A 230,686-nucleotide genomic window follows, 5' to 3' on the forward strand; every position below is an offset into this window, starting at 1 on the left:
CCGCGACGGAAGCACCACATGCCAAAAAAGTTATAGCCTTTGCGGGCAAATCGGGATGTTCCCCAGGCAGACTCATTGGCCGCCTGAGCCAGCACCAGCTCCAGCGGCACGATATCTACCCGGCGCAGCAAGCGACTGAAGTCCCTGCTATCACGCGGCGCCTCGTCCAGGCCGTATTTCCTGGCTATTTTAGCCAGCTTGCGCTTTTGCACTTTGCTCAGGCTTTCGTTACTGGCCACTTTCTGTTGCAGGGCCTGCAACAACGCGCGCTCCTTCAGGATAATCTGATTATGGTATTTCACCGCAGGGCGTAAATAGTCAAAAAAAGCCTGTTTCTTAGCCGGAATATTTTCAATATCCGCGAAATCCGGGATAGGATGAGACATTTCCTCCGGCACAGGCACGCCGTACTCGGGTTCCCGTTGTAAAAAAGGATAAATCAGCGCTACTAAAACGCAAACCAGAAACAGTATGCGAAGACCGATCTGAAGCGGGGTTTTACGCATAGAATATGGATTCTGCATTGTTTTCTCCCTTCTCAGGTTTAAAGCGTACGGCAATGCCGAAGATATCCCTGTATAGCACACCCTTAACATTGTAATACAGTGGGCCTACCCATATCAGGGCGATACCCAAAGTGGCAACCACCAACATAAAGAGCACCGCGAAGAGCAGATATAGCATGACAAATTGCGGCCATTTATGGCTGACAACCCGCACCGAAGTATATATGGCACGCCAGGGAGACAGCCCCTTTTCAACAATCAGTGGCAGCGTGAAACTGCAGGCTATCATCAGGTATAACCCTGGCACCACCAGCAGCATCAGCCCCAGATTGACCAACAGGCTGACCATCAGGGTTGCCAGCCCCAGCACCAGAGTCCGGGGAACGAAGTGAAACAGATGAGAGGGTCTGGATACACCGCCAATACTGTGATTGACGCCCATCATCAACAAGCCCGTAATCAATGGTGCAGTTATCAGGGTAATCAGCAGCTCCACATAAAACTGAATATTTGGATCCAGTATGTCGCCGCCCTGATTTTGGATCAGATTAAAACTGATCAGCACCACCAGCAATACCAACGCAAAAACCATCATCAGGGCCTGAACCAGTGACCATTTGGTGACCTGGGTGATGTTCCAGCCTTCTTTCAGTACTGCCTGCAAATCCACTATGAATTCCCCGTTAAGGGCCTTGCTCATGGTACCGCCTAACTCAAGTTTTTTGTTTTCCTGCACGCAACCTGTCCAATACTTTAAAGTGAATCATCTGACATTTTATCAGCTTTATCATGTGTGAAGACAGTAAAGATGTCAGCCTTCACCGGGGAAAATCAATCTCAGGGCCAGTGCAATCAACAGCACTCCCATCAGACGGTCAAACCAGTAGCCTTGTTGAGTGAGAAACTGTCTGATTCTGGGGGTACTGAGCAAAAAAGACAGGCTGACAAACCACAAAGCAGTGGCCAGTGCCAGATAGGCGCCATAGAAAAGCTTGATCTGTATCGGTGTCTGCGCCGAGATGGCTACGGCAAATAACGACAGAAAAAACAGCGTCGCCTTGGGGTTCAGTCCATTGGTTACAAAACCTACCACAAAGGCTTTCTTGTCCGACAATGCTGTCCCTTCTGCGCCCTTTTGATTTACGCCTGGTTCGGCCTGTTGAAGGCGACTTCTCAGCGCCATAATGCCGAGGTAACCCAGATAGATGGCGGCCAGATAGCTCAGCGCAGTAAATAACCAGGGCGTGGTTTGGATCAGCAGGCCAATCCCCAGCATGGAATAGGCAACATGCAGCAGGATTGCCGTACCAACACCAAGGCTGGTGACAATAGCCGCCCGACGACCAAAGCGAATACTGTGGCGAACCACAATGGCAAAGTCTGGTCCCGGACTGGCCACCGCGAGCAGATGGACACTGGCTATGGTGATAAATTCCAGCCAGTATGGATGAAAGTCAGCCAACATCAGCGCCTCCCAATAACCTGTTGATAAAATCTGGCACGACTTCGGTTGCTTTTCCGTAAAAACCCTGCTCAAAGGTGCCACCGGTTTTCTCAAGATTCAGTTCAACGGTGTGAGCACCACATTCAGCGGCAAGTGCCGCAAAACCGGCCGCAGGGTAAACCTGTCCGGATGTCCCTATGGCGATAAACAGATCTGCCTGGCAAAGAGCCTGTTGGATTCTGTCCATCTGCAGAGGGATCTCACCGAACCAGACAATATTCGGGCGCATTGGCGCAGGTGGCTGACAGCAGTCACACCGATTACTGGCATCCAGATCAGTGACGATCTCTGTTACTTCTCCTGAACGCAGACATCTGGCTTGCCTGAGCTGGCCATGCATGGGAATAATATTACGGGTGCCTGCACGCTGATGCAGATCATCGACATTCTGTGTCACCAGTAAAAACTCCCCCGAACAGGCTTTTTCCAGTTCGGCCAGTGCCAGGTGGGCGGGATTGGGCTGAATTGCCGGTTCGGCTAGTTGCGCACGCCGGTCATTGTAAAACCGGTAAACCCGTTCAGGATTAGATTCAAAAGCCTCCGGCGTGGCCACTTCCTCCACCCGATGCTGCTCCCACAGGCCATTATTGTCTCTGAAGGTTCTCAGCCCGGACTCTGCTGAAATACCGGCCCCGGTTAATACCACAATACTATCCGAAAGCATTTTCACTGCTGTATTCTCTGGGTCGATTCTCTGACCACCAAATCCGGTTCAAAATGCTGGTGTTGAATGGTCTTACCCTTACCGGTGCGTTGCGCAACGATCTGACTGATTAATAATTCAGCAGCTTTTCTGGCGATGATATTAGTTGGCTGCGCTGCGGTTGTGAGCTTGGGCCATGTCTGGCGCGAAAAGGGACTGTCCTCAAATCCGGCAATGGACAACTGCTCTGGCACAGCAACATTCATCAATCTCGATGCGAACAAGGCTCCGGCGGCGATTTCATCGTTACAGGCAAAGATAGCACTGGGAGGTGAATCCAGGCTCAGTAACTGTTTGGCGCCTTTGACCCCGGTTTCAAAGGAGTATTGGCCTTCATAGAGATAATCGGCGTCGATCTTAAGACCCGCATTCTTTAAAGCTTCACAGTAACCATTGTACCGTTCGCCGGTTGATCTGTGGCCTTTATCACCACTGATAAAGGCAATGTTCTTATGGCCCAGATCGATTAAATGTTCAGTGATGTGTAAGGCGGCTTCATGGTCATGCACAAATATACAGGGTGTGGATTCGGGCTTTTTTCCTGAGCCGGAAATGATACGTACAAACTGAAGATCCATCTCTGCCAATGCTTCGAGTACTTCCGGCATTTCAGATAATGGTGGTGAAATCACCAGACCCGCTAACTGAGATTTGGTTACCATGTTCTTTAGCTCATCGCAGATATTCGGGGAGCTCGATTTGCAGGGATGGATCACCAGCTCGTATCCCCTCTCTTTGCACTCGCCCAGAATGCCGTTTTGCATGTCAATAACATAGTAGGCATTGGGGTTATCATAGACATAGCCAATGGTATAGGAACGTGTGCCAGCCAGATTTCTGGCCGCCAGATTGGGCTCATAATTGAGTTCACGTATGGCCTGATTGACTTTCTCAATGGTATCAGCCCTTACGGAAGCTTCTTTATTGATCACTCTGGAAACGGTTTTTATCGACACGCCGGCCAGTTGTGCAACATCCTTAATGGTTGATTTCATTTAATTTCCCGGCAGATGTATATTTTTGGTAGTAAACATGATGAGCGGCCCAAATACCAGCCCTTTGTCTTGTAGCAATGGGTTAGGAGTCTTTTACCGCTGAGCATGTAAGTTTTTTGTAACACATAGGTTGCAGCCATGAAAATTATGTTGTAAGTTTATCTCTAATGACAACGCTGTCATCAACAGGGGCGGTGGTTGTCATTTTAAATAAGAGCGAATGACAACGCTGTCATCGCAACAACAAACAGCTTCATGAGAGGGCATCATCATGACACCAACCAAACTCAATAAAATCACCCAGGGCATTAGCCTGGCAATGATGGTGACTGCGACTGTGAGCTCGCATAACGCCATTGCACAGGATAACGAAGAAAATAACGCTCAGGGAAAAGACGTAGAAGTTATCCAGGTAAGGGGCCTGCGAGCTTCGACTAAGGCTGACTTAAACAATAAACGCTTTGCTGACGGTATTCTCGACAGTATTACTGCCGATGATATTGGTAAATTGCCGGATATTACTATTGCCGATACCTTGCAGCGGGTGCCGGGTATACAGATTAACCGCTCAGCCGGTGAAGGTTCTGGCGTCAACATCCGCGGCGTTGGTTCAGTTGGCACCTTACTTAACGGTGAACAGTTTCTGAGCGCCGGCTCTATTACCACCTTGCAACCCAACTTCTCGGATATTCCCTCTGCGCTGGTCAGTGGAATTGATGTTCATAAATCCCCTACTTCCGATATTTTAGCGGGCGGTATTTCAGGTACATTAGACCTGAAAACCATCAGACCCTTCTCTCTGGATGAAGGTCTGACTTTTGCCAGTTCTGCGGAAGTGTCCCGTGGTAATTACACAGGGGAGACTGACCCTAAGATCACAGGCTTTGTTGGTTATAATACCGACCGCTTCGCCGTATCAACTTCTGTTTCATGGGACAGGGTCAATCTGGCTAATTATCGCCTGGGTACACCTAATATTGGTTGGTCCGGAGCCCAAACTGAAGGCAACGCCTGGGATGGCATCGGTGAAGACAGAACAGGAGATGGCGATCAGAATGATGCGCTGGTGACTTTTATCGGTTACGGAAACATGAACCGGAATACCGAACGTGAGCGTCTGGGTATTACCACTACGATGCAGGCACAATTAACTGACACCGTAGAAATGATCGCAGATGTTTTTTATACCGACATGGACGATGCCGACCGCTCTATTGGTCTGGTGGCAGACAACGCCTGGGGAGATTTTGGCTGGGAACAGCATGGTGATGATCTGACCAAGCGCGGCGTAATTGCCGATGGCATACTTGCCGGCTCAGACTTATATACCGCAAACACTGGTGTGCTGAATGCACCACGTATCGCCTCCACCTCAGAAAGTCGCACCAATGATCGCGACTCGTTAAACATGAACCTGGAGTTCAACTTTGACAATGGCGGCGCTTTTAACGGTTCTGTACGTTATATCCATGGCGAAGGTCAGCGCGAGACTACCCACAACATCGCTCAGTCTTTCCTGACCGATGGCGCTAGTCAAAGCCTGTTCCGAAACGATGGTACCGGTGAAATCCCGGTTCATCCTGAGGGGGTATCTGGCCGGGTTCCGGTTATACGCGACTTCAGTGGTAAGCATCCACAACTGACTTACCCATCAGATCTGGGTCAGAGCATGGAAGATTACGCCATAATCTCCACGTATTCAGAAGAGAACTACTACGAAGAAGCCACGTTGGATGTCTTGCGTGCCGACGGTACCTATCGTCTGGAATCCTCAGATTTAACCACCATCGAATTTGGCCTGCGTAAAGGTCGTCGTGACGTAAACCGTGAAACCTATGTATTGCTTGCCCCCATTTCACAGGACGGACTGAGTACAGACGTAATGTGGAAAGATCAGGGGGAAGTCGCCAATGACACCAATGGCGATGGCGAATTCAGTCGTGCTGGTGGCGATAAGACAATTGGTTATGACAATTATCTGAATTTTGCCAACCTCCCCTCATCCTGGGTTATACAGTCGGATGATTTCGGACCGGCCAACATAGGCAACTTCTACTTTATTGATCCTGAGATAATGGACGATCATATCGGCTTCCAGGACGCACTTTACCCGGGTAACTTTAAGCACAATGATCCCAATCAGTCGTACAATGTTCTGGAAACCAGTAAGTCAGCTTATCTGAACTTTAAACTGGATGGTGAACTGGGCAGCATGCCCTATAAAGCCAATGTTGGTGTACAGTACATCAAAACAGACCTGACCGTGACCCAGAACCTGCTCGGTGACGTCGTATGTCGGGCGTGTCCGGCCAGTGTGGTCGAGTCTGCTGGGGAAGTAGTGACTGAGAAGTCCTATACTGACACCCTTCCAGCACTGAACCTTCGCCTTAACCTGACTGATGACCTGATTGCCAGAGCCAGTTACGGTAAAACCATGAACCGTCTGGATACCCGCAATCTGGGTGGTGGTATGACGGTCAGCACGACTATTAACCAGGGTGAGGTGTCTGATGTGCCTGTTGGTGAGCGCTATGCGGTGGAAGCTAACCGGACCGGTAACCCTAACCTGGAGCCGACTCGCGCTACCAATCATGACCTGACTCTTGAGTGGTATTTCTCTGATACCGGTTTGCTCAGTGTGGCATGGTTTAAAATGGATATTGAGTCGAACCTGACCACAGACGTTACCACCGAGTTCGTGCCGGATGCAGACGGTGTTGAGCGTCGTCAGGTTCAGGTCCGCGGTCCTGTTAATGGAGATGGCGGTACGATCAAAGGCTATGAGTTTTCCTATCAGCAAGGCTTTGACTTCCTGCCAGGCTTCTGGAGTGGCTTTGGTGCTGGTCTGAACTATACCTATGCGCCGAGCACCTCTGATACGCGGGATTTTGAAGGCAACAAGCTGCCGCTGAATGACAACTCAGAGAACTCCGGCAACGCAGTGTTGTGGTATGAAAAAGGGCCTTTACAGGTGCGTCTGGCAGCCAATTATCGTTCCGAGCGCTTTGTTGAACAGAATGGTCGTAACTTTGGCGGTGGCGGACTCGCTTTGTATGCTAAGGGAACAACCTATCTGGATATGTCAGCCAGTTATGATATTAATGAAAATATCAGTGTCTACTTCTCTGGCAGTAATCTGACTGAAGAGTTCGAAGATATGTACTACCAGTGGGAAGACTTCACTATTGCTCAGGATATTTATGAACGACGCCTGACCATGGGAGTCCGCGGTCGCTGGTAATACAGTGCTGCATGTTAGCTGATGTTCGATAAAACAATCCCCGCTCTGATGAACGGGGATTTTTTATTTTCCTGTCATCACTGCCCGTGTAGCATAGAGACATATGGGGTATAACTATGCAAAGCAATAACCAATCAAGGCGTATACTGATTCTGGGCGGCGGTACAGCAGGCTGGATGACGGCCATGATCATGGCCAGACACTGGCAGAAGCAAGAGGTCAGTATCACCCTGCTGGAGTCCAGTGATATTGGTATTATCGGGGTCGGAGAAGGCTCTACGCCAGCCCTTAAACAGTTTTTTGATATGATGGACATCCGCGAGCAAGAATGGATGCCAGCATGCAATGCCACCTACAAGGTGGGGATCACCTTCAGTCAGTGGTCTGTCAAACCGGGTTTTGAAAGTTACTTTCATCCCTTTAAATTCAGGCTGGATGAACAATTCTCCCAGGCATTTTTTCACTCTGCGCTGATGCGAAGACAAGGCATCGAGATGCCCGCGCACCCGAATCAGTTCTTCCTCGCGCCGTTGCTGGCTGAGAAACATCTGGCCCCCCTGCCGCACTACAACTTTCCCTTTGAGCCAGCCTATGGCTATCACTTTGACTCGGCTTTACTGGGACGTTTTTTGAAAGAAAAAGCACAGGAATTGGGAGTCAGGCACAAAGAAGGCAAGGTTAATCAGGTGATTAGGTCAGATAGCGGGCATATCCTAAGCTTGCTGACCGAGCAGGGAGAGCAGATTGACGCTGAGCTTTTTGTCGACTGCTCAGGCTTTGCCGGCGTGCTGATGCAAAAATCGCTCAAGGTGCCGTTTGTAGGCTTTGAGTCCAACCTGTTTAATGACGCAGCAGTGGCTATTCCCAGCCCACCCGACTCTCACTTACCCTCACAGACCCTGTCAACTGCAATGAAACATGGCTGGCGCTGGCAGATTCCTCTTACCAACAGAAATGGTAATGGTTATGTGTACAGCAGCAAATATTGTAGTGCCGATGAGGCTGAAACTGAGCTGAGGTCTGCACTTGGGCTGCTGAATCAGGATGTGCCTGCTCGACATCTTAAGATGAAGGTGGGCAGACTGGAAAAACACTGGCATAAGAATTGTCTGGCGATAGGGCTGTCCCAGGGATTTATTGAACCCCTGGAGGCGACTGCTCTGTTTTTAGTGCAACAGGCAGCGGCGCTGTTTGTGGATGCCTATGAAAAAGGCCAGTTTACAGAACAAAACCAGGACGCCTACAACGCCAGTATTTCAGGTTATTTTGAGGGCATCCGGGATTACATTGTTGGCCACTATATCACCAGCTCCCGCACAGATTCGCCGTACTGGCTTGATTGCCAGAACAATCAGCAGAACCTGTCAGACACTCTGCGTCACATTCTGGATGTCTGGCACAGTGGCGGTAACCTGGCTGAAGAATTGCGTCGTGAACATATCAGCCGCTATTATTCACCCGTTTCCTGGCATTGTCTGCTGGCTGGTACCGGAACCTTTCCTGATCCAGACAAGCTAAGGCCTCCCTCACCCACTGACAAGCAGGTGAATATCAGGAAAATTCAGGAGTTTCTGTACCGTTGCAGCCTTAACTTTGATCCTCAGCATCAATATTTACAGCAAAGAAACGCTGAACAAATGCCTTAACCCTGCTGACAGCGCTGAAGATAAGCAGTATGCGGTGGACTGTTTTCCACGGCGCTGGCTATGCTGCGACGCATTCCGGCCAGCCCCTGCCTGATAAGATCCAGGGGGATCTTTTCAATACTCGGATCATAGCGCAGTGGGTAGCACTGGTAACCGTCAAACAGCGCCAGCCAGCTGTTAGGCTGAAATATTTCATGGCGTTGACGAGGCAGCATGCCGTTGGCCTTAAATAACTCAATTCTGTGTGCCAGGGTGTCCGGGATGCTTATCTGCCGGTATTCCTGCCAGAACGGTTCCTGCCGCTGGTTCAGGCAATAGTGCAGAATCACGAAGTCGCGCACGCTCTCATACTCTTTTTCTATTCTGTAGTTAAATTCATCTCTGAGCGCAGGCTGAAATCCTGTATCGGGGAATAACAGCTTGATCTTCTCGATAGCGGTTTCGATCAGTGCAATGTTTGTGCTTTCAATCGGCTCAAAAAAGCCTGCCGCCAGGCCAAGTGCGATACAGTTTTTGTTCCATGACTTATTCCTTCGTCCCGGCGTGAATCTCAGCACTCTGGGATCCTGCAGCAATTTTCCCTCTATATTAGCTCTCAACTCTGCCTCTGCCTGCTTGTCTGTCTGGTGTGTGTTGCTGTACACCAGTCCATTTCCCTGGCGATGCTGCAGTGGAATTTTCCATTGCCATCCCGCTGTACGTGCATTTGCCTGAGTATAAGGAGCTGGATCGCCCTGTAATTCGCTCTGTGCCACTACTGCTGAATCACAGAGCAGCCACCGACTCCAGTCCTGATAACCGGTTTTCAATGTCTGTTCAATCAGTACCCCTTTGAAGCCACTACAATCAAGAAACAGCTCCCCTTCTACCCGTTGTCCGTTATCCAGCTTCAGGGCGGTGATAAAGCCATTTTCTGCGCTGGTTTCAACTTCAGTAACGGTAGCATCGATTCGCTGAACAGCATTCTCTTCAGCATGCCTGCGTAACAATCCGGCGAATAGTCCCGCATCAAGATGCAGGGCCCAGTCAAACACTGACAGTGCAGATTGTGGCTTCGATGGCGGTAAACAGAATTTATTCTGCTTGGCGAGTTGCACCGCAACACAGTATTGTTCGAGTTGCCCGGCTGATTCCGCGCTATTGTGCTTTAGCCAGTAGTGATGAAATGGAATGCCATTCAGCGCTTCACCATAGCTGCCAAAGGGGTGAAGAAAGCTGCTTTTGGGGCTTAGCCAGCCATTGAACTGAATTCCAAGTTTACAGGTCCCCTGAGTGGCTCTGATGACCTCTTCGTCTGTCAGGCCCAGCATGGAATAAAAACGCCGTATGGTAGGAATGGTTGCCTCACCAACACCTATGGTGCCGATTTCTGATGATTCAACAACAGTGATATTCAGTTGCGGAAACGTGTCTTTAAGACTTGAAGCTGCCATCCAGCCTGCTGTGCCGCCACCAAGAATTACCAGTTTTTGAATGGGATTGTTTGACATAACCGCCTCTTGAGCCCAATAAGGTGCGTTGCACTTCGCACGCAGAACGTTTTTTACATTAATGACAGCGTTATCATTTTACAACTATTTTCACTGATCACCCTTTTATTGGTCAGCAGACCTGCGTCGTTTTACCCTCAGTGATAGCGTAAAAACACGGCGCTCGTCATTGGCCACATTCTGTGTCAAAGTATTGCGCAAATTTTTCTTGGTATTTGAAGGTAGTTTATGAGCGAAAAGATAGTTCCGGTTGATAAAGACGCCCACGCTAAACTTAAGGTGGACAACAAAGCCCTGTCTCAGCTGTTTGCCGAAGATCATGTTATTCCGGTGTTGGTGCGCGAGTTTGTCGGTGTCGCGGCCGAATTTCCTATCGTATTTGTGCGTAATGAGAGCACGCAACAGCTGCATACGGTGGCAATGATGGGACTGAAAAGAGGCTGCAACCTTTATTGTCAGAGCGAACAATGGACAGCGCCTTATATGCCTCAGTCAATGCGCAACGCCCCTTTCTCTATTGGCCAGAAAGAACAAGGCTCTGAAGAGCTGGCAGTGTGTATTGATGAAAACCACCCGCTGGTCGGAAAAGACAAAGAATATCCCTTGTTTGATGAACAGGGACAACAGACCGAGTTCCTGCAGTCCAGAGCCAAATCTATTGCCAGCTACATTAACGATACACAACAGTCGATAAAGTTTGTGGAGATGCTGGAACAAAAAGGCCTGTTGGCTCCCAGAGATATGCAAATAAAGATGAAGAATGGTGAAGAACTGACGATTAATGGCATTTTTGGTATTAATGAAGAAAAACTGAACACACTCAGCAATGAGGATTTTAATCAGTTGCGTGAACAGGGGCTGTTAGCGCCTATTTACGCGCAACTGTTTTCAATGCAACAAATTCATCGCCTGACCGCGAAGTATATGCAGCAGGTAAAAGGTTGAAAACTCAGCAGTAAGAACAGACGCTTTGTCATGTCAGCAGGGCAGCCCGGGCTCCCTGCTTATTCTTTTTTATCATTCTGTAAACTTATTCCGGCACAAACCCTTTGCAATCCTGAGAACCTTTGTTAACATAAATGACAGCGCTGTCATTTATGTTAACAATAATTCCGACTGTTAAGCTTCGTGGTCACTGTTAGTCTTTGTAGCTCATCCTCGGTTGGATAATTAGCGCATCAACCCAAGCTGCGGGATAGAGTAAGTATGAAAGATAACAATATTGTAGTAAGGAAACTGAATGACAACGCTGTCATCTCTCTGTTATTCTCTTTCCTTCTGGTTGACCTCTGTAATTCAATCCTTTCAGCTATGCATGTAAAAGGTAAAGTATGACTAGCCAGCAAAAATTTTTCCTGGGGGTAGACGGTGGCGGCAGTAAATGTCGCGTGTTGCTGACTGACGAGCAAGGCACCGCCCTTGGCGAAGGCATATCCGGGCCCGCCAACCCCAATCAGGGGCTTGATTTGGCAATCAATTCGATACTCTGTGCCACAGAGCAGGCGCTTAAAGACGCCGGGCTGTCATCAGATCATATTGATCAGCTTTATGCCGGTGTTGGTCTGGCAGGTGTCAATTTGCCTAAATATCGCCGAATGCTGGAGCAATGGGATCACCCTTTTGCACAAATGCATATCACTACAGATCTGGAAATCGCCTGTCTTGGCGCCCATGATGGTGAAGATGGTGCAGTTATTATCTCCGGTACCGGCTCTGTGGGCATGGCTCGTGTGGATGGTGAGCAGCATGCTTTTGGCGGTTATGGTTTCAGTGTTGGCGACCAGGGCAGCGGTGCCTGGATCGGACATCAGGCAGTAATCAACAGCCTGCTGGCACTGGATGGTTTGCGACCTGTTTCTGAGCTGGTGCCGCGGCTGCTCAGTCATACTCAGTGCACTGACGCCCAGCAGCTGGCTGAAAAAATGGCGAACCTGCCTCCCTCTGCCTACGCCCGGCTGGCACCACTGGTGATCGAACAGGCCGAATCTCAGCAGGATGCGATAGCGCTGGATATTCTTATGTCAGCGGCGGACTATATTAATCAGCTATCCAGAAAATTGTTAACCTATCACCCTCCCCGACTGGCAATGATTGGTGGTCTGGCAACACCTTTACATCCATGGCTGGCTGAAGATGTGAAACCGCATATTAAAGCCGCCATTCATAGCCCGGAAGTCGGGGCCATACTCTTTGTTAAACAGAAAAACGCCATAAGTGAGAACCTTTGATGTCGATCAGTCTGATGGCTCAGGAAGCCGCACAAACTCCACAACGTATTCAAACTCAGTTACAGGAAAACCAACAGGCTTGCAGCCAGCTGGGCGAACGGATCAGAAACTTTAATCCGGCTTTTGTACTGATGGTTGGCCGGGGCTCTTCCGATCATGCCGGGGTGTTTGCCAAGTATCTTATTGAAGTGGAAACCGGTACCGTCGTTACCGCCTCAGCACCCTCCGTGGCGAGCGTGTACGGTAAGTCACTGAACCTCAGTCAGGCTCTGGTGATTGTTATTTCGCAATCCGGCCGCAGCCCTGACATTCTGGCCCAGGCAGAATCAGCAAAAAAGGCCGGCGCGTTAGTGGTAGCGCTGGTCAACGATATCAGCTCGCCATTGGCAAAGATGGTAGATATGGTATTGCCCCTTAACGCCGGCGAAGAAAAAGCCGTGGCGGCAACCAAAAGTTATCTCTGTACTCTCAGTGCACTGCTGCAGATGGTGGCCTACTGGAAGCAGGATAATGATTTGATTGAGGCTCTTAAAAGCCTGCCGGATAAACTGCAACAGAGCATCGATTCTCCGGTTCAGTTAGATGTCAGTTTTGTTCGTGACCTGCGCCATTGTGTGGTGCTTGGACGCGGGTTTGGCTATGCCATCAGCCGTGAAATTGCGCTCAAACTGAAAGAAGTCTGCAGTGTGCATGCCGAAGCTTTTTCCAGCGCCGAGTTTTTACATGGTCCGGTTACCCTGGTGGAGAAAAAGCTGGCGGTGATCGATCTCACCATTGAGGATGAGTCTTTCAATAGCCACAGAGAACAGATTATTGAAGTGGGTCGCCGGGGTGCCACCCTGTGCAATATGACCCAGCCGGTCAAAGACATTCATCCAAGACTGGCGCCTTTGACATTACTGCAGCGCTTTTATCTGGATGTGGAACAGGTTGCCCAGGCAATGGGATACAATCCCGATGCCCCGGCCGGCCTGAATAAAGTCACTCAGACATTGTAGGGCATATTATGTCGATAACTTATCAGGCCAGACAGTTCTTCGACGGTGAGAAAATGCATGACAATGCCACTGTCACCGTTGAAGGGAATCAGGTGCTCTCCCTGGCGCCGCAACCCGGGGCACAGATGATCCATCTGGATGGTCTGCTTGCCCCCGGATTTGTGGATGTGCAGGTAAACGGAGGCGGTGGTGCACTGTTTAATACTGATACCAGTATTGAGGGGCTGAGCCGTATCCGTGAGGCTCATAGCCGGTTTGGTACCACTGCCATGACGCCAACACTGATCACCGATGATATCGGGCGGATTGAAACGGCCGCCGAAGCTATGGCCGGGGCTATTGAACAGCAACTGCCCGGCATTCTCGGTATCCACTTTGAAGGGCCGCACCTGAGTAAGCCAAAAAAAGGCATTCACCGGGAAAAGTTTATCCGCTGTATCACCGATGCAGAATTAGCTCAGTTTTGTCGTCAGGATCTGGGGAAGGTTATCGTCACCCTTGCTCCGGAGAATGTACCAGCCGATATTATCGCTGAACTGGTAAGCCAGGGCGTGCACGTGTGCCTTGGTCACTCTGATGCCGATGCTGAAACCGTCATGGCGGCACTTGAGGCCGGTGCTACCGGTTTTACCCATCTGTATAACGCCATGTCTGCCCTTACCAGTCGTGCGCCGGGAATGGTGGGAGCGGCAATGGCGGATGAAAGCAGTTACGCGGGTCTGATTGTGGATCTTTATCATGTTCACCCTTTAAGTGCCCGCGCCGCCATCAGGGCCAAAGGTACAGACAGGATGATGCTGGTCACTGATGCCATGGCCCATGTGGGTTCTGACAAAAGTGCTCTGCCCTTTTTCGATACAGTGATCCAGCGCGAAGGTGACAAGCTGACCATCGAAGATGGCACCCTGGCGGGCTCTGCACTGGATATGGCCAGCGCCGTCCGCAATAGTCATCTGCATCTGGGGCTGCCCCTGACGGATTGTCTGCAAATGGCGGCACTAACACCGGCCAGGTATCTGGGCCTGGAGCATAAACTGGGTAAACTGTTGCCCGGTTATCAGGCCGATATGGTGTTGTTAAATGACCAACAACAGGTAGAAAAATGCTGGATTGGCGGACAGCCCGTGTAGCGCCAACAATAACAAACGCATGTCGTTCGACGGCATCAGATAAGGTGTAAGATAATGCAAACAGCAAGTACCAAACAACTGACTCAAAGCAACTTTGTGCCCATGGCGATTGTTGCTGCGATGTTCTTTATTCTCGGCTTTGCGACCTGGCTGAATGGCTCGCTGATGCCATATCTTAAGCAGGTGCTGCTGCTGACCCCATTTGAAGCATCACTGATTCTGTTTTCGTTCTATATTGCTGTCACTTTTACCGCAATTCCCTCCGCCTGGGTGATCCGAAAAGTGGGTTATAAAAATGGTATGGCCATGGCAATCGGCTGTATGACAGTGGCTGGATTATTGTATATTCCCGCCGCCAATACGCAGTTTTTCGGCTTATTTCTGTTTGCGCAACTGGTTATGGGTATTGGTCAGACGTTGTTACAAACTGCGGTAAACCCCTATGTTGTCCGACTTGGCCCGGAAGAGTCTGCTGCGGTCAGAGTCAGCATCATGGGGATTCTTAATAAAGGCGCTGGTATTGTCGCCCCCATCGTCTTTAGCGCGCTTATCGCCAGCAGTTTCTCAGGCCTGGTAGGTAAAGAGCTGAGTAAAGAAGAAGTCGATATGATGGCCGATAGCCTTATCCTGCCCTATCTGGGCCTGGCAGGCTTTCTGGCGTTGTTTGCCATTGGTGTTAAGTTTTGCCCGCTACCAGAGATTATTGAAACCGACGAAAAAGATGCCGGAGGCACCGTCAGAGAGGCCCTTGCCCACCCCAGTCTGGTCTTCGGTGTTATCACCATCTTTTTCTACGTGGCCGCAGAGGTTATCGCTGGTGACACTATCGGTGCCTTTGCATTGTCACTTGGTGTGGCCAATTACAGTGTTATGACCTCCTACACCATGGGCTTCATGGTAACTGGCTATATTCTCGGCATTATACTTATTCCCAAAGTCATCTCTCAGCAAACGGCTCTGACCTGCTCTGCCGTACTGGGCATCGTGTTGTCACTGGCAATTGTGTTTGGTAACAGCGAGTCTCTCATATTAGCGAATACCTTCCTGGTTCCCTTTGGTGGTGTTGCCCTGCCTGACACATTATTGTTGATCGCCGTGCTGGGCCTGGCTAATGCCATTGTCTGGCCTGCCGTGTGGCCACTTGCTCTGTCCGGGCTTGGCAGGCTTACCAGCACAGCATCGGGTTTACTGGTAATGGGTATCGCCGGTGGTGCAATTGGCCCTGTCTTATGGGGGCTGGTAAGCGGTATCGGGGATGCGAAGAGTCAGCAGTTTGGCTATATCGTGTTGCTGCCTTGTTATCTGTTTATTCTGTATTTTGCTCTTATCGGGCATAAAAAGCGCAGTTGGTAATGGAGACTTCTGATGCAACGTGAAATCAGCCTGGATATTTTCCGCGGCCTGACCCTGGCCGCGATGATACTGGTCAATACACCGGGCTCATGGTCCGCAGTGTACTGGCCGCTGCTGCACGCCGAATGGCACGGCTTAACCCCTACCGATCTGGTGTTTCCGTTCTTTTTGTTTATTGTCGGGGCCGCCATGTTTCATTCTATGAGCAGACTGCCCAAAGGTCAGATACCCTGGCTTAAAATTATCAAACGCACTGCGCTGTTGTTTTTAATTGGCTTGTTTCTGAGCATCTTCCCTTTCGATGAGTCTCCCGGCGACTGGCGGATTATGGGGGTGCTGCAACGTATTGCACTGTGTTATTTCCTGGCCGCGATGCTGATCCTCACTATCAGCAGCAAAAAAGGCTTATGGATAGCGTCGGCGATTATCCTTATCGGCTATTATCTGGTCATGCTGATATCGCCTTCACCCTGGGCACTGGAATCTAATCTGGTACGGCAGGTTGATTTGTATCTGCTTGGAGCCAGTCATCTGTATCATGGCTTTGGTGTGGCGTTCGATCCGGAAGGGCTGCTGTCTACCCTGCCGGCAACGGTAACAGTAATCAGCGGCTATCTGACCAGTGCCATACTCAGCCGTTGTCAAACCAGTGGTGAAAAACTTAAACGTTTGCTCGGGTTTGGGGTACTGGCTCTGATAGGCGGTGTTATCTGGCATCAGTGGATGCCAGTTAATAAACCTCTTTGGACCTCCAGCTACGTGCTGGTCTGTACCGGTTTTGCCTGGTTGCTGCTGGCATTAATTGTGTTTTGCCATGATATGCGCAACTGGCACAAGGGATTACACTGGGCACAGGTATACGGCAGTAACCCCTTGTTTATCTATGTGCTGTCGTCGCTGTTTGCTACCACTATGGGACAGGTGTTACGTTTTGAAATTGATGGGGACACCACCAGCGCACATCGTCTGGCCTATGAGTTCCTGAATCAGTTCCTGTCGCCACACAACGCCTCTCTGGTATTTGCCTTGCTGGTTGTGGCCATGTTTTATCTGCTCAGCCTGTGGCTGTTTAAACGAAAGATCTTTATCAAGCTCTGAAACTCTGCGCATGTCGGGCGGCGGCATGCGCACCCTTCACTGTTTCACAACCACTTCACACCCCTACCCTCAAACTGGAGCTCCATTTATAAGGAGCTTACTATGAATATAATTAAAATCGCTTTACTGGCCCTTGGCCTGATGCTGAGTTGTACTCTCCAGGCGCAGCAGCGTCTATTGATGGTACTAAGCAGTTATGGTCAGAAAGACGCAGAACAAAATCTGATTAAGCCTGGGTTTGAGTTTGATGAACTGGCCAAGGCCTATCAGGTGTTTGTAAACAATGGCATTGAGGTAGATATTGCCAGCCCATCAGGTGGTCAGCCGGTTGCAGATAACTATGATGTGAAAAAGGAGTATAACCACGCCTTTATCAATGATGTCAGGGCGATGGGAAAGCTCCGGAACAGCCTTAAACTCTCTGCTGTTAACGCCAGTGACTATCAGGGCATCTTTGTGGTGGGTGGCAAGGGCCCCATGTTTGATTTATATCAGGACGAGTCTTTGCAGAAGTTGATCCGGGATATCTGGGAGAACAAGGGTATTGTGTCAGCGGTCTGTCACGGTCCGGCCGCTTTGGTTGATGTGAAACTCAGTGATGGCAGCTATCTGGTAGCGGGTAAAAAAGTTAATGGCTTCACCAATGAAGAGGAAGCCGCTTTTGGGAAAAAATGGCGATCACAGTTTGCCTTTTTGCTCGAAGATAAACTCAGAGCGCGCGGTGCAAATTTTGAGCATTCGCCGATGATGTTAAATCATGTGGCTGTAGATGGTCGCTTAATTACTGGTCAGAATCCGTTCTCAACGGTGGACACTGCCATTTCAACACTAAAGGCTATGGGAACTGAACCCACTTTTATCCCGGCATATCAGGACGATAAGACTATCAGGCTGGTGCGCAGACTTATCAATGGTGAGAGCTACACCACTGAGCAATTAGTCGCGGAACAGGTGCAGGCAGAACTCATCGGCAGTTATGGTTATTACGTGGCCCGTTTTGCCAAAACAGACCAGGATCGGAAAAAGGCCATTAAGCTGATGGAGTTGGTCAGCCCATTAATTCGCCAACCTATGCTGGAACTTAGCATTGCAGAAAACCATCAGGCGCTGGGTAATTATCAGCAGGCTAAAACCACGCTTATCACGCTGCTGGAGACTCATCCGGATCTGGAGCAGGCGCAGCAGATGCTTGATGGGCTGAATAAATAGCAATTCAATCGCGGGCAGGTACACTAAATCCGGAACAGACAAGAGAACATGTCCATTGAAAATACTAATCGTTGAGGATAATCGTGATATTACCTCCAATATCGCCGACTATCTCGAACCTGAGGGTTGGCAACTGGATTTTGCCGATAACGGCAAGCTGGGCCTGCAACTGGCGCTGGATCAGTATTATGATCTGGTGATTCTGGATCTGATGTTGCCGGGCATGGACGGCTGGCAGCTTTGTGCAGAACTGCGCTGTCGGGCTAACCGGCACATTCCGGTACTGATGTTAACCGCCAGAGACAGCCTGAATGACAAGGTAAAGGGCTTTGAGCTTGGCGCAGATGACTATCTGACCAAACCCTTTGCCCTGGAAGAATTGAAAATGCGCTGCCAGGCGCTGATACGCCGTCATGAGCTGAATCAGGAGCATAAACTGAGACTAGGACCTTTGGTTATTGACAAGCCAGGCAATCAGGTATGGCGGGAGGGGCAACGCCTTGATCTTAATCCCATCCCCTACAAGATTTTGCTGCTACTGGCTCAGGCTTATCCACGGGTCGTCAGCAGAAGCGAACTGATTGAACGCATCTGGCAGGACGAGCCTACAGACTCCGACGCTCTGCGCTCACATATTTACCAGTTGCGCCAAAAACTGGACAAACCTTTTACCAGCCCTATGCTGCATACGTTGCAACAGATCGGCTTTACCCTGAAGTTACCCCATGAGCCATCATAGTCTTAAACACCGCCTGCTGCTCAGCATCGCTCTGATTACCTGCCTGACCGCTGTGCTGTTTGGCTTTCTCAGTTTTTTATTTGCCTATCATATTGAAGACAGCTTCTTTGAGCGTCTGCTGGAAGACGAAGCGAAACGGATAAACTTCGGCAAAGATTTGTCTTATCACCCCGGGCTACCTATTTTTTCCTTGTATCAGCGGCAAAACCAGCTACCCGAAGAGCTGTTACAGATTCTGAAACAAGAGCCACAGCGAAGAGAAATTGGCACATCAGACGGTCGTCATTTTCATCTCAAACAGCTTGATGAAGAGCGTATGCTGGTTGCCGAAGTCAGCGACTATCTGGTGGTCAGAAAAATTAAACTGGCTATGCTGGAGTTCCTGCTGATTGGCCTTGCACTGGTGTTACTGCTTTCGTTGTGGGTGACGCTTGGCACTGCCAATCGTATGCTGCGCCCCTTAAGCAAACTGACCAACATGCTGGAAACATTGTCACAACATCCACCAGAACCGGGCTTTTCCAAAGGTTATCCGGACAATGAAATTGGTATGTTGGCGCGGACGCTGGATCAGCAATTGCAGCGCATTCAGGCATTTATTCAGCGCGAACAACAGTTCACCCGTGATATCAGCCATGAGCTGCGCACCCCGGTAGCCGTGTTTCAGGGCGCCCTGACATTGCTTAAACAAACCACTTCAGAGCCACGCCAACTAGAGCTGATTGAACGGCTGGATACTAACCAGCAAAGGATGCAACAGTGTCTGAACACGCTACTGGCACTTGCCAGAGAGGAAAACCTGCAACCTCAGCCCCTGCAGCTAAGAGCTTTTGGAGAACAGGCTTTACTGCCTCATCTGCTGACGCTGGAGCGACATAACAGAGAAGTCCAGTTGGACGTACCCGGTGAAACCAGGCTCTGCCTGCCAACATCTGTGCTGAGCATAATACTGGATAATCTGATTACTAATGCCGTTGCCCATGGTCAGGGCAAACTCATTGTTCGCTATGAGGATACCCAATTAACCATTGCCAATCAGGGGCCTGGCATAATACCTGAATTACAGAGCTCATTATTTGAACCTGGCAGCAAAGGAGCACACAGCCAGGGGTTGGGTATGGGTCTGTCAATCGTTAACCGGTTGTGTCAGACCTATCACATAGCCCTCGACTGCCAAAGTAACGATAATGGCACCTGTATGACACTGGACTTAACCAGGGTGCTCATGAAACATGCTGCAGTGGCTCAAGGTTAATTATGCTGATTAATGCTAATCTTGCAGAACACTTAATATATCTGTATCGAATACTGATACCGGGCGCAGCAATTCATGGACAAACAGGAATACAAACGACAGCTTAAGGTACTGCAGGTGCAGCTTATTCAGTTACAGCAATGGGTGGCGAGCACGGGCCAGAAAGTTGCAGTGATCTTTGAAGGCCGGGATGCCGCAGGCAAAGGCGGTGCCATCAGGGTTATCAGCGAAAAACTTAACCCCCGTATTGTGCGCATTGTTGCCCTGGGTAAACCCTCTGATAAGGAGCGTCAGCAATGGTACTTTCAGCGCTATGTGGAGCATCTGCCCGGTGCCGGCGAAATCGTGCTGTTCGACCGTAGCTGGTACAACCGCGCCGGTGTGGAGAAAGTGATGAATTTTTGCACTGAGGAGGAGCACAAGGAGTTTTTACGGGCCTGCCCGGAATTTGAACGTATGCTGATCCGCTCCGGCATTCGCCTGGTGAAATACTGGTTCAGCGTGTCGTCCGGGGTGCAGGAGCAGCGTTTTGTGGAGCGGCTGGAGAACCCTTTAAAACGCTGGAAGTTTTCTGATATGGATTTGGTTTCCCGCAGTCGCTGGCGTGAATACAGTCAGGCCCGAAACCAGATGTTTGAGCACACCGATACTGACGATAGTCCCTGGTACGTTGTAGACGGCGATCATGACAAAAAGGCCAGACTCAACTGTATCAGCCACCTGCTTTCTCTGGTGCCTTACAAAGATGTGAGTTTTCCCGAGGTGGAACTGCCACAGATGGACGATAAGCACAGGGATATCCCACTTCCCGAAAAGGTTCAAAGGATTCCTGAGGTTTTTTAACAACCGCGTTCTGGTTACTCATCTGACTCAGGACTTGATAACACCTTCAACATGAAAATCTGGCGGCGTTTACGCTCCTCTGCTTTACTGATTGGAGATTGTGAATCAGTTAAATTTACTCAGGAGAATCGCGATGAATGGCAATCCCGTAGGCTGGTTTGAAATTCCCGTTATTGATATGAAGCGGGCTAAGGATTTTTATGCCAGCGCCTTTGAGCTTGAATTTGAAATGCTGGAAATGGGTCCATGTCAGATGGCCATGTTTCCCTTTGACCATGCGCAGCCCGGGTGCAGCGGAGCATTGGTTAAAGGCCCCGAATATCAACCGGCTCAGGGCGGAATGCTGATCTATTTTATGTGTGAAGAAGTCAGTGCCAGGCTGAATAAAATTCAGGCTGCCGGTGGCGAACTGGTGCAGGAGAAAATGAGCATCGGTGAGCATGGTTTTATCGGCCTGTTTACCGACAGCGAAGGCAATAAACTGGGACTGCATTCAAGACAATAGCAAGCACACAACTTCTGTGTGTTGAACAAAGAGCGCCAGGGATGGCACTAAGCTCTTTTAATGCATCTGATATCTCAGAACAAAGCACAATACTTTGCCTCTGGTTTATATTTTCCTATATGCTTGATATACAAATAGCTTTTTAGCCTGATTTATCTTGTCTGAAACATTCTACAACTCTTCTTTTATGTTACTGGGCATATCCCTGGCTATTGGCCTGTTGATAGGCATTGAACGGGGCTGGAAGCAACGTGGTGCACAGGACGGTGGACGCATTGCCGGGCTCAGAACCTATGGGCTTACCGGGCTGGCAGGTGGCACTACGGCCATTATGCTGCCTTTTTTTGGTGAGATCGCGACCGGGTTGCTATTCCTCGGCTTTGCCCTCGCCACAAGTATGGCCTATTTAAACCGTAAACAGGATTCCGAAGATGCCAGTATCACCGGCCTGATTAGCCTGTTACTGACCTTTATGCTGGGGATGCTGGCTGCGTTTAAGCAGATTGAACTGGCCGCCTCTGCCGCTATTATCACCGCTTTGTTACTACGCTACAAAGAATTACTGCATAGCTGGCTGCGCCAGGTTGAGGATCAGGAACTTAAAGCGGCTTTACAACTGTTGCTTATTTCCATCGTTTTGTTACCGATCCTGCCGGACCAGGGCTATGGCCCCTGGCAGGTGCTTAATCCTTACGAAATCTGGTGGATGGTGGTACTGATCGCCGGGATTTCATTTGTAGGATACTTTGCGATGAAGTTTGCCGGTACCGACAAAGGCATTATGCTCACCGCATTAAGCGCCGGGCTGGCCTCTTCTACTGCGCTTACTCTGCATTTTTCCAGGCTCGCCAGAGAACAGCCTTCACTGCACCGCCAGCTCAGCGCCGGTATTCTGATTGCCTGCGGTACCATGTTTCCAAGGGTGGTGCTGGTGGCAACCCTGATAAACCCTGCCATCCTGTCTTTGTTATGGCTGCCCATGACAGTCATGACGCTGGTAATCTTTATCAGTGCCGCCCTGCTGTGGCGAACCCGTACACTGGAACAACCGGCTTCCCTGACCCGCCTGCTAAACCCCCTGGAGCTAAAATCTGCAGTGTTTTTTGGCGCACTGCTGGTCGTGATCTTACTGCTTGGAGAGCTGATGCGGGAGCTGTTTGGTGATACAGGAATTTACGCCCTGGCCCTGGTATCCGGTATTGCCGATGTGGATCCGATTAACCTGACGTTGTCCAGGATGAGCCTGGGCGAAACTCAAGCCTCCGTGGCGGTAACAGGTATTGTGCTGGCCGCCTGCAGCAACTCATTGGTTAAATCACTGATGGCGGTATCCGTCGCCGGAAAAACCATGCTGGTCAATGTATTAGGACCACTTGCTGTGGCAGTGATCTGTGGCGTTGCCAGCCTGTTTATTATTTAGCGGTTCTGGCTACCGATTTTCCAGCCTTCTGTTTTTTCTGCCATTTAGGCTGAGGCGGTAACCCAGTATGTTTGGTCAGCGCCCGTTCTCCGCGACCACCCTTTTTCACCTTTTGCCGTTTCTCATCCACCGTCTCAGGCGGCACCAGGTGTTGCGGACCACGGCCTATCAGATCTTCTCTGCCCATTTTTTTCAGTGCTTCGCGGATCTGGGCGAAATTCTTCGGATCATGGTATCTGAGCATGGCTTTGTGTAACCGACGATGGATCTCACCTTTTGCTGAAGGCACCGCTTCGCTGTCTTTGGTGACCTTTTTCAGCGAGTTGACCCCGGTATGGTACATGGTAGTGGCACTGGCCATGGGGGACGGATAGAAATTCTGTACCTGATCCAGTTTAAAACGATTTTCTTTAAGCCAGATGGCCAGTGACAGCATATCTTCATCGGTGGTACCCGGATGTGAGGCAATAAAATACGGGATCAGATACTGCTTCTTGCCGGCTTCGGCAGAGTACTTGTCAAACAGCTCTTTAAAGCGGTAATAGCTGCCCATGCCCGGCTTCATCATCTTCGACAATGGCCCCTCTTCGGTATGCTCTGGGGCAATTTTCAGATAGCCGCCCACGTGGTGGCGGGCCAACTCTTCCACATAACGGGGATCTTCCACCGCCAGATCGTAACGTACGCCGGAAGCGATCAGGACCTTCTTTACGCCTTTGAGCTCCCGCGCACGGCGGTACAGATTTATGGTAGGGGTATGATCCGTATCCATATGGGCACAGATTGAGGGGTAGACACAGGAAGGACGCCTGCAGGTCGCCTCGGCTTTAGGACTGCGGCATTTAAGCCGGTACATGTTCGCTGTTGGCCCGCCAAGATCGGAGATCACCCCGGTAAAACCCGGCACTTTGTCGCGAATATCTTCGATTTCGCGAATAATGGAATCTTCTGAGCGACTCTGAATAATACGCCCTTCATGCTCGGTAATGGAACAAAATGAGCAGCCGCCATAGCAACCGCGCATAATATTGACCGAGAACCGGATCATCTCATAGGCGGGAATTTTGGCATCGCCATAAACGGGGTGTGGTACCCGCTGATAAGGCAGGTCAAATACCGCATCCATCTCCGGGGTTTCCAGCGGCATGGCCGGTGGATTGATCCAGATGTGTCGATCGCCATGGCGTTGCATCAGGGCTCTGGCACAGCCAGGGTTAGTTTCCTGATGCAAAATCCTGGAGGTATGGGCATACAACGGCCTGTTTTCCGACACCGTCTCAAAGGCAGGCAGCTTCACATAGACCTTTTCCCAGGGTTTACGGCGGTTATCGGGCTGCACCACTATGGGTTTGGCGGTGGTTGGTGTGGTATTTTCTTCTGCTTCTGATTTTTTAACATCGCAGTCCGACTCCATCTGATAGGGGCTGGGAATGGGATCGATCTTCCCGGGTCTGTCCAACTGGGTAGAATCCACCCCCTGCCACTCTTCAAGGGCCTGCTTAACAATAATAGCGGTACCGCGCACATCGCGGATATCGGCAATATTCTCACCGGCGGCTAAGCGGTGGGTTATTTCAATCAGCGGGCGTTCGGCATTGCCGTACATCAGCATATCGGCCTTGGCATCGAAGAGTACCGAACGACGTACTTTCTCTGACCAGTAATCATAATGGGCGATACGTCGCAGGCTGGCTTCAATACCACCAATAATCAGCGGGACCTCTTTGTAAGCTTCCCGACAGCGCTGGGCATACACGGTAACGGCACGATCCGGTCGCTTACCGCCCACATTACCCGGTGTATAAGCATCGTCATGGCGCAGTTTTTTATCCGCAGTATAGCGGTTGATCATCGAGTCCATATTTCCGGCAGTGACGCCAAAATACAGATTCGGCTTCCCCAGTGCCATAAAGGCATCTTTGCTCTTCCAGTCAGGCTGAGCAATGATGCCTACCCGAAAGCCATGGGACTCTAGTACCCGGCCGATTACCGCCATGCCAAAGCTGGGATGATCTACATAGGCATCGCCTGTCACCAGAATAATGTCACAGCTGTCCCAGCCAAGCTCATCCATTTCCGCCCGGCTCATGGGCAGAAATGGCGCAGTACCATAGCAGTGTGCCCAGTATTTGGGATAAGAAAAGAGCGAGCGCTCAGCTTTAATCGTGGCGGTGACATTCATATAAAGGACAGAACCTGATGGAGTTGTAGGAAAAAACGCAGCGCAGTATACCTGATTTCACGGGTAATATTGTGGAATTTTTAACCAGCATAAAAAAAGCGCCCAAAGGCGCTTTTTTAGCCAAACCGATCTATTTATGCTGCTCGGCCAGATACAGCCAGGTATCAATCACCGTATCCGGATTAAGAGAGACGCTATCAATGCCCTGCTCTACCAGCCAGGCTGCCAGATCTTCATGATCCGACGGCCCCTGACCGCAGATACCCACATATTTGCCACGGGCTTTGGCCGCTTTGATCGCCATGGACAAGAGAATTTTCACCGCTTCATCGCGCTCATCAAACAGGTGGGCAATCACCCCGGAATCCCGGTCCAGACCCAGAGTTAACTGGGTCAGATCGTTAGAGCCGATGGAGAAACCATCGAAAATATCCAGAAACTGATCGGCCAGCAGCGCATTAGAGGGCAGCTCGCACATCATAATCACGCGCAGGCCGTTTTCACCCTGTTTAAGTCCCTGCTCCGCCAGCAGTTCGATAACCCTTCGGCCCTCTTCTACAGTTCTGACGAAGGGGATCATGATCTCCACATTGGTCAGCCCCATCTCGTTGCGCACCCGCTTGATGGCCTCACACTCCAGGGCAAAACAATCACGGAAATCTTCAGAGATATAGCGGCTGGCACCGCGGAAACCGAGCATGGGGTTCTCTTCATGGGGCTCGTACTGAAAGCCGCCCACCAGATTGAAATACTCATTGGATTTAAAGTCTGACATGCGCACTATGACTTTTTCCGGTGAGAAGGCGGCACCAATAGTGGCAATCCCTTCCACCAGTTTCTGGATATAAAACTCCACCGGTGACGCATACCCGGCCATCAGGTCATCAATTTCGGCTTTTACATCGTCAGGTTGTTCGGCGTAGTTCAGCAGCGCCTTGGGATGTACACCGATCATACGATTAATAATGAATTCAAGCCTGGCCAGACCCACTCCCGAATGCGGCAGGCGGGCAAAATCAAAAGCCCGATCCGGATTGCCCACATTCATCATCACCTTCAGATTCATGTCCGGCATCGCATCGATGCGTGAAGTGATCACGTCAAAGTCCAGTACATCTCCGTAGATATAGCCGGTATCACCTTCGGCGCAGGAAACCGTGACCTTGTCGCCGTTTTCGATACTGGTGGTGGCATCGCCACAGCCCACTACCGCGGGAATACCCAGTTCACGGGCTATAATGGCGGCATGGCAGGTGCGCCCACCACGATTGGTGACGATCGCAGAAGCCTTTTTCATAATAGGCTCCCAGTCAGGATCGGTCATATCGGTAACCAATACATCGCCGGGCATGATTTTATTCATTTCATCGATCGAGCCGAGCACTTTGGCTTCGCCGCTACCGATTTTATGGCCGATGGCCCGCCCTTCACAGACGACTTTCGCCTCACCTTTTAACTGGAAGCGCTCAATACTCTGTGCGTCATCACGGCTGCGCACTGTCTCAGGTCTGGCCTGCACGATATATAACTTTCCGTCTGTACCATCTTTCGCCCACTCGATGTCCATGGCGCGCTTATAGTGCTTTTCGATGATCTGTGCCTGTTTGGCCAGTTCCATCACCTCGTCATCACTGAGGGAAAACTGATGGCTGTCTGAGGGATCCACGTCGACAATATCTACCTGCTTGCCGTGGCTGGCATCGGCAGAATAGATCATCTTTTTCAGCTTACTGCCGAGATTACGGCGCACCACTGCGGGTTTACCCTTTTCCAGGGTAGGTTTGTGTACATAAAACTCATCAGGGTTAACGGCGCCCTGCACGACCATCTCGCCAAGGCCAAAAGAAGAGGTGATAAACACCACATCTTCAAAACCGGATTCGGTGTCGATGGTAAACATGACCCCGGAGGAGGCACAATCGGAGCGAACCATGCGCTGCACACCGGCAGACAGAGCAACACCCTTGTGGTCATAGCCCTGATGAACACGATAGGAAATGGCCCTGTCATTAAACAGTGAGGCATATACATGCTTGATGGCAATCAGCACGTTGTCGTAGCCATTAACATTTAAGAAGGTTTCCTGCTGCCCGGCAAAAGAGGCGTCGGGCATATCTTCTGCTGTAGCTGATGAGCGCACGGCAAAGGATGCTTCACCACCGGCTTCTTGCTGTAATTGTTCGAAAGCACTCTGGATTGCGGCTTCAAGCTCGCTCTGGAATGGTGTATCGATAATACTCTGGCGGATCTCGGCACCGGCTTTGGCCAGCGCATCCACATCGTCCACATCCAGCGCATCCAGGGTTTCATGGATACGCGCATCCAGACCGCTTTGCTCGAGAAATTCGTTAAAGGCCTCGGCTGTGGTCGCAAAACCGCCTGGTACCATCACACCGGCATTAGCCAGATTGGAAATCATTTCACCCAGGGACGCATTCTTGCCTCCCACCTTATCCACATCATGCATGCCTAACTGCTGATACCACAAGACGTATTTCTGCACCGCGAGCTCTCCTGAATAGATCCGTGAATTCAAAGTCATTGAGATAACAACTGACTTTTATCGCTGGGGATTTTAGAATGCAGGTAATAACAAAGTAAAATTTTATTTATTTTCGTAATAAATTTACAACATTGTTAAGGAATTGTTTTGCGCACCGCTTACTACATTTCAGACGGAACGGCCATTACATCAGAAGTTTTCGGACACGCACTTCTGTCCCTTTTCCCTACTGAATTCAACCATATCACTATTCCTTTTGTGGAAACATCTGAACATGCAGAGCGTGTAAATAAGCAAATTGCCAGGACTTTCAATGACAGTGGTGAGCGCCCTTTGGTGTTTTATACCATCGTTAACTCCGATGTGCGGGAAATCGTTTCCAACTCGGTTGGAATCAACTACAACTTTCTCGATCAATTTGTGGCACCGCTGGAAAAGATCCTCGGCATCCCGGCCAAGCCGGAGAAACACCGCACTCACAGCATCCATGAAAAAACCTATGACATCCGTATCGAAGCGGTGAATTACGCGCTGGCCAATGATGATGGTGCTAACACCGACAATTACCATGATGCAGACATTATTCTGGTGGGCGTATCCCGCTCTGGGAAAACACCAACCAGTCTTTATCTTGCGCTACAATATGGCATTAAAGCCGCGAACTATCCTTTTACCGAGGAAGATATGGGCGATATGCTCAAATTGCCGCCAAAGTTAAGACGTTTTAAACAAAAGTTATTTGGCCTGACCATTAACCCAGAGCGTTTGCATCAGATCCGATCAGAGCGGCGGGCTAACAGCAAGTATGCATCGATGCGACAGTGTCGGATGGAGCTGCGCGAAGTGGACAATCTGTATCGTCGGGAAAGTATTCCTTTCTTAAACAGTACCCGCTATTCCATTGAGGAAATCTCTGCCAAGATCCTGGCGGAAACCGGATTGCAACGTAAAAAATATTGATTTTCTCTTCGCCAGATGCAGGGGACGCCTATGTTGTACCGATTAAAAAACGACTTCAGACTCTCAATTATCACCTTGTTGGGCAGTTGCGCGCTTCTTGGTATTACCCCTTTTGCCATATATCGCTTTGCTCAGGGAGATATCATTGCCGCCATTGTTGATGCCCTGATTCTGCTGAGTGTCTGTTCTGTATTAGCCTACGCCTGGATTTCCGGCGACACCAGACGCAGTGGTCTGATTATGGCCATTATCGCATGTAGCGGTGGCCTGGTGGTACTGAGCCTGCAAGGTACTATTGGGCTGTTCTGGCTCTACCCCTGCTTTATTACCAGCTTTTTTCTTACCTCCTCGCGCCTGGCCTTACTTATCAATACGCTGACCGTCTTTGTGCTTAGCCTGTTTCAAATCGGCGGGATTGAATATGAACACCTGATATCTTTTATCACCACTGCTATTGTGGTCAGCGCCTGTGCCTATGTGTTTTCCCTTCGTAATGAATCTCAGCGCCGCAGACTGGAACAACTGGCTACGCTGGATCCTTTGACCGGGGTTAAAAACCGCCGTGCCATGGAGGAAGAACTGTTACGGGCAGTCGCCACCCATGAACGTAATGACCTCAGCTATGGTCTGGCGATACTGGATTTGGATCACTTTAAGCGCGTAAATGACGAACATGGGCATGCGGTTGGTGATCAGGTGTTGATTGAATGTGTGGATATTATCAGCCGGCATATCAGAAAATCAGACCGGTTGTTTCGTTTTGGTGGTGAAGAGTTCGTATTACTGTTGCCCGGTGTGGATGACAATGGCATGCGTTCTGTTATCAGGAACCTGCACAAAGTATTGCGTGAAGAACTGAAAAGCCCGTCCGGTGCTGTCACCGCTTCCTATGGCCTGGCACTGCTGCAAAGTGACGAGAATGCCGATCAATGGATGGAGCGAGCCGATAATGCCCTTTATCAGGCTAAGGAAAACGGTCGCGATCAGATTATTGTGGCGCCACAACCACAACTGAGCTAGGCGGCCAGAAGCAAGAGTGCCCCTGGCCTTCAGGTATCTTTACTTCCTCAGATGATCTGCAACAAGAAACGCCAGTTCCAATACCTGGTCTGCGTTCAGTCTTGGATCGCACTGAGTCTGGTAACATTCAGCCAGATCAGATTCGCTGATCTTATAGGCCCCGCCGGTACATTCAGTCACGTGCTGACCGGTCATTTCCAGGTGAATTCCCCCTGCGTGGGTACTTTCGCTCTGATGAGCCTGGAAAAACTGCTGAATCTCACGCAGAATCGCGTCAAAGTTACGGGTCTTGTAGCCACTGGAGGCCTTGACCGTATTGCCATGCATGGGATCGGAACTCCATACTACTTTGCGGCCTTCCTGTTTTACCCGGCGCAGCAGTTTTGGCAGCTTATCGGCAAGATTATCGGCACCCATGCGGGTGATCAGTGTCAGACGCCCGGCCTCATTATTGGGATTCAGGGCATCGATCAGGCGGATCAGTTCATCTTCCTGCATACCCGGGCCAATCTTAACACCGATGGGGTTATGAATGCCGCGGAAAAACTCTACATGGGCATGATCCAACTGACGGGTACGCTCGCCAATCCAGAGCATATGCGCAGAGCAATTATACCATTTACCTGTCAGGGTATCATTGCGGGTCAGTGCCTGTTCGTAGTTCAGTAACAGCGCCTCATGGGAGGTAAACAGGGTGGTCTCGTGCAAGGCTGAATTATTTGCCGAGTTGATCCCTACCACCTCCATAAAAGACAGGGCATCCTGGATCCGCTGAGCCACATCCTGATAGCGTTCTTTGAGAGGATTGTTCTCCACGAAGGCCATGTTCCAGCGGTTTACCTGATGCAAGTCCGCCAGGCCGCCCTGAGCAAAGGCCCGGAGCAGATTCAGGGTCGCCGCCGAGCGGTGATAAGCTTCAATCATCCGTTGTGGGTCGGGCTGGCGGGCAGCGTCGGTAAACTCGAAATTATTAATAATATCGCCGCGATAGCTGGGCAAAGATACGCCTTCCAGGGTTTCCATATCACTGGAACGGGGTTTGGCATACTGTCCGGCCATACGTGCCACCTTAGTGACGGGGCAGCGTCCGGCAAAGGTCAGCACAATGGCCATCTGCAGAATGACCTTAAAGGTATCGCGGATCTTTGGTGCATTAAACTCATCAAAGGACTCAGCACAATCCCCTCCTTGCAGCAAAAAGCCTTTACCTTCAGCTACATCGCCAAGCTGACGGTATAAGTCGCGGGCTTCAGCGGCAAATACCAGAGGCGGATATTTGGCCAGACGCTGCTCTGCGTCCTGAAGCTTGAGCTTATCTTGATAGGTAGGTTGTTGCTGGATAGGCAGCTTACGCCAGCTATCGGGTTGCCACTGAGTCACGTAAATTCCTTAAATTAATCAATTATTCCGATGGAGTCTGCGCACCGTGCGCAGCAGACTTTGAAACTTACGAGTTCTGAAAGAAAATTTCAATTAGAGATAGGTCTGAATTAGGCGATTTTGTTCTGTATCAGTCACAATTCGGACATTACAGCAAAATACCCGGCTAAGCAGAGATTCAGTCAGTACCTGTTTGGGAATATCATCGGCCACCAGTTGCCCCTGATGCATCAGCCAGATGCGGTTGGCGTAACGCTCGGCCAGATTCAGTTGATGATGGCTCATTACCAGCATATTGCCGATGCGGGCCAGCTCATTTAACAGTTCACATAACCTGTGCTGATGGGAAAAATCCAGCCCCTGCACCGGCTCATCAAGCAGGATCAATGCTCTGCCCTGCTCTATGGCGGGCCATACCTGCATTAAACAACGGGCTATCTGTACCCGTCGCTGCTCACCCCCGGAGAGCTGATTTAATGGCCGCTGCAAAAACGGGCTGATATCCAGCGCCTGTTCAAGGACATCCGGCAGCGACCGCTCGGCACAGAAAAAGCTAAGGCTTTCTTTAACGGTCAGAGCAAACACACTTTGCTGAGTCTGTTCCATCAGACAGCGCTGAATAGCCAGCTCGGCTGGCGCATACTGACTCAGTTCCCGGCCCTCAAGCCAGAGTTGCCCCTGGTGTGGTGATATCAGTCCGGCCAGCAGATTAAGCAGACTGGACTTTCCGGAGCCATTAGGTCCCAGCAGATGTACGGCGTCGGCTGAAATCAAATCAAGACTGACATTACTGAGGCGGTTCTCAAGAGAAATGGCCTGGGCTCTTAACATAATTACCTGTCCGCCAGTTTAATCACTGAATACAGAAAAACCGGCCCACCCAGCGTGGCGGTCAACATGGATACGGGCACCGCCACACCGCCGAAGAGATCCGATACCAGGATCACTAACAACAATAAAATAGCGCCGAGCAACGCCGAGGCCGGAAGAATAAAACGATTATCATAACCAAATACGTTACGCAGCAAATGAGGTACCAGTAAGCCCACGAAAGCGATGGAGCCGGCCAATGAGACCGCCACCCCGACCAGGAAAGCGCTGGCGAGTAACATTTTCGGATAGAAACGGCGAATATCCAGACCGGCAAGCTGCGCCGAACGCTGGCCCAGATACAGCCAGTTCAGCGCCCGGCCCTGAATGATCAGATAGCCCAGTGCCAGAGAAACCGGGATCAGGGCCATTAATACTAACTGCAGGCTGGCCTGATGCAGGCTGCCGAGCAGCCAGAATGTCAGGTTACGCAGAGACTGGGCATCAGTGAAAAAATACAGCCAGGCGATCACACCGCCACTTAAAGTAGATATGGCAATACCGGCAAGAATGACGCCGCTGCCCGAAACCAGACTCAGGCGCCTGGCGATAAGATAAATCAGCAAGGTAGAGAGCAAGGCCCCTATAAAGCTGAACAGCGGCAGGCCATATTGCATCAGCGCAAGGCTCAGGCTTCCCCCCATCAGCAGATAAATGGCAGCAAACAGACTGGCACCACTGGTGATACCAATGATGCCGGGATCAGCCAGAGGATTTCGGAGCATGACCTGTAACAGTGCAGAGCTTGCTGCCAGACTTGCGCCAACCAGAATGGCGCACAGTACCAGTGGCAGGCGAAGATGCAGCAAAATTCTGCGATCAACTGCCTGCTCCAGTTGCAAATCGCGAAGTAATACAAAAAATGCCAATACAATAAGTATCAGAGACAACAGACCCAGTAGTCTGGTGCGGTAAAACATCAGTCCTTACGGCTTCTGAGTTTCTGCAGCAGGCCATCACAGCCCTGTTCAACCAGATCCAACACCAGGTCAAACCCACGCCGGCCACCGTAATAGGGATCGGGCACCTCTTTCTCTTCATGGCCTGCGTACTCAAGAAACAAATGCACTTTATGCCGATGTTCCTCAGGACAGCGTTCAATCAGTTCCGCATGGTTAGACTTGTCCATTGCCAGAATCAGATCGAAACGTGCAAAATCCTCATCTGCAACGGGCCGGGAGCGTTGCCTGGCAAAACTATAGCCCCGACTCTCACCCGCCTCACAGGTACGCTTGTCGGGCAGACTGCTGACATGGAAACCCGAGGTGCCGGCAGAGTCGACATGCACTTTTAGTTTCGAGCGGTCAATGCGTTGCTGGAAAATGGCATGGGCGGTAGGTGAACGGCAAAGATTGCCGAGGCAGACGAAAAGTACCGAAAAGTCACCTTGAGACATGCAAAATTACCGCGGTAAAAAAAGGGGCCCTACTATGTCAGAATTCTTCAGTCAGTCAAGTTGCCGGCGACTACCCTTGTTGCAGAGCATGGATGCGCTTTTCAAGCGGCGGATGGCTGCGAAGCAGCTCTGCCACAGCAGATTTTCCGCGGATGCCAAAGGCCATGAGCGTACCGTCAAGGCGGGATTCCTGGCTGTATTTAAGTCTTTGCAGCGCAGCGATCATCTTATTGCGCCCCACCAATGCTGCAGAGCCAGCATCGGCGCGATATTCACGATGGCGGCTGAAGGCCATAACAATAATACTGGCCAGTATGCCAAATACCATTTCCAGAACAAATACTGTGGCCATATAGGCGAAAAATCCCCCTGATTATTATTGCCCCGTAATGCACTGGCGATAACCCGGGCAAAGAAAATGACAAAGGTATTGACCACCCCCTGAAGCAGGGTCATGGTGACCATATCGCCATTTGCGATATGGCTGATTTCATGAGCCAGTACACCCTCTACTTCGTCCTGGCGCATGTTTTCAAGCAAACCGGTAGATACTGCCACCAGGGCATTATTGCGGTTGGCACCGGTGGCAAAGGCATTCATATCCTCAGAGCGATACAGAGCCACCTCAGGCATACCGATATTGGCCTGCTTAGCCAGCCTGGCCACTGTCGAAACCAGCCATTGCTCTGTGGCATTGGCTGGCGTGTCGATCACATGAGCACCGGTGGAGCGCTTTGCGATCCATTTGGACATCAGCAAAGAGATAAACGCACCGCCAAAACCAAAGATGCTGGCAAATACCAACAGACCGGCATTGCCCCGCATATCCAGACCAAACAGCGGCATCACAATGTTAAGCACAATGCCCAGCACCAGTACCACAGCGAGGTTAGTGGCAATAAACAGCAGAATACGTTTCATCATGTTACTCCAATGATAATCTTTGCTTTATATTGGGCCGGGACCGACGGTTTTCAAATGGTAAAACTGTGAGTAAATATTTCTCTGACTCAGCCACTCTGCTCGCTCCTGACTTATGGTGATGCCGGAGGTATACTGCCAATTTATACTAATCGTGGAGCATTTATGCAGCTACTAATGCTGAGCAGTTCGAAAGAAGGTCGTAGCGGCTTTCTGGAAACCGCCAGACCAATAATCATCCGGCACCTGCAAGATATCGATAAGCTGCTGTTTATACCCTATGCAGGGGTGACCCTGGACTGGGATGAATACACCCAAAAGGTGCAACAGGCGCTACCGGAAATTAAGGTAACCGGCATCCATCAGCACAAGGATCCGGTAGCGGCAATCACACAGGCCAACGCCATCGCCACTGGTGGGGGCAATACCTTCAATCTGTTGAACGAGCTTTACAGGCATAAGTTGATCGCTCCGATTCAGCAGCAGGTTAAAAATGGCGTGCCTTATATTGGCTGGAGCGCTGGAGCAAATATCTGTGGTAACAGCATCCGCACCACTAACGATATGCCGATTGTTGCGCCGCCCTCCTTTGATGCCCTGAATCTGGTGCCTTTTCAGATAAATCCCCATTACAGTGATTATCAGCCTCCCGGCTTCAACGGTGAAACCCGGGCCCAGCGTCTGGCGGAATTTATGCGACTGGAGCCCGCTATGCCCGTTGTGGCAATCCGTGAAGGGGGAGCCCTGTTGCGTGACAAAGACATTTTAACCCTGATAGGACCCCATACCGGCGTATTGTTCAAAGGCGGCGAGCAGCAGGAAATCCAATCGGGGCAGGATCTGTCCTGGCTTTTAGAATCATAAGGAACAACCATGAAAGTTGTTGAAATCAATCATCCACTGGTAAAACACAAGGTTGGCTTGCTGCGTAAAGACGGCATCAGTACCCGTGAGTTTCGTCAACTGGCCAGTGAAATCGGCAGCTTGCTGACTTATGAGGCCACTGCCGACCTGGCACTGGAAAAAACCCCGATTCAATGTTGGAGCGGTGAAATTATGGTGGATCAGATCCAGGGTAAGAAAGTCACTATTGTACCCATTTTACGGGCAGGACTGGGTATGCTGGATGGTGTTCTGGAACTGATCCCCAATGCCCGTATCAGCGTGGTGGGTATGTACAGGGATGAACAGAGTCTGAAACCTGTGTCTTACTTTCAGAAACTCAGTGCTGATCTGGATCAGCGCCTGGCGATTATCGTAGACCCCATGCTGGCCACCGGCGGCTCCATGATTGCCACTATCGATCTGCTTAAACAACATGGCAGCACCCATATCAAGGCGCTGGTGCTGGTCGCTGCGCCGGAGGGAATTGCCGCGCTGGAAAAGGCTCATCCTGATATTGAACTTTATACCGCCGCCATCGATGAGTGTTTAAATGAACAGGGTTATATCCTGCCGGGCTTAGGTGATGCCGGTGATAAATTGTTTGGCACCAAGTAACGGCTTAACGCTGAGACATCTGGCCGCAAAGCTTTGCGGATTCAGCTTAAAGCAGAGGCGTCAGATCAAGATATTGCTGGGCATGTTCAGGATCGTTGAGACGCGGGATATATCCTAAGAAAGGTGCGGTTAATCCCTGTTTAAGACTCTCCAGATTATCCTCAATATTGGCCATATCCAGTTCGACCTGATTGGCCACCCAACCCGCCAGTCTCAGACCGTCTTTTTCAATGGCCTCAGCGGTCAGCAGAGCATGATTAAGACAGCCAAGACGTATACCCACTACCAGAATCACCTCCATCTCTTCCTGCCTGGCAAACTCCGACAGGTAAGTTCCCTCACCCAGAGGTAAACGCCAGCCCCCCGCTCCCTCGGTAAGAATAAAGTCGGGGTCGTGGCTCTTAAGCTCTGCGTAATGTTGATGTAACCTTGCCAGTTCAATTTTCTGACCCGCCTGCTCTGCAGCAATATGGGGCGCTATAGCCGGTTCAAAGGCATAAGGATTAACCTGCTGGTAGCTCAGATGAAGAGTGGAAGCTGCCTGAAGCGCCAGGGCATCGGCGTTTTGCAACCCGTGTGAGGACATTGCGCACCCGGACGCTACCGGCTTAAAGCCGATGGTCTTAAAGCGCCGGTAAGCAAGCTGGTGCAACATGCTTTCACTGACAAAGGTTTTACCCACTTCGGTATCAGTGCCGGTAACAAAATAGCCTTTCATATTGGTTTTTGTGTCCCTGTTATTTTTGTATTCTCAAAAAAACAACCTCGTAGCTGAGTGGCAAGCCCTCAGGTTGTGCAAAACTATCGCTATAGCAGGCCTGAAGCTGTTGCAGTTGTCTGCGGGACAAGGTTCGGCCGCCTGAGTTGATCAACACACTGGCCCCGATATCTTTGATCGAATGCAATACTGCAAAAATATCCTTGTGCCAGCTGATAAAGCGCTGCTGAGTGGCTGAACATCTGAATCCGGCCCTGCACGCTGCCTGATACATCGTTGCCTGTGGCTCAAAGGTATTAATATGTGCGCATTCACCCAGCCTCTGCCAGCTCAGATTAAGCTCTTTCAGGGAGCCCTGAGCCATAATGGCCAGGGTGCCGCCGGCACCGGGCTTCATTACCCGGAACAGCTCGGCCAGGACCTTGTCCAGCGGTCTGCACCATTGCAACGCCATGGAGGAAAACACACCATCAATACTGCTATCGGCAAAGGGCAGATTTTCTGCATCGGCCACCTGGAATGTTGTATTCGCCATACAATACCGCTGTCTGGCTACATCAATCATGCCACCGGCGATATCCACTCCAAGCACCTGCCTGGCTGATGCGGCCAGGAGCGCGCTGATTCTACCTGTGCCACAACCTAAATCCAGTACTATCCGTCACAATTTGTATGCAGTTCAAGGCCATATTGGGCAATCTGCCACTGCACTTTAGCCAGCTCCTCGTAGTGACAAGCCGCCTTACTGAACTGACGGGCGATTCGGGTCTTGATATCAGTTTCAGCGTACATGGCTCAGACCTTTTGCTATCACATGAACCAGTTCGATGATATCGCTCTCTTTATGGATAGCTGACAGGGTTACGCGTAACCTGGCCGCAGCTTCGGGAACAGTGGGAGCGCGCATAGCTCCTACCCAAAAGCCCTGTTGCCGGATAAATTCGGCAAGTTTCAGGGTTTTCTCAGAGGCACCAATGATCACCGGCTGAATCGCAGTATCAGAGGGACTCAGCGGCAGGCCGTCTGCCAGTGCCTGTTGGCAGAATAAACGGATATTCTGCTGCAACTTATCCCTTCTCCACTGCTGTTTTTCAATCAATCTTAAGCTGGCAAGGGTAATCTGTGCCATCAGGGGTGACATGGAGGTACTGTAAATATAGTGGCGGCCAAAATTAAGCAGATACTCATGAAGCTGTGTGCTCAGAGCCAAAAAGGCGCCGCTTGTACCTACTGCCTTACCAAAGGTGGCCATCAGCACAGGCAATACCTGCTGACTGAGTGGTTCGGCCTCTGCTGTGCCCGCTCCGGTTTGCCCCAGCACACCAAAACCATGGGCATCATCCAGCATCAGCATGGCTCCGGCGTTAGTGGCGAGCGTCGCAATGTCCTTTATGAGCGCCTTATCACCGTCCATGCTGAATACCCCTTCTGTCATCACAAGGGTGTCTTGCTTACTGGTACGCAGCAGCCTTTTCAGATGGGATACATCATTATGGGCAAAACGCTTCAGCCTGGCTTTAGTTGCCAGGGCGCCGTCCAGCATCGAAGCGTGACTGAGTTTGTCCGCCAGAATCACCCCGCCATGGCGCATCAGAGTCTGGATCACCGCCTGATTTGCGCTGAAGCCAGAGTTAAACAACAACACCCGCTCACGATTCAGGCGCTCACATAAATAATCTTCCAGTTGCCGGTGGCTGGCGGTATAGCCGGTAACCAGGGGGGAAGCACCGCTACCTGGACTGAAAACCGCTGCGGCATCACAGACGCTCTGCGTCAGGGCCTGTGACTGTGCCAGCCCCAGGTAATCATTTGAGGAAAAGTTGTGATACCAGTGGCCAGCTATTTTTACCCTGCCCGCTTCACTTTGCTCAATCAGGTGCTGCTGACGATACAGGTGCCGTGTCGCTCTGTCGGCTAAATCGGCGGCAATAAATTCAAAACTCATGATCAATCCGATAAAGCCGCGTAACAGCGGCCAGGTTACTCAGCGGTGAGATCAGCCAGTTCAGACACTGGCATCATAGAAAAGTGCGTCGGTTTTCTGGCTGTTCAGAGTATCTATCAGCACCGCTTCATGGGCTTCATCGGAATACTCCCTGCTGCGCTCGGTATTAATGCCAAGTTTGTTAAACAGCCTGACATCAGAGTCTTCTTCGGGGTTGGATGTGGTCAGCAGCTTGCAGCCGTAAAAAATCGAGTTGGCGCCGGCAAAAAAGCACAGTGCCTGCATCTGTTCATTCATGGCTTCACGACCGGCAGAAAGCCGAACATGGCTTTTGGGCATCATAATACGGGCGACGGCAATGGTGCGGATAAATTCAAAGTCATCCAGATCTTCTACCTGATCCAGCGGCGTTCCCTCAACCTTAACCAGCATATTGATCGGGACGCTTTCAGGTTGTTGTTCAAGATTGGCCAGTTGTACTAACAGGCCCGCTCTGTCATTGGCGCTTTCACCCATACCAACGATACCGCCGGAACATACATTCATGCCTGCAGAGCGCACGTTATCCAGCGTGTCCAGACGATCCTGATAAGTCCGGGTGCTGATGATTTCACCGTAAAACTCCGGTGAGGTGTCCAGATTATGATTGTAGTAATCCAGACCGGCGTCTTTTAACATCATCGCCTGCTCGCGGCTGAGCATACCCAGGGTCATACAGGTTTCCAGACCCAGCGCCTTGACCCCTTTAATCATTTCCATCACATAAGGCATATCCCGGTCTTTTGGGTTACGCCAGGCGGCCCCCATGCAAAAACGGGTAGAGCCAGCCTGTTTGGCTTCCTTGGCCCGCTCAAGCACCTTTTCCACTTCCATCAGCCGCTCTTTCTCCAGCCCGGTATCATAACGGGCACTTTGTGGGCAGTATTTACAATCCTCAGGGCAGGCACCGGTTTTAATCGACAGCAAGGTACTGACCTGCACTTCATTGGGATTAAAATGCTGACGGTGAACCATCTGTGCCTGGAATAACAGGTCATTAAAGGGCAACGCGAAAAGCTTACGTACTTCTGCCGTTGTCCAGTCGTGGCGGATTTGTGCTGATGCCTGCATGGGGATTCCTTTACTTCAAAATTTAGCTCCAGTAGTCTAAGCGCGAGCCCTGAGTTGTCAACTTGTTTCATTCTTTTAACTTTACATCTGGTTAAATAATAATCATGGATTTATCTTTCGATCAGCGCCATATCTGGCATCCTTATACCTCAGCCATTAATCCACTGCCTTGTTATCCGGTTGCCCGGGCAGAAGGTGTATATATTGAATTAGAAAGCGGTGAAAAACTGATCGACGGCATGGCCTCCTGGTGGGCGGCGATCCATGGTTACAACCACCCTCAGCTGAATCAGGCTGCACATCAGCAAATCGACAACATGGCCCATGTGATGTTTGGCGGCCTGACCCATGAACCTGCAATTTCCTTGTGTAGAAAACTTATTGAACTCACCCCGGATGGCCTGGAACGGGTATTCCTGGCAGATTCCGGCTCGGTTTCTGTGGAAGTGGCAATGAAGATGGCACTGCAATTCTGGGCCTGTCAGGGCAATCAACATAAAAACCGCTTCTTAAGTCCGCGTAATGGCTACCACGGCGATACTTTCGCTGCCATGTCGGTGTGTGATCCAATCAATGGCATGCACAGTCTGTTTTCAGAGGTGCTCAGCCATCAGATCTTTGCACCGGCTCCGCAAACCCGTTTCGATCAGCTCTGGAATGAAGATGATATCGCGCCGCTGGCACAATTGATGGAGCAGCATCATCATCAGATTGCCGCCCTGATTCTGGAACCTGTGGTTCAGGGCGCAGGCGGCATGCGTATCTATCACCCGGAATATTTGCGTCGTTGTCGTCAGCTATGTGATGAATATGATGTGCTGTTGATTTGCGATGAGATCGCTACCGGTTTTGGCCGCACCGGCAAGCTGTTTGCCTGCGAACATGCCCAGATCAGCCCGGATATTCTGTGTCTGGGTAAGGCGCTGACCGGCGGTTATATGACCCTGGCAGCTACCCTGTGCAGTGAAGATGTGGCTATGGGGGTGTGTCAGGGCAGCCCCGGCGTGTTTATGCACGGCCCCACCTATATGGGGAATCCGCTGGCTTGTGCGGTGGCCAATGCCAGTCTGGATATTATTGCCCAGGGCAGCTGGCAACAGCAGGTTACGGATATTGAAACACAGCTTAAACAGCAACTGCTGCCACTGGCAGAGCTCGATGCCGTTGCCGATACCAGAGTGCTAGGTGCAATCGGTGTAGTCGAAACCCATCATCCGGTGGATGTGGCCAGAATTCAGCAACATTTTGTGCGCCAGGGCGTATGGATCCGCCCCTTTGGTAAACTGGTGTATATCATGCCGCCTTATATTATTTCGCCGGAGCAGCTTGAACGTCTTATTGGTGCTATCCAGACCGCGTTGCAAAATCACTAGGGCCTGTTTATCTTCCATATTCGTCTCAGATAAACTCCCATATCAGCCACAGCAGGCTGGCCAGAGTACCGATAAACAGAAAAAACAGATTCAGCCACAGCCCGTCATTGCGACGGCGGGCTCGTTTTGCTCTGATGATCAGAGCCGCGACACTGAGCAGGAAACAACCTCCCAGCAGCAGCAACAATATCAGCGTCATGGGCGCATCCCAGAAGTCCCGGCTGTTGACATTTTTATAGTCGAAAAAGCCGGGGGAAATCTCCGGGCGGGCATAATGAAATACCAGCATGGCAATGACAAACAGACACCAGCCCAATATCACGCCAATACTGAGAACACGGTACAAGGTGTCTTTTTTTGCCGGAGTATGACGGCGATCGACGCCGTCCCAGTGGTTATCTTCTTTATTCATCATGGATTTTGCTTGAGTCTGCCAGCCAGCCAAGTAAGATTACAGGCCTTATCCGGCACAGGTGCGAACATCTTATATTCTACCCGTGTCTGAGATAACCTGAAATATTACCATTTGATAAAATTTTTCAGAATTTTCAAATAATTATAGAACATATTAGCAGGATCCCTGCGCGGGATCGCACGGAGAGGTTAGATGGCGCATACCCCAGTAGTTGATATTCTCAAGGGTCAGCACGCACAAGGTGCAACAGTAACGGTAAAAGGCTGGGTTCGTACCCGCCGTGATTCTAAAGCCGGACTGTCTTTTATTGCCCTGCATGATGGCAGTTGTTTCGATCCTGTTCAGGTGATTGCCCTCAATAATCTGGAGAATTATCAGCAGGTGCAAAAACTGACCACAGGATGTTCGGTTGCCGTTACCGGCACGGTGAAAGCCTCAGAAGGACAAGGTCAGGCGCTTGAGATTGAAGCGACACAGATAGAGGTGTTGGGCTGGGTAGAAAATCCTGATACTTACCCGATGGCGGCAAAACGTCACAGTGTGGAGTTTTTGCGCGAACATGCGCACCTGCGCCCCCGTACTAATGTGATAGGTGCAGTGACCCGTATTCGTAACTGTTTGTCACAGGCCATTCATCGCTTTTTCCATGAGCGCGGCTATTTCTGGATCAGCACCCCTATTGTTACCGCCAGCGACTGTGAAGGTGCAGGAGAAATGTTCAGGGTGTCGACCCTGGATATGCTTAACCTGCCTAAGGATGACAAAGGTCAGGTGGATTTTTCTCAGGATTTCTTCGGTAAAGAAGCCTTTTTGACTGTGTCCGGGCAGTTAAACGTAGAAACCTTTGCCTGTGCCATGTCTAAGGTTTACACCTTTGGGCCCACATTCAGGGCAGAAAACTCCAATACCAGCCGCCATCTTGCTGAATTCTGGATGATTGAACCTGAAGTGGCCTTTGCCGATCTCAGTGATATCGCCCACCTGGCTGAAGATATGCTCAAGTACGTGTTCAAAGCCGTACTCGAAGAGCGTGCTGATGATATGGCCTTTTTTGCTCAGCGCATTAATAAGGATGCTATCAGCCGCCTGGAAAAAGTAATTGATCAGGATTTTGTGCGCATGGACTACACCGACGCCATTAATATCCTGCAAAAATCCGGTAAGAAATTTGAATTCCCGGTGGCCTGGGGTGTGGATCTGTCCTCCGAGCACGAACGCTATCTTGCCGAGGAGCATGTGGGTGCGCCAATCATTATGCAGAACTACCCCAAAGACATTAAAGCCTTCTATATGCGTATCAACGACGATAATAAAACCGTAGCCGCCATGGACGTACTGGCGCCCGGCATTGGTGAAATTATCGGTGGTTCACAGCGTGAAGAAAGACTGGATGTGTTTGACCGGCGCTTAGAAGAAATGGGCCTGGATAAGGAAGACTACAGCTGGTACCGCGATCTGCGCCGCTATGGCACTGTACCTCACTCCGGATTCGGACTGGGCTTTGAGCGCCTGGTAGCCTATGTGACCGGCATGCAGAACGTTCGGGATGTGATCCCCTTCCCGCGCACGCCAGGCAGCGCCAGCTACTGAGCTTTAAAAAAATACATAGAAAACCCAGTTCCTATGTTTCTAAGATAGAATATAAGCCCTGTTAAGGTTTTATTACACCGATAAACAACAGGGCTATATTTTTATAGGCTAAAAGCGATAACCAACGTTTATTATTAAATCCCTTATATCTTTGCTATCACCGTTTCCAACCGCATAACCCGCACCAACATAAAAGCCAGCCTTGTCTATTCCATTAAAATAATAACTGTAGTTTGCTGCTCCTCCATATATAACTTCTCTCTCGCCCATTACTGTTTCTTGGCCTACATTTCCAGCAAACAAGCCCACGGAATGCTTACTACTATTAAAAATATAGCCAGACTGAAAACCAACGCCAATACCACAATTGTCGACCAAATCCCCTTCGCGTAGGCGCCAACAACCAATTGAAGCATACCCTAATGTATGAGTATTACCATATCCTGCACTAGCACCAAAGCCACTTGTTTGTAACCCATACCCAGCACTAAAAAGCATCTCATCCGCATCTATTGATTGAGAAGAAAATAAAAACACCAACAATAAAACTAATTTACATGTATTTTTCATTACAGAATCCTTTGCCTAGTTATCTGATTAATTATTTTGTGTCTTTAAGGGATATCTCCACAGCTAGAGCAATCCTGTCCGCCGTTATAAAAAACAGAACCTATCTGTATCGTTTTTGAGTATGTTCCATCTGATATCCTTGCAGACACATTGTATATTCCATTGTATTGAGGGTAAGGAGTTTTTTGCGTTGATGTGCTTATCACTTTTTCCTCTCTATTCCAATATGTATTCAAGTAAACATAAGTGATTTTTGGTAGGCCATTTCCCTCTATACTGTTCTTTGAAAAGCTATCTATATTAGCAGATATATTGGTTGTTATTTTATTTCCTCCTGATATAGAATTCGCAGAGCCAGTGGGTAGTGTATGAATATATATCATCAATGATGAGCACTTTGTTGTAGCTTCATTAACTGTCCAAACCCAACCTAGTCCTCTAGCTGATGATGAGAAAGACATACTATAATATGCATTGCTATCAAGATTTGTTTGATCCGAACCCACATAACCAACTTCACTATTAAAAAAGTCTACGTATTCGTCAATCGGTGGAATTGAAAATGGGTAATCTCCTTTATATTGATGAGTTACGCCTATAGCAGCGTATTTAGGTCCTTCAGTTGTTAAATCTGTTGAAGTTCCCTCAACGCAACCTGCCGGAGGTTCTCCAGCAAAGCTCATAATAGAAATTGAATAGGCGGCAATTGTTAATAACACTACTTTTATATAATCCATATATAGTACGTTCCTAATAAATAAGTATTACAAATAAAGATTTTTACTCACTAAACTCAATTTACATTAACCTCCTTATTGTTTTCCCCACAAACAATGTTTTTTTCACCTATATGATAAAGATTATTGATTAATACGTAGCTGCCGGAAATAATTGCTGTACTGGGAAGTAAGATGGGAGTGAGTATGATGCCGCTAATCGAATAATAGCTATTGCTGTCTTTAGCGACATCCACAACTTTTAAGACTTTTCGATCAGAAGATAGCTCGCATGTTACAGTATTTGACTCTTCACTCTCGTTAACTGGAAGAGCAATACAACCAGAAACAATAACTGATAGGGAGAGAAAAAAGAGCCGAGACCATTGCATAGAGCTTCTTCCATTTGCTTATACATTAAGGATAATATGCTGCAAATCTTGAACAGTTACAAGACCGTCACTCATCCCAAAACTCGAAATACTGCAAACTGTCTTTAGGGGGGTTGGGCAAAGGTTTAGTAGCCGGTGTACCGAGATATAGAAAGCCCAGGATTTCATCCTGTTCGGCTAACTCAAGAGATTTTTTCACTTCTTCGTTTTGCGCATAGCTGCCGGTACGCCAGATCCCGCTAAAGTTCTGCGCCACCGCGGCCATTTGCATGGCATGCACGGCGCAGGACGTTGAGGCAATCTGCTCGATCCAGGGTACTTTGTCGTGCTCCTGATAGCGGCAGATTGCAATGACCACCATTGGCGCCCTTAACGGTAACTGAGGCGCCCTCTCGATATCTTTCTCTGACATATCAGTATTGATCGCCGCCAGCTCAAATACTTCGCCCAGTTTACGCAGCCCCTTGCCCTGACAAACGATAAAGCGCCAGGGTTTTAAGCCCATATGATCGGGGGCTCTGAGTGCTGCCTGCATAATATTTTCCAGCTCCTGGCCTTGTGGTGCAGGAGATTGTAATCTGGGTTGAGAAGAACGATTCAGTAACAGATCTAATGCTTGCATAAAGTGGGGTCCGGTTGGTCAGGAACTTCAGGCTAATAGCAATCCGCATAGAAAATGATTCACGCTGAGTTAGCAATTATCGATGTGGATTGGTATAAACATGCCATTACAATAGCTAAGAGTAAATATCCTATCCGTTATGGACTCAGATAAAGTGAGAAAAAACGGCAATCTTCACCGTCTTTTTGCAAAATCAGGGGGCAAAACTAATGATAAGACTGCCAGACTGATTAAAACCTTTGCCGAAGACGATCACAAACGTATCGCCAGGCTGATTCAGGCCTGGCTGAAAGAGGACGAAAAAAAGACCTAGCCCTGCTGCAACGACTGATTGATCTGATCCAGCGCCATCGCAGGATCTTCAGCCTGGGTAATGGGCCTGCCGATCACCATATAATCCACGCCAGCCTGTAATGCCTGCTGTGGCGTCATCACCCGCTGCTGATCGCCCTGCGCCGCACCTTTGGGCCTGATTCCCGGGGTGACCAGTTTAAAGTCTGTACCACATTGCTGTTTAAGAGTACGGGCTTCCTGTGCCGAACAGACTACCCCGTCGAGCCCGGAATGCTTTGCCAGCCCTGCCAGGTAACTCACCTGCTCAGCCGGTGACAGCCGGATGCCGGTCTCGGTTAAATCCTCTGCCGACATACTGGTCAGCACAGTAACGGCGATCAATATTGGCCTGTCATCGCCAAATTGCTGCAGGGCTTCGAGACTCTCTCTCATCATTTTGCTGCCGCCACTGGCATGCACATTGACCATCCATACACCGAGCTCTGCCGCTGCGATGCAGGCCCTGCCTACCGTGGTGGGAATATCGTGAAATTTCAGATCCAGAAACACATCAAAATCCCGGGCTACAAGCTGTTTAACCAGGGCCGGGCCGAAATAGGTGAACATTTCTTTGCCGACTTTCAACCTGCATGATCTGGGATCGACACTGTCGGCAAAGCTCAGCGCCTTATGCTCACTATCAAAATCCAGCGCTACTACTACTTTTGCGTCGTTCATTTACTCTCCATCCAACCCTTTAATCGGCTTGACCACGCCCCACTTCTTACAGGAAGGGCACAACCAGTGAATTTTACGTCCGGAAAAACCGCAGGAAACGCAACGGTACTTGGGCCGTTGCTCAATTTGTTCGTGGATCAGTTCCTGCAGCATACTCAGGCTGAGCCCCACCTGCTCACCACCATCCTGCTGCTGATACTGGGAAATCAGCGTCTCGAAGCCTTTCATAGTAGGTTTTTCACGCAGTTGCCTGAGTAAAAATTCAGAGGCTTCCTGCAACTGTCCCTTTTTGGCCAATAATTTTGAGCGGGCCAGATAAGCAGTAGCACACTGCTGATAATAATCCTCCAGTAAAGCTTCAAATTCTGAGCTGTCGCCCAGCTTTTCAGAACACTCCTCCAATAATGGAACCGCTTCACTCAGCCAGGTAATATCCCTTATGGGTACCTCTTTAAGGTAAGTCTGAGCCTGCTGATAGTTTTGTTGAGTCATCGCCATTTTGCCTAATATCAACCAGGGACGAACAGCATGTTCATCAGACAATATGGCCTTTTGCAGGCATTTTTCAGCCTTTTCAAAATCCTGTTTCTTGAGGTAGATATCCGCCTGCTCACAGTAAAAATGGGAGACCCGTTCACACAACTCCAGGCTGTCACCATGACAATCCACCATCTTCTCCGCCAGTTCAATGGCCCGCTCCCACTCCTTAGTGCTTTGGTAGATATTAAACAGCTGCTGCTGGGCATCAAGAAAGTATTTTTCGCTGTCCAGTAACTGCAGAAACACCGACTCGGCCCGTTCCAGAAAGCCAGCCAGCAAATAATCCCGTCCCAGCTCCTTCAGGGCCTGTTGCTTCTGGGTGTCTGAAAGCAGTTCCTTGTCCACCAGGTTCTGATGCACCCGGATAGCCCTGTCCAACTCGCCACGATGACGAAAGAAGTTGCCCATGGCGATATGGGTTTCCACCGTATCGCTGTCAACATTGATCATTTTCATCAGGGTGTCGACGGCCTTATCAGGCTGATCGGAAAGCAGAAAGTTTAAACCACGGTAATAATGGCGGGAGAGGATGCTGGACTGTTTGCGCTGGGCCTGACGCACACTGTTGCGTCCCATCACCCAGCCATAGCCTGCGGCTACAGGCAAAAGCAGAAAGAGGAGTTCAAGCATAAGGCTCAGGAGCCCGGACTGGTATTAGCTACCCTGGCTCTGCGACGAACCTTGAGGCGGTACCCCATAAACCACAGCAGCCATATAGCCACGGTGACAGCGACACCACCGACAAAGCAGATAGCCATCAGTGCTGAAAGTGGCAACTGACTTTGCGCAATCAAGTAGTTGACCTGTACCAACTGGTCATTCTGTGCGCCCAATGCCAGGGCCAGCAAAAATACCAGCAAAGCAAGCAATAGAGCCAATATCAGTTTCAATGGAATCTCCTACAGGCCGCACAGCATAAGGTGTTAATGCACGGCAGGCAATACAGGTGTTTGATTATACCAATGAATTGCAAAGAAAAAAAAACGGCATTCTTAAAAAAGAATGCCGTTATTGATTCGGTAATGATTAATGGGTCATGCCGACATTCACTCTTTCCCTGAGTTCTTTACCGGGTTTGAAGTGCGGTACGTACTTCCCATCCAGTTTAACCGTTTCACCTGTCTTAGGATTACGCCCTACTCTGGGTGCCCGGTAATGCAAAGAAAAACTGCCAAAGCCGCGGATTTCAATTCGCTCCCCCTTTTGCAGGGTTTGCGCCATCTGTTCCAGCATTTCCTTTATTGCCAGCTCAACGTCCTTGGCAGGAATATGTTGAGACTGTTCGGCCAGTCTTTCGATTAATTCCGATTTGGTCATGGCAACCTCGTTGTCAAAGCCCTACAGTTACCGATGAAGTAAGGGAGACCAGAACGGCCTCCCGTCCTTTTACTCTTCGCCTTTGGCTGCTTTAAAGGCTTCTGCCATTGCACTGCCAAAGCCACCATCGTCCTGTTGGTTAACTTTTTCGATCGCTTCTTTTTCTTCCGCATGATCCTTCGCCTTCACAGACAAGCTGACCACCCGGTTCTTACGATCGACACCAACGAACTTGGCTTCAATATCTTCACCGACATTTACTACTTCAGAAGCATCGTCTACACGGTCACGCATCAAATCTGCTGCGCGGATGTAACCTTCAACTTCTTCAGCCAGTTCAACTGTTACGCCTTTGGCGTCTACAGCGGTAACCTTACCAACAACGATAGCACCTTTCTTGTTATCTGTCAGATACTTATTGAAAGGATCTTCTTCGATTTGTTTAACACCAAGAGAGATACGCTCACGCTCAGGATCAACCTGTAATACGATAGCGGAGATTTCATCGCCTTTCTTGAATTCACGCACGGCTTCTTCACCGGTCTTGTTCCAGGAAATATCGGACAGGTGAACCAGACCATCGATACCGCCATCCAGGCCGATAAAGATACCAAAGTCGGTAATAGACTTGATCTTGCCAGAGACTTTGTCGCCTTTATTGTGCGACTTGGCAAACTCTTCCCAGGGGTTAGGCTTGCACTGTTTCAGACCAAGAGAAATACGACGACGCTCTTCGTCGATTTCCAGCACCATAACTTCAACGGTATCACCCAGGTTAACAACCTTGGACGGGTGAATGTTCTTGTTAGTCCAGTCCATTTCAGATACGTGTACCAGACCTTCAACGCCATCTTCAATCTCAACGAAGCAACCGTAATCTGTCAGATTTGTAACCTGACCGCTCAGACGGGTACCTTCAGGATAACGCTCGGCGATTTCTGTCCACGGATCGCTGCCCATTTGCTTCATGCCAAGAGACACGCGGGACTTCTCACGATCAAACTTAAGCACCTTAACCTGAATTTCGTCGCCAACATTAACGATTTCACTGGGGTGCTTAACACGCTTCCAGGCCATATCTGTGATATGCAACAGGCCGTCTACACCACCTAAGTCAACAAAGGCACCGTAATCAGTCAGATTCTTAACGATACCTTTCACTTCCAGACCTTCTTCAAGGTTGGCCAGTAATTGTTCGCGTTCTGCACTGTTCTCAGCTTCAATAACAGCACGGCGGGAAACCACAACGTTGTTACGCTTGGCATCCAGCTTAATAACTTTAAATTCCAGCTCTTTGCCTTCCAGGTGAGTAGTATCACGCACAGGGCGTACATCCACCAAAGAACCTGGCAGGAAGGCACGTACGGCATTCACTTCAACCGTAAAGCCGCCTTTGACCTTACCATTGATCACACCAATGATAGTGGCTTTCTCATCATAGGCTTTTTCTAACTCAACCCAGGCTTCATGACGCTTGGCTTTCTCGCGAGACAGGATGGTTTCACCAAAGCCGTCTTCCACCGCATCCAGTGCCACATCAACAGTATCGCCAACAGCGATTTCCAGTTCGCCGTCAGCATTCTTGAACTGCTCGGCAGGAATGGCACTTTCAGACTTGAGACCCGCGTCTACCAGTACGATATCTTTATCTATAGCAACAACAGTACCTTTAACAATGGCACCGGGACGGGTTTCAAGTTGTTTTAAACTTTCTTCAAAAAGTTGAGCAAAATTTTCAGTCATAATTTGATTAATTTACATATTGACATCCACTCAGCACTCCCGCTAATGTGGGGTTGTTCGTATTGGCTCGTACCTTCCTGGCCCCGAGCAGTTTTTACCTGTTTTCAGCTGTTGTGGAGTTTCTTTTCTACAAATTCCACAACAGTATCAAGCACTTGCTCTACTGTCATTTGTGTAGAGTCAAGCACCAGCGCATCTTCAGCCGCCTTCAAAGGAGCGACAGAACGGTTCATATCCCGCTCATCCCGCGCTTTTATATCGGTCAAAAGGCGGTCAATGCTAACATCGCGCCCCTTATCTTTCAACTGCTTATAGCGCCGTCTGGCACGCTCTTCAGCACTTGCGGTAAGGAATATTTTTGCCTCCGCCGAGGGGAACACAACGGTGCCCATATCGCGCCCGTCAGCGACCAGCCCCGGATCTTCGCGAAAAGCCCGCTGGCGGCGCAACAACGCCTCCCGAACCCTTGGTAGCGAAGCCACTTGTGAGGCCAGTGCCCCCACTTCTTCGGTGCGGATGCTGTCACTGACATCTTCGCCCTCAAGAATAATGCGGGTCTGACCATCCTGTATATCAAAATTCACATCCAGTCCCGACGCCAGAGGCACAAGCCCGAGTTCGTCCTGGGCGTCAATCTGATGATGCACAGAGGCCACAGCCAATACACGATAGATAGCGCCACTGTCGAGAAAGTGCCAGCCAAGTCTGGCTGCCAGCATGGCACTGACGGTGCCCTTGCCTGCGCCACTCGGTCCGTCGATGGTAATGACAGCTGCTGATTGCATCTCTTCTCCCATATCTGTCTTGGCTAAAATCGCGCGCAATTATACGCCTTAGCCGCCGATAAGCAATTTAAGTAGAAGATAAAAGCGGAGTAAGCTGCTCTTACCCCGAATGTTTTTGCAGATTTAGTCAGAGTGCTCAATTGTGGCTGATGCTGGCCAGCTGCTGAAAATAATCCGGAAAGGTTTTCGCGGTGCAGCCCGGGTCATTAATAACCACCGCAGTATCACTCAGTGCGACCAGCGAAAAACACATGGCGATGCGATGATCGTTGTAGGTATCGATCTGTGCTTCTTTTAACTGCGCCGGCGGCGTGATTTCAATAAAATCATTACCTTCAACCACATGGGCACCCACTTTACGCAATTCAGTTGCCATCGCATGCAGCCTGTCAGTTTCCTTGACCCGCCAGTTATAGATGTTGCGGATAGCGGTGGTTCCCTGTGCAAACAACGCCGCAGTGGCTATGGTCATGGCGGCATCGGGAATGGCATTCATATCCATATCCACGGCATGTAAATTGCCCCGCTCCACTTCGATATAATCGGTTCCCCAATTAACCACCGCGCCCATGGCTTCCAGCACCGAGGCAAAATGTCTGTCACCCTGAATGCTGTCACGGCCGATACCTGTGACTCTGACTTTGCCCCCTTTAATTGCTGCGGCAGCAAGAAAATAGGACGCTGAAGAGGCATCTCCTTCCACCAGAAAAGTGCCGGGAGAGCGATAACGCTGATCTTTGGCAATAATAAAACGCTGATACTGGTGGTTTTCGACCCTCACACCAAATTTGGCCATGGTATCCAGGGTGATATCAATATAAGGTTTGGAGACCAGTTCACCGACAATCTCAATTTCCACCTCATCCTTTAACAGCGGGGCGGTCATCAGGATGGCGGTCAGAAATTGACTGGAAACGCTGCCATCCACCTGCACTTTGCCACCGGCTAATGCTTTACCGTTAATATTAAGGGGTGGAAAGCCGCTATTTTTCAGATAGCGAATGTCTGCACCGAGCTGAGTCAGTGCATCAACCAGTGCACCGATGGGACGCTCCTCCATTCTGGGTTCACCGGTCAGTTCAAACTGCCCGTCTGATAACGCCAGCGCTGCCGCCAGAGGGCGCATCGCCGTACCGGCATTGCCCAGAAACAGGCTTAAGGGCTCTGGTGCAGTAAAAGCCCCGCCCAGGCCTGTGACTTTACACTGAGTCTTATCGTCACTGAGCTGATAACTTACCCCTAACAGGGTCAAAGCCCTTAGCATATGGCGAATATCATCGCTGTCGAGCAAATTGGTCAGCAGGGTTTCACCCTCGGCCAGTGCTGCCAGCAACAAGGCTCTGTTTGACAGACTCTTGGAGCCGGGAAGATTAACTTCACCATCAATGCGATTAATGGGTTCGAGTCTGAGTTGTTCCATCAGCCCTTCCTCTTCTCAAAATCTTGCATAAAGGCAACCAGAGCCTGCACTCCGGCAACCGGCATGGCGTTATAGATACTTGCGCGCATACCTCCGACACTGCGATGCCCTGCCAGCGCGGTTAAACCGGCCTGTTCGGCCTGTTGCAGAAACAGCTTATCCAATGCGGGTTCCTGTAACTGAAAGGGCACGTTCATTCTGGAGCGGTAATCAGGGTGAATGGCGTTGATATAAAAATCAGAGTCATCGATACAGCCATATAACATTGCCGCTTTTTGCGCATTGCGCCGGTGCATCTCGGCGACACCGCCCTGCGTTTTCAGCCATTTAAATACCAGACCGGCCAGATACCAGGCAAAAGTAGGCGGGGTATTGAACATCGAGCCCTGCTCAGCCTGTAACTGGTAATCAAAAATAGAGGGCGTCTGCGCTCTGGCCTGACCCAGCAGGGCATCGTTAACGATGACCACAGATAAACCGGACGGGCCGATATTCTTTTGGGCACCGGCATAAATGAGACCAAAACGGGATACATCCAAAGGACCAGACAGGATAGTTGAAGACATATCAGCCACGATCGGCACATCACCGGTATCCGGAATCCCATCAATAGCAATGCCATCAACCGTTTCGTTCGGACAATAATGAAAATAGGCGGCATCCGCATCAAGATCCCAGCTACTGGCATCAGATACCCGCTTTAAGCCGTCCACCACCTGCACTTCAGCGACCCGATTGGGAGTCAGATATTTTTCCGCTTCAGCGAGCGCTGCAGCGGACCAGGAACCTGACACCAGATAATCGGCCCGCTGGCCTTGCCGGCTTAAATTCATGGGGACCGCTGAAAACTGCCCTCGGCCACCACCGTGGGTAAAGAGCACACGGTAATCATCAGGAATACCCAGTAGCTCCCGCAAATCCGCCTCGGCCTGCTGCGCCACATCCACAAAGGCTTTGCTGCGATGGCTCAGTTCCATCACGGAACAGCCATGGCCCTGCCAGTCGAGTAATTCTTCTTTGGCCTGCTCCATTACCGGCTCCGGTAACATGGCAGGGCCGGCACAAAAATTATACACCTTGCTCATTGATACTCTCATACACACAAACGAGCGGTCTTATAAGACCGCCCGTTTAAATACCCAAGCCACATCAAAATACGAATCTGAGGTTACCTGGGTATATACCTATTTAAGAGGATGTAACCTTCTTAGCGAGGCTTAATTCCTCCGGCTCAATCTTCTGTCGTTATTGTGCCGTCGTTGTTATCAGCATCGGTTTCGGTTTGCTCACTCTGCTGCCCCTCTGTTTGTAAGCCTTCTTCCTCAGCCAGGGCATCAGAGGCATCTACCTCTTCTATTCGTTGTAAGCCGACCACATGTTCATTTTCACCGGTACGGATCAGGCGCACGCCCTGCGTATTACGGCCTACCGTTGACACTTCAGATACCCGGGTGCGCACTAATGTGCCCTGGTCACTGATCAACATAATCTCGTCGGATTCATCAACCTGCACTGCGCCGACTACTGCGCCGTTGCGCTCGGAGACTTTAATAGAGACAACACCCTGTGTGGCACGGCTCTTGGCCGGGTAGTCCTCCAGTGGCGTACGTTTACCGAAACCATTCTCCGTCACAGTCAGCACCGCACCGTCACCCTGGGGCACGATAAGAGAAACCACTTTCTGGTTATCCTGCAGGCGGATACCCCGCACCCCGGTTGCCGTGCGTCCCATTGGCCTTAAGGCCAGGATTTCATCACCGCTTTCGGGGTCGATTTTGACCTGACCGGTTTCGGAGTCACGCACTTTTTCATTGAAGCGCACCACTTTGCCGGCATCAGAAAACAGCATGATATCGCTCTGACCGTCGGTCAGCGCCACACCGATCAGCTCATCGCCATCATTCAGGTTAACCGCAATAATACCGCTGGCACGTGGGCGGGAATACTGACTGAGCTCAGTCTTTTTCACCGTACCAAAGGCTGTGGCCATCAGTACATATCTGTCGTCCACAAACTCGCTGATAGGCAGCATGGCGGTGATACGTTCGTTTTCTTCAAGCGGCAGAATATTCACTATCGGCCGCCCTCTGGCATTACGTCCGGCCAGTGGTAAACGATAGGTTTTAATCCAGTACAAACGGCCACGGGTAGAAAAGCACAGAATATAATCGTGAGTATTGGCGACCAATAATTTATTGATGAAATCTTCATCTTTCATTTTGGTCGCAGACTTGCCTTTACCGCCACGTTTCTGGGCCTCGTAGTCGGCCAGACGCTGATACTTCACGTAGCCTTCGTGAGACAAGGTCACTACCACCTCTTCACGTTCGATCAGATCTTCGATATCGATATCATGGCTGGCGGCGGTGATCTCAGTACGGCGCTCGTCGCCGTATTCATCACGGATTTTTTCAAGCTCTTCGCGAATCACTTCCATCAGGCGTTCGGGACTGGCAAGGATATGCATCAGCTCGGCGATAAGCTCCAGCAGTTCTTTATACTCAGCCAGGATCTTGTCATGTTCAAGACCCGTCAGTTTATGCAGACGCAATTCCAGAATCGCCTGGGCCTGAGCTTCGGTGAGATAATACTGACCATCACGAATACCGAATTCCGGCTCAAGCCAGTCTGGGCGTGCCGCATCCACCCCGGCTCTTTCCAGCATATCGGCCACATCGCCCAGGGCCCAGCCCTGCGCCACCAGAGAGGCTTTGGCATCAGCGGGGCTTTGTGAGGCCTTGATCAGTGCGATAATCGGGTCGATATTGGCCAGAGCCACCGCCAGCCCTTCGAGGATATGGGCACGGTCTCTGGCTTTGCGCAGTTCAAATACGGTACGGCGGGTCACTACTTCACGGCGGTGCAATACGAAGCATTCGAGGATTTCTTTAAGATTAAAAATCTTCGGCTGGGTGTTATCCAGCGCCACCATATTGATACCAAACACTGTCTGCAACTGAGTCTGGGCGTAAAGGTGATTTAACAGGACTTCTGCCGACTCGTTGCGTTTTACCTCAACGACGATACGCATACCGTCTTTATCCGACTCATCACGCAGCGCCGAGATGCCTTCAATCTTCTTCTCTTTAACCAGCTCGGCAATCTTTTCAATCAGACGGGCCTTGTTGACCTGATAAGGGATCTCATTGACGATAATGGTTTCTTTACCATTGTCTTCAGTTTCTATCTCCGCCTTGGCCCTGAGATAGATGCGGCCACGACCGGTACGATAGGCTTCTTCTATGCCCTTGCGGCCACTGATCATGGCGGCTGTAGGGAAATCCGGCCCGGGAATATACTGCATCAGTTCTTCGATACTGATATCCGGGTTATTGATCAGCGCGATACAACCGGTAATCACTTCGGTGAGGTTATGGGGCGGAATATTGGTCGCCATACCTACGGCGATACCGGAGGAGCCATTCACCAGCAGATTCGGGACTTTGGTCGGCAGGACCTCTGGGATATGTTCGGTACCGTCATAGTTAGGTACAAAATTGACCGTTTCTTTTTCCAGATCGGCCAGTAACTCATGGGATATCTTGGCCATGCGCACTTCGGTATAACGCATTGCCGCTGCTGAGTCGCCGTCTACCGAACCGAAGTTACCCTGACCATCGACCAGCATATAACGCAGGGAAAAAGGCTGGGCCATACGCACAATAGTGTCATATACCGCAGAATCACCATGGGGGTGATATTTACCTATGACGTCCCCGACCACACGGGCTGATTTCTTATACGGCTTGTTAAAGTCGTTTTTCAGCTCATTCATGGCAAACAGCACACGTCTGTGCACCGGCTTCAGTCCATCGCGAACATCAGGCAAAGCCCGGCCCACGATAACGCTCATAGCATAATCCAGATAAGAGCTTTTCAGCTCATCTTCAATATTAATGGGGAGAATTTCTTTGGCGCGATCAGTCATATACAGCCCTGTTCCCTTTTTTATAATCTACATCTTCCGGTCTTGACTTCAGCAAATGCCGTTAACAGGTTCCGGTAAATTTATTGGTTTCGTTTAGGGTTTTGGTAGCCCTCAATAGTACCACCTAAATTTGCAAATAAATAGCCGCTGATTGCTTATATACTGCTCATTCAGGCCTATCCATGCCTGCGGCAGAAGTTTATACTGATGTCCCGTATTTATCAGCCGGAAGAGCATACGATGTCGCAACAGAGTGCCCCATCAGAAACACTGCAACAGAATGTGGATCAACAGGAAATTGATAAATTTTCTGCCCTTGCCAGCCGCTGGTGGGATCTCGACGGAGAATTTAAACCTCTGCATCAGATCAATCCGTTGCGTCTGGATTATATTGCCCGGCACAGCCAGGGACTCTTTGGTAAAAAGGCCCTGGATGTCGGCTGTGGCGGTGGCATTCTGGCTGAGAGTATGGCGGCACAGGGCGCACAGGTAACCGGCCTGGATATGGCCAGAGATGCCCTTGAAGTGGCCAGACTGCATGGACTGGAAAGCGGCGTAAAAGTTGACTACCAGCTGAGTACAGTGGAAGACTTTGCCCACAAACACGCCGGGGAGTTCGAGGTCGTCACCTGTATGGAGATGCTGGAACATGTGCCGGATCCGCAATCTGTGGTAGCGGCTTGCGCCAGACTGGTAAAACCCGGTGGTCAGGTGTTTTTCTCCACTCTGAACCGCAATATCAAATCTTATCTGATGGCCATTGTCGGCGCCGAATATCTACTTAATCTGGTACCTAAAGGCACCCATCAACACAGCAAGTTTATCCGCCCCAGTGAATTGATGGGCTGGCTGGATCACACCGAGCTGTTATGCAGGAATATTCAGGGCCTGCACCTAAATCCGCTAAGTGGAGAATACTACCTGTCGGATAAAAATGTGGATGTGAACTACCTGCTGCACTGTCACCGTCCCGATGATGAATAATTTAAGCTCACCCAGGGCAATACTTTTTGATCTCGACGGTACCTTACTGGATACCGCCCGGGATATGGGTAATGCACTGAATCTGATGCTCAAACAGCACGATTTACCACCACGACATTACAGCGAGTACCGGCCCATTGCCTCCCATGGCGCCAAAGGTATGCTTAGTCTGGGTTTTGGCGAAAGACTGGAGAGCCTGAATTATGATCAGCTGCGGACAGATTTTCTGCGCTACTACGCCCGTCAGTTGCAACAGCATACCTGCCTGTTTGACGGCGTGGCGTTGTTGATTGCCGGGCTGGAAGAAGCCGGTCTGCCATGGGGGATCGTCACCAACAAGCCGGGGCATCTGACCATTCCCTTATTGCAGCATTTCCCGGAGTTAAGTCAGGCTGATGTCGTTATCAGTGGTGACACACTGCCTCAGCGTAAACCCCACCCGGCACAGCTACTTCTGGCGCAAAAAGAACTGGCAGTGGATCCTGGCTGCATCTGGTATATCGGTGACGCCGAACGGGATATGCAGGCCGCCAGAGCGGCCTCAATGGTGCCTGTACTGGCAGAGTACGGCTATATCTGCCCCAGTGAATATCCCCATCAATGGGACACAGCACTGAGGATCAGCCGGCCTGATCAACTACTGGAGTATCTCAGTTCATAAAAACGGCTGATTTCTGCCGGGAACGCGACTGAAAAATAACCTATAGATCTTATTCGCATAGCGAAATAGTTTTTTGGAAGTAAATATTTTATTAGTTAAATATCTCTGTTCTGCCTATTGCATTCCTGAACATGGCTTATTGTTCGCCACTGCTCAGTGAGTCGCTACTAACCTGCCTGAGCCCTTGTGTTTGAATGACGAATAAAACACCAGATATTGGGTTGCATATAGTCAAAAACCTCACTATCTTGTGTCTTGCTGTATGTTGCATGATAGCTTACATACATCGGATACTCCTCCGCGCAGTACACTAAAGCTGCGCCTAAAGTGCGCTAAACAGATAACAACAAAGACGGCTACCGGCATGAATAATACGCTTCTCGTTACCAAACGCTCTGGCGAACAAGAGCACCTTGATCTGGATAAAATTCATAAAGTCATCACCTGGGCTGCTGAGGGATTGCAGAATGTGTCCGTCTCCCAGGTTGAGATAAAGGCCCACATCCAGTTTTATGATGGCATTAAGACCTCTGATATCCATGAAACCCTGATTAAATCGGCGGCAGATCTGATCTCCAAAGAGAGCCCCGACTATCAGTATCTGGCCGCCAGACTGGCGATTTTCCATCTGCGCAAGAAGGCTTACGGACAATTTGAACCCCCGGCCCTTTATCAGCATGTTGCAAAGATGGTGGATAAGGGTAAATACGATCATCACCTGTTGGAAGATTATACCCAGGCCGAATTTGAACAGATGGATGAATATCTTGATCACTGGCGGGATATGAATTTCAGTTATGCTGCGGTCAAACAACTTGAAGGCAAATATCTGGTGCAAAACCGGGTGACCGGTGAGATTTATGAAAGCGCCCAGTTTCTGTACATTCTGGTAGCGGCCTGCCTGTTTGCCAATTACCCCAAAGACAGCCGTATGGATTACATCCGGCGTTTTTATGATGCGGTATCCAAATTCAAGATTTCATTGCCCACCCCGATTATGTCCGGCGTGCGCACACCCACCCGTCAGTTCAGCTCCTGTGTGTTGATCGAATGTGGTGACAGCCTGGACTCTATCAATGCGACCGCCAGTGCCATTGTCAAATACGTCAGCCAGCGCGCCGGTATCGGCATTAACGCAGGTCGTATCCGGGCCCTGGGTAGCCCTATCCGTGGCGGCGAGGCCTTTCATACCGGCTGTTTGCCCTTCTACAAGTATTTCCAGACCGCAGTAAAAAGCTGCTCTCAGGGCGGCGTTCGTGGCGGTGCCGCGACGCTGTTTTATCCCCTTTGGCATCTGGAAGTGGAATCCCTGCTGGTACTGAAAAATAACCGCGGTGTGGAAGAGAACCGGGTGCGGCACTTAGATTACGGCGTACAGTTCAATAAGCTGATGTATCAGCGCCTGATCAAGGATGAACATATCACCTTGTTCAGCCCCTCCGATGTACCGGGATTGTATGACGCCTTTTTTGCCGATCAGGATAAGTTCGAGCAGCTGTATGTGAAATATGAGCAGGATCCGGCCATTCGCAAGAAGCGTATCAAGGCCGTAGAGCTGTTCAGTTTATTTATGCAGGAGCGGGCCAGCACCGGGCGTATCTATCTGCAGAATGTGGATCACTGCAATACCCATAGCCCCTTTGATCCCCGGGTGGCACCGGTACGCCAGAGCAATTTGTGTCTGGAAATCGCACTGCCCACCAAGCCCCTTGAGCACGTTAACGATGAAAATGGTGAGATTGCCCTGTGTACCCTCTCCGCTTTTAATCTTGGCGCCATCGAAAACCTCGATGAGCTGGAAGAAATGGCTGAGCTGGCCGTCAGGGCACTGGACAGCCTGCTGGATTATCAGGACTACCCTGTTCCGGCTGCCTATAACGCCACCATGGGTCGCCGCACTCTGGGTGTGGGGGTGATCAATTTTGCCTATTATCTGGCCAAGCACGGCGTTCGCTATTCCGATGGCAGCGCTAATGGTCTGGTACACAGAACCTTTGAGGCGATTCAGTATTATCTGTTAAAAGCCTCCAACAATCTGGCCAGAGAAAAAGGCGCCTGTCCTAAGTTTAATGAGACCACCTATGCCAAAGGCGTGATGCCCATAGACAGTTATAAAAAGGATCTCGACGGTATTTGTAATGAGCCATTACATTATGACTGGGACGGTTTGCGCGAAGCCATTCAACAACACGGGCTGCGGAACAGCACCTTGTCGGCACTGATGCCCTCAGAGACCTCGTCACAGATATCCAATGCCACCAATGGTATTGAACCACCGCGCGGCCATATCAGTATCAAGTCCAGTAAGGACGGGGTGCTGAAACAGGTAGTGCCGGAATACGACAGGCTTAAAAACCAGTATGAACTGCTGTGGGATATTCCGTCCAACGACGGTTATCTGCAACTGGTGGCCATTATGCAGAAATTTGTCGATCAGACCATTTCGGCCAACACCAGCTATGACCCGGGCAAATATGAAGGCGGTAAGGTACCGATGAAATTGCTGCTTAAGGATTTGCTGACCGCCTATAAGCTGGGTGTAAAAACCCTGTATTACCACAACACCCGTGATGGTGCTTCAGATACGCAGGGGGAGATGGTTGCCAAAAAGGCGGAGCGTCCGGCAGTGGAGGCTGTGGTCGAAGAAGATGATGACTGTGCAGGCGGCGCCTGCAAGATATAGACAGCACCGGGTATTGGCAGTGGTATCTCTGGATACCATTGCCAATGGATTATCAGAATCACTAAATCGAACAATCAATGAAATACACCACCTTTAACCAACAAGTTTCCAACCCGCTGACAGAGCCGATGTTCTTCGGCAATCCGGTCAACGTTGCCCGTTATGATCAGCAAAAACACAGCATTTTCGAGAAGCTTATTGAAAAGCAGATCTCTTTTTTCTGGCGCCCCGAAGAAGTGGATGTCAGTAAAGACAGGGTAGATTTCCAGAAGCTGACCGACTCAGAAAAACATATTTTTATTTCCAATCTGAAATATCAGACCTTGCTCGACTCAGTGCAGGGCCGCAGCCCGAATATCGCCTTTCTGCCTATTGTGTCACTGCCTGAGCTGGAAACCTGGATTGAAACCTGGTCTTTCTTTGAAACCATTCATTCCCGCTCTTATACCCACATACTGCGCAACCTGTTTTCCGATCCCAGTGAGGTATTCGAAGATATCGTCCTCAATGAAGAGATCAAACTGAGGGCCACAGATATTTCACGCTACTATGACGATCTGATTTTTGCCACACAGCTTTGGCAAACTCAGGGGGAAGGCAGGCATCATGTGGATGGCCAGGACTATCTGATTAATCAGCGCGAGCTGAAGAAAAAGCTGTATCTGTGTATGAATTCGGTGAACGCCCTTGAAGCCATTCGTTTCTATGTGTCCTTTGCCTGTACCTTTGCCTTTGCTGAGCGCGAAATGATGGAAGGCAATTCGAAAATTATCCGTCTGATCGCCAGAGATGAAAACCTGCACCTGACCTCGACTCAGCATATCCTTAATCTGTGGGCGAAGGGCAAAGATGATCCAGAAATGCAGGAAATCGCAGAGGAATGTCACGATCAGGCAAGAGATATCTTTATCAAAGCCGTTGAGCAGGAAAAACAATGGGCCAGCTACCTGTTCCAGCATGGTTCCATGATTGGCCTGAACAAAGATATTCTGTGCCAGTATGTGGAGTTTATTGCCACCCACAGAATGTCAGCCATCGGCATGGACTCGCCTTTTGAGGTTACCACTAATCCCCTGCCCTGGATGAACAATTACCTCAATTCCGACAATGTTCAGGTGGCACCACAGGAATCTGAAATCAGCTCCTATCTGGTCGGACAGATTGACAGTGAAGTGAATGCCGATGACTTCGGAGATTTCGATCTCTGAGGTCATGGAGAAAGCCCGCATAATCTATCAGGTCAGCCTGGACAACTCGACACCATCGCTACCCTGTCACAGCGAATGTTCTTTACTGGAAAGCCTCGAGTCACATCGGCTCGAGGTGCATTCTCATTGCCGCGAAGGCTTCTGTGGCGCCTGTCGTACCAGACTGGTCAGTGGCGAGGTGGAATATATCACCGATCCCCTGGCCTACATTGATGACGATGAAATTCTGCCCTGTTGCTGTATCCCAAAGTCAGATCTGGTAATTAAACTGGGTTAACCGCACTGCGCCCTACTCATAATGGCGACCACGTTTTACTTCAATGGTATCGATATAGCCGTGCCAGGTGGCATAACCGATCAGGGGCATCAGAATAATAAAGCCGGCAAAACCAGTGATAAAACCAATTCCGACACTGGTAGCAATAATCGCCGCCCAGATCAGCATAGGTACCTTGTTGATCCACACCGCATGCATACTGGTCAGAACCGCAGTAGCCAGATCGACCCGACGCTCCATCAGCACAGGCTGAGTAAAGGCACTGATAAAAAACACCAATAACGTAAAACCGGCACCTATCACCGTCCCCAGCGCCAGAAATGGCAACAGGTTTTGCAGGTTTTCTTCCAGATAAGGGGGATAGAGAGCATGGATAAGGGATGCCACCCTTAACCAGAAAATCATCAGTACCGCTAGTAAAATGCCAAAGCCCCACTCGTTAACGGCATTGCGTTTTACCGCTTTGATACTGTGCCACAGGCTTGGCTTGTGACCTTTTTCAAGCTCCCAACTGATATCATAAAGCCCGGCAGCTAAAAAAGGACCTATCAGCATAAAACACACGATGGATGGCAGGATCACCAGATGCCAGCCGGTGAGCGTAACAAGATAAGTGATAAACCAGGGAATAGCCGCAAAGATCAGCCCATAGAATGCCGTGAGTGCTGGTGCCCGGGCCAGATCACGCCAGCCCAGTACCAGCCACTTTACCGGATCACCGGCTTCAAGCTTTTTACAGGGGATCACCCGTCCTATTCCACTTTGGGTCATCGGGCTCTGAGGAACTTGTTTAAATGACTCAGACATCGTTACTCCAACCTATCTGTCAGTTCTATAACTAGCTTACGCACTGATAAATGAAACAGGCCAACATATAGATAATTATTATTAAAATTATTCAGTAATAAGCTAACAGCTATATCAAAATGCCACGTCTATAGACAAAGATCTTCTTGCCACAGGGCAGAGCGCAGTAATACCCTGTATGCCTCGTTTTTGCTACCTGATTGCTCCATGAGACAGATTGTAAAGTCCAGTAAACTGAATGATGTATGTTATGACATTCGTGGCCCGGTGCTGACCGAGGCGAAACGGCTCGAAGATGAGGGCCACAGAGTCCTTAAACTCAATATCGGTAACCCTGCCCCCTTCGGCTTTGAAGCCCCCGATGACATTCTTAAAGATGTGATCCACAACCTGCCAACAGCGCAGGGATACGGTGATGCCCAGGGGATCTACTCGGCTCGGGTCGCAGTCATGCAGTACTACCAGCAACAAGGGATCAGCAACATCGATATTGACGATGTGTATATCGGCAATGGCGTCAGTGAACTGATTGTCATGGCCATGCAGGCACTGCTGGATACCGGTGATGAAGTGCTGATCCCAAGCCCCGATTACCCACTTTGGACTGCGGCAGTAAGTTTATCATCGGGCACGCCGGTACATTATCAGTGCGATGAAGCTGCCGGCTGGTTTCCTGATATCGATGATATTAAGGCCAGAATTACTTCCAACACCCGTGCCATCGTACTGATCAACCCGAACAACCCTACCGGCGCCGTATACAGCCGCGAGTTACTGCTTGAGGTGATTGAACTGGCGCGAAAACACAACCTGGTGATTTTCAGCGATGAGATCTATGACAAGATCCTGTATGACGAAGCCAGACATCAGTGCATAGCCGCACTGGCCGATGATGTATTTTTTGTCACCTTAAGCGGATTATCGAAAAATTACCGGGTGGCCGGATTCCGTGTAGGCTGGATGCTGATCAGCGGCAATAAAAAGCTCGGCCGTAGTTATATGCAGGGCCTGACCTTGTTAAGTTCCATGCGTATGTGTGCCAATGTGCCCTGCCAGCATGCCCTGCAAACCGCCCTAGGCGGGTATCAGAGCATCAATGATCTGGTGCGCGCCGACGGACGGCTGCGCCTGCAGCGGGATATCGCCTGGCGGATGCTGGACCAGATCCCCGGTATCTCCTGTGTCAAACCCAAAGGTGCGATGTATTGTTTTGCCAGAGTGGATGCGAAAAAATTCAGTATTGAAGACGATGAACTAATGATTCTGGATTTACTGCGTCAGGAAAAAGTGCTGCTGGTACATGGCAGTGCCTTTAATCTGAAGCAGGGCTGTTACTTCCGGCTGGTATTTTTACCGCACACAGATCAGTTACAAAGCGCACTGGGTAAAGTCGAACGCTTTTTTGCCAACTACCAACAAAGGTCGGTGTAGTGAAACCTCAACAGAGTCATTTTTTCGCCCATTTATCCAGAATGAAACTGATCAACCGCTGGCCCCTGATGCGCAACGTCAGCACGGAGAATGTGCAGGAGCATAGTCTGCAGGTGGCCATGGTCGCCCATGCACTGGCGTTGATCCGCAACAAATATTTCAATGGTGACCTGGATCCCTACCGGATCGCCACCCTGGCCATGTTCCATGATGTTTCAGAGGTGTTAACCGGTGACCTGCCAACCCCGGTAAAGTACTTTAACCCGGCCATCAGCAAAGAGTATAAAAAGATTGAAGGCATCGCCGAACAAAAGCTGCTGGATATGACCCCTGCGGCCTTTCGTGATGATTATGCTTCGCTGATCGATCACAATCAGCATACAGAACAGGAACGCTTTGTTATCAAGGCCGCCGATGTTATCTGCGCGTACCTGAAAACACTCGAGGAGCTGGCTGCGGGCAATCATGAGTTTGAGCTGGCAAAAAAGCGGCTGGACAAAATTCTTAACGACTATCAGTCTGAGGAAGTGAATTACTTTATGCAGGCTTATGTGCCGAGTTTTTCTCTCAGCCTGGATGAAATTACACAGGAATAAGCATGTCTCAGTCGCCCTGGTTAACCCGCCTGCACACTCAGCCCGAACGCCAGGGCGATCAACGCTCAAGCTTTCAGCGCGATAAGGCCCGCATACTTCATTCTGCCGCCTTTCGCCGTTTGCAGGCGAAAACGCAGGTATTGGGTGTGGGTATGAATGACTTTCACCGTACCCGTTTGACCCATTCGCTGGAGGCGGCACAAATCGGTACCGGTATCGCCTCACAGTTGCAGCAAAAATTCCCGCAACTGGCCGCACGCCTGGAGCTGAACGATAACCTGATTGAAGCGCTGTGTCTTGCTCATGATATTGGCCACCCGCCTTTCGGGCACGGCGGCGAAGTGGCGCTGAATTATATGATGCGCGAGCATGGTGGCTTTGAGGGCAATGGCCAGACCTTCAGGATCCTGACCAAACTGGAGCTATATACCGCCGATGCCGGCATGAACCTGTGCCGTCGCACGCTGCTCGGACTGGTCAAATATCCGGGGCTGCTGAGCCTCTTGCAGAAAAACCGCGAAGCGACACCAGCCTTTTCCGCCAGCCCTAACCTATCCAACTGGATCCCGGCCAAAGGTCTGTTTGATGATGATAAAGCGGTGTTTGACTGGCTATTGCAGCCTCTGAGTGACAGCGACAAAGTCCTGTTCACGGCCACTGAACAGCAGGATGATGGCCATCGGCGAACCCGTTATAAATCCTTCGATTGCTCAATTATGGAACTGGCCGATGATATTGCCTACAGCATCCATGACCTCGAAGACGCTATTGTTACCGGTATCGTTAACCCAGATGAGTTTACCCGGCTTGTCAGCGACCCTATCAGGGCTTTGCAATTAACGCCTCTGAGCATGCAGATGCGGGATCTGACCTCAAAACTGTTCAGTGACCTGCACTACGATCGTAAAGATGCCATCGGCGCTCTGGTCAATGGCTTTATTACCGCCATTGAAATAGCCCGGCTTGACGCAGATTTTGAGGCACCATTGCTGCAATATAACGCCGTGTTACCGAAGGATTTCGCTAAAGCCCTTAGCTTATTCAAGCAGTTTGTCTATACCCGGGTCATTCAGTCTCACGAGGTACAGATCCTTGAATTTAAGGGGCAGCAGTTAGTGATGGCGCTGTTCAGTGCCTTTGCATCGGATCCCTTGCGCCTTTTACCCGACAATACCAGAGCCCGTTGGCTTAACGCGCAAAAACACCGTCAGGGAATGCGGATCATCGCAGATTACATAGCCGGTATGACAGATGAATTTGCCTCTCGCCTGTATAACCAGCTATTTCTGCCCAAAACGGCTTCAGGCCAGACAATGAGCGGGTTTCAGTACTAAGTACTTCTGAGTATAAATAACCCGATAAAATCTTAAGTTTTTTTCGCGTGTTCTCGCAGAGGCGCAAGGACGCGGAGATACTAAAGCCCTTTCATCCTCTGTGATGATAAAAAAAACACTTGCATGTTTATTTATACAGTACTACTGTTTGTATAACCACTGTATAAATAAACAAGGCAAGGTTATGGCAGGCATCAATGCGCAGTTAACAAATCACATGCAATCCGGGCTGACGGATATCTCTGTTTATCAGAAAGGGCAGCTTTACAGCATCGTTAAACATCGGCAACAGGGTGACAGATGGGTGTATTTGCTGGCCAATCAGTTGCGCTTCTGTCAGTCACAGGGATATAAGATTCACCTGCCCCGCCCCGACACCGACACAACCCTTGTGTGGCTGGAAAAACTGATACAAAGCGGCCAGACCTGTGCCATTTTTGTAGAAGATCTGAAGCTGGACGAAGTACGTCAAAAACGGCTGATACAGTTGTGCAAGCAAATGGACGTGATGCTGGTGAATCTGAACAGTCGCAAGGTTACAGATAACACCCTTGTCTACGGGCCATGGTAAAATAACCATATTGCCCACTCTGAAGTTAACCCGAATGCCAGATTGTTGTGATTGTGGAAAACCGCAGAACTATAAAGATTGTTGTTCGCCCCTGCACCAGGGCCAGGCAATAGCTGAATCTGCTGAGCAACTGATGAGATCCCGTTATTCTGCTTTTGCCCGGGGTGATGTGACCTATATTGTTAACACTCAAACGGCATTACCGGTGAAAGCCAGCCGTGAAGAGCTGGAACAGGATTTAACCGCGGTCCAATGGCTTAAACTGGAAGTACTCAGTCACACTGTTGTCTCACAAACCAAAGCCCTTGTAGAGTTTTGTGCCTATGCTCTGAGTGTTACCGGCAATCAGAAGCAACTGATACAACACCATGAGCACTCCGAGTTTTATCGCCAGGATCAACAGTGGTTGTACAAACAGGGGCAAATTATGCCGGATTCAGGGCAGATAAAGTGGCCCCGTAACCATCAGTGTGTCTGTGGCAGCGGCAGAAAATATAAACAATGTTGTGGTGACTAGGAGCTTTCGCCCCTAAGCGGCCTGATAATCACGGGCCTTTTCAATGACATCCAGTAACCCGGTTTCATCGACCTGCAGGGGTTGCAGATTTCTTCCTTTGAGCTTTTCACGACAATACCAACTGGTATTTTCTATGATTTCATCATCCAGTCTTTTACTGTCATTAAACACCGACAAGGGTGCAGGATGAAGACAATGCCATAACCTGGCAGAGACAAGTTGCTGCTGGTGAATATAATCTGCATGCCGTGCCTCAAACTCCCAGTGTTGCGGCTCAGGCTTAAGAGGGATATCCGGAGCTTTATCAAACAGCGCCTGTTTTTGTTCATTGTCTGCTGGCCGCTCTGCCAACTGAGGCCGGTCTAACTGATTTTCCTGCAACATCGCCAGCAGCAGGGCAAAAGCTGCGCCATGCCCCTGGCTTGCCGCTTTATTCAGACTGCCATTATATTCAAAATCAAGATGAATGGATTGCATGCACGATCTCCGGTTACTATGGTTATCGCTTGGCAGGGAAAATTCTTAACAACTGCAGGTAATTTACTGGACGGCGGATTTATTCCGATTGCTATTATACAACCTTGCTTTCAGCGCCATATTCAATGAAGATGGGGTAAGTGATTGATATTCATAAGACGTAGCTGCATTTTTCATGGCCACCCTGTCCTACCATAATAAACGTGTCCTTGTCGTTGATGACCAACGCCCCTTTCTGATCCTGTTACGTGGCATTATGAATAACCTCGGCGCTCAGTCTGTGGTAGTAGTGCAAAACGGAGAGTCGGCCATTGCAGCCTGTCGACACGAAAAATTTGATATTATTATTTCGGATTTGCACCTGGGCAGTGACAAAAAGAACGGATATCAGCTTCTGGAAGAATTGCGGATCCGCAAACTGATCAGACCGACAACCGTCTATATCATGGTCAGTGCCGACAGTGACAGGCCGATGGTGCTGGGTAGCATTGAAAAGCAACCTGATGATTACATTATCAAACCTTTTTCTCAGGCACAGTTACACAACCGCATTGCCAAGGCCTATCACAAGCGGATTTCCCTGCGTCATGTGTATGACAAAGCCATGAACGGTGACAATGATGGAGCCATCGCTGCCTGTCGCACCCTTATCAGTACACACAGAAAGTACAGCCGTGCCTGCGCCGCTGTACTCACGGATCTGCTTTGGCGGGAAAAACGCTATGACGAAGCTCTGAATCTGCTCGAGTCCTTATCACAATCTAAAGCGCTTCCCTGGGTCACCATTGCTCTGGCCAGAACGCATTTGCTCAGAAATAACACTAAAAAGGCGATGTTTTTTGCCCGTAAGATCTGCATGCAAAGACTCTTTATGGTGGATGGCCTGGATTTGCTGGCTCAGGCTCATATGCAAAGTGAGTCACTTGACGAGGCCCTGGACTCAATTCAGAAAGCCCTGGCGATGGCGCCCTATTCTTTAACCCGACAATTTCTGGGCTGTGAGATTGCCAGGCTGGCCGGTGATTATGAAATGGCCAAAAACTGCTGTCAGGCCATATTGGAACAGAGTAAGAAATCCGTTCACCGAAGCGTAGTGCATTTGTGTAACTACGTACGTAGTATTCTGGATGCGGCAGAAAAGGCCGAAGACAAACGGCAGAAGAACAAATTTCAGCAGGAAGCCATACTGGTACTGCAACGCAACCGCAATGATGAACTGCTGACCCGTACAAAAGAGCTTTTTGATTACGGGGTATATGAAGATCTGGTGGGAGCAAGGATTAACTATCTTGACGGCAAGTTGCTCGAAGCCAAACGCCTGCTCAACGAGACTCAGTATCAGTTACGCAAAAAGTTCGATCATTACCCTATGACAATGGCACCGGATTCTATCGATTTGATGTGTGACCTGGGCGAGTTTGAAGAACTGTCCGAGTTACTGGAGCAACTGAAACAAAGTGATATTAAGCTGGATGCCAATCTGAAGTACCTGATTGATAAGACCGAAGATCGTACCAACCGGGTTAAGCAACAATACAATAAGCACAACCGGGACGGCCTGAAGAAATACGCCCAGGGCCAGTATCAGGGCGCCTATGAATCCTTCCTGGCGGCCCAGGAACTGGCTCCCATGAACACCGGTGTCGCCATCAATTTACTGCAATGCCTGCTAAAATTGCAGGAACAGCATACCAAGCCGGATCCGGCTCTGATGATGAAATGTCGGCAAACCTACAGAATGCTTGAAGGCATGCGTCTTTCGGATAGCCATCAGGCTAAATTCAATAATATCAGGGATGATGTCAAAAACCTTTTGGAGCGCACATGAAACCTTTTTTCGCCGTGACTTTTGTACTACCGCTGTTAACAGCCTGTAGCAGCACTGACAACCCATGCGAAAATATTCTTGAAGTTAAACAACAGGAACAACAATGCGCCGAATGGCGGAAAATCATGCAAAATAAGGATCATCCCCAACAGGCACTGACTGCCCGAAAACGTTACGAGGAAGCCTGTCAGGATCTGAGATATTACCGGGATCAATATGACACTATCTGTAAGGGTGATGAAACTGCAATTGGTGAGAAAAGAGCAGAAAAGCAAAAGCAGTAATACTATTCCGATAGTAACAGCCGGCCCTGCTGGCCGGCTGTCATAAAACCCATCAACCTCAGCTCGTTCCACTGTCCGGTGTTTTTACCAGCCGGCCCTGCTGATAGTCACGCAGGGCCTGATGGATCTGGTCCTGTGTATTCATAACAAAAGGTCCATACTGCACTATGGGTTCGCCTATGGGTCTGGCCGCAACCAGGATTAAACGGGTATTGGCCTGCAACATCAGTGACACCCGCTCCCCATCATCAAGTACGGCAAGTTCACCTGTTTTAAGATCTTCCCCAGCGATTTTCAGGTTACCCTGGTAGCAATACACAAAACCATTATGCCCCTGCTCCACCGGCAGACTGATCTCGCCCGCCCTGTCAGCATGAAGGTCAAAAAACAGTGGCGCCACAGCCTGAGTTTTTACCGGTCCGCTCTGCCCTGCCAGCTCACCGGAAAGTAGTCGCACAACAATACCCTCTTTCAGGTTAAGTTTTGGTACCTTCGCAGCCGGAATATCCTGATAGTCAGGCGCAGACATTTTTTCCTTTGCCGGCAGATTGACCCATAACTGAAAGCCTCTGAGCAATCCCTCGGTTTGCTGTGGCATCTCTTCATGAATAATACCGCTACCGGCATTCATCCATTGCAGCCCGCCGGATTCAATTATCCCTTCATTACCCACCGAATCTTTATGTCCCATTTTGCCCTGCAGCATATAGGTAACAGTCTGAAATCCGCGATGGGGATGAGGCGGAAAGCCAGCCAGATAGTCGTTGGGCTTATCTGATCCAAATTCATCCAGCATCAGAAAGGGATCAAGCCGTGGTAACCCCGGCTGACCAATAATACGTGTCAGTGCCACACCTGCACCATCGCTGGTTTTAACCCCTCTTACTTTACGGGAAATCTTTCTGTCCATCCTATTCTCCCCGACCATGGGGTTTATCCAGGGTTAACCTTGGTCCTGTCGGAACAACCCGCGTGGGATTGATGCTGTCGTGACTGTAATAATAATGCCGCTTGATATGATCCAGATTGACTGTATCGGCCACGCCAGGATACTGATATAGCTCGCGCAAATAGCCACGCAAATTGGCATAGTCCTCTATCCGCTGCAAATTACATTTGAAATGTCCGACATACACCGCATCAAAACGTATCAGTGTGGTAAATAGCCGCCAATCCGCTTCGGTAATTTGCTCCCCTGCGAGATAACGGTTACTGGCCAGGTGCCGGTCCAGTTTATCCAGCTCTGCAAACAATGCTGTCACTGCCTCTTCATAGGCCTGCTGAGTCGTCGCAAAGCCGGCCTTGTAGACCCCATTATTAACCTTGTCGTACACCCTTTGGTTAATATCATCTATTCCGGATGCCAGTTGTGCGGGATAAAAATCCAGGGTGTTGCCGGTCAGATCATTAAAGGCATGGTTAAAAATCCGAATAATCTCTGCCGATTCATTGTTTACAATACTTTGACTGTGTTTATCCCATAGCACCGGCACCGTGACCCTGCCGCTATATTGAGGATCCGCTTTGGTATATAACTGATGCATATAATCCAGAGAATAGAGATGATCCTCTGTGGCACCGGGATAGCCATCAAACTCCCAGCCATTTTCAAGCATGTCCGGGCTGACAACAGATACCGAAATATGCGGCTCAAGGCCTTTGAGCTTGCGGAATATCAGTGTACGGTGGGCCCATGGGCAAGCCAGTGACACATATAAATGATAACGGCCAGACTCGGGTTTGTACTCACTGCCCGGCTCATTTGAAATCGTATTTCTGAAGCGCGATGACTCCCGTTCAAAACGCCCGCCGGATTTCCTGGTGTCGTACCATTTGTCCTGCCATTTACCTTCTACCAATAATCCCATCTGTAGACTCCTGATATTTCTGATTGATGGGTACTATTTAACCAGTCAATTATGTTGTTAAAAAGTGCAATAAAGTCACACAACCTTTCTATTTTTATGAAAGCTTGTCGATTACTGCCCTGGCGATAGGTATCGCAGAGGTCGCCGCCGGTGAGGGCGCGTTACCCAGATGCAAGGTACATTCTGTTTGTATAAACTTAAAATCATGCAGCAATTCCCCCTTATCAGTGACGGCCTGGGCACGCACGCCACTTCTGTATGGAAGCAGGTCTGCTCTGCGAATTTGCGGACAATATGCCTGTACCCTGCGCAGGTATGCACCTTTATTCAGGGAGCCATAAAGCTCCCTCAGTCCACTGTGCCAGTATCGTTTTAACAATGGCCAACAACCGCTGAAACCCAGCATCTGACCCATTTCACGGATATTGAACTGATCCCAGCCATAGCCCTCTCTGGCCATTGCCAGCACCGCGTTTGGCCCTACAGTCACACTACCATCAATCATTCTGGTCAGATGCACACCCAAAAACGGTAAAGCCGGATCCGGTACCGGGTAAATCAGATGCCGCACCAGTTGATTGTATTTTTCAGGTAGCCGGAAATATTCACCACGAAAAGGGATGATCTGAAAATCCGTTTCGATACCCTGTAAACGAATCAGATGATCCGCATACAGCCCACAGCAATTAATAAGCTTTTCTGCAACATAGCACTTACCACCTGCCTGCACCCTGACTCCCGACCCCGTTTCAGAAACGGCACTAATCTGATGATTAAATACCACCTCAGCCCCGGCATCCATCGCCAGCGCCAGCATTACTCTGGTCAGCGCCGCATAATCTGTTATACCGGTTTGTGCCACACCCATGGCAGCGGTGCCTGTGATGGCGGGTTCAAGCTCCCTGAGTCGCCTGGCACTGAGTCTCTGTGGGTTGAGGTCATTATCCTGACAGCGTTGAAATAATGTTTCCAGCCCACTTTGCTGGGATTCATTGGTCGCCACAATGAGCTTGCCACATTGTAAAAAAGGCACCTGATACTGACGACAGAAACTCAGTGTCTGTTCCAGACCTTCCCGGCAATAACGGGCTTTTAAGCTGCCGGGTTGGTAATAAACTCCGGCGTGGATGACACCCGAGTTGCGTCCGGTTTGATGGCGGGCGGCGTCTGCTTCTTTTTCCACAATCAACACCCGGTGGGACGGGTAGCGACTAAGATACTCTCTGGCGCAGGCCGCACCGAGTATACCGGCGCCGGCAATAATCAGATGGTAGGACCGGGATTTTGTCATCCATCCCCCATCAGATCGCTGAGATCCCTTATCAAATCTTCAATCTCTTCCTGTAAGTGGGCTTTCTGACGTTCTGAGAGACCCGCGTGCAAATCTGCCAGCAAGGAGGCATAGACATTACGATTATAGGCAGACTGCTCACGATAAGTCTGATGTTCAAACTGGCGCGGATCCAACACCACGGCGTCCATTGCACGACGCCAACGCTCAGTATCTTCTCTTTGCAGCAGTATCTGCCTGGCTTCAGATTGCCATTTCCGCCGGTATTGCATCCAGTCTTTAAAGTTAGGCTTTAACTTGCCGGAGTAACGCCTGAGCAGTTCTTTTTGCGGCTTCGATAAGGGGCCAATCCACTGCACAATGTCTTCCTGCAGTTTGTCAGTTCGTCTGCTGTCGTCGCGGGATTTTTGTCGCTGCTCTCTTTCCCGGTTGCGCTTTTCCAGTTCGTCGAATATGGATTCGATTTGCTTATCATCCAGCTTCAGCGCCAGGGTGCTGAGATCACCGGCAACTTCCTGTAACAATCGATTCCAGTGGGTCCGACCCCGTTCAAATTCACTGAGCCACTGTGCCCGGTCCAGCGGGGTGTGTTCAATCCGGCTTTTCAGCTCTTGCAGATGCTGCCGGTAAGCCACCAATTCCTCGCTTCGGTGCCAATTCAGCCACTGCCGCATATAATCGTCAAAAACGGCTTCCTGCTCTGCATTCAAATCGACATAGTCATCAATATACCAGTGCACCAGCCAGTCGAGATTATTATATACAAAGCCTGTAGAGCAGCTGCTTAAACACAATACAAAAAATATGCTGAACAGAAACTTCTTCATCCGTATTCCCTGATTTGTCACTTGCCTGTTATCTTATACCTTCACAATGACAGAATTGATCGCTATCTGTCCGGTTTCTGATTGCCGGCCACAGCGTTAAGACTAAATATTAAACGCCGGGTTTTCTATCCTAAGGAGCGCAAATGAAACGTATTGCCATGTTGACCTCAGGTGGTGATGCCCCTGGTATGAATGCCGCAATCCGGGCTATCGTACTGGCGAGTCATTATTCGGGTATCCAGCCGCTGGGTTATCAGCATGGCTTTAATGGTCTGCTCGAGCAGGAATACCGCTATCTTGGCACCGAAGATGTCTACAACATTATCCAGCGGGGCGGTACCATTCTTAAAAGCGCTCGCTGTCAGCCCTTCACTACCCCAGAGGGTGCGCGCCTGGCGGCCAGCAACCTTAATCAGGCCAAGGTAGATGGTCTGATTATTATAGGCGGCGATGGTTCCTTCCACGGTGCCGAACACTTGTCCAACTACTGGAATGGCAAAATTGTCGGCCTGCCTGGCACCATAGATAATGATATTAACGGCACCGATGCCACTATTGGTTATTACACCGCTATAGACACAGCGCTGGAGAGTATCGATAAGGTTCGTGACACCGCCGATGCCTTCGAGCGAATCTTCCTGATTGAGGTCATGGGCAGACATGCCGGCTTTATTGGCCTGAGCGCGGCGGTGTGTTCAGGTGCCGAACAGGTGCTCTTGCCGGAGCTCTATCCCGATGCACCTCCGGAACTGGATGATCTGGCTGAACACATCCAAAGAGCCCAGAAAATTCGCGGTAAATGCAGTTATATTATGGTGATGTCTGAGAATCTCTGGCCAGGTGGCGCCACCGATCTTGCCAATCAACTCAAAGCCCGCACAGGTATAGAATGCCGCCCGGTGATCCTCGGCCATGTGCAACGGGGAGGCTCTCCTGTCAGTCTCGATCGTATGCTGGCGTCCAAACTCGGCGCTTACGCCGTTGAGGCACTGTTAGCCGGTAAAACCGGCATCATGATTGGTGAACGAAATCAGCAACTGGTCGAGGTTCCCTTTCAGCAAAGCTGGAACAAACCGAAAGCACTCGATCCCTATCTGGTAAAAATCCAGCGTCAGGTTTTTGATCTGGTTAAGAACGAGAACAACACAAATTGACGACCTGTCTTCCCTGTCGTTTTATTCCGGAAAACTTCTGAACCTTATAACCAGAGCATTTCAGTTAAAACTATTCTAATTTTGGCAACACCATCTATCGAGGATAGCGATAAATAGAAAGCGCAAAAAATTTCTGCCGGTGGCAATCCCTCGCCAATAAAGGGCTGCGGAATTATCCTGAATTTATCAGTTACAAAAAGTTGCAAAACTCAAAACTGCACTATACTTAAACTGAAAACTTCTTAGGAAACAACACTATGCATCGTAAAACACTCGCTTTACTTGCCACGCTTTCCTGTTCCTTCGCTGCTCAGGCCGAATGGTCTTCCACCGTAACCCTTGCCAGCGACTACCTGTTTAACGGGGTCAGTCAGACCGACGAAAAACCTGCACTGCAGGCAAGTCTGGACTGGGCCGGTGATAGCGGTTGGTACGCCGGAGCCTGGGCATCCAATGTGGATTTTGGTGATGATACCAACCTGGAAGTAGATTTGTATGCAGGGTTTTATCAGGATATTAACGACAATGTAGGGCTGGATCTGGGTGTCGCCCAGTATACCTACCACGGTGCCAGTTACAGCGACGAAGGCAATTATGCCGAAGCCTACATGCTCTGGGCCATTGGCAATACTGAACTGAACTTCTGGTATGCCTGGGATTACTTTGGCACAGGTGCCGGTCACTATATCGTGATGCTGAATCACACTATCCCAATCACTGACGACCTCTCGTTGCTACTCGGCGTTGATCGTTCTACCAGCACCGACAGTGATAAATTCCAGTGGGAGGAAGGTGATGACTCCTATATTCACTGGCAGGCCACCGCTAATTACAGTATCTCCGGTTTTGACCTCTCTTTGGGCGTTCAGGGCACAGACCTTGATACCTATGGGGATACCAGAGTGCTGTTGACCGTTGGCCGGACCTTCAATTTCTGATTGGGGATAAGTAATCATGAAAAAAATTCTGATAATCAGCCTGTTGTTTTTGCTATCGCCATTATGTCGTGCCGATACCCTTTACCTTACGTCACTGGACTGGCCTCCTTACTCGGGCAAGAAGCTCACTGAACAAGGCGCTTCGATTGCTGTAGCCAAAGCCGCCTTTGCAAGTATGGGTCATGAATTGGTGGTCGAATTTTACCCCTGGAGTCGTGCAGTGAAACTGGCCAGCGACGATAGTAAATACGCCGGCTATTTTCCCGAATACCATTATGAATCAGATGAATTTGTCTTTTCAGAACCCATGGGGCAAGGACCTCTTGGCCTGGTTCAGCGTAAAGATAAGCCTGTTAGCTGGAGTAAGGTCAGTGACTTAACTCAATACCGCCTGGGGGTGGTGCAGGACTATATTAATACCGAGGAGCTGGATGCGTTAATCGCCAGTGGTGATATCAGTGCCCAGGCCGTGGTGTCTGATGATAAGAACGTCCAGAAAGTTGCTGCGGGGCGCATTGATGCTGCCGTTATTGACGCTAATGTGCTTAATTATTTGCTGACCAATGAGCCCAGTCTCAAGGGATTGGCAGACAAGGTAGAAATGAATAGCACGCTTTTAGTCAACAAGGAGTTGCACATTGCCTTTGAAAATACTCATGAAGGCAAGAAATGGCGCGATATCTTTAATGAAGGACTCAAAAAGATAGATGTTCAGGCTATTATGGCCAAACATCTCTGAGGTCCTGAATCATGAGGTTGCTGTTGATTTACTATTGCCTGAATATGCGATTGACACTGAACCTCCGGGAAAACCACTTCCGACATTGAGATGCCCATGAAGTTTACCAAGTCCATATCCTTTAAGTTGATTATCGCTGCCCTGACGCTGGTATTAGTGGTCGTGCTGGTGCTCGGCATTTATGACTACAATGTGCAGAGCAAAAGACTCAAAGAAAGACAACAAACACAAATCAGTCTGATGGAATCCAGGCTACAGCTGAATCTTCCCGCAGCCATGTGGAATTTCGAAGAGGGACAAATGGAACGTATCCTCAATGCGGAGCAACAGTCTGAGGATGTGGCACGGCTTGAGATCTATAACGACTCCGGTGAACGGATAATGAGCTCAACCGGCAGCAGTACCGATGAAACCAGACGTATCACCCTGCGCTACGAAGAGGACGGCAATGTTACCGAGCTTGGCAGCGTGCAGGTGTATATAGATAACAGCCCTATTGAAGAACAACTCAGCAGCCTTGCTACCAGTGCACTGGTTAAAGGTTTGTTGCTGGCCGGACTGTTAGTGGCCGCACTTTATCTGCTGTTTAACAAACTGGTAATCAGCCCCCTGTCAGATGTGGCAAATGCCCTTGAAAATATCGCCCGTGGTGAGGGGGACCTGACCCGGAGATTGATCGTTAAACGGGATGATGAAATCGGCAAAGTGGCCGAATCATTTAATGTGTTTGTGGAGAAGATTCAGACCCTGGTGTTGTCCATTCAGGAAGTAGTCGAACAGACACTAAACAACGCCCAAAGTGTACATGATGGCACCGAGGCCGGTCGCGGGCACCTGCAAAAGCAACAATCAGAAACGGATCAGGTGGCTACCGCGATCACTGAGATGTCTTCATCTGCCAAGGAAATTGCGCATAATGTACAACTCACTGCAGATGCGGCAGACCATGTCAGTGATGATGCAAAAAAAGTTTCGGATATTATCCGCACCTCCGTCAGCTCAATCAATAACCTTTCTGAGCAGCTTGAGCAGGCCGCCTCCGTTGTGGGCTCACTGGAGAGTGATGTAGAGGGTATTGTTACTGTACTGGAAGTCATTCGCAGCATCGCCGAGCAAACTAACCTGTTGGCCCTGAATGCCGCCATAGAAGCCGCCCGCGCAGGCGATCAGGGACGCGGATTCGCGGTGGTTGCCGATGAGGTCAGGGCTTTGGCATCAAGAACCCAGGACAGCACTTCACAGATTCAGCAAACCATAGAAAAACTGCAAAGCAGTGCCAAGTCAGCGGTTTCGGTGATGGAGCAAAGTCAGAGTCAGAGCAAGGAATCTGTGGAGAACGCCCGCAGCTCAGGGGATTCTATCAGCGGTATTCTGGACTCCACCAGTGAGATCACCTCAATGGCAACCCAGATTGCCACCGCAGTGGAAGAGCAAAGCACCGTTGCTGAAGAATTAAGTCACAATGTTAACCGTATTGTCAGTGCAGGCCACGACAGCCTTCATCAACTTGAAGAAATGACACAAAGCTCACAGAGTATGCATGAAACCGCTGAGCGTCTGAGTCAGCTGGCCAGGCAGTTTAAAGCCTGACACTCAGGGACGACCTCCGTCGCAAGGAGGCCCTACATGGGCATGATTGAGAAAGATTGCCCGTTTCATATAAAAGGAGCATGACTATGCGACTTTTTACCCTGAGTCTGACGCTGACAGTGTTTATGTCGGCTAACGTCTGGTCCAAAACCATTTTAAATATACTGGAATGGGAAGGCTATATCAGTCCCTTTGCGGCAGAATTCAGTACCTATGCCAAAGAAAAAGGCATGGATGTTGAACTGAATATTGTCACCCCCTATATCACCAATCCGGAGCAAATATTCAAAGCACTGCGGGCAAAGAGTGCCGATGTCGTTACCCCTACCCACAACTATTATAAGATGAACCAGGACAAGCTGTTCCAGGTTCTGCAACCCATTGATTTTAAGCGCCTGCAGAACTATCCCAAAGTACTGTCCTCTTTACGCAGTGCCGTATATGACCAGTTCAATGGAGAAAAGTACTCAGTACCTCAACTGGGTGGATCTTACGGCCTGGCTTACAATCAGGACAAGGTGTCGCCACCGGATTCCTGGGAAGTGTTATGGGATCCGGCCAACAAGGGCAAATACAGCGTCACCGATGACCAGTTTGAGGCCAACCTGTACATCACCATGCTGGTGCTTGGTTATCCGCCTGAAACCTTCTACGACGTCGACAGCGGGCCTTTCGACGAAGAGGAAGTACAGGCTAAACTCAATCAGTTGGTTGCCAATGCCCATTCATTTTGGGGAGGTATGCCTGAGCCACAAAGTATGAAAACACTCAGCTATGCTACAGATTACTGGTTTGGCGTTGCAGCTGCCAACAGCTCGGGTCAGAACTGGGCCCTTGCAAATCCTGAGGAAGGACAGACGGTTTGGCTGGATACTCTGGCCATTGGCAAGCACGTCGAAGGTGATAAACTGCGCGCCAGCTATTTGCTGCTGGATTTTTTGATCAGTGAAACTATCCAGAAACGCATTCTGGAAATGTATGGTTCCATCATTGTCAACGGCGAAACCGCGAAACTGCTTGACGCTCAGGTAGCAGAAAATGGCCGTGTCGGCGATGAAACCTTCTTTGTCAAAGAAATGTTCTGGCAGCCTATGAATTCCAGAACCCGTAACATCTACAAGGACATGTGGAAAAAAGCCCGCCAACAGTGAACTCCCACATGACTGGGCGGCTCCGCACTGAGGCAGGATCATGAACATCAAGACCCGTATTCTGGTGTTTGTGATCCTGTTTGAGGTACTGGCCTACTCTACTCTGCAACTCTTTAACACCCTGATCTATCAGCAAGCACTGGATGAGTTTAAAACCGGCGAGATTCGGGCCGTCTTCAATACCACCGTCAGAGAAATCAACAGCCTGACTAACCTGATGGAACTGAGTGTTACGGACCTGGCAATCAACGGTGAATCTCTTTACCAGTTGCGCCATGCCAGTCATCTTAGTGTGTCTGATGTGACCGCCGTGGCCAAATCCATTTTAAACAAAAAGTTCACCCACTTTACGCAGGCAATGGGCGGAGGACTATGGTTTGAGCCCTATGCCATAGACAGTCAGCAACGCTACTTTGGCCCTTATGTGTTCAGAGATAAACAGGATAAAGTGGTCTTTACCTGGGATCTTAATACCCCTGAATACGATTATTTTAATCAGGGCTGGTACAGGCTGGCGGCTGGTAATAACTGGGTAACACAGCAGCAGGACTTTCGTTCCATTTTCTGGACTGAACCTTACAGAGATGATGCGGGCTCCTATTCTCTGATGATGACTGTCGATGCGGTGATGCTCAGCGAAGACCGACAACCTATTGGTCTGGCCACTGTTGACTGGTCTTTAGCTCAGGTCACCCGGTTTCTTGACAGCATACGAGTGACCCATAACGCCGTCCCATTTCTGTTCCACCGGGCTTCGGGATTAATACTAAGTTACCCACCCGATGTCGAGCTGGTGATGAAACCCACAACTCACCTGCCCTGGGCTGAACCACTGTTGCAGAAGAACAATAATAATAGCATTCACCAGATATCAAACCTGGTGCATGAAGATGAACTGATTTTCTACCAGACTACCGAACAGGGTTTTGTGTTCGGCTCCATGGTACCAATGAGCGATTTTCGCAAAGAAATCGATCAGGTGTCCCGTCTTACTTTACTCACAGGCAGCGGCATAGGGCTGGGCTTTATCCTGCTGATGATTTTTATCCTCAGAGCCCTTTTCAGCCCCTTTGATCAGGTGCTGAACACCATCAGGCATTCCATCAGCTACGGTAACAACAAGCAGGTTGTCCTGGATCAGGTGCAGTATGACAAGAAGAACGAGTTTACTCCTATTATCAAAGCGCTCAACGATGTGTATTTTCAGGTTAAAACCTATGTCGGTGAAATAGAACGTGCCAACGCCAGATTGATGGCATCGCAACAGGAAGTAAAACAACTCAATGCCGCCCTCGAGAAAAAAGTCGCCCAGCGTACCGCAGAGCTGGAAACTAAGACCAAAGAAGTGACAGATTCCCTTGAACGACTGAGACGAACGCAACAGCAGCTTGTTGAGAACGAAAAACATGCCTCGTTAGGGCGTCTGGTGGCCGGGGTGGCCCATCAGATCAATACACCATTAGGGATCTGCGTTACTGCCGCATCCATGCTGGAGAATATCGCCAGGACAGTGCATGACAAGGCGGTAGAGGGAAAAATGACCAGAGGCGAGTTTAACCAGGCTTATGACAAAATGATGCAGAGCGCCGAATTACTCAGCGAAAACCTGCTCAGAGCAACCAACCTGATCAACAGCTTTAAGCAGGTTGCGGTGGATAACGATAAGCAAGAGAATCGCTGGTTTAACCTTTGTGAGTACATCGACAATATCCTGCTGTCCATCCGTTCCCGGATAGAACAAACTGAGCATCGTATTCAATGTCGGTACCAGCAGGAGGTCAGACTCTTTGCCTCCCCCGGTGCACTGGCACAAATTCTGAGTCAGCTGGTGGACAATGCATTGAGCCATGCCTTTGATACCTCAACACCCGGAGAGATAACAATCAGCGTTAACAAAACAAATGACAAACTGACAATCGCTGTCGCTGATAATGGTATAGGCATGACCGAGGAAATCCGTAAGCAGGTGTTCGATCCCTTTTTCTCAACCCGCAATGAGCAGCTAGGTAATGGCCTGGGCCTGCACATTGTCTACAACCTGGTCATTCAGAAACTGGGGGGTGAAATAACATGCCAGAGTGAACCCGGATCAGGCACAACATTTACAATCACAAAACCACTTGGCCAACAGGACGAAACCAATAACCCAATCAATGATTAATCATTGATTTGACCCTGTCTCTGTGGCTGCGGCTGACCTTGAGTTCTGTGTCGTTTTCCAGCACCAGGTGGTACTCGCCACTGACGTGGCTGACCAGTTTACTGACAAACTGAATATTGGCGATGGCCGAGCGGTGAACCCTGACAAAGCGCCTGGGGTCTAATTCCTGCTCAAGCTCTTTCATGGTCCGGCGCATAATGTGTGTACCACTTTTCGAGTGCACACACATATAATCACCGGCCGCGTCTATCCACTGAATTTCATTCACCGGTACCCGCGTGATCTCATTGCCATCTTTAATCGCCAATATATCGGGATACTGGCTTATTGGTTCGCCCTCGGAGAGTCGGCGCAAAATTTCCTCACAGTCATCACCGGTGAACTCTGCCACCAATCTGGCTAATCTGTCTTTCTGTTCTCCCTGTTGTCTCTGGACCATATTCTGATGGACCTTTTCCAGTGTGCTGGTCAGGCGTTTCTCATCCACAGGTTTTAACACATAATCCAGCGCATGCACTTCAAAGGCCTTAATGGCATAGGTATCGTAGGCGGTCACAAAGATAATCAGTGGCAGTCTGCTCATGCTCTGCTCCAACTGATGAATAACCTGAAACCCGTTCAGGCCCGGCATCTGAATATCAAGAAATACCAAATCGGGCTGCAGACGCCTGATGGCTTCCACCGCTTCATTGCCATTTTTGCATTCCTGTAGCAACTCGATTTCTTCAAACGCGCCAAGCCGCACAGCGAGCCCTTTTCTGGCAAGGGGTTCGTCATCAACAATGATGGTTCTGACTTTAGTTTGCATCCTGAGCTACCTCATAGGGAATTCTGATACTGACTTTAACGCCGCTGGGCTGGTTGTCTGAAATCACAAAAGAAAAATTATCCTGATACAGCGACTGCAACCGCTGACGGATATTGGGCAAGCCCACTCCGCCGTTCCGGCGCAACTGACCATTGACAATATCCGCTCCGGGGCCGTTATCAGCCACTTCGATCAACAGATCCTGTCCAAAAGACTTCGCGTGAATGCTGATACAACCGCCGGACTCTGTTCTGGCTATGGCATACTTTATGGCATTCTCAATCAGAGGCTGCAGTATCAGACTCGGCACCAGTGCCTTGCGCGACTCGGGGGCGACATCCCAGGTTACCGTGAGCCGGTCTTCAAAGCGCACCTTTTCGATCTCAAGATACAGATCTATGGCCTGAACTTCCTGCTCAAAGGGTACCTTCTTAATGGGATCCTTATCCAGTGAATATCGCAAAAAATCACTCAGTCTGGAAACCATCGCATTCGCAGTCTGGTTGTCCTTGATCAGCACCAGCGTGGAAATAGCATTCAGGGTGTTAAACAAAAAATGTGGGTTCAGCTGATAACGCAACATTTTAAGATGCGCCTGATGCGCCATGGTCGAGGCGGTGAGCGCATTTTGTTTTTCCTGCTGCATCAACTGGTAATACTTGATACCAAAATACAGTCCGCTCCAGCAGACAATAATAGAAAATGAATTAACACTGTTACTGAAATAATAAATCCATTCATCGGGCCGGTAACCGTGCTTATAGATTTCCCAGTAATTGATGTTCTTGATCACCGCCCACAGCACCCCCACCAGGTAGGATAAACACAGTGCAAAAAGCACCATTTTCCAGGGTTTGAGATACCACAGACGACGGAAGATATAGCGCAGCGGGATAGTGATCAGCCAACCAGCGTAGGCATTGAGCAGAATCACAAACAGCCAGATACTGCGCATATCATGCAAAAAGGAGCCAAGATAATAGACAAGGGCAAAGCCCGCCCAACCTCCGGTATGTAATAACCAGAACTGACGCTCTTTATCTTCAAATAGCTTTTGCCAATAGATCAATGGGGACTCTCAGCGGACAACATCACAATAGATTATACGGTATAGGTGCGTGGCTCAGACGCTGCTTATCGTAACCCTGACCTTATCTGCCGCAATTAGGCATAGGTCACAGCCCTGCCCCGCTAATAGGGAATATTCAGACGCTTTAACCAGTGCACCCACCACCAGGCGGGCCCCACCAACAGAAACTGTAAATCTTTAAAAAAAGACGGCTTCTTTCCCTCAATATGATGACCGACAAACTGCAGGATCCACATGATGACAAAGAGTGCCAGACACAGCTGCCACACCGAAATATCCATTGCATCAAGCATATAGATAATCTGAAAGGATATCAGTGACAGCAAGGTCATCGCTGCACCTATAGGGCCGGATAAACGAAAATAGTAATACAGCACCGGCACCATCAATAAATGCGCCCAGGTTACGCCGAACTGGCGGAGAAAGTCGGGCACAGGTATGGACCAGATTAAACCTATTGTCACAAAATAGATGGACGGCACAGCGAAACCGTGAATGATGATATTGGTTTTATTACGATGGCTCTGACCGTATTCATCCAGCAGCCTTTCAATCTGTCTCATAACTTCACCTCAGAACTCAATGGATATTTCTGCTAATAGCTGATTCAGTTGATCCGGGTCATTATCCCCCTCAACAAACTGAATACCATAAAAATTACTGACATCATCTGTCTTATGGTTGACGACCTTGCCCTTAATGCTGTGTTCTATCTCAGCACCACCGGCGATTTTGAGCATAAGCTGTTTACCGACCAGCTTCAGGCTACCTGTCTGCTCTTTCTTTACACCCACACGACATCCTTTGGACGAAATGTCCAGAATCATGGCCCTGAGAAAAGGTTTACCTGTGTCGATGGTAGCCAGTTGCACAGGGGTACGGGTGGTCGTGCGCTTTTCCGCTCTGAGCCCCTGATTCTGTATGGCAACGGGAAAGCTGATAAAAACGATATGGGTCGGGCGGGTCGCCACCAGCAACACCCTGGACTTAAACGCGATGACCTCGCCGGTTTCATCTTCGAGAATAAAGCGCACAATAATACTGTTGTCTGCGTAAATGGCGTCTTTCAATGACCCCCATTTGGATTCATCAGGGTAACGCAGGATCAGACAGCGGGTACCATCCATGCCCACAAATTCAGTGCGCACCCGCTTTGCTGCAGTGGGTGATTTTACCTGCACATCCAGCGACATACCCGGGCGCAACGAGCGCAGTTTGCGCATGTCTTCTTTTGAAAGGCCTGTTTTCTCTGAGAGTATTGCCATCTTTATTACTCTGAGCACTGCATTAAATTATTATCTTGTTATTATTGTGTTTTTTTACAGCCGATACCAGCAAAGTCGGCTCCTGAAACATACAATCAGCAACACATTTACATTTATTCTGTGATTTCTAAGCAAAAAGGGAACCAATGACACCCGGCATATTCTATCAAGTCAGCTTCGAGCAGCATCACCGTCACCTGTTTGATGTAAGACTCAGCATACCTTCACATGACAGCAGTGAACTGCATATCAGTTTACCGGCCTGGATCCCCGGCTCCTATATGATCCGTGATTTCGCAAAGAACATCGTCGCCATCAGCGCCGTCGATGGACAGGAAAAAGCACTGCCTTTACTGAAGAATGACAAACAGAGCTGGACACTGAAGTCTGAAGGAAGAGCCGTTACGATCAGCTATCAGGTGTATGCTTTCGACTCTTCCGTGCGTACCGCCTATCTTGATGATGAACGTGCCTTTTTTAATGGCACCAGTCTGTTCCTCAGAGTCCGGGAGTTTGAGCATCAGCCACACCGGCTAGAGTTAATCGCCCCTGCCGATAAACCCAGATGGCGGGTTGCCACCGGGCTTGAGCGCGCTGAAAAAACACAAAAATATGCTTTTGGTCACTACCAGGCCGACAATTATGCCGAGCTCATTGACTGCCCTGCAGAAATCGGTGATTTCATGGTGCAGGAGTTTGATGTGGCCGGTGTCACGCACCATCTGGTGTTAAGCGGTAAGCATTATGCCGATATGCCGAGGATCTGTGCCGATATCAAAAAAATATGTCAGCATCATATCCAACTGTTCGAGCCGCAATCCGGCAAGGCCCCCTTTAATGAGTACTGGTTCCTGACCAACATTCTGCCCAATGGCTTTGGTGGACTGGAACATAAAAACTCCACGGCCCTGCTCTGCTCCAACTTTGATTTTGCCACGCGCAACAGCTCACAGGATAAAACCGATGCCTATATCGGTTTTCTCAGCCTGGTTTCCCATGAATATTTCCATGCATGGAATGTATGCAGGATCAAGCCTGAGGTATTCAGCACCCCCGATCTAAGCAAAGAAACCTACACCCGTCAGCTGTGGGCGTACGAAGGGATCACCTCTTACTACGATGACTTCAGTCTGTTCCGGTGTGGCCTGATCTCCTTTGGCGATTATCTTAAGTTGCTGCAGAAAACCCTGACCCGGGTACATCGTGGCCCCGGCCAGAACAAACAATCGGTATCGGATTCAAGTTTTGATGCCTGGACCCGCTTCTACCAGCAAGGCGAAGACGCGATTAATAATATCGTCAGCTATTACACTAAAGGTTCGTTAATAGCCCTGTGGCTGGATCTGACCATTCGCCTGCATAGTCAGGGAAATATGAGCCTGAATGATCTAATGGTTCGTCTTTGGCAAACCCATGGCAAAACCGCGAAGGGTACGACCGATAAAGATTTCTATGATCAGGTAACAGCGTTATGTGACCAACAGACTGCCGACGACCTCAGCCTGTTGTTGCACCAGACCGGGCCTATTGAACTTGCTCCGCTGTTAGCCAGAGTTGGCATCAGCCTGAGCTACGGACCGCTAGCCAATAAAGACCTGCTAAGCACCGCTGATAGCCAGCCAGAAACCTGTCTGGGCATACTTTATCGCCCTCACCCATTGGGTCTGGAAGTCACAGCAGTACTGGAGGACTCTGTGGCTGAATCTGCAGGCATCTATGCAAAAGATATATTACTGGCGCTGGATTGTCTCAGGCTCGACAGCAGCAACATGGCGTCGCTGGTTCAGAGTCTGGAGCCTGATCAACCTGTTACCTTGCATTTGTTTCGTAACCAGTTGCTTAAAACCACAGAGATTACACCAACAACGGCACCGGCCCTGGCGGTTACATTAAGCGAAACCGATGAGTTGAAGTCTGCACTGTGGAAGTCACACTCAGGGAGTAAGAATTAACCTATGCAAGTTCAGTTAAGCTATACCTTCGGTTCGTCTCAACAGGCTAACCGCTTTGTCAATGCATTGCGTAACTGGGCGATTGCCGATGTTGACGCCAGACTGCATCGCACCAGCGACAGTGTAAAAGTCAGTTATCGTTATGCAGACCAGGGCTTTGACCCTACCTGTGCCGCACTGGATGAACTGGCCGCCGAATATGGCGGCAGCGAAGAAAAATAATATCAACTGATATAAAAAGCCGGCTATCTGAGCCGGCTTTTTGTTAATTTTATTTCAGTATTACCAGATCCGTACCCGCTCTTCCGGTGCCAGGTACAGGGCATCACCGGGTTCAACATCAAACGCCTGGTACCAGGCATCATGGTTACGCGGTGCCAGTGCACGGTAACGCCCCGGTGCATGGGTACCGGCTCTTAGCTGATTAAGCATACTTTGCTCGGTACGCTTTTCGCGCCAAACCTGTGCCCAAGCCAGGAAGAACCGCTGGTCGCCGGTCAGACCATCGATGACCGGCGCTTCTTCACCATTCAGGCTGAGTTTATAGGCGTGATAAGCCATTGCCAGACCGCCCACATCACCGATATTTTCACCCAGACTGTTACGGCCATTTACGAAGTTACCTTCGATGGGCTCATACTGACTGTACTGCTCTGCCAGCTTTTCCGTTTTGGCTTCAAAAGCGGCTCTGTCTGCATCTGTCCACCAGTTGCTCTGAATCCCCTGAGCATCAGATTTAGAGCCCTGATCATCAAAGCCGTGTCCCATCTCATGCCCGATGACGGCGCCAATTGCACCGTAATTCACAGCAGGGTCTGCATTGGGGTCAAAAAATGGTGCCTGCAGAATCGCAGCAGGAAAGACAATTTCATTGAATGAACTGTTGTAATACGCGTTCACCTGCTGCGGAGGCATACCCCAACGTTCTCTGTCCGTCTTTTCAAGCTCACGCTCTACATCCTGAGCCTGGAAGAATTCCCGCAGATTATGCACATTGCCAAGCAGATCCTGGTCAGAAATCTCCAGTCCTTCAAAAGACTGCCACTTATCGGGGTAACCAATCTTGGGGCGGAACGCCTGCAGTTTTTCCAGCGCATTCTGTTTAGTTTCCTCACCCATCCAGTCCAGATCGCGGATACGCTCTCCCAGGGCTTTACGCAGGTTCTCGACCAGATCTGCCATCTGCTCTTTTGAGCTTTGCGGGAAATACCGATCCACGTAGACCTTACCAATAGCAAAGCCTAATGATTCGACGCCGGACATCTCGCTGATCGCGCGTTTCCAGCGCGCCTTGGGCTCTTGCTGACCACTTAGTGTCTTGCCGTAGAAGTCAAAGTTGGCCAGATAAATATCTTCCGACAGCAGCGAGGCATTGCCACTGATACTGTGATAGGTCAGGTAATCTTTCCAGGTCTCAACCGGCGTTTCATTGATGATTTTTATCACGTCTCTGACCGGTTCGGGCTGAGTCACATTTAACTCAGGTACCTTAAAACCGCTGGGGGCAAAGTACGCATCCCAGTCAAAACCAGGATAGCCCTCAGCCATTTCAGAGCGGGCGACCTGATTCAGAGTCAGATCGCGATCCCGGCGTTTTTCCCTTGGCCACTGGGCCTGGGCAATGCGGGTTTCCAGTTCCAGAATACCCTGAGCTTTCTGCTGGGGATTGTCGACCCCGGCAAACCCGAGCATTTGGGCAATGTGCTCAACGTACTGGCTGCGAATAGTGGCAAAGCGCTCTTCCTCTTCGAGATAGTAGTCTCTGTCCGGAAGCCCGAGCCCGCCAACACCGATACTGACCTGATATTCATTGGGATCCAGGCGGTTATACCACATACCACCCCAGATGGGTGTATTGGTTCCGCTAAGCCAGGCATTACCAAAAATCGCAGGCAGTTGTTCAACGGAATCAATGGCATCAATTTCATCCAGAAGCGGCTCAATGGGGCTGATACCTTTCTTGTTGATGGTTTCCACATCCATATAAGCGTTGTAGAAATCGGCAATCAGCTTTTCTTCACCGGAAAGATCCTTGCCGGCAGCAAGATCTTCGATGATGGCTTTGACTTGTTCTTCGCTGCGATCAGCCAGCGCTGTAAATGCACCATAGCGGGTCTTGTCCGCCGGCATCTCAAAGTTGTCATACCAGCTACCACTGGCATACATGAAAAAGTCATCACCTGGCTTGACGGATTCATCGCGGGCCGACAACTCAACACCGAATGTTCCTAATTCAGCGCCTTGCGTTTTTTCGTTTACCTGCCCGGCTGCGGTATCAGCCTGAGCTGTTTGCTGTTCTGCAGTATTCTCTTTACAGGCCCCCAGCATCAAAGCTGATGCCACCAGAGTGGCGACTAGGGTTTTTTGCATGGTATTTCCTCGCACTGTCGTTTTATGATTTTATGGTTGTTATAGGCAGTATTTATATCAGAATTCATCGCTTCAATGCTGACTTTATCCGGTGTAATGGCGGTATTAAGAGCCTGTGGCCGACATTTTTTGTAAAAAGATATTGCCGGATTATCTTGCCGGAACCAGCAACTGGGGGTCAAGCCGCTCAGAAAACCAGTTTATACGCCAGTCAAGATGTGGCCCTGTGGTGCGACCGGTATCGCCTATTTCGGCAATCTTGTCTCCCTGTCTTACCTCGTCGCCCTGCCTGACCAGACTTTTGGATAAATGGATAAAAGTCGAACTGATACCGAAACCATGATCCAGTATTAAAGTGCCCCCTGAGTAATACATATCAGCCACCCATAACAGGACCCGGCCATCTGCAGGTGCCACGACGTCAGTTCCTGTGGGCCCCGCCACATCCAGGCCAAAATGAGGCCGCTTAGGAACACCATTGAAAACACGCTGGCTACCGTAGACACCGGATATGGGACCATCAGCCGGCCAGAAAAAAGGCTGCATAAAATCCAATCTGTCCGTATCCGTTGCCCTGGCGCTGGCTATCTGTCGATTATCTTCAGCGATGCGCTGCAATACCGCCTCAGGAGGTGAAACGTACTTCTGTGCCACCCCTTCGATTTTCTGAATATTGTATTCCCGGGCGGATAAGTGCAGAGTGATGGTTCGCTGGCTGCCATTTTTAATCACCGTCAATTGCTGCTCAAGGGCTGCATCACGACCAAAACCAATCACAAAATGACCTTGCTGACCAACCTTAACCTCTTTTTGATTAAGCAGTACTCTGCTGCCGGGATCAATCTTACCCCTCAGCATGCCACCCTGAGTTTTTGCACCGCTTAGGGCTATTGGTGGCACCTCTTCAGTTGCCTGAACATTCGGGGCCAGCATCAGCAACAATGGGATGACCATGCTATAGGCGCAGATCTTAAGCACTGGCAATAGCACCCTTACCCACACCTTCATACGCCCTGACGGTAAAACTCTTCTCTGGCTGCAGGGCTTTGAGCTCATCAGCCATAAACTGTGCCAGACATTCAACCGTAGAGTCGGTGTCAATCAGGTCGCATTCCGACTCGGCAATAGCCAGTTCAAACAGCCCCTGTGACGATTCATAACTGAACAGACAATGCTCATTGAGATCTTGAGCTCGCGCCAGCTGCGACAGGTGCAACGAGGTTTCACTGACCAGGTCCTCGCGGGTACCAATGTAGATATCCCTCCAGCGCCTTGCCCAATACTGTTGAGCATCAGTTTCCGGAGCACCATCGGCAAACACTTTCACCCGCGAACGGTGGCCGTGGGCAATACGCTGGCAGTTACCCTCATGCTTTTTCAGCCCATGGGTGTAGTGATAATAAGGCTCATTGATCTCTTCACACCGCAACATCAGAGTTAACCCCTCTACATTTTGCGGTAAGTGTGTAGCGATGACCTCTTTAAGGTAGCTGCTGACTGAGTCCATGCTGATCTGCGCAGCATAAATAAAGGCATAGGCCTCTGCGGGGCAGTAAAGATGGATAGAGCGGCCATGGGAGCGCATAAAATCAACCCATACCTGATCGCTCTGTTGTTCATGTGTAATTTGACTATAGGGGTGCTCGGCCGGGATCAGAAGTTTGTGATCCACGTGATCATCAATCAGACGTTTAAGCTGCTTTTTTACCTTGGCAAAATCCAGCACCATGCTCTCTTCATTCAGTCCCCCATCCAGGATCACATCAACTATCCAGCTCTCACCCACCATACCGCGTTCGGGGCACAGGTAAGAAAAATCCATTACGGTTAAATCATTTACAAATAATTGCATGGTCAGATAGTTTGGAAAATGCTGGCTGCATTATAACCTTAAGTGCCACTGAATTGTCAGCTTCACCGTTGCCGCTGCACCGGTTATTTTTCAGATTTCAGTAACTGATCCTTAAGATTAGGCGGAATACCTTTAATAATCAGTGTATCGCTTGCTACATCATACTGAACACGGTCACCATAGAGCTTACGATCAAAGTTAATGCTGAGCCCCCCACCCTGACCCGAGAACTTACTGAGGCCTTTGAGTACACCACGATCTGCTGGAAAGTCCTGTTCCAGGGGTTGCTCCTGCTGGTGTTGCTGAACAAAACTGTAAAAATCCTGCCCTTCAGTGGACGCGGGGATGCGTTCTGATAACTCTGGCAGACTGATGTGTTCTCCCTGTTCAAGCTTTTCCTTATAGTACTCTGAAACCGCCTGCCGACTCTGCTGTTTTTCTTCTGCATCCAGTTGCTCCGTCGCCAGATATTGATCCACCTGAGAAACCAATTGTTTATTTTGCACTTTGCTGTCGACCAACTCTTCACAGCCTAGAAAGCTCAGAAAAAAGTCTGAGACCTTACGCCCTGCACGGCCTTTGATAAAGCTGACATAGCGCTGCTTATCTTTGTTGACCTGCATCTCCGTCAGGTCAATCCTTGCTGCCAGTTGCATCTTGGCCAAATCCAGATGATCGCTGTAATTGAGCTCAAGTTCCTGGTTAATTTCCACATGCTGACGGGTATTTATCAGGGCTATCAGCAAATAATCAGTGGCCAGAAACTGATAACGGCAGAACACCACAAAACCGGTTTCAAGAGTGGCAAATTCCATCAGTTTCTGACGCAATAATCCGGCAGTATTGATACTAAAAGCATGGAATGTCAGCTCATTACTGCTAAGCGCAGATAGCTGCCCGGCGAAGCCAGCCTCTTCTTCTTCGAGCAGACCTCCAAGCCCTTTACCTGGCTTGCTGTTATAGGTGTGATGTAATTGCTGCGCTAACTCTTCAATTTGCGCAGAGACTTCAAAGCAGGCGTTTCTGGGTACCAGTACCAGTTCCTGATCGGCGTTGATTCTAAGCTGGTGGACGACAAAATCTTGGATTACGGCACTCATAACGGCTTTCTCGTAAGTTAACAGGGCTCGGTGTAGTCTGTGGAAGACGGCAGAAGGCTTTAAACAATCTGAAAAAAACCGTTCTCACACTTGCACACAGGGCGGACAAGGATATGATATCAAAAGGAATAATCAACCACCCAAGGTAAATTCCTTATGTTACAATTGGGCTCGTTGGTGTTTGCTGCTGTTGGTAGCTAAACATGATCATCGATACATCCCCAGGCAATACTTGGTCAGGAACAATAACAACATGCCGCAGCAATCCAGATATTCAGATAATCAATTCGAAAGCCTCAGTCAGGATCTCATTGGCGTGTTGCAAAAGCATAAGGCTGACAGAGAATTATCGCTGATGGCTTTGGGGAATCTGCTTACGGGTATTTTTAATCATCAGGTGGCCGACAGCCACAGAGAGTCCCTTGCCAGGGAGTTTACCCGGATCCTGCTCAAAAGTATTGATGTGAAAGCCACTAACGGGCAGAAAAACAAGCTATGATCCTAGGCGATACTCCCAGACGTCAGAGAGTGTCCAAATTGGTGGCCTGGGGCCACTGGTTTGCCCTAAGCAATATCATCATAGCTATCTGTATAGCCTCTATTTATGTGTTTAACTCCGGCATGCCGGATACCGCAATTGGCATGTTGTATCTGTTCAGCAACTGGTTCAGCCATATTGCTTTTCTGACTTTCGTCGGTTTTATTCTTGTTGTACTGCCCCAGTGCTACCTGTTGCCAAATGTCAAAGTGGTCAAAGTACTCAGTTCCGTGTTCGCCGCCATTGGTCTGGCACTACTGGCTTTTGATGCCCTGCTGTACACTAAGCATGGGCTACACCTTAGCCTGGGTTCAGTTGAAGTAATACGCAATGAAACACGCAGCGCCATGGCCAGCTTTACCTGGCAGCAATGGAGCTACCTTTGCCTGCTGTTTATCGTCTGGTTATCACTGCAACTGATTATCGCCAATGCTCTGTGGCAGCGCGTGGAGCGATTACAAAAGCAACGGGTAGGCTTACCGATTCTGACCTTTTTCGTGATCTGCTTTGTCAGCAGTCATGGCGCCCATATCTGGGCCGATGCGAACCTATATCAGCCGATTGTCAAACAGGACGACATGTTTCCCTTGTCATACCCTGCTACAGCAAAAACACTGATGTCAAAATATGACTTACTGGACATCCAGAGTTATCAGCGTCGCAAAGAACTGCAACTGAGCAGCCCGTTTCAGTCTGCTAATTATCCTGCTGACCCGGTATACTGTGGGATCAATGAACAGGCCAGTGTCGTGGTATTGATTAGTACCGAACCAGGGGAACTTGGTCACTTAGGTTCTGCGCTGCTCCTGAATAACTATACCCAGCATTATGATATCTCTGCCGATCAGGCCAGCGCGCGCTTTTCTGCGCTTTACGGCCTGCCCTCGTTGTATCGCAGCGCGCTGGAAAAGCGACGCCCTGTACCGCTGGACTTAACCCAAAAGCTAGGTCTGGAAACCTTCGTTTATTCCTCGGCAACCCTGCCTGAAGGCGTCAGAAGTCTGCAACTGGAGTGGCCCGAATTTTTGCAAAAAGTCACCACCGACAGCCCCAAGCTGGCCATTGGTTTTGTAGATGAAAAGCAACTCAATGTCCTGCTTGCGGGGGAACTTCATCAACGTAATATGTTGTTGCTGACGCAGATGCGCCCTAATCAGCAGGTCAATCTGCTGACAAATTTTCCCCTGCCCCAGGATAGCGGGCCATCCAGCCATGAAGACATTTTGCCAACCCTGATGGACCTGGTGCAATGCAACGCACCGGCCATCAACTATAGCACCGGTCAGTCACTGCTTAACAAGGAGCGAAACTGGTTAGTCAGTAACAGCAACAGCAAGCTGGTGTTGGTTGAAGGACAACAAAAAATTGAAGTGGATGGCCAGGGCAATTACAAAATTACCGACCTGAGCTCAGGGCAACAAGTGGCGGAAAAACTGAATATGAGCCGTCTCAGCCAGGGCGTTAAACACCTTAGCCGCTTCAGTACTCAGCGCTAATCTCTGATAGCTATGAGCAGGCAGAGATTCCTTCTCTGCCCTGCTCCGGTCAGACCCGGGTGCCGCCGTCCAGCTCCAGAACTCTGCCGGTAAAGTAGTCATTTTCAAGAATAAAACAGGCCGCATCAGCGACTTCCGACGGCTCAGCCAGCCGTCTCAGCGGCACGGTACTTAAAAAACGCTCTCTCATATCCGGCCGCATTTGCGCAGCCATCGCCGTTTCTACAAGCCCCGGTGCAATACAACCGGTGCGGATACCAAAACGTGCCAGTTCTTTAGCCCAGGTGACCGTCATGGCCGCTACTGCCGCTTTGGAAGCCGAGTAATTGCTCTGCCCGGCATTACCGGCACGGGACACTGAGGAAATGTTGATAATCACACCTTTACTCTGGGTTTCAACCATCACCGAGGCCGCTTCTCTGGCACATAAAAAGGTACCGGTAATGTTGACATCAAGCACAGACTGAAACTGTTGATGAGACATTTTATCCATTACCTGGCCATCTTTTACCTTTAACAACATGCCATCGCGCATAATTCCGGCGCTGTTAATCAGACCATGCAAAGCACCAAAGTGGGTCCTGATATCGGCAAAGGCACTTTCAACATCTTTTTCATCGGTCACGTTGACCACAAACCCCAGAGCCTCACCGCCCTTGTCCCTGATTTGCGCGACGGCTTTATCAAGTTGCTCCTGTTGCATATCCAGTAAGGCAACTTTAGCGCCACGCTGACTGATATGCTCTGCCATAGCCAGCCCCAGTCCCTGAGCGCCACCGGTAACGGCAATAACTTTATCGGTTAACTGCATTTAGCTGTCCTTCTCGATTTGTTCGAACATAGTAAATATACTGGAAAAATCCTTACTGCCATTGCCTTTTAGGCTATGCAGGCTATACAGGCTCTGGGCCAGTGAACCCATTGGTGTTGGTGAATTACTCTGTATTGCCGTGTCCAGCGCCAGACCCAGATCTTTGCGCATCAGGTCCACCAGAAAACCACCCTGATAGCCATTGCTGGCTGGCACATTTTCCATCACACCCGGGCAGGGATTATATTTATCCAGTGTCCAGTTCGCACCTGAACTTTGCTGCATGATCTGTGATAATACTGTCGCGTCCAGACCATTATTAATCCCCATGCGCAACGCTTCGCTGGTACCTGCCATCAGCACAGCCAACAGCATGTTGTTGCAGATTTTTGCCACCTGCCCTGCACCATGCCCCCCGGCATGGAAGATGTTTTTGCCCATGGCACTGAGCACAGGGCTGGCTTTTTCAAACTGAGCTTGTTCACCGCCGACGATGAAGGTCAGCGTACCGGTCTGAGCGCCGGCTACACCGCCGGAAACCGGAGCATCAATAAAATCAATACCTTTTGTGGTCAGTTCTGCAGCCAGGGTTCGCGCCGTTTGTGCATCAATGGTGCTCGAATCAATCACCAGCGTTCCGGGTTTAAGCGCATTAAGCATGGCCTCATCTTCCAGGTACAGTGATTTAACGTGCCGGCCGGCTGGCAGCATGGATACAACAACCTCTGCACCCTCTGCAGCCTTTGCAGCGGTATCAGCCGATGTTGCTCCCTGAGCCGTCAGACGCTCAACATTTTCGCTTAGCAAGTCGAAAACCTGCACCTCAAAGCCAGCCTTAAGCAGATTGGCTGCCATCGGACCACCCATATTACCCAATCCAATAAACGCTATTTTCATTATGACTCCTTATCCTTTCAGATCTTTGAGCGGATGATCGTCCTGCGACCAGGGCGAAGTGAAGAAATGTTCAATTAATGAGTCCGGCACCTGTTCCACATCCGGGTATTTCCATTGTGGCTGGTTGTCCTTATCAATCAATAAGGCCCGCACGCCTTCCTGGAACTCTCCCACTTCGCCACAGCGACAGGACAGTCCCAGCTCCATCCTGAAGCAATCTTCCAGGCTTTTCCCCTGCCCCTGCTGTAACTGACGAAACAGAATACAGGCAGTTACAGGCGAACCCGCCTTGAGGGTGGCAATGGCTTTACCAAGCCATTTATCCTCACCCGGATCGAGGGAGACTATCGCCTTGACCACCTGGGCAACAGAGTCACCCTGGGTCACTTTTTCAATCAGTGACTGATGAGATTCAATGTTAGATTCAGGTTTCAGCGACTCACTTTCCTGGGCAAATTGCAGACAGGCTTCACTGAGCTTCTCATGGTTCCAGGTTGGCGCATCAGTCCAGTGGCACTGTTGCAGGTGTTCAACAAACTCTTCTTTACTGCCCTGACTGATAAGATAATCTGCCAGCCCCACATACAGAGCATCGGTTGCATTAATACTGGCGCCGGTCAGGCCCAGAAACAAGCCACAGCCCTTAGGCATACGATTAAGGAACCAGCTTCCACCCACATCCGGATACAAACCAATGGAGATTTCCGGCATGGCAATACGGGCGGTTTCAGTGACGACCCGATGGCTGGCACCTGCCAGCAACCCCAGACCGCCACCCATAGTGATGCCATTACCCCAGATAACAAGTGGCTTATCATAGCTGTGGATAAGATGATCGAGTCTGTACTCGCGGGTGAAAAACTCTTCCACCAGAGCCGGGGTTTCTCCCCCGGAAGCTTGCATGGCTTTATACATGGCGACAACATCGCCACCAGCACAGAATGCCTTTTCTGAGGCGCCGTCTATCAGTACCAAAACGATACTGTCATCCTCACGCCAGCTTTGCAGCTGAGGCAGTAACAGCTCGATCATCGGCAGACTCAGCGCATTCAGTGCTTTGGGATTATTCAACCGGGCATGGCCGATAAATTTACCGCTGCTGGTTTTGATCTTATTAAAAATCACCCAGTCCTGCTGTGTATCCTGTTCAGACATTATAACCTCCTGGTATTACCGTATTTCCCCGGCGCCCTCGGCCAGGACGCGTCTGGCGATAATAAGACGCATGATCTCGTTAGTCCCCTCAAGGATCTGATGCACCCGTACATCCCGCACATGGCGCTCCAGAGGGTATTCCTGAATATAGCCATAGCCGCCATGAATTTGCAGTGCCTGATCACAGACCTGGAAGCCAACATCAGTAGCAAATCGCTTGGCCATGGCGCAGTATGCCGTTTTCTCGGCATCCTGTTGATCCAGTTTAAACGCCGCCAGCCTGACCATCTGCCGGGCCGCTACCAGCTCGGTATTCATATCCGCCAACTTAAACTGCAATGCCTGAAAGGCTGCCAGGGGTTTACCAAATTGCTGGCGTTCATGCATATAATCGCGGGCCGTGTTCAATGCTTGTTGCGCCGTACCGATTGAGCAGGTGGCAATGTTGACCCTGCCCCCATCCAGCCCCTGCATAGCAAATTTAAAGCCTTCACCCTCATTACCAAGCAGATGATCCACAGGGACTTTGACATTTTCAAAACTGACCAGCCTGGTTGGCTGAGCATTCCAGCCCATTTTTTCTTCCGCTTTACCATAGACTATGCCTTGTGCATCCGCGGGTATTACCAGTGCAGAAATGCCTTTGGGACCCTGTTCGCCGGTACGCACCATCACCACCAGCACCTCGGTTTCACCGGCGCCGGAGATAAACATCTTGGAGCCGTTAACAAGATAATGATCACCTTGTTTTTGAGCGCTGGTTCTCAGCGCGGCGGCATCAGAGCCTGAACCCGGTTCAGTCAGACAATAGGATGCCAGCTTCTGCCCACTGACCAGCTCTTCGCACCATTGTTGTTTTATGCTGTCGGTGCCCCAGGTGGCAATCATCCAGGTGGCCATATTATGTATGGTCATCATCGCCGTCGTGGCGGTACAGCCCATCGCCAACTCCTCAAAGATGATGGAGGAGTCAAGTCTGGACAACCCTAAACCCCCGGCATCTTCCGGTGTATACAGACCACAAAAGCCCAGTTCCCCGGCTTTTTGGATCACCTCTTTGGGAAAATAGTGTTCTTTATCCCATTTGGCGGCATTCGGAGCCAGCTCCTGCTGAGCGAACTGTCTGGCGGTATCGGCAAACGCCTGTTGATCGTCGGTAAGATTAAAATTCACCTTATATTACCTCTGAGTATTTTGGCTTATTAGGTCGGCATACACCGACCAATGCTAAGTTCTGTTAAAGGCTGCTTACCACAGAGACACAGAGAGCACGGAGGATGATAAGTTAGAGCTATTGATTGATGAGAGACCAAATTCTCTGACCGTTATAAAACCATCAAAACAGCTACAACCAATTCTTCTCTGTGTTCTCTGTGTCTCCGTGGTGAATATCACTAACGCAGGCTGATGGTCATATTCGGGCCATGGGGAATATCGTCTTCAAACCAGCGACTGGTAATTGTCTTGGTCTCGGTGTAGAAGCGCACTCCCTGTTTGCCATAGGCATGCAGATCACCATAGAAAGAGTTCTTCCAGCCGGTGAATGAGAAAAATGGCAATGGCACCGGAATCGGTACATTAATTCCCACCTGCCCCACTTCAATTTCATGCTGATATTTCCGCGCCGCCGCGCCATTAGCGGTAAAGATGCTGGTACCGTTGCCATAAGGATTACGATTCACCAGCGCAATGGCCTCTTCCAGGCTGTCGACAACCACGCAGCACAATACCGGTCCGAAGATTTCCTCTTTATAGATAGTCATCTCTTCGGTCACATCGCTGAATACGGTGGGCCCCACCCAGTTGCCCTGCTCATAACCGGATAAGGTAAATTCAGAGCCATCCACCAGACAGGTTGCCCCTTCCTGTTTGCCCTGTTCAATCAGGGACAATACCCGCTGTCTGGCCTTGTCACTAATCAGCGGACCAAAACCGGCGTCTTTGTCATTCCACAGACCAGGCCTCACTTTAGCTATCATCTCAGCCAGCTCAGGGATCCAGTCTTTTGAGTCACCCACAAAAACGGCCACAGAGATCGCCATACAACGTTGGCCTGCGGCGCCTACTGAGGCACCAACCAGATTATTCAGCACCTGAGCCTTGTTAGCATCAGGCATGATTACCGAGTGATTCTTGGCGCCGGCAAAACACTGGGCCCGCTTCATATTATCTGTGGCGGTTTTGTAAATATGCTGGCCCACAGGTACCGAGCCGACAAAAGAAACGGCCTTGATATCCTCATGGTGCAACAGATGATTCACCTGGTCGGCCCCGCCGTGCACAATATTCAACAGTCCCTTGGGCGCCCCGGCTTCAAGGAAAAGCTCGGCCAGACGTGTCGGTGTCATCGGATCCTGTTCTGAAGGCTTAAGAACAAAAGTGTTCCCGGCCGCAATGGCCAGGGGAAACATCCATAGCGGGATCATGGCCGGAAAGTTGAACGGGGTAATACCGGCACAAACACCCAGTGGCTGAGTGTAACTGTAGGTATCGATGCCTCTGGCGACATTTTCTACCGTCTCACCCATCATCAGAGCGGGAATATTCATGGCCTGCTCGACCACCTCAATACCACGCCAGACATCACCTTTGGCATCATCAAAGGTCTTACCGGTTTCCTGGCTGAGAATTTCAGCTATCTCATCATGATGAGTTTTTAACAGAGCCTGATAGCGCATCATCAGGCGCGCGCGCTCTGAAACCGCCACATTACGCCAGGTCTTAAATGCCTCTTTGGCACTGGCAATGGCGTTTTCCATTTCCTCATGGGTGGCGCATGGCGCCTGGGCAATCACCTGATTATTCGCAGGGTTGGTCACATCAATATGCTGTTGTGATGTTGAGGCGATAAATTCACCATTAATCAGCAAAGGAATCTGTTTCATAGGGCACCCATTTTATCTTCTGCTGCGGTAACAGCAGCGTGTTAAGAAAGTGTGAGGTACATTAGCAGAATTTTTACCTTAACGTTAACGTCAACCAGCAAAAATCGCTAACTTATGAAAATTCTCTGTAAACTAGCTTAGACAGCTGACAAGCAACTTCCATGCTATGTGCATCATCCTGATTGATTGCTATGCTAGGGCGTGTTGGCCCGGAGCTTATTGCAGTGGAGAATGGCCTTTGGACAGAAACAGAATCAATGTTGCGGTGGTTGAAGATAATGGGGTGGCGCGGATTAACCTGCGCAATCATCTGCTCGAAATGGGCTTTTCTGATATTGGCTGTTACAGCCATGGCAGAGAGCTGAAACCTGTACTGAAGCAACGGCACTTCGACTTATTGCTGATGGACTTTCATCTTGGCCTGTATAAAAACGGCGTTGAAGTGATCAATGAATTGCAAAAAGAAGGGTTACTGAAACCTTCGACCTGCATCGTGTTTGTGACCTCTGATCGGGTGCCAATGATTGTTGGTCAGATTATGGATGTGCACCCTGATGCGCTGGTTCTCAAACCCTATACGATTCGTAATCTGGAAAAGACCCTGATGGCCTGCATGCGCTTTAATCAGTTTATGCAGCCTGTGCTCAGACTGATGGATAAGGATGACTATCCCAGGGCTCTGGAAACCCTGGAGCTGTTGATGGAGGAAAACAAAGAGCCCAAGTACCGCACCAATATGACCAAGCTCAAAGCCAGGATCCTGACCAGGCTGAAGCGTTATAAAGAAAGCGCGGCTATTTATGAAGAAGTGCTTAAAACCTCAGATAAGATTATCTGGGCCAAGTGGGGGCTGATCCAGAGTACTCACCTGACAGGAGAAACAAAACAAAGCGAAAAAATGCTCGAAGCCATGCTCGACACCCACCTGACCAGTGACAAGGCCTGCGAGTGGCTGGCCAGAATCAATATCGACAAGCAGGATTACGATAACGCGCAGCGCTATCTGGACAAAATCAAAGACGGCGAATTGTCGCTCTCAGCAGCCCGTTTAAAGGCTTATCTTTATCAGACACAGGATCAGATGGACGACGCCATTCGTCTGCTGGAGAAGAAACGGGAATCTAACCGTAATATCCGGGAACGCTTTACCGAGCTGTCATTGGATCTGGCCCGCTGTTATCTGACGATGGCCCGGGACACGCCCATGAATGAACGAGGCAAGCATTTGCAGGTGGCACGCTATTTAATCGGGGGGGCTGGTCGTAATCTGCACGGTAACGAGATTGATGTTAAACGAAACTATATGACCGCGCTGGCGGCAGTGCTTGAAGATGATAAAGCCAAAGCCCGCGAATTACTGTCACAGGAAGGACTTGAAGACACCGCCTTTATGGATATTCCAACGCTCTCTGATGCAGTCAGCACCTGGCATGATCTCGGTGAAAAAGGCAAAGCCTCCGAACTTTTGCATGAGCTGGAGCAAAAACTGACTAACCTGCCCGATGAAAATGAACGCACCGTCTCCAGTCTGATGATGTTAAAGAATGAACAGGCTCTGGGCGACAAGAAATCCAGAGCCCTGGAGTTTAACAAGAAAGGGTTGGAGTTTTACGTCAAAGATGACTTTGCTGATGCTATCGATCTGTTCTATCAGGCCTATATTCTGTTTCCCAGTGAACCGGCCTTTAGTCTTAACCTGCTGCAATCCATGGTAGAGGCGAAAAAACTGGTACATAAAAAGGTCATTATTGCCGGCCTGCAACAGGAGCTCAGTGCACAGGCGCTCTCCTCCGCCAATGCCAAGCGCTTCGCCGGCATAGTGCAAAAGATCAATAAGGACGAACTGGATAAACTGTCTGTGCAGGAAAGTGAAGATACGGAACCGTCAGAACAGGCCCCGCAAGATAGATAGCACTGGCTTTACTCAACACGTCTGACCAGTTAAGCTATTTGTTTTAGCCTGGAAAATTTCATGCATATCGACCAGTTGTTGCACACCGTGCGCGATAACGCTTCCCTAGAGAGTACAGTAGTAACCGTCCCTAAGGACTGGACACAGGGACGCACCCTGTTTGGCGGTTTATCGGCCGCTTTGATGTATGAAGCGATAAAAAACAGAGTAAAAAGTGATCGGGTGCTGAGATCCCTGACCACTAACTTTGTCGGTCCTCTGGAGCCCGATATCGCATTTGAAATTCAGGTGCAGATTCTGCGAGAAGGGAAAAACGTCACCCAGGTAACAGCTCAGGCAATACAGAACAATCAGGTGGCAGTATTCTGCCAGGCCTGCTTTGGTACTCACAGAGACTCCAAAGTGCGGGTGGACAATCGAACACAACACAATATGACGCTGCCTGAAAAGGCAAAGTTTATCCCGCAGATCCCCAAAGTCACACCTAAGTTTTTAAAGCATATGGATCTTGCCCTGGTCGAGGGTGGCCTGCCCTTTACCGGTAAAAAAACCGCAAAAACCTGCGGCTGGATGCGTTTTACTGACACGCCGGAACAGATCAGCGATGCCCACCTGATCGCGCTGATTGATGCCTGGCCACCGACCATATTACAGATGCTGCGCTGGCCTGCGCCGGCAAGCACCATGAGCTGGAATCTGGAGTTTATCCATCCCCATCAGCCCGTAGCAGCCGATGACTGGTTTGCTTATCAGGCAGATACCCGCCAGGCCGCCGATGGCTATTGCCACAGCGAGGCCAACATCTGGGATGCCGGAGGGGAATTGGTGGCCATCAGCCGGCAAATTATCGCGGTATTCGACTAGCGGGCACTGAGTTACAGTCTGAGCGCTCATTTATGAATTATTTATGACGCCCCTTGATCAGAAAACCTGAGCTGTTAGCGTATATGACCTGCTCATACAGTCTGTATCATTCCGGAATCTGAACATGCAACAGATGGCTCTGGCCAGGCTTCTATCCGGTTTCCGGCGCCTGCAGGAATTAGAGGCCAATCACGGCGGAAAAGACTACTTTGTCGGTGACATTCACGGGCAGTATGACAAATTGCAACAGGCAATGGCTAAAGTGGACTTTAATCCCCGCCAGGATCGGCTTTTCAGCACAGGCAACCTGATAGACTATGGCAATGACAGCCTCAGGGTACTGAGCCTCCTTTCACGGGACTGGTTTTTTGCGGTCGTGGGTATTCACGAGCTTTATCTGCTGGACGCCCTGAAGCGTGATCATTATCTGGGCTGGTATACTCAGGGGGGAAACTGGGCCTTTGATAAAAAGCTGCGGATTAACGTCGATCTGGCGCAGGCCAGCGAATATCTTACCAGGCTGCCAATTGCGTATCGCATTGAGCAAAAGAAACATGGGGATATCGGCGTTATCAGCGGTTTACCTTTGCAGCCTTTTACCCCGGAAGGGTTTCAGCAAGCCAGCTTAAATGCCCTCTATCGTTGTATTCAGTCCGGCATTTCACCGGACCAGAAAGCCGATATATACCAGCCACTAAGTTGTATTGTCTGCGGCGGTCCTGCGGCACAAAAACTATGGGCAAAAGGCAATGCTGTAGCTATCAATCAGGGGGCCAGATACCTGCCGGCCAAAGGCAAGATACAGTTAAACAAGGTGAAAAAATTACTCAAAATCGTCCATAAACAAACTGCCTATCAGCCACTTATCTGAGCATTCAGATACCATGATCTGATCATTATACAGAACGGCTGCCACGGAATGGCAATGCACAGAGACCGCAAAAAAGATCAAAAAACATCATGATCAGCAGACCGCTTATCAGGCCCCAGCCTATAGCCTGGCCATTCAGGGTTATCTGATAATCATAGTGCTGCCTCGCTTCGCTAAAGAGTACGGGGTCGGTATCAAAAAGGCCATACCAGATACGCTGCAACTGCGATTCACTGAGCCTGTCGGCGAGATTTTGCAAATACTCATGGCGTTTTACCAATGCCTGCAGGCTGTTTCCGCCATCCCTTATCGCTGTATCGGCGTTCTGCCGGTATCGTTCAATCAGCTTGTTCAGATCGCCGCCGGTATGCACCCGTGCATCCTGCAAAAAGGGCTGTAAACTCTGGCGAGCCTCACTCAGGTGCGCCAGTAACGTATTCTCGTAATGATGAATAAATGCCGGTAACTGCAAACCTGCCAACAGCGCCGCCATAAAGATCAGCAACCGCAGGTATCCGTGACAGGTCCGCAGTACGCCGCGAATCATAACAACAAGCCCAACCTGGGCAAGGCGTAGCCGATGGCTATACCCGCTGCGGCGAGTAACACCAGAAACGTTAACATCATACCCACTACCCGTAATCTCAGATTTTTAGCCGGTATCGCATAAGCATGTATCAGACGGCCAATCAACAACACCAGGCAAAGAAACTGGATAATAAGAGAGTACAGGCCAGCGGCTTCGATCATAAAAATAAGCAACAGAGCCAGAGGCAGGTACTCGAGTGCATTCCCCTGAGCCCGGATTGCCAGTTGTAAGTCAGTATTGCCACCATCACCGATGGCAACTTTATGCTTGTTCCTGAGCACTATCACCCTGGCTGAAAGAAACACCACCAGCAAGGTTAATATTCCGGTATAAAACAGCGTAATCATAACTATCCTTATTTTATCTTGTTCAACTACTCAAACTACGACACTCATTCGTTAGTTATCAAGTAATAATACCGGTCAGCTATTTAATTTACACCGGTCAATATTGGAGTACTCAGCCTGAAACGGGTATAACGCCGGGGAGAATTAAGAAAGTTAACCTTTGACCAGATACAGTCACTGTGCGGAAAAGAAAGCATTCATCTGTTGCTGCCACTGACGGTAATCGCTGGTACTGAAACCATGCTGATCAAACAGTGTGGCGACTCCGGGTAAGCGATATACCGTTTTAATACCATTATTAAGACGGCGCAACACCCGGGTGGCCTGTTTATTATTCTGGAGCGAGGCAACATGCACATTGCTGTACATCAGCACCTCCCCGACAGGCTTAAGGCAATTCACACCATAATCCCGCGACTCATTCTGACAATAAAACCGCGCCAGGGTTATGCCTAATACGACATAATCCAGCCGTCCCCCCTGCAACATTTCATACAGATTAGCTCTGTCGTTAACAGGGTAAATGTGCTCAAAGCCCATTCTGATCGCTTCTTTCTGATGCAGGGATTTATCTACTGCGCCGACCTTTACCTGCCCGATGTTTATCTGACTGAGGGCATTAACCGGATTTGAGGGTAAGGTATACAACATACTGCCCTCGGGCACCAAAGGATAACTGAAAGTAAGCCAACCTTGCCTTTCCGGTGTTTTCAGTACACCAAAAATCAGCTCGACTTTATTATTCTTCAGCCTGCTGATAGCGCCATCCCAGGAGCTCTGCTGGGGAATAAGCTGTATCTGCTCTTCCTGCGCGGCCAGCTGCAATATGTCCCATGATAACCCATAGGCCGTTGATGCCTTTACAAAACTCTCATGAGGCTCAAAAACGGCAATAGAAATCTTCTGTGCAGCCGCGGTCACTGAACTGAAAAACATCAGTGCAGAGGCGATAACCACTTTTGAGTTGCTTTCCATACCAGTCATCCTTTGTACAAAAGGCTGCGCCATCGGTACCGTCCATCGACAACCGATCAGTTATTGTATGAGTATAGCGGCCAGACAATTATTCGCTTTAAACAGGGTTACCGCTACTGGCTGGATTTGCTAACATAGCTCAACTTTCCAGAAACAGCGAATACCATGAAGTTTATTTCCTTTAATATCAACGGGCTACGTGCCAGGCTGCATCAGCTTCAGGCATTGATCGACAAACATCAACCCGATGTGATCGGCTTGCAGGAAACCAAAGTCCATGACGACATGTTCCCTCTTGCCGATGTGCAGGCAATGGGCTATGAAGTTCACTACCATGGTCAGAAGGGCCATTATGGTGTAGCCCTGCTGTCGAAACAAGCTCCTGAGTCAGTGCAGATAGGTTTCCCTGATGATGGTCCTGATGCACAACGGCGCATGATTATGGCCACGTATGCAATGGAAAACGGACAGTCTGTCAGAGTGTTAAACGGTTATTTTCCGCAGGGAGAAAATCAGGAGCATCCAACAAAATTTCCCGCCAAGCGTAAGTTTTATGCCGACCTGATGCACTACCTCAACAGCCATCACAACCCAGACGAAAATCTGATCGTCATGGGAGATGTGAATATTTCCCACCAGGACCAGGATATCGGTATTGGAGAAGCGAACCGTCTGCGCTGGTTAAAGACTGGCAAATGCAGTTTTTTACCCGAGGAAAGAGTCTGGCTGAACACCCTGCTGGATTGGGGGTTTAAGGACAGTTTCCGCAGTCTGAACCCCGACTCAGAAGATCAATTCAGTTGGTTTGATTACCGCTCCCGCGGCTTCGATGATAATCGGGGCCTGCGTATCGATTTGATCCTGGCTACGGATACCTTGCACCAACGCCTCACGGATGCCGGCATCGATTACGAGCTAAGAGGTATTGAGAAACCCTCTGATCACGCCCCTATCTGGGCCGAGTACAAATAACAGGACGCACAGACGTTGTTTGAAAGTATCACCCTGCTGCAGACTCTGGCTTGGTTAGTATATCTGGCAATATTGGCTTTTTTATTGCGTTCCGTGCCAGGCCAGACATTGAAGCAGGACAAAAAAGTCCAGCACCTGTTGTTTGGATCCGCTGCCAGTCTGTTTGTTCTGTGGCTATTCAGGGCCGGCATTTATACCGGACTGAACGTGCATTTCCTGTGGCTGACTGCTCTGACTCTGGTTCTGGGCTACCGTGGGGCCCTGCTCAGTGCTTCACTGGCGTTGCTGGGTATTACTATTATCGGTAAAGAAAGCTGGAATATGTTCGGCATCAACGGTCTGCTCGGTCTGTGTCTGCCAGTAAGCCTGAGCTACCTGATATATAGTCTGTCATTTCATAAACTCCCCCGGCATTTCTTTATTTATATATTCCTCTGTGCCTTTCTTCCCGGTGCACTGATGATCGCGTTAAAGATGCTAGCTATCGGCGGTTATTACTGGCTGGACGGGATCCATGACTGGACGGTAATTAAGGATAATTATCTGATCCTTATTCCCTTATTATTGTTCCCCGAGGCCATGTTAAATGGCATGACCATGACGTTGCTGGTGATGTATAAACCTGCGTGGGTATACACCTTCTATGACAAATTCTACCTGAACGACAAACCCTGAGGATATCAACATGGTAAACAAGTGCAGATGCGTTTTCACCCTGAGCCTTTTATTCAGTTGTATTCCTCAGGCTATCGCCCAGTCGGCTCCTAATGCCCAGCAACGTGTTGAAGCCCAATTGCAGGATGAGCCCTTTTATCAGCAGGTTCTTAAAGCGCCGGCCCTTATTCCCGGGAACATGACACAAACCTCTGTCAACTGCTCTCTCACACCGAATGATGATATTCACCCACAGTACAAAAGTGCGAAGCAAAGTCAGTCAGACAAAGCCGGTTGGGAGCAGCGTATCAGCGCCAACTGGGACTATTTTGAGGATGTTGAGCAGGACAGTAAAATACTGATGATCGATTCCCGCCATCAGGGCGATGATATGGCCTACCGATATCTGGCCAATGACAACAGTCACAAATTGCTTTATGAGCCATGGAGCACCTCAAAAGTCATGGCCATTACCGCTGCAATCAGTAAAGCCAGAGCTCAGGGGGTTGGCGCCAGAAGCCTGGCCGGCGGCAAGGTGCCAGTGGCAGACCTGATTACCAGTATCCATACCTATCAGCCCTTTGGTGGTGCAGATGGCAATTCCAATGCCATTGCCACCTATCTGGTCAATGCCGCCGGACGGGACTACATCAGCGGCCTGTTCCAGGGTAACTGGCTGAGAATAGCCAATCCCTCTGTCGGTCTTCGTGGTGGTTACTACGTTGAGATTTTTAACCCTGGCGCGCCCTTCTGGCTGGACAAACAGAATAATCGCCAGGCAGCAATGCCAGTGCTGATCGCCAATGATGCTGACCCCGGTTATCGCAGCTACCGTTGCCAGGAATGCGGTCTGACCGGCAACAAACCAATGACTACCCTCGCCCAGGCTGAGTGGCTCAAACGCCTGGCGGTACATGAGCGGGACGAGAGTACCCGGCACCCAAATCTGACCAGCGATGACATTCAGACCCTGTTTTACGGTGATGGACATTCCGATAGCAGGCATCAACATGGCGGAATGATAATGGGCATTTCCCGTCTGCTGCCCCATGCCCTGAGCCAGGCTCTTGGCGGCAATAATGATAATGCCAAAACTACACTGGATAACCTCACTGATGGTCAATGGCGGATTTTCCAGAAAATTGGCTGGGGTCCGAGTGAAACGCGCGGTAAATCTGAAGTGGCGGTACTGGCGCATGTTTGTCTGCCCGGTGTGCAGGGTGGCCGCGAGTTCACCCTCGCAGCACATACTGCAGTAAATGGCGATGCCGAGGTAAGAGTCAGTGATGCGGCAAAAAAAATGCAACGACTGCTCAATCAGAGCATTAATAAGTTACTCAAAGAGACAAAGAGTAAATAATCGCAAGAGGCCCCGGGTTGTGCTCTCAGCTCTTTTATTGGTCAGTCACTAAGGTTGCGACTTTATGCTGTTAAGACTCCAGATGTTAGTCAGAAGGTTGCTGCCGGTGATGATACTGCTGGCTCTGGTTCAGTGGCTTGTACAGAGCAACGCTTCACTGTTATTCCGTTGGTCTGAACAATTCAGCTATGTGCCATTAGTGGCAATCCTCTTTGCCATGCTGGTTGCGCTTAAGTTTGGTCGCAGCCGCATGGTGCTCGCATGCCTGCTATTGGGCTATTTATGCAGCAAAGGCCTGTGGCCGGACGTATTCGCGCAATGGCTGCTGACCTGGCTTGATGTCACTGCATTAATGGCAGTGTTGTGTTTATTGCTATGGGACAAGGATCGCGGCTTCGCCTTGTTCAATCTGCTGCTTACCCTGGTCTGGATATCACTGACTGTTGTTGCGACGACACTGCTGTTCGAGTACTTCCCGCTGGATTGGCAGCATTGGCTGAAACCTCTACATGAACTGCTGCCACCTACTGTCGCCGGGAAAGTTTCCCCTTTGCAATGGTGTTTTTACCTGATATTGGCACTGAGCGGATTGCTCCGGTTACTGCTCAATACCAGTCACAGCCACTGCATGCTGTTTGCGAGTATGCTTATATTGCCGGTGCTGGACTATCAGAACCAGTTTATCGTGACACAAGTTACAGTTTTTACTCTGGCACTGGTGTTCTTAAGCGCCGTAATCGTCGATAGCCATAATATGGCTTTTCGGGATGAACTGACGGGCATTCCCTCTCGCCGCGCCCTGATGCAATACACCCAAACCCTGGGCAGCCGTTATGTGATAGTGATGGCAGATATCGATCATTTTAAGTCGTTTAACGATACCTATGGCCATGATGTGGGCGATCAGGTACTCAAGCTGGTCGCCAGCAAACTGCAACAGGTCAGCGGCGGCGGCAAAGCCTTTCGTTATGGTGGTGAGGAGTTTACTCTGGTGTTCCCAAGAAAGTCTGTGCAACAGGTTCTGCCCCACCTCGAATCCCTGCGCAGCCTCATTGCTGGCTATCAGATGATGATCCGGGCACACGACAGGCCGGTAAAAAAATCAGCAAAGAAAACCAATCCTTATCGCCGCTCTGCAAGCCAAAAGCAGGTGAGTGTTACCTGCAGTTTTGGTGTTGCCGCCAGAAGCCGGTCCCATAATCAGTTTACAGCGGTACTCAAGCTGGCGGATCAGGCCCTGTATGATGCAAAAAAAGCCGGCAGAAACTGCATAAAAAGCCGCTAGCAGTCCCGACTTCAGTATACAGACAGTCCCAGTTGTTCTGCTATGCCGGTAATCATATGCATACCTAAGCAGGAGTTACCAAAGTTATTCAGTCTTGGACTCCAGGCACAGATCACCCCATACCCGGGTACAATGGCAACAATACCGCCTCCCACACCACTTTTTGCCGGTAACCCCACCGTAAAGGCAAACTCACCGGATTGGTCATACATACCACTGGTAGAAAGAATCGCGTTAACCCGGTGAGCATCACGACGCGAACAAACCACTTTTTCAGTCAGTGGCTGCACCCCTCGATTAGCCAGAAATGTCAGACTGCTCGCCAGTTGTTTACAACTCATATTCACCGAACACTGATAGAAATAGTGCGCCAGCACCTTTTCTACATCGGCTTCGATATTGCCGAAACTTTTCATCAGATAGGCCATTGCGGCATTACGACTGCCGTGTTGCCTTTCTGACTGGAAAACATCGTCATCCGCAAAAATCTGCTCGCAACCGGCTAACTGGCGAATAAAACTGATCAGGGCCTGACGGCTGGCCGAATAATGGCTGACCAGCACATCGGCAATAAGAATCGCACCGGCATTGATAAAGGGATTGCGGGGAATGCCATGCTCATAATCAAGTTGCACGATGGAGTTAAAGGGCAAGCCCGAGGGTTCCATATGCACCCGTTGCCACAGGCTGTCCCCGGCTCTGTTCATGGCCATCACCAGACCAAAAATTTTTGACAGGCTCTGAATCGAAAAACCCACTGTTGCATTACCTGCACAGTACAGTTTCCCGTCTACTGTGGCCAAAGCCAGCCCCACCTGCTCAGGGTTAACCCGGGCCAGTGCCGGTATATAGTCAGCGACCTTACCACTCACCGGCAGCGCTCTCGCTTCGCTCACTAACTGCTTTAAAAAAGGCTCAATATCAAAGCGTTGTTTTACGGTCCAATCCATCAATCATCCTTATGGATCATCATTTCAGACTCCCGTCGGCGGCTCATCAGGTGTGCCAGTTTCTTCATGCTGATATTTTTGTCTTTCTCATCGACAATCTCCATGCCCAGCATGGCCTCCAACAGATCTTCAAGGGTCAGGATCCCTTCCAGGCCACCATACTCATCCACAACCAGCAGGATATGGGCGCGGTTATCCAGAAAATAATCAAAGGTGCGCACCAGTGGCATACTGCTGAGCATGGTAACCATTTCCTTGCGGTATTCCTTTAGCACCCTCTTGCCGTTGCCCCTTGCCTGCGCCAGCAATAGATCCGTTTTCATCACAAAACCTGAAACCTGTTCCGGTTCATTCTCATACACCGGAATTCGCGAAAATGCGACATCATCATGCTTATGAAAGAAGGTTTCTACTGTCATGGTCTCCGGCACTGAAAACACCACCGTTCGGTGGGTCATTGCATCCCTGATGGTCAGTTGGTGCAGGTTCAGAAGGTTCTGCATAATATGCGCTTCGCGCATGGCCAGTTGCCCCTCATCTTTTGACAACTCCGCCATGGCCAGCAACTCTGCCCGGTTCAGCCCTTTCAATGGATTATCATCGGTAAAATGCCGTGTCAGCCAGTCTGACATTTTCACAAAAGGATAGAGGATGATGATCAGATACTTAAGAAAGTATGCAGTAGCCGGTGCCAGGTTTCGCCAGTAGGTCGCCCCAAGAGTTTTCGGGATAATCTCGGATAACACCAGAATCAACAGAGTCAGAACAGCAGAGGCCAGGCCCAGATAAGCATTGCCAAACACCACGGCTGCCTGTGCCCCGGCTCCGGCAGCTCCGAAGGTATGGGCAAAGGTATTCAGGGTTAAAATAGCCGATAAGGGCCGGTTGATATCGCTGGTTTGTTGCCGCAATAGTTTACCACTGGGTTTGCCCTGCTCTTCCTGCACTGAAATATAGGCATTGGAAAGGCTCAGGATAACCGCCTCGGCCACAGAACAGACAAACGAAAAGCCCAGTGCAATAAATACATAGAGCAATAGCAATAACATAATGCCAATATCCTTAAAAAAACAGGCTCCATTTATGGAGCCTGTTTTGTATCAGAATTTGCTGTTAAACGCGAGGGCCTGCTAGTCCGACTTTTCACCACGATACTTTTCAAACCACCAGAGAATATACTCCACCTTGCTCATCAGGTTGCTTGGGCGCTTGTATATGCCGTGAGGCGCATCAGGTATACGTACCATAGCCGTATCAACGCCCTGAAGCTTAAGGGCCTGATAGTACTGCTCAGACTCTGATATGGGGGTCCGATAGTCGGCTTCACCTGTCAATAGCATGGTCGGGGTCGTCACATTGCCCACATAGCTGATGGGTGAGCGTTGCATATAGCCTTCGAGATCTTCCCAGGGCTTGGCGGCAAACCAGTATTTATAGAAATACGGGTAGAAATCTGAAGTGAGTACGAAGCTGTACCAGTTGATCACAGGTTTAGCGACTACAGCGGCTTTGAATCTGTCGGTATGACCAACAATCCATGCACTCAGCACGCCACCACCTGAACCACCGGTGACAAACAACTCGTTCTCATCAACAAAGCCCTTATCAATCACCGTATCCACCGCAGACATCAGATCGTCGTAATCCTGACTCGGATAGTTCAGGTGGATGGTCTGAGCAAACTCCTTGCCGTAACTGGAACTGCCTCTGGGATTGATATATACCACCACGTAACCGGCAGCGGCATAGAGCTGGATTTCAGTCGCGAAGTGCGGCCCATAAGCGGTTACCGGACCACCATGGATCTCCAGCAGCATGGGGTACTTTTTACTCTTGTCAAAGCCTGGCGGGTAGGCTATCCAGCCCTGAATATCGCGGCCATCAGCGGAGGATTTAAACCAGAACTCCTCTACGTCCGCCAATGTCTTGTGCCCCAGCGCATCATCATTCAGTCTTGTCAGTTGGGTATCCTTACCCTCTTTGTGCATCCCCACATCGGCCGGGCGGTCCGGGGCAGAATAGGCAAAGGTAACAGTACCGTTACCCGCCACATCAAATTCACTGCTGGTGTAGGGGCGACCGTAAGATTGCCCGCCTAATTTATCGGTAAGCTGTTTAGCCTTACCTTTGAGTGGCTGATAGGCTAGCAGGGTTTTGCCCTGGTCATCGTATTGAATATACAGACCCCGACCTTTGCCATCCCAGTGCACACTATCAACACTGCGATCCAGATCGGCGGTCAATGAACGGGTCTCGCCCGAAGACAGTTCACGCACATAAACCTGAGCATTTTCATAGTTAGTGCCTTTATCATCATAGCCCAGGTAAGCAAGATACTTACCATCCGGTGAGATTACCGGCTGGCTGTCCGGCCCGTTACGGTCAGTAACAGCCTGGATATCGCCATTGGCCATGTTCAGTGCGTAAATGTCGGTATTGACCGGCGCCAGACGGAAGTTTTCATTCCGGTTTGCGGAGAAATACAGCTGACTGCCATCCTGACTCCAGCTCATGGCGCCGTTGTGATTAAACTCATCGAAAGTCACTTGCCTGGGTGTGCCGCCTTGTGCACTGAGCACAAAAATCTGTGTAAAGCCCGGTTTGGTATAACCGCCACCGTCGAAGCGATAGTAAACATCATCAATGTAAATGGCTGGCTCTGCCCACTCTGCACCATCGGGTTTACCCGGCAGGGAAACCGGCGCTTGCGGCTTTTGTGATACAAACATCTGAAATGCCAGCTGCTTACCATCAGGAGACCATGTCAGTTTTGACGGAGAAGCCGTCAGATTGGTCATCTGGCCTGTGGCGCCGGTTTCCAGCCACCGCATATGAATCTGTGGTTTGCCGGATTCAGTGGAGATATACGCCAGGCGCTTATTGTCCGGTGACAAGGCCATGCCATATTGCTGATGTTTACCTGTGGTGACCGGTGTTAAGTCGCCGCTTTGCGTTACCTTCCAGATATTGCCAAGCTTTTTATCACTGTAAATGTCCATGTAATGGCGGATAAAATAGACCGCACTGCCATCATTGGTGATATTAAGATCGGCAGCATATTCAAGATTAAATACATCCTGTGATTTGAGGATCTCTGGTTGTTCTGCTGCAAAGGTGTTTACAGACAGAAACAGCGCTGACGCGCCGAAAGCGGAGATTATTTTCATTGTTAGATCTCTGATTATTAGCCCACGACTAGTGTTGCATCGCGGTGTCCACTTGTCACCCGAACTTTATCGCAGAAAATCCGGGTTTGGACACAGTCATAACGCTAACGATCAGAACCACTGGCGGGTGAACACTTTATCCAGCTCTTTAAATGCGGTACCCAGCAGATTGGCCAGCTCCTTATAGCGGGGCCGCGCTTTAACATTTTGCAACTGACAGCCCTGTTGGCGCATTTTCTGATGGATTTCACGGTACCAGCTGGCGATGGCTGGCGGCAGAGTCTGATTGGACCGGTGCCCGAGCCACAACAGCCCCTGCATCGGCAGACTAATAAAAAAAGCGGCAAGCGCAATCGCCTGAGGCAAGGCACTCTGGCCCATGGTACTCAGATGTACCGTAGCAACCAGAATAGCCAGTGGTGGCATAAAGCGGATACTGAAACGGGTTGCAGCAATCACCCGGCACTCAGGAAAGAGGCCATAAAGCTCTTTTTTCATTGGCCATGCTTGCATATAGGCCTGACCATCTTTAAACAAAGCTGGAATTGACTGCGCCATAACTGCCTCTCGTGTTTACTGCCTTTATGTGGCACACAATGACCACAACCCTATATTCAAGTGTATCAGCTATCTGTGCCTTATCAGGTAAAAAACCGGAACTGACAGCTAAGGTTCGGTTTTATATGGTGATTTATACGTTCAATGTGCAGGGGCGGTTCACCCGCGCTTTTGTATCACCAGAGTACTGGTTAAGCGCTCACGGCCAAATAATGCCATTTTAATAAATTCTTCCCGGCTGACCGGCACATCAATAAAATCCAGCGGCGTCTGCCAGGGCTCATGATCCATTTCAGGATCGGTGACGGATACACAATGGCGGTCAGCGGCAGAGACCAGCACCCAGTGTGGTGCCTTGTTACGGGTTAGCCGCCAGACGCTGATCAGACTCACCAGCACCGCTCCTTGTGCCAGATAATGATCCAGTTGCTGTAACGACAGCGGCGCATAGTGCTGAGTGATATCGGTGCCTGAGGCTTCACTGAGAAAATGCTGATGGACCCGGTGCATCACTTCCTTTTTCTGCGGATCACGGACCGAATTAAGAAAGGGCACCGAAGTCTGGGAAACAAACAGGTCCACCTTATAGCCCCGACGCCAGGCACTCAGCGCCAGACCTAAGCCGCTGCAGCCGCCATGTCCAGAGGTCATATAAATAGTGGTGGCTTCCCGCCAGATCTGAATCTCTTCCTGCATCGACATGCTATAGCCCGGATCCAGCTTATGCATCGCCATCATCAGACTGGCAGGGCCACAGGTAAAATCCAGTGTCTGCTGATAGCGTTCGGTCGGATGCAGGTTAAGCGACGCCGTGCCTAAACTTTTCTCCATCTGCAAGGCGTCACTGCCATCTTCGTAATACTCCTTAACCACGCCGATGCGGTGATAGCCGAGTTTACGGTACAGGCCAATGGCTGCATCGTTGTCGGTACGCACTTCCAGGCGCATAAACAGGCAAAGCTGCTCAGCCGCCCGTTGTTGCACTTCCCGCAACAGGGTGTTGGCAATGCCCTGCCCCCGGAATCCATCCGACACCGCAATAGAATAAAGCCGTGCCAGCTGTGTTCCCTTTCGGTATAACACCAACGCGTAACCGGCCAATTCATTATCCTGCATCGCCAGAATAAGGCTGCAATGACCCTTGCGGATAAAATAGCTGAAGCTGCGCCGGGATATTTTATCGGTGCTAAAGCTCTGTTTTTCCAATGCCACCAGGGCGGGAATATCGGTTACTGTGGCGCTGCGTAAATGAAGGCTACTCAAAGAATTGACCTGAACATGTATCAGATTGCAGTGTATTGTTTATGGTGAAAAAAACAACATATTAAAAGTGATTTTCTTAATCGATTTATTCCATTATTCAAACGGTTAATTTCCTGTACTTTAGCGCAGATTAACCCGTTTCCTGAAACGCCCCTGTAAAGGAAAAAAATGAGTTCTGACTCAAGTTCAAGACAGGGGCACAGTGTGTAAGGCATACATGAACACTTTTGACACAGTGCCCGGACAAAAGAGCATTTTCTGGCCGGACATTAACTACACTGACAGTTTCAGATTTAAATAAGGAAAGCTATGTCCGGATATTATGTGGTAGTTGACAATCTTGATGACTGGGCGCCCTATTTCCCCAGCCGTGAAGTTATCTCCTTTGACCAATACCTGGCGAAAACCGATGCCAGCACAGAGCGCACCGTACGTATCCTGAACCTGTGCCGGAACAAACGCGCGCTGGGGCGCGGATATTACTGTTCATTGCTGGCCGAAGCCCGTGGACACAAGGTGATCCCGGATATCAGCACCATTAATGATCTGCGCCGCAAGAAGCTTTACAGCCTGCGACTTGAAGAGATTGCCAAATCCCTGCATAAACTCAAGGCACAGGATGACAGTAATAAACTCACCCTGAGAGTCTTTCTCGGCGAAACCCAGTTAAAAGACTGCACAGAGCTGGCTAAGGCGGTATTTGACCGCTTCCCCGCGCCTATTCTTGAAGTGACGCTGGTGAAAAATCGTCACTGGTCTTTGGACAAGATACAGCCACTGTCATTACAGGATATCAGCAACGAATCCGAACAGGAGTTTTTAGCCAACACGCTGGAGCGATTCAGCAACAGACTGTGGCGCAAACCCAAAGCCCGTAAACATTATCGTTACGATGTGGCCATGCTTTGTGATGCAAGCGAAGCGATGCCGCCCAGTGATAAAAAAGCCCTGAATAACTTTGTCAAAGCAGCAGACAAGCTGGGGATCAATCTTGAGCTCATTGGCAAAAAAGATTACGTCAGACTGGCTGAGTACGATGGACTTTTTATCCGTGAAACCACCTCTATCGATCATCATACTTATCGCTTTGCTAAAAAAGCAGAGGCCGAAGGCATGGTGGTAATCGATGATCCCACTTCTATTTTACGCTGCACTAACAAAGTGTATCTGGCCGATCTGCTGCGCACCAACAAGGTCCCTACCCCAAAAACCTTGTTACTGAGTAATACTGATAAGCAGAGTCTGGAGCATGCTATCGAGTATCTGGGTTTGCCTATTGTGCTGAAAATTCCCGATGGAGCCTTTTCCCGCGGCATGTTTAAAGCCACCAACATGAGTGAGCTGGTTGATGCCATGAAGCAATTAACTCGCACCTCGGCCTTGGTTTTAGCGCAGGAGTTCTTATATACCGACTATGACTGGCGCATTGGCGTGCTCAATAACAAGCCCCTTTATGCCTGTAGATATTTTATGGTAAAAGGCCACTGGCAGATTTATCGCCATGATGATGCCACCAATGTGGCCACTGGCGGTTTCGAGACCATGCCCACCTATGAGGTGCCACCCAAAGTGCTGGATGCCGCGTTACGGGCCTGCAAACTTATCGGCGACGGATTTTACGGCGTCGATATTAAGCAAACGGCTGAGGGTAAAGTGGCGGTCATTGAGGTGAATGACAACCCGAGTATCGATTCCGGGGTGGAAGACAAGTTTCTCGGCCAGGCACTGTACCAGGAAGTGATGGCAGAGTTCCTGCGCCGGATGGAGTTACAATAGACAATCTGATTGGTGCCGATTCTTTTGTGGCACTGCGTCAAACCGATTAAACATTAAATAAACTGGAGTAATTATGGCTGAATCAAGACATAGCCGCCTGATGATATTGGGCTCTGGCCCCGCCGGCTACACGGCCGCTGTTTACGCAGCACGGGCAAACCTGAACCCTGTACTGATCACAGGTATGCAACAGGGTGGGCAATTGACCACCACCACTGATGTCGAGAATTGGCCGGGCGATGCCGAGGGTCTTCAGGGACCTGATCTGATGGTAAGAATGCAAAAACACGCCGAGCGTTTCGATACAGAAATCATTTTTGATCATATCAATGAGGTCGACTTTTCCAAACGCCCCTTCACGCTCAAAGGTGACAGTGGCGCTTACACCTGTGATGCACTGATCATCTCCACCGGTGCATCTGCAAAGTATCTTGGACTTGAAAGTGAACAGGCTTTCATGGGTAAAGGTGTTTCTGCCTGCGCTACCTGCGATGGTTTCTTCTACCGTAATCAGAAAGTCGCTGTAGTAGGTGGCGGTAATACCGCCGTCGAAGAGGCACTGTACCTGTCTAATATCGCCTCAGAAGTGCATGTGATTCACCGTCGTGAATTCTTTCGCAGTGAGAAGATTCTCTCTGATCGACTGATGGAAAAAGCCAAAAACGGTAATGTGGTTATGCACCTGAACAAAACCCTGGACGAAGTGTTGGGTGATGATATGGGTGTCAACAAGATCCGTATTCGCGACACACAGAATGACAGCACTGAAGAACTGGATGTGATGGGCGTGTTTATCGCTATTGGTCACAAGCCCAATACCGATATGTTTGAAGGTCAGTTGGCTATGAAAGACGGTTATATTCAGATCAAGAGCGGTCTGGATGGCGGTGCTACCGCAACCAGTGTTGAAGGTGTATTTGCCGCAGGCGATGTCTGCGATCATGTTTACCGCCAGGCCATAACTTCCGCCGGAACCGGCTGTATGGCTGCGCTGGATGCAGAAAAGTATCTTGACGGCCTGGAGTAATAACACGCAAACAGGCCCCCTGTGGGCCTGTCTCTCTCCGCTATGACACTTTCACTGCCTAAGCTGGATCATCGGCTCCAATTTCCTGAGCCTGAGCAGGCATTAGTGGAACCTGACGGGCTGCTCGCCTTTGGCGGTGATCTGTCTGTACCACGGCTAACTCTGGCCTACAGCAATGGTATTTTTCCCTGGTTCAGTGAGGGTGAGCCGATTCTGTGGTGGTCTCCGACTGAGCGCGGCATACTCGAGCTGGATGATTTTATCTGCCACAAAAGCCTGCGCAAACTGGCCTGCTCGGGTCGCTACCGGGTAACCCTCAATCACGACTTTGAATCAGTAATTCAGCGTTGTGCCAGGGTACCCAGAACAGATAAGGGTACCTGGATCACCGCCGCCATGATTGCCGCCTATACAGAACTGCATCATCAGGGCTGGGCCCATTCGGTAGAAGTCTGGCAACAAGATGAACTGGTGGGTGGTTTATATGGCGTCAGCATTGGCCGGGTGTTTTGCGGTGAGTCTATGTTTCATCTTCGTGATAACACCTCTAAACTGGCATTCTTTTACCTGGTCAGGTGGCTGAAGCGACACCAGTTTGATTTTATCGACTGTCAGTTACCCAACCCCCATCTTAATACGCTTGGCTGTAGCACCCTGTCCCGGGAAGCTTTCTTAAGACGATTACAAAAGGCCTGCATCCAAAGCGTTAGCAGCAAGTGCTGGGAATCAGAAACCCTGTCAGATGTATTACAACCATGAGATTTGGACTGACACAGGCATTTCCCTGCAGTTACCTGCCTGACAAACAGGAACAGGTTCTGCTGCATCTGAATGATGAGCCCATCAGTAACCAGGCTTATGCCAGACTACTGGAAAATGGTTTCAGGCGCAGCGGGGATGCCATTTACCGGCCTCATTGCCCTGCCTGTGATGCCTGCCAGTCACTGCGCATTGCCGTAAAGGATTTCCGACCAAGCCGGAACCAGCGACGAATCATCAATAAGAACAATGATTTAGCTATATGTTTGAGTGACCAGGATAAAGACGAGTATTACCCGTTATATGAACGCTATATCCTTGCCCGCCATACCAATGGCAGTATGTATCCGCCAACCCCTGAGCAATATCGTCATTTTATTTCCAGTCACTGGGCAGGTACACAATTTTTAGAGTTCAAACTTGAGCAGCAACTTGTTGGTGTTGCGATAACCGACAGTATCGATAACGGCCTGTCTGCGCTTTACACCTTTTTTGAGCCCTCACTGGAAAAACGATCTTTGGGAACCTTCGCTATACTTAAACAGATATCCTTAGCTCAGCAGCAGAATAAACACTATCTTTATCTGGGCTATCAGATTAATGATTGCAGTAAAATGAATTACAAAGCCCGATTTGCTCCCAATCAGCGTTTTATTGACAACAAATGGCAGCAATTCACTGATCCGGAATAAAAAAACGGGCTTTAGCTTTACACTGGCGCTGATATTGGGCAAAATCTGCGCGGCATTTTATATTAAGCTGGCTGCGATTTTTGATTCGCACAGCATGATACTTCACAGGGAAAGCGCTCAGGCCGGTTGTCGAACCGGAACATGGCTGAGTCGGAAGTCCATTAATAAGATTCTGGCAGGCAGGATAACCTGTTTCAGAAAACACTGATTTTAAAAAGGTAATATTTTTAGATGGCGAAAGAAGACTGTATTGAAATGGAAGGCACGGTTTTGGATACCCTTCCAAATACTATGTTTCGTGTTGAGTTGGAAAATGGTCATGTGGTGACCGCACATATCTCCGGAAAAATGCGTAAAAACTACATCCGAATCCTTACCGGTGACAAAGTCACGGTTGAACTGACACCTTATGACCTCACCAAAGGCCGCATAGTCTATCGCGCCCGTTAGTCTTCAAGCAGAAAAAACAAAAGCCCGACTTATGGTCGGGCTTTTTTGTTTGTCTCATCCTGTGAGACTCACCCGCTTCGCGGGCCAGCTAAAGCTGTCCTAAAACTCTCCCGGAGTTTTAGTGTTCGTCTTATCCTGTGAGACTCAGGCCTCGACCTCACGATCATCGGTGGCATAATCAAAGTGCAACTTATCGTCCACCAGATCAATTTTCACGCTGCCACCGGATGACAGTTCACCAAACAGCAATTGATTGGCCAGCTCTTTCTTAATCTGCTCCTGAATAAGACGGGCCATAGGGCGTGCACCCATGGTTTTGTCATAGCCTTTTTCAGCAAGCCAGGCCCGGGCGGCAGAAGACACTTCCAGAGAGACGCCTTTCGCATCCAGTTGCACCTGCAGCTCAACAATAAATTTGTCCACTACCTGCAGAATAACCTCAGGCTCAAGATGGTTAAACCAGATAATGCCATCAAGGCGATTTCTGAATTCCGGACTGAATACCCGGTTAATTTCATCCATGGCATCATGGCTGTGATCCTGCTGCTTAAAGCCAATAGACTTACGTATCGTCTCCTGAACCCCGGCATTGGTGGTCATCACCAGTACCACGTTACGAAAATCCACCTTGCGACCATTATTATCCGTCAGGGTACCGTGGTCCATCACCTGCAGCAGGATATTGTAAATATCGCTGTGCGCTTTTTCGATTTCATCCAACAGCACCACAGAATATGGGTGCTTAATCACGGCATCGGTCAGCAATCCACCCTGATCAAAGCCCACGTAGCCGGGAGGCGCACCTATCAGGCGACTGACCGCGTGACGTTCCATATACTCAGACATATCGAAGCGCTGCAGTTCAACCCCCATAATCTTGGCCAGTTGCTGTGTGACCTCGGTTTTACCCACACCAGTCGGGCCGGCAAACAGGAAGCTACCAATAGGCTTAGTTTCATTACCCAAACCTGAACGCGATAAACGAATCGCATCGGTCAGGGTACTGATGGCGTTGTCCTGACCAAATACCACCATTTTGAGATCGCGATCCAGGCTTTTCAGCACTTCTTTGTCCGAAGCAGAAACCGACTTTTCAGGGATCCTCGCCATTTTGGCAATTATATGTTCAATCTCACCCACACCGATGGTTTTCTTACGCTTGGACACCGGCAGCAAACGCTGACTGGCGCCCGCTTCATCCATCACATCAATAGCTTTGTCGGGCAGGTGACGTTCGTTAATGTATTTAGCGGATAACTCTGCGGCAGCCTTGACCGCCTTCTGAGTGAAACGCACACCATGGTGTTTTTCATAGCGGGATTTCAGTCCCATCAGGATCTTGGTGGTATCCTCGACACTGGGTTCGTTCACATCAATTTTCTGGAAACGGCGGGCCAGAGCCCGGTCTTTCTCAAAAATTCCCTGGTATTCCTGATAGGTGGTAGAACCGATACAACGCAATTCACCACTGGAAAGCTTAGGTTTAAGCAGGTTAGAGGCATCCATCACTCCGCCCGATGCCGCGCCGGCACCAATAATGGTGTGGATCTCATCGATAAATAATATGGCATGTTCGTCTTTTTCAAGATCACGGAGAATAGACTTAAGGCGCTTCTCAAAATCACCCCGATACTTAGTACCGGCCAGTAAGCCACCGAGATCCAGTGAATAGACCGTCGCCTCGGAAATCACTTCCGGTACTTCTTCGTTGACGATTCTGTAGGCCAGACCTTCTGCGATGGCGGTTTTACCAACCCCGGCTTCCCCTACCAACAAAGGATTGTTCTTGCGGCGGCGGCACAGTATCTGAATCGTCCGCTCCAGTTCAAGATTACGGCCAATCAGTGGGTCAACCTTACCCTCTTTGACCATCAGGTTGAGGTTGCTGGCATATTTTTCCAGCGTAGTACTGCCCTCTTCCGCCTCCTGAACATCTTCCTCGCGTTCAGTATGTGGAGCACTTTCGTCCTCAGACTTGGTCACACCATGGGAAATATAATTCACAACATCCAGACGGGTCACATCGGCCTTTTTCAGGATATATACCGCCTGCGATTCCTGTTCACTGAATATGGCCACCAGCACATTGGCGCCGGATACTTCATCCTTACCGGAAGACTGCACATGAAATACAGCCCGCTGTAACACGCGCTGAAACCCCAGAGTTGGCTGGGTTTCACGATCAGAATCAGGGCCATCGAGGATCAAAGGTGTAGTATCTTTGACAAAATCTGTCAGTTCAGCCTTGATGGAATCAATATTGGCTCCGCAGGCTCTGAGCGCATCCCGTGCGGAAATATTGTCCAGCAATGCAAGCAGCAGATGCTCTACGGTCATAAATTCATGGCGATGCTCTCTGGCGAAAACAAATGCCTGATTTAACGTCTGCTCCAAGTCTTTATTTAACATACCCGACCCTCTTACTACTGACGATGCGTATCTACGCCTGCTCCATAAAACACATCAGCGGATGCTGGTGCTTTCTGGAGAACTGATTGACCTGCATGACTTTGGTTTCTGCTACTTCTGCAGTATATACACCACAGATAGCCTTTCCCTCATAATGCACAGTCAACATTAACTGATTTGCTTTCTCTGCGCTCATATTAAAAAAACGCACCAACACTTCGACAACAAAGTCCATTGGTGTGTAATCGTCGTTATTGAGCAACACCTTATACATAGGTGGAGGCTGAAGTTTCTTCTTTACCGCCTCTAGCTGCTTATCATGACTGATGATGCTGCTTTCTTTACCCATACAGAAATAATAGCCGTTGTTTGTCAGATCCATCAGTGGATCTGTGATTTTTTCGTGAAATATAGAAATTGGCCTTGACATAAACAGGTTAAAAAATCTACATTTTTGGTTGCACCTGACAATTGTCGGGTGTTTTTAGCCTCATACATTCATTGTGGGGGCTAAATCAGGACAGTTCAAGGGATTAAGAGGAAGCAGAAGTATGACAGTTGGTAAGGTCAAATGGTTCAACAACGCAAAAGGCTTTGGTTTTATCGTCCCTGAAGATGGTGGCGAAGACATTTTTGCACATTATTCGACGATCCAGATGGACGGTTATCGTTCTCTTAAAGCTGGCCAGGAAGTTAAATTTGAAGTACAGCAAGGTCCAAAGGGGCTGCACGCTGAAAAGATTGAGCTCTCCGACGAGCCGGAACGTTAACAGCCGATCACCTTGTGGCCAAGGTTCACAAACAAATTATCATCAGGTAATAAAAAAAGCAGATATAAACATATCTGCTTTTTTCTTTTCTATATCCGCCCGGCGATTACAAATCCAACCGGGCTATTATCATCACATCACGCCTGTTTTTTAAGCTCAGCGAGAATATTGTTGAAGGTTTCACTGGGGAACATGGCCTTGCGGGTCTTTTCTTCGTCAGGATAGTAGTATCCGCCGATATCCGCTGGTTTGCCTTGAGTAGCATCAATCTCAGTGAGAATCTGCTGTTCATTTTCTCTGAGCTTGTCTGCCAGCGGTTTGAACAACGCTGCCATTTCAGCATCTTCTGTTTGTTTCGCCACTTCATCTGCCCAGAACATGGCCAGATAAAAGTGCTCACCGCGGTTATCCAGCTCACCGGCCTTACGCAGAGGCGATTTGCCTTCATTCAGCAAGGTCTCAGTGGCTTTATCCAGTGCTGTCGCCAGCACTTTGGCTTTGCCATTGCCCTGTTTGATAGCAAGATCTTCAAACGAAACGGCCAGTGCCAGGAACTCACCCAGAGAATCCCAACGCAAATGCCCTTCTTCAACAAATTGCTGTACGTGCTTGGGCGCTGAACCACCGGCTCCGGTCTCAAACAAACCGCCACCAGCCATCAATGGCACGATTGACAACATTTTGGCACTGGTACCCAATTCCAGAATGGGGAACAGATCAGTCAGATAATCACGTAATACGTTACCGGTAACAGAGATGGTATCCAGACCACGGATACAACGCTCCATAGTGTAACGAATGGCTCTGACCGGCGACATGATCTGAATATCCAGACCCTCTGTGTCGTGATCTTTAAGGTAAGTGATAACCTTCTCAATCAACTGGGCATCGTGAGCACGCTCATCATCCAGCCAGAAAATCGCCGGCATACCGGAGTGACGGGCACGGGTGACAGCCAGTTTAACCCAGTCACGGATCGGCGCATCTTTGGCCTGACACATACGCCAGATATCGCCTTCCTCTACGTTGTGTTCCATCAGCACCTTGTCGTCCTGATCGATAATCCGCACCACACCGTCAGCTTTCATTTCAAAGGTTTTGTCATGAGAGCCATATTCTTCGGCTTTTTGCGCCATCAGACCTACATTCGGTACCGTACCCATGGTAGTCGGGTCGAAGGCCCCGTGGGTCTTACAGAAATTGATCACTTCCTGATAAATGGTGGCGTAGGTGCTTTCCGGAATAACTGCTTTGGTGTCGTGCAGCTTGCCATCCGGGCCCCACATCTGGCCGGAGCTGCGGATCATCGCCGGCATAGACGCATCCACAATCACATCGCTGGGCACGTGCAGGTTGGATATCCCTTTATCCGAGTTAACCATGGCAATCGGCGGGCGATTGGCATAAACCGCGTTGATATCCTTTTGAATCTCTGAACGCTGAGACTCCGGCAGACTTTCAATCTTGTCATACACACTGCCCAGACCATCGTTAGGGTTGACGCCCAGCTCTTCAAACAGGTCAGCATATTTATCAAACAGTTCTTTGTAGAACACTTTAACGCAGTGGCCGAAAACAATGGGGTGAGACACTTTCATCATGGTGGCTTTAACATGCAATGAGAACAGTACACCGGTCTCTTTGGCATCTTCTATCTGTTCTTCAAAGAAACGGCACAGCGCTTTTTTACTCATAAACATGCCATCAATCACCTCCCCTTCGAGGAGATCCACACGAGGCTTGAGCACAGTGACCTGACCATTTTTGTCAGTAAATTCGATGCGAACATAACCGGCTTTGTCTACGGTCAGGGACTTCTCTCCCGAGTAGAAATCACCACCACGCATATGGGCCACATGAGAACGGGAAGCCTGGCTCCACTTGCCCATGGAATGAGGATGCTTCTTGGCATAATTCTTCACTGCAGTGGGCGCGCGACGGTCAGAGTTACCTTCACGCAATACAGGGTTTACCGCACTGCCTAATACTTTGGAATATCTATCTTTAATCTCTTTTTCTTTGTCATCCTTCGGCTCCGCCGGATACACAGGCACCATAAAGCCTTTGTTGCGAAGCTCCTTGATAGCCGCATTCAACTGAGGAATAGAAGCACTTATATTGGGTAGCTTGATGATATTCGTTTCCGGCTCCTGAGTCAGTTCGCCTAAGATAGACAGTGCATCAGGCACTTTCTGATCATCATTAAGATAATCAGGGAAGGTCGCCAGAATACGCGCGGCCAGAGAAATATCGCTGGTTTCCACCTCAATGCCGGCCGGTGCGGCGAATGAACGGATAATAGGAAGTAAGGAATAGGTCGCCAGCGCAGGGGCTTCGTCCGTCTTGGTGTAGATAATCTTAGACTTGGATGTCGTCATGGTATACCTCGGTTCTGGCAGCCCGTCTCAGGCCGCTATGTGTTTCCGGGCCAGCATAACGGCGGTTGTTATGCCCTCCCTGCAAATTTATTGAAGCCTTGATTTTGCGAAGCCGCAGCAAAATACGAAAGCGTACAATAGTTATCTTACAAGACCTTGCGTAAGGATTTGTGTTGGCAGATCATATATGGTCATTTTGGTGAAGTACAAGTCCTGCTTGGAATATCAGATATATACTTTGGTGCAACCCGGGAGCCACCCATGAATAAAAAGCAGGTATTGTTATTTAATAAACCCTTTGGCGTACTGACTCAGTTCACCGATCAGGAAAATCGCCCTACCCTTAAAGATTACATCGGTATTCCCGGAATCTACGCCGCCGGTCGTCTGGATAAAGACAGCGAAGGGCTTTTGGTGCTGACCAATGACGGTAAACTTCAGCACAAACTCGCCGATCCTAAAAACAAAACCAGCAAAACCTACTGGGTTCAGGTAGAAGGCGAACCACAGGAGGCTGACCTGCAACGGCTTCGTGATGGCGTTGAACTAAAGGATGGCCCAACACTGCCAGCCCATGTAGACATCATCCCCGAGCCGGCATTGTGGCCAAGAAATCCACCGGTCAGATTCAGAAAGTCCATTCCCACCACCTGGCTCAGTATCACCATTACCGAAGGGCGAAATCGTCAGGTCAGGCGAATGACCGCCCACATCGGTTTTCCGACTTTGCGCCTGGTGCGTTACCGGGTTGGCAACTGGACCCTGGATGGCATCGCCAGCGGAGAATACCTGCAACTCTGATCGCCATCACAACGGCCTCATTACAGATGCGCGACGCAGTCAATTCTGCTAGAATTCGCGCTCTTTTAATTCGGCCTGTATGGTGAATCCGTTTTCTATGTCAGATAACAGTCAGATTAAAGTCATTGTCGGCATGTCCGGAGGTGTAGACTCCTCTGTTTCCGCTTACCTGCTCAAACAGCAGGGATACCAGGTGGAAGGCCTGTTTATGAAAAACTGGGAAGAAGACGACAATGACGAATACTGCGCCGCAGCCGAAGATCTGAAGGACGCCCAGGCGGTCGCCGATAAACTTGATATCCCCTTACGCAGCATTAATTTTGCTGCCGAATACTGGGATCATGTATTTGAGTATTTTCTTGCCGAGTATAAAGCCGGTCGCACCCCGAATCCGGATATTATGTGCAACAAGGAAATCAAATTTAAGGCTTTTCTGGAGTTCGCTACCGAAGATCTCGGCGCCGATTATATCGCCACCGGCCACTATGTGCGTCGCATCCAGCAACAGGGTCACTGGCAGCTCAGACGTGGTCTGGACGACAATAAAGATCAAAGCTATTTCCTGTATACCTTAAAAGAACAGCAACTGGCGCAAACACTGTTTCCCGTTGGTGAGCTGGAGAAACCGCGGGTACGGGAAATCGCCGCCGAGCAGGATCTGATCACCCACGACAAGAAAGACAGCACGGGTATCTGCTTTATTGGTGAGCGCAAATTTAAAGACTTTCTCAGCCGCTACCTGCCCGCTCAGCCCGGGCTGATTGAAACCGCCGAAGGCGAAGTCATCGGTGAGCACGACGGCCTGATGTATCACACATTAGGACAGCGCAAGGGCTTGCACATTGGTGGTCTTAAAGATCATGGCGATCAGCCCTGGTATGTGGTGGACAAAGATGTTGGGCGTAATGTGCTGATCGTCGGTCAGGGTGATGATCACCCAAGGCTGTATTCAAAAGGTCTTATGGCCAAGCAGCTTGAGTGGACTGACGGCAAGGGGCCAAGCCAGGCTATGCGCTGCACCGTGAAAACACGTTATCGGCAGCAGGATATCCCCTGCACTGTTACGCCGATAAAAAAAGGGACGCCAACAGAAGACGACCAGCTTGAGGTTCATTTTGACCAGCCACAAAAGGCGGTCACACCAGGTCAGTCCGCCGTATTTTATCAGGATGACATCTGCCTCGGTGGCGGCATCATCGAAAACACCATCCGCTAATTTGACGACATAATGAATAATACTGAATTCGATAAAGCACTGGCTCTGGCCGGGGTCTGTCAGGCCGCCAGCCTGGTAAAACAATTTGCCAGACAGGGTAAAGCTGATGAACAAGCCTTTAAAGCCAGCATTAACAGCCTGCTGATTACTGATCCTGAACAGATTGAAGATGTATTTGGTGATCTGCCGGGCCTGGTTCTGGGTTTCACGACTCTGGAAGCTCAGCTGAGTAATAAACCGGCCGCTAAGGATGCCGAAATTACCCGCTATATTGCCAGCATTCTGGGGTTAGAGCGCAAGCTAAGCCGCAACCGCAAAAGCTTAAATGAACTGGGTGAGCGCATCTCACATATCAAACGTCAGCAAAGTCTGTATGACCTGATGGATGAGCCGTCGCTGGCCAATCTGGCCAGAATATACTCTGATGTGATCAGCCCCATTGGCCCGAAAATACAGGTAGCTGGCGAACCTGACTTACTCAAACAAAACAGTATTCAGCACCGGGTCAGAGCCAGCCTGCTGGCCGGTGTCCGAGCCGCCGTGTTGTGGCGTCAGTTGGGTGGTAAACGCCGACAGATATTATTTTCCCGTAAAAGCATACTTAGCTGTGCCGAACAGGCACTTCAACGACTTAACGCTTCAGGAGCCTAACCCATGGAACTCTCATCATTAACTGCTGTGTCACCGGTCGACGGACGCTATGGCAGCAAAACCCTTGAACTTCGATCTATCTTCAGCGAATTCGGACTGATCAAATTCCGGGTACAGGTTGAAGTGCGCTGGCTGCAAAAACTGGCCGGGATTGAGGGCATTCATGAAGTGCCGGCATTCAGTGCTGAAGCAAATACATTGCTGGATAAGATAGTTGAGGATTTTTCTGAGGCGGATGCACAGCGGATCAAGGACATTGAGCGCACCACCAATCACGACGTCAAAGCCGTTGAATACTTCCTCAAAGAAAAAGTGGCAGGCAGTACCGAACTGAATAATGTCACCGAGTTTATTCACTTCGCCTGTACCTCAGAAGATATCAATAACCTTTCTCACGCACTGATGCTCAAAACAGCCCGTGATGAGGTGATTCTGCCTTACTTTGACAAGCTCATCGGCGAGCTTGGGCGCATGGCCAAAGAGTATAAGTCCATCGCCATGATGGCCCGCACCCACGGCCAGCCGGCCTCCCCGACCACCATGGGCAAAGAAATGGCCAATGTGATGGTCAGACTGAAGCGCCAGCGTGACCAGTTAACTCAGGTAGAATTATTAGGTAAACTCAATGGTGCAGTAGGTAACTATAATGCCCATTTGTCAGCCTATCCACAGCTTGATTGGGAGCACATCTCCGAGCAGTTTGTGACCAGCCTCGGGGTTCAGTGGAATGCCTATACCACACAAATTGAACCCCACGATTATATCGCCGAGATGTTTGATGCCATCGCCCGCTTCAATACCATCCTTATGGATTTTGACCGTGATATCTGGGCTTATATCGCTTTGGGGCACTTTAAGCAAAAAACCGTGGCCGGGGAAATTGGTTCATCCACCATGCCGCATAAGGTTAACCCCATAGATTTTGAAAACTCAGAAGGGAACCTTGGGCTGGCCAATGCCATTTTTGATCATCTGGCGGCCAAATTACCCATCTCGCGCTGGCAGCGGGATCTGACCGACTCCACCGTACTACGTAACCTGGGTGTGGCCGTGGGTTACTCGCTGATTGCCTATCAGGCCAGTTTAAAGGGTATCAGCAAGCTCGAAGTCAACGAGGCCAGTTTAGCCGCCGAACTGGATACCAACTGGGAACTGCTGGCCGAGCCGGTACAGACAGTAATGCGCCGCTACGGCATTGAAAAACCCTATGAAAAACTTAAAGAGCTGACCCGTGGTAAACGCATCAATCAGCAAAAGCTGGCAGAATTTATTGAGACGCTGGAATTACCGCAAGCCGCAAAAACCGAACTTAAAGCGCTGACACCGGCCGGGTATGTGGGTAAAGCCGAGGCGCTGGTAGATAAATTATTTAGCTAGCTCTGGCAAGCCTGAACTATACTTACAAGCCCGGTTTAGCCGGGCTTTTTTATTGGCAGAGGGACCTGGCATGACTATTCATTTAATAAGAGCGTGGATTTGGGCCGGCATAGATAAAAACTGGCGGCAGGATGTGAGCCCGGCCAGACTGACCAACCTGCTGGCACTGCTGGTGTTGATCGTTTTACTGATGCATTTGCCCCTGCATCTGATGTACTGGTCACAAGGCGGTGATCTGCAGGCGATATTACTGCTCATTCACTGTCTTATCTGCCCGCTGGTGCCCCTGGCAAGCCATCTGGGCAATCCCGCACTCGCCCGGCGCATTCTTATCCTCTGTTTTACCAGCTTTATTACCCTTTCAAGCCTGTATCTCGGCCACTACAGTGCCACTCATTTGTTTCTGATTCAGGGCTGTGTCATCAGCCCTTTTCTGTATAAGGCCGATGAAAACCGTCTTATCTGGCTTAGTGTCAGCATCTTTGTGCTGTTGTTTGTGGTGCTGGCCTATCAGGAGATTAATCATCTTGGCATCACCTATCAGGGAGAATATCAACAGGCGGTGAGACAGGTCACTCATATCAGCTTTGCCCTGGCCTCCCTGCTCTGCGCCTATTTTATCCGCCGTGACCATATCAGCAGCTGGAGTAAGCTTTACAAGGAGCAAAGCCGTTCACATAAGCTGCTTTTAAATATTCTGCCCGAATCCATTGCTGAACGCCTCAAGAGTAGCCCCAAGACTCTGGCTGATTACCACAGCAGCGCCACCATACTGTTTGCCGATATCAGCCATTTTACCGATATTACTAACAGCCGCTCACCGGAACAGCTGGTCGCTTTTTTGAGTGAATTATACGGTGAATTCGATACCTTACTGAAAACCCACGGTCTGGAAAAAATTAAAACCAATGGCGATGAGTATATGGCCGTTTGCGGCGTTCCTGATTACAGACCCGACCATGCACTTCGCACCTGCCGCTGTGCACTGGATATTCTGGATTGTTTTGACAGAGTCAGCGATCTGTACAACATCCCCAATGGTCTGCGCATCGGCATCAATACCGGTGAAGTGGTGGCTGGGGTAATAGGCACCAACAAGTTCAGCTATGACCTGTGGGGTGACAGCGTCAACCTGGCATCACGAATGGAAAGCCAGGGCGTCAGCAATCGCATTCAGGTCTCCGAATACACCTACAGGCTGGTACGCCATCACTTTGACTTCAGTCACAGGGGCAGAATTCTGATTAAGGGTATGGGGGAATACCATACTTACTGGCTAAACCAGAAGACAGAACCTGACACCCGCAAGATCAGAGCCGGCCAGCGGCAACTGGCCATTTGATTATTTTTTAATCAGATCTTACACTCAAAGATCGGGGCAATTAAGCGCCGTGTGAATACCGGAGGCCAGTTCGATGTCTTTAACTACCAAAAATGTCGACTGGATGAGTGCCAGAAAAGAGCTCACTAAACTCAGAGAAAAAGTGTTTGTCTGTGAATGGCGTATCCCCAAGGACGTGGAGTTTGACCAGCAGGATCACAACGCCTGCCACGTATTGATCTGCGATGAGCAGGGGGAAGAAATCGCCACAGGGCGCATCACTCCTGCCGGAGAGATTGGTCGGATAGCCGTTATCAATGGTTGTCGCAAGCCGGAAGTGTATCAGCAGTTATTTTCTGCATTGCTGTCGATAGCCAGAGCGCAGGGACTAGAAAGTGTCAGCATACAGTGTGAGCTGGAAGGCGTGAATGATTATCAAAAAAGAGGATTTCATCCGGTCGGTGCCGTTTATATGGATGCGGGGATTCCCCGCCAGAGAATGGTTTGCAATATCGAAGCATTCAGTTTGCCGAAGGTGGAATTAACCCACTGAACGGATTTTCATGTTTTTTATTATTATTACAGGGGCCAGACTGGCCCCTTTTTTGTGTTCAGAGACTACTGACTTTTCGCCCAGACCTGATCCTGCTCTGTCATCTGGTACAAAAGCTGTGATTTATTATCCAGCAAATCGGCAAACTCCTGCTGAGTTTTATCATCGGCCGAGGCGTGACGGATATTTTCTGATTTCATCTGCCAGCCCAGAGCCAGATGGCGCAATGCGGCTCTGGCGTCTTTGGCCGCTGACAGCGGCAACACATCAGTAGGCAGATCTCCGGCCACCGCCCAGTAATATTTGCCATCGGTACTCTGCACTTTCCAGGCGGTAACCCAGGGCACCAGATAACGGCTGTCTTCCATTTTGACACTGGCGACGATGATGCCTTTTTCCGCCAGAAACTTAGTGCACTTCTGCAACTGTTGTTTAACCCACTCGGAAACGTCCTGTTCGCTCATTGCCTGTTGTTGTTGTGTCATTATTATTATTCCTCAATTACTGCTAGCAGGGCCTGTAGCGGATGCTTAGGTTTAAAGCCCTCTATTCTAGCGGTTTGGCTACGGCATGAATAGCCTGTAGCCAGCACCTGGTGCGGCTGATATTCATTTATCGCCTGCTGCCAGCTCAGATTAAAAATACCCACAGAATGTTCGAGATGCGCTGTTTCATGGCCATAAGTACCGGCCATACCACAACAGCCCACCGACACCGGAGTCAGCTTTATTCCAGCACTGGCAAACAGTTGTTGCCATTGTTTCTCTGCACCGGGCAGCGCCGTTTTCTCTGTGCAATGGGCAAACAGTGCGTAGTCAGTCTCTGCCTTTTGTTTCACTTTGGGAAGCTCAAGACGCTGCAACCATTCATGCACCAGCAATACCTCAAAATCGCCCCGCTCTTTGCCAAGAACCTTGCTGTATTCATCACGGTAACAGAGCACCAGGGAGGGATCGATGCCCACCAGGGGAATGCCAAGCTGATTTACCTGGTTGAGGAATTCCGCAGAACTTCTCGCAGTGGCGGCAAACTCCTTCAAAAACCCCTTAACATGCTGCGGCTTACCATTAGGTTTAAAGGGCAAGACCACAGGTTTCAGCCCCAGTTTCTCCGCCAGTTTAACCAAATCGGCCACCACTTCGGCTTCATAAAAACTGGTAAAAGGATCCTGCACAATCAGCACATAGTGCTGACGCTCATCCTCACTTAAACGCTGCAGGGCTGGCAGATCAAATTTTGTGGCGGCAGGAATACGTCGGGTCAGCACTGGTGTGGATAACACCGGTGCATCCACATAGCCGATACGGGTTTTAAGCAGCCCTTTGACCGGTTTAAGGCCCATAATGCCATTTACCAGTGCAGGCATTCTCGCCAGCAGCGGCGCCATCTTTTCGATATTAGCCACCAGATAATCTTTCATGGGTCTGGCATAACGACTGTAATACAGACTTAAAAAGCGGGCACGAAACCCCGGCACATCGACATTCACCGGGCACTGACTGGCACAGGCTTTACAGGCCAGACAGCCGTCCATGGCCTCCATCACCTGATGAGAGAAGTCGTCATTTTGCGATTTATCACCACTGTTTCGCAGACGCTTCCATAAAGATGGCGTTACCTGCGATTGCTCCAACTGATTGATATCACTGCCCTGATTCGACAACAAGCGCAGCCATTCGCGCATCAGACCGGCCCGGCCTTTTGGGCTATGGCGCCGGTCGCGGGTGATCTTACTCGACGGACACATGGGTGAGGTGGTGTCATAATTAAAACACAGACCATTACCGTTACAACTCATGGCCGGTTCAAACGCCTCGCGCACTGCAACCGGGATTTGTCTGTCATAGCTGCCACGCTTGGTATCCCCTACCCTGACCAGAGATTCTTCAGAGCCAAAAGGCGTGCAGATTTTACCCGGGTTCATTTTATTTAAGGGATCAAAGGCGCCTTTAATGTGCCGCAGCTCAGTAAATAATTCTTCACCAAAAAACGCCGGGCCGTATTCACTGCGATAACCCTTGCCGTGCTCACCCCACATCAGGCCGCCATATTTGGCCACCAGGGCCACCACCTGATCGGAAATTTCCTGCATCAGGTTTTCCTGCTGTGGGTCACAGAGATCCAGTGCCGGGCGCACATGCAACACGCCGGCATCCACATGGCCGAACATGCCGTAATTAAGGCCCTTGCTGTCAAGCAGTGCGCGGAACTCCATAATAAAATCTGCCAGCTTCTCCGGTGGCACCGCGGTATCCTCGGCAAAGGCCACCGGCTTTTGTTCACCTTTGGTTTTACCCAACAGGCCCACGGCCTTTTTTCGCATGGCATAGATTTTATTAATATGGGAAACGTCATCGGTAAGCTGATAGCCAATCACCCCGGCCCCGCCGTCTTCAATACAGTGATCCAGACGGGCACACAGGTTTTCCACCTTGGCGTCCATATCATCAGCATCTTCGCTGTTGTACTCCACCATATTCAGGCCCAGCAGTGTCTTATTCGGCACATCCTCGATCAGTTCGCTGACCGAATGCCAGATAATATCCTCTCTGGCAAGATTAAGGACTTTACTATCGACGGTTTCAACCGACGTGGCCTGTGCGGCTACCATTTCTGGTGCATGGCGCAGGGCCGATTCAAAGGAGTCATATTTTACGTTTACCAGGGTCTTGTACCTGGCAATAGGTGTTACATTGAGTTTAGCCTCTGCCACAAAGGCCAGCGAACCTTCAGAGCCTGTGATAACGCGGCTAAGGTCAAAGTGCTGCATCGACTCATCAAACACATGCTCAAGATCGTAGCCAGTCAGAAAACGGTTCAGACGCGGGAATTTAGCCAGGATCTGCTCACGTTTTTGCTCACAGCTCTGTAGTACCTGTTTAACCACTTTGCCAACAGGCGTGTTCTGATTAGCCTGTTCTCTGGCCTGTTCAATGGGTATGGGGTGAGTGTCCAGCAGGCTGCCATCAGCCAGCACAGATCGGAGGGAGAGCACATGATCACTGGTTTTACCGTACACCAGTGAGCCCTGCCCTGAGGCATCGGTATTGATCATACCGCCAATGGTGGCGCGGTTACTGGTGGAAAGATCCGGTGCAAAAAAGAACCCGTGCGGGCGCAGAAAGTCATTTAACTGGTCTTTGACCACGCCGGCCTCAACCTTTACCCAGCCCTGTTCGGCATTAAAATCCAGAATGCGGTTCATATACCGCGACAGATCCACCACAATCCCGGAGGTCAGAGACTGACCATTGGTACCGGTACCGCCGCCGCGGGCCGAAAAGCGCACATCCCCATGCAACTCAGCCAACTGGCCAATACACTGCAGATCCTCGACACTGCGGGGAAATACCACCGCCTGTGGCAGTTTCTGATACACCGAGTTATCCGTTGCCACGGCCAGCCGGCTGGCATAACTGGTTTCAATATCACCACTAAAGCCTGCCGCTGGCAGTGCCTTCAGATAGTCCAGATAGTTTTTTTCAACTGATGACAGGGCGTCGACTCGGGGTAACATCGGCAACTTTATGTTATTCAAAGTGGGCGGCATTATATCATAAGGAGTTGATTACGCATGATTTCAGTGCTGGGTTCTGCGGTGCTTTTTAGTCTGTTTTGACATCAGTTGTAACAGTTATGAGGGTGCATATGGATCAGGCTTTGGCTAAGGTTTAACCTGAAACAGGTTCGGGAGATTGATAATGTTAAGAACACTGCGCATCACCGTAGGCGCGCTCTTCACCAGGTTCGGGAGATTGATAATGTTAAGAACACTGCGCATCACCGTAGGCGCGCTCTTCACTCTGGTGGGCGTTGTTTTTGCCATCCTGCCCGGTTCCATCTTATTTTTACTCAGCGGTCTGGTATTACTGAGTATGGAATTCCCGAAAATTCGCAACGCACTGGGGCATTGCCAGAAAGCCATGCAAACCAGCGCCCGAAAACTGGACCGCTACCTGCTCCAGCGGAAACTCAGCCGCTGAACAGAATTGCAGCAGTTAAGCCGCCGGGGCGAAAAAGCACTTGCACCGGATAAGCCCCATGGCTATTATACGCGCCGTTTCCGGTAATCACCGAAAACGGCCTTTTATTGTGCGTCCGTAGCTCAGTTGGTTAGAGCGCTGCCTTGACATGGCAGAGGTCGGTAGTTCGAGTCTACTCGGACGCACCACTCCCCTGATTCCCGATTGCTATCTGCACAAAACTACCACTCAGACTGATCGTTTCTTTAACACTTTACAGAGCAACTAATCTCAGCAGTTCAGTTCCGGGTCGTTACTCAGAATGCCTAAGACCAGCCGATGTGCCTGTCCTGCTCCGGATTTGCTCCCGAACTCGCAGGGTCATTGTTTGTTCCTTAAAGCCTGAGTCAGCTGTTCCTTATTCATCTTACTGCGATCCTTAATATTTCGTTCTCTGGCGAGGTTGTAAAGCTCCCGACGGGTTCTCTGTTCATACTCTTTGTTGGGATTACCCGTACCCTGAGACGTTTTGTTGGGCGTTCGGCCCTCTTCACGCCGCTGTTGGTTAACGGTTCTGGCAGCAACACGCTCGGCCTTGTCCTTGCTGGCACCGCGTTCGATCTCACTTTTTTTGATATGCTGGTACTGTCTTTCGTCTTTTTCGTTCCATACTTCTGGCATCAGGTTCTCCATTTTTGGTCTGTACTGAAGACAATATAACGCCGATGCATGTTTTTGTTAAAGGATCACAAAAGCCATTGATAACAGCAGGCACATTCAGCTTTCTTCAGACGGTAAGCCGGGTACTTTCTGGCCGACAGAGGCAACAATATCCTCTCCACTGCACTGCTTTTTGTTTTTCAGATTGGCCATGCTGCATTGCCCGGGCTCACTTTCCAGACAAAACTCAAATCGGGTCTGTACCTTTATTGGCTGACTGATAATTCCTTTTGGTAACCCGGACCACTTCCAGCGTTTGACGACAGCCTTCTTTGCCCTGAATCGCTCTTTTAATCGGGTAACGGGGCGGAAAACGTTCAAGCTCCTGCCACTTTTCATCTATTTGTCCCGGCTCAGCCGCAATCGAACTGGCCGAAGGAGAAGCTGACGAAGGTGCTGGAGTATTAGTGCACCCTGCAATCCATACCAGGCCAAATATTGCTGTTGTTATCTGTCGCATTGTTTTTCGTCCTTGTAAACCAGGGAAATAGCGATCTGAAAGCCCAATCAGGCCTGAGATCAGATTGCTCAGCCGAGCAATTTTCCTGCTGATTAAAAAGCCAAAGGCTTAATCCTATACGCCAGTTGCACAAACGCTTCACTTAACTGGCCGGTTTCTGCCAGTACTTTTTACTATTGACGATCCGAGCGATATAAGAATGTTATTAGAGTTCTAAGCCCGGCATACCAAATCAGCTTTCGCTCAGGCACAATCCTTTGATAAATAACGGGATATAACAGGAGAGTCCAATTATGAAACTTGAGTCACTGGCGCTTCACCACGGCTATGAATCTGAGCCGACCACTAAGTCAGCCGCGGTTCCCATTTATCAGACCACTTCTTACACATTTGATGACACTCAGCACGGTGCAGACCTGTTTGACCTTAAGGTACAGGGCAACATCTACACTCGCATTATGAACCCCACTACTGCGGTTCTTGAGCAGCGTTTAGCGCAGATGGAAGGGGGTATCGGCGGGTTGGCAGTCGCCTCTGGCATGGCCGCCATTACCTATTCGATTCAGGCCATTGCCAGTGCCGGTGATAATATTCTTAGCACCAGCCAGTTATACGGCGGCACTTATAATCTGTTTGCCCATACCTTTCCCAGACAAGGCATTGAGGTAAGGATGATCTCCCATGATGATTACGCCGGTTTTGAAGCCGCAATCGATGACAACACCAAAGCCATTTTCTGTGAATCTATTGGCAACCCTGCGGGTAATGTAGTTGATATTGTCAGACTTTCAGAGATCGCCCATCGCCATGGCATTCCTCTGATCGTCGATAATACCGTGGCGACGCCTTATTTATGCCGCCCTTTCGATCTTGGCGCAGATATTGTCGTACATTCACTAACCAAATATATCGGCGGGCACGGCACCACGGTCGGGGGGATGATCATTGACTCAGGAAACTTTGACTGGAAAGCCAATGCCAGCCGTTTCGCTGTGCTCAATGAACCCGACCCTTCCTATCATGGTGTCGTTTATACCGAAGCACTGGGAGCGGCGGCATACATAGGGCGCTGCCGTGTGGTCCCTTTGCGCAATACCGGCTCAGCGCTGTCACCCCATAGTGCATTTTTATTACTGCAGGGGCTGGAAACGCTGGGACTGCGTATGGAACGCCATTGTGAAAATGCGGAGAAAGTTGCCGCTTTTTTGCAAGGTCACAACAAAGTTGCCTGGGTAAACTATGCTGCCCTGCCAGACAGCCCATATCACGACATCGCTCAGAAAGTCACAGGTGGCAAAGCGTCCGGCATCATCAGCTTTGGCATTAAAGGCGGCCGTGATGCAGGCGGACGTTTTATTGATGCATTACAAATGATCCTGCGTCTGGTCAATATAGGCGATGCAAAATCCCTGGCTTGTCATCCGGCTACCACCACTCACCGTCAGCTCAATGCACAAGAGCTGAAAAAAGCAGGTGCCAGTGAGGATATGGTGCGTATATCAGTGGGTATCGAACATATTGATGACATTATTGCCGATATCAGCCAGGCGCTGGAAAAAGCCTGACTCTGGAATAAAGCCGCACCACGGTTTGTGGATTGACTAGAATGCCAGCGGCTTTATTTTCTCCGCCACATCAGGGTCTTGTGCCAGCTGTATAAAGGCCTCGCCAAGGCGGTCAGATTCTCTGATCACCTTTTGCCAATATGGAATGCGTTGCTGTGGAGTCATAGTCTCAAAGTCTTTTCGGTCCGGAATTTTGCCGTAAGGCAGTGATGATACAAACTTATCCGAGGGCACCAGCATCAGGGTGTTGGCATAGCTTTTTGCACCAGGCATGCGGGATTTAAGGTTTTTATCAAACCAACCGGGCACCGGCTTTTTATAAAAATGTGGATAAAACACCAGCCCGGGTTTAGGGCCAAACTGCAAATCAAAATGGTAGTCTATGATGCCGCCGTCACGGTACATGCCTGGCGGTGCACCGGGGATGTTTTTTACCCCTTCGAGCACCACAGGAATCGACCCTGAGGCCAGCAATGCGGACTTAAGGTTCGCTTCTGACAGCGCCACGCTATAGCTAGGCATACCGTGTGGGTCAGTAATACTTAGCTGCGCATCAGGGGCCGAAAAAATATAGCGCTGATAAAAACGACCAAGATGTTTACGTTTTATCAGGTTAGCACCGGCACTGGCGAGTAAGCCGCCAAGCTGAAAAGGCTTAGACTCCAGCGCAGTGGCGCCGCGACAGCGGGCCACAATAAAATGGGCCTGAATGGCCGGATTGTGCAGTATTTCATGTATGCCATTCTCTCCCAGCACAACATTAAGCAGTTCCCTGCCCTTGTCGGAAATTTCCCGGGCATCGGGTTTATCTGAGTACACCGTCTGTGAATAACATTCTGCCAGCCGGTTTAAGGCAGCAAGCGGGTTCTGCTGGGCAAAACAGGCAAAACGAAAGGCTCCGGCAGAGGAGCCTATGGCCTGTAATGGCGTTTCACGATTAGTGAAAAACTCAGAAAACACCACCCGGTCAAGCCCGGCCAGCACAAACCATTTGGGGCCGCCTGAGGCCCCCAAAGCATAGTCAAACAGCTGTTGTTTTAATCCCTGCTCGCGAATTGCTTTTAAGGCATTGGGCCCTGCATATAACTCCAGATCAGCCATTTATTCTCCTGCACGACTTAGTTGCGGGCTGGATTATACAAAAAACCAGCGATAAGTTTGTCCAATATGCACACAAACTTTGATCACTTTTCAGCTGTTGGGGAAAAACCGTACACCGGGTTATTCTTCATTTTAAACATGAACTTAGAGCACTTATAAAGAGTACTTAACAAGGTTATCCACAGATAGTGTGGATATGTAGAAAACTATTCACAGCTGCGGTTATACTGGGGCCAATCTTTACAAACAGTAAACTTATGACACTGCCACCTCCTTTTTCCTTGTCCATTTCTGCCCAGCGCGCCGAAGACTGCAGGGTTACCTTGCCTGTACCGGCGCCTGTAAGCGGTAAGGTTGAGCCCATGGCACAGGTGCCCTCTGCACTGGTAACAAGCGGGCTGCTCGGTGCCGGCGTGGCTATCTCACCCACGGGTCATACTGTGCTGGCGCCATTTTCCGGTACGGTGGTGTCTGTCAGTTCCACTAAAGAACAAATACGCCTTAAGAGCCGTCAGGGGCTGGAGCTGTTAATTCAGGTTGGGCTCAACAGCCATAAGATGATGTCTGAAGGTTTTAAATCCCATATCAAAGCCGGGGATAAGATTACCCAGGGGCAACTGTTGATGGAGTTTGATCTGCGTAAACTCCGCCTTGGCTGCACCTGTCCTTTATGCCTGGTGCTGGTGCCGGTATTACCACGCCTGAAACATATTCAGGGCCATTACCACAGCCTGATGGCCGGTGAGGAGCCCTGTATGACATTGTTTTTAAGCTGAAGGATGTGGATTTAACATCGGCCTGTGCATAGCTTATAGCCCGGTTATATCGAACTCAGGTTTAAAATCGGCTAAGCTGTACAGCCCGTTAAACTGACTCAAATTAGACTATGACCACGCTGTACGGTATTAAAAATTGCGACACCATCAAAAAAGCCCGCAAATGGCTGGAACAACATAATATTCCCTTTACCTTTCACGATTACAGAACTGACGGCCTCGACACAGCCTGGCTGGCTGAACGCATTGACGAGCTTGGCATTGAGGCACTGGTGAATAAACGGGGCACCACCTACCGCCAGCTTGGTGAAGCACAGAAAGTCGCCATTGAAAATCAGAACAAACAAGAAACCCTAGAGCTACTGATCGCAATGCCCGCCATGATTAAACGCCCGCTGCTGCGCTATCAGGATAAGTCTTATCTGGGTTTTAAAGCCGATCAGTACGCGAGCCTGTTCAATGCAAACTGATGTGTTAGCCCTGGCCAAAGCCCTGATCAGCAAAGATTCTGTTACCCCTGACGATGCCGGTTGTCAGGCTATGATGGCTCAGATATTAAAACCCTTAGGTTTTGATATCGAAATGCTGCCCTTTGAAGATACCCTGAATATGTGGGCGCGGCGTAATCACAACGGGCCGCTGCTGTGCTTCGCCGGGCATACCGATGTGGTACCGGCCGGGCCACTGGATAAATGGCATACGCCGCCCTTTAAACCGGTGGAAAAAGAGGGTTATCTGTATGGCCGCGGCGCCGCCGATATGAAAGGCAGCCTGGCGGCAATGTTATCTGCGGTGCATAACTTTGTCAGCAAACACCCACAGCATAAAGGCTCTATTGCTTTTTTAATTACCAGTGACGAAGAAGGCCTGTTTATCAACGGCACTACAAGGGTGATCGATACCCTGGAAGCCCGTAATGAAAAAATCGACTGGTGTATCGTGGGTGAGCCTTCCAGCACTGAGCTTTTAGGCGATGTGGTTAAAAATGGACGCCGCGGCTCCTTAACCGGCCATTTGCAGGTAAAAGGCATTCAGGGCCATGTGGCCTACCCCCACCTTGCCCGTAACCCGGTGCATCAGGCAGCGCCGGCATTGGCAGAGCTGGCTTCAACGACCTGGGATCAGGGTAATGAGTTCTTTCCGCCCACCAGTTTTCAGATATCCAACTTAAGTGCCGGTACCGGTGCGGGCAATGTTATCCCCGGAGAAATGCAGATTCAGTTTAACTTTCGCTTTTCCACCGAAGTCACAGATCAGCAACTGATTGAGCGTACCCGAGCCATTCTGGATAAACATCAGCTCGAATACAGCCTGGACTGGACCTTTAACGGCCAGCCGTTTCTGACCGACAGTGGCGAGCTGGTCAGTGCCACCACAGCGGCAATAGAGACGATCTGCGCCAGGAAAACCCAGCTTTCTACCGCAGGCGGTACCTCTGACGGGCGTTTTATTGCCCCCACCGGTGCCCAGGTCATTGAGCTTGGCCCGGTCAACGCCACCATTCATAAGGTCAATGAGTGTGTGAAAATTGACGATTTATACCTGTTGGCCAAGACTTACGAAGCCATACTCGAAAATCTGCTATGTTAAATTTCGAGCAACTTAGCGGCCAGCGTGACGATCACCTGGTCGAGGCCGAGCCCGGGCATAAATTGCTTAAGCAGGTAGCCGGTGCGCTCAGCGTCATGCGCGAGGCTGCCGCAGAAGATGGCGTCAGCCTGGATCTGGTCAGCAGTTTTCGCTGTTTCAGCCGCCAGTTACGTATCTGGAATGAAAAATGGCATGGCCTGCGGCCGATACTGGATGAGCAGCACCAGCCACTGGACCCACAGTTGCTCGGCGAGTCAGAAAAGCTGTTCGCCATATTGCGCTTTTCCGCCCTGCCCGGTACCAGCCGTCATCACTGGGGTTCTGACTTTGATGTGTTTGATGCCAAAGCAGTACATAATTATGAGCAACCGTTTCAGCTGATCAGCAGTGAGTACGAACCCGGCGGCCCCTGTTATGGGCTGTCACAATGGCTGGATAAACACGCCGCAAAATTTGGCTTTTACCAGCCCTACAATGGCCAGAATGCGGTTGCGCCGGAGCCCTGGCATCTCAGCCACAAGCAGAGTTCAGAGGCATTGCCCGGGCTGCTGGAAAAAGCGCCCCTGCAAAAGCTGATAGAATGCTCAGAGATTGCCGGTAAAGAAACTATACTTGAGCATCTTGATAAGATTATTCGCCGCTATATCCAACTGGAACAACCCTGAGCGGCAAGAGCGCCCCTTAGCAAGGAACCGGAGAACACTTTATGAGCTGGGAAGTTGCGCTATATATCGCCCTGCCGCTGTTTTTTATTATCGGCAATATTATGATGGTGAAGCATTCGGCAAAAATGAAAATGCCGTCGTTAAAAGATCATATGCCTGATAAGAAAAAAGAGCCGGATTCAGCCCCCTCTGCGGATAAAGCTAATAACAAGAAAACTCCACCTGAGCAAGATTGATAATGAATTACACAAAATGGGTTTTGCAACGCTTCCCCGACCTACAAAAGCGCTTGATGAAACATAATTGCTGCAGTCTGCCTTAAACTCTGAACAGGGAGTTGCAGATAAGGATTAACATGCCTAGAATGTATTGCAAATGCAATACATTGTGTGTTTACTATGAAATCAGCGACCATTCCACCACTTCGGGTCACAACCGAACTACGTAATGATGCGGAAAGTGTGCTTCTTGAAGGGGAATCCCTGAGCAGTTTTGTGGAAGAGTCCTTGCGGCGGCAAATTGTGCGTCGAAAGATGAATCAGGAATTTATAGCCCGAGGGCTGGCTGCTGGCGAGAAAGCCAAATCCACTGGGCAATACGCCTCAAAAGATGAGGTGATACATTCTCTGCACTCAATCCTTGAAGGATCTGAGCAGAAATAATGAGTTACCAGATTCGCTTCACCCTGGAAGCCAGAGAGGATATCGAACGACTATATAAATTCCTGGTAGAGCGGGATCCTGATACAGCACACAGAGCGCTAAGAATCATTGAACAAGCTTTATCCTTTCTGGAAGAATTTCCTTTTTCTTGCAGGAAGGTAGAGAAAGCCAACCCCTTCTTAAGAGAACTCATTTTTCCATTCGGTAGCGCTGGTTACGTGGCTTTGTTTGAAATTGAGAATCAGCAATGGGTAACTATTCTCGCTGTCCGGCACCAGCATGAGGATGACTATCACTAGGCCTTAGTCCCGATATCTCACCGCTGTACCGCTGATGCTTACCATCAGCATACTGCCTTGTTTTCCCACCACTTCGTAGTCAATATCCACACCAATTACGGCGTTGGCGCCCATTTGTCTGGCCTCGTTTTCCAGCTCTGCAAAAGCGATTTTGCGGGCCCGGGTCAGCTCGTCTTCATATGAGCCGGAGCGCCCGCCCACAATATCGCGGATAGAGGCGAAAATATCTTTGAACAGGTTGGCGCCCATCACCGCCTCACCCACTACCACACCTAAATAGGCTTCAATGGATTTGTTGTCCAGGGTATGAGTTGTACTGATGATCATATTACTTCCTTAACGTTTTCTAGTTGTGTTTTTATGGCGTCAATCTGTTTGTTTGCCTCACTCTCTGTATAAGGCACTGGTGGAAACTTCCCCCACACAGGCTGAGGCCAGGCGGCATCCTGTTTAAAGCGGACGATATGATGAATGTGCAACTGCGGCACCATATTGCCCAGCGCGGCGATATTGAGTTTATCGGGATGGTACTGTTGCTGCAGCGCCCGGCTTAACCAGGCAGATTCACACCACAGTTGTTGCTGCTGCTCAGTACTGAGATCAATAACTTCCTTCGCCTGCTCTGCTCTGGGTACCAGAATAGTCCAGGGATACTGACTGTCATTCATCAAGAGCACCAGAGATAAGGGTAATTCAGTCACAACAAAGCAATCCTTTTGCAGTTGCTGGTGTAATATAAACATAAGTTTTTCTAGCTGGCTCTGTGGTGCTTAATAATTTATTCTAATCTTTGTTGTTATACCAGCCGTTAAAGAGGTCAGATTGTTACCGGACATGAATGCCCTGCGTACTGCTTTTATCCTAGGTCTGCTGGTGCCCTTTACTGCCCTGAGCGCACAGCCCGTGCTGCAGATTGTCACTGAACTCTCACCACCTGCGCAGACTCTGACAGATAACAAGGTCACCGGTACCGTCACCCAAAGAGTCCGTAATATTCTGGCCCGTGCCGGGGTTGAAGGAGAATTTCATATCTATCCCTGGGCCAGAGCATTTAACCTGGCCAGCAAACAGCCCAACACCCTGATTTATGCGATGGCCCGCACACCCGAGCGGGAGCAACAATTTCAATGGATTGGAAAAATCGGTGAATATCGGCTGGGTTTGCTGAGGTTGGCATCAAACAATGAGGCTACTATCAGCTCCCTTGAAAATGCAAAAAACTTCGTCACCGCAGTACAGCGAGAAGATGTTGCGGTTGAGTTTCTGCGTAAAAAGGGCTTTGAAGAGGGAAAGTCTTTACTGATTACATCCGATATTACTGCCTCCTGGGAGTTGTTACTTAAGGGCAAAGTGGATTTTATTATCGAAGACCCCGATGCCAAGCAGGGCATGCTGGCACAGTTCGGCCTTAACCAGGCCCATGTGACTATGGCCTGGATGATCCCCGAACTGGCCAAACCCACCTGGCTGGCTGCCAGTCTTAGTACCGACAGCAGCCTGGTTGAGCGTCTTCGACAGGCGTCCTTATCCGTTCAGCCCTGACTGGCCTTACCCGGCACTGATTAGGGTTGGCACCACCGTTAACAGCGCCCGTTGTCCCAGCGCCACTTTGGCATTGGGAAATACAATGGCCTCCCCTTGCTGCTCCACTTTGTAGACTGCCCCGGGCTCTTCAGCCAATACATAACCAACGGGAAAATCAGTGAAATTAGGGGTATCATCGTCAAAATTAAGGCGAAAATCTTCTTTTGTGCGATTGATTACCTGATTGATCGTAAAAATATGAAAGTCCGCCTCGTTGTATTCGGGCAGGGTTAATTCGGGCTCAGCAATCAGCGCTGTGAGGGTCTCTCTGACCTGCAGAAAACGGCTCATATCATTTTCACCGAAGGGCCTGACTTTACCTAACTCGACGGTAAAGGCATCGGCATCAAACTCATTGGAGGAAAAATAACTGAAGGTCGTCGTCGGACTGTTTGACAACAAAATGGTATTTACTCCACAGGCAAGCAAAAAGCACAGCTGACCGGTTTTCCAGGGTTTACCATGTCGGTATGGGTAAACCGCAAATTTTTCATTTTTGGATGCGCGGATTGCGGTGTGTAAATCATAATGGCAACGGTAATTCTGCTCCAGCTCGTCACCTTCGGCATAGAAGTGCCGGATGGCATCTTCCAGCGCTTTGGCCCGTTTGCGCTCATCATTAACCAGCCCCGGCCCTTTCGAATGCGCACCGCTGAAAAGCCGGTTCATATTCTCTTCGACAAAACGCTCACCAATGTCCATAGCCGGCAGATTGCCAAACAGGAAAAGCACGCGATGGCTGGCGCTGAGTTTTCCGGTCAGCAGTGCCACCACCAAATCATCACAAATTTCTATGGGCGCGGTTTCGTTACCATGCACACCGCAGGAAAGTACGATATCTTTACCCTTTGGCTGTGGCGGCGTAAAACTGATAATACCGGGGGCACTAATGACAACCTGAGTGCCGTTTTTCAGTTCAAAAGTCTGAGGCTGGGAGAAAAGTTTGGGCTGTGTGCGGCTAAGGTGTAAAAACTGACCTTGGTCAATCAATTGCTGTTTGCTCATGGATGATCATTGTGAGGGTTCGACAAGGCGTGCAAGTTTAGCAGAAATAACTGCAGTTGTGTCAGCCAACCCGGTCCTGGTAGGCCAGTGAGGTGCCAACCATCAAATCGGTCTGGGTGAGTTCAATCAGGTCATTAAAGGGCACTGCCCTGGCAAACAGAAAGCCCTGCCCCCGCAATATGCCCATTTCTCTTAGCAGGTGCAACTGCTCAACGGTTTCGATACCCTCGGCAATGACCTGACAATTGATAGATTCGGCGATTAACTGCGAGGCCTGAATAATGGCTTTATTGACCGGATTGTTTTCCAGCTCCATCACAAAGGTCTTGTCTATTTTGATGGTATCGAGCCGGATATCACGGATATAGGCCAGATTCGAATAACCCTTACCGAAATCATCCACCGCAATATCCAGGCCCAGGGCTTTGATGTCGGCCAGTTGACGCTTAACCAACAGAGAATTAGACAACGCCACATCCTCAGTCAGTTCCAGTTCAATCTGCCCCAGGTCAACCTGATAGGCCTGTGCCAGTTGCCTGACCTTACTTACAAATCTGGAGTCATAAAGCTGGGTGGGTGAGATATTGACGGACACCTGCAGATCCAGCCCCCTGCTTTGTAATTCAAAGGCAGTCTGAAACGCCCTCTCCAGCACCCAGTAGCCTACTTCATTCATCATATTATAGGACTCGGCCGCTTCAATAAATGAACCCGGTACGATGATACCGTCCAGCGGATGGTTCCAGCGCAACAGGCATTCGGCGCCGACGATTTTCAGGGTATTCAGATCTACCTTGGGCTGAAAGTACAGTTCCAGCTCATCATTGGCAAAGGCCCGCTTAAGATCCGCTTTAAGAGCAAGGGAGCGCCCTGTTTCAGCTTTTTCTGCCAGGTTAATAACATGAAAGTTATCATACTTGTTCTGCTTGGCTTGTTTCAGCGCCGCTTCGGCCGCCGAAAATACCCGGCTGATATCCGTATTGGTGGGCAAGTTAGACACCGCGCCAACATTAAAATCTGCCACAAAGGCATTGTCTTCGAAACTGATGGGGGTTTTGAAATGTTCTATAAGGTGGCTGTAAAAGCCATGTAACTGAGATTCCGAGTGAGTGCCGGGTAACATTAAGCCAAAGATATCACCACTGATCCGCCCAAGCAGACAGCGATCGCCAAACAACAACTCGATACGTTTGGCCACCTCAGCCAGAATAATGTCACCAATGCGGTAACCAAAACTGCTGCTGACATCCGAGAAGCGCACCACATCAACCAGCAACAACGACAGGCACTGATCCGCCTGAATCGCATGCTCGATACGATCCAGAAACGCATACCTGTTCGGAATGGCTGCCAGTGACTGGTTATAAAGACTCATTGAGTACTGCAACACCTCTGATATATAACTGAATTCTATCCCTTTAATCCAGCATAAAAAAAGCCCAAAAAGGTATTTTTGAGCTTTTTCTATTTAAACAACTGTAAAGCTGTCAAAAATACAATATTTAACTCACTCTACATGACAAGGCGTTAAGCGCCAAATTCTGTCTACATACTCACGTATAGATCTGTCAGAGGTAAACTTACCCATACGGGCAGTATTAATGATGGCTTTGCGCGCCCAGCCTGACTTGTCGCGGTAGGCTTTGTCTGCTTTTTGCTGGGCTTCTGAGTAGGCATCAAAGTCTGCCAACACCAGATAGGGGTCACCGCCATCGAGTAAACTTTGCTTGACAGAAGCCAGTTCACCGGGTTTGCCGGGGGTGAAGTAATCTGTCTCCAGCCAGTCCAGAACCGCTTTGATTTCACGGCTGTTATCGTAGATATCATAGGGGTTATAACCGGCTTTGCGGATTTTTTGCACCTGTTCTACCGTGAGACCAAAAATAAAGATATTTTCATCCCCGACTTCCTCGGCAATCTCAATATTCGCCCCATCCAGGGTACCTACTGTCAGTGCACCATTGAGCGCCAGTTTCATATTGCCGGTTCCGGAGGCTTCTTTACCCGCGGTTGATATCTGTTCAGATATATCCGCCGCCGGAATCATCTTCTCCGCCAGGCTGACCCGATAGTTGGGCAAAAATACCACTTTAAGCTTGTGGTTTACCCGTACGTCATTATTGATCTTATCCGCCACCTTGTTGATGGCATAGATAATATCCTTGGCCAGTTTATAGCCCGGTGCCGCCTTGGCACCAAACAGGAAGGCTCTGGGGTGCATGTCATAGTCCGGATTTTCCAGTAACCGACGATACAGCGCCAGGATATGCAATAAATTCAGATGCTGACGTTTATATTCATGCAGGCGTTTGATCTGAATATCAAAAATCATATTCGGGTCAAGCTCGACACCGGTCAGAGTCTTGACCTCTGCTGCCAGCCTGACTTTGTTATCATGCTTGATTTGCATAAATTGCTGCTGGAATTCCTTGTCATCAGCGAAGTTCGCCAGCCCCTGCAGTTTGTCCAGATCCGTCGGCCACTGATCCCCGATGCGGCTGCTGATCAGGTTTGATAAGGGCGGATTACAGGCCTTAAGCCATCGTCTGGGAGTAATTCCATTGGTGACATTGGTAAGTTTGCCGGGCCATAATTGTTCAAATTCGGGAAACAAGTTCTCTTTTACCAATCGTGAATGGATCTCCGCCACGCCGTTGACCGCAAAAGAGCCAATCACCGACAGATTACCCATACGGATCATCTTCTCGCTGCTCTCTTCAATAATCGACAGTTTGCGTTTCATGGCGTCATCACCGGGCCATTTCTTCTCCACCTCGCGCATAAATCTGTGATTGATCTCGTAAATGATCTCCAGATGGCGGGGCAGGATTTTCTCCAGCATGCGTGCCGGCCATTTTTCCAGTGCTTCTGGCAACAAGGTATGGTTAGTGTAGGCGAAGGTTTTGCTGCTGATCTTCCAGGCCGAATCCCAATCCATTTCGGCTCTGTCTACCAGAATACGCATCAGTTCAGGAATCGCGATGGCCGGATGGGTATCATTGAGCTGGATCACCACCTGGTCGGAGAATCGGCTCCAGTCATCACCATGGGCCCGTTTGTAACGGCGGATAATGTCCTTCAGTGAGCAGGCACAGAAGAAGTATTGCTGGATCAGGCGCAGTTCCTTTCCTGCTTCGGTTTCGTCATTGGGATAGAGAACTTTGGATATGGTCTCTGCCTGCACATTCTCGCGCTGTGCATCCACATATCCGCCGGCATTAAACACATCCCAGTTAAAGTAATCCGAAGCCTGACTCTCCCAAAGCCGCAACACGTTAACGGTCTTACCGCCATAACCCACCACAGGAATGTCCCAGGGCACGCCCTTAACAATTGAGCCGGGGTGCCATTCCTTATGAATCTGGCCTTTATCGCCATACTTTGTCTCTACATAGCCATACAAAGGGATCTCCTGAATCGACTCTGGCCGACAGATTTCCCAGGGATTTCCGTAATCCCGCCAGCTGTCGGGACGTTCAATCTGCACCCCACTACGAATTTCCTGTCGGAACAGGCCGTGTTCATAATGCAGGCCGTAACCAATGGCCGGCAGATCGAGGGTCGCCAGAGAATCGATAAAACAAGCCGCCAATCGTCCCAGACCACCGTTACCCAGAGCCATATCCGGCTCCTGCTCCATCACATCGGTCAGATCCACACCCAGTTCGCGCATGGCCTGATGGGTTTTCTCATATAATCCCAGATTATGCAGATTATTCGACATCAGACGGCCCATCAGAAACTCAGCTGAAAAATAATGTACCGCCCGGGTGTCATTCATATAGTGCGCTTTTTGGGTACTTCGCAGTCTTTCCAGTACTTGTTCCTGCACTGCGGCACAGGCCGCTTTCCACCAGGCATGCTCATTAGCTTTGTTCTCATCGGTGCCCAGCGTGCAATGCAGGTGCCGGACCACCGCCTGTTTGATATCGTCTTTACTGAGCCCGTTCATGGCCTTATTCGTCGATACCACTTTGTTTGTTTGTTTCGCCTTTTTCATCGGTCTGTCTCCGCTGCTGAATCTCGGGGTGTCAGTACAAATAAAACGATGGATCTGCACTGCCTATGATTCTGTAATAAAATTACATCAATAGTTAAAGTCTACCTCTTTTGCGGCGAAATAAAATGACTTAAATGTTATTTTTTGGTTAAAAAAAAGGCCGGTATCGAAATGCCGGCCATTTTTTGTTGTAAATTTACATTTTATAAACATTATTTTAGCATCGTGTTTTCAACTTAGCTGTTGAAAACACCGGCGATAAGATCCTGCGCTTCATTTAATAACAGTTTAAGGTGCTTCTCATCCTTAAAACTCTCGGCGTAGATCTTATATACCGCTTCGGTGCCAGAGGGTCTTGCCGCAAACCAGCCACTTTCTGTACTCACCTTCAGCCCGCCTATAGCAGCGTCATTACCGGGCGCCCGGGTCAGTACCTGAGAAATCGCCTCTCCAGCCAGTGTCGTGGAGGTGATCACCTCAGCGGTCATTTTGTTCAATTTGATTTTCTGACTGGCTGACGCGCTGACATCCAGGCGTTTATAGCTGGGTTGGCCAAATTTCAGTGCCAGCAGATCATAGTGCTCGGCGGGATCTTTGCCGGTTACTGCCAATATCTCCGCTGCCAGTAAACACATGATAATGCCGTCTTTATCTGTGGCCCAGGTACTGCCATCGCGGCGTAAAAAGATGCCACCGGCGCTTTCTTCGCCGGCGAAGCCCATACTGCCCTCGAGCAGGTAAGGCACAAACCATTTAAAACCTACCGGCATTTCAGCAAGTTCCCGGCCAAGATCTGCAGCCACCCGATCAATCATTGCACTGGATACCAGCGTTTTTCCAATTTTCATCTGCTTATGCCACTGGCTGCGATGGCGGTACAGATAATCAATCGCCACCGCCAGATAGTGGTTCGGGTTCATCAGCCCGCTGCCCCGGCAGACGATGCCGTGACGATCAAAATCGGCATCATTACCAAAGGCCAGATCAAAACGGTCCTTCAATGCAATCAGACCCGCCATGGCAGAAGCAGAAGAGCAATCCATGCGGATTTTGCCGTCTTTATCCAGATGCATAAAACGAAAGGTGGGATCCTGATAGGGATTGACCACTTCAATATCCAGTTTGTACTGCTCCGCAATACGATGCCAGTAATGCAAACCGGCACCACCGAGCGGGTCTGTGCCCAGTTTCAGCTTCGCGCTACTGATCGCCTGCAGATCAATGACCTGATCCAGTTCGTCAATATAGCTTTTGGCAAAGTCTTTCTCATGCACCAGACCACTGCGCAGAGCAGCAGCAAAGGTCATTCGTTTAACCCCGTTGAGCTCTGCAGCAATCAGATCATTGGCACGGATCTGAATCGCATCGGTCACCTGAGTATCAGCGGGGCCACCATGAGGAGGATTATATTTAAAGCCGCCATCCTGCGGCGGATTATGGGAAGGCGTAATCACCACACCATCGCCGAGCCCGGTTTCCCGGCCGAGGTTATAATTCAGTATGGCGTGAGATATCGCGGGCGTAGGGGTATAACCGCGCTCCACTTCTACCACCACAGTGACATCATTGGCACATAGCACTTCCAGCGCCGTAATAAAGGCCGGCTCTGACAGCGCATGAGTATCCATGCCCATAAACAGCGGGCCACTGATATTATTGGTCTGACGATATTCAGCCAGTGCCTGACAAATGGCCGCGATATGCCAATCATTAAAGGTATATTCCAGTGAACTGCCGCGGTGGCCTGAGGTGCCAAAGGCTACGGCATGAGCCGGCTCGGTTTTATCAGGCTGATTACTGTAATAGGCCGCTACAAGCCTGGGAATGTTGACTAAGTCCTGTGGACCGGCGAGTTGTCCTGCTCTGGGGTCAAGTGCCATGAATTTATCCTCATTTGCTGACTGAAACTATCCGTCATTTCCTGTTGACGGGTCCAACAATTTCGTCAGCGCCTGGCTGTCTGCATCGCTGTAACCCAATACCCGTGTCACTTCCTGCAACATGGTCACTTTTTTGCCGGTATTGTTATTTGTCACCACCCAATAGTGACTTTCAGGCAGCTGTTTGGGATTAGTGCTGCTGCCACTGGCGAGCAGCTGATCTTTACTGGTCGCAAAATACACCCTGTTACGGCCCCGTAATTCGAGTACTTTTGAGAAGCTGTCAGGGTTAAACTTGACCATCGCGCCGAGAATAGACAGAAAACGATCTACGGTACGTTTTTGCCTGACGACTCCGACCCGCTCCAGGTGCGCAAACAGATCCTGTTGTTTGCTCTGGGCCTTTGCCGGCACCGTAATTGCTGAGGATGCGGTGACCTGTTTGCTGGTGACTGTCTTTTCAGGACTGGCGGACTCTGCCTCTGGGAGCAACAATCGGCGCAGAATGTCTGAGGCACTCTCACCGATATCCTGGGTTTGCATGGCGATATAACGGTACAAATCTTCATCTATTTCAATGGTTTTCATTTATCACTACCGGTGTATTGAAAGGTTCTGATTGGTATTATACGGAGTACACAGATTGGTTACAGTACAGCATTTGTTCAACATGTGCTTTTTTTAACAGGAGTTCAGAATGTCCCTCAATTACCAGACAACGGGTGAAGGCGAAGCAGTCATTTTATTGCACGGCTTATTCGGCAGTCTGGAAAACCTTAACAGCATAAAACGGGCTCTGGAGACGGACTACCAGGTGGTCAGCGTGGATTTACCGGACCATGGCGATTCACCACACTCACAGCACTTCAGTTATCAGCAGTATGCAGACAGCGTACTGACTCTGATGGATGAGCTGAAGCTGGACAAGGCAATAGTTCTTGGCCATTCCATGGGCGGGAAGGTAGCGATGACCCTCGCTCTGCAACACCCGGACAGAGTCAGTAAGCTTATCGTTGCAGATATTGCTCCAGTCACCTATCCGGACAGGCACAGCGGCATTATTGAAGCGCTCAAATCTGTTGATCTCAGTGGCTTACAAAACCGTACTGAAGCCGACAAACAGTTGGCTAAGAATATAGATGAACAGGGCATTCGCCAGTTTTTACTTAAGGGCCTGCAAAAGTCTGACGCTGGCTGGGGCTGGCGCTTTAATCTTTCCCTGCTGGAAAATGACTATGCCGACATTACCGATTGGCCAGACACCAGTAAATCCTATCAGGGGCCGGTACTGTTTATCAAAGGTGGCCGCTCAGATTATTTACAGGCAGAACATAAGCCTCGTATAGCCCGGTTGTTTCCTCATAGTCAGGGACATATTATTCAGGATGTCGGACATTGGTTGCATGCAGAAAAACCACAACAATTTAATCAGGTGGTGGCAGATTTCCTCCGTCAGGACTGATTCTCAATAGCAACAAAACGCCCTGTATGCTATAGTCCGCGCCGTTTCTAACCGGCACAGAATCAGGTATGTTGAGTGAGTATTACGAACAGATAGAGGCAGTTGTCTTAAACCTGTCCCTGACCGCCCTTTTTCTTCTTATGGCCTATGCCGTACATGATGTACTGAAGAAAAACGACGTTCCCATGGCAGGACGTTTAGTGGTCTATCTGGTATTGTTTCTCGGCGCTGCCGGATTTCTGGCAAAAGGGTTTATTCAAGTATTCTGGCAATCTTCAGGCGTGGGTTAATCCCGCAGGACAGAGGTATCTGAACATATGGCAAGCGTGGGTCTATTTTTTGGTAGTGACACCGGCAACACCGAGCATGTTGCCAAAATGATACAGAAAGAACTGGGCAAACAACTGATTGAAGTTCATGACATCGCCAAAAGCAGCAAAGAAGATATTGCTGAGTTTGATCTGTTGATGTTTGGCATTCCGACCTGGTACTACGGCGAAGCCCAGTGCGACTGGGATGATTTTTTCCCGGAGCTGGAAGAGATTGATTTCACCGATAAACTGGTAGCCATCTTCGGCTGTGGCGATCAGGAGGATTATGCAGAATACTTCCTCGATGCCATGGGCATGGTCCGTGATATTGTCGAAGCTAAGGGCGCTATAGTGATCGGCCACTGGCCTGTTGAAGGTTATAATTTCGAAGCCAGCAAGGGCATGGCCGACGACGATCATTTTGTCGGTTTGGGTATCGATGAGGATCGCCAGCCTGAGCTGACCGAACAACGGGTTAAGAACTGGTGCAAACAGGTTTATGAAGAGATGTGTCTGGCTGAGCTGGAATAACACATCTAAACCAGAGCATTAAAAAAGGCCGCTGGGTAATCCAGGCGGCCTTTTTTATGTACCGGAATATGTCGTCAACAGTGAGTACTTTACTTCACCGGCAGCGTCAGGCCCTTAAACATTTTCTCCACTTCATCGTTGCTCTTCTGCATCATCGCTCTTTCTACCACGTCTTTGGTCAGATGCGGGGCGAAGCGCTCAATAAAGTCATACATATAACTGCGTAAAAATGAGCCTTTTCTGAAACCAATCTTGGTGGTGCTGTACTGGAACAGATGACTGGCGTCGATTTTAACCAGATCACCATCGAGTTTCTCATCCAGCGCCATAGAAGCAATCACACCGATACCCACGCCCAGTCGCACATAGGTTTTGATCACATCAGCGTCGGTAGCGGTAAAGACAATTTTGGGCTCCAGACCGGCACGATTAAAGGCATCGTCCAGCTCTGAACGGCCGGTAAAACCAAATACATAAGTCACCAGCGGATACTGAGCGATATCTTCGATAGTGATAGAAGTTTTGTTGGCCAGCGGATGTTCGCGATTAACGATAATACTGCGATTCCAGTGATAGCAGGGCAACATCACCAGATCGTTATATAAATGCAGGGCTTCCGTGGCGATGGCAAAGTCGGCTTCGCCCTTGGCGGCCAGATCACTGATTTGCGAGGGGGTGCCCTGGTGCATATGCAGTGACACTTTCGGATACTTGTTCATAAAGCCCTGAATTACCGGCGGTAACGCATAGCGGGCCTGAGTGTGGGTGGTGGCAATATTCAGCTTACCCTGATCCGGCAAAGTGTGTTCACGGGCCACTGCCTTGATACTCTCAACCTTGGCAAGAATTTGCCGGGAGATATTGATCACGTCCTGGCCGGCTTCAGTCACATGAGTCAGGTGCTTACCGCTGCGTCCGAAAATCTGCACCCCTAACTCGTCTTCCAGCATCCTGACCTGCTTGCTGATCCCCGGCTGTGAGGTATACAGGCTCTCGGCAGTTGCAGATACATTAAGGTTGTTGTTAAGGACTTCGACTATATATCGCAGTTGTTGTAATTTCATTGTGACCCGGCGTTATCCTGTTACTTTTGCGCTTATATGCAAAATTTATATACTGAACGGGAAATTAATTCCATAAAATTTTAGAAAAAGCCCCGACGAATTTCCAGATGAAAAGGTTAAGTCCTTGTCATACATGAGATTTCGCCTTGCGACTTTTACTGTGCCCTGTTACCTGTTATAACAACAATATCAAATCAAAGCTGTGCCCACTATGCCAAATTCAAATAAGCAGATCGACTTTTCAACAGTACTGGCAGCCGGTGTTCATGATATGAAGAATTCACTGTGCCTGTTATTGCAGTCTGTCGAAAACCTGTCCAGGGAACTTCCTCAGCATGATGATAATATCACAACCAACCTGGCCAGCCTCCAGTATGAAGCATTCCGCCTGAATACCGGTCTGATGCAGTTGTTGTCCTTATACCGGGCAGAAAAACAACAATTGCCGGTAAGCATAGATGAAGTCTATGTGGAGGATATCATTGACGATATTCTGGCTACCAATGAAACCTACATCAACAATAAACACATGGAACTGGAGATTGAGCAACCCGAAGAGCTGGCCTGGTATCTGGATGGCGATTTGGTCAATCTGCTGCTCAACGACATACTCATCAACGCCATGCGATACAGCAATAAAAAGCTTAAACTCAGCTGTTTTGAAGAAGATGGTTTTCTTAATTTCACGCTGGAAGATGACGGCCCAGGTTATCCCGAGGAGATGTTACGGGCAGGCAATACCGATATGCGGGATTTCGATATCAGCACCGGGCGTACAGGTTTGGGCCTGTTTTTTGCGCGCATGATCGCACAGGCCCATACCAACAATGGCAAAACGGGATCCATTCATCTGCAAAATGGCGGCAATCTGGGGGGGAGTGTTTTTACTCTGAAAATACCCTAATATGCGTCAAGTTGTATGTTGTTTGATAACAAAGTGAAAACATATGTTCACCATAGTAATTGTACTTATTGTCGCCCTCATCATTATTGCCATAGTGATCAACGCTATTCAGCAACACAGGGAACAGGTAGAGGCAGAAAGACGGGCTGAACTGGCCAAGCAAAAGGCCGTCGTGGATGAGACCGAAGACGCCCTGATGGCGGCGGCACATATTCCCGTTTCCCAGCATATGATCCTGATTCTGAACAAGCGTATCCTTAACGGGCTCAGGGAAATGCTGGAACTAAATCCCAAGGCCAGGGACCTCAAGCAACGTATAAAAGATGCCGAAGAGCGGGTTAAGTCCATCGACACCAATCAACCCCCACCAGGCAGTGACAACTTTTCCCTGCCCGACAATGACAAACAGATTATCGTGCTGATTCAGGGTATCAAGAAACTGCGCACCATCCTGCGCTCCGAAAACTCAAAAGGCAAAGTGGATACCCAGGTATTTCTCGCTGAAGACAAGCGCATGGCCCGCCTGCAACTGAAAATCAATGTGGAAACCCTGGTTAAACGGGGCAGAAGTGCCATCAAATCGGATATGCTCGGCTCGGCGCGGCAGTACTTTGAAAAAGCCATTGCGGCACTGAACTCGTCTTCAGAGCAGGACGAGTACACCACTGCCAGAAGACAGGAGCTTGAGCAAAACCTGGAAACCATTCAGAACAACCTGCGTAACGCTAATGCTCAGGACAGAGCCAGGAAAAAAGAGGAAGAGCGGGACGAACTGGACGAGCTTTTTGCCCCGAAGAAAAAGTGGTAGTCAGCGGTTTTTCGCCATCAGTTGCTGCCAGTCCATTTGTTGCAATTGTTCGAGTAATCTCGCCGCCGGCACCGACAGGCTGCCGCGGCTTCTTTTGATCACACCGACCCGCTTGCCCTGCGCCAGTTCAAGCGGCAAACAGCGCAGCCCCCTGCCCTGCATTTCCTGACGACAAATTGCCGGCACCACAGATACACCCATACCCGCTGCCACCAACTGCCCTACGGTAGACAACTGCCCTGCTTCAGCAACCAGTGTTATCTTAATACCCTCGGCCAGCAATGCCTGATCGCACCAGTTGCGTATACTTGAACCTCTGTTCATGGCCACATAGCTGAGCTGTTGCAGATCGCCCCATGTGAGTGCCGCCCTTCCCGCCAGTTTGTGCTCAGGCGACATAATCACCAGAAAACTGTCGTCAAACAATGGCAGAAAATCCAGGCCTTCCATTTGCCTGGCCTCGAAAATAATTCCCAGCTCGGCTCTTTCATCCAACACCGCTTCCACTGCCTGCTCCATCACCACATCCAGTACAGCAATATTAATACTGTCATACTGCTTATGATAAGCACTGAGTACGCCCGGCAACAGGCTGTTGGCAAAAGAGGGCATGGCCGCCACCGTCAGCTTTCCCCGCTGCATGGCAAACAGGTTGTGCAGGTCGGTAAAGGCTTCATCCCAGTCACGCAACAGACGCTGAGCAACAGGCAAAAAGCTCCGTCCCTCAGCAGTAAGCTGTACTGCCCGGGTAGTACGGGACAACAGTTTGCCACCGATAAGCTGTTCAAACTTCTTAATCGCAATCGACAAGGCCGGCTGAGACAGATGCAGACGATCCGCCGCATCGGCAAAGGAACCACTTTGTGCCAGCTGTACAAACACCTGTAACTGGCGATAGGAAACGGACTTGATCCCCGCCTGAGCGCCGTTGTGTTGTGTGGATGCGCCGGACATAACTGACCTTATCAATTCATTTATTTAACTTATTATTAACTAAATTATATTAATTTTACATATTTGATTTACTGGCAGATACTAATTCAATGCCTGATTAAGGCACCCTTTACAACAACTAAAACCCAGTATGCGAGCCCAGCGGCTTCGCCAACCAGGAGAACTACATGGCAGGTTTTGACAAAGTAGTATCCAGCTATGAACACGCCATGGCCGGATTAGAGAACGATATGACCATTATTGCCGGAGGCTTTGGCCTGTGCGGTATACCGGAAGGACTGATAGGTCAGATTAAAAAAATGGGCGTATCGGGTCTGACCGTGGTGTCCAACAATTGTGGCGTCGATGGTTTTGGTCTGGGCATTTTGCTCGAAGACAAACAAATTAAAAAAATGGTGGCGTCTTATGTGGGGGAAAATGCCCTGTTTGAGAAGCAACTTTTAAACGGCGAGCTGGAAGTAGAGCTGACCCCTCAGGGCACGCTGGCGGAAAAAATGCGCGCAGGCGGTGCCGGTATCCCGGCCTTTTTCACCGCAACAGGTTACGGCACACCGGTCGGAGAAGGTAAAGAAGTCAGAGAATTTGATGGCCGCCCGTATATCATGGAAGAGTCCATTACCGGTGATTTTGCCATCGTCAAAGCCTGGAAGGCCGATCGCTATGGCAACTGCATTTACCGCCACACCGCGCAGAACTTTAATCCCATGGCGGCCACTGCCGGTAAAATTACTGTGGTTGAAGTGGAAGAGATTGTCGAGCCCGGTGAGATCCCGCCAAGCCAGATCCATACCCCCGGGATATACGTGGATCGGGTGATTAAAGGCACCTTCGAAAAACGTATCGAACGTAAAATTACCCGCAGCGCATAAGGAGAAAATGATGGCCCTTTCAAGAGAACAAATTGCGATGCGCGTTGCGCAGGAATTCAAAGATGGCAGCTATGTAAACCTCGGCATTGGTATACCCACCCTGGCTGCCAACTATGTATCTGATGATATCTCCGTGATGCTGCAGTCAGAGAACGGCCTGCTCGGAATGGGGCGCTACCCTGATGAGGACGAAGTGGATGCCGACATGATCAATGCCGGTAAAGAAACCGTCACCGCCAGCGTTGGTGCATCTATTTTCAGCTCGGCAGAGAGCTTTGCCATGATCCGTGGCGGCCATGTGGACTTTACCGTACTGGGCGCCTTCGAGGTTGACCAGCAAGGTAATATTGCCTCCTGGATGATCCCCGGCAAGCTGGTTAAAGGCATGGGCGGTGCCATGGATTTGGTGGCCGGCGCCAAGAACATCATTGTCACCATGACCCATGCCGACAAACATGGCAACTCCAAATTACTGGAGCACTGCCAGCTGCCCCTGACCGGGGTCAATTGCATCACCCATATCATCACCGATCTGGCGATGCTGGAAATCAAAGACAATGCCTTCCATCTGCGCGAGCGGGCGCCCGGTGTCACGGTAGATGAAATACGCGAAAAAACCGCCGGTAAACTGGTGGTGGATGGAGATATCCCTGAAATGCGTTTTTAATAGCGGAGCTTTACTCTCAAAACGTGGTAGCAGGCGCGTGATTCTGCGAGTGAGAACCCTCCACAGCAAGGACGCTGTGGCGGAGTGTCCAGGGGTGACCTGAAACCGAAGCGCAGCTTCGCAGTTCAAAGAACGACATCTCATGGATGACATGGCTGGGCTCTTAGCGAAGCAGGACAGCGTAGCGTAAGAGGATTTACCGCGTGTTCTCAACTGTAGAATCACCGCCTGACTGACAATGAACACAAATTGATAAGAATACTTGCTACTCCCGCTTCAGCACTTTACCGGCTTTAATGCCGGTCACCTTGCCATCTGCAATAGCGGCCTCGCCATTGATCAACAACCATTCAACACCACTGCTATGCCGCTGCGGTTCGAGATAACTGGCCTGGGGCGTAAAACTCAGCGGATCGAAAATCACCAGATCCGCGATATATCCGGGTTTGAGTTCTCCCCGCTTGTGCAGATTAAATGTTCGCGCTGCCAGTGTGCTACTGCGGTGTATATAGGCGCCGGTACTCAGAACGCCCTTGTCTTTAACATAACCGGCGTACTTTCGCGGGAATGAGGCATACTTGCGGGGATGCCCCGTGCTGCCATCAGAGGACGTCATCACCCAGTCCTGCCTCATAAATCGCTGTAGATCCTCATCCTGCATATTAAAACTGGCCACACTGGCATTGCCTTGCCGGATAATTTCAATGGCCATATCCACTGCATTGAGCTGATGTTGTTTCGCCACCTGTGCCAGGGTTTTGCCACGGTATTCAGGTGTTGAGGGATCGGTTATCAATAACGAGTCGGCGCCGCCGCGCCGGCGAAGGTTATCTTTGATCTCGGTTTTTATGCGTTTTTGCTGCTCTTTATCCTGCAAACGTTGCAGCAATGCCTCGTGACCACCGGCCTTCGCCCAGGCTGGCATTAATGATGCCGAGATACTTGAGCCTGATGCCAGCCAGGGGTATTGATCCGCAGTAATTTTCAGCCCCCGCTCACGAGCCTGTTCAACCAGCTCGATGACCTTCGCGCTATGACCCCAGACATCCACACCCAGGGCTTTGATATGCGCAATATTGGCGGCAATGTGGGCCTTATCTGCTACCGCTATAACTTCCTCGACAGAAGCTAACAGGCCGATATTGTAGCTGCTCTCATCACGGATATGGCTGTCGTAATGACCGCCAAAACGCGCTGCGACTTTCGCCAGCGCAATCACCTCATCCAATTCGGCATAGCTGCCAGGCACATAATAGAGCCCGGTTGACAGCCCCATGGCGCCATCCTGCATGGCCCGGGCAACCAGTTTCTGCATCTGTGACAGCTCTTCTGTGCTGGCAGGCCGGTTTGCCTGTCCCATAACCTGCTGCCGGATACTGTTGTGGCCGACATACAATGCCACATTGGTGCCAATGCCCTGATTCTGATATTGCTGCATTTGCGCACCAATATCTGAGGGGCCCCCACCGTCGTTATTGCAAAACACTGTGGTAACGCCCTGAGTCAGATAATTAGCATTCAGGTTGCCCTCAGTACCATCAAAGTCCCGGCAGGCATGGGTATGAGGGTCGATAAAACCCGGTGCCACCAGTTTGTCTGAAGCATCAATAACCTTGTCGGGGCGGATATCTTCCGGCAACGTCTCTGCCATCAACAGAATCCGGCCCTCGTCAATCACCACCACGCCACTAAAAGGGGCTTGCAGCCCTCCGGGGTGGATCTGTGTGGATTGAATCACCCAGTCTACTTTTTTGGCAAAGGACGCCGAAGCGAAAGCTAAGCCCAATACCAATAACACCAAAACTCTGAGCCGTAAAAACAACATAAGGTCTCCAAAAAACCACAATAGCTTCAGGCATCATAACAGCTCATATAACGGCTTAGCCGTCAGATAAGGACACCTGCCCTGCGCAGCCCGGTAACTATCGCAAATGCCGCCCTTACCGACTTTACCCTACAGCCGGAATGGCCCGGCAAGATTGTGTTTAACCACAGATTAACGCATCATTAGCCTACAATAATGATAAAAAAACACAGCCAATGCCCCTGCGAACACCCCTCGCCAGAAATGCCCTGATGACTCTGTCAGCCAATATCAGCATGGCTGTCAGCAACTGGCTGTTACTGGTCATCATCGCCAAAGTCTTTGGTGATCATCAGTTAGGCGAGGTTGCGCTGTCTCTTTCTGTGCTCTCACCACTGTTTTTACTGGCCAGCTTTAAACTGCGAACCCTGCTTATTACAGATACGCAAAACGAGTATCAGATTAGCCAGTATTTTCACGCACGTTTGCTGGCAAACAACCTGTTGCTGCTGTTAACGCCACTATTATGCTGGACGTTGCTTGATGGCATTAATGCTACAGTGGTAATGCTTATCGCATTGTATAAATGGTGCGACAGCTGGTTCGAGCTGACTATCAGTGTGCTGCATCGTCAAAAAGCCTTTACCAGCGCCGGTCTGTGGATTTTTGCCCGGGCACTTTGCACGGCACTGGCATTGATTTGCGCGTTCTGGTTCGAAGATGTATTGCTGACATTAACGCTGTGGGTATCGGTGACTGCGATGTTTGCCCTGCTCAGCACCTTCAATTGTCGCAGGCAGGTCAGCACAGTATTTAATCAGACCTTCTCACTGGCCCTGTTTCAGGCTCAGGCACTGCGCCGTTCACTGTTTCTGTTCAGGAAATACCGCACCCTGAGCATGGCGCTGATGTTTTCTTCGCTGTTTATTTATCTGCCAAATCTGTTTTTGCAACACCTGCAGGGGATCAGCGAAGCCGGCCGCTTTGCCGCCGTCAGTTATTTTCTGGTGGCGGGCAGCATGCTGATCACCAGTATTTCACAAACCGCTCAGCCCTACCTGAGCCAATTGCAGGCACAGCAACAGTTCAGAACATTATGGATCGCGGCCTTTAAGCTGTGTCTTTCAGGATTAGCCATCGGCTTGATGGCACTGCTGCTGGTCTGCTGGTTGGGCCCCCGGTTACTGGCGCTTATTTATCATCAGGGGATGACAGATATGAGCGCAGAGCTCAACTGGATTATGGCGGCGGCCATGGTTCGCTATGGATATATATTCCTTGGCACCACCTTAAATGCATTCAGGCTGTTTCAGGTGCAAACCCGTATCGCCCTGGCCGGTACTCTGACCGTGGCTGTGGCCTGTCTGTTGCTGGTACCGGGCTCTGGCACACTTGGTGCCGCCCAGGCCATGTTTATGGCCACCTGCGTGGAAATGGTGCTGTATCTTGTCTACCTTCTGCGCCGGCACAATCTGGCAAAGGAGGAAGTCAGATGAGTAACAAAGTGCTGCATGTATTTGGTGTAATGAACCGCGGCGGCGCCGAATTACGCACCCTGACCCTGATGCCTCAGATGCAGGCGCTGGGCTATGAGTTTCACTTCTGCGTGCTCAGCGGCCAACCCGGCACATTAGATGAAGAAATTCTCGCCCTGGGCGGAAAGATTCATTACCTGAAAATCGGCCCGGGCTTTTTGTGGCGATTTACGTCGCTGTTAAGACAACAACAGATTGATATCCTGCATACCCATGTTGCCCTGGTTTCAGGTTTACTGGTGCTGTTGGGGACAATGGCTGGGGTTAAAAAACGCATAAGTCATCTGCGCAGCACGCTGGATGAACGCGACCTGTCTTTTTTGCGCAGATGTCGTAATGCTATTTTGCGCCGTTGTCTGTACAGTTTCAGCACTCATGTGCTCGGCGTATGTCGTGGCGCCCTCGAATGTCAGTGGAAAGACTGGCAGCAGCGACCTAAATGCCGGGTAATCTACAATGGCCTGCCCTTAACCGATATGAGTCATGAAGCGGATTTCTGGTCACAATGGATCCCCGGTTACCGGCAGCAAAAGGTAATAATAAACCTCGCTCGTATGAATCCGGCTAAAAATCATCTGCGGCTACTGTCTGTTTTTAACGCCTTCCTCAGGCAATATGGTGAAGGATTTTTAGTCCTTGTTGGCAAAGAAGATAAGCGTATTAAGGCTCAGATAGAAAACTATGCTGCACAAAACGGCATTACAGAACGTGTCATTATCCTGTCTGAACAATCACAGCCTTTGCGTTTTCTGGCACATGCCGATGCAATGCTGTTCCCCTCCTTGTGGGAGGGGTTGCCGGGTTCGGTACTGGAAGCCGCCAGTGTCGGTACGCCGGTGCTGTCCTCTGCCATACCGGGCTGCACAGAAATCTCACAACAACTTCAGGCGGTTAAGACTGAATCACTGAATAGCGATGATCGGATCTGGGCAGAAAAGCTGGCCACCCTGATACAGCAGGCTGAAAACCGCCCGGCCCTGATAAATAACTTCAGGGAAAGTGACTTTTTACTGGATAAAAACCTCAGGGCGCTGCATGCAGTTTACGCTGAATAACCAATTACTGGGTAAGACCCTGGCCATCTGGTTACTGTTGATGGCTCTGACCCTGTACCTGGCCGTTTCGTCCAGAGCGGTAGAAGTGGATCGCGATCAGCTGGAGTGGTTAGCCAGTGCGAGCTGGATTACCTTACTTCTGGTGCTGGCGAATACTCTGCCCCGGGGTATCTGGTCCATCAGTTTTATTTTCTTTGCGTCGCTGGGAATATTCCATGCCGGGCTCATTTTCACCAACAGTTTAGGAGCGATTACCGATGAAGATATTTTGTATCACATCGGATTCTGGTTTTATCGTGACGAAACCACCCTAGCCATTGAACTGGTTAATCTGGCCATACTGGGCTTTGCCCTGGGTACTCTGCTGACTTCAAAAGCCAGCTTGCCGGACTATAAAACCCGTGGCGGCAGTTTTAACCAGCGCGTATATCATTTTGGCGGCTTGCTGCTGATTGCCAGCATGCTGGGCTTTTTTGCCCTGGCTTCCTTTACCGGTGTACTGGGCTCTTACGGCGCCTATCTTGATCTGCTCAGCAAAGTGCCTCTGTTGGGGGTCATCTACGCCTACCTGTATTTTTTTATAGGTCTTGGCCTGGTTATGGTCAGCGCTACCTATCGCAAAGGCTTTACCCCCCTTTACTTTGTATTATTTGGCGTATGGGCGCTGATTGCATTCAGATTGGGATTGCGCGGCGAAGTCATGTTTCCATTGATGGTATCCGGCGCCATGTTTGGCCGCCGCAATCTGACCCTCAGTGTTCCAGTTATCATGCTGCTTTTAGTGGTCTTTCTGACCGTCACTACCATAGTTAAAAACGCCCGGATCTCCGGCGATTACACTGACATCCCCACTTTTAACCCGCTAAATGCGGTAGCAGAAATGGGTGCCAGCCTGCGCCCGGTGCAGGAGGTGATAAAATGGCAGGCAGAAGGTGACACACTGCTTTATGGCGGCAGCTATTGGGCCCCCTTTGAGCGTCAGATTGCCCTTATTGTGCCGGGTATGGCCCGTGTTCCGGCGACCAGTGACCCGAGGCTACTGAATGTGGTAGTGGCAGAGCGGGCCGGGCCTATCGGTTTTTCCCCTGTGGCCGAAGCCTATGCCAACTTTGGTAAAGGCGGTGTCGTGTTTATCATGCTGCTTTTAGGCGCACTGATGGGTAAACTGGATAATATACCCCCCTCAACACGCAAGGATATTGTGATCGGTGCTGCATTACTGCCGGTTTTTATTATGATCCGCAACAGTTTTACCCATGTTCCGGTACAGGTAATACTGGGTGTTGTTATCAGCCTGGCGGTGATTTTTCTGGCCTCAGGAAAAGGCGATCGTCACTGATGAAACTTATTGTCTGCTGTGAATACCGTTTCCTGCAAACCCCTGATGGTCAGGTCTGGACCCGCAGCGCCTTCACCAATTCGTTCTGGCAACGTTATTTGCAGGTATTCAGCGAACTCACCATCCTCGCCAGAGTTGAACAGGCAGAACAGGCTGAGCAAAACTGGCACAAAGTCACAGGCCCAGGGGTCAGTATCACAGCCCTGCCCTACTACCTGGGACTGAATGGATTAGTAAAAAGCCTGCCCGCGCTGCTAAAGACGTTACACAGAGCACTGAGAAATCAGGAAGCGCTGATTTTCAGGGTACCTTCACAAACAGCGATGCTGGCGCGTCTGATCCGGCCACAGAGCCGGTTTGCCCTGGAAGTAGTAGGCGATCCGGCCGACGTATTCTCAGCTGGTATTACCGGACCGCTGCTGGACAAGCTGTTGGGCCGCATCAGTGCCTGGCAGTTACGCCGTATGACGAAAAACGCGCTGGCGGTGAGCTATGTGACCCGCACCTATCTGCAGAAACGCTATCCGGCCCCTGCAGACACGCCTCAGGTGGCCTGTTCCAGTATATCCCTGACCCCGGAATGGTTTGCCGATGCGCCGCGCCATTACGACCAACCAGCCACAGAATTATTATTTGTCGGCTCCTTTGCCCAGCTTTATAAAGGTCAGGATGTATTGCTTCAGGCCCTGAGCATCCTCAGGCAACAAGGCACTGAATACCGCCTGACCATGGTTGGTGGTGGCGAAAAGCTTGCCGTCATGCAACAACTGGCATCAGAACTGGGTTTAGACAAACAGATTCATTTCGCCGGCGAACAGCCTCATCAAAAGATCTTAAGCTATATGAAAAATTGCGATGTGTTTGTGCTGCCCTCACGAACCGAGGGCTTGCCCAGAGTGATGCTTGAAGCCATGGCAACGGCAATGCCCGCTATCGGCAGCGATGCCGGCGGTATCCCTGAATTGCTTGGTGAAAGCAGACTGGCGCCGGCCGGAAACCCACAGATTCTGGCCCGGCGTATCGCTGATTTATGCAGTAACCCGGATCGCCTGACAGAGGATTCTGAGATTAACCTGGAAACTTCCAGACAGTACCGGCAGGATAAGCTTGATGGAATTCGCCGGCACTTTTACCAACAGGTAAAGCTGCAATTTTCAAGAGACAAAAGATGAAAGTACTGCATTTATTAAAAACCGCAGTAGGCGCAAAATGGGCACTGAATCAGATCAGGGAACTGGTAAAAAACGGCGTCGAGGTTCATGTTGCCATGCCACAAGGGCCAATGAATGAGGGCTACGAGAAGCTTGGAGTCAGTGTCCATATCATGCAGCCTGAATTAAGTTTTCGCCACCCGGTTCAAACCCTCAGCCGGGCCCGCGCCCTGCATCAACTGGTGGATGAACTGGCACCGGATTTGATCCACAGTCACTTCGTCAGCAGTACTCTGCTGATGCGCCTTGCGTTGAGAAAAACCACCGTTCCCAGAATTTTTCAGGTGCCCGGCCCGCTGCACCTTGAGCACAAGATATTCCGTAATCTCGAAATTGCCAGTAGTAATAAGCAGGACTACTGGCTGGCCTCCTGCAAATGGACACAACAGCGCTATATTCAAAGCGGTATTGAGCCGCAGCGCACAGGTCTCGCTTACTATGGTGTCCCCCCGGCAGTATTTACCCAACCACCACAGGGTGAGCTTCGCCTCAAGCAGCAATTGGGGATGCACGAAGAGGATTTACTGATCGGCATGGTAGCCTATTTTTACGCGCCGAAGCGGTTGTTGGGGCAAACCCGGGGACTCAAGGGCCATGAGGATCTGATCGATGCGCTGGCATTGGTGCGAAAAGAATATCCTCAGGCGCGCTGCGTCTTTGTCGGCGGGCCATGGGAAGATGCACAAAGTTATTATCAACAGGTTCAGGACTACGCCGCTGGCAAAGTCGGTGATGCCGCAGTGTTCCTCGGTACCCGTAACGATGTACCGCAACTCTATCCGCAGTTTGATCTGGCAGTGCATCCGTCTCATTCAGAGAATGTCGGCGGCGCGGTCGAATCCCTGTTTGCCGGGGTTCCCACTGTTACCACTAATGTGGGCGGCTTTCCGGACCTGATTATCGAAGGGCAGACCGGCTATTTATGCCCGCCTAAAGATCCGCCGGCGCTGGCGGCAAAAATCATTCAGGCCTGGCAACACCCCGACGAGAGGCAAAGGCGCGCAAAAGCCGGACTCAAACAAGTCACAGAACTGATGAATATCGAGCATAATGCCGCCCAGGTGCTGGATTTTTACCGCCATGTGCTCCAACAGCAAAGCAGGGACAAGGCATGATAAAGAGGTTAATGGATATCAGCGCAGCCCTGCTGGGTCTGATTCTGCTCAGCCCGCTGTTGTTGCTGTTGATGCTGCTGGTGCGGCTTCGCCTTGGCTCACCGGTCTTTTTCACCCAGCAACGCCCGGGTCTGAACGGCAAACCTTTTTATATGATTAAGTTTCGCAGCATGACAGATAAAAAGGATGAACATGGTCAGTTGCTGGCCGATGAAAAAAGACTGACCCGGTTCGGCCGGCTGCTCAGAGCCAGCAGCCTGGATGAGTTGCCGGAGCTGTGGAATGTGCTCAAAGGCGATATGAGCCTGGTCGGACCCAGGCCACTGCTGATGGAGTACCTGCCCCGGTATTCGGCTGCCCAGTATCGCCGCCATGAAGTACGCCCGGGCATCACCGGCTGGGCTCAGGTCAATGGACGCAATGCCCTGAGCTGGGAAGAAAAATTTAAGCTGGATGTCTGGTATGTGGAAAACCACAACCTGTGGCTGGATATCCGCATTCTGTTTCTGACCCTGTTCAAAGTCATGCAGCGAACCGGGATTAACCAGAAAGACCGCGCCACCATGGAAAAATTTACCGGTAACAAGGAGCCATAATGCGATTAATCATTCTCGGAGCCGGTGGTCACGGCAAAGTGGCCGCAGAGTGTGCCAGTCTTACCCAACAGTTTTCTGAGATCCTGTTTCTCGATGACGAATGCGCCAAACTGCAAGACTACCCCTGGAAAGTTGTCGATATATTAGACAATTTTGCACTATATAAGAACACTGAGACGGCCTTCTTTGTTGCCATGGGCAACAACAGGTTGCGGGCACAGTGGCAGAATACCCTTACCAGTGCAGGCCTTCAGCTCACCACCCTTTGCCATCCAAAAGCGTTAATAAGTTCTTACAGTCAGATTGGAACAGGCTCTTTGGTATGCGCCGGCGCTGTGGTTAATCCATTTACCTGCATCGGAAATGGATGTATTGTTAACACGGGTGCGATAATTGAACATGATTGTACGATGAGTGACTTTGTTCACGTTGCGCCGGGGAGTGTTGTAGCAGGTAATGTCAGCATAGGAGAAGGGAGCTTCCTCGGGGCCGGAACCAAGATTATTCCGGGCATCACCCTGGGCTCATGGGTGCAGACCGGAGCCGGTGCCACTGTCATCAGTAATATTGCCGCTAACAGCCTTGCTGTGGGAGTTCCCGCTGTAGTGATCAAATCCACAGGGTCGTGACCAGAACACTGCCTAACGGTTTTTCACAAGCATAATCATCAGATCAGAATAACAACAAAAATAATAAAGGATGCCACTATGCTTAACGGGCCTTTTTCGCCCTGGCCTTGCTATACCGATGAGGAAAAGCAGGCCGTGCTTGCAGTAATGGACTCAAACCGGGTCAATTACTGGACAGGCACAGAAGCACGCAAATTCGAACAGGAGTTTGCCCGGTTCTGTGACACTGAACATGCCATAGCGCTGGCAAACGGCACCGTTGCGCTGGATCTGTGCTTTCGGGTACTGGATCTCCCCAAAGGCAGCGAAGTCATTGTCACTTCCCGCACTTTTATTGCCTCAGTTTCCTCTATTGTACTGGCTGGTCTGGTGCCGGTATTTGCTGATGTCGATCCTGACTCGCAGAATATCACTGCAGACACTATTGCTCCGCTGATTAACGACAACACCGCTGCCATTGTTTGCGTACATCTTGGCGGCTGGCCATGCGAGATGGACGATATCAACGCGCTGGCCGGACAACACGCGCTCTATGTGATCGAGGATTGTGCTCAGGCCCATGGCGCAAAGTACAAGGGCAGGCCTGTAGGCAGCCTTGGCCATCTGGCTGCCTGGTCTTTCTGTCAGGACAAGATCATGACCACCGCCGGTGAAGGCGGCATGCTCACCACCAATAATACTGAGCTGTGGCAAAAAGCCTGGGCCTTTAAGGATCATGGTAAGTCCTATCAGGCCGTGTATGAAAGGGCTCATCCGCCCGGATTTCGCTGGTTACATGAGTCCTTTGGTACCAACTGGAGGATGACCGAAATTCAGGCGACAGTGGGACGTATACAGTTACAGCGTATGCCCGACTGGCAATCGCAGCGACAAAATAACGCCAGTCGCTTACTGAAAACAGCCGCATCTCTGCCCGGCTTGCGGGTTCCTGAAATTCCCTCTCATATCCTTCACGCCTTCTATAAATACTACGCCTTTGTTCAGCCACAGCAGTTAGCGCCCGGTTGGGACAGAGATCGCATCATCAGCCGCATCATCGAACTGGGCGTGCCCTGTTTCAGTGGCAGTTGCTCTGAGGTCTATCAGGAAAAAGCCTTTGATGAAACGGGCTGGCGACCGACCTCTCCCCTTAAGTGCGCCCATGAACTGGGTGAAACCAGTCTGATGTTTCTGGTACACCCAGGTATTACCGGGGATGAGATAACTAAAAGCTGTGATGTATTGCACCAGGTAATGCATGAGGCAAGCTTATGAAATACCTGCTTGTTCTGAACCGTTTGTTCTCTCTGCATAACCGCACCAAAATGGTGATTACACTGATCTGGGACACCCTGATTCTGCTGCTGGCTTTTTTAGGCAGTTACTGGATAAGACTGGGTATTGGCACCGATGTACTGGGATATCATGAGATTTCCCTCGGCGCCACCGTACTGATCTTCCACCTGTCTTTGCTGGTGTTTGTGGGTAACTACCGGCATATGGTCCGGCACCTCAGCCAGCAGGCCGTATTGATGTCTCTGTCGGTCAACCTGCTGGCCAGCTGTTATCTGTATTTTGCCCGCTGGCCACTGGATGCCTTCGTGCCCAACAGTATGCCTATTATTTACTTTGTATTGAGCAGTGTCGGCATACTGGGTCCGCGTATTCTGGTAATGTTAAGTGTACAGAGCCAGAGTTTCAGGCTAAGAAAGAAATGTCTGATATATGGTGCAGGCGAAACCGGGCGCGCGCTGGCCCTGTCACTTCGTCAGGGCTCAGATATGCTGCCGGTGGCCTTTATCGATGACAAACGCAGCTACCAGGGTAAAACCATCCTCGGCCTGGACGTCTATCCGCGCGATGTGATCCCTGAGCTGGTTGAACGCTACAGCATCAGCAAATTGTTGCTTGCCGTGAGTGACTCCGGGCCCGATCGGCACCGGGAGCTACTCAGTGAACTGGAACCCTATGCCATTGAACTGCTCAGCGTTCCCGATGTAAAGGATGTGCTCTATGGGCGCAAAAAAATCAACGAGCTCAGAGAAGTCAGCATCGAAGAATTGCTGGGACGCGATCCTGTGCCACCAAAGCCCAAACTGATGCGCCCGGATATACGCGGTAAGCGGGTGATGGTAACCGGTGCGGGAGGCTCCATTGGCAGTGAACTCTGCCGCCAGATAGCCGCAGAAAAGCCTTCGATGCTGCTGTTACTGGAACTGTCGGAATTTAACCTCTATCAGGTTGAAGCAGAGCTAAGCCGCACTTTTCCTGAGTTAGCCATTGAAGCTTTGCTCGGCGATGTCAAAGATGAACGCCGGGTTCGCCATCTGCTCTCACAACACCAGATCAATACCATTTACCATGCCGCCGCCTATAAGCACGTGCCTATTGTTGAACACAACCTGCTGGCGGGGGTTCAGAATAATGTTCTGGGTACCGCCATTATGGCCCGGCTGGCCGCCGAGTGCGGCATTGAAAAGTTTGTGCTGGTGTCCACCGACAAGGCGGTGCGCCCCACTAATATCATGGGCGCCTCCAAACGCTTGGCTGAATTATGCGTTCAGGCCATGCAGGATATGCATACCAGTACCCGCTTTGCCATCGTCCGTTTTGGCAATGTACTGGGCTCATCCGGCTCAGTGGTTCCGCTGTTTAAAAAGCAAATCGCCGCCGGTGGGCCTGTTACCGTCACCCACCCCGATGTGGTGCGCTATTTTATGACCATCCCTGAAGCCGCCCAGTTAGTCATTCAGGCCGGTGCCATGGGCAAACAAGGTGAAGTCTTTGTGCTGGATATGGGGGAACCGGTAAAGATTGCCGATATGGCCCATAAAATGGCCCATCTGATGGGCCGCAGTATTCGCAGTGAAGCCGAACCCGGTGGTGATATTGAAATTCAGTTTACCGGCCTGCGTCCCGGAGAAAAACTCTATGAGGAATTACTCACCGGCGACAGCAGTGGCAAAACCCCGCATCCGAGAATCATGAGCGAAGCGGAGCAGCGACTGTCACTGACCGAGATTCATCAATTGCTGGATAAACTCAGTATCGCCATTCACAACAACGATGAACACACCGCCACTGAATTGCTGCTCAATGCGCCACTGGCCTACAAACCTGCTGTTCACAGTGGTGCGAATCAAAAAACAATGGCGAATTCCATAGCTATTGCCGATAACAAGGCAATAGTGTCAAAGCTGGCGTTAAACTGACAAAAATAACAAGGCGACCTGATGCATAAATCATTGATAGCAGCCGCTGCCTGGCTGCTGCCGTTCACTTGCGCGGCACAGAGTTACACAGACTATGACAAGAACAGTGACAAGCTGATACTCAGCAATGCACTGTTGGCAACAGACAATATTAATCCCAGTATCGCCGATGACGAGTCAGCGCTGGGCTGGCAGCTTGATGCCAGAGGGCAACTGGTGAGCCTGAATGAAGCACTCTGGCTGAAACTGGATTACCAGGCCCGCCTGAATCAGTGGCAACAGCAGCCACTGACTATCCTGCAGGATAACGGTTTTCTGCTGGCTGATGTCAATGGTCATGGCAGATGGTATCTGAGCCGTGACTGGCAGATTAATGGCTCGGTGGGCTACCAGCATAACGATCAGATGCCCGGCAGCGGCCTTTCCAGACTCAGAGAAAATATTACCGCCACCGATACCCGCCATTACCGCCACGCGCAACTCGGTGCCACCTATGGTCATGAGGCCAGCGCCCGCAGAATGACTCTGAACTATCACCATGGCTCGGTTCGTTATTCTGATGACAATGACTACAGCCCTGAATTTGAACTGGACCAGGCTACCATCAGTGCCGAACTGGCTTTTCGCTTATCAAGTGCCACCAATCTGATATTTGAAGTTGAACATCAACAGGATGACTATCTGTCTGTCAGCCGTTCTGACAGCGATAAAACTAAGCTGCTGGCTGGCGTTGAATGGGACTATTCAGGACTGACCCGCATCAGGGCCCTGGCCGGTGCCTACAAACGCAAAACGGAGCAGCAGGCAGATAATGATGGCAGCGCCTGGCAGCTGGCTTTGCATTACCGCCCGAGAAAAGATACCGGTATCCGAATCGAATCCTCTCAGGATTCCATTGCCGGAGACAGCGAACTGGCAAGCGACAGCCGCATGCGGCGCCTGTTATTAGAACTGACTTATCAGTACAGCGAACTGTGGCAATGGGGGTTGCTGCTAAGCACATCAGAAACCCGCTTCGATGAACCACAGTCTGTGCGTTTTCTGGATGAGACCCTCGCCAGTATGTGGGTGAACCTGGCGCTGCAACAACACAATCATTTTCGCCTGACCCTGCAGCACAAAGACAACCAACTCAGTGGTGGCGCTATTGACTATCAACAGGCGCTGATAATGGCATCATGGCACTACAGTTTCTGATCCCTGTTCTGCTGCTGGCCAGCCTGGTAACACCGTTATCGGTTATCGCTAACGACGACCACTATCGTATTGGGCCCGGCGATACCCTGGCGATCACGGTATTCGATGAGCCGGAGCTGGCGGTGCGGGCCAAAATAGCTCAGTCCGGCCTGATACAGTTTCCGCTTGTCGGTCAGATCATGGTGCTGGATAAAACGCCCGGACAAATCGCCGATGAGATAGAAGCCGCCTTGCTGGACGGCTACCTGGTTAATCCCGGCGTAACTGTCACAATTGAGGCCTACCGGCCTATTTTTATCAAGGGGGCGGTAAACCGCTCAGGACGGCATGAGTTTCTTTTCGACCTGGATGTTGAGCAGGCCATCGCCATCGCCGGGGGACTCACAGACAGGGCCTCACGCAGTAAATGGTTTATCGTACGTGAAGGCGAGAAAATTCCGGCCAGCGCCAAAACTCAGGTAATGCCCGGTGATGTGATCATCGTTGAGGAGAGCATCTTCTGATGACCCCCAGCGACGCCTTTCAGGAACACAACCCGGCTCAGGACAACGGTTTCAGTGCCGGTCAGCTGCTGCTGTTTTTGTGGGGCAGAAAGTGGCGCATTCTGTTGATGGCTGGCGTGATTACTGCCCTGCTTGGTTATTTTATTCTGCAGCTTCCAAAGGTTTATCAGGCCTCCAGTACCCTGCTGCTTGGAGGCGCTGATAAAGGCATGCCCCTGAGCGGCCTGAACCTGCTTCCCAATGCCAAAGACGCCAAGATGGAAACCTATAACGAGTTCATGCACTCAAGGGCATTTGCGCAAATACTGATTGACGAATTAGAGCTTGACCAGAAACCGGAGTACTCCGGCAGTGACGCCGATAACCTGCGCCGGTTCCAGGGCAACCTCAGCATCAATCAGGTGCGTAACACCGATATGCTCAAAGTCAGCTTTGCGTCCTATTCACCGGAGCTGGCCCAACAGGTGGCCAACAGTATTGGCCCGGCATTTTTTGAGTTTCATGCCAAACTTCAGCAACAAAAAGTGCTTAACAGCTCGGAGCGCCTTAATATTCAACTGGTTGAGATCCAGGCCAGGCTGTCAGAGACCGAACAGAACTATCAGCAATATCTGGACAACAACAATATTGTCGATTTGAAAGCTCAGATTTCAATGCAGCAGGATCAGGTTAGCGAACTGGTCAAAGAACAGCTCAAACAACAGCAACAACTCTCTGAGGCGCGCATTCATCTGGACCAGATCAAGGCCGCTGGTGATGATTATCAGGCCATACTCAGCCACCCCTGGGTGATAAAGAGTACCCAGGTCGAACAATCACGACGCCATTATATTACTCAGAATAATCTGATGGCGCAGGTGACCCAGCGCTACAAATATAAGCATCCAAAATACCAGCGGGCGGCCAGAAACCTTCAGGATGCGGAGCAGGAACTGCATAAGCGTATCGATGAGCAGGTTAAAGCTCTCCGACAGTTTATTCAGGCTGTCGAGGCCCGTGATCAGGAGCTGAGCAAGGAGATCAACCGCAACAAAGCCGCCATCCGCAAATTAGGTGAACATCAGTTAACCATGGCCAGACTGGAGCAGGAAATGACCGGCACCCAGAAAATCCATGAGGCTTTTATGGCTAAACTGCAGGAAATGGAAATGCTTAAGGATATGGGCGATAACAAAGAGTTTGCCGTGGTCGACAAGGCACAGCTTCCGGATGTTCCAAGTAAACCCAACACCCGCGGCATGCTGTTCTTTGCAGGTTGCTTTGCATTTGTTTTCAGCAGTGGTTTCTGGTTTGTCTTGTCTCTGGTTGGCGATCAGTATGCCCGGCTTATGCATGAGGTCAAACTGCTCGATTTACCGGTACTGGCCATGTTGCCGAAACTGGGTAAATCCCACAGAAAACGTAAAGCCAGGCCGCTGAGAGCTCGTCTGGGTGAAACCGATTATCATTATTCAGAAGGGATCCGGACCCTGCGTACGGCGATCCTGATTAACCACGATCTGCCTGCTAACAGCATTATTGCCATTACCTCAGTCAAACCCCGTCAGGGTAAAGCCAGTATTATCAGTAATCTGGCCGACTCACTAAGTAATATTGAACCCGTATTGCTCGCCGATATCGATCTGCGCGCGCCATCCATGGCGACAGCCTATAACCTGGAAACCAGCCAGCCAGGTATTACGGATTTTTTTGAAGGAAAGGCGAAAATCAGCCGCTGCCTGTACCGGCGCAACAATAACCAGCTTACTCTGTTACCCTCGGGAGGGATTCCTTCCGATCCCCTGGCACTCATATCCACCAATAAGTTCCGGGATTTTCTGCGCCGTTTAAATAGCAAATTCCCACGTATCCTGATGGAAGCACCGCCCGTCCAATCTGTCAGTGACGCACTGATCCTCTCCCGCCTGGCGGACGGCGTTATCGTGGTCTGTGATATGGAAAACACCCAAAGCGGTGAGTTGACTGAAATGGTGCAAAATCTGCGTGAAACCAATACCCTGCTGCTGGGTGTGGTACTAAATAAAGTAAAAAAACTGCCCGCTTAACCAAATCGTCAGCTTTACAGACTCTCCCCTGGCTGACATCACCTTTGCACACGTCACCCACTTCTGGCAGACCACTTTGTGCCAATTTCGGACCTTCAGTAACGCCTGAGTCCACTAGCGTTTGAGGCGACGCGTGCTCTTGCGAAAGCAAAAGTGCATGGCGGGTCAAACGAACGCTGCAACGATTCGTTAGGCGAACCTTGCCCAAATTTCAGTTTGTGCTTTCATCAGCCTGAGGGGCGCTGAATTCCTTGCTGTAGAAACCTGAGGGGTCAAAGCAACAAACCCGCTTCTTTCCAGATGTTAGCATTTCGCAGGCATCATTGATCCGTTTCTCGCGAGTCTTGGCTTGTTTGGCAGAAACGATCCAATGAACCCAATCGATTCTCGCGATTGTGGTCGTTGCATTCCAGGTAGTCTGGGCCTCGGGTTCCGACTCCAGCGCTTGAGCAAAATCTGCTGGCACCTCGGGCTCTGGCTCCTGAGCCATTGCTGCAATCTTGAACTGAATCTCTTGGCCGATTTCCGCCTTCGCCGCTCGAAGCTCGGCATCATCGATTCGAAGCCAATGGCTCTTGCGACCATCTGGCTCAAGCAATGCTTCAAATTGGTGGCAGTTCATGGTCACCGAGACGGTTGTTCGACCCCGTCTCAACAGCTTCGCGCTTGCTTCCTTGGGAAGCACAACGAAAGCCCACGGACAGCCACCGCCGGAATCATTCGGGCGCAGTAGCCGAGCTGTGAACTGTGACTTTCCGTCTGATTCCGTCATTTCATCTTCCTACACTCTCAGATGGGCCCAACGCCCGGCTAACCGCGAAAATGTTTGATGGCGGCTTTTATGCGTTTCTTTGCATAAAAGGTGACAGCGAATATTTGTCCGTTTGAGCCGTTTGTTAAGCGGGACATTCAATACCGAACCTACTTTTAATTAAATTATTGATGATTTGAATATCCATTTCTTTGCCTGGAGACCTATATTCGTCTTTATTTGCGTTTACCCAACTTGCAACAACCTTAGCACCACCGGCGGAAGACCCCGTAAGCTGAAAAGCAAATATATGATGGCCAGTCCAGCTACGGACGAAATATACCCAACCATTTTCAGAATAGATAAACCATTTATCATCCATGTCCACCGGTTTGTAACCAGACATAATTTTTTCGGCATCGGAATCCCAGAAGAAGTTCTGATACCCAAGGTTTTCACGTTCTTGTGGTATTGGCATTGTTTTCCAATCGTTCTTCGTTACCACGATGCTTCCTTTACGCGCTTAACGCCCTGTTAATGGGCAAAATTTTGTTGGCTAAAATGTGAAGTGGAGCGAAACAAGCCAACGTAATTTTGTCCACTTTAAACAGTTTGTTATAACTCATTTCTCGATATACCAATACACTAATGCAGAGCATGGCAAAACAGCAAAACATAACATGAGCAGAGCCCCTGACATGTTAACAATGGCTTCAGGTAAATTAAATGCACCTAGCGCAACACTGAAACCAGTGGCATAAACGATAATACATGCAATACAAGATGCTCCACCCGATACGACTAGTTTTTGAAATATTGGTAGTTGAAGTTTGTTAAACAAAAATTTGAAAATTGGGTAGCCGATTACTGACGATATAGCTGTTACAGGAATTGCCACGATTAGAGAAAAGATAAAAATCGGGATCAATGGAACTACGCTCTCAACTGAGAACACTGCAACGCAAGCAGCTACAAAAAGAAAGCTAAAAAATAGCCCCCTAGTGCTGCGACCATGTATGTGCTGATTCTAGGCTGGATGTCCATATGAGTTATAACGCCGCAAGCAAAGGCGCGCGTTAGCGCGTCCAGCCCGCAGGGCGATTTTGCCTTGCCTTGTTAAATGCTGGCCGTTACTGAGGGATTTCAATACCGGCAAGCTCCATTTGTTTCTTGGGGTTCCAGTTTTCTGGAATAGACTTTTTATCACCCCACCACTTAAAGTTATTTTCAATGGCCCACTCACGGCGGATCTTTTCAAGGTGCTCCTGCGTGGAATACTGATCATACTCCAAGCCTGACTCTGAGCCGCAGCACTCACAAATTTCAAACGTGGTGCAGTTGAACTCATCAAGAGCTTCAACTTCTGCAAACCCGCAAATTGGGCACCCTTTCTTATTCATACTCATGGCATTTAACGCATTGCTAATGGGCTGCCGCAGCGCAGCGTAGGCCGTCCCGTGGAGGCCATGCTGTTTGTGGCTGGAACGAAATTAAGCAACTTGTTATAAATCATTATGTACCTGAGTACTTTAAGGTTGCCCATAATTTTTTGCCGGTTAAAGAGCTGAGCAGAAACACACCCGAAAAAATTAAAACGAGAGGCTCAGTTGTAACCTGAATGTAGTCTGCAATGCCCGCTTGCAACGCTAAATTTAATCGCCAAATTTGAATAGCTGAAGTTGGCAAATACGACAAACCAGTTACTAAAAAATAAATGCCTAAAAGTTTATATCCATGTTGGATATTGAAACCAGAGTAACTTTCCTCTGCATTTGACTTAACGTTGTCTGAAAGTGAAGTGCTTACCTTCCACAATATAAAAGTAGCTGTGAGACCTATAACCAGAGTTATCAGGGACATTAATACTGGGAACATCAGCCCAGGCTCCGTTCCTGGCATAACATCAGATACACTGAAAAATAACCCCCAAGCTGCGGGAATAGAGATAATGACAGTGATCAATACATAAATGGCTAATAGCTTAAAACAGATAGCTGAAACGTCCTTTGCACTCATAACTTTCCTAATGATTTATAACGCTTTAAACAGCGGAAAACACACGCGCTTTGGCCGTCTTTTGGCCAGCGGGTGGTTTTCCGATGATTTAACTTGTTATAACCCACGGTGGACCAACGCAAACTTACCCTTAACACTCTGACCTCTAGAACGTTCGCACCAGAAGTTGTATAGAGGATAAATTAAAGCAGAGCCGACCAACGAAAAGATAAACCCCAAAAAGCCATACATAAGGCTCGCAAACCAAAAAACATTGCCTTCGGAACCGGCGATGTGGATGTTGGTCGATACAACCAAATGAAAAGCGATAGCAAATGAAAAAGCTACTCCAAAGCAAATCCATATAGCGACGGACATAAATGACAAAAAGCTAAGTTGGATCCGTGCTTCATCACTGTACTGCTCATGAACTTCCATTGTCTAGGGACTCTCTTGTGGGTTATAACAGTGTATTAGACGGAATTCGGTATAAATCCGAGACCATCTGTTCTTACATAGTGTCACTGTACCCAATTTTTTCCCCTCCAGACAAGCACTTATCTCCAGCCAGTGGTTGCTGAACCAAAATTCTTGCTGCGGAAAATGAGCCATTGTGTTTAGTGGGACCTCTATAAGCACTCAGGTCAGACCACAATAGTGCTTTACAATCAAAAGGATACGTATGATCGGGTCGATATAAACCACAGCCCCTTAGCGGATTTATATTGCCGTTTAGTGCAAGTTTCTCCAATCTTCATTATAACTGTGGAAAGATACAGCCTCTTTAGGAAAAACGATGGGTAAAGATAAAAGACCAGATTCAAATTAAAGACGTGCCACGCATAGTTCCCAATGACTAAGCGACCAAACTTACCCGCCAATGCCCGGTATTCGCCCGAAGCCGCCGTTAGATTTTGTCATACGCTATATAATAGTGAGTACTGGAATTACCGGCGCAATCCAGAGCGACTAACGCCTGCCCTCACCTGTTACGGTCTCTGGCGTCGGTTAAGCTAACTATTTATCTTTTGGCATGTCTCTTACAGACGACACTCAAATTAGGCCAGCAATAAAACCGGCAACAGCTTGTACGCCATACACCCCATACGTTGAGGCCAGACTACCTGTATCAGATAGCGGATTTGTCGCTATCGCATCCAAAAACTGTTGCCAGATAACGACGGAATTTGCTCAGGTTAAATATTTTTTCCTTTAATATCAACCAGATATAGTTTGGCATCATTCTCGCAACAGTCAGGTTGAGTTAATTGACCCCAACATAAGGAGATCATCATGAAACTCACAACAACACTGATTGCACTGAGCCTGTTTACCGCACCGGTTGCCCTTGCAGATAATAACTGGGAAGACAAAAGCAGAGATGCCTGGCTGGACGGCAAGGCAGAAACCACCCTGCTACTGAATTCGAACCTGAATTCATTTGATATTGATACGGATGTCAAAAATGGTGTGGTAACGCTCTCAGGTAAAGTGGAGAGTGAGGTCGATAAGGCACTGGCCTCTGAGCTGGTAGCAAGCCTTGAGGGTGTAAAAGAGGTTGATAATAAGCTGGAAGTGGCTGCTGACGAAGAAGAGCAAAGCAGCGAAGTGGTTCAGACGCTCACCGATTCCAAGGTGGCTACCGTAGTCAAAACCCGCCTGTTGTTTGAATCGGAAGTATCAGGCTCGGCAATCAATGTCGAAGCCAACAAGGGTGAAGTGACACTTGAAGGTGAAGTCAGCAGTGAAGCTGAACGGGATCTGGCGATTACCATCGCTGAAAATACCAGCGACGTCAAAAAGGTCACCGACAAGCTGAAGGTAACCAGCAAATCATGACCGCCAAAGAGCCTGTTCAACGCAGGCTCTTTTTTTATTATCTCCGTGTCAGGCATCAGGCTGCACATCAGCAAATAATCGCTATGCTTAAGGTTTTACTTTCTCTGGAGCAGTGCGATGAGCCACCCCATTATTGCAGACAACAAGCCGGTCAAAACAGAACTGAAAAAAGGCGAAGAATACTATTTCTGTGCATGTGGCCGCTCTTCTGATCAACCCTTCTGTGACGGCTCTCACGCGGGTACCGGGTTTAAGCCAAAGTCATTTGTGGCAGAGAAAGATGACGAGGCTTATCTGTGCCAGTGCAAACACACCGCCAACCCGCCTTTTTGTGATGGTACCCACAAGAACTTTAGTCAGGACAATGTGGGTAAGGAGGGTCCCGGTGTTAAACAGCAGGATAATAAACAACCCAGCGCCAAAGCCACCGAAGAAGAACCGACGGTAGAGTTGATTCATCAGCTGGCCCGGGAAGGTCTCAGTAAAATGGGCCATCATGGTCCTATGACGGCAATGGGCGTCCCCCGCAATCAGTTGCCTCACTGGGATGATATCCAGATTATGGTGGCGCAGATGGCTACCAAGCCACTGATGGAAGACGCAAAAGTCGAAACTGAGCTGGTGATCGGCCCGCAGGCGCAAAGGCCCCTAAGCCTGAAAATCCCGTTGCTGGTATCTGATATGAGTTTTGGTGCCCTTTCTGAAGAAGCCAAAATTGCCATGGCCCGCGGTGCTGAGATGGCCGGTACCGGCATCTGCTCAGGCGAAGGCGGCATGCTGGCCGAGGAACAGGCGGAAAATTCACGCTATTTTTATGAACTGGCCAGCGCCGGGTTTGGTTATCAGGAATCGCTGTTAAAACAGGTTCAGTGTTTTCATTTTAAGGGTGGTCAGGGTGCTAAAACCGGCACCGGCGGCCACCTGCCCGGTAATAAAAACACCGGCAAGATATCCAGTGTGCGCGGCATCCCTGAAGGTGAGCCTGCCATTTCACCACCCACTTTTAAGGACCTTAGCAGCCCTAAAGACTTTAAACGCTTTGCCGATCGGGTCAGAGAGATCACCGGCGGTATTCCGGTGGGCTTTAAGCTCAGCGCCAATCATATTGAAAGAGATATTCAGTTTGCCCTGGATGCCAGTGCCGACTACATCATCCTTGATGGCCGTGGCGGTGCTACAGGCGCCGCCCCGACACTTTTTCGCGATCATATCAGTGTACCGACTTTGCCCGCGCTGGCCCGAGCCCGCCACTATCTGGATCGTCAGGGTGCCAGTGGCAGGGTGACGCTGATCATCACCGGTGGCTTAAGGGTACCTGCCGATTTTGTCAAAGCCCTGGCGCTGGGCGCGGATGGCGTCGCCATCGCCAACAGTGCCATGCAGTCTATCGGTTGTGTAGCGGCGAGAATATGCAATACCAACAACTGCCCTGCTGGTATCGCCACCCAAAAGGCGGATTTACGTCAGCGTCTCGATGTGGAGAAGTCAGCCCGTCAACTGAAGAACTTCTTCGAAGCCTCCACTGAACTGATGCAGGTGATGGCCCGGGCCTGTGGCCATGATGCACTGAGTAAATTTAACCAGAACGATCTGGCCACCTGGAAAAGAGATATGGCGCTGTTAACCGGTATCCGCTACGCTGGCTTACTCGATCCGCTACCCTGAGCGTTGCTGGCGGAGCATGGAATGGCGCTCATTGTACCAGAGCGCCAGCAGGATAATGGCACCGCCAAGCGTCAGGCGTAACACATCTGCATCCCGGTTCCAGATCAGCAGGTTAACCAGGATCCCGGCCGGGATCAGCAGGTTATTCATCACCGCCAGGCTGCCGACATTCACCAGCGTTGCCCCTTTGTTCCAGCCAAAGTAACCCAGACCTGAAGCAATCAGTCCCAGATAAATCAGAATCCCCCATTGCAGATTAGTCGATGGCAGCGAGCTGTTGTCGCCAAATAAGGCAAAACAGAGGCTGGCCACCACCAGCGCACCGATAAAGAACCATCCAAATACCTGGTGCTGATTAAGTCCTGCATTCCCGGCCATCAGCCGTTTGTACAATACCTGCCCGGATGCAAAACACAGATTAGCGCCCTGCACGATAAAAAAGCCGCTGATAAAACCGCTGCTGATGCCGTCATAGCGGATAGCCACAGCTCCGGCAATGGCAAGCAGTGCGGCGATAAAAAAACGGGGATTAAAACGCCTTTCCAGCGCGTCGTTAAGCAGTGTGATATACAGCGGCGTCATTACCGTAAACAACAGTACTTCGGGCACCGTCAGATACAAAAAACTATGGTAGTAGAAGCTGTACATCAGGCCCAGTTGGATAGCGCCGATGGCCATCAGTCGCAGCGCCAGCGAAAAGCGTAAATTACGCAGGCGCAAAAAGGGCAAAAACACACAGGTTGCCAGTGCCACACGAACCAGCACAGAAAACCAGGCATCCACCTGCCCGGCCAGATAAACACCAATCAGACTGAAAGAAAAGGCCCAGAGCAATGTGGTGGCAAGCAGATAACCCATTAATTGCCCCGGGTACTGCTGGCGTATGTTTCCGCTTTATCCAATAATTCCTGCAAGTCATTCTGATTAAAATAGTGCCCCTGCGCCACAACCCCGGAAATTCTGCGTGTATGGCGGATATCTTCGAGTGGATTTTGCTTAAGAAGTACGATATCCGCTACTTTCCCCACATCAAGGGAGCCATAATCAGCCTGCCGATTGAGAAACGCCGGGCCACTCAATATGGCACTTTGTATCGCTTGTAGCGGACTCAGGCCCGATTCAACGTAGATCTGCAGCTCCTGGTGTAAGGACAATCCGGGATAAATATAGGAATTGAGAAATCCCGCATCGGTGCCGGCGATGATCCGTACACCGCTTTGTTGTAACCAGGGAAGCAAGGATGCCGATACCTGAAACTGCTGCTTACGGGCACGGATCGCCTCAGCATCATCTTTACCTGCCCGCTCAACCCGCCACTCATAGGTGTCAATCAGTCCCTGTCCAAGGTATTGCAGAAATTGATCCTGCAGATGATCCTCCTCATCCAGATAGGCAATAACCTGGCTGCCTATCATAGTGGGAACAACAGCCGTATCATTCTTTGCCAGCACTTTGTATTTGCTCAACGCCGTTTGTTTATCCACATGACGCGTAATGACCGGCAACGCCGATCTGTAACTCAGCTCACCGCTGGCCACCCGTTCAGAGATTTCTTCTTCATTCTTTGCTGCAGCCTTAAGCAGGTAACTCATATGTTCAATAGCATCCAGGCCGGCATCAGATACATCCGTTACCGAGAGTTCAAACGGAATATGCCCGGAAATATTATACCCCCGTTTTTTCACCTCTTTCACCGCCAGCAAGTACAATTCTGACGTCATCGCACTATCAGTAATTTTGACGTAATCCACCTGCATCGCATCCAGTTTATCGATTGCTGCATGCATCTCAGCGACGGTTTCAACTTCCAGATCACCCGGCCAGATCGAATCTTTACCTTCGAGCTTTGGACCCGAAGTGAAAATAGTCGGTCCGATAAGTTTTCCGGCCGCCACCTGTGACCGCCAGGTCAGCACCGCATCGCTGAGATCCGCCGCAGCATCTCGTACAGCGGTTACACCATGAGCCAGATATAGCCCCAGTAGCGCTTTGTTATCCTCAATCAGTGTCTCACCGCCACCAAAATGCACATGCATATCCCAAAAGCCCGGTGTCACATATAATCCTTGCCCGTCAATAGTCTCGGTGGCCTGGTATTCACCGGCCTTTAACACTCCCCGGCCGACAATTCGTCCTTGGTCAATTGCCAGCGACTGGTTTCGATAAACCTGCCCACTTTTCACATCTATCAGGTTGGTATCCCGGATCAGTAAATCTATTCTGACAGCAGGGCATTGGTTGAGCACCCCGCTAGTATTGCAAGGATCAGTAGAACAAGCCCATATCGATTTGGTTTCAAACTGTCACTCCAATCATCATCTCTGGTATCGCATGATCGCGACGAATAAAAATAGCGCCCAAGATTACCCCCGGCAGTTGCGGTTTACTAGCCGATATTCCACTAACAACGTATACTTGCGACAAATAATTTATCCGGATTTTCTTTTGCTGTTTACCGACCTGCCCATTGACCAGCGTCTGCTGCACACACTCGAACAAAAGGGTTTTAGCCAGGCCACTGATATTCAGGCCCAGGCCCTGCCGCACGGCCTGCTGGGCAAAGATTTAATCGCCTCATCCAAAACCGGCTCGGGCAAAACCCTGGCTTACCTGATTCCGGCCATTAACCGGGTGCTAAAAACCAAAGCGCTGAGTAAAAAGGATCCCCGGGTGCTGATCCTGGCACCAACCCGGGAATTGGCCAAACAAGTGTATTTACAACTCAGGGCTCTGCTCGAAGGCACGCAAAACAAAGCGGTGCTGATTCTTGGCGGGGAAAACTTTAATGATCAGGTCAAAGCCCTGCGCCGTTATCCGCAATTTGTAGTGGGCACTGCCGGGCGTATTGCCGATCACCTTACTGATAAGTCGCTGTTTCTTGAAGGGCTGGAGATGCTGATTCTGGATGAGGCGGACCGTATGCTGGATCTGGGTTTTGCCAGCCAGTTAAAGCAAATCGATGCAGCAGCCAGTCACCGGAAACGTCAGAGCATGATGTTTTCGGCGACCCTGGACAATGCCGAGCTACATTATCTGACCTCGGCCCTGCTTAAGGACCCAAGGCGCATCAGTATCGGCAGCGCCGGCGAACAACATCTGGATATCGCTCAGCGTTTTGTGCTTGCCGATCATATTGAACACAAAGAAGCGTTGCTCAAAAATCTTCTTGAGCAAAAAGACTATCAGCAGGTGATTCTGTTTACCGCCACCCGCGAAGATACCGAGCGCCTGGCCCGGCTGGTCAGTGAATGGGGGCTAAGCAGCGTGGCGCTGTCAGGAGATTTAAACCAGTCTCAGCGCAGCAATATTATGAATGCCTTTGGTCGTGGCCAGCACCAGATACTGGTCACCACAGATGTGGCCTCCAGGGGGCTGGATCTGCTCAAGGTATCACTGGTGATCAATTTTGATCTGCCCAAGCAGGCCGAAGAATATGTGCACCGGATCGGTCGCACCGGCCGGGCCGGTAATCAGGGTTATGCTATCTCACTGGTGGGGCCAAAAGACTGGCAAAGTTTTGTCGCTATCAAAGGGTTGCTGGAGCAGGATATCGAGTTCACCATTTTAGAGGGGCTGGAAGGTAAATTTAAAGGCTTCAGGAAAAACCGTTCCAACAAACCCGGCGGAACAAGCCAGACTGACAACTCTCCTGCAGAGCAACGGGCCGTTAAGCCAAAAACCAAACGGGTTAATACCATGGCCGGAGAAGAAGTGGGCGATCGGGTGCTGGCACGTAAGAAACCACGGCCGCCTGCGGCACCTGATCCCGATGACGATGAGGAAGAAACCGGATAACAGCTGCAGTTCTGTTACAGGAAATACACTAAAAAACCCACCACAAATATCAACAGTACTGACACTCCCACAGCTCTGGCATGCTTTTTCCAGAGCTCTGCGGCGGTATCACCAAACAGCAATACCAGTGCCGCCAGGCCATAGTAACGTATGCCTCTGGATAAACCCGATGCCAGCATAAACAGCAAAAGCGGATATCCGGTAGCCCCGGCGCCGAGCATGGCAAACTGAAAAGGCACCGGTGTAATGCCCACCATAAAGATGGCGATAAACCCCTCTTCATCCAGGCTGTTCATATATTGTTCGAACGCCTCAGCCCCTCCGGTAACGCCAATCAGCCACTGGCCAATGGAATCAAACAGACTGACACCAACCCAATACCCTGCCATGGCACCAGTCAGACAGCCAAGTAGTGCCACTGTACTGATCAGCCAGATACGCTGACGCTCAAGCATCATATAGGGGATCAGAATCAGCTCCAGCGGAACTGGGATAAGGGTCGCTTCAAAGGCGGAGAGAAAAAATAACATAACCAGGGCATAAGGACTTTGGCGTAACTTATCGACCCAGTAATCTGCCGCCCGTTTACCGGTGAATTTGGATGCTGCTTTCAAAAAACGTCCTGCTATTTAATTATCACAATGGCCCTGTGGTTACCCGTCTGAGCAATTCATCGGCCTGCATACCCGGTTGCCGGATCCCCTGCTCTACTTCCCGGATAAGCTGGTGTATCACCTGATTAGCGGCACAGCCCAGGCCCAGACTGAGCGCCTCTTCGACCACTGCGCCATTTAAAAAGGCGATTTCGGTTTTTCGTTTAAGGTGCAAATCCCACCACATGGAAGTGCGCACTTTGGGATCAATTGCCAGCATAGTATTGGCCAGACGCTCAAAAAGCCAGTCCGGCAAACGTAACACCGAAGGGATCCAGGCGGCTGGCAGGGCGGTCAGTTTTGGTAAACGCAACCCTTTGGCCTTCGCCACTCCCAGCAACTCATCCATCAATAAGGCCAGCACCTTTCGGTATGCCCGTTGCCTGAGCATGGATTTTACCGGAATATCCGCCAGTGCGTTGACCGCATTACCCAGGTTAAGTTGCAGTTTTGCCCATTGCAGTTCGGTCATGGCATTGCTGTATTCCATCCTCAACAGCGGCGTTCTCAGGGTGTTGACCAAAGTGGGAACCGGATCATCGGCATGCAGGCGCTCCAGGGTCAGGCAGCCCTCGGAACCACAATGCAGGGTGGCATCGGTTTCTTCTGTCACATTAAACCCGACGACGGCCCGGTGCACAGGATTATCAGGATAAGCTTCCTGCACCAGAGACTCGGCCCCCAGGCCATTCTGGCAACAGAAAATCCGCGTATCTGCCTTAATTAATGGCGCCATATCCCTGATCGCCTGCTCAATGGCAATGCACTTTACTGTCAGCCACAGGATATCGCCCTTTGGCGCTTCACGAAGACGTTCTGCGCTCAGTAGCTCTGGTGTAACCGGCCCCGACTGATTACCCTGATAATCGGTCAGCCGGATACCCTGTTGCCATTTATCCAGCACCGTGGCACGGCCTATTAAACAGACCTTTTGTCCATTCGCTGCTATTGCGGCGCCAAGGTAACCACCAATAAGGCCGGCCCCAAAAACCAGATGCTGCATAGAAAACTCCTCAGAGTTGATGTTATTGCGGGTCATTGTCATCAGACTATCGGCGTAACCTTTGCAAACAGTACAACCTCAGACAAATTGTAGACCCTAAGGCACTGGAAAATTGCAGAGTTTATACCCGCTGTGATCACCCACAACACGCTCATGCCTGCTGCAATGGCATTCCCGGACCAAAAAAGACAGGATTTTACTAAAAACCCTGAGTTAGAATGTCAGACTAAATCTGACAACAGGAACTGTCTATATGTTTGATTTTCGCCCTTATTTCAGGGCTTCTGTTACGAGCCTGCTGATCATTCTGTTGGCCGGCTGCGCGATTGCGCCTCAATCACCATTACAGCCGGTATCCGTCACTATATTACATACTAATGATCACCATGGCCGTTTCTGGCGCAATGAAGCAGGCGAATACGGCATGGCAGCCCGCAAAACGCTGATTGATCGCATCCGCAAAGAAGTAGAAGCAGAAAATGGCATTTTGCTGCTACTCTCCGGTGGCGACATCAACACCGGGGTACCGGAGTCTGACCTACAACAGGCCGAGCCGGATTTTAAAGGCATGAAACTGCTGGGCTATGACGCCATGGCATTGGGCAACCACGAGTTTGACAACCCCCTTGCGGTGCTCGATAAACAGCATCAATGGGCGGGCTTTCCCCTGCTCTCTGCCAATATTTATGACAAGCAGACAGGCAAGCGCCGCTATCAGCCTTATCAAATGTTTGAGCGCCAGGGCCTGCGCATCGCCGTTATTGGCCTGACCACAGAGGATACGGCCAAAATCGGTAACCCGGAATACATCAGTAAGCTGGAATTTCGCAATGCGGCAACAGAAGCCCGCAACCTGATCACCGAGATAGAGCAAACTGAAAAGCCCGATATGCTGATTGCCGTTACTCATATGGGCCACTACGACGACGCTAAGTCCGGCATCAATGCCCCCGGGGATGTAAGCCTGGCCAGAGCCCTGCAGCCCGATAGCCTGGATATGATTATCGGTGGCCATTCCCAGGAGCCGGTATGCATGGAAAAAGAAAACCAAAACCGAAACGACTATGTACCCGGTCAGCCCTGCATGCCGGATCATCAGAACGGTACCTGGATTATGCAGGCTCATGAGTGGGGAAAATATGTGGGTCGGGCAGATTTTACCTACCAGAATGGCGAGCTGGAGTTGCAGCAATATCAGCTGATACCCGTTAATCTGAGAAGCCAGCCCGCTGCGATGCCCAGACTGCAGGAAGACCAGCAAATGCTCTCTCTGCTGCGCCCCTTTCAGCAGGTTGGTGAGAAAAAACTCGGGATAAAAATTGCCGTTCTGAATGGCAGGCTCGAAGGGGATCGTAACCAGGTCAGATTCAGACAAACCAACCTCGGCAGACTGATTGCAGCGGCGCAAATGCAGCGGGCCGATGCCGATTTCGGTCTGATCAGTGGTGGTGGCATTCGCGACTCGATTGAACCGGGCCAGATCACCTATAAAGATGTGCTTAGAGTGCAACCCTTTGGCAATACCTTAGGGTATGTACAGATGCGCGGTGATGAGGTGCTTGACTATCTTGGTCATGTTGCCACCAAGCCAACGGATTCAGGTGCCTACGCCCAGTTTTATAATCTTTCCCTGCGTCTGAAGAATGGCAAGGTAGAGGCTGTCAGAATTGGCGGTGAGCCGCTGCAACCCGATCGCCAGTATCGTTTTTCATTGGCGGGTTTTTATGCCTCCGGCGGCGATGGCTACCCCAGACTCCTTGATCACCCAGGCTATGTAGACACCGGCTTTGTGGATGCAGAAGTGCTAAGGGCATATTTAGAACAGCACAGCCCGATCAATGCCGCAGACTTTGCGCCAGCAGGTGAAATCGAGGTGGTGAATTAGACCAGCAGGAAAAATCCGTTTTTAGCAGTTTCCTGCTGGTGATTCTTAACAACCTGGTCTAGCGTTATAAACAAATTATCTGTCCGCAAACCAGCAAGGAATTCGCTATGCCAGCCCAGTTTCGCAATCTCGTGTTTGAAGGTGGCGGTGTCAAAGGTATCGCCTATGTCGGGGCCATGCAGGCCCTTGAGCAGCGCCAGCAATTAAAGACTGTCCGTCGTGTGGGTGGCACCAGTGCCGGTGCCATCAATGCGCTGATTTTTGCGCTGGGCTTTGATATTCCGCGCCAGTTACAGATTCTGCGCTCCACCGACTTCGCCGCCTTTATGGATGACTCTTTTGGCGTCATTCGTGATATTCGCCGGCTGGCCAAAGATTTCGGCTGGCACAAGGGCGACTATTTTTCAAAGTGGCTGGGTTCTTTGGTAGAAGAAAAGCTCGGCAGCGAATCTGCCACCTTCCGGGATCTTAAGAACGCCGGTCTGTGTGATCTCTATGTGACCGGCACTAACCTCTCCACCGGTTATGGCGAAGTGTTTTCCTTTGAGCGCCATGCCGATATGCCGCTGGTGCAGGCGATTCGTATCAGCATGTCGATACCCCTGTTCTTTGCCGCGGTACGTCTGGGCCAGTTTGAGGATGTGTATGTGGATGGCGGGGTTATGCGTAACTACCCGATTAAGCTGTTCGACCGAGAAAAATACATTGATGTGCAGGAGCCACAGGCGATTCGCCAGACCGAATATTATAATCAGGAAAACGCCCGCTTTCTGCTCCACCAGCCTGGACGCAGCCCTTATGTTTATAACCGTCAGACCCTGGGTTTAAGGCTGGACACGGCAGAAGAAATCGCTCTGTATCGCTACAATGAAACCCCACAAAGTAAACCCATAAAAAACTTTACTGACTATGCCAAAGCGCTGCTTTCAGCCATGCTGCTGGTACAGGAAAATCAGCATCTGCACGGTGATGACTGGCAACGCACCGTGTATATCAACACCCTGGATGTAAAAACCACGGATTTTGAATTATCCGATGAAAAGAAGGATGCCCTGCTCGAGCAAGGCATTAAAGGCACAGAACAGTACTTACAGTGGTTTGAAGATCTCGCCAATCAGCCGGTTAACCGGATTTAAAAATTTCCGGCTGTGATCATAGGCGCTTATCCATCCACATCAGGATTTCTTCAGATAGTCTGCGATCAGCACAATGCGCACGCCATTGACCTTGCCCTCAACGTGCCTGGGGTTATCGGTAAGGCTGATGCCGCGCACTGCGGTACCGCGTTTGGCGGTAAAGCCGGCACCTTTTACATCCAGGTCCTTGATCAGAGTAACATTGTCACCCGTGCTTAAGACCGTGCCATTACTATCCATTGTTGGCTGCCGGTCGGAGTCATCACCGGCCTGAGCCCAGGCCAGAGTATCAGGCTCCAGATACAGCATATCGAGCAGATCCTGTGCCCAGATCTCAGCTGATAAACGCTTAAGCATACGCCAGGCAACCACCTGTACCGCTGGCACCTGTGACCACATGCTGTCATTCAGACAACGCCAGTGATTAGGTTCGACCTCTGTTTCACCCTCAAACTGTTCACGGCAGCTGGAGCACAACAACACATGATTATCCGGCCCTGGCTGTTCAGCAGGAGGCACCGCAACCGGTACCAGCCCATCCGGCGAGTTGCATAACTCGCAGCTATCCCCTGCCCGTTCACTCAGGGCCTGTTGTAAAGACATGGTATTTTTCGCTTCTTGTGTAAAACGCGCATTATAACGTTAAATGCTGCTAACAGGGTCAAAATGCGTTTGAAAAAGCAGCACTTAAACGACAATTTTTCTATTAGGGGTTTGCTTAAGGTACTATCGCCGTATACAGATTTCTGAGGACTAAGTATGTGTGCATCACAACAAACGCCGCAATTACAGGTAGAGATCAGCCTGCCTGAATGGATCCACGAAATCACCGACTGGCAGAAATCCTATGCCGGTGATGAAGAGAAAATGGCGCTGGCGATTAAACTGGCCGACGAAAACGTCAAACGCAACACCGGCGGGCCCTTCGGTTCAGCCATTTTTGATATGGACAGCGGTAAGCTCTTGGGTGTGGGCGTCAATCAGGTAGTGGCGCAGAATAATTCCACCCTGCACGGTGAAGTCACCGCCATTATGCTCAGCCAGAAGCGCATTGCCAATTTCACCCTTGGCGCAGACGGTGCCAGACGAGAGCTATTTACCTCCTGTGAACCCTGCGCCATGTGTATGGGTGCTACTCTGTGGAGCGGCGTTAAGCGCCTGGTGTGCGCCGCCACAGGTGAAGATGCCCGCGCCATCGGCTTTGATGAAGGCCCGGTTTTCGAGCAATCCTATGATTACCTGCAACAAGCCGGCCTCGAAGTAAAGCGCCAGGTACTGCGTGAAGAAGGTAAACAAGTATTGCAGGATTATCTGCAAAGTGGCGGTGAGATTTATAATGGGTGAGGTAGTGGGAGTGCTGAGTGCTGAGTGCTGAGTGCTGAGTGCTGAGTGCTGAGTGCAAGTTTAAGCCCCGTGATCCCGTGATCCCGTGATGATATGCTCCTTGCAACAGCTTAATCAGCAACCTCAGCGGTAGCCTGGATGCAGCGAAGCGGAATCCGGGAGCAAATCAGCACTTTTGTCTCATCTGTCCGGATAAATCCCGACCTACAATAAAAAAGCCCGGGAATTCCCGGGCCAAAAGTGCCTCGTTGGTCAAGGCGTTACGCTGTTTGCAGTTGCTGGATCAGGCGGCCTCGCTTTCCTGCTCTGGCGCTGAGGAGCGCATCAGGTAGTCAAAGGCGCCCAGCGCGGCAGTGGCACCGCTGCCCATGGCAATAATAATCTGCTTGAAGGGCACTTCAGTGGCATCCCCTGCAGCAAATACCCCTTTGATATTAGTTTCACCGTTAGGTTTGGTAATGATCTCGCCACGGGAGGTCATCGCCACACCGCTGTCTTTAAGCCATTCGGTATTGGGCACCAGACCGATCTGCACAAAGATCCCGGCCAGTTCCACCTGTTTGGATTCACCACTTTTACGATCGGTGTAAGTGAGACCAGTAACCTTTTTGCCATCGCCATTAACTTCAGTGGTCTGGGCATCGGTAATAATTTCGATATTAGGCATTGAGCGGGCCTTGCGCTGCAGTACGTCATCTGCTCGCAGCTTGCTGTCAAATTCCAGCACAGTAACCTGTTCGACAATATTAGCCAGATCAATAGCCGCTTCGATACCAGAGTTCCCGCCACCTATTACCGCAACCTTCTTACCTTTGTACAAAGGCCCGTCACAGTGCGGGCAATAGGCCACACCGGCTCCACGATACTCACGTTCACCGGGCACATTCATTTCGCGCCAGCGGGCACCGGTGGCCAGCACGATACTTTTTGATCTCAGTACCGCACCGTTTTCCAGGGTAATCTCGAGCATATTGCCTTCGCGCAGGCTGGTTACCCGCTGATTGTTCATAATATCCACATCGTAGTCACGCACATGCTCTTCGAGACTGGCCACCAGTTTCGGGCCTTCTGTGGCTTTAACCGAGATAAAGTTTTCAATCCCTACAGTGTCAGCTACCTGGCCGCCGAAACGGTCGGTTACCAGGCCGGTGCGGATGCCTTTTCGGGCCGAGTATATGGCCGATGACGCCCCTGCCGGACCGGCACCGATGATCAGCATATCGAAATCATCTTTTTGATTTAACGCCTCAGCCTGTTTTTCAGCCGCGCCGTCATCCACTTTATTCAGGATCTTTTCCAGGGTGATAGCACCCTGAGAGAATGGCTTGCCATTTAAGAATACCGAGGGCACCGCCATCACATCACGCTCGCTGACTTCATCCTGAAATAACGAGCCATCAATCATCACGTTGGTGATATTGGGATTCACTGCCGCCATCACATTCAGCGCCTGCACCACGCCCGGGCAGGTCTGGCAACTGAGTGACACATAGGTTTCAAAACGGTATTCACCGGGCAGAGTTTTGATCTGCTCAAGGATTTCGGCTTCCTGCTTAATCGGATGACCGCCAGTGTGCAACAGCGCCAGTACCAGTGAGGTAAATTCGTGACCCATGGGCAAGCCGGAGAAAATAATATTACTGCCCGTGTCGGGGCTGCTTACCTTCATACTGGGAATACGCAGCTCACTATCATTGCTTTGCTTAATACTGACCAGTTCAGAGAGCTCACTGATATCAGTCGCCAGGCTCAGTAGTTCCTGAGACTTTTTACTCTGGTCTGCGGCAACCGTCAGTTCAACGGGCCGTTTCAGATTGGCCAGATAAGTTTTTAAATCGCTTTTTACTTTGTTGTCTAACATGGTGACCTCAGACGAAATGTATTTTCTACAGGCAACACAAAACCAGGGCCGGGCGCACCGGCCTTGATTTTACGTGTGTTTATTGAGGATCTGCTGACAAGCGTCTGACCAAAGTCTGGTCGCAGATCCAATCAGAGTCTTGCGGGTTTAGATCTTGCCGACCAGGTCCAGTGATGGAGACAGGGTTTCTTCACCCGGCTGCCATTTAGCCGGGCAGACTTCGCCGTCGTGGCTGGCTACATACTGTGCCGCCTGCACTTTACGGAACAACTCGGCAGCACTGCGGCCAATACCCAGATCATGAACTTCAGCCACTTTGATTTCCCCTTCCGGGTTAATCACAAAAGTACCACGCAGGGCCAGCCCTTCTTCTTCGATCATCACACCGAAATTGCGTGAAATACGGCCTGTGGGGTCGCCGATCATAGGAAACTTGATCTTGCTGATGGTATCAGACGTATCGTGCCAGGCTTTATGGGTAAAGTGAGTATCGGTAGATACAGAATAAACCTCTACGCCCATTTCCTTGAGTCTGTCATAGTAATCGGCCAGGTCGCCCAGCTCAGTCGGACAAACGAAAGTAAAGTCAGCAGGGTAAAACATCACCACAGCCCATTTGCCCAGAACGTCTTTTTCAGACAGCTCTACAAATTCGCCATTGTGATACGCAGTAGCATTGAAGGGCTGGATCTTGGTATTGATTAAAGATTGTGTCATGTGTCGTTTCTCCTTGGTTTGAATAGGTTTGCCTTTAAGACGGGGAGAAGTGTAGACAATCTGAGTGAATCTTTATAATTGATTGGTGAGATTGTTGTGATTTGAAAATACGATTAGCCATCAGAGACTTTGGAGATGGTAAATTTACCGCAGAGAACGCGGAGATATTGAAGCCCCTATCTATCCTCTGTGCTCTCTGTGCCTCTGTCACCCGCATTCCGCTGCGCTTCATACGGGCTACGCAGATTAAGATTTTGCTGGCTCTGCGAGTTCTTATGCCTTTATTCTTTTGATCTCGCTGAGGCGCAAAGACGCGGAGATTTTGAAGCCCTTTCTATCCTCTGCGCCCTCTGCGACTCCGCGGTGAAATATTTCTTTTCGCGCTTTTCATGAGGTTGGTGTTCTGTTTTTCTCACAACGTCCCGGAAACGCTGGATCTGGCGCTGACCGCCTTATGCCAGCGTTTAAGATGGGTCTGCTCTTCGTCAATACGGATTTTCACCACCCGGGCAAAATCAATGGCACAAAGAGCGGTAATATCGGCAATGGAAAAACTCTCACCGGCGATAAACTCACTATCTGCCAGACGTCTATCCAGTATTTTCATAAAGGCCATGGCATTTTTACCGGCCTCTTCGCCAAATTCCGGCACCGGTTTCATGCGGTCTTTAAAATAGCCACTGGTATGCTGAAAACAGAATCCCACCTGCATAAACAGGCCAAACTCCGTCTGGCGTTGCCACATCTCAGTCTGGGCCTGCTCCAGCGCCGAGGTCCCCATTAAGGGTGGCTCAGGGTGAAGCAACTCAAAGTAGCGGCAGATTGCCACCGATTCACTGATGCAGGTACCGTCATCCAGCTCCAGAATCGGTACTTTCGCCATGGGGTTTTTAGCGCGCATTTCATCACTAAGGTTCTCGCCTGCCGCCAGATCCACCTGCACATAGTCCATGGGGATCTGCTTTTCAGCCAGAAATATACGTACCCGGCGTGGAGTCGGGGCGGTTTTGGTGTCGTAGATTTTCATGCTTTACCCTTATTGAAGGCTCTGGACTCATGCTGTTGCAACACATCCACCAGAGTGTGAGGCTGATCTGTTCCCAGGCGAATTTTTCGCCCGTCTTTAAGATGCAGCTCAACGGCTGTCAGTCCGGATACGTTATACAGCCAGCCTGATGGGGTCAGGCGTATGCCTAAGCCGTACCACCATTTATTAGTAACCGGCCCGGCACTGTGAAGTTGCTCCAGTGGCAGGGACTTTTTCCAGAAGCCGGGGCCAAAGAACCAGCGCAACTGCTTGTCATCTACCTCAATGGTCAAAGAAGAAAACAGCCAGGCCAGTATCAGCAAGGGTACAAGCACGATAGCCGTCGCCAGGTGACTGACGGTCAAAGCATAGATCGCCAGGCACCCGGTAACCGGCAAGAGGATCCATAAAAGGGTTTTTGCAGGTTGTGTATGTTGGTAATGCATGGCTTTGCCCTGTGAATCATCCAGCCATCACTATAGGCAATATTGCCAGTATAAAAAAGTGACAAAGGGTCACCAGTTCCTGATCTTATGGCCCTTAAAAGCATAAAACAGAATATAGGCATAACAGGGCAGCAGCATCAGATAGGCAAACTGGCTACCCATAAATTCATGAGCCAGATAACCATAGGCCAGTGGCAATATTGCGCCACCGGCAATACCCATAATTAACAGCGCCGAGCCTGTACTGGTCAGCTTGCCTAATCCATCCAGCGCCAGCGGCCAGATGGTCGGCCATACCAGCGCATTGGCAAGCCCCAGTAAAGCCAGATAAAACACCGTATCCGGCACCTGTGGCACGCCAAGCCACACCAGTGCCCAGGTTGAAAGACTGGCTGAGTCGCTGTCAGCAAACACCACCCCAAGGCTGAACAATATCCCCACTATGGCGGATAACTGCAATCCCCGCTGTTGGCTGATAAAACGCGGAATCGCCACCACACCGAGCAAATACCCCAACATCATAAAGGCCATGGTATAGGAGGTCAGCGCCCCGAAATGAGCAACACCAAGCTGCTGGCCATAGAGGCCGATGGTATCGCCTGCAATCACTTCCACACCCACATAGAAAAACAATGCCACCACGCCTAAAACCAGTTGCGGGTATTGCAGCACTTCACGGCGACTGACGGGTTCTCCGGTGCCGGTTAACTCCTTACCCGGCTCGGGTAAAGGTGAGAAATGAACCAGCAGGGTCAGTAACACCAGCATACCCGCCATCCACAGATAAGGCGTGATCAGCCGGAGTGACAGCTCGTTCAGCTTAAGTTCCCGGGCCTGTTCACTCAGTCCGGCCAGCGCACTCTCGGTATAACTGTCCATGCCGGTCAGGATCACCGCAGTAAAGAGAATGGGCACAATAAAGCCGGCGCCTTTATTTAACAGTCCCATAATACAGATACGCATGGCAGCGCTTTCTTTTGGCCCCAACAGCACCAGATAAGGGTTAGAGGCGGTCTGTAAAATAGTTAAGCCGGTGCCAAGTACAAATAAGGCCAGCAAAAACAGCGCATAATGGCTACTTAGCGCCGCAGGAATAAACAGCAGCGCGCCCACAACCATAATACCCAGGCCCGCTACCATGCCGTTCTTATAGCCTATTTTATCCAGCACCCACGACATCGGCAGCGCCATCACCACATAGGCAATATAAAACACAAAGGTCACCAGCAGAGCCTGAAACTCGTTAAGTTCGCAGACTATTTTCAAAAAAGGGATCAGTGAGCCATTCAGCCAGGTCACAAAACCAAACAGAAAAAACAATACTGAAATAATCACCATCGGCAGCCAGGTGGAACTGGCCTGCTGCTGACGCAGGGCCCGGGCAGTTTGATTCATACTATCGACTCCATTGTTGCGGCGCATGCCCGCTTGACTGGCCCTTTATCCAGGCCTGAATAACTTCTGAACTGTGATTCAGAAGCAGCATATCGGCCTGCATTCCCGGCGCCAGGGTGCCAAGCCGGTTTTCAACACCAAGAAAAGCTGCTGGGGTAAAACTTGCCATTTTTACCGCTTCGGCCAGTGAATAGCCCAGTTTTTGCACCGCATAGCGCACGGCGCCAGCCATATCCAGTACAGAGCCTGCCAATGAGCCGCCCGGTGCGATGAGTTTATCGCCCTCTCGTTGTACTTCTGAGCCAAAAAACGCAAAGCGCGATTGGTCCGTACCCACCGGCGGCATGGCGTCCGTTACCAGCATAATTCGCTCGGTACCTTTGGCTCGTATCGCCGCTTTAGCCGATATCGGATGCAGATGATGGCTATCAAGGATAAGCCCCGCATAACTTTTCTCATCGGCCAGAGCACAGCCGACCATACCAGGTTCGCGGGATGTGAGGGCCGACATACCATTGTATAGATGAGTAAATCCAGACGCGCCGGCCTCCAGCGCCTGAGATACCTGCAAGGCACTTGCATTGGAATGGCCCAGGCACACTTTTAAGCCAGCGCTGACCAGCTCTTTAATCTGCTCGGTACTGACCACTTCCGGGGCCACAGTGACAACCCTGACGCCTAGGTCCTTTCTGGCCAGAGTTGCCATTTCACGATCACTGAGTGGGCGCAGCAAATCCGGAGAATGCACTCCCCGCTTTGCCACTGACATATGCGGCCCCTCAAAATGGATCCCCAGAATGCCTGCTTGTTCGTCGGCCAGAGCCCGGGCCACCGCATCGGCGGCGCGCTGCATCACATCCGCGCTGTCGGTGATCAGGGTTGGCAACATCGCAGTGGTACCAAATTGATGGTGTGCCTGAAAGATCCTGGCGATGCCCTCTGTATCAGGTTGCTGGTTAAACAACACACCACCACCACCATTGACCTGCACATCGATAAAGCCAGGCACCAGAACACCAGGACCGGCTTCAACAACAGACAAAGCGGGATTAGCTTTGTCACCTATGGCAACAATTCGCTCTTGCCTGATATGCAAATAAACATGGGTTGCTATGGTTTCGCCAAGCAGGGCCTGCTGGGCGTATAACTGATATTCCTGCTGTTGCATGCTTATATCCCTTGCTCCTGAGCGCCGATCAGAGCAGCCCCGCGTACACCGCTGGCCGCACCGAGCTCTGCCTTTTCAATCCTGGGCACTACCGCTGCCGGAAACAGATGTTTGCCAATCCACGGACTCAGGCCGCCACTGATTACATCAATATCTGAAATGCCACCGCCGAGCACGATCATATCCGGATCGTAGGCTAGTACCTGATTAGCCATTACCGCGCCGAGGGCATCCATATAACAGTTAAATGCTTCGATAGCCTGATGGTCACCATGTTGGTAGGCATCGAGCCATTGATAGGTATCAGCCTGCTGATGACTGAAATGCTGATAGATCCTTGCCAGACCGGTGCCGGATATATAGGTCTCGGCACAGCCTTTAAGGCCACAACCACAGTCATATAAGGGCAAGTCATACTTTTGCATAACCCGGGCGGATATGCCCTGATGACCAAACTCGCCGGCCAGATCGTTAGCACAATCATAAAGCCTGCCGTCAATACACAGCCCGCCACCTGCACCGGTGCCCAGAATGGCACCGAATACCCGATGATATCCCCTGCCCGCACCCAGTCTTGCCTCAGACAAAGTGAAACAACGACAGTCATTAGCCATAGCGACCGGCCGCTGCAATGCCTTGGCCAGATCGCCACAAATCTTATGACCATTCAGACAAGCTACATTACTGGACAGCACCTTTCCATCGGCTGACTGGATTCCCGGCATGCCAATACCGATACTGCCCTGACTGGCGCTGAAATCGTCGGCCCTGGAAATCTGGGCGCAGATTTGCTCAATAAAGGCGGCATAATCCTGTGTTGGTGTGGCTACGCGCCAACGGTTTAGCAGTGTAAAATCATGGTCAAATATGGCCATTTCCATTTTCGTGCCGCCGATATCCAGACCGTAATGCATGGCCTATCTCCCGCCTTCGTATGGATACAGCGTCACCCCCTGCACCACCCTGTTCACCTCCCCTGACGGACAGGGATTATCGGCACTGATACCTAAATAAAGTGCCTTGTAGAAGGCCAGGCACTGACAATAGAGAATGTAGGGAAAAGCCAGCCAGATATCCGCCAAACCACCTTGCTCAAGCTGTTTTTGGCTAAAGGGACTGCTGATATACATGGCTTTGTCATCAGAGCGCAATTCGTCCAACAGATCCTGGTCATAGGCGCCGGTATAAGAATGACCGGACTTCAGCAACAGGATCTGGGTCTGTTCATCCACCATGGACTTGGGCCCGTGGCGAAAACCAAGTGGACTTTCATAACAGCTTACCAGCCTGCCGGCGGTCAGTTCCAGACACTTCAGTGCCGCTTCTCTGGCAATCCCCAACAGCGGGCCTGAGCCAAGGAAAACCAGCCGCTTACAGTCCTGTTGCGCCAGCGCCTTGATCTCTGACAGGGAATCAGCCAGCAGGCTCTTACTCTGCTCAATCATTGCGGAAAACTGATCGCTATCTGCAGCGAAAATCAGCAATGTTGCGAGCATCATGCTGGTAAAACTACTTGTCATGGCAAAGCTCTTATCATGAGCCTGCTCAGGCATCAGAAACAACTGGTAACAGGGGTTACTCTGGCAGGCCCGGGCCAGCGCGCCCTCGGGATTGCAGCTAATCACCAGATGCCAGCACTGGCCGATCACCTGATCAGCCAGGGCAACGGCAGCACGGCTTTCAGGACTATTACCAGAACGACCATAGGAGATCATCAGAGTCGGTACATCAGCACGAAGATATTGCCCGGGGTTACTGAGAATATCCGTGGTACTGATAGCTTCTATCACCTGCCCCGGAGCAAGTCCAAGAACATCGGTTAAATGAGGCCTGAGGGCTTCACCGATATAAGCCGACGTACCGGCACCGGTCATAATAATACGCAGTGCAGGTGTTCCCATAATCGGCTGCAACCACTGCTGCAAACAGGATTGCTGCGACTGATACTGGTCCAGCAATTGTGACCAGATTGTCGGTTGCTGGGCGATTTCTCTGGCGGTCCAGTAAGCCCCCTGTTTCTCCAGGGTGGCGCTGTCAATGCCTAAAAACTCTTGTTGCGACATTAAATCTGACTTCCTCTGATAAACGGCTTATGCAGCTATTACTGTGCCACTGTTACAGGCACGGGCATAGCTATCTAATGCCCGGATAATTTTATCTTCAATCAGTGCTTCAGGTTCGGTGCTTAACGCTCCTTCACGCACTGCCTGATACTGTTCGGGTAAATACTGACTCAGAAGGGGTAGCGGTATCTGCCTGCCGCGAAGATTATTCAGCATCTTTTCCACAGCCTGCAACAGAGCGGGCTGATTCCAGTAATAACGAATACGGTCACTGAAGCTGAAAAACTGCATCCAACTGTTTTGCGCCCCTGGCGGATAAAACTTTTGCCAGGCATTGGGTTGCTGCTGCATCAGTTGCTCACACTCACGACGTAAACCGGAATAGTGCTGTGGAGCAATCAACGCCTCTTCTATATGCGATAGCCCAAATAAGGCTTCACGCAGAGCAAAGGTGAGCTGTGGGCCGACTTTGAGTATGGCAAAGTGGCCCTGAACCAGCGCCGACAGTGCCGACTCATGCTGATAATCAGTAGAATGGGCTTCGTACACCAGACCTGCTTCCTGTTTGATAAACACCGATAAGGCCTGTGCATCTCCGGGGATAAAATCATGTACTTTGGCATTATCGAACTCCACACCGGGCTGAACCACAATCGCCAGTACCTTGTCCCAGGTGCTCTCACCCAGCCCCTCAGCGGAAAATGCCTGCCGGTGACAATCAAGGGTATAGCGTACATTCTCTACCGGTGTGGGCTTAAGCTCCTGCTCTAACTCCGACACGCCGCCCGGAGCCGGCACTTCGGTACCGATAACATAGTTCAGCACCCGTCCATGGCTTACAGAATAGCTCTCCGCCACCTTACAAAGAGAAGCAGCCCTTTTAGCAATCACTTCATCTGAGAGTACCTCAGGATCATCAGCACAGGGCATGCTGGTATCCAGGTGGATCTTGGTGAAACCCGCTTTGACGTATTCTTCAATCAGGGTTTTAGCAAGTGCCATCGCTTCTTCAGCCGGTTTGTCCGTCCAGCATACGGGGCCAAGATGGTCGCCACCAAAGACCAGGCGCTCTGACGGTAATCCCCGCTCTGCAGCCAGGGTTCTGACGAAGTCGATAAAATCAGCAGGCTGCATACCGGTATAACCACCAAACTGGTTCACCTGATTCGCAGTCGCTTCCACCAACAGCAAACTGTTGTATCTGATGCTGTTGGTTATAGCCGCCTTTAATACCATAGGATGGGCGCAGCATACCGAGTAAACCCCTTTCTTCTGAGCCTCTTTATTGGCTTGTATGATTTGTTTCAGACTTGTCATCATGTTCCTTTAATCGAAAGACACCGATAGCGAAAAAAATACTTAAGAAATATTACAAAAGCAAATAAACTTTCGTTTATTTTCGTTAAGTGGGGTCAATGCTGAGATTTATAACATTATGAAAGAAGCAAAGGATGGCCTGCTCTGTTAACAAGCCATACCGTCCTTTGTCTAAACAGCAAAATATTGCTGCTGAGCGATACTGAAACGGCCAGCAGCAATAGCGAAATGTTTAGCTGGCAATCCCAAGGGGCTTTCCATATTGCCACTGGCCCCGGGTAAAGTCGGGGAAGTCTTTGGAATTGCCGCGATCGGCAACAGAATCGGCAGACAATGGAAACACTGCAGACCAGGCGGCGCCGTCATACACATCCTGATCCAGCGGCACACCGTTACGCAGGCAGTAAATCATCCGCCAAACCATCAGAAAATCCATGCCGCCATGGCCACCGTTGCGTTCGGCTTCCCTCCCCATGCGCTTCCACAACGGATGATCATATTTGTCGTACCATTTTTGCATATCGTAATCCCACTCATGGAAGTTACCGCTTCCCCCCTGCTCCAGGGCGATTCGATTAGGGAACCCGGCAAACACGCCGTTAGTACCCTGAATCATATTCAGCCGCGTATAAGGCCTGGGTGTCGTTGTGTCATGCTGAACCATAATAGTGCGGCCCAAATGGGTTTTGATAATGCTGGTATTAATATCGCCGCTGATATAATTGAGTTGATTGCGCTCATGATCGGCGGGAAATTCTCGTTTGGCATAGGCAGCACGACCCAGCGCCGGTGAGCTCATGGAACTCATATATTCAAATTTATCGCCCCGGTTGATGTTCATATACTGGGCAACAGGCCCAAGACCATGGGTCGGATACAGATTGCCGTTAGTGCGGGTGTGATGATAGGTGCGCCAGGAGCCGGTTTTACGTTCCAGCTCTTTCATCTGCCAGCGTAGTTCATGAATATAGGCGGCCTCGCCATGCAGCAGTTCACCGAACAGTCCCTGGCGGGTCATATTCAGTACCATTAACTCATCACGACCGTAACAGACATTTTCCATCATCATACAGTTTTTACGGGTAACTTCGGCGGTATCCACCAGATCCCACAAATCTTCGATAGTGGTGGCCATGGGCACTTCGACGAAAGCATGTTTTCCGCTGAGCATGGTGTCTTTTGCCATTGGGTGATGCCAGCGCCAGGGCGTCGCGATAATGACGATATCAATATCATCTCGTTCCAGCATTTTGCGATAATGATAATCTGATTCACCGTACAGATCGGCCTCGGGCCTGCCTGCTTCATTGACAATTTTTGCCGCACGCCGGAGTACTTTTTTGTCGGTATCGCAAATCGCTTTTAACTCTACACCCTCGATGTTACACAGGTGGCTTACAAAGCCGACACCACGCTGGCCAACACCGATGATTGCCGCCCGCACGGTATCCATTTCTGGTGCAACCAGCCCCATTACGGTTTTGCCAACCGCTTTAGGATTTTGCTGATTAGCTGTGCTGCTGCAACCCGCGGCCACACCCATTGCGGCGGCAGCGGCGGTAGCTTTCAGAAAAGATCGACGATTAAACTCCGACATGTTTTAACACTCCTAAGGTTTTTCCCGCTCAATAATATGAAGCTCGATTCCCAGCTTCGTCAGTTCATCGACATAGCTCTGGGGGATACCGTCATCGGTCACCAGAGTATGAATATTTTCAATCGCACAAATCACATGAAATGCGCGCCGTGCAAATTTGGAGGAATCGGTAACCACCACAATTTCCTCTGCCATCTGGCACATCAGCCGATTTAAGATGGCTTCTTTTTCAAAATGCGTACCGATACCGGTTTTCAGATCAAAGCCATCAACGCCCAGGATCAGCTTGCTGAAGTTGTAATTCTGCAAACTTCGCTCAGCGATAGTGCCGTAAAAAGACATGGACTTTTTACGCAGCGAGCCGCCGGTAGACATCACTTCAACGTGCTCCGACTGGGCCAGTTCTGATGCGATATTCAGCCCGTTGGTCATCACAATCAGATCTTTACGATCACTTAAACACACGGCCACTTCCTGCGTGGTAGTGCCTGAATCCAGAATGATCCGCTCCCCCTCCTGAACCAGTGCTGCCGCCGCCCGGCCTAACTGTTGTTTTAACGCTGAATGCTGATGGCGTTTTTCCTTAAGCGACAATTCACGCCCCAACTGGCTGTTGATCATTGCGCCGCCACGGGAGCGGACCAGCAATTTTTTACGATCCAGCACACTGAGATCATTGCGAATCGTTACCTCGGAGACGCCAAAGGCCTTCGCCAGACCTTTTACCGTTACTTTCCCCTCAGCCTGAGTGCGGCGTAATATTTCCTGTTGTCTTTCAATGCTGTTAAATACGTCCATTCTTGTGACCCTTTAAGTAATAAAACAGGGTTAAAATAGCACGCTCCCCGCCCTTTCAAAAGCTTTCGAAAGCAGAACGAAATCCCAGGCATCTTTCACAATATCTCTTACAGCAGCCTGTTAGTCGCTGATGCCAGCGTTTTGTAACCGGCTTGTTAAGAGAATAATGCACAATTTCGAAATTAATTAAAAGTTTTTTTTAATTTCATCTTGATCATAGCTGCTATTTCGTACTATATCTAGATACTGAAAAGCATTTGATAGTTTCGTTTGTTTTTCTTTTGCAGACAAAAACAGAACAATAACGACACAACACAGAGGACCCCGGGATCATGAAACCAAAAATAACCACCTCGCCGAGTAAAATTGCCATAGCCTTAGCGATTGCATTGACCGGCAGTATCAGTAGCCAGGCTGTTGCTCAACAACAAAACAATAATCCATCGGCTGAGGAACAGCCTCAGGACAGTGTAGAAACCATTGAAGTGCGAGGCATGAGAAGCAGTATCAAGGAATCCCTGCACATCAAACAAAACTCCGTACAGGTCGTCGATGCGATCGTTGCAGAAGATATTGGCAAATTTCCGGATCAGAATGTCGCTGAAGCACTGCAACGCATTACCGGTATTACAATCACACGTAATGCCGGTGAGGGTCAGAATGTGACCGTGAGGGGATTGGGCGGAGATTATAATGTCACGACCATCAATGGCCGCAGGATGGCCTCAGAACATAGCAGCCGCGACTTCAACTTTGACCTGATTGCTTCGGAATTACTCGGCGGTGTTGAAGTATACAAGTCACCGGTGGCCAATACTCAGGAAGGAGGGATTGGTTCTGTTATCAATATTAAGACCCGCCGCCCTCTGGATTTTGATGGATTCACCTTTTCTGCCTCAGCCGAAGGTATTTACGAAGATCGCACTGAAAAAGTCACGCCTCAGGCCTCTTTCCTTGTCAGCGATACCTTTTTAGACAATACCTTCGGTGCGCTGTTTACTATGGTGTATTCGGAAAGAACTCTGCGTATTGATAGTTATGAAGGACAAGGGTTTTATAATGCCAATACCGAAGATGCCGATCTGACAATTCGCCAGGATGTGGATGGCAATGGCGAGTTCGATCCCTATGTTGATAATGAATGGGGGTCGATTATCCCCGGCTATGTGCGTTATGGAAACAAACAGGATACACGTGAGCGCATCGGCGGCAGTCTGGCATTACAGTGGTTGCCCGATAGTGACTTAGAAATAAACTTCGACAGCATTTTCTCATCTTATGAGACCAATGGTACTGAGTCTCAGATCTCATTTGTGACTTATGATGAGAGTTGGACGCCGGGAATTCCAGGCGTGAAGGAAGTTGGCTTTGCTGAAGAAGGCATTGTCGATAGCATGGTGCTGTTTGGCAGTGGTGCTATGGCCGAACTGTTGAACGTGTCTCGTCCGCGGATTACCGAGACCTACCAGGTTGGCGTAAACGCAAAATGGTTTATGACTGACGAGCTATCACTGAGTTTCGATGTTGCCCACTCAAGCGCTGAAAATGAAAATAATGGGCACAATCGTTATATCGTAGCCCGAGGCTTTGTCGATGAGATATCCATTGATGCTTCGACGGATAACTTGCTTCCCGATGTGTCCTTGTCACCGGTGCTGGGCACTGATACGCCCTTTGGTGCTCACTATAGTTACAACGACGGCACCGGTATTAAGGACGAGGTGAATGAGTTCCGTGTCGATGGCCGATGGCAGCCGCTGGGGGCTGACTGGATTACGTCGATAGATTTTGGCATCAATATCGGTAAGCAAACCAAAACGACGGCCGCTAATGCATCGAGAAACCCCAGCGCCTTTAGCAACGCTGGTGCCCAACTGTCTTCCGACGAATACGCAGATTTCTCTGTGGATTACTCATCGGTGGAAGACATTAACGGATTCGAATTATTTCGTTTGCCCAGTTCCGTTATTATTGACAGTGACTTTTCCAACTTTATGGACGGTGAACCCGGCCAGCACCCCTCGCCGTGGCCACGGTTCGATTACGATGAATTGTTCTCGTTCTATGAGTCTATTAGCCCGGAGGCTGCAAATCAGTTAGTTAAGGCGACTCCTCGCCCCAATGATTCCTATGATGTCTCTGAGCAGACAACGGCCGTTTATGCGGCGGTAAACATAGAAAATGAAATATTCGACCTGCCTTTTGTGCTTAATCTCGGTGTTCGGATGATTGAAACGGAGGTTGGCAGCCGCGGCTTTTCACTGAACCCTGACTTAGTCAGATTTGTTGCAGCCGATCCTGAAGAGCCGGAAATTATCCAGTTCCTGGATGAGGTTGAAAATTATCAGGAACTGGTGGAATTTGAAGATTCTTACAAAGACGTCTTGCCAAGTATTAACTTCAAATTAAACCTGACCGATGAATTACTGTTCCGTGCTACTGCGTCTAAGGTCATCACGCGTCCAAGCATCGCTAGCTTAAAAGCCTGGAGCTATCTCAACATTAGTGAGCGCGAATACCATGCGTCAAACCCGGGGCTCGAGCCCTTGCGGGCGAATCAGGGAGATCTGACCCTGGAATGGTATTTCTCTGATTATGGTGCATTAACCACAGCGCTGTATGTGAAGGATATTGAAACCTTTTCTACCCAGGGACGCAATGGCACAACCACCATCGATGGTGAAGAGTTTGAAATTCAGTCTTATGTCAATAGTGACGCCGGTGGCGAGATAAAGGGAATCGAAATTGCCTACCAGCAATCTTTCACCGATATCTTACCATCGCCTTTTGATGGCCTCGGTGTTCAGCTGAACTACACCTATGTCGACTCTGGTTATGAACAGGTTGACGAGACCCATGAAGAGTATGACTTCCGCGTTCGTGACCTGCCGTTCAGAGGGATGTCAAAACGCTCATACAACGCAGTGGTTTATTACGAAAAAGGCAAAATTCAGGCTCGTCTGGCATACAACTGGAGAGATAAATACCTTACCAATGAAGACGCCTGGGGGGGTGTCAGATGGCAGGCTGATTATGGTCAGCTGGATTTCAGTGCCAGTTATGACGTCACAGAGCAGGTCAATCTTACTGTTTCAGCTACCAACCTCACCAATGAACGTGGTTACGCTTACATCGAGAATGAAGAGCAAATTAACTATCTGTATCGGGCCGGACGCTTAATTAACGTCGGTGCCAGCTATAGATTCTAAATGCCAACAAAATTGACCGAAAAGCATTGGCAGCCAGCTGTCCGGTGGCCTGATGCTGTTAACAGGACAACAGTTAAGAGTGAGTACACTTATGAACCCAAAAACTAAACTATCTATATTTATTTCACTTATTCTGGCGGGCGCGCTGACCGCTTGTGGTGGAGATGGCGAAACGCCGCCGAATGAAGACGACAATACAGTCACTCCCCCTCCGGTGGTTATTGCTCCGGGGGAGACGGATCGCGCGCCGTCCACCTGGCTGAGATTTGGTGACAGTTTTAATGGCGACATCATAATGCAGGATGTGTTTGTTCCGGAGCGTGGATTGACGCCCTATACCTATTATTCTGTACTGAACTGGAACGCGGGAATGGATGGAGGTGGATATGCTGGCATTCAGGATCATCCCGATGGTCGCAACTTCATCTTTTCTCTATGGGATCCCTCAAATGGGGAGGAAATCACTGCTGAGTACCAGGGTGAAGGAACTCAGGTTGAAGTATTCGGTGGTGAAGGAACAGGCCTGAAGTCGTGGAATTTTGACTTAGGCTGGGAGCCCAATACCTGGTACACCCTGGCGGCCCGGGTCTGGCATACCAGAGAGGATGGCCATTCACATTTTGCCTTCTGGTCTCAGGACAAGGAAACCGGCGTGTGGACCCATTTGGTGACCATGAATTACCCGATGCCTTACATCGTCTTTAGCACAGAAACGGGCTCTTTCGTTGAGGACTGGCTGGGAACAGGTAATCATGCACGTACTGCGATTTTCAATAATGGTCGTAAACGTCATATGGACGGCACCTGGGAAGCCTTCACCAGTGCCGACTACGAAGTTGTTCAGGAAGAAGCCACGGCTCAGTACAATGAAAACTATAGCTTCGAGTCGAATTATGATTACTACCGCATGACGACCGGTGGTACATCAGGGGTGGACAATGGCGATGACCCGCAAGAACCTACCGGTGAACTGGCGCGCCCCTTTGTTCAGGTATCACCTGCATACCCGCCTACATCTGTCAGCTTATCGTATGCGACGTCCACAGGCTTAGAATGGATCCTGGCCGATACCGAAGTACCACAGATCTCATACAAGGTGATGTCAGGAGACCAAGTTCTGGCTGAAGGCACGGACCCAAACACGCGCAGTGTCAGCTTTGATTCCATTGATGCAGATGCTGAAATTGAATTACATATCGAAAATATTTTCGGTAAGACCAGCATATTTACAACAGTACCGGGTTCGGACGAACTTGTGATGAAAGAAACCAGTCTTGTCATCGATACTGAAGCGCAGATGCTGGAGCGTAATGAGGAAGTCACCATTGAATCTATCGCAAAAGGTGAATCACAGTTATTCCAGGTAATGGGACTGGATGCCTCCAGAAGCATGACGGTGAAACTTGCGGGTGACGAAGGTGATGCTGATATCTATGTGATGGAAGATGAGAAACCCACTGACAGTCACTACGATTGCGTGGGCTTTTCCAGTGTGGCTAACGAAACCTGTCGGTTGCCTGTAAGCTTGCGAGAACCTACACCTTTTTACGTACTGGTGACCGCGCGAACTGATGTGCAGTGTCTTACTCTGTCGACGTTTCAGGATGGAGAGCCTGGATGGATCAGTGGCTCTAGCTATGTGTATAGCTCTGACTCTGCGGCCGCCGATGGCAATGGTTTAGGCAACGCTTTTGATGGTGACAATGACACTATCTGGCACACGTCGTGGGGAGATGGTGCGCCGACCTATCCTCACACCGTTACGATTGATTTGCGTGAGACGTATGATATTAATCGTATGCGTTACGTACCTCGTCAGGATGGCGGTGTTAACGGTACCATCGTCGGTTATGAAATATACATTTCCGATGATCCCGATGTTTATCCGTCAGAGCCGCAAATTGTAGGCACCTGGGATGACAATCAGGAAGAGAAGTTAGAGCGTTTTGAACCTATCAGTGGCCGATTTGTTAAATTTGTTGCGACTGAGGAGCGCGGCGGCAACGTCTGGGCATCTGCGGCAGAGATTAAATTTGGCTTTGATGATGGCACCGCAGCCGGTGAAGATACGGGTGGTGATTCAGGCAATGAAACAGAAACCGGTGGTGTTTGTTCGCCAGATGCGCCAGGGCAAGGCGACGATGATGAGCATCAAAATGTTGATGTAGTAACCACTTTACTGGACAACGCCTCTCTGAGCTACTCCACAACCTCGGGTGCACAGCCAGGTCATGAGTTGTCGTTTGCATTCGATGGCCTGACAGGGGACGCCGGGCACTGGCATACGCCGTGGAGTGGTATACCTGCTTACCCTCATGAGGTTGTCATCGACCTGGGGCAAACCTATGACGTGAATCGTTTCGATTACACGCCACGAACCGGTGGTGGCAATGGCACTATTGTCGAGTACGAGCTTTATGTGAGTGACTCTCAGGACGAATTTGGCTCACCCGTGGCCAAGGGCACCTGGGAAGGAACGGCTGATGTTAAAACAGTCACGTTCACCGATAAGCCGGGCCAGTTTGTGAAGTTTGTTGCTCTGACCGAGCAAGGCGGAGGTGAGTGGGCTGCGGCCTCTGAGTTCAACATTGGTGTGAATATGTCTGTTGAGGTCGACAACAGTACGCTGTCTTACTCGACGACATCAGGTTCACAAGAAGGACATGAGTTGTCCTATGCCTTTGACGGACTCACCGGCGATGACGGGCACTGGCATACGCCCTGGAGTGGCATTCCATCTTATCCTCACGAGGTGTTGATTGATCTGGGTTCCTCAGAGGAAGTCGTCGGATTTGAATATACACCGCGTGCGGGCGCCGGCAATGGCACCATTGTGGAATATGAGGTCTATGTCAGCGATGACGATACGGACTTTGGAGAGGCAGTGAGAGTCGGTACCTGGGCCGCAAATGATGATACCAAAACCGCCGCTTTTGATGCGAAAACCGGTCGTTACATCAAGTTTGTCGCAACCCGTGAGCAAGGCGATGGCGCCTGGGCATCCGCCTCAGAGTTCGGTATTCGTATCAACCCATAATCGAAACGCCCCCAAAAGTGAAGAAAGGCCCCAAGGCCTTTCTTCACTCTTCTGTCCGAAAGATTTCTATGAGCGCGTAAATCCATGGAAGAGATCATGAAACTGAATAGTTTGAAACGCAAAACGCCACTTATCGCATTATTACTGCTACTTGTCGGCATAAACCTGAGCGCCTGCAATGGCAGCGGTAATCCCGACACCGATCAGCCTCTGGCACAAAAGCCGGAACCGGTATCAGAGCTACCCGATGGTCAGCCCTATACCCTTCCCATTGGCACCAATAGCTGGGTTGAAAATAATCCGCAGATTACAGAGCAGCTTATGTCCGAAAGCGGTATCCGTGACTGGAAACGGGCTGAGCATCAGCCTGTAATCTACTTTGCCACCGATCAGGCTATGGATATCACCCTGGGTCTGCGCGGCAAAATTGCTGCAGAATCCGCGCAATTAAGGGTACAGATAGGAGAACAGCAACATCAGCTTAGCATCGATAACCATGCCAATGACGACATTCCGGCAGGCAAGTTCAGCCTTGAGGAACCTGGCTATCATGCCATCAGGCTGAGCCGGACAAGCGATGGTGAAGCCATTGATCTTGACCAGTTACTGATCTGGCCCGACTCAGCAGATCCCGGGCTAACCTATCTGACCGACAACAGCTATTGGGGCCGGCGCGGACCATCGGTACATTTTAGCTATGAGATGTCCGCAAATCGCGATATCCAGTGGTTTTATTCGCAACTACAGGTGCCTGTGGGTGAAGATGTGCCTGGTTCCTACTATATGGCCAATGGTTTTGCCGAGGGCTATTTTGGCATTCAGGTTAACTCCGATATTGAGCGTCGGGTACTGTTTTCAGTCTGGAGTCCCTACCAAACCGATAACCCGGAGGATATTCCGCCGGAGCTGCGCATCGAACTGTTGCGTAAGGGAGATGGTGTTTACACCGGCGAGTTTGGCAACGAGGGTTCCGGCGGTCAGAGCTATCTGAAATACAACTGGCAGTCGGACAAAACCTATGAATTTCTGTTACAGGTGCAGCCTGACGGCGAAACGCACACCGATTACAGCGCCTGGTTCAAACCCGACGATGAACAGCAATGGCAACTGATCGCCAGCTTTCGCCGCCCTGACACCCAGACCTGGGCGAGCAGATTACACAGCTTTCTGGAGAACTTTCTGACTCAATACGGTGATCGCCATCGTTCAGCCTGGTACAGCAATCAATGGGCAAGAGATACGCAAGGTAATTGGCACGAACTGACCCGCGCCACTCTCACTGCCGATGCAACCGCCAGAGATGGTGACAGGCTGGATTACAACGGTGAGGCCAATGAGCGAGGTTTTCTGCTGGAAAACGGCGGCTTTATCTATCCACCGGCTGAGTTAGATACAGCTCATGAACGGACTGCGCTCGGCCAGCCACCAGAGATTGATTTCGATACACTTCCCTGACCCGGCAGTATCCATAGGTATTGGAGAGACAGAGAGCACAGAGATTTAATAACCTTAGTTGTTCTCCCAGAGACGCCAAGTCGCAAAGAACATCATCTCTGCGTCTTTGTGCCTCAGCGCGATTTAATATTTGCTTAAAGCTGAAAAGTCACGCTGCTGCTATCAACCTTATCCGGACCTTAAACCATTGCATTTATGCCGCCCTGGCTCTAGCATGGTCAAACTATCGATAAAATAGAAACATTCATGTACCGGCCAAAAACAACCCTCGAACAGTGGCGTATATTGCAGGCAGTGGTGGACTGCGGTGGTTACGCTCATGCCGCCGCCAAACTGAATAAGAGTCAGTCGTCCCTGAACCATGCGGTTGCCAAACTGCAAAACCAGCTGGACGTACAACTGCTCGAAGTGCGTGGCCGCAAAGCCTATCTGACCGAGGCCGGTGAGGTGATGCTGCGCCGCTCGCGACACCTTACCCAGAATGTGCAGGAACTGGAAGTGCTCGCCGAGAGTATCAATCAGGACTGGGAGCCACAGATTACTCTGGCAGTGGATCTGGCCTACCCTAAACCCCTGCTCTATCCGGTGCTAAAGGATTTCTATCCTGACAGCCGTGGCAGCCGGTTACGTATACTGGATACGGTGATTACCGGCACCGAAGAAGCCATCACCCAGGGCTGGGCGGATATTGTGCTTACCGGTATGGTACCTAAAGGCTATCTGGGAGAGCCTATCGCCGAAATGCAATTTATTGCGGTCTGTCACCCTGAACACCCACTGGCGAAAATGCCCTCCCCGGTCGATCCCAATGAGCTGATGCACCACTTACAACTGGTGATCAAAGATACCTCGCAAACACCGAATGAAAAACAGGGCTGGCTTAAGTCAGAGCTTAGATGGACCGTCAGTCAGTTTGATACCGCCATTGAACTGATGCTGCAGGGGCTTGGCTTTTGCTGGCTGCCTGAGCATAAGGTCTGCGATAAGATTAATCAGGAAAAACTGGTTAAACTGGATATCAAAGGCAGCAGTTTCAGAAAAATGGTGATGTGGATGGTGCATCCCAGGCCTGATGGTCTGGGACCGGGCAGCCAGTTGCTGAGCGACTGTATTCTCGCTCACCGTCAGATTAAACATACAATTAAGAGTACTGAGGAACAACCATGCAAATGACCCGGGAAGAACTTGAGAACCTGATGGCAGACAGCGCCCACAATGCCATTGTTGCAACCAGGGAAGAGTTTGGCATTGAGCTGGACAACAGCGTTGACAGCGTTGCCCAGGTGGATGAGGTGATCCTTAAATGGCTGGAACGATATAAAGACAAGAGTCTGGAGAATAACGCCGTATTTACCTTATGTAATCTGTACGGTGCCTATGTGGGCGAGATCTTCCGCAAGCTGGTGGGCGGCCACTGGCATTATGATCAGAGCAATCCTGATACTCCCTATGTGGTGCTCGAATATGCCGGTCATACATATGCTTTTGCCGGTATCTGCTATCAGCGTCTGGTCAACGACAGTCAGATCAGCGTAAAAAGCTACTTCGATCAGGCCGTCAGTAATAACGCCCAGTAGTCTTTTGCTAATGCGATTTATGCTGCCAGTCTTTTAACATCAATCTCAGGGTGCGGCTGCGATACCAGTATGCCGCAAACAACATATCCAACAGCAGGGTCAGAGCGATCACCCAGGAAAACTGCCAGTGGCCCTGATGGGCCATGAGTAAATGAAACACCCCATCCACTGTCAGGCTGCACAACAACACATAACGAACGGGTCTGAACAATACTCTGGCGCCACCTTCAACCAGCTTATGGCGCCAGAACACCATACCCATAATCAGCAGCGCCGGCAGGCCCAATAATAAACTGAAATAGAAATAGCCCTTGTCCGGGTAAAACAGCGACAGGATCAGACTGGGATCCTGGCGATAGGATAATGAGGCAATAAACACCAGATAACCACGAATCAGAAACAGCAGGCTCAGGTACATCAGCCGGTTGGGCTTTATCCTGCCTTCGGCGTCGTAATAATGCAGTGGCAGAATCGCCCTGGGCCCGCTCATCAATCTGAAAATCCATCTGCTTTACAGGCCATCAGATATACCGGCGCCGTTCGGCCATATAACCCAACAGTAAAAACACGCTGACAATGCTGATCCCCTGATACACAGAAGGAATCATCAGAATCAGCTGTTTGAAAAATGGTGTCACAAACAAAATAAAAGCCCCGTAACCGAAAGCACAGACAAGCACAAACACCAATGTGCGCACCACAAAAGGATAAGGGCTGAGCATGCGCTTGATGTGCTTGTTCACCACATCGCCATACACCACCAGTAAGGTGGCAACAAAGGTCATGGCCACCTCGATATAATAAGGCTGCAGCCATTGCGTTAACTGAAAAAGGACATCATGCATGTTGTTAGTGCATCCTTTAAAATCAAATAATTATAGTCTGAACTGTAAATCGCCAAATAAATTGGGCACTACAGATCATCAGGCATCATATTGTGCAAACAACGCCAGCATCTGCTCTTCGCTCAGGATCTCCACCCCCAGTTCAGTGGCCTTATTAAGCTTAGAGCCGGCCTTCTCACCGGCCACCAGAAAATCGGTGCGCTCAGAAACACTGCCTGCCACTTTGGCGCCCAGTTGCTGTAATTTTGCCTTGGCCTCACTGCGGCCCATGGCCGACAGGGTACCGGTCAGCACAAAGGTTTTGTCTTTCAGCGGTTGCTCTGCTTCGTCAGGGGCGTCGATAACGGGCCAGTGTACCCCTTCTGCTATGAGCTCCTGAACCACCTTGTTGTTATGCTCTTCGGCAAAGAAATTGACAAGATGCCGGGCCACCACCTCACCCACATCATTGACCTCCTGTAACTGCTCAAGGGATGCCTGCTGCAACGCCTCAAGGGTCAGAAAGTGCAGAGCCAGATTACCGGCGGTAGCCTCACCCACCTCGCGAATACCCAGTGCATAAAGAAACCGTGGCAACGTAGTCTGTTTGGCCTTTTCCAGCGCCTTAAGCAAATTGGCGGCAGATTTCTCGCCCATGCGTTCCATGCCAATCAGCTGGCTCATATCCAGCCGGAACAAGTCAGCCGGGGTATGTACCTTGCCCTGCTCTACCAGTTGTTCAATCAGCTTGTCACCCAAACCGTCAACATCCAGCGCCTTACGCGAAGCAAAGTGTTTCAGCGCTTCTTTGCGCTGGGCCGCACACACCAGACCGCCGGTACAGCGGGCCACCGCTTCGGCTTCGAGCTTTTCAATATTGGACTCACAAATGGGGCAATGCTCAGGAAACACAATATCGCGGGCATTATCGGGCCGTTTGGCTTTAACCACCGACACCACCTGAGGGATCACATCACCGGCACGGCGGATAATCACCTTATCGCCAATTTTAATGCCAAGGCGTTTGATCTCATCCTGATTGTGCAAGGTGGCATTGGAAACCACCACACCGCCCACCGATACCGGCTTTAAACGGGCCACCGGGGTAATGGCGCCTGTGCGTCCCACCTGAAATTCCACATCCAGCAATTCTGTCATCTGCTCCTGCGCCGGAAACTTCCAGGCCACTGCCCAGCGCGGGGCCCGGGCCACAAAGCCGAGCCGTTGTTGCAGCCCGATATCATCCACCTTGCAGACCAGGCCATCAATCTCATAATCCAGGCTGTCACGAATGGCCATAATCTTTTCATAGAAGGCTTCGCAACCGGCCCGGTCTTGTGCCAGACCAGTTTGTGGACACAGAGGCAGCCCCCAGCCTCTGAGTTGCTGTAAACGCTGATAATGGCTGTTTGCCAGCGGCGATTGTTCGCCCTCCACCAGACCCATAGAGTAAACATAGATCCGCAGCGGCCGTTTGGCGGTAATGCGCGAGTCGAGCTGGCGTAAACTGCCGGCGGCGGCATTGCGGGGGTTAGCAAAGATCTTGCCGCCCTGTTTACGCTGGCTGTCATTCAGAGCCTCAAAACCGGCTTTGGTCATAAACACCTCGCCGCGCACCTCAAGTCGTTTGGGATAATCTTCGCCACGCAGACTCAGGGGCAGGTTGGCAATGGTTTTCACATTGGCGGTGATATTCTCACCGGTACGGCCATCACCACGGGTGGCCCCCCTGACCAGTTTGCCATCCTCATACAGCAGACTGACAGCCAGGCCGTCAAGCTTGGGCTCACAGCACCAGGTTACCTTGCTGTCATCCTTTAAACGGTCATGCACCCTTTTTTCAAAGGCCGCAAAAGAGTCTGCATCAAAGGCGTTGTCCAGCGACAACATGGGTACTTCATGCTCAACTTCACCAAAGGCACCAACCGGAGCGGCGCCTACTTTCTGAGTCGGTGAGTCGGGACTAATCAGCTCAGGATGCTGTGCTTCCAGTGCCTTTAAACGCTCCATCAGGCGATCATATTCGGCATCGGGCACGGTAGGATCGTCCAGCACATAGTACTGATAGTTATACTCATTCAATTGCGCCCGCAAGCGGGCTAACTCTTGTTCAATCTGCATGGTCGGTCAGGCTTTTTTAACAGGTTGGGTTTTTATCTTTAAACAGCCGCGACTAGTTGGCCCGCTTAATCATTCGCTGGCGCTCAAATTCGCGGATCTTTTCCACATACTGTTGCAGGCTTTGTTTAGTCAGCGCACTACGACGACCATCGAGCACCTGAGCGCCAAATTCATCGGCCAGTTTGCGCGCAGCGTTGTGCATCATGTTGAATACCTGATGCGGGTCACCTTCGATGGGCAGGATCATAAACAAGCTTACGCCCTGTGTGCTGAAGGTTTCGATATTGTCGATATCAAACACGCCGGGCTTAAACATATTGGCCAGGCTGAATAACACAGGCCCCTTGCCATTACTGTTAACATGCCGGTGAAAGATATCCTGATCACCAAATTTAAAACCCAGGGTGAGCAAAGAGGGCAATAAGGCCGAGCCCGGAATTGGTTTGTTGTCGGGCGCTTTCACGTTCAGTACCAGCACTTCCTGGGAAACGGCTTTAGCTTCAGATTGCTTCGCTTCCGGATTCTCTGCGGCCACATCAGGCTCAGCCTTTAATTCGGGTTCGTCAAAATCAATTCGCATCTGATCCTCGGCCAGACGCGAACCGCCCAGTTTAGGTTCGCGACGTTTTGGCGCAGCTTTGGTGATATCCGGTTTCTTGCGCTGTACCAGTTTGCGGGCCTGCTCGGCAAAAGCGCCGCCCACCGAAGTACTTTGTTGTTCAGGTTTTTCGGCATGTTCTGGTTGTGCTTCCTGCTCAGCGGGTATGCGCTTCACAGATTTATTCGTCAGGGGTTTATCTGCCGGGCCTGTCTCTTTTTGCGCCTTGACTGCTGAGGCTTTTGCAGCGCGATGGGGTGTTTCGCTGGCCGGGGCGGTATCAGCAATATCACCGATCACCGGTTCTTTGCGCACCTGAGTTTGCTGAGCCTGCTCGCCACCACCGGTTCTGAGTAAAAAAGACGGTGGCTCCGGCACGGCGTCCGGGTCTATGTCCACCCGCTCATCTTTCGCTGCACTGGCCTTAAAGCTGCTCTGGGCGGCGCGGGATTCGTTAAACATCTGCGACTCTGGTTCCGGCTCTGCACTGTAACGACCGCTGGCCGGTGAGTCATCCATGGCTGACACATTGGCATCATCAGTATCGGCCTTTTTTGGATCCACTTTAACCACGCGTACTGGTCCGATACCCAGATCATCGAAGTCCTGCTCGGGGCTTTCGTCACTGATCTCAAAGTCAGCATCGGCGCGGTTATCCCGATAATGCAAATGCTCCGGCTTTGGGGTTTCACGCTCGGCGCTGCGTTTTTTTCGCACAGTCCACAAGCCATGGGCGAGGATCCCGGCGATGGCCAGGGCTCCGAAAATTAGAAATGTCAGGCGTAATTCTTCCATTTTGTATTTTTATTTCTGCTTAAAGTTCAGCAAGGGCAATCGCCTCATCCACGTCAACGGCAACCATACGAGACACGCCGGGTTCGGCCATGGTGACGCCGGTAAGATGTTTAGCCATCTCCATTGCGATTTTGTTATGGGTGATATAAATAAACTGTACCGTATTGGACATCTCTGAAACCAAATTACAGAAACGCCCCACGTTAGCATCATCCAGTGGTGCATCCACCTCATCCAGCAAACAAAAAGGCGCCGGATTGAGTCTGAAAATCGCGAACACCAATGATAAAGCGGTCAGGGCTTTTTCTCCACCACTTAGCAGGTGAATCGTACTGTTTTTCTTGCCTGGTGGTCTGGCCATGATGGTCACGCCGGTTTCCAGTAAGTCATCATCGGTCAGTTCCAGATAGGCCGAACCACCACCAAATACTTTCGGGAACAGGGTTTTAAGATCCTCATTCACCCGCTCAAAGGTATCACGAAAACGACTGCGGGTTTCCCGGTCTATCTTGCGAATGGCGTTATCCAGCGTCTCCAAAGCCTCGGTAAGATCCTGATATTGATCATCCAGGTGTTTTTTACGCTCGGCCTGCACTTCATATTCTTCTACTGCCGCCAGGTTGACCGCACCAAGGCGCCCTACCGCCGCGCTGATTTTATCCAGCTCCTGCTGCCAGTGATTTTCATCGGCGTTTTCATCCAGAGCTTCGAGTACCGATTTGACGTTTTGTTGCATCTGCTCAAGCTGATCGATAAAACCGCTGGCCCGTACCCGGCAGCCCTCACATTCAAGTTGCAGACTTTGCTGGGTTTCACGTAACTGGTTTATCTGCTCCTGCAACTGATGCTGGCCTGACTGAGCCTTGTGCAGATAATCCTCCACTTCACTGAGCTGTTGCGCCAGTTCAGTCTGCCGGGCTTCCAGCTCCATACGCTGTTCTAGTAAAATCTGTAATTGCTCGGACTGCTCTTCGGCGGGCTGCTGCCACTGCTCTTTTTCTTCAAGTAGGCGCTGTCTGTCCTGTTGTTTATCTTCCAGGCGATGACGGTGCCGTTCAATGGCCTGATAAGCATTATCTTTTTGGTTACTCAGCCCCTGCACCGTTAAAGCCAGCTCATGCTGACGGGCACGGGTCTGCTCGGCCTGGGCGCGCAACTGACTCAGCTGTTGTTGTAGCTGTTCCTGCTGAGCCTGAACCTGTTGATGTTCATCCTGATGACTTTCCAGTTGTACCTGCAGTTCCTGCTGCTCGGCAAGCTGCAGTTCGAGATCCATTCGATCCTGTTGTAGTTGTTCCTGCTGAGCGCTGATTTGTTCATTCAGCCGCTCATATTGTTGTATTCGGCTCTGTTGTTCCCGCGCTATACCGTCCAGTTGCTGCTCCAGTTGCATCACCTCCAGCTCAAGCTGGCGCAACTGCTGTTGTTGCTGTTCACTGTGCTCAGCGCTTTGCTGCAGCTGTGCTTTGAGCTGCTGATATTGCTGTTCAAGCTGCTGTTTTTGCGCCTGTTGCTGTTGCACCTGCTGCTGCAGAGCCTGAATATCAGCGGCTCTGTCGAGCATGCCGCTGTGGCTTTTCACCGTACCCTGAATCTGCCAGTCACGGCCATACCAAAATCCTTCGACAGTGATCAGACTCTCCCCCGGTTCCAGGCTTAAGCGCCGCTTTGTGATCTGCGCATCATCTTCGATAACCCAAATACAGCACAGAAAAGAGGGCACCCCTTCGGTCTGGACTTTTGCCGCCAGAGTGCCAGCGGGCTTGTCGGTCGTCATCTGGTTCTTTAACAGCCACTGACTGCCGGGCAGTGATGGTGGCTCAACCTGATCCAGCACCGGCGCACTCAGCCAGCTTTGCAGCGCCGACTCCAGCGCTGTCTCCCAGCCAGGCTCGGCTTTTAAACTCTGCCACACCGGTGGCGGGGGGGAAGACTGGGACTCGAGCCAGTGTTTCAGCTCTTTATCTTGTTGTTGTGAGGATTGTTGCAGGGTTTCCAGGGAGGCCAGTCTTCCCTGCCCTTGCTGGATCTCACCACTGAGCTCCAGCAATTGATCCTGTAATTGTTGCACCTGTTGTTGATATTGGTGGTGCTGTGCCCGGGCCTGCTCACAGGCATGATTTAGTTGTTCAAGCTGCCGTTGTTTTTCTTTTAACTGCTCAGTAATTTGCTCAGACTCCGGAGCCGTATCGACATCGCCAAAGCGGCTCAGCTCATCCTGTAATTCACGCAGACGCACCTCTGCCCTGCCAATCATGGCCTGCTGACCTTCGATACGGGTTTGCTGGCTCTGGCACTGCTGGCGTATCTGGTAATATTGCTGCTCCTGAGCCCGCCAGGCCGATTGTTGCTCCACAGCCCCCTGTTCTGCCTCTGCAAGCTGCGCCTGGGCCTGTTCACTTTGCTCCTGTAGCAGCGCCAGCTCAGGCTCCTGCGCTTCAAGCTGTGCACTGAGTTCATCCAGTGCCTGTTGCTCATGGGTCAGGCGGGTTTCGCTGTCGCCGACATCCTGCTCCAGCCGGGTGAGTTGCTCATCAATTTGTTGTTTGCGCTGGCGGGCGTGGATCTGGTTCTGTTCCAGGCGGGTGATCTGATTACCCACCTGAAACACCTGATTCTGAATGTCGCTGAGGCGCTGTTTAAGATCCTGCTGGCGCTGCTGGTACTCCAGCATGCCTTTTTCATCGCCGCGCTGGCGTGCGATCAGGCTTTCAATCTTATTCTCGTGTTCGCCAATCTGCTGTTCCAAAGAGCCAATCTGGTGACTTTGTTTAAGCCAGCGCAGGGCCGCCAGTTCCGCCTTGTAACGCCGTTCACTGGCCTTTAATTCTTTGTAACGACGGGCGGCAGCGGCCTGGCGCTGCAATTTATCCAGTTGCTTACCCAGCTCATCACGCACATCTTCAAGACGCTCTAAATTATCGCGGCTGTGGCGGATACGGTTCTCGGTTTCCCTTCGCCTTTCCTTGTATTTGGAGATCCCCGCCGCTTCTTCGATAAAAACCCGCAATTCCTGGGGTTTGGATTCAATCAGACGGGAGATCATGCCCTGCTCGATAATGGCATAGCTGCGCGGGCCGAGGCCGGTGCCCAGAAACAGGTCCGTCACATCACGGCGACGGCATTTGCTGCCGTTGAGAAAATAATGGGACTGTGCCTCACGGGTAACCAGGCGCTTGACCGACAGTTCATTGTAGTTGGCGTACTCGCCCTGAATACGGCCACTGGAATTATCAAACACCAGCTCCACACTGCACTGGGAAACCGGTTTGCGGGCCGATGAGCCGTTGAAGATCACATCGGTCATGGCATCACCACGCAGGTTCTTCGCCGAGCTTTCTCCCAGCACCCAGCGCACGGCATCAATGACATTAGACTTGCCGCAGCCATTGGGGCCGACAATCGCCGTCATGTCATCGGGAAAAGGAATACTGGTGGGGTCGACAAAAGACTTAAAACCCGCCAGTTTGATCTTTTTAAGCCGCATGAGTCCTTATTATTATTGTCCGGGAGCGGAATGAACAAATGAATGTACCAAAAGTCATCAGGTGTAACAATTGAGTTATTCACAGGGCGCAAAATTCGATTAAGCTAACAGGCAAAGACAAGCGTAATAAGGAGTACTATGTCATCACCACAGCTTAAAAGCGGCGCCGGCTATTTTATGCAAGGCTTCGAGCTGATCCGGGTTAAGGGCCTGCGGCGCTTTGTATTTGTGCCGCTACTGGTTAATCTGATCCTGTTCGCCGTGGCGTTTTATTTTTTGCTGCAACAGATTGATGTGGCCATTCTCTGGCTGATGGACAGCATTCCCAACTGGCTGGACTGGCTGAAAGACTGGCTGGCTGTCTTTATCTGGCCATTGGCGGTGATTATTGTGCTGGTCACCTTTTCGTTTTTGTTTAACAGTGTCGCCAACTGGATTGCTGCGCCTTTTAACGGGCTATTGGCAGAGAAAGTCGAACAACATCTTACCGGGCAAAGCCTCGGCGATAGTGGCGTAATGGCGCTGCTCAAAGATATCCCGCGCACCCTGGGCAGGGAGTGGACCAAATTGCTGTATTATATCCCCCGTGCTGTCGGTTTTTTGATTGTGTTTTTCTTACTGCCGGTATTCGGTCAGGTAATATGGTTCTTATTTACCGCCTGGATGATGGCCATCCAGTACGCCGACTACCCTTTTGATAACCATAAAGTCAGCTTTATCCGTATGCGCGATGTGCTCGGCAGTCAGAAAACCGCCAGCTTCAGCTTTGGCATTACCGTGACCCTGTTTGCCATGATCCCGGTGATCAACTTTCTGGTGATGCCGGTCGCCATTTGCGGCGCCACCGCCATGTGGGTGGATCGTTTTAAGGGGCCAGCACTTCACGACTAACTGATTTTAAATCCTGACAGATCCATTACCTTATAATTCTGTGGAAACACATTATGTCGATCGCTCTGTTGTTACTGATACTGGCCGCACTGGCACTTTTTATCTGGCGAGGTTGTGATCACCGGGCCGATGCCAGGGCTATCAGCCGGCTTGTTGCAGACCAGCCTGACGCACCCGCACACTTTGATGCGTCGATGATCGCCGCACTGCCAGAAACTGCCCGGCGCTACTTTCTTTACACTATTGAGCCAGGCACACCACTTTATACCGTCGCCAGTATCAGCATGACCGGGCGATTCGGCATGGGGGTAAAGGCTAAGCCTGATTATCTTGATATGCACGCCCATCAAACCCTGAGCGTACCGGCAGGCTTTGTCTGGAAAATGCAGGCGCGGCGGGGATGGCTGCGTCTGTCAGGCTCAGATAGCCATAAGTGGACACGCTTCTGGCTGATGGGTCTGCTGCCGGTAGCCCGTATGAATAGTGACATAAATCATAAACGCTCAGCCTTTGGTCGCTATGTGGCTGAAGCGGTTTTCTGGGCCCCGGCCTCGGTTTTGCCCGGTCCCGGCATTCTATGGGAACAGCCAGATAAGGATTGTGCGCGGCTTACGGTAAGCTATCAGGGATTATCACAATCCGTCGATATCACAGTCGCCGCCGATGGCCGGCCAACACAAGTCAGTTTCGAACGCTGGAGCAACGCCAATCCCGACAAAAAATACCGGCTGCAGCCTTTCGGTGGCTATTTGTCTGAGTTCAGAATCTTTGCAGGTTTCCGCCTGCCCACTCATGTAGAGGCTGGCAACCAGTTTGGCACTGAGCAGTATTTCCCCTTTTTTGTGGCAGATATTAACGATATTCGCTTTCCTGAGCATTAGCTGGGACATAAAGCCACTGACACATTTCAGCATCTGCTCGACAACACCCTGTGACTATTATACTTTACGTTCTTAAGCGATAAAGAAAATAAAAAACAGGAAGTTGCAGCTTGTTTACCGGTATTTCTAACGCAATTAAACACTACCTTTTATTAGATCCGCAGCATCTTAAAACGCCTGATGAAACTACCTGGAAGCTCAGCGTTCTCAGACTAATCCTCTCCAGTGGTGTGATACTGACCTCTGCAATAGTAATACACTCATCATACGCAGCTTACACACAGAACCTTTACTACGTTCTGGTTATGACCTTCAGCTTTTCGGCTTTACTTTGGGGGGCAATGTCGCTGGGCAAAAACAGGATAGCCATGGCGTCAGCTTCCCTTACCATCACCATTGTACTGGCTGGCTTTTGCATTATGTTTTTTACGCCTGAGCTGGCTTCAGCCCGCTACGGGTTATTGTTGTTCTTCACCCTGCCGATTATCCTGCGCATCTGTTATGGCAACAAAGCCGCAGTGGCCGGCATGTTGTTAAATGTCATTCCCTTTGCCGTATTACTCATAAACGAGCCATTAGCCCCACTACTGGGGATAGACATGTCCCTTCCGGGTACCTATATCTATCTCAGTTCACTGGTGTTTCTGTTCTTTAACTTCTGTCTTCCGGTTGCTGTGATACGTGTTCTGACATCCCTTGAACAACAATCCCAGCTTAACCGCGAGCAAAGCAAAAAACTGGGTAAGCTGGTTAAACGCTACCAGGAGATTTTCAATAACGGCGGCACCCCGTCTTTTTTCTGTGATCAGCAAGGACGAATTCTTCATGCCAATAAAAGTGCCAGGAAGCTTATGCACAATGCCCCTGCTGATTGCCGTTTTATTTATGAACTTTTCACTTTGACCAGACCGCTGATTGCAGGGGAAACGGCAGAAGCGGCGTTACACTCAGATAGTAATGCCATTTATAAAATACAACCTGCCAGTCTTATTCATCATAAGAAGCAGCTTATCCACTGCTTCGATATCTCACACACTACGGCCGCAGACAAAAAAATTGGCCAGCTTAAACGACAGCATATTACCAAACACTATTCCGATGCCCTTACCGAACTTAAGAACCACCATTACTGGAGCCACCAGTTCCCCCAGACCCTGGCACACCCTCACACTGTTATCCTGCTAAAGCTGGCGAATCTTAAAGACATCAATCTGCAGTACAGCTTCTCTGCCGGCGATCAGGTACTGGCTGATGCAGCTGCGTTGTTACGCAATCAATTGCCCTCTTCGGTAAACCTGTACCGTTTTCCTGGTGCAAAGTTTTTGCTCAGTGTGAATACCTCACAATCCAGTACTGAAAATATTCCCGACTGGCTGGAGAAACACCTGCCGGTACAGGTTATTCAGCGTACCGGCAAGAAGGAGCTGATGTTTAATCTGCAGTGGCGGGCAGGTTATTGCAGTTCTTCCGGGTTTACGTCAGCCCCATTATTGGCCGAGGCCTGCGCCATTGCCCTTAGCCAAACCACTCCGAACCGCCCCTGTGAGCAGTACGACTCCAAAGTGGTAAAACTGATACGTCAGGATACCAGGAATAAGGACAGAGTTAAGCGACTGCTGGATGAGGGCAGCCTGGCCTTATGGCTGCAGCCTCAGGTCGACCAACATCACAAAATTACTGGCTTTGAAGTGCTGGCCCGTTTGGACGATCCGGCTGAGAATCAGATTCTTCAGCCCTATCAGTTCCTGCCTCAGATTGAGAAAAATAAATGACACATACTGTTTACTCAGAAGGTGTTGGAAAAAGCGGTATTATTGCTGGAAAACTGGCCTGCCGGGCTGCCTGAGGTGCCGCTGGCGGTGAATCTGTCAGGACCAGAGTTACTCGATGATGTGTTTTATGAAAAACTCTTACGCCGATTTTCTGAAAGCCTGTTTCTGCGTGACAAACTGAAACTGGAACTCACCGAAACATCCGTACTGGCCAGTCACGACGAAACCAAAAAGCGCCTTTCCTCACTGGCTAACGTCGGCGCGACGATTATTATCGACGATTTTGGTACCGGCCATGCGTCGCTGTCGCAGCTAATTGATTTATCTGCATCGGTACTGAAAGTGGATCGGGAATTTGTGGACCGCATTGAAAGCTCAGAGCGTCACCGTAAGATAGTAAGAATGACCCTTGAGCTGGCCAATGCCCTTAAAATGCAGGCAATTGCTGAGGGTGTGGAAACAGAAGCGCAGCTCAGCTTGCTCAAACAGATGGGCTTTACCTGCTTTCAGGGGTACTACTTCGGCAAACCCGCACCAATAGAGCACTGGGGCGAGAGGCTGGGCAGCGAAGCTGTTTAACACACTGTCAATCTTACCCGTGGCGACTAAGCCAGAGAACAGGCTGAATGCCTCAGCCCGTGGTTCACATCAGCGGTTATATTCCGGGACAGCTATAAGCCACAATAAGCTGGCAGGCCTTTGTCAGGTACCTGATCAACCGCATATTGCTCACTGGCCCGCAATGTAGCGACTTTATCAGCTACTTCATCAGTCGTTAGCTGCTGATCCGCAACATGCAAAACCCAGTCGATATCCTGTTGATACTGTCTTGGTTCGGACGAGTCAACAGGGCCAACGGAGCCATCAGCACCTTCGGGCATAAACCAGAGGTTAAAATTCATCGACATCGGCACTTCCGGCGCAACGTCTGCACTGTGCTCACCAATCAGATTACCATCAACAAAATAGCGTACTGCATCTGCACTGACATTCATCACCAGAGTGCGCCAGCCGCTGTAATCCCCTTCAACCCGGCTAAACTCATTAACTTTGGTCCAGGGCTCCAACTGGAAGGTCTCCCAACTGGTAGTCCACATGGCGGATTGTTCGTTTTCACCCCAGCCACCATTAGGCAGATACTCAAAATCCACTTCGCTGTAATCCGGATCCATGGGTTCTGCCAGTGGACTGATAGCGTAAAACGTCTGGATCACTTCATCGCCATCCGGACCATAGGTTGGCTCATTGCGAAAAAATACGCGGGCCGCATAGGTGCCGAACAAGTACTTACGCCCATGGCAGATCTGCGTATGCCGGGTACCATCAGCCTCACCGTCAGTAACGGAGCTCAGGCGCGCAATGCCAAACTCAGCACCCTGGGGGGCAGAATGTACACTGACGCCTTCTGCTGACCAGCTGGCGCCGGCGATACCCGGGTGACCTGTTTCGGTGCGCGCTGTCCAGCCGTTGCTGAACAAGTCACCGGCATCGGTATAATTGAAATCATCAAACATCAGCGCAGCAGCATCGGTTTTTTCTGCCGCGGTTTGGTCCGTCTCAGTGACCGGTTTGCTGCACCCCTGCAATACCAGAAGCACTGCGCCTGTTATTAATATCCTGGTCTTCTCCATCCACTTGTCCTTAAAGGTAAAAGTTAAGCATGGCCCGATCTGTTGCAAGAATATGAGTAAACCGGGCTGAGCGACAGTGCTCAGGAATCAGTCTAACGGCAAAATGACAGCGCTGTCAATTTAACAGAAACAGCGTGAATTTTAATCAAAAACGAGCGTTTAATGACGCTTAAGTTTGAAACTTACACTGAAAAGTCAGTGCGTTAGACATAATATCGGGGGTGATGGGAAAGTAACCGGTGTATTGTTCGTCCGCGCCCCTGCTCATATGATGACGAAGAGAACCCGCAGCATCTTTTTTGGAATCCGCTAACCGAACACTCTGGCCTCTTTGTAGCGGGAATGATTTGTATCAGCAAACTGCAAGATTACTGGCCAGAAGTTCGGCAAAATCTTCTGCCGGCAGAGGGTGACTGAAATGATAACCCTGCATAACATGGCAACCGTTTTGCTTTAAAAAGTCAGCCTGATCGGCATCTTCCACGCCCTGTGCCACCACATCGATATCCAGAGTTTTGGATAGCTGGATAATAGCTTTGATGATCACTTTATCCCGCGGTTGATTAGTCATGCCGGTAATAAACGAACTGTCTATTTTCAGGGTATCCAGAGGAAGATTCTGTAGCTGGCGCAAGCTGGAATAACCGCTGCCAAAATGATCCAGTGCAATACTGAAGCCCGCAGTCTTAACCCAACTCAATCGCTCCAGCAGGTACTGGCCGTTATCCATCAGCGAGCTTTCGGTAATTTCAGTTTTAAATTTGTCGGGACTGACCCCTGAATCACGCAACATAGCAGACATCTGTTCGATATTGTGCTGATCGCAAAACTGGCTACCGGAAATATTCACTGACACCTGAATATCTGAATCGTAGCGCTTCTTCCAGTCACCGATATCACCTATGGCTCTGGAGAGCACCTGCATGAACATTTCCTGGATCAGTCCGGATTTTTCTGCCACTGCAATAAAATCTTTTGGCGAAATCACACCTTTGTCTTTGTGCAGCCAGCGCGCAAGACATTCGACCCCTACTATACCGCCGCTGCGGCTGTCAATTTGCGGTTGATAATAAGGCACAAACTCCTCACGGCTTAACCCGTCACGAATATCCTGTTCAACCTGCTTAAAACGCACCACTTCCTGGTTCAGTTCCTCGCAGTAGAAAACATGCTGGTTTTCACCACGTTTTTTCGCTCTGTACATGGCGATATCAGCCTGATTGATCAGGGTTTCAGGCTCTTCACTGTTATCCGGAAACAGACTGATACCAATACTGGTACTGATTTGTGCCGACTGGCCTTTAATCATAAAGGGTTGTTTTAGGCACTGATGCAGCTTCTCAGCCACTCTGGATACTGACGCAGCACCGCGTATATCCGTCACCAGAATGATAAACTCATCTCCCCCAAGACGGGCAATGGTATCGCTGTTGCGAAGCACTGTGCAGAATCTGTCAGCTACCTGTTTCAGTATTTCGTCACCGGCGTCATGACCGAATGAATCATTAATCGGCTTGAAGTTGTCCAGATCCAGGAACATCAGGGCAAAACCTGCGTCAGAGCGCCGGCACTGGCTCACCTGATGAGGTAATAATTGCATTAACAGGGCACGATTAGGCAGGCCGGTAAGATCATCATGGTAGGCCATTTCCTGCAGTTGCAGCATGCGGTTCTCATGAGCCCCGGCCTCGGTATAGACTCCGACGATATAGCGGGGTCGTCTGAATTCATCCACTATTGCACTGAGACGAACATGGCGCGGCAATTCCTGCCCGTTACGGCCTTTATCCCAGATATCACCACTCCAGAAACCTTTTACTCTGAGGCTCTGCTGAATCTGGCTGAAAAAGGCATCGTCATGCTTTGACGAGCGCAGTAACCTGGCATTGGCGCCAACCAGTTCCGTCAGCGAATAGCCCAGCATTTCACTGAATGCCCGGTTGGCGTATAGCACCTTATGATTAATATCGGTAATAATGATGGCCTCTGGGGAACTGTCAAACATCTGTTGATAGAGCTGTAATTGCACCTGAGCACTGGGACCGAATTCATCCAGATGCTGTAAGGTACAATGGAGCAGGCTGTCTCCCTCAGTGTCAATTCGGGTAAAAAAACATTCGGTTTCTACGGGATGATTTTGTGGCGTGCACCATGACCAGCGGGTTTTGCCATGGCCATTTTGTTGGGCATCAGACAGGCTCGATTCAAGGTTGCCGAGATCATCTGATTTCAGCCAGTCACGCAGATCAGTCTGGCGCAGTTGCTGTTCATCATCACAACCCAACAACCGGGCTGCAGCATTATTAGCATCAACAATTCTGAGCATATTCAACAGCAGCATGGGCTGTGCTGATGAGATAAAAAAGTTGTTGAACTGGCTGTTATTCCGGGACTCTGACATAAGTCCTCCTGACATGTCTTATTATTATAGTCGGCTGTCTACCCTGCGTCGTTCTCCTTCTCTCCGACCTTTTCCATTACCTTTGCCTGATCAGACAGGCTACTACTCTACTGCAAATGCCCCTTTTCTTGAATATTTTTTGTTCAACCGATGTTGTTAAAACAGCATTAACGGTAAACAAAATAGTCTTTAACCCGATGAATCTGTGCATATTTCCAGATTGGATAAAAAATCCGCTGGTTAGTAACAAATCTTTATTGCGCTGGCTTAAACTTTACCTCTACACTAGAGCTGACTGGTTGGATGGCATGGTTGCTATCCAAACGACATCGGGTGATTCTGGCTGTTGGCTCCTTGATGGCGTAGAGAGACAACAGCCTTGAGAAACTAAGCAATGAAACTATATGTAGGAAACTTGTCATACCAAATGACAGATGCTGATTTGGAAGCTGCTTTTGCTGCTTTTGGTGCTGTAAGCTCCGCCAAAATCATTACGGATCGTGAAACCAATCGCTCAAAAGGTTTTGGTTTTGTCGAGTTTGAAGATCGGGCTGAAGCAGAAGCCGCTATTGAGAGTCTGAACGGTAAAGAAGTTTCCGGTCGTGCCCTGGTAGTGAACGAAGCACGTCCGCCCAAACCCAGAACAGGTGGTCGTTACTAAGTCACTGCTAATACGAGCCTTAAGGCTGGTTATCAGAATTCCTAAAGCCCCGGTTCGGGGCTTTTTTATCTTCGCAGATATCTGCCATCCCTGATGGCGACGCGATTACTCCCTCACACCATACCTTCGTCATTCAGGCTGTTATCAGCCGGCATCTCTATCAGATCGCGGAGAAGGCTAAAATCCGACATCCCGTATATCCCACAACTTTCTATCTTTAACTATGCTTACAGGTGCAAATGCAAGGCATCGCTGAGATTAGCTATAAGCATATTCCGGATTAATCGATGATTATTTGTGCAATTCTGGTGTAATACCAATCCACATAGATAATTGCTCTCTCAGAGCAGGTCAGAAGCGCTTAGATCAAGGCGGCGTTTCACAGGCATAGTGGTTCTACGTCAAGAAGCGACAACACAGAGATAAGCCCTTCTGGCCGCTCCCTCCGGGCGAGCCTAAAATGCTCCCTGGCTGTGTTATGGTCCTTTGATTTAGACCCACTAGACCTTCAGGACCATGCCTTGCCAGAGAACATTTTAGTCTCACTGAGTAAGCGATTATCTATGCGGGTTGGTATACAATAAGCATTCTGTAATTTTATTACATATTTAGTTAACCAAGGAGAGAGTCCGATGAGTGTAAAAAAGCAATATCTGAAATCAAAACCTGTCTGTAAAGTCACCTTTAAATTAACTAAACAGGAAGCTAAAGCCGCTCAAACAGTGCGCCTTCTGGGAGATTTCAATAATTGGGATACTCAGGCGCCGCCAATGAAGCGGCTTAAAAACGGCGCATTCACTGCAACCCTTGATTTGCCTAAAGATAGCCAATATCAGTTCCGCTATCTGCTCGACGATAAAGAGTGGGAAAATGACTGGGCCGCGGACCAATATGTTCCCTCCCCTGTTTCACTCGAAGATAACTCTGTGATAAGGGTGTAGGCCTTACCATAACTGGCTCTTAAGTCTTTTAAAGGCAGAAGTTTTAACGCCCGCTAGCCTGCGGGCGTTTGTATATCTGGCTGGCCTGTGCAATATCATCAACAAGATTATTTTCGACATCACAGCGGAATCCTAGTATTGTAATAAAATTACATAAAGTACTGAAAGGCCAACGTGAAGGAGTTAAAGTATGACAGAGTCGATTGATCATCAGTTGATGGATACGGTACGCCAGCTCGGCAGCATTCTCGGTGAAACCATCGAAGCTCATCTGGGTCACCAGTGGCTTGAGCGTATTGAAACCATTCGCAAACAGGGCCGCAGTTCAGCACAGGGAGACGAATCCGCCACCCAGGCATTACAGAAACTGTTCAGTGAACTCGACGATGAGCAACTTTTAACCGTCGGCCGCGCCTTTGCCCAGTTTCTGAATCTGGCCAATATCGCCGAACAGGAATATAACAGCTCACAACATAATCATGATCCGCTGGCTGAGCTGCACAGTAAGCTGAAACAATCCGAAACTCCGGCAACAGATTTTGCTACCGCTCTGAAGCA

212 protein-coding genes, 1 tRNA gene and 1 pseudogene (2 of these 214 cut by a window edge) are annotated in these 230,686 nt (G+C 50.1%); 110 read left to right on the forward strand and 104 right to left on the reverse strand.

The features are described from left to right. From AT746_RS09710 to AT746_RS09730, 5 genes are all read right to left on the reverse strand, one after another. A protein-coding gene (locus tag AT746_RS09710) for a glucosaminidase domain-containing protein (RefSeq protein ID WP_231731055.1) crosses the window boundary here: on the reverse strand, positions 1-524 show its 5' portion. It extends 280 nt beyond the left edge of the window; 524 of the gene's 804 nt are visible here — the first part of the coding sequence; the start codon lies at positions 522-524; its stop codon lies off the left edge, out of view. Next, positions 499-1,242 carry a hypothetical protein gene (locus AT746_RS09715; RefSeq protein ID WP_062479764.1) on the reverse strand — a complete coding sequence of 248 codons (744 nt, stop codon included), beginning with the start codon at positions 1,240-1,242 and terminating at the stop codon, positions 499-501. The genes AT746_RS09710 and AT746_RS09715 overlap by 26 nt, the downstream gene beginning before the upstream one ends. Positions 1,243-1,317: 75 nt before the next feature. Then, positions 1,318-1,971, reverse strand: coding sequence for a LysE family translocator (locus AT746_RS09720; RefSeq protein ID WP_062479765.1), 654 nt, complete (start codon positions 1,969-1,971; stop codon positions 1,318-1,320). Continuing rightward, on the reverse strand, positions 1,961-2,674 hold the full coding sequence (gene cobB / locus AT746_RS09725) for a Sir2 family NAD+-dependent deacetylase (RefSeq protein ID WP_062479767.1): 714 nt from the start codon (positions 2,672-2,674) through the stop codon (positions 1,961-1,963). The genes AT746_RS09720 and cobB overlap by 11 nt, the downstream gene beginning before the upstream one ends. A 2-nt stretch (positions 2,675-2,676) precedes the next feature. Beyond that, positions 2,677-3,708 carry a LacI family DNA-binding transcriptional regulator gene (locus AT746_RS09730; RefSeq protein ID WP_062479769.1) on the reverse strand — a complete coding sequence of 344 codons (1,032 nt, stop codon included), beginning with the start codon at positions 3,706-3,708 and terminating at the stop codon, positions 2,677-2,679. 271 nt (positions 3,709-3,979) lie between these two features. On the opposite strand from AT746_RS09730, the gene AT746_RS09735 reads away from it, so the two are divergent. Both AT746_RS09735 and AT746_RS09740 read left to right on the forward strand, forming a co-directional pair. Next, the gene (locus tag AT746_RS09735) at positions 3,980-6,949 is read left to right on the forward strand and encodes a TonB-dependent receptor (protein WP_062479771.1); all 2,970 of its coding nucleotides are present in this window, start codon (positions 3,980-3,982) and stop codon (positions 6,947-6,949) included. A 116-nt stretch (positions 6,950-7,065) separates the two neighbouring features. Beyond that, positions 7,066-8,595, forward strand: a complete 1,530-nt coding sequence (locus tag AT746_RS09740; RefSeq protein WP_062479774.1) for a tryptophan halogenase family protein — start codon at positions 7,066-7,068, stop codon at positions 8,593-8,595. Here the strand turns inward: AT746_RS09740 and AT746_RS09745 are convergent. Then, the gene (locus AT746_RS09745) at positions 8,592-10,085 is read right to left on the reverse strand and encodes a tryptophan halogenase family protein (protein WP_062479776.1); all 1,494 of its coding nucleotides are present in this window, start codon (positions 10,083-10,085) and stop codon (positions 8,592-8,594) included. The two genes, AT746_RS09740 and AT746_RS09745, sit on opposite strands and share 4 nt — an antisense overlap. Before the next feature lie 228 nt (positions 10,086-10,313). Between AT746_RS09745 and AT746_RS09750 the strand changes: the two genes are divergently transcribed. The 12 genes from AT746_RS09750 to AT746_RS09805 all read left to right on the forward strand — a co-directional run bounded on the left by AT746_RS09750 (position 10,314) and on the right by AT746_RS09805 (position 22,863). Then, positions 10,314-11,030: a SapC family protein gene (locus AT746_RS09750; RefSeq protein WP_062479778.1), complete on the forward strand. Its 717-nt coding sequence runs from the start codon at positions 10,314-10,316 to the stop codon at positions 11,028-11,030. 386 nt (positions 11,031-11,416) lie between these two features. Further along, positions 11,417-12,313 (forward strand): N-acetylglucosamine kinase, encoded by an 897-nt coding sequence (nagK, locus tag AT746_RS09755; RefSeq protein WP_062479780.1) that lies wholly within the window; start codon positions 11,417-11,419, stop codon positions 12,311-12,313. Next, the gene (nagB-II, locus tag AT746_RS09760; protein WP_062479782.1) at positions 12,313-13,311 is read left to right on the forward strand and encodes a glucosamine-6-phosphate deaminase NagB-II; all 999 of its coding nucleotides are present in this window, start codon (positions 12,313-12,315) and stop codon (positions 13,309-13,311) included. Before nagK ends, nagB-II begins: the two co-directional genes overlap by 1 nt. A gap of 8 nt (positions 13,312-13,319) precedes the next feature. Further along, a complete protein-coding gene (gene nagA / locus AT746_RS09765) occupies positions 13,320-14,441 on the forward strand; it encodes an N-acetylglucosamine-6-phosphate deacetylase (protein ID WP_062479784.1) in 1,122 nt (373 codons plus the stop codon). Positions 14,442-14,495: 54 nt separating this feature from the next. Continuing rightward, positions 14,496-15,794, forward strand: coding sequence for an N-acetylglucosamine MFS transporter NagP (gene nagP, locus AT746_RS09770; protein WP_062479786.1), 1,299 nt, complete (start codon positions 14,496-14,498; stop codon positions 15,792-15,794). 12 nt (positions 15,795-15,806) lie between these two features. Continuing rightward, on the forward strand, positions 15,807-16,892 hold the full coding sequence (locus AT746_RS09775; RefSeq protein WP_062479788.1) for an acyltransferase family protein: 1,086 nt from the start codon (positions 15,807-15,809) through the stop codon (positions 16,890-16,892). Between the two features lie 102 nt (positions 16,893-16,994). Then, a complete protein-coding gene (locus AT746_RS09780; protein ID WP_062479790.1) occupies positions 16,995-18,101 on the forward strand; it encodes a type 1 glutamine amidotransferase domain-containing protein in 1,107 nt (368 codons plus the stop codon). 55 nt (positions 18,102-18,156) lie between these two features. After that, entirely contained in the window at positions 18,157-18,840 is a 684-nt protein-coding gene (locus tag AT746_RS09785) for a response regulator transcription factor (RefSeq protein ID WP_062479793.1), read from the forward strand. After that, on the forward strand, positions 18,827-20,095 hold the full coding sequence (locus AT746_RS09790; RefSeq protein ID WP_062479796.1) for a sensor histidine kinase: 1,269 nt from the start codon (positions 18,827-18,829) through the stop codon (positions 20,093-20,095). Before AT746_RS09785 ends, AT746_RS09790 begins: the two co-directional genes overlap by 14 nt. A 75-nt stretch (positions 20,096-20,170) precedes the next feature. After that, positions 20,171-20,938 carry a polyphosphate kinase 2 gene (gene ppk2, locus AT746_RS09795; protein ID WP_062479799.1) on the forward strand — a complete coding sequence of 256 codons (768 nt, stop codon included), beginning with the start codon at positions 20,171-20,173 and terminating at the stop codon, positions 20,936-20,938. A gap of 133 nt (positions 20,939-21,071) precedes the next feature. Further along, a complete protein-coding gene (locus AT746_RS09800) occupies positions 21,072-21,443 on the forward strand; it encodes a VOC family protein (protein ID WP_062479801.1) in 372 nt (123 codons plus the stop codon). 157 nt (positions 21,444-21,600) lie between these two features. Next, complete coding sequence (locus AT746_RS09805; RefSeq protein WP_197414356.1) at positions 21,601-22,863, forward strand: MgtC/SapB family protein; 1,263 nt, start codon at positions 21,601-21,603, stop codon at positions 22,861-22,863. Here AT746_RS09805 and AT746_RS09810 read toward each other — a convergent pair. Both AT746_RS09810 and ppsA read right to left on the reverse strand, forming a co-directional pair. Next, a complete protein-coding gene (locus tag AT746_RS09810) occupies positions 22,856-25,045 on the reverse strand; it encodes a YgiQ family radical SAM protein (protein ID WP_062479807.1) in 2,190 nt (729 codons plus the stop codon). The genes AT746_RS09805 and AT746_RS09810 overlap by 8 nt on opposite strands. Before the next feature lie 130 nt (positions 25,046-25,175). After that, entirely contained in the window at positions 25,176-27,548 is a 2,373-nt protein-coding gene (gene ppsA, locus AT746_RS09815; protein WP_062479809.1) for a phosphoenolpyruvate synthase, read from the reverse strand. Between the two features lie 147 nt (positions 27,549-27,695). Between ppsA and ppsR the strand changes: the two genes are divergently transcribed. Both ppsR and AT746_RS09825 read left to right on the forward strand, forming a co-directional pair. Further along, positions 27,696-28,508: a pyruvate, water dikinase regulatory protein gene (ppsR, locus tag AT746_RS09820; protein WP_062479811.1), complete on the forward strand. Its 813-nt coding sequence runs from the start codon at positions 27,696-27,698 to the stop codon at positions 28,506-28,508. Between the two features lie 30 nt (positions 28,509-28,538). Next, positions 28,539-29,528 (forward strand): GGDEF domain-containing protein, encoded by a 990-nt coding sequence (locus AT746_RS09825; RefSeq protein WP_062479813.1) that lies wholly within the window; start codon positions 28,539-28,541, stop codon positions 29,526-29,528. 39 nt (positions 29,529-29,567) lie between these two features. On the opposite strand, the gene AT746_RS09830 is transcribed toward AT746_RS09825, so the two are convergent. The 5 genes and pseudogenes from AT746_RS09830 to htpX form a co-directional block, all read right to left on the reverse strand. Beyond that, the gene (locus AT746_RS09830; RefSeq protein WP_062479816.1) at positions 29,568-30,908 is read right to left on the reverse strand and encodes a class II 3-deoxy-7-phosphoheptulonate synthase; all 1,341 of its coding nucleotides are present in this window, start codon (positions 30,906-30,908) and stop codon (positions 29,568-29,570) included. Positions 30,909-31,001: 93 nt separating this feature from the next. Then, complete coding sequence (locus AT746_RS09835; RefSeq protein ID WP_062479826.1) at positions 31,002-31,739, reverse strand: ATP-binding cassette domain-containing protein; 738 nt, start codon at positions 31,737-31,739, stop codon at positions 31,002-31,004. Positions 31,740-31,741: 2 nt separating this feature from the next. Further along, complete coding sequence (locus tag AT746_RS09840) at positions 31,742-32,698, reverse strand: FecCD family ABC transporter permease (protein ID WP_062479828.1); 957 nt, start codon at positions 32,696-32,698, stop codon at positions 31,742-31,744. Beyond that, complete coding sequence (locus tag AT746_RS09845) at positions 32,698-33,174, reverse strand: low molecular weight protein-tyrosine-phosphatase (RefSeq protein WP_062479831.1); 477 nt, start codon at positions 33,172-33,174, stop codon at positions 32,698-32,700. The genes AT746_RS09840 and AT746_RS09845 overlap by 1 nt, the downstream gene beginning before the upstream one ends. A 70-nt stretch (positions 33,175-33,244) precedes the next feature. Further along, positions 33,245-34,095, reverse strand: a pseudogene (gene htpX, locus AT746_RS09850) (protease HtpX). A gap of 165 nt (positions 34,096-34,260) precedes the next feature. On the opposite strand from htpX, the gene pepE reads away from it, so the two are divergent. Together pepE and upp are read left to right on the forward strand one after the other, a co-directional pair. Beyond that, positions 34,261-34,959, forward strand: a complete 699-nt coding sequence (gene pepE, locus AT746_RS09855) for a dipeptidase PepE (RefSeq protein WP_062479833.1) — start codon at positions 34,261-34,263, stop codon at positions 34,957-34,959. 9 nt (positions 34,960-34,968) lie between these two features. After that, a complete protein-coding gene (gene upp, locus AT746_RS09860) occupies positions 34,969-35,595 on the forward strand; it encodes a uracil phosphoribosyltransferase (protein WP_062479835.1) in 627 nt (208 codons plus the stop codon). A gap of 46 nt (positions 35,596-35,641) precedes the next feature. Here upp and bioD read toward each other — a convergent pair whose 3' ends face one another. Genes bioD through bioB form a run of 5 tightly spaced genes read right to left on the reverse strand, consistent with a single transcriptional unit; the run spans position 35,642 to position 39,368 of the window. Continuing rightward, positions 35,642-36,313: a dethiobiotin synthase gene (gene bioD / locus AT746_RS09865; protein ID WP_062479837.1), complete on the reverse strand. Its 672-nt coding sequence runs from the start codon at positions 36,311-36,313 to the stop codon at positions 35,642-35,644. 19 nt (positions 36,314-36,332) lie between these two features. Continuing rightward, complete coding sequence (locus AT746_RS09870) at positions 36,333-36,971, reverse strand: methyltransferase domain-containing protein (protein ID WP_082633220.1); 639 nt, start codon at positions 36,969-36,971, stop codon at positions 36,333-36,335. After that, a complete protein-coding gene (locus AT746_RS19820; protein WP_156413665.1) occupies positions 36,968-37,105 on the reverse strand; it encodes a hypothetical protein in 138 nt (45 codons plus the stop codon). Before AT746_RS19820 ends, AT746_RS09870 begins: the two co-directional genes overlap by 4 nt. Beyond that, positions 37,095-38,258, reverse strand: a complete 1,164-nt coding sequence (locus AT746_RS09875; protein ID WP_062479842.1) for an aminotransferase class I/II-fold pyridoxal phosphate-dependent enzyme — start codon at positions 38,256-38,258, stop codon at positions 37,095-37,097. The genes AT746_RS19820 and AT746_RS09875 overlap by 11 nt, the downstream gene beginning before the upstream one ends. A gap of 60 nt (positions 38,259-38,318) precedes the next feature. Continuing rightward, complete coding sequence (bioB, locus tag AT746_RS09880; protein ID WP_062479844.1) at positions 38,319-39,368, reverse strand: biotin synthase BioB; 1,050 nt, start codon at positions 39,366-39,368, stop codon at positions 38,319-38,321. Positions 39,369-39,472: 104 nt separating this feature from the next. Between bioB and bioA the strand changes: the two genes are divergently transcribed. After that, positions 39,473-40,741, forward strand: coding sequence for an adenosylmethionine--8-amino-7-oxononanoate transaminase (gene bioA, locus AT746_RS09885; RefSeq protein ID WP_062479846.1), 1,269 nt, complete (start codon positions 39,473-39,475; stop codon positions 40,739-40,741). A gap of 25 nt (positions 40,742-40,766) precedes the next feature. On the opposite strand, the gene AT746_RS09890 is transcribed toward bioA, so the two are convergent. Further along, entirely contained in the window at positions 40,767-41,156 is a 390-nt protein-coding gene (locus AT746_RS09890) for a hypothetical protein (RefSeq protein ID WP_062479848.1), read from the reverse strand. 192 nt (positions 41,157-41,348) lie between these two features. On the opposite strand from AT746_RS09890, the gene asnS reads away from it, so the two are divergent. Continuing rightward, on the forward strand, positions 41,349-42,746 hold the full coding sequence (gene asnS / locus AT746_RS09895) for an asparagine--tRNA ligase (protein ID WP_062479850.1): 1,398 nt from the start codon (positions 41,349-41,351) through the stop codon (positions 42,744-42,746). Positions 42,747-42,854: 108 nt separating this feature from the next. Here the strand turns inward: asnS and AT746_RS09900 are convergent, their stop codons facing one another. The 4 genes from AT746_RS09900 to AT746_RS09905 form a co-directional block, all read right to left on the reverse strand. Continuing rightward, positions 42,855-43,316, reverse strand: a complete 462-nt coding sequence (locus AT746_RS09900; protein ID WP_062479852.1) for a hypothetical protein — start codon at positions 43,314-43,316, stop codon at positions 42,855-42,857. 44 nt (positions 43,317-43,360) lie between these two features. Further along, positions 43,361-44,053, reverse strand: a complete 693-nt coding sequence (locus tag AT746_RS19825; protein WP_156413666.1) for a hypothetical protein — start codon at positions 44,051-44,053, stop codon at positions 43,361-43,363. Positions 44,054-44,109: 56 nt separating this feature from the next. Continuing rightward, complete coding sequence (locus tag AT746_RS19645) at positions 44,110-44,424, reverse strand: hypothetical protein (protein WP_082633221.1); 315 nt, start codon at positions 44,422-44,424, stop codon at positions 44,110-44,112. A 67-nt stretch (positions 44,425-44,491) separates the two neighbouring features. Continuing rightward, a complete protein-coding gene (locus AT746_RS09905) occupies positions 44,492-45,046 on the reverse strand; it encodes an NAD(P)H nitroreductase (RefSeq protein ID WP_062479854.1) in 555 nt (184 codons plus the stop codon). 154 nt (positions 45,047-45,200) lie between these two features. On the opposite strand from AT746_RS09905, the gene AT746_RS19830 reads away from it, so the two are divergent. Next, on the forward strand, positions 45,201-45,359 hold the full coding sequence (locus AT746_RS19830; protein ID WP_156413667.1) for a hypothetical protein: 159 nt from the start codon (positions 45,201-45,203) through the stop codon (positions 45,357-45,359). On the opposite strand, the gene pyrF is transcribed toward AT746_RS19830, so the two are convergent. The 9 genes from pyrF to gyrA all read right to left on the reverse strand — a co-directional run bounded on the left by pyrF (position 45,356) and on the right by gyrA (position 55,790). Continuing rightward, complete coding sequence (pyrF, locus tag AT746_RS09910) at positions 45,356-46,057, reverse strand: orotidine-5'-phosphate decarboxylase (protein ID WP_062479856.1); 702 nt, start codon at positions 46,055-46,057, stop codon at positions 45,356-45,358. The genes AT746_RS19830 and pyrF overlap by 4 nt on opposite strands. Then, positions 46,058-47,227 (reverse strand): lipopolysaccharide assembly protein LapB, encoded by a 1,170-nt coding sequence (lapB, locus tag AT746_RS09915; RefSeq protein ID WP_062479858.1) that lies wholly within the window; start codon positions 47,225-47,227, stop codon positions 46,058-46,060. Between the two features lie 5 nt (positions 47,228-47,232). Beyond that, the gene (locus AT746_RS09920) at positions 47,233-47,487 is read right to left on the reverse strand and encodes a lipopolysaccharide assembly protein LapA domain-containing protein (protein WP_062479859.1); all 255 of its coding nucleotides are present in this window, start codon (positions 47,485-47,487) and stop codon (positions 47,233-47,235) included. Positions 47,488-47,623: 136 nt separating this feature from the next. Then, the gene (gene ihfB / locus AT746_RS09925; protein ID WP_062479861.1) at positions 47,624-47,914 is read right to left on the reverse strand and encodes an integration host factor subunit beta; all 291 of its coding nucleotides are present in this window, start codon (positions 47,912-47,914) and stop codon (positions 47,624-47,626) included. A gap of 69 nt (positions 47,915-47,983) precedes the next feature. Next, complete coding sequence (gene rpsA, locus AT746_RS09930; protein WP_062479863.1) at positions 47,984-49,657, reverse strand: 30S ribosomal protein S1; 1,674 nt, start codon at positions 49,655-49,657, stop codon at positions 47,984-47,986. A 104-nt stretch (positions 49,658-49,761) separates the two neighbouring features. Continuing rightward, positions 49,762-50,442: a (d)CMP kinase gene (gene cmk / locus AT746_RS09935; RefSeq protein WP_062484119.1), complete on the reverse strand. Its 681-nt coding sequence runs from the start codon at positions 50,440-50,442 to the stop codon at positions 49,762-49,764. A 136-nt stretch (positions 50,443-50,578) separates the two neighbouring features. Then, positions 50,579-51,862, reverse strand: coding sequence for a 3-phosphoshikimate 1-carboxyvinyltransferase (gene aroA / locus AT746_RS09940; protein WP_062479865.1), 1,284 nt, complete (start codon positions 51,860-51,862; stop codon positions 50,579-50,581). Then, complete coding sequence (gene serC / locus AT746_RS09945; RefSeq protein WP_062479868.1) at positions 51,862-52,947, reverse strand: 3-phosphoserine/phosphohydroxythreonine transaminase; 1,086 nt, start codon at positions 52,945-52,947, stop codon at positions 51,862-51,864. Before serC ends, aroA begins: the two co-directional genes overlap by 1 nt. A gap of 146 nt (positions 52,948-53,093) precedes the next feature. After that, a complete protein-coding gene (gene gyrA, locus AT746_RS09950) occupies positions 53,094-55,790 on the reverse strand; it encodes a DNA topoisomerase (ATP-hydrolyzing) subunit A (RefSeq protein WP_062479870.1) in 2,697 nt (898 codons plus the stop codon). A gap of 240 nt (positions 55,791-56,030) precedes the next feature. On the opposite strand from gyrA, the gene ubiG reads away from it, so the two are divergent. The 5 genes from ubiG (at position 56,031) to yfaE (ending at position 61,603) form a co-directional block, all read left to right on the forward strand. Continuing rightward, positions 56,031-56,774: a bifunctional 2-polyprenyl-6-hydroxyphenol methylase/3-demethylubiquinol 3-O-methyltransferase UbiG gene (gene ubiG / locus AT746_RS09955; RefSeq protein WP_062484121.1), complete on the forward strand. Its 744-nt coding sequence runs from the start codon at positions 56,031-56,033 to the stop codon at positions 56,772-56,774. Then, on the forward strand, positions 56,764-57,435 hold the full coding sequence (locus AT746_RS09960; RefSeq protein ID WP_231731056.1) for an HAD family hydrolase: 672 nt from the start codon (positions 56,764-56,766) through the stop codon (positions 57,433-57,435). The genes ubiG and AT746_RS09960 overlap by 11 nt, the downstream gene beginning before the upstream one ends. A 364-nt stretch (positions 57,436-57,799) precedes the next feature. Continuing rightward, a complete protein-coding gene (gene nrdA, locus AT746_RS09965) occupies positions 57,800-60,118 on the forward strand; it encodes a class 1a ribonucleoside-diphosphate reductase subunit alpha (RefSeq protein WP_062479874.1) in 2,319 nt (772 codons plus the stop codon). A 77-nt stretch (positions 60,119-60,195) separates the two neighbouring features. After that, positions 60,196-61,326: a class Ia ribonucleoside-diphosphate reductase subunit beta gene (gene nrdB / locus AT746_RS09970; protein WP_062479877.1), complete on the forward strand. Its 1,131-nt coding sequence runs from the start codon at positions 60,196-60,198 to the stop codon at positions 61,324-61,326. Further along, positions 61,301-61,603 carry a class I ribonucleotide reductase maintenance protein YfaE gene (gene yfaE / locus AT746_RS09975; protein WP_231730912.1) on the forward strand — a complete coding sequence of 101 codons (303 nt, stop codon included), beginning with the start codon at positions 61,301-61,303 and terminating at the stop codon, positions 61,601-61,603. Before nrdB ends, yfaE begins: the two co-directional genes overlap by 26 nt. 12 nt (positions 61,604-61,615) lie before the next feature. Here yfaE and AT746_RS09980 read toward each other — a convergent pair whose 3' ends face one another. Further along, a complete protein-coding gene (locus AT746_RS09980; protein ID WP_062479885.1) occupies positions 61,616-62,410 on the reverse strand; it encodes a DUF2189 domain-containing protein in 795 nt (264 codons plus the stop codon). 207 nt (positions 62,411-62,617) lie between these two features. Between AT746_RS09980 and AT746_RS09985 the strand changes: the two genes are divergently transcribed. The 5 genes from AT746_RS09985 to AT746_RS10005 all read left to right on the forward strand — a co-directional run bounded on the left by AT746_RS09985 (position 62,618) and on the right by AT746_RS10005 (position 66,859). Further along, positions 62,618-63,841 (forward strand): pyridoxal phosphate-dependent aminotransferase, encoded by a 1,224-nt coding sequence (locus tag AT746_RS09985; protein ID WP_062479888.1) that lies wholly within the window; start codon positions 62,618-62,620, stop codon positions 63,839-63,841. Next, complete coding sequence (gene yfbR / locus AT746_RS09990; RefSeq protein WP_156413668.1) at positions 63,841-64,437, forward strand: 5'-deoxynucleotidase; 597 nt, start codon at positions 63,841-63,843, stop codon at positions 64,435-64,437. Before AT746_RS09985 ends, yfbR begins: the two co-directional genes overlap by 1 nt. A 2-nt stretch (positions 64,438-64,439) precedes the next feature. Further along, positions 64,440-65,771 carry an anti-phage deoxyguanosine triphosphatase gene (locus AT746_RS09995; protein WP_062479890.1) on the forward strand — a complete coding sequence of 444 codons (1,332 nt, stop codon included), beginning with the start codon at positions 64,440-64,442 and terminating at the stop codon, positions 65,769-65,771. A 184-nt stretch (positions 65,772-65,955) separates the two neighbouring features. Beyond that, a complete protein-coding gene (locus tag AT746_RS10000; RefSeq protein ID WP_156413669.1) occupies positions 65,956-66,342 on the forward strand; it encodes a hypothetical protein in 387 nt (128 codons plus the stop codon). 34 nt (positions 66,343-66,376) lie between these two features. Beyond that, entirely contained in the window at positions 66,377-66,859 is a 483-nt protein-coding gene (locus tag AT746_RS10005; protein ID WP_082633223.1) for a YchJ family protein, read from the forward strand. Positions 66,860-66,871: 12 nt separating this feature from the next. On the opposite strand, the gene AT746_RS10010 is transcribed toward AT746_RS10005, so the two are convergent. Next, a complete protein-coding gene (locus AT746_RS10010) occupies positions 66,872-67,336 on the reverse strand; it encodes a VC2046/SO_2500 family protein (protein WP_062479897.1) in 465 nt (154 codons plus the stop codon). A gap of 175 nt (positions 67,337-67,511) precedes the next feature. On the opposite strand from AT746_RS10010, the gene AT746_RS10015 reads away from it, so the two are divergent. Next, positions 67,512-69,164 carry a response regulator gene (locus tag AT746_RS10015; protein WP_062479899.1) on the forward strand — a complete coding sequence of 551 codons (1,653 nt, stop codon included), beginning with the start codon at positions 67,512-67,514 and terminating at the stop codon, positions 69,162-69,164. Continuing rightward, positions 69,161-69,448 (forward strand): hypothetical protein, encoded by a 288-nt coding sequence (locus AT746_RS10020; protein ID WP_062479901.1) that lies wholly within the window; start codon positions 69,161-69,163, stop codon positions 69,446-69,448. Before AT746_RS10015 ends, AT746_RS10020 begins: the two co-directional genes overlap by 4 nt. 58 nt (positions 69,449-69,506) lie before the next feature. Here the strand turns inward: AT746_RS10020 and AT746_RS10025 are convergent, their stop codons facing one another. From AT746_RS10025 to AT746_RS10040, 4 genes are all read right to left on the reverse strand, one after another. Next, the gene (locus AT746_RS10025; RefSeq protein ID WP_231730913.1) at positions 69,507-70,358 is read right to left on the reverse strand and encodes a pirin family protein; all 852 of its coding nucleotides are present in this window, start codon (positions 70,356-70,358) and stop codon (positions 69,507-69,509) included. Position 70,359: 1 nt separating this feature from the next. Beyond that, complete coding sequence (locus AT746_RS10030; protein WP_062479905.1) at positions 70,360-71,316, reverse strand: glutathione S-transferase family protein; 957 nt, start codon at positions 71,314-71,316, stop codon at positions 70,360-70,362. A 94-nt stretch (positions 71,317-71,410) separates the two neighbouring features. Then, positions 71,411-72,607: an L-2-hydroxyglutarate oxidase gene (gene lhgO, locus AT746_RS10035; RefSeq protein ID WP_062479908.1), complete on the reverse strand. Its 1,197-nt coding sequence runs from the start codon at positions 72,605-72,607 to the stop codon at positions 71,411-71,413. Further along, positions 72,604-73,434 carry a DUF6279 family lipoprotein gene (locus AT746_RS10040; protein ID WP_062479910.1) on the reverse strand — a complete coding sequence of 277 codons (831 nt, stop codon included), beginning with the start codon at positions 73,432-73,434 and terminating at the stop codon, positions 72,604-72,606. The genes lhgO and AT746_RS10040 overlap by 4 nt, the downstream gene beginning before the upstream one ends. A gap of 143 nt (positions 73,435-73,577) precedes the next feature. Here AT746_RS10040 and AT746_RS10045 point away from each other — a divergent pair, with 143 nt between their 5' ends. The 6 genes from AT746_RS10045 to AT746_RS10070 all read left to right on the forward strand — a co-directional run bounded on the left by AT746_RS10045 (position 73,578) and on the right by AT746_RS10070 (position 81,167). Further along, the gene (locus tag AT746_RS10045) at positions 73,578-74,588 is read left to right on the forward strand and encodes a 6-phosphofructokinase (protein ID WP_062479913.1); all 1,011 of its coding nucleotides are present in this window, start codon (positions 73,578-73,580) and stop codon (positions 74,586-74,588) included. Positions 74,589-74,845: 257 nt separating this feature from the next. Next, positions 74,846-75,526: a TorF family putative porin gene (locus tag AT746_RS10050; RefSeq protein WP_062479915.1), complete on the forward strand. Its 681-nt coding sequence runs from the start codon at positions 74,846-74,848 to the stop codon at positions 75,524-75,526. A gap of 16 nt (positions 75,527-75,542) precedes the next feature. Beyond that, complete coding sequence (locus AT746_RS10055) at positions 75,543-76,265, forward strand: substrate-binding periplasmic protein (RefSeq protein WP_062479917.1); 723 nt, start codon at positions 75,543-75,545, stop codon at positions 76,263-76,265. Between the two features lie 96 nt (positions 76,266-76,361). Beyond that, positions 76,362-77,855, forward strand: coding sequence for a methyl-accepting chemotaxis protein (locus AT746_RS10060; RefSeq protein ID WP_062479919.1), 1,494 nt, complete (start codon positions 76,362-76,364; stop codon positions 77,853-77,855). Between the two features lie 86 nt (positions 77,856-77,941). Next, the gene (locus tag AT746_RS10065; protein WP_062479922.1) at positions 77,942-79,006 is read left to right on the forward strand and encodes an ABC transporter substrate-binding protein; all 1,065 of its coding nucleotides are present in this window, start codon (positions 77,942-77,944) and stop codon (positions 79,004-79,006) included. 40 nt (positions 79,007-79,046) lie between these two features. Then, positions 79,047-81,167, forward strand: a complete 2,121-nt coding sequence (locus AT746_RS10070) for an ATP-binding protein (protein ID WP_062479924.1) — start codon at positions 79,047-79,049, stop codon at positions 81,165-81,167. Here the strand turns inward: AT746_RS10070 and AT746_RS10075 are convergent. The 4 genes from AT746_RS10075 to AT746_RS10090 form a co-directional block, all read right to left on the reverse strand. Then, the gene (locus AT746_RS10075) at positions 81,157-81,975 is read right to left on the reverse strand and encodes a LytR/AlgR family response regulator transcription factor (protein WP_062479926.1); all 819 of its coding nucleotides are present in this window, start codon (positions 81,973-81,975) and stop codon (positions 81,157-81,159) included. The genes AT746_RS10070 and AT746_RS10075 overlap by 11 nt on opposite strands. Next, positions 81,965-83,041 carry a sensor histidine kinase gene (locus AT746_RS10080; protein ID WP_062484125.1) on the reverse strand — a complete coding sequence of 359 codons (1,077 nt, stop codon included), beginning with the start codon at positions 83,039-83,041 and terminating at the stop codon, positions 81,965-81,967. Before AT746_RS10080 ends, AT746_RS10075 begins: the two co-directional genes overlap by 11 nt. A gap of 125 nt (positions 83,042-83,166) precedes the next feature. Then, positions 83,167-83,628 carry a DUF962 domain-containing protein gene (locus AT746_RS10085; protein ID WP_062479928.1) on the reverse strand — a complete coding sequence of 154 codons (462 nt, stop codon included), beginning with the start codon at positions 83,626-83,628 and terminating at the stop codon, positions 83,167-83,169. Positions 83,629-83,637: 9 nt separating this feature from the next. Beyond that, positions 83,638-84,330, reverse strand: coding sequence for a flagellar brake domain-containing protein (locus AT746_RS10090; protein ID WP_082633226.1), 693 nt, complete (start codon positions 84,328-84,330; stop codon positions 83,638-83,640). Positions 84,331-84,476: 146 nt separating this feature from the next. Between AT746_RS10090 and AT746_RS10095 the strand changes: the two genes are divergently transcribed. Both AT746_RS10095 and AT746_RS10100 read left to right on the forward strand, forming a co-directional pair. Then, a complete protein-coding gene (locus AT746_RS10095; RefSeq protein ID WP_062479930.1) occupies positions 84,477-86,282 on the forward strand; it encodes a M61 family metallopeptidase in 1,806 nt (601 codons plus the stop codon). A gap of 3 nt (positions 86,283-86,285) precedes the next feature. After that, on the forward strand, positions 86,286-86,504 hold the full coding sequence (locus AT746_RS10100) for a hypothetical protein (RefSeq protein WP_062479932.1): 219 nt from the start codon (positions 86,286-86,288) through the stop codon (positions 86,502-86,504). A gap of 60 nt (positions 86,505-86,564) precedes the next feature. Here AT746_RS10100 and AT746_RS10105 read toward each other — a convergent pair whose 3' ends face one another. The 4 genes from AT746_RS10105 to yejK form a co-directional block, all read right to left on the reverse strand. Beyond that, positions 86,565-88,652 carry a M13 family metallopeptidase gene (locus AT746_RS10105; RefSeq protein ID WP_062479934.1) on the reverse strand — a complete coding sequence of 696 codons (2,088 nt, stop codon included), beginning with the start codon at positions 88,650-88,652 and terminating at the stop codon, positions 86,565-86,567. A gap of 150 nt (positions 88,653-88,802) precedes the next feature. Beyond that, a complete protein-coding gene (locus AT746_RS10110) occupies positions 88,803-89,660 on the reverse strand; it encodes a M23 family metallopeptidase (RefSeq protein WP_082633227.1) in 858 nt (285 codons plus the stop codon). Further along, the gene (locus AT746_RS10115; RefSeq protein ID WP_062479938.1) at positions 89,623-90,504 is read right to left on the reverse strand and encodes a 6-carboxytetrahydropterin synthase; all 882 of its coding nucleotides are present in this window, start codon (positions 90,502-90,504) and stop codon (positions 89,623-89,625) included. The genes AT746_RS10110 and AT746_RS10115 overlap by 38 nt, the downstream gene beginning before the upstream one ends. Positions 90,505-90,587: 83 nt before the next feature. Then, positions 90,588-91,604: a nucleoid-associated protein YejK gene (yejK, locus tag AT746_RS10120; protein ID WP_062479940.1), complete on the reverse strand. Its 1,017-nt coding sequence runs from the start codon at positions 91,602-91,604 to the stop codon at positions 90,588-90,590. A gap of 253 nt (positions 91,605-91,857) precedes the next feature. Here yejK and AT746_RS10125 point away from each other — a divergent pair, with 253 nt between their 5' ends. Beyond that, positions 91,858-92,103 (forward strand): DUF1414 domain-containing protein, encoded by a 246-nt coding sequence (locus AT746_RS10125; protein WP_062479942.1) that lies wholly within the window; start codon positions 91,858-91,860, stop codon positions 92,101-92,103. Beyond that, a complete protein-coding gene (locus tag AT746_RS10130) occupies positions 92,100-93,638 on the forward strand; it encodes a DUF3413 domain-containing protein (RefSeq protein WP_062479944.1) in 1,539 nt (512 codons plus the stop codon). Before AT746_RS10125 ends, AT746_RS10130 begins: the two co-directional genes overlap by 4 nt. Positions 93,639-93,687: 49 nt before the next feature. Here AT746_RS10130 and AT746_RS10135 read toward each other — a convergent pair whose 3' ends face one another. From AT746_RS10135 to AT746_RS10155, 5 genes are all read right to left on the reverse strand, one after another. Then, positions 93,688-94,449 (reverse strand): SDR family oxidoreductase, encoded by a 762-nt coding sequence (locus tag AT746_RS10135; protein ID WP_062479946.1) that lies wholly within the window; start codon positions 94,447-94,449, stop codon positions 93,688-93,690. Next, the gene (gene mmsB / locus AT746_RS10140; protein WP_197414371.1) at positions 94,450-95,349 is read right to left on the reverse strand and encodes a 3-hydroxyisobutyrate dehydrogenase; all 900 of its coding nucleotides are present in this window, start codon (positions 95,347-95,349) and stop codon (positions 94,450-94,452) included. It abuts the gene before it with no gap. 6 nt (positions 95,350-95,355) lie between these two features. Further along, positions 95,356-96,501 carry an enoyl-CoA hydratase/isomerase family protein gene (locus tag AT746_RS10145; RefSeq protein WP_062479950.1) on the reverse strand — a complete coding sequence of 382 codons (1,146 nt, stop codon included), beginning with the start codon at positions 96,499-96,501 and terminating at the stop codon, positions 95,356-95,358. A 15-nt stretch (positions 96,502-96,516) separates the two neighbouring features. After that, on the reverse strand, positions 96,517-97,674 hold the full coding sequence (locus tag AT746_RS10150; protein ID WP_062479952.1) for an acyl-CoA dehydrogenase family protein: 1,158 nt from the start codon (positions 97,672-97,674) through the stop codon (positions 96,517-96,519). A 221-nt stretch (positions 97,675-97,895) separates the two neighbouring features. Beyond that, positions 97,896-99,386 carry a CoA-acylating methylmalonate-semialdehyde dehydrogenase gene (locus tag AT746_RS10155; protein ID WP_062479954.1) on the reverse strand — a complete coding sequence of 497 codons (1,491 nt, stop codon included), beginning with the start codon at positions 99,384-99,386 and terminating at the stop codon, positions 97,896-97,898. A 238-nt stretch (positions 99,387-99,624) separates the two neighbouring features. Here AT746_RS10155 and AT746_RS10160 point away from each other — a divergent pair, with 238 nt between their 5' ends. The 3 genes from AT746_RS10160 (at position 99,625) to AT746_RS10170 (ending at position 103,033) form a co-directional block, all read left to right on the forward strand. Continuing rightward, on the forward strand, positions 99,625-101,298 hold the full coding sequence (locus AT746_RS10160) for a response regulator (RefSeq protein ID WP_231730915.1): 1,674 nt from the start codon (positions 99,625-99,627) through the stop codon (positions 101,296-101,298). Between the two features lie 60 nt (positions 101,299-101,358). Beyond that, the gene (locus AT746_RS10165; protein ID WP_062479956.1) at positions 101,359-102,162 is read left to right on the forward strand and encodes an acyl-CoA thioesterase; all 804 of its coding nucleotides are present in this window, start codon (positions 101,359-101,361) and stop codon (positions 102,160-102,162) included. A 124-nt stretch (positions 102,163-102,286) separates the two neighbouring features. After that, positions 102,287-103,033 carry a metallophosphoesterase gene (locus tag AT746_RS10170; protein ID WP_062479958.1) on the forward strand — a complete coding sequence of 249 codons (747 nt, stop codon included), beginning with the start codon at positions 102,287-102,289 and terminating at the stop codon, positions 103,031-103,033. Positions 103,034-103,058: 25 nt separating this feature from the next. Here the strand turns inward: AT746_RS10170 and AT746_RS10175 are convergent, their stop codons facing one another. The 3 genes from AT746_RS10175 to AT746_RS10185 all read right to left on the reverse strand — a co-directional run bounded on the left by AT746_RS10175 (position 103,059) and on the right by AT746_RS10185 (position 104,944). Further along, complete coding sequence (locus AT746_RS10175; protein ID WP_062479960.1) at positions 103,059-103,580, reverse strand: DUF2937 family protein; 522 nt, start codon at positions 103,578-103,580, stop codon at positions 103,059-103,061. Further along, positions 103,577-103,969: an MAPEG family protein gene (locus AT746_RS10180; protein ID WP_062479962.1), complete on the reverse strand. Its 393-nt coding sequence runs from the start codon at positions 103,967-103,969 to the stop codon at positions 103,577-103,579. The genes AT746_RS10175 and AT746_RS10180 overlap by 4 nt, the downstream gene beginning before the upstream one ends. A 174-nt stretch (positions 103,970-104,143) precedes the next feature. Continuing rightward, positions 104,144-104,944: a substrate-binding periplasmic protein gene (locus AT746_RS10185; RefSeq protein ID WP_062479964.1), complete on the reverse strand. Its 801-nt coding sequence runs from the start codon at positions 104,942-104,944 to the stop codon at positions 104,144-104,146. 165 nt (positions 104,945-105,109) lie between these two features. Here AT746_RS10185 and xthA point away from each other — a divergent pair, with 165 nt between their 5' ends. From xthA to AT746_RS10205, 4 genes are all read left to right on the forward strand, one after another. Continuing rightward, positions 105,110-105,916 (forward strand): exodeoxyribonuclease III, encoded by an 807-nt coding sequence (xthA, locus tag AT746_RS10190; protein WP_062479966.1) that lies wholly within the window; start codon positions 105,110-105,112, stop codon positions 105,914-105,916. Between the two features lie 15 nt (positions 105,917-105,931). Continuing rightward, positions 105,932-106,591, forward strand: a complete 660-nt coding sequence (locus tag AT746_RS10195; RefSeq protein ID WP_062479968.1) for an energy-coupling factor ABC transporter permease — start codon at positions 105,932-105,934, stop codon at positions 106,589-106,591. Between the two features lie 10 nt (positions 106,592-106,601). Next, complete coding sequence (locus AT746_RS20045; RefSeq protein WP_062479970.1) at positions 106,602-107,930, forward strand: hypothetical protein; 1,329 nt, start codon at positions 106,602-106,604, stop codon at positions 107,928-107,930. Positions 107,931-107,994: 64 nt separating this feature from the next. After that, positions 107,995-109,215: a sensor domain-containing diguanylate cyclase gene (locus AT746_RS10205; RefSeq protein WP_062479972.1), complete on the forward strand. Its 1,221-nt coding sequence runs from the start codon at positions 107,995-107,997 to the stop codon at positions 109,213-109,215. An 11-nt stretch (positions 109,216-109,226) separates the two neighbouring features. On the opposite strand, the gene AT746_RS10210 is transcribed toward AT746_RS10205, so the two are convergent. The 5 genes from AT746_RS10210 to rimI form a co-directional block, all read right to left on the reverse strand. Then, positions 109,227-110,165, reverse strand: a complete 939-nt coding sequence (locus AT746_RS10210; RefSeq protein WP_062479974.1) for a glutaminase — start codon at positions 110,163-110,165, stop codon at positions 109,227-109,229. Next, a complete protein-coding gene (locus tag AT746_RS10215) occupies positions 110,165-111,214 on the reverse strand; it encodes a CNNM domain-containing protein (RefSeq protein ID WP_062479976.1) in 1,050 nt (349 codons plus the stop codon). Before AT746_RS10215 ends, AT746_RS10210 begins: the two co-directional genes overlap by 1 nt. Before the next feature lie 81 nt (positions 111,215-111,295). Next, positions 111,296-113,332, reverse strand: coding sequence for a S9 family peptidase (locus tag AT746_RS10220; RefSeq protein WP_062479978.1), 2,037 nt, complete (start codon positions 113,330-113,332; stop codon positions 111,296-111,298). 111 nt (positions 113,333-113,443) lie between these two features. After that, positions 113,444-113,890, reverse strand: a complete 447-nt coding sequence (gene yfbV, locus AT746_RS10225; RefSeq protein WP_062479980.1) for a terminus macrodomain insulation protein YfbV — start codon at positions 113,888-113,890, stop codon at positions 113,444-113,446. Positions 113,891-114,049: 159 nt separating this feature from the next. Then, on the reverse strand, positions 114,050-115,153 hold the full coding sequence (gene rimI / locus AT746_RS10230) for a ribosomal protein S18-alanine N-acetyltransferase (protein ID WP_062479982.1): 1,104 nt from the start codon (positions 115,151-115,153) through the stop codon (positions 114,050-114,052). A gap of 309 nt (positions 115,154-115,462) precedes the next feature. Here rimI and AT746_RS10235 point away from each other — a divergent pair, with 309 nt between their 5' ends. The 5 genes from AT746_RS10235 (at position 115,463) to infA (ending at position 119,857) form a co-directional block, all read left to right on the forward strand. Continuing rightward, positions 115,463-116,929 (forward strand): RimK family protein, encoded by a 1,467-nt coding sequence (locus AT746_RS10235; protein WP_062479984.1) that lies wholly within the window; start codon positions 115,463-115,465, stop codon positions 116,927-116,929. Positions 116,930-117,002: 73 nt separating this feature from the next. After that, positions 117,003-117,956 (forward strand): thioredoxin-disulfide reductase, encoded by a 954-nt coding sequence (trxB, locus tag AT746_RS10240; protein ID WP_062479986.1) that lies wholly within the window; start codon positions 117,003-117,005, stop codon positions 117,954-117,956. Positions 117,957-117,998: 42 nt separating this feature from the next. Next, on the forward strand, positions 117,999-118,715 hold the full coding sequence (gene aat, locus AT746_RS10245; protein ID WP_062479988.1) for a leucyl/phenylalanyl-tRNA--protein transferase: 717 nt from the start codon (positions 117,999-118,001) through the stop codon (positions 118,713-118,715). Continuing rightward, the gene (locus AT746_RS10250; protein WP_062479990.1) at positions 118,712-119,407 is read left to right on the forward strand and encodes an arginyltransferase; all 696 of its coding nucleotides are present in this window, start codon (positions 118,712-118,714) and stop codon (positions 119,405-119,407) included. Before aat ends, AT746_RS10250 begins: the two co-directional genes overlap by 4 nt. Positions 119,408-119,638: 231 nt before the next feature. Then, positions 119,639-119,857 carry a translation initiation factor IF-1 gene (gene infA, locus AT746_RS10255; RefSeq protein WP_062479992.1) on the forward strand — a complete coding sequence of 73 codons (219 nt, stop codon included), beginning with the start codon at positions 119,639-119,641 and terminating at the stop codon, positions 119,855-119,857. Between the two features lie 144 nt (positions 119,858-120,001). Here infA and clpA read toward each other — a convergent pair whose 3' ends face one another. Together clpA and clpS are read right to left on the reverse strand one after the other, a co-directional pair. Next, positions 120,002-122,266, reverse strand: a complete 2,265-nt coding sequence (clpA, locus tag AT746_RS10260) for an ATP-dependent Clp protease ATP-binding subunit ClpA (RefSeq protein WP_062479993.1) — start codon at positions 122,264-122,266, stop codon at positions 120,002-120,004. Between the two features lie 31 nt (positions 122,267-122,297). Then, positions 122,298-122,615 carry an ATP-dependent Clp protease adapter ClpS gene (gene clpS / locus AT746_RS10265; RefSeq protein WP_062484127.1) on the reverse strand — a complete coding sequence of 106 codons (318 nt, stop codon included), beginning with the start codon at positions 122,613-122,615 and terminating at the stop codon, positions 122,298-122,300. A gap of 202 nt (positions 122,616-122,817) precedes the next feature. Between clpS and cspD the strand changes: the two genes are divergently transcribed. Beyond that, entirely contained in the window at positions 122,818-123,036 is a 219-nt protein-coding gene (gene cspD, locus AT746_RS10270; RefSeq protein ID WP_062479995.1) for a cold shock domain-containing protein CspD, read from the forward strand. Positions 123,037-123,173: 137 nt separating this feature from the next. Here the strand turns inward: cspD and AT746_RS10275 are convergent, their stop codons facing one another. After that, a complete protein-coding gene (locus AT746_RS10275; RefSeq protein WP_062479996.1) occupies positions 123,174-125,414 on the reverse strand; it encodes an NADP-dependent isocitrate dehydrogenase in 2,241 nt (746 codons plus the stop codon). 261 nt (positions 125,415-125,675) lie between these two features. Between AT746_RS10275 and AT746_RS10280 the strand changes: the two genes are divergently transcribed. The 6 genes from AT746_RS10280 (at position 125,676) to AT746_RS10305 (ending at position 131,333) form a co-directional block, all read left to right on the forward strand. Next, positions 125,676-126,215, forward strand: a complete 540-nt coding sequence (locus AT746_RS10280; RefSeq protein WP_062479998.1) for a pseudouridine synthase — start codon at positions 125,676-125,678, stop codon at positions 126,213-126,215. Between the two features lie 97 nt (positions 126,216-126,312). Continuing rightward, positions 126,313-127,431 carry a tRNA 2-thiouridine(34) synthase MnmA gene (gene mnmA, locus AT746_RS10285; RefSeq protein WP_062480001.1) on the forward strand — a complete coding sequence of 373 codons (1,119 nt, stop codon included), beginning with the start codon at positions 126,313-126,315 and terminating at the stop codon, positions 127,429-127,431. Positions 127,432-127,443: 12 nt separating this feature from the next. Beyond that, positions 127,444-128,082, forward strand: a complete 639-nt coding sequence (hflD, locus tag AT746_RS10290; protein ID WP_062480003.1) for a high frequency lysogenization protein HflD — start codon at positions 127,444-127,446, stop codon at positions 128,080-128,082. Between the two features lie 3 nt (positions 128,083-128,085). Then, a complete protein-coding gene (gene purB, locus AT746_RS10295; protein WP_062480005.1) occupies positions 128,086-129,459 on the forward strand; it encodes an adenylosuccinate lyase in 1,374 nt (457 codons plus the stop codon). Positions 129,460-129,529: 70 nt separating this feature from the next. Continuing rightward, complete coding sequence (locus AT746_RS10300) at positions 129,530-130,801, forward strand: adenylate/guanylate cyclase domain-containing protein (protein ID WP_062480007.1); 1,272 nt, start codon at positions 129,530-129,532, stop codon at positions 130,799-130,801. A gap of 73 nt (positions 130,802-130,874) precedes the next feature. Further along, positions 130,875-131,333 (forward strand): GNAT family N-acetyltransferase, encoded by a 459-nt coding sequence (locus tag AT746_RS10305; protein WP_062480008.1) that lies wholly within the window; start codon positions 130,875-130,877, stop codon positions 131,331-131,333. Positions 131,334-131,398: 65 nt separating this feature from the next. Here the strand turns inward: AT746_RS10305 and AT746_RS10310 are convergent, their stop codons facing one another. After that, positions 131,399-131,818 (reverse strand): DUF4826 family protein, encoded by a 420-nt coding sequence (locus AT746_RS10310; protein ID WP_062480010.1) that lies wholly within the window; start codon positions 131,816-131,818, stop codon positions 131,399-131,401. A gap of 5 nt (positions 131,819-131,823) precedes the next feature. Next, the gene (locus tag AT746_RS10315) at positions 131,824-134,850 is read right to left on the reverse strand and encodes an FAD-binding and (Fe-S)-binding domain-containing protein (RefSeq protein ID WP_156413671.1); all 3,027 of its coding nucleotides are present in this window, start codon (positions 134,848-134,850) and stop codon (positions 131,824-131,826) included. A 244-nt stretch (positions 134,851-135,094) separates the two neighbouring features. Between AT746_RS10315 and AT746_RS10320 the strand changes: the two genes are divergently transcribed. Both AT746_RS10320 and AT746_RS10325 read left to right on the forward strand, forming a co-directional pair. Continuing rightward, positions 135,095-135,316 carry a tellurium resistance protein TerC gene (locus AT746_RS10320; protein ID WP_062480011.1) on the forward strand — a complete coding sequence of 74 codons (222 nt, stop codon included), beginning with the start codon at positions 135,095-135,097 and terminating at the stop codon, positions 135,314-135,316. A 111-nt stretch (positions 135,317-135,427) separates the two neighbouring features. Next, positions 135,428-135,504, forward strand: a tRNA-Val gene (locus tag AT746_RS10325). 172 nt (positions 135,505-135,676) lie between these two features. On the opposite strand, the gene AT746_RS10330 is transcribed toward AT746_RS10325, so the two are convergent. Both AT746_RS10330 and AT746_RS10335 read right to left on the reverse strand, forming a co-directional pair. Next, entirely contained in the window at positions 135,677-135,976 is a 300-nt protein-coding gene (locus tag AT746_RS10330; RefSeq protein WP_062480013.1) for a hypothetical protein, read from the reverse strand. 226 nt (positions 135,977-136,202) lie between these two features. Then, entirely contained in the window at positions 136,203-136,475 is a 273-nt protein-coding gene (locus AT746_RS10335; RefSeq protein ID WP_062480015.1) for a hypothetical protein, read from the reverse strand. A gap of 293 nt (positions 136,476-136,768) precedes the next feature. Between AT746_RS10335 and AT746_RS10340 the strand changes: the two genes are divergently transcribed. After that, positions 136,769-138,040 carry an O-acetylhomoserine aminocarboxypropyltransferase/cysteine synthase family protein gene (locus tag AT746_RS10340; protein WP_062480017.1) on the forward strand — a complete coding sequence of 424 codons (1,272 nt, stop codon included), beginning with the start codon at positions 136,769-136,771 and terminating at the stop codon, positions 138,038-138,040. A 36-nt stretch (positions 138,041-138,076) separates the two neighbouring features. Here AT746_RS10340 and AT746_RS10345 read toward each other — a convergent pair whose 3' ends face one another. Then, positions 138,077-139,141, reverse strand: a complete 1,065-nt coding sequence (locus tag AT746_RS10345; RefSeq protein WP_062480019.1) for a hypothetical protein — start codon at positions 139,139-139,141, stop codon at positions 138,077-138,079. 257 nt (positions 139,142-139,398) lie between these two features. On the opposite strand from AT746_RS10345, the gene AT746_RS10355 reads away from it, so the two are divergent. The 7 genes from AT746_RS10355 to AT746_RS10385 all read left to right on the forward strand — a co-directional run bounded on the left by AT746_RS10355 (position 139,399) and on the right by AT746_RS10385 (position 143,133). Further along, positions 139,399-139,917: a PTS sugar transporter subunit IIA gene (locus tag AT746_RS10355; RefSeq protein ID WP_082633230.1), complete on the forward strand. Its 519-nt coding sequence runs from the start codon at positions 139,399-139,401 to the stop codon at positions 139,915-139,917. A gap of 110 nt (positions 139,918-140,027) precedes the next feature. Continuing rightward, positions 140,028-140,387, forward strand: coding sequence for an ArsC family reductase (locus AT746_RS10360; protein ID WP_062480026.1), 360 nt, complete (start codon positions 140,028-140,030; stop codon positions 140,385-140,387). Next, on the forward strand, positions 140,377-141,507 hold the full coding sequence (gene dapE, locus AT746_RS10365; RefSeq protein ID WP_062480028.1) for a succinyl-diaminopimelate desuccinylase: 1,131 nt from the start codon (positions 140,377-140,379) through the stop codon (positions 141,505-141,507). The genes AT746_RS10360 and dapE overlap by 11 nt, the downstream gene beginning before the upstream one ends. Beyond that, positions 141,501-142,172, forward strand: a complete 672-nt coding sequence (locus tag AT746_RS10370; protein ID WP_062480030.1) for a M15 family metallopeptidase — start codon at positions 141,501-141,503, stop codon at positions 142,170-142,172. The genes dapE and AT746_RS10370 overlap by 7 nt, the downstream gene beginning before the upstream one ends. A gap of 41 nt (positions 142,173-142,213) precedes the next feature. Further along, positions 142,214-142,408 (forward strand): DUF2897 family protein, encoded by a 195-nt coding sequence (locus tag AT746_RS10375; protein ID WP_062480033.1) that lies wholly within the window; start codon positions 142,214-142,216, stop codon positions 142,406-142,408. Between the two features lie 162 nt (positions 142,409-142,570). Continuing rightward, a complete protein-coding gene (locus AT746_RS10380; RefSeq protein WP_062480035.1) occupies positions 142,571-142,834 on the forward strand; it encodes a YlcI/YnfO family protein in 264 nt (87 codons plus the stop codon). Further along, the gene (locus AT746_RS10385; RefSeq protein ID WP_062480037.1) at positions 142,834-143,133 is read left to right on the forward strand and encodes a type II toxin-antitoxin system RelE/ParE family toxin; all 300 of its coding nucleotides are present in this window, start codon (positions 142,834-142,836) and stop codon (positions 143,131-143,133) included. The genes AT746_RS10380 and AT746_RS10385 overlap by 1 nt, the downstream gene beginning before the upstream one ends. Positions 143,134-143,136: 3 nt before the next feature. Here the strand turns inward: AT746_RS10385 and AT746_RS10390 are convergent, their stop codons facing one another. Both AT746_RS10390 and AT746_RS10395 read right to left on the reverse strand, forming a co-directional pair. Beyond that, a complete protein-coding gene (locus AT746_RS10390; RefSeq protein ID WP_062480039.1) occupies positions 143,137-143,460 on the reverse strand; it encodes a heavy metal-binding domain-containing protein in 324 nt (107 codons plus the stop codon). Next, positions 143,457-143,855, reverse strand: a complete 399-nt coding sequence (locus tag AT746_RS10395) for an HIT domain-containing protein (RefSeq protein ID WP_420480313.1) — start codon at positions 143,853-143,855, stop codon at positions 143,457-143,459. Before AT746_RS10395 ends, AT746_RS10390 begins: the two co-directional genes overlap by 4 nt. A gap of 100 nt (positions 143,856-143,955) precedes the next feature. On the opposite strand from AT746_RS10395, the gene AT746_RS10400 reads away from it, so the two are divergent. After that, positions 143,956-144,675 carry a substrate-binding periplasmic protein gene (locus tag AT746_RS10400; RefSeq protein WP_156413672.1) on the forward strand — a complete coding sequence of 240 codons (720 nt, stop codon included), beginning with the start codon at positions 143,956-143,958 and terminating at the stop codon, positions 144,673-144,675. Positions 144,676-144,681: 6 nt separating this feature from the next. Here AT746_RS10400 and astE read toward each other — a convergent pair whose 3' ends face one another. The 5 genes from astE to seqA form a co-directional block, all read right to left on the reverse strand. Continuing rightward, positions 144,682-145,722, reverse strand: a complete 1,041-nt coding sequence (gene astE, locus AT746_RS10405) for a succinylglutamate desuccinylase (protein WP_062480045.1) — start codon at positions 145,720-145,722, stop codon at positions 144,682-144,684. A 61-nt stretch (positions 145,723-145,783) separates the two neighbouring features. Then, a complete protein-coding gene (locus tag AT746_RS10410) occupies positions 145,784-147,097 on the reverse strand; it encodes a putative bifunctional diguanylate cyclase/phosphodiesterase (RefSeq protein WP_062480047.1) in 1,314 nt (437 codons plus the stop codon). Positions 147,098-147,229: 132 nt separating this feature from the next. Beyond that, complete coding sequence (locus tag AT746_RS10415; protein ID WP_062480048.1) at positions 147,230-149,722, reverse strand: glycogen/starch/alpha-glucan phosphorylase; 2,493 nt, start codon at positions 149,720-149,722, stop codon at positions 147,230-147,232. 236 nt (positions 149,723-149,958) lie between these two features. Beyond that, a complete protein-coding gene (gene pgm, locus AT746_RS10420; RefSeq protein WP_062480049.1) occupies positions 149,959-151,602 on the reverse strand; it encodes a phosphoglucomutase (alpha-D-glucose-1,6-bisphosphate-dependent) in 1,644 nt (547 codons plus the stop codon). Between the two features lie 27 nt (positions 151,603-151,629). Continuing rightward, on the reverse strand, positions 151,630-152,190 hold the full coding sequence (seqA, locus tag AT746_RS10425) for a replication initiation negative regulator SeqA (protein WP_062480050.1): 561 nt from the start codon (positions 152,188-152,190) through the stop codon (positions 151,630-151,632). Between the two features lie 109 nt (positions 152,191-152,299). Here seqA and AT746_RS10430 point away from each other — a divergent pair, with 109 nt between their 5' ends. From AT746_RS10430 to fldA, 3 genes are all read left to right on the forward strand, one after another. Next, positions 152,300-153,064: an alpha/beta fold hydrolase gene (locus AT746_RS10430; protein ID WP_062480051.1), complete on the forward strand. Its 765-nt coding sequence runs from the start codon at positions 152,300-152,302 to the stop codon at positions 153,062-153,064. A gap of 68 nt (positions 153,065-153,132) precedes the next feature. Further along, on the forward strand, positions 153,133-153,354 hold the full coding sequence (locus tag AT746_RS10435) for a DUF2788 domain-containing protein (protein WP_062480053.1): 222 nt from the start codon (positions 153,133-153,135) through the stop codon (positions 153,352-153,354). A 27-nt stretch (positions 153,355-153,381) separates the two neighbouring features. Further along, complete coding sequence (gene fldA / locus AT746_RS10440) at positions 153,382-153,906, forward strand: flavodoxin FldA (RefSeq protein WP_062480055.1); 525 nt, start codon at positions 153,382-153,384, stop codon at positions 153,904-153,906. Between the two features lie 89 nt (positions 153,907-153,995). Here fldA and cysB read toward each other — a convergent pair whose 3' ends face one another. Further along, entirely contained in the window at positions 153,996-154,970 is a 975-nt protein-coding gene (cysB, locus tag AT746_RS10445; protein WP_062480057.1) for an HTH-type transcriptional regulator CysB, read from the reverse strand. Between the two features lie 211 nt (positions 154,971-155,181). Between cysB and AT746_RS10450 the strand changes: the two genes are divergently transcribed. Both AT746_RS10450 and AT746_RS10455 read left to right on the forward strand, forming a co-directional pair. Beyond that, positions 155,182-155,874, forward strand: a complete 693-nt coding sequence (locus AT746_RS10450) for a sensor histidine kinase (protein ID WP_062480059.1) — start codon at positions 155,182-155,184, stop codon at positions 155,872-155,874. A gap of 43 nt (positions 155,875-155,917) precedes the next feature. Continuing rightward, positions 155,918-156,682 carry a hypothetical protein gene (locus AT746_RS10455; protein ID WP_062480061.1) on the forward strand — a complete coding sequence of 255 codons (765 nt, stop codon included), beginning with the start codon at positions 155,918-155,920 and terminating at the stop codon, positions 156,680-156,682. Here AT746_RS10455 and AT746_RS10460 read toward each other — a convergent pair whose 3' ends face one another. Next, positions 156,683-157,636: a LysR family transcriptional regulator gene (locus AT746_RS10460; protein ID WP_062480064.1), complete on the reverse strand. Its 954-nt coding sequence runs from the start codon at positions 157,634-157,636 to the stop codon at positions 156,683-156,685. A gap of 167 nt (positions 157,637-157,803) precedes the next feature. Between AT746_RS10460 and AT746_RS10465 the strand changes: the two genes are divergently transcribed. Beyond that, positions 157,804-158,505 carry a CoA transferase subunit A gene (locus tag AT746_RS10465; RefSeq protein WP_062480066.1) on the forward strand — a complete coding sequence of 234 codons (702 nt, stop codon included), beginning with the start codon at positions 157,804-157,806 and terminating at the stop codon, positions 158,503-158,505. Between the two features lie 10 nt (positions 158,506-158,515). Then, positions 158,516-159,172: a 3-oxoacid CoA-transferase subunit B gene (locus tag AT746_RS10470; RefSeq protein ID WP_062480068.1), complete on the forward strand. Its 657-nt coding sequence runs from the start codon at positions 158,516-158,518 to the stop codon at positions 159,170-159,172. Between the two features lie 265 nt (positions 159,173-159,437). Here the strand turns inward: AT746_RS10470 and AT746_RS10475 are convergent, their stop codons facing one another. Continuing rightward, entirely contained in the window at positions 159,438-160,997 is a 1,560-nt protein-coding gene (locus AT746_RS10475; RefSeq protein ID WP_062480070.1) for an N-acyl-D-amino-acid deacylase family protein, read from the reverse strand. 251 nt (positions 160,998-161,248) lie between these two features. Here AT746_RS10475 and AT746_RS10480 point away from each other — a divergent pair, with 251 nt between their 5' ends. The 12 genes from AT746_RS10480 (at position 161,249) to AT746_RS10535 (ending at position 175,392) form a co-directional block, all read left to right on the forward strand. Beyond that, positions 161,249-162,472 (forward strand): lipopolysaccharide biosynthesis protein, encoded by a 1,224-nt coding sequence (locus AT746_RS10480; RefSeq protein WP_062480072.1) that lies wholly within the window; start codon positions 161,249-161,251, stop codon positions 162,470-162,472. Continuing rightward, a complete protein-coding gene (locus AT746_RS10485; RefSeq protein ID WP_062480074.1) occupies positions 162,469-163,566 on the forward strand; it encodes a glycosyltransferase in 1,098 nt (365 codons plus the stop codon). Before AT746_RS10480 ends, AT746_RS10485 begins: the two co-directional genes overlap by 4 nt. Further along, the gene (gene wzy, locus AT746_RS10490; protein WP_062480076.1) at positions 163,547-164,905 is read left to right on the forward strand and encodes an O-antigen polysaccharide polymerase Wzy; all 1,359 of its coding nucleotides are present in this window, start codon (positions 163,547-163,549) and stop codon (positions 164,903-164,905) included. Before AT746_RS10485 ends, wzy begins: the two co-directional genes overlap by 20 nt. Next, a complete protein-coding gene (locus tag AT746_RS10495; protein ID WP_062480078.1) occupies positions 164,905-166,077 on the forward strand; it encodes a glycosyltransferase family 4 protein in 1,173 nt (390 codons plus the stop codon). Before wzy ends, AT746_RS10495 begins: the two co-directional genes overlap by 1 nt. Beyond that, entirely contained in the window at positions 166,074-167,231 is a 1,158-nt protein-coding gene (locus AT746_RS10500) for a glycosyltransferase family 4 protein (RefSeq protein WP_062480080.1), read from the forward strand. The genes AT746_RS10495 and AT746_RS10500 overlap by 4 nt, the downstream gene beginning before the upstream one ends. Continuing rightward, positions 167,228-167,827, forward strand: coding sequence for a sugar transferase (locus AT746_RS10505; protein ID WP_156413673.1), 600 nt, complete (start codon positions 167,228-167,230; stop codon positions 167,825-167,827). The genes AT746_RS10500 and AT746_RS10505 overlap by 4 nt, the downstream gene beginning before the upstream one ends. Further along, positions 167,827-168,456, forward strand: a complete 630-nt coding sequence (locus tag AT746_RS10510; protein ID WP_062480082.1) for an acetyltransferase — start codon at positions 167,827-167,829, stop codon at positions 168,454-168,456. The genes AT746_RS10505 and AT746_RS10510 overlap by 1 nt, the downstream gene beginning before the upstream one ends. A gap of 78 nt (positions 168,457-168,534) precedes the next feature. Next, on the forward strand, positions 168,535-169,710 hold the full coding sequence (locus AT746_RS10515; RefSeq protein WP_062480084.1) for a DegT/DnrJ/EryC1/StrS family aminotransferase: 1,176 nt from the start codon (positions 168,535-168,537) through the stop codon (positions 169,708-169,710). Next, on the forward strand, positions 169,707-171,647 hold the full coding sequence (locus tag AT746_RS10520) for a polysaccharide biosynthesis protein (protein ID WP_082633232.1): 1,941 nt from the start codon (positions 169,707-169,709) through the stop codon (positions 171,645-171,647). Before AT746_RS10515 ends, AT746_RS10520 begins: the two co-directional genes overlap by 4 nt. 21 nt (positions 171,648-171,668) lie before the next feature. Then, positions 171,669-172,844: a hypothetical protein gene (locus AT746_RS10525; protein ID WP_062480085.1), complete on the forward strand. Its 1,176-nt coding sequence runs from the start codon at positions 171,669-171,671 to the stop codon at positions 172,842-172,844. Next, entirely contained in the window at positions 172,826-173,347 is a 522-nt protein-coding gene (locus AT746_RS10530) for a polysaccharide biosynthesis/export family protein (protein WP_082633233.1), read from the forward strand. The genes AT746_RS10525 and AT746_RS10530 overlap by 19 nt, the downstream gene beginning before the upstream one ends. Next, the gene (locus AT746_RS10535; protein ID WP_062480087.1) at positions 173,347-175,392 is read left to right on the forward strand and encodes a GumC family protein; all 2,046 of its coding nucleotides are present in this window, start codon (positions 173,347-173,349) and stop codon (positions 175,390-175,392) included. The genes AT746_RS10530 and AT746_RS10535 overlap by 1 nt, the downstream gene beginning before the upstream one ends. Positions 175,393-175,603: 211 nt before the next feature. Here the strand turns inward: AT746_RS10535 and AT746_RS10540 are convergent, their stop codons facing one another. The 4 genes from AT746_RS10540 to AT746_RS10555 all read right to left on the reverse strand — a co-directional run bounded on the left by AT746_RS10540 (position 175,604) and on the right by AT746_RS10555 (position 178,159). Next, positions 175,604-176,164, reverse strand: coding sequence for a YdeI/OmpD-associated family protein (locus AT746_RS10540; protein ID WP_062480089.1), 561 nt, complete (start codon positions 176,162-176,164; stop codon positions 175,604-175,606). 124 nt (positions 176,165-176,288) lie between these two features. Continuing rightward, positions 176,289-176,648 carry a hypothetical protein gene (locus AT746_RS10545; protein ID WP_197414249.1) on the reverse strand — a complete coding sequence of 120 codons (360 nt, stop codon included), beginning with the start codon at positions 176,646-176,648 and terminating at the stop codon, positions 176,289-176,291. Positions 176,649-177,273: 625 nt separating this feature from the next. Next, a complete protein-coding gene (locus AT746_RS10550; RefSeq protein ID WP_062480091.1) occupies positions 177,274-177,543 on the reverse strand; it encodes a hypothetical protein in 270 nt (89 codons plus the stop codon). A 112-nt stretch (positions 177,544-177,655) separates the two neighbouring features. Continuing rightward, positions 177,656-178,159, reverse strand: coding sequence for a hypothetical protein (locus AT746_RS10555; protein ID WP_062480093.1), 504 nt, complete (start codon positions 178,157-178,159; stop codon positions 177,656-177,658). 1,272 nt (positions 178,160-179,431) lie between these two features. Between AT746_RS10555 and AT746_RS10565 the strand changes: the two genes are divergently transcribed. Beyond that, positions 179,432-179,977, forward strand: coding sequence for a BON domain-containing protein (locus AT746_RS10565; protein WP_062480097.1), 546 nt, complete (start codon positions 179,432-179,434; stop codon positions 179,975-179,977). Between the two features lie 117 nt (positions 179,978-180,094). Continuing rightward, positions 180,095-181,642, forward strand: coding sequence for a glutamate synthase-related protein (locus AT746_RS10570; protein ID WP_062480099.1), 1,548 nt, complete (start codon positions 180,095-180,097; stop codon positions 181,640-181,642). Here the strand turns inward: AT746_RS10570 and AT746_RS10575 are convergent. Together AT746_RS10575 and AT746_RS10580 are read right to left on the reverse strand one after the other, a co-directional pair. Further along, complete coding sequence (locus tag AT746_RS10575; protein ID WP_062480101.1) at positions 181,634-182,500, reverse strand: carboxylate/amino acid/amine transporter; 867 nt, start codon at positions 182,498-182,500, stop codon at positions 181,634-181,636. The two genes, AT746_RS10570 and AT746_RS10575, sit on opposite strands and share 9 nt — an antisense overlap. After that, positions 182,500-183,888: an amidohydrolase family protein gene (locus tag AT746_RS10580; protein ID WP_231730916.1), complete on the reverse strand. Its 1,389-nt coding sequence runs from the start codon at positions 183,886-183,888 to the stop codon at positions 182,500-182,502. Before AT746_RS10580 ends, AT746_RS10575 begins: the two co-directional genes overlap by 1 nt. A gap of 199 nt (positions 183,889-184,087) precedes the next feature. On the opposite strand from AT746_RS10580, the gene AT746_RS10585 reads away from it, so the two are divergent. Next, the gene (locus tag AT746_RS10585) at positions 184,088-185,437 is read left to right on the forward strand and encodes a DEAD/DEAH box helicase (protein WP_062480103.1); all 1,350 of its coding nucleotides are present in this window, start codon (positions 184,088-184,090) and stop codon (positions 185,435-185,437) included. A 14-nt stretch (positions 185,438-185,451) separates the two neighbouring features. Here AT746_RS10585 and AT746_RS10590 read toward each other — a convergent pair whose 3' ends face one another. Further along, on the reverse strand, positions 185,452-186,051 hold the full coding sequence (locus AT746_RS10590) for a YqaA family protein (RefSeq protein ID WP_062480105.1): 600 nt from the start codon (positions 186,049-186,051) through the stop codon (positions 185,452-185,454). A 22-nt stretch (positions 186,052-186,073) separates the two neighbouring features. Further along, on the reverse strand, positions 186,074-187,093 hold the full coding sequence (locus AT746_RS10595; RefSeq protein ID WP_156413674.1) for a 2-dehydropantoate 2-reductase: 1,020 nt from the start codon (positions 187,091-187,093) through the stop codon (positions 186,074-186,076). 253 nt (positions 187,094-187,346) lie between these two features. Here AT746_RS10595 and ushA point away from each other — a divergent pair, with 253 nt between their 5' ends. After that, positions 187,347-188,978 carry a bifunctional UDP-sugar hydrolase/5'-nucleotidase UshA gene (gene ushA, locus AT746_RS10600; RefSeq protein WP_062480109.1) on the forward strand — a complete coding sequence of 544 codons (1,632 nt, stop codon included), beginning with the start codon at positions 187,347-187,349 and terminating at the stop codon, positions 188,976-188,978. 107 nt (positions 188,979-189,085) lie between these two features. Next, positions 189,086-190,114: a patatin-like phospholipase family protein gene (locus AT746_RS10605; protein WP_062480111.1), complete on the forward strand. Its 1,029-nt coding sequence runs from the start codon at positions 189,086-189,088 to the stop codon at positions 190,112-190,114. Positions 190,115-190,153: 39 nt separating this feature from the next. Here the strand turns inward: AT746_RS10605 and AT746_RS10610 are convergent, their stop codons facing one another. Next, the gene (locus AT746_RS10610; protein ID WP_062480113.1) at positions 190,154-190,717 is read right to left on the reverse strand and encodes a PhnA domain-containing protein; all 564 of its coding nucleotides are present in this window, start codon (positions 190,715-190,717) and stop codon (positions 190,154-190,156) included. 156 nt (positions 190,718-190,873) lie between these two features. Between AT746_RS10610 and AT746_RS10615 the strand changes: the two genes are divergently transcribed. Next, positions 190,874-191,458, forward strand: coding sequence for a nucleoside deaminase (locus AT746_RS10615; RefSeq protein WP_062480115.1), 585 nt, complete (start codon positions 190,874-190,876; stop codon positions 191,456-191,458). A gap of 283 nt (positions 191,459-191,741) precedes the next feature. Here AT746_RS10615 and ahpF read toward each other — a convergent pair whose 3' ends face one another. The 11 genes from ahpF to agaR all read right to left on the reverse strand — a co-directional run bounded on the left by ahpF (position 191,742) and on the right by agaR (position 203,847). Continuing rightward, the gene (gene ahpF / locus AT746_RS10620; protein WP_062480117.1) at positions 191,742-193,319 is read right to left on the reverse strand and encodes an alkyl hydroperoxide reductase subunit F; all 1,578 of its coding nucleotides are present in this window, start codon (positions 193,317-193,319) and stop codon (positions 191,742-191,744) included. A gap of 147 nt (positions 193,320-193,466) precedes the next feature. Further along, entirely contained in the window at positions 193,467-194,036 is a 570-nt protein-coding gene (gene ahpC, locus AT746_RS10625) for an alkyl hydroperoxide reductase subunit C (protein ID WP_062480119.1), read from the reverse strand. Positions 194,037-194,448: 412 nt separating this feature from the next. Beyond that, positions 194,449-195,063, reverse strand: a complete 615-nt coding sequence (locus tag AT746_RS10630) for a glutathione S-transferase family protein (protein WP_062480122.1) — start codon at positions 195,061-195,063, stop codon at positions 194,449-194,451. Then, a complete protein-coding gene (locus tag AT746_RS10635) occupies positions 195,060-195,509 on the reverse strand; it encodes a hypothetical protein (protein WP_062480124.1) in 450 nt (149 codons plus the stop codon). Before AT746_RS10635 ends, AT746_RS10630 begins: the two co-directional genes overlap by 4 nt. Before the next feature lie 69 nt (positions 195,510-195,578). Beyond that, complete coding sequence (locus tag AT746_RS10640) at positions 195,579-196,904, reverse strand: sugar MFS transporter (protein WP_062480126.1); 1,326 nt, start codon at positions 196,902-196,904, stop codon at positions 195,579-195,581. A 1-nt stretch (position 196,905) separates the two neighbouring features. Then, the gene (gene nagA, locus AT746_RS10645; protein WP_062480128.1) at positions 196,906-198,072 is read right to left on the reverse strand and encodes an N-acetylglucosamine-6-phosphate deacetylase; all 1,167 of its coding nucleotides are present in this window, start codon (positions 198,070-198,072) and stop codon (positions 196,906-196,908) included. A gap of 2 nt (positions 198,073-198,074) precedes the next feature. Continuing rightward, entirely contained in the window at positions 198,075-198,986 is a 912-nt protein-coding gene (locus AT746_RS10650; RefSeq protein WP_062480130.1) for an ROK family protein, read from the reverse strand. 3 nt (positions 198,987-198,989) lie between these two features. After that, entirely contained in the window at positions 198,990-200,135 is a 1,146-nt protein-coding gene (locus AT746_RS10655; RefSeq protein WP_062480132.1) for an SIS domain-containing protein, read from the reverse strand. A gap of 27 nt (positions 200,136-200,162) precedes the next feature. Beyond that, on the reverse strand, positions 200,163-201,452 hold the full coding sequence (locus AT746_RS10660; RefSeq protein ID WP_062480134.1) for a D-tagatose-bisphosphate aldolase, class II, non-catalytic subunit: 1,290 nt from the start codon (positions 201,450-201,452) through the stop codon (positions 200,163-200,165). 232 nt (positions 201,453-201,684) lie between these two features. Then, positions 201,685-203,049 (reverse strand): Gfo/Idh/MocA family protein, encoded by a 1,365-nt coding sequence (locus AT746_RS10665; protein WP_062480136.1) that lies wholly within the window; start codon positions 203,047-203,049, stop codon positions 201,685-201,687. 12 nt (positions 203,050-203,061) lie between these two features. After that, positions 203,062-203,847 (reverse strand): transcriptional repressor AgaR, encoded by a 786-nt coding sequence (gene agaR / locus AT746_RS10670; RefSeq protein WP_062480139.1) that lies wholly within the window; start codon positions 203,845-203,847, stop codon positions 203,062-203,064. Between the two features lie 332 nt (positions 203,848-204,179). Between agaR and AT746_RS10675 the strand changes: the two genes are divergently transcribed. The 5 genes from AT746_RS10675 to AT746_RS10695 all read left to right on the forward strand — a co-directional run bounded on the left by AT746_RS10675 (position 204,180) and on the right by AT746_RS10695 (position 213,125). Next, the gene (locus AT746_RS10675; protein WP_062480141.1) at positions 204,180-207,056 is read left to right on the forward strand and encodes a TonB-dependent receptor; all 2,877 of its coding nucleotides are present in this window, start codon (positions 204,180-204,182) and stop codon (positions 207,054-207,056) included. Between the two features lie 91 nt (positions 207,057-207,147). Then, complete coding sequence (locus AT746_RS10680) at positions 207,148-210,093, forward strand: discoidin domain-containing protein (protein ID WP_062480143.1); 2,946 nt, start codon at positions 207,148-207,150, stop codon at positions 210,091-210,093. A gap of 96 nt (positions 210,094-210,189) precedes the next feature. Then, positions 210,190-211,548: a DUF3472 domain-containing protein gene (locus AT746_RS10685; protein ID WP_062480145.1), complete on the forward strand. Its 1,359-nt coding sequence runs from the start codon at positions 210,190-210,192 to the stop codon at positions 211,546-211,548. 246 nt (positions 211,549-211,794) lie between these two features. Next, positions 211,795-212,721, forward strand: coding sequence for a LysR family transcriptional regulator (locus AT746_RS10690; protein WP_062480147.1), 927 nt, complete (start codon positions 211,795-211,797; stop codon positions 212,719-212,721). After that, positions 212,712-213,125 carry a hypothetical protein gene (locus AT746_RS10695; protein WP_062480149.1) on the forward strand — a complete coding sequence of 138 codons (414 nt, stop codon included), beginning with the start codon at positions 212,712-212,714 and terminating at the stop codon, positions 213,123-213,125. The genes AT746_RS10690 and AT746_RS10695 overlap by 10 nt, the downstream gene beginning before the upstream one ends. 7 nt (positions 213,126-213,132) lie before the next feature. On the opposite strand, the gene AT746_RS10700 is transcribed toward AT746_RS10695, so the two are convergent. The 5 genes from AT746_RS10700 to smc form a co-directional block, all read right to left on the reverse strand. After that, positions 213,133-213,615, reverse strand: coding sequence for a DUF2919 family protein (locus AT746_RS10700; protein WP_062480151.1), 483 nt, complete (start codon positions 213,613-213,615; stop codon positions 213,133-213,135). 31 nt (positions 213,616-213,646) lie between these two features. Continuing rightward, complete coding sequence (locus AT746_RS10705) at positions 213,647-213,970, reverse strand: DUF3392 domain-containing protein (protein ID WP_062480154.1); 324 nt, start codon at positions 213,968-213,970, stop codon at positions 213,647-213,649. A gap of 78 nt (positions 213,971-214,048) precedes the next feature. After that, complete coding sequence (gene ligA / locus AT746_RS10710) at positions 214,049-216,070, reverse strand: NAD-dependent DNA ligase LigA (RefSeq protein ID WP_062480156.1); 2,022 nt, start codon at positions 216,068-216,070, stop codon at positions 214,049-214,051. A 52-nt stretch (positions 216,071-216,122) separates the two neighbouring features. Then, positions 216,123-217,463 carry a cell division protein ZipA gene (zipA, locus tag AT746_RS10715; protein ID WP_062480159.1) on the reverse strand — a complete coding sequence of 447 codons (1,341 nt, stop codon included), beginning with the start codon at positions 217,461-217,463 and terminating at the stop codon, positions 216,123-216,125. Positions 217,464-217,482: 19 nt separating this feature from the next. Beyond that, entirely contained in the window at positions 217,483-220,950 is a 3,468-nt protein-coding gene (gene smc, locus AT746_RS10720) for a chromosome segregation protein SMC (protein WP_062480161.1), read from the reverse strand. Positions 220,951-221,088: 138 nt separating this feature from the next. On the opposite strand from smc, the gene cysZ reads away from it, so the two are divergent. The 4 genes from cysZ (at position 221,089) to AT746_RS20055 (ending at position 225,073) form a co-directional block, all read left to right on the forward strand. Continuing rightward, positions 221,089-221,841 carry a sulfate transporter CysZ gene (gene cysZ, locus AT746_RS10725; RefSeq protein WP_062480163.1) on the forward strand — a complete coding sequence of 251 codons (753 nt, stop codon included), beginning with the start codon at positions 221,089-221,091 and terminating at the stop codon, positions 221,839-221,841. 53 nt (positions 221,842-221,894) lie between these two features. After that, complete coding sequence (locus AT746_RS10730; protein WP_062480165.1) at positions 221,895-222,722, forward strand: DUF6544 family protein; 828 nt, start codon at positions 221,895-221,897, stop codon at positions 222,720-222,722. A gap of 368 nt (positions 222,723-223,090) precedes the next feature. Next, positions 223,091-224,494 (forward strand): diguanylate cyclase domain-containing protein, encoded by a 1,404-nt coding sequence (locus AT746_RS20050; protein ID WP_231730917.1) that lies wholly within the window; start codon positions 223,091-223,093, stop codon positions 224,492-224,494. A 6-nt stretch (positions 224,495-224,500) separates the two neighbouring features. Beyond that, entirely contained in the window at positions 224,501-225,073 is a 573-nt protein-coding gene (locus AT746_RS20055) for an EAL domain-containing protein (RefSeq protein ID WP_335338218.1), read from the forward strand. Between the two features lie 92 nt (positions 225,074-225,165). On the opposite strand, the gene AT746_RS10740 is transcribed toward AT746_RS20055, so the two are convergent. Beyond that, positions 225,166-226,125, reverse strand: coding sequence for a glycoside hydrolase family 16 protein (locus tag AT746_RS10740; protein WP_062480167.1), 960 nt, complete (start codon positions 226,123-226,125; stop codon positions 225,166-225,168). 352 nt (positions 226,126-226,477) lie between these two features. Beyond that, on the reverse strand, positions 226,478-228,526 hold the full coding sequence (locus AT746_RS10745) for a bifunctional diguanylate cyclase/phosphodiesterase (RefSeq protein ID WP_062480169.1): 2,049 nt from the start codon (positions 228,524-228,526) through the stop codon (positions 226,478-226,480). Between the two features lie 394 nt (positions 228,527-228,920). Here AT746_RS10745 and AT746_RS10750 point away from each other — a divergent pair, with 394 nt between their 5' ends. The 3 genes from AT746_RS10750 to ppc all read left to right on the forward strand — a co-directional run. Beyond that, positions 228,921-229,187: an RNA recognition motif domain-containing protein gene (locus AT746_RS10750; protein ID WP_062480171.1), complete on the forward strand. Its 267-nt coding sequence runs from the start codon at positions 228,921-228,923 to the stop codon at positions 229,185-229,187. A gap of 632 nt (positions 229,188-229,819) precedes the next feature. Next, a complete protein-coding gene (locus tag AT746_RS10755) occupies positions 229,820-230,128 on the forward strand; it encodes an isoamylase early set domain-containing protein (protein ID WP_062480173.1) in 309 nt (102 codons plus the stop codon). 190 nt (positions 230,129-230,318) lie between these two features. Beyond that, positions 230,319-230,686, forward strand: partial view of a phosphoenolpyruvate carboxylase gene (gene ppc, locus AT746_RS10760; protein ID WP_062480175.1) — the 5' end (the start) only. The gene runs 2,248 nt beyond the window's last position; 368 of the gene's 2,616 nt are visible here — the first part of the coding sequence; it begins with the start codon at positions 230,319-230,321; its stop codon lies off the right edge, out of view.

The sequence above is a fragment of the Lacimicrobium alkaliphilum genome (assembly GCF_001466725.1).
GTDB classification, from domain to species: domain Bacteria; phylum Pseudomonadota; class Gammaproteobacteria; order Enterobacterales; family Alteromonadaceae; genus Lacimicrobium; species Lacimicrobium alkaliphilum_B.

Excerpts from the sequence above, each read along its gene's own strand:
- AT746_RS09790 (WP_062479796.1), top strand. The coding sequence starts at position 18,827 with ATGAGCCATCATAGTCTTAAACACCGCCTGCTGCTCAGCATCGCTCTG.
- bioD (WP_062479837.1), bottom strand. The coding sequence starts at position 36,313 with ATGAAAGGCTATTTTGTTACCGGCACTGATACCGAAGTGGGTAAAACC.
- AT746_RS10700 (WP_062480151.1), bottom strand. The coding sequence starts at position 213,615 with ATGAGCGGGCCCAGGGCGATTCTGCCACTGCATTATTACGACGCCGAA.
- smc (WP_062480161.1), bottom strand. The coding sequence starts at position 220,950 with ATGCGGCTTAAAAAGATCAAACTGGCGGGTTTTAAGTCTTTTGTCGAC.
- bioA (WP_062479846.1), top strand. The coding sequence starts at position 39,473 with ATGGATTTATCTTTCGATCAGCGCCATATCTGGCATCCTTATACCTCA.
- AT746_RS10170 (WP_062479958.1), top strand. The coding sequence starts at position 102,287 with ATGCAACAGATGGCTCTGGCCAGGCTTCTATCCGGTTTCCGGCGCCTG.
- AT746_RS09800 (WP_062479801.1), top strand. The coding sequence starts at position 21,072 with ATGAATGGCAATCCCGTAGGCTGGTTTGAAATTCCCGTTATTGATATG.
- AT746_RS10345 (WP_062480019.1), bottom strand. The coding sequence starts at position 139,141 with ATGGCTGATCTGGAGTTATATGCAGGGCCCAATGCCTTAAAAGCAATT.
- bioB (WP_062479844.1), bottom strand. The coding sequence starts at position 39,368 with ATGCAGGCATCAGCACAAATCCGCCACGACTGGACAACGGCAGAAGTA.
- AT746_RS10085 (WP_062479928.1), bottom strand. The coding sequence starts at position 83,628 with ATGAGACAGATTGAAAGGCTGCTGGATGAATACGGTCAGAGCCATCGT.
- cobB (WP_062479767.1), bottom strand. The coding sequence starts at position 2,674 with ATGCTTTCGGATAGTATTGTGGTATTAACCGGGGCCGGTATTTCAGCA.
- ppk2 (WP_062479799.1), top strand. The coding sequence starts at position 20,171 with ATGGACAAACAGGAATACAAACGACAGCTTAAGGTACTGCAGGTGCAG.
- AT746_RS10495 (WP_062480078.1), top strand. The coding sequence starts at position 164,905 with ATGAAACTTATTGTCTGCTGTGAATACCGTTTCCTGCAAACCCCTGAT.
- AT746_RS10500 (WP_062480080.1), top strand. The coding sequence starts at position 166,074 with ATGAAAGTACTGCATTTATTAAAAACCGCAGTAGGCGCAAAATGGGCA.
- AT746_RS10755 (WP_062480173.1), top strand. The coding sequence starts at position 229,820 with ATGAGTGTAAAAAAGCAATATCTGAAATCAAAACCTGTCTGTAAAGTC.
- yfaE (WP_231730912.1), top strand. The coding sequence starts at position 61,301 with ATGACTTCGGAGATTTCGATCTCTGAGGTCATGGAGAAAGCCCGCATA.
- fldA (WP_062480055.1), top strand. The coding sequence starts at position 153,382 with ATGGCAAGCGTGGGTCTATTTTTTGGTAGTGACACCGGCAACACCGAG.
- clpA (WP_062479993.1), bottom strand. The coding sequence starts at position 122,266 with ATGTTAAATAAAGACTTGGAGCAGACGTTAAATCAGGCATTTGTTTTC.
- AT746_RS10020 (WP_062479901.1), top strand. The coding sequence starts at position 69,161 with ATGAAACCTTTTTTCGCCGTGACTTTTGTACTACCGCTGTTAACAGCC.
- AT746_RS10655 (WP_062480132.1), bottom strand. The coding sequence starts at position 200,135 with ATGTCGCAACAAGAGTTTTTAGGCATTGACAGCGCCACCCTGGAGAAA.
- AT746_RS10435 (WP_062480053.1), top strand. The coding sequence starts at position 153,133 with ATGTTGAGTGAGTATTACGAACAGATAGAGGCAGTTGTCTTAAACCTG.
- AT746_RS10010 (WP_062479897.1), bottom strand. The coding sequence starts at position 67,336 with ATGCAATCCATTCATCTTGATTTTGAATATAATGGCAGTCTGAATAAA.
- AT746_RS10390 (WP_062480039.1), bottom strand. The coding sequence starts at position 143,460 with ATGATCATCAGTACAACTCATACCCTGGACAACAAATCCATTGAAGCC.
- AT746_RS10510 (WP_062480082.1), top strand. The coding sequence starts at position 167,827 with ATGCGATTAATCATTCTCGGAGCCGGTGGTCACGGCAAAGTGGCCGCA.
- AT746_RS09960 (WP_231731056.1), top strand. The coding sequence starts at position 56,764 with ATGATGAATAATTTAAGCTCACCCAGGGCAATACTTTTTGATCTCGAC.
- AT746_RS10215 (WP_062479976.1), bottom strand. The coding sequence starts at position 111,214 with ATGTTATTGCTATTGCTCTATGTATTTATTGCACTGGGCTTTTCGTTT.
- astE (WP_062480045.1), bottom strand. The coding sequence starts at position 145,722 with ATGAGCAAACAGCAATTGATTGACCAAGGTCAGTTTTTACACCTTAGC.
- AT746_RS10205 (WP_062479972.1), top strand. The coding sequence starts at position 107,995 with ATGCTGTTAAGACTCCAGATGTTAGTCAGAAGGTTGCTGCCGGTGATG.
- AT746_RS10320 (WP_062480011.1), top strand. The coding sequence starts at position 135,095 with ATGTTAAGAACACTGCGCATCACCGTAGGCGCGCTCTTCACTCTGGTG.
- AT746_RS10130 (WP_062479944.1), top strand. The coding sequence starts at position 92,100 with ATGATCCTAGGCGATACTCCCAGACGTCAGAGAGTGTCCAAATTGGTG.
- zipA (WP_062480159.1), bottom strand. The coding sequence starts at position 217,463 with ATGGAAGAATTACGCCTGACATTTCTAATTTTCGGAGCCCTGGCCATC.
- AT746_RS09995 (WP_062479890.1), top strand. The coding sequence starts at position 64,440 with ATGTCTCAGTCGCCCTGGTTAACCCGCCTGCACACTCAGCCCGAACGC.
- AT746_RS10685 (WP_062480145.1), top strand. The coding sequence starts at position 210,190 with ATGAAACTGAATAGTTTGAAACGCAAAACGCCACTTATCGCATTATTA.
- AT746_RS09825 (WP_062479813.1), top strand. The coding sequence starts at position 28,539 with ATGTTGTACCGATTAAAAAACGACTTCAGACTCTCAATTATCACCTTG.
- AT746_RS10470 (WP_062480068.1), top strand. The coding sequence starts at position 158,516 with ATGGCCCTTTCAAGAGAACAAATTGCGATGCGCGTTGCGCAGGAATTC.
- AT746_RS10210 (WP_062479974.1), bottom strand. The coding sequence starts at position 110,165 with ATGGATTGGACCGTAAAACAACGCTTTGATATTGAGCCTTTTTTAAAG.
- AT746_RS09890 (WP_062479848.1), bottom strand. The coding sequence starts at position 41,156 with ATGATGAATAAAGAAGATAACCACTGGGACGGCGTCGATCGCCGTCAT.
- AT746_RS10475 (WP_062480070.1), bottom strand. The coding sequence starts at position 160,997 with ATGTTGTTTTTACGGCTCAGAGTTTTGGTGTTATTGGTATTGGGCTTA.
- AT746_RS10695 (WP_062480149.1), top strand. The coding sequence starts at position 212,712 with ATGCAAATGACCCGGGAAGAACTTGAGAACCTGATGGCAGACAGCGCC.
- AT746_RS10380 (WP_062480035.1), top strand. The coding sequence starts at position 142,571 with ATGAAATCAGCGACCATTCCACCACTTCGGGTCACAACCGAACTACGT.
- AT746_RS10555 (WP_062480093.1), bottom strand. The coding sequence starts at position 178,159 with ATGAGTGCAAAGGACGTTTCAGCTATCTGTTTTAAGCTATTAGCCATT.
- AT746_RS10460 (WP_062480064.1), bottom strand. The coding sequence starts at position 157,636 with ATGTCCGGCGCATCCACACAACACAACGGCGCTCAGGCGGGGATCAAG.
- AT746_RS09810 (WP_062479807.1), bottom strand. The coding sequence starts at position 25,045 with ATGAATGTCACCGCCACGATTAAAGCTGAGCGCTCGCTCTTTTCTTAT.
- AT746_RS10615 (WP_062480115.1), top strand. The coding sequence starts at position 190,874 with ATGTGTGCATCACAACAAACGCCGCAATTACAGGTAGAGATCAGCCTG.
- AT746_RS19820 (WP_156413665.1), bottom strand. The coding sequence starts at position 37,105 with ATGTACGCTGAAACTGATATCAAGACCCGAATCGCCCGTCAGTTCAGT.
- AT746_RS10145 (WP_062479950.1), bottom strand. The coding sequence starts at position 96,501 with ATGTCTGAACAGGATACACAGCAGGACTGGGTGATTTTTAATAAGATC.
- AT746_RS09905 (WP_062479854.1), bottom strand. The coding sequence starts at position 45,046 with ATGCAAGCATTAGATCTGTTACTGAATCGTTCTTCTCAACCCAGATTA.
- serC (WP_062479868.1), bottom strand. The coding sequence starts at position 52,947 with ATGAGCAAGGTGTATAATTTTTGTGCCGGCCCTGCCATGTTACCGGAG.
- AT746_RS10410 (WP_062480047.1), bottom strand. The coding sequence starts at position 147,097 with ATGAGTCTTTATAACCAGTCACTGGCAGCCATTCCGAACAGGTATGCG.
- AT746_RS10415 (WP_062480048.1), bottom strand. The coding sequence starts at position 149,722 with ATGAAAAAGGCGAAACAAACAAACAAAGTGGTATCGACGAATAAGGCC.
- clpS (WP_062484127.1), bottom strand. The coding sequence starts at position 122,615 with ATGGGTAAAGAAAGCAGCATCATCAGTCATGATAAGCAGCTAGAGGCG.
- AT746_RS10430 (WP_062480051.1), top strand. The coding sequence starts at position 152,300 with ATGTCCCTCAATTACCAGACAACGGGTGAAGGCGAAGCAGTCATTTTA.
- yejK (WP_062479940.1), bottom strand. The coding sequence starts at position 91,604 with ATGAGTGCCGTAATCCAAGATTTTGTCGTCCACCAGCTTAGAATCAAC.
- AT746_RS10330 (WP_062480013.1), bottom strand. The coding sequence starts at position 135,976 with ATGCCAGAAGTATGGAACGAAAAAGACGAAAGACAGTACCAGCATATC.
- pepE (WP_062479833.1), top strand. The coding sequence starts at position 34,261 with ATGCAGCTACTAATGCTGAGCAGTTCGAAAGAAGGTCGTAGCGGCTTT.
- AT746_RS10540 (WP_062480089.1), bottom strand. The coding sequence starts at position 176,164 with ATGACGGAATCAGACGGAAAGTCACAGTTCACAGCTCGGCTACTGCGC.
- AT746_RS10675 (WP_062480141.1), top strand. The coding sequence starts at position 204,180 with ATGAAACCAAAAATAACCACCTCGCCGAGTAAAATTGCCATAGCCTTA.
- ushA (WP_062480109.1), top strand. The coding sequence starts at position 187,347 with ATGTTTGATTTTCGCCCTTATTTCAGGGCTTCTGTTACGAGCCTGCTG.
- AT746_RS10125 (WP_062479942.1), top strand. The coding sequence starts at position 91,858 with ATGCCGCAGCAATCCAGATATTCAGATAATCAATTCGAAAGCCTCAGT.
- AT746_RS10135 (WP_062479946.1), bottom strand. The coding sequence starts at position 94,449 with ATGCAGTTAACCGATAAAGTTATTGCCGTTACCGGTGGCGCTCAGGGA.
- AT746_RS10115 (WP_062479938.1), bottom strand. The coding sequence starts at position 90,504 with ATGCAATTATTTGTAAATGATTTAACCGTAATGGATTTTTCTTACCTG.
- AT746_RS10095 (WP_062479930.1), top strand. The coding sequence starts at position 84,477 with ATGACACCCGGCATATTCTATCAAGTCAGCTTCGAGCAGCATCACCGT.
- AT746_RS10070 (WP_062479924.1), top strand. The coding sequence starts at position 79,047 with ATGAACATCAAGACCCGTATTCTGGTGTTTGTGATCCTGTTTGAGGTA.
- AT746_RS10575 (WP_062480101.1), bottom strand. The coding sequence starts at position 182,500 with ATGGGTTATCTGCTTGCCACCACATTGCTCTGGGCCTTTTCTTTCAGT.
- nagB-II (WP_062479782.1), top strand. The coding sequence starts at position 12,313 with ATGTCGATCAGTCTGATGGCTCAGGAAGCCGCACAAACTCCACAACGT.
- AT746_RS10745 (WP_062480169.1), bottom strand. The coding sequence starts at position 228,526 with ATGTCAGAGTCCCGGAATAACAGCCAGTTCAACAACTTTTTTATCTCA.
- AT746_RS10175 (WP_062479960.1), bottom strand. The coding sequence starts at position 103,580 with ATGATTCGCGGCGTACTGCGGACCTGTCACGGATACCTGCGGTTGCTG.
- nrdB (WP_062479877.1), top strand. The coding sequence starts at position 60,196 with ATGAAATACACCACCTTTAACCAACAAGTTTCCAACCCGCTGACAGAG.
- AT746_RS09780 (WP_062479790.1), top strand. The coding sequence starts at position 16,995 with ATGAATATAATTAAAATCGCTTTACTGGCCCTTGGCCTGATGCTGAGT.
- AT746_RS10005 (WP_082633223.1), top strand. The coding sequence starts at position 66,377 with ATGCCAGATTGTTGTGATTGTGGAAAACCGCAGAACTATAAAGATTGT.
- yfbV (WP_062479980.1), bottom strand. The coding sequence starts at position 113,890 with ATGGCGCAGTCAATTCCAGCTTTGTTTAAAGATGGTCAGGCCTATATG.
- cysB (WP_062480057.1), bottom strand. The coding sequence starts at position 154,970 with ATGAAATTACAACAACTGCGATATATAGTCGAAGTCCTTAACAACAAC.
- AT746_RS10385 (WP_062480037.1), top strand. The coding sequence starts at position 142,834 with ATGAGTTACCAGATTCGCTTCACCCTGGAAGCCAGAGAGGATATCGAA.
- lhgO (WP_062479908.1), bottom strand. The coding sequence starts at position 72,607 with ATGACAAAATCCCGGTCCTACCATCTGATTATTGCCGGCGCCGGTATA.
- AT746_RS10235 (WP_062479984.1), top strand. The coding sequence starts at position 115,463 with ATGTCCGGATATTATGTGGTAGTTGACAATCTTGATGACTGGGCGCCC.
- AT746_RS09750 (WP_062479778.1), top strand. The coding sequence starts at position 10,314 with ATGAGCGAAAAGATAGTTCCGGTTGATAAAGACGCCCACGCTAAACTT.
- AT746_RS10220 (WP_062479978.1), bottom strand. The coding sequence starts at position 113,332 with ATGAAAATAATCTCCGCTTTCGGCGCGTCAGCGCTGTTTCTGTCTGTA.
- AT746_RS10640 (WP_062480126.1), bottom strand. The coding sequence starts at position 196,904 with ATGAATCAAACTGCCCGGGCCCTGCGTCAGCAGCAGGCCAGTTCCACC.
- AT746_RS10315 (WP_156413671.1), bottom strand. The coding sequence starts at position 134,850 with ATGTTACCCCGAGTCGACGCCCTGTCATCAGTTGAAAAAAACTATCTG.
- AT746_RS10610 (WP_062480113.1), bottom strand. The coding sequence starts at position 190,717 with ATGTCTTTACAACAGGCCCTGAGTGAACGGGCAGGGGATAGCTGCGAG.
- AT746_RS09900 (WP_062479852.1), bottom strand. The coding sequence starts at position 43,316 with ATGAAAAATACATGTAAATTAGTTTTATTGTTGGTGTTTTTATTTTCT.
- AT746_RS10530 (WP_082633233.1), top strand. The coding sequence starts at position 172,826 with ATGGCACTACAGTTTCTGATCCCTGTTCTGCTGCTGGCCAGCCTGGTA.
- pgm (WP_062480049.1), bottom strand. The coding sequence starts at position 151,602 with ATGGCACTTGACCCCAGAGCAGGACAACTCGCCGGTCCACAGGACTTA.
- AT746_RS10280 (WP_062479998.1), top strand. The coding sequence starts at position 125,676 with ATGAATAAAAAGCAGGTATTGTTATTTAATAAACCCTTTGGCGTACTG.
- asnS (WP_062479850.1), top strand. The coding sequence starts at position 41,349 with ATGGCGCATACCCCAGTAGTTGATATTCTCAAGGGTCAGCACGCACAA.
- dapE (WP_062480028.1), top strand. The coding sequence starts at position 140,377 with ATGCAAACTGATGTGTTAGCCCTGGCCAAAGCCCTGATCAGCAAAGAT.
- xthA (WP_062479966.1), top strand. The coding sequence starts at position 105,110 with ATGAAGTTTATTTCCTTTAATATCAACGGGCTACGTGCCAGGCTGCAT.
- gyrA (WP_062479870.1), bottom strand. The coding sequence starts at position 55,790 with ATGACTGATCGCGCCAAAGAAATTCTCCCCATTAATATTGAAGATGAG.
- AT746_RS10650 (WP_062480130.1), bottom strand. The coding sequence starts at position 198,986 with ATGCATTACGGTCTGGATATCGGCGGCACGAAAATGGAAATGGCCATA.
- AT746_RS10055 (WP_062479917.1), top strand. The coding sequence starts at position 75,543 with ATGAAAAAAATTCTGATAATCAGCCTGTTGTTTTTGCTATCGCCATTA.
- AT746_RS10595 (WP_156413674.1), bottom strand. The coding sequence starts at position 187,093 with ATGCAGCATCTGGTTTTTGGGGCCGGCCTTATTGGTGGTTACCTTGGC.
- ihfB (WP_062479861.1), bottom strand. The coding sequence starts at position 47,914 with ATGACCAAATCGGAATTAATCGAAAGACTGGCCGAACAGTCTCAACAT.
- AT746_RS10630 (WP_062480122.1), bottom strand. The coding sequence starts at position 195,063 with ATGAAAATCTACGACACCAAAACCGCCCCGACTCCACGCCGGGTACGT.
- upp (WP_062479835.1), top strand. The coding sequence starts at position 34,969 with ATGAAAGTTGTTGAAATCAATCATCCACTGGTAAAACACAAGGTTGGC.
- cysZ (WP_062480163.1), top strand. The coding sequence starts at position 221,089 with ATGTCATCACCACAGCTTAAAAGCGGCGCCGGCTATTTTATGCAAGGC.
- AT746_RS10015 (WP_062479899.1), top strand. The coding sequence starts at position 67,512 with ATGGCCACCCTGTCCTACCATAATAAACGTGTCCTTGTCGTTGATGAC.
- AT746_RS10180 (WP_062479962.1), bottom strand. The coding sequence starts at position 103,969 with ATGATTACGCTGTTTTATACCGGAATATTAACCTTGCTGGTGGTGTTT.
- purB (WP_062480005.1), top strand. The coding sequence starts at position 128,086 with ATGGAACTCTCATCATTAACTGCTGTGTCACCGGTCGACGGACGCTAT.
- AT746_RS10660 (WP_062480134.1), bottom strand. The coding sequence starts at position 201,452 with ATGACAAGTCTGAAACAAATCATACAAGCCAATAAAGAGGCTCAGAAG.
- agaR (WP_062480139.1), bottom strand. The coding sequence starts at position 203,847 with ATGGACGTATTTAACAGCATTGAAAGACAACAGGAAATATTACGCCGC.
- AT746_RS09775 (WP_062479788.1), top strand. The coding sequence starts at position 15,807 with ATGCAACGTGAAATCAGCCTGGATATTTTCCGCGGCCTGACCCTGGCC.
- AT746_RS10040 (WP_062479910.1), bottom strand. The coding sequence starts at position 73,434 with ATGAAGAAGTTTCTGTTCAGCATATTTTTTGTATTGTGTTTAAGCAGC.
- AT746_RS10045 (WP_062479913.1), top strand. The coding sequence starts at position 73,578 with ATGAAACGTATTGCCATGTTGACCTCAGGTGGTGATGCCCCTGGTATG.
- nagA (WP_062479784.1), top strand. The coding sequence starts at position 13,320 with ATGTCGATAACTTATCAGGCCAGACAGTTCTTCGACGGTGAGAAAATG.
- AT746_RS10450 (WP_062480059.1), top strand. The coding sequence starts at position 155,182 with ATGCCAAATTCAAATAAGCAGATCGACTTTTCAACAGTACTGGCAGCC.
- AT746_RS10185 (WP_062479964.1), bottom strand. The coding sequence starts at position 104,944 with ATGGAAAGCAACTCAAAAGTGGTTATCGCCTCTGCACTGATGTTTTTC.
- AT746_RS10550 (WP_062480091.1), bottom strand. The coding sequence starts at position 177,543 with ATGAATAAGAAAGGGTGCCCAATTTGCGGGTTTGCAGAAGTTGAAGCT.
- AT746_RS10100 (WP_062479932.1), top strand. The coding sequence starts at position 86,286 with ATGCAAGTTCAGTTAAGCTATACCTTCGGTTCGTCTCAACAGGCTAAC.
- ahpF (WP_062480117.1), bottom strand. The coding sequence starts at position 193,319 with ATGTTAGACAACAAAGTAAAAAGCGATTTAAAAACTTATCTGGCCAAT.
- AT746_RS10300 (WP_062480007.1), top strand. The coding sequence starts at position 129,530 with ATGACTATTCATTTAATAAGAGCGTGGATTTGGGCCGGCATAGATAAA.
- AT746_RS10680 (WP_062480143.1), top strand. The coding sequence starts at position 207,148 with ATGAACCCAAAAACTAAACTATCTATATTTATTTCACTTATTCTGGCG.
- AT746_RS10310 (WP_062480010.1), bottom strand. The coding sequence starts at position 131,818 with ATGACACAACAACAACAGGCAATGAGCGAACAGGACGTTTCCGAGTGG.
- AT746_RS10605 (WP_062480111.1), top strand. The coding sequence starts at position 189,086 with ATGCCAGCCCAGTTTCGCAATCTCGTGTTTGAAGGTGGCGGTGTCAAA.
- AT746_RS10740 (WP_062480167.1), bottom strand. The coding sequence starts at position 226,125 with ATGGAGAAGACCAGGATATTAATAACAGGCGCAGTGCTTCTGGTATTG.
- AT746_RS10535 (WP_062480087.1), top strand. The coding sequence starts at position 173,347 with ATGACCCCCAGCGACGCCTTTCAGGAACACAACCCGGCTCAGGACAAC.
- AT746_RS10335 (WP_062480015.1), bottom strand. The coding sequence starts at position 136,475 with ATGCGACAGATAACAACAGCAATATTTGGCCTGGTATGGATTGCAGGG.
- AT746_RS10275 (WP_062479996.1), bottom strand. The coding sequence starts at position 125,414 with ATGACGACATCCAAGTCTAAGATTATCTACACCAAGACGGACGAAGCC.
- nagP (WP_062479786.1), top strand. The coding sequence starts at position 14,496 with ATGCAAACAGCAAGTACCAAACAACTGACTCAAAGCAACTTTGTGCCC.
- ahpC (WP_062480119.1), bottom strand. The coding sequence starts at position 194,036 with ATGACACAATCTTTAATCAATACCAAGATCCAGCCCTTCAATGCTACT.
- AT746_RS19825 (WP_156413666.1), bottom strand. The coding sequence starts at position 44,053 with ATGGATTATATAAAAGTAGTGTTATTAACAATTGCCGCCTATTCAATT.
- nrdA (WP_062479874.1), top strand. The coding sequence starts at position 57,800 with ATGAATAATACGCTTCTCGTTACCAAACGCTCTGGCGAACAAGAGCAC.
- AT746_RS10525 (WP_062480085.1), top strand. The coding sequence starts at position 171,669 with ATGCATAAATCATTGATAGCAGCCGCTGCCTGGCTGCTGCCGTTCACT.
- aroA (WP_062479865.1), bottom strand. The coding sequence starts at position 51,862 with ATGGAACAACTCAGACTCGAACCCATTAATCGCATTGATGGTGAAGTT.
- infA (WP_062479992.1), top strand. The coding sequence starts at position 119,639 with ATGGCGAAAGAAGACTGTATTGAAATGGAAGGCACGGTTTTGGATACC.
- AT746_RS10750 (WP_062480171.1), top strand. The coding sequence starts at position 228,921 with ATGAAACTATATGTAGGAAACTTGTCATACCAAATGACAGATGCTGAT.
- AT746_RS10730 (WP_062480165.1), top strand. The coding sequence starts at position 221,895 with ATGTCGATCGCTCTGTTGTTACTGATACTGGCCGCACTGGCACTTTTT.
- AT746_RS10570 (WP_062480099.1), top strand. The coding sequence starts at position 180,095 with ATGAGCCACCCCATTATTGCAGACAACAAGCCGGTCAAAACAGAACTG.
- AT746_RS09985 (WP_062479888.1), top strand. The coding sequence starts at position 62,618 with ATGAGACAGATTGTAAAGTCCAGTAAACTGAATGATGTATGTTATGAC.
- AT746_RS10480 (WP_062480072.1), top strand. The coding sequence starts at position 161,249 with ATGACTCTGTCAGCCAATATCAGCATGGCTGTCAGCAACTGGCTGTTA.
- AT746_RS10340 (WP_062480017.1), top strand. The coding sequence starts at position 136,769 with ATGAAACTTGAGTCACTGGCGCTTCACCACGGCTATGAATCTGAGCCG.
- AT746_RS09740 (WP_062479774.1), top strand. The coding sequence starts at position 7,066 with ATGCAAAGCAATAACCAATCAAGGCGTATACTGATTCTGGGCGGCGGT.
- wzy (WP_062480076.1), top strand. The coding sequence starts at position 163,547 with ATGCAGTTTACGCTGAATAACCAATTACTGGGTAAGACCCTGGCCATC.
- AT746_RS10375 (WP_062480033.1), top strand. The coding sequence starts at position 142,214 with ATGAGCTGGGAAGTTGCGCTATATATCGCCCTGCCGCTGTTTTTTATT.
- nagA (WP_062480128.1), bottom strand. The coding sequence starts at position 198,072 with ATGCAACAGCAGGAATATCAGTTATACGCCCAGCAGGCCCTGCTTGGC.
- AT746_RS10110 (WP_082633227.1), bottom strand. The coding sequence starts at position 89,660 with ATGAAGGTGTGGGTAAGGGTGCTATTGCCAGTGCTTAAGATCTGCGCC.
- AT746_RS09875 (WP_062479842.1), bottom strand. The coding sequence starts at position 38,258 with ATGAGTTTTGAATTTATTGCCGCCGATTTAGCCGACAGAGCGACACGG.
- seqA (WP_062480050.1), bottom strand. The coding sequence starts at position 152,190 with ATGAAAACCATTGAAATAGATGAAGATTTGTACCGTTATATCGCCATG.
- AT746_RS10050 (WP_062479915.1), top strand. The coding sequence starts at position 74,846 with ATGCATCGTAAAACACTCGCTTTACTTGCCACGCTTTCCTGTTCCTTC.
- AT746_RS10455 (WP_062480061.1), top strand. The coding sequence starts at position 155,918 with ATGTTCACCATAGTAATTGTACTTATTGTCGCCCTCATCATTATTGCC.
- AT746_RS10355 (WP_082633230.1), top strand. The coding sequence starts at position 139,399 with ATGACACTGCCACCTCCTTTTTCCTTGTCCATTTCTGCCCAGCGCGCC.
- AT746_RS10370 (WP_062480030.1), top strand. The coding sequence starts at position 141,501 with ATGTTAAATTTCGAGCAACTTAGCGGCCAGCGTGACGATCACCTGGTC.
- cspD (WP_062479995.1), top strand. The coding sequence starts at position 122,818 with ATGACAGTTGGTAAGGTCAAATGGTTCAACAACGCAAAAGGCTTTGGT.
- AT746_RS09720 (WP_062479765.1), bottom strand. The coding sequence starts at position 1,971 with ATGTTGGCTGACTTTCATCCATACTGGCTGGAATTTATCACCATAGCC.
- AT746_RS10690 (WP_062480147.1), top strand. The coding sequence starts at position 211,795 with ATGTACCGGCCAAAAACAACCCTCGAACAGTGGCGTATATTGCAGGCA.
- AT746_RS10250 (WP_062479990.1), top strand. The coding sequence starts at position 118,712 with ATGAGATTTGGACTGACACAGGCATTTCCCTGCAGTTACCTGCCTGAC.
- mnmA (WP_062480001.1), top strand. The coding sequence starts at position 126,313 with ATGTCAGATAACAGTCAGATTAAAGTCATTGTCGGCATGTCCGGAGGT.
- AT746_RS10505 (WP_156413673.1), top strand. The coding sequence starts at position 167,228 with ATGATAAAGAGGTTAATGGATATCAGCGCAGCCCTGCTGGGTCTGATT.
- AT746_RS10090 (WP_082633226.1), bottom strand. The coding sequence starts at position 84,330 with ATGGCAATACTCTCAGAGAAAACAGGCCTTTCAAAAGAAGACATGCGC.
- AT746_RS09735 (WP_062479771.1), top strand. The coding sequence starts at position 3,980 with ATGACACCAACCAAACTCAATAAAATCACCCAGGGCATTAGCCTGGCA.
- AT746_RS10025 (WP_231730913.1), bottom strand. The coding sequence starts at position 70,358 with ATGGACAGAAAGATTTCCCGTAAAGTAAGAGGGGTTAAAACCAGCGAT.
- cmk (WP_062484119.1), bottom strand. The coding sequence starts at position 50,442 with ATGCAATCAGCAGCTGTCATTACCATCGACGGACCGAGTGGCGCAGGC.
- AT746_RS10060 (WP_062479919.1), top strand. The coding sequence starts at position 76,362 with ATGAAGTTTACCAAGTCCATATCCTTTAAGTTGATTATCGCTGCCCTG.
- AT746_RS10565 (WP_062480097.1), top strand. The coding sequence starts at position 179,432 with ATGAAACTCACAACAACACTGATTGCACTGAGCCTGTTTACCGCACCG.
- AT746_RS09835 (WP_062479826.1), bottom strand. The coding sequence starts at position 31,739 with ATGTTAAGAGCCCAGGCCATTTCTCTTGAGAACCGCCTCAGTAATGTC.
- AT746_RS10665 (WP_062480136.1), bottom strand. The coding sequence starts at position 203,049 with ATGTCGGAGTTTAATCGTCGATCTTTTCTGAAAGCTACCGCCGCTGCC.
- AT746_RS09980 (WP_062479885.1), bottom strand. The coding sequence starts at position 62,410 with ATGTCTGAGTCATTTAAACAAGTTCCTCAGAGCCCGATGACCCAAAGT.
- AT746_RS10030 (WP_062479905.1), bottom strand. The coding sequence starts at position 71,316 with ATGGGATTATTGGTAGAAGGTAAATGGCAGGACAAATGGTACGACACC.
- AT746_RS10075 (WP_062479926.1), bottom strand. The coding sequence starts at position 81,975 with ATGCAAACTAAAGTCAGAACCATCATTGTTGATGACGAACCCCTTGCC.
- AT746_RS09845 (WP_062479831.1), bottom strand. The coding sequence starts at position 33,174 with ATGTCTCAAGGTGACTTTTCGGTACTTTTCGTCTGCCTCGGCAATCTT.
- AT746_RS19645 (WP_082633221.1), bottom strand. The coding sequence starts at position 44,424 with ATGCAATGGTCTCGGCTCTTTTTTCTCTCCCTATCAGTTATTGTTTCT.
- pyrF (WP_062479856.1), bottom strand. The coding sequence starts at position 46,057 with ATGAACGACGCAAAAGTAGTAGTAGCGCTGGATTTTGATAGTGAGCAT.
- AT746_RS20045 (WP_062479970.1), top strand. The coding sequence starts at position 106,602 with ATGGTAAACAAGTGCAGATGCGTTTTCACCCTGAGCCTTTTATTCAGT.
- AT746_RS10465 (WP_062480066.1), top strand. The coding sequence starts at position 157,804 with ATGGCAGGTTTTGACAAAGTAGTATCCAGCTATGAACACGCCATGGCC.
- AT746_RS10485 (WP_062480074.1), top strand. The coding sequence starts at position 162,469 with ATGAGTAACAAAGTGCTGCATGTATTTGGTGTAATGAACCGCGGCGGC.
- aat (WP_062479988.1), top strand. The coding sequence starts at position 117,999 with ATGACACTTTCACTGCCTAAGCTGGATCATCGGCTCCAATTTCCTGAG.
- lapB (WP_062479858.1), bottom strand. The coding sequence starts at position 47,227 with ATGCTTGAACTCCTCTTTCTGCTTTTGCCTGTAGCCGCAGGCTATGGC.
- AT746_RS09840 (WP_062479828.1), bottom strand. The coding sequence starts at position 32,698 with ATGTTTTACCGCACCAGACTACTGGGTCTGTTGTCTCTGATACTTATT.
- AT746_RS09745 (WP_062479776.1), bottom strand. The coding sequence starts at position 10,085 with ATGTCAAACAATCCCATTCAAAAACTGGTAATTCTTGGTGGCGGCACA.
- AT746_RS10000 (WP_156413669.1), top strand. The coding sequence starts at position 65,956 with ATGGCAGGCATCAATGCGCAGTTAACAAATCACATGCAATCCGGGCTG.
- AT746_RS10705 (WP_062480154.1), bottom strand. The coding sequence starts at position 213,970 with ATGCATGATGTCCTTTTTCAGTTAACGCAATGGCTGCAGCCTTATTAT.
- AT746_RS10105 (WP_062479934.1), bottom strand. The coding sequence starts at position 88,652 with ATGCAAAAAACCCTAGTCGCCACTCTGGTGGCATCAGCTTTGATGCTG.
- AT746_RS10065 (WP_062479922.1), top strand. The coding sequence starts at position 77,942 with ATGCGACTTTTTACCCTGAGTCTGACGCTGACAGTGTTTATGTCGGCT.
- AT746_RS10515 (WP_062480084.1), top strand. The coding sequence starts at position 168,535 with ATGCTTAACGGGCCTTTTTCGCCCTGGCCTTGCTATACCGATGAGGAA.
- hflD (WP_062480003.1), top strand. The coding sequence starts at position 127,444 with ATGAATAATACTGAATTCGATAAAGCACTGGCTCTGGCCGGGGTCTGT.
- nagK (WP_062479780.1), top strand. The coding sequence starts at position 11,417 with ATGACTAGCCAGCAAAAATTTTTCCTGGGGGTAGACGGTGGCGGCAGT.
- ubiG (WP_062484121.1), top strand. The coding sequence starts at position 56,031 with ATGTCGCAACAGAGTGCCCCATCAGAAACACTGCAACAGAATGTGGAT.
- AT746_RS10155 (WP_062479954.1), bottom strand. The coding sequence starts at position 99,386 with ATGAAACAGATTCCTTTGCTGATTAATGGTGAATTTATCGCCTCAACA.
- AT746_RS20050 (WP_231730917.1), top strand. The coding sequence starts at position 223,091 with ATGGCGTCAGCTTCCCTTACCATCACCATTGTACTGGCTGGCTTTTGC.
- rpsA (WP_062479863.1), bottom strand. The coding sequence starts at position 49,657 with ATGACTGAAAATTTTGCTCAACTTTTTGAAGAAAGTTTAAAACAACTT.
- ligA (WP_062480156.1), bottom strand. The coding sequence starts at position 216,070 with ATGCAGATTGAACAAGAGTTAGCCCGCTTGCGGGCGCAATTGAATGAG.
- AT746_RS10360 (WP_062480026.1), top strand. The coding sequence starts at position 140,028 with ATGACCACGCTGTACGGTATTAAAAATTGCGACACCATCAAAAAAGCC.
- AT746_RS10305 (WP_062480008.1), top strand. The coding sequence starts at position 130,875 with ATGTCTTTAACTACCAAAAATGTCGACTGGATGAGTGCCAGAAAAGAG.
- AT746_RS10165 (WP_062479956.1), top strand. The coding sequence starts at position 101,359 with ATGCATATCGACCAGTTGTTGCACACCGTGCGCGATAACGCTTCCCTA.
- AT746_RS10520 (WP_082633232.1), top strand. The coding sequence starts at position 169,707 with ATGAAATACCTGCTTGTTCTGAACCGTTTGTTCTCTCTGCATAACCGC.
- AT746_RS09730 (WP_062479769.1), bottom strand. The coding sequence starts at position 3,708 with ATGAAATCAACCATTAAGGATGTTGCACAACTGGCCGGCGTGTCGATA.
- AT746_RS10635 (WP_062480124.1), bottom strand. The coding sequence starts at position 195,509 with ATGCATTACCAACATACACAACCTGCAAAAACCCTTTTATGGATCCTC.
- trxB (WP_062479986.1), top strand. The coding sequence starts at position 117,003 with ATGGCTGAATCAAGACATAGCCGCCTGATGATATTGGGCTCTGGCCCC.